The sequence below is a fragment of the Rhodococcus sp. WS3 genome, assembly GCF_003797085.1.
GTDB lineage: Bacteria > Actinomycetota > Actinomycetes > Mycobacteriales > Mycobacteriaceae > Rhodococcus_F > Rhodococcus_F globerula.
This window is the reverse complement of the sequence record NZ_RKMA01000003.1, coordinates 229,935-459,188: the sequence shown is the minus strand read 5'-3', so window position 1 is coordinate 459,188 and position 229,254 is coordinate 229,935. Positions and strand designations below refer to the sequence as shown.

The following is a 229,254-nucleotide window of genomic DNA, read 5'->3' as shown; positions in this document are numbered from 1 at the left end:
GAGGACAGGGTTCCGATCGCAGCGATTTCTACTGCCGGATCACGGGCGCTGCAGCACAATGAAGAGATGGCGACGACTGATCGGGGCCAGATCACACTCGATGGCATAACCGTGCCCGTGACCAATCTCGGGAAGGTGCTCTATCCCGAGAGTGGAACCACCAAAGCCGAAGTCATCGACTACTACACTCGAATTTCCGCAGTCATGATTCCCCATGTCGTCGGTAGGCCGGGAACACGGAAACGTTGGCCGAACGGGGTGGACGGTCAATCATTTTTCGAGAAGAACCTTGCATCGTCGGCGCCGGATTGGCTGACCCGCGCGTCATTACAGCATTCCGACCGAGTGGTCACGTATCCCATTTTCGATTCAGTTGCTTCGCTTGCCTGGCTCGGTCAACAAGCAGCCCTCGAATTACATGTTCCGCAATGGCGATTCGACGGTTCCGAGCGCGGGCCCGCAACCCGATTGGTGTTCGATCTCGACCCGGGGGATGGCGTCGGGCTGGCTGAATGTGCCGAAGTGGCCCGTTCCATCCGTGATCTTGTGGGAACGCTGGGCTGGACAGCGTATCCCGTTACCAGCGGAAGCAAGGGTATTCATCTCTATGTGCCGCTCGATCGGCCACTGGACGGCAGTGGTGCGTCGACCGTCGCCAAGCAGATCGCGGTGGGACTCGAGAAGATCCATCCGGATCTGGTGACAGCGACGATGGCGCGAAATGTTCGAGCCGGCAAGATATTTGTCGACTGGAGCCAGAACAACGCGGCCAAAACCACAATCGCTCCGTACTCGATGCGTGGGCGTGCCCAGCCTTATGTTGCCGCGCCGCGCAGTTGGGACGAACTCGACGACCCGAAGTTGCGACACTTGCTGTTCGACGAGGTTCTCGAACGCGTTGATTCCGGCGGTGACTTGTTGGCTGCTCTCGACCCTCCCGTGGTGCAGCAGGATTCGTTGACACGATATCGAAACAAGCGTGCGGCAGACCGGACGCCGGAGCCGGTACCGGATTCTGTTTCCCCCGGCGCGCTCGGCAATTCCTTTGTGATTCAGGAACATCACGCGCGACGCCTGCACTACGACGTTCGGCTCGAACGTGACGGTGTGCTGGTGTCGTGGGCAGTTCCGAAAGGGGTACCCACCACCGCGGGGGAGAACCGGCTGGCTGTCCACACCGAGGACCATCCGCTCGAGTACGCCACCTTCTCCGGCACGATCCCCAAGGGAGAATACGGCGGCGGATCGATGACGATCTGGGATTCCGGCACGTACGAGACGGAGAAGTGGCGCGACGACGAGGTGATCGTGCGGTTGGACGGGAACCGAGTGCAGGGCAGATTCGCGCTGATTCGGACCAAAGGTGACCAGTGGCTGATGCATCTGATGAAGGATCAGAAATCCAGCTTCGGAATCGAGTTTCCGAAAGGGATCGAACCGATGCTCGCGACGCCCGGATCGCTCGAGGGTCTGGATGAGGACGAGTGGGCATTCGAGGGTAAATGGGATGGGATACGGGTGATTCTCGAATTTCATTCGGGCACACTGTCGCTCCGCAGCCGAGCCGGTAACGACAAGACCGGCGACTATCCCGCGCTGGCTGGACTTGCTTCGGTTCTCGACGGCCACGAGGTGGTTCTCGACGGTGAAGTGGTGTCGTACAACGCGGAAGGTGTCACCGATTTCGGGGCTTTGCAGCGCGGCGGTGAACCCGAGTTTCTGGCTTTCGATCTCCTGTATCTCGACGGAGTTTCCCTGCTGCGCAAGTCGTACACCGATCGTCGGACTGTGCTGAGTGCGTTGGCCGCGAAGGTCGGCGATCTCACCGTGCCACCCCAGATCGACGGAACCCCGGCGAACGCGCTGGAGGTGAGCCGCGAATCCGGCTGGGAGGGGATTGTCGCAAAGCGTCGCGCCTCGGTGTACCTGCCGGGGCGGAGGGGGTCGAGTTGGATCAAGGTCAAGAACTGGCGCACACAAGAGGTAGTGATCGGCGGGTGGCGCACGGGTCAAGGCAATCGGGCCCGGGGGATAGGCGCACTTCTCATGGGAATTCCGGGTGAAGACGGGTTGAGTTACGTCGGCCGAGTGGGGACCGGCTTCACCGACCGCGACTTGGAAACATTGCTGGCGGTACTGGAACCCTTGCAGCAGAAGGAAAGCCCGTTCGAAGATGATGTTCCGACGGAGGATCGCAAGGGAGCGGTATGGATCCGCCCTGAACTGGTCGGTGAAGTGCGATTCATGGACTGGACCGCGAGTGGTCGCCTGCGGCACCCCAGTTGGCGGGGGATGCGGGAGGACAAGTCGCCGACGGACGTGCGGCGGGATACGTAGGGGGAAAAGCTATTCGTGTCCTGGCTCGAGGTCGCGGACGTCGGTGTAGGTGACAACCGTACCGAGATCGCGAGGTGCAGAGCCTGATTCGGGATCCAGGAGGAAACCTACGTGGTCTCCGAGAGGGATGCGGTCGATAATGCGTCCGCTGAACCAGGCGGAGGACTCATCGAGTATCGGGAGTTCATGGGGGCCAGGATGCCAGGCGCAACGCGCGAACTTGTCGATATCGTCGCCGGTGGATCCCCCGAACAACGTTGCCAATTCGATGTGATCCCTCGGGATGACGTGGACAGCAAGAAATTCCGTCGTCAATGCTGTGTGGAACGTGTGGTTCTTGTTCGACAGTCCAACGAGAAAACGAGGAGGAGCGATACTGACCTGAGATGCAAAACCGACCAGACATCCGGACCGCTGGTTGCCCTCGCCGGTGGTGACGACAAACATCGGGTAGTCGAGTTCGCCGACCAGTGTGTCGAATGCGCTTGTGCCGTTGTCGTCAGAGTTGCCGGGTGCTCCTCGAGTCCCGTTGGGGCGTTTGCCGATCAATGACCTTCCTGATGCGTGAGGTTATGGCCTTCGAGGCGCTTGACGCGTCGTCGCTCGAGAAGGACGGCGGCTACGCCCAGCACGAGGGACACAGCGCACACTGCGCCGGCGATCAATGCCCATCCCTGAAACCCGTAGCCTAGTGCCACCAAGGTTAATCCGAGCGTGGCGAGCGCAAGCCCGATGAGAAGGTACCCGGGGTAGTTCCGTCCGTCGGCGATCCCTTCGCCTACGTGAGATCGATTGGTATGTGCGTCGTCGACGGGTAGGTCGCCGTTTGTTTCAGCCACTGTGTTCTCCGTTCTCGGAAGTCAACCCCGAAGGCATTTCGGTGTGTATATATGTGTTGCGCTCTACCCGTTGTGCGGATCGGTCGCTGGTCCGTGTGTTGTTGCGCCGCCTTCGCCGGACCAGGGTTGGCCGCCTGACGGATCGGATTGGACGTCGCTATCCGCATTTTCGGAACCTGAATCGGTTGTGACGGTTTCGACATCATCAGGTGAAACGTCGCCTGAGTTTTCTTGTTTGCCGGTCATCATGCCTCCTGGGTTCATCTCGACGGGAAGTCGAGGGAGCGACCTACCGATCGCACCAGAAAAAGCTAATCTGCATCCGTGGAAACAGATAATATCATGTAAGCGTTCAAATTCTGAGGTTGCCGGGCCGCTTACCGGGGTGAACTGCCCAGTGAAGTCTCACCCCGGTCCCAGCAACCGGTGATGTGTTCGGCCAGCAGGTCGTCGAACGCCAAACATGAAGCGGCGCCGAACAGAATGTCGCTCCGCATGGTGGGGTCTTGCTCCGCTAGCTTGCCGGCGAGATCGCGGACTGCGATCTGTTCGTGAACGGAGTCGGCTTCTACATGCTCGTCGTAGAACAGTGTTGCCCGCGAGCTGAAACCTAGGCGACGCAGCCCGGCGCTGTAGTTCTTGCTGGGAAGCGACGACGTGGTTTCCACTGCGCACAGATGGCCGATCAACGCCCCGAGCAGCCGACGATGAAATCCGAAGAGCGAGAGCACATTGAGGCTCGCAAGGGTCACTGCCGGAACGACGTCGAGATAGTGTGCGTACCGATCCGACAGTCCGAGTTCGCGCATGGTGTTGGCAAACAGGGTGGAGTGCATCCTCTCCAATCGCCCGCCGCCGTACTCGTCGGCTTGGACTTCCACCAGCGCGGCTTTCGGGGCTCCGGCCAGACGCGGAATTCCCAACGTGTGAACATCGGATTCTCGTAGCTGGTTGAGCGAACGGTGGATGAGTACTTCTTCGAACTGTTCGGCACTGGCGTCTGTCGCCATGAACTTGGACATGCTCGGCCCGGTCGACGGCGCGGTCATCACCCACAATTGTGAGATGACGTCCCCGACGTCGAGAGGTTGGGCTTCAAGATTTCGGGATGCGACGATCGAACGGACTGCTGCCTCGAACGACGACTCCAGCGCGGCCCGTCCTGCGAGAAGATCGAGGTTCCATTCCCATTCGTCAGACACTCCGGCGAGTCCCTGAAGGTGTAGTTCGTACAGCAGCGTCAGCGACAGTTGTGCGTCGTCGTCGAACACGATCGATGTACCATCGTGCTCTCCGGCCGCACTCCGAGCGGCGGCGGTGAAGGCAGCAGGGTTAGCGTCGGATCCAGACAACAGTGCAATCAGCAGTTCGCTGACCTGTCCTCGCGCGGAGGGGATCGGCATGCGAGTGCCGGTTGCCAGTGCTTGCGATGGTGTTAGATCAATCCGTGTGGAGGACATATGAACTCCGATTCCGATCCTGGGGGCGACGATTCCGCTGTCACGATCACTGTATGCCCAGACGGGCCACTACTGGTTCGAGGTCCGGCGACGCTGGTCGACGCCGACGGCAACCCGATCAGCCGTGAACGTGCAACGGTGGCGCTGTGTCGTTGCGGTGGCACAGCGATACCTCCCTTCTGCGACGGTACCCACAAAAAGAGAAAAGTTCGACGTTCCTGAGTGGCTGAACCCGGTTTTACGGCAAACGCCCGGCGGGGCGTTTGCCGATCGGGAGTGATCGGCGAACGCGCCACCGGGCAGGTTAACGGGGTGGATCAATACCAGACTTTCCGGCCGCCCACCGCGCGACCCGTAGCGCCGAGGAGCGACAAGACTGCGCCGACGACCACCAAAATGATGCCGACCGTAGTCAGAATGCTGATTGACGTGAAGTAGCCGACCAGTGCCAAGATAATGCCGAGAACAATCATGGTGAATCCTCATCTCCGATGCGTAGGAAGTTGCCGTGATTTACGGACTTCCGCTATCTGTTCACTGGCGGCGGCACCAGTGCATCCGCTCAGTTGGTGAACTTGTTCTTGATATCGCTTGCAGCATCCGAGATATCGTCACCGACCTGTTTGGTCTTGCCTGAGACCTGATCCTTGGCGCCCTCGGCGGCAAGATCGTCGTTGTCGGTCTTGTGTCCGACCTTCTCCTTTGCCTCGCCGATGAGTTCCTCGGCCTTGTGCTTTGCCTTGTCGATGAAATCAGCCATGGTTATCGTGATCCTTTCGGGTAGAGATTGATTCGAGTCGTTCTGGATCTGGGAAATTCACCGTCGGCCGGTGACGGCCTTGACCAGGAAGAGCAAGATCACCGCGCCGAGTACACACGTGAAGAAGCTGAATATCAGGCCACCACCGTTGACGTCGACACCGAACAATTTGAGAAGGAATCCGCCGATCAGACCGCCGATAATGCCGACGACGATGTTCAGCACGATTCCCATGGAGGCATCGGTTTTCATGATCTTGCTGCCGATCCAGCCGGCGAGTCCGCCGATGATGATCCAACCGATGATGCCGAGTCCGAGCACAGTGAGTCTCCTTGTGACAAGTGGATTCCAAGTGACAGTGGGATTCCGAGATTGGGGATTCCACGATTGAGGTCATCTTGGACCTTTAAAAAAACTGAGGTCAGAGGGAAGTGATAGCTACAGCCCCGAGCAGTGTTCCCACTACTATCGATCCGGCCAACAGTCGTTGCTGCAGTTGGAATATCCGAAGTTCGCGTTTTGTCACGGTTCAGGCTTTACGGGCCTTGTCGGCGGCGTCGAGTTCCGTCGAACTTCCCTCGTGCACAAGGTTTCCGCCTGAGTTCTCCAGATGAGCTCGGACGAACCATTGGAACTTCTCCAGCTGCGCTGTTTGACCGATCAGCATGTCTTCGGTGATGGGATCGATCTTTCCGACCGAGTCGATCGCGGCCCGGGAATCGGTGATGACGCCGGTGTACACGAGGTCCAACGCGGCGAGGTGTGCGCGAGCGTCGTCACGTCCGACTGAATAGTCGTCCCACGAGCGGTCGGCTTCGATAGCGCCGGCGGTTCCCTTCGGGGAGTTCCCGAGTGCGGCGATGCGTTCGGCAACGTCGTCCGCGTAACCACGGACCAAATCGACTTGGGGATCGATCATTTCGTGTACGCCGATGAAATTAGGGCCTACGACATTCCAGTGAATGTGCTTGAGGGTCAGGTGTAGATCGTTGTACGCGCTCAGGCGTTCCTGCAGAACTGCGGCTACGCGCGCGCCGTCGTCGGTGCTCAGTCCCGGGATCGTGAATGTAGACATGTATCTTCCTCTCGTCAGAGTGCCGAGCTGTGTGCTGCTGCGGCACAAATACTTTCGGATCGTGTCTGTCGATTCAGTTGATGCTTCCGGCCAGGTCCTCTGTTATCGGATCCCCGAACATCATGGCGATTCGCAGTTTGAGTTCCGGCGTGGCCAAGGTCGAGCTACCGGAGTTGATCTCGCCGCTCGGTGCGGACGGGATGTCGATCGTCGTCATCTTGCTCCTGCGGTCTAGGGGTGTAAGTAGTGAGAATCGGGCGATCCGCTTCTCGTCAGCGCCGTGTTCTGCGCCTCTCAACACCCAAATCTGTCTGCAATTTGATACGCATGTTCTCGTCAGGACGTACTAAAATCTATACCAGCCGACGCAGATAATTAGCAACCCCAGAACGAGTGGATCGACTCCAGTCTGAATCAGTCAGGTGATGAAATGGCCGCCCTGTACAGGCGAAATGCCGAAAGTCCTGAATTTGAAAAAATCTTCGGCCCCGATCGCCGATATGAAATCTATGCTCCCGCGAACAGATTCGTTGCCTGGAAGTGCTAAAGTCGTGGAATCGCCGATTGGGTCGAGGAGGCTTGCAGTGACATTAGAGCCACACACGCGCTCACGGCGTGGCGTTTACGGCATCTCGGTGATGTCGGAGTTATCCGGAGTCGGGCCGCAGACGTTGAGACTGTACGAGCGACGAGGACTCCTGACCCCCACACGCACGGGTGGTGGAACTCGCCGGTACAGCGAATCAGATCTGGAGACATTGCGTCGCATCACCGCGTTGATCGACGACGGCGTCAATTTGGTCGGAGTGAGATTGATTCTCTCGCTCGAGGCCGAAAATTCAACTCTTGCGGCGAGGATCGCTCAGTTGAGTGAATCTGCTGACGGTCAGGCCTGATCGCCGCGTGAGTCGGCGTCGGTCGCTTCAGTGCGGTTGTTATCGACGTCAGTCGCTTCAGTGCGGCTGATATCCCCGAAGTCTGCATCGGCAACGATCTTGTTTCCGCCGGCTTCGAGGGACGCGAGGGCGGAATCGAAGGCGTCGATGAGCCACTGGTTTGTTGCTTCGGTGAGCAATTCATCCGGCGCGCCGTCGATATCGGCCTGGAAGAAGCGAACCAACCAGGTTCCACTGATACCGGGTTCGTTCGACAAACCGTGAGGAGTGTTTGTGGCAACGACGTAGCGGTTGTACTCGAGATCTACCCGAATGGCGTACGCGTCGTCCAGATGCACGATGTTCGCCGGTCGCTGCGTGGCTGCTGCCAGCGCGATCAGCGCATCGTTGTAAATTTCCGCGTACTTCACAGTGAGTGGAATGGTCGGCCTATCTGTTCGACGTAGCCATGCAGCACAGCATGGCAAGGATAAAGACGGTTCAACGCCCATACCAGGCACGGAACTGAAATTCATCCTATCCCAGACGCCTGTCGGCAGATTCCGGCGGTATCGGGCGCGCCCAACGACCGGCCGGCAGCTGTTCAGGGGCACAGCGCGTGAGAGAGCATGGCCACTATGTCCGGTTGTTCCTTCGGCGTCGAGGTCAGCGTCACGGTGTATGCGCGATCTTCCGTTGCACCGGACAGTGTGTAGTAGCCGTAGATTCCACCGCTGTGTCCGATGTAGGTAACCCCGCAGGGCAGTTCGGTGGATCCGACTCCCAAGCCGTAGCCCAGGCCTTCGGCTTCGGTGGCACCGGCGTGTGGGGTGGTCATCTCGGTGAGTTCGTTCTCCGGCACGATTCTGCCGCTCAACAAGGCCCGCCAGAAGGTGTTGAGATCCTTGCCGGTAGACACCAGGGCACCTGCTGACCAGGGGATGGACGGTTCGATCCGGGAGACATCGGTGCGCCCGCCGGGTAGATCGGCATATCCGGTCATGTGCTCACCTCGGATGTCTCGTTCACCCGGTGGTGGGAGATAGGTGTCCTCGAGTTCCAGTGGTTCCAGAATCCGAGTGCGCAGCTCGTCCGCGTAGCTTCGGCCGGTCACAGCTTCTACGAGCATCCCGAGAACTATGTAGTTGGTGTTGGTGTAGCGAAAAGCTGATCCGGGCTCGAACTGCGCGGGCTTGCTCAAAGCGATGGCCACAGCGTCGGCTGGCGTGAGCGTGCGATTTTCGTTCGCAGCCACCCATTCGTCGGCGTTGGGTTCGCCGGCGAACTCGGCTAACCCGCTGCGATGTTGCAGTAGGTGCCGGACGGTGATGGTGTCACCCGGCACAAGTCCTGGGAGGTAGCGCTGGACCGGTGCATCGAGGCCGACCTTGTCCTGCGCAACCAGTTGCAGCACGAGTGCTGCGGTGAATGTTTTTGTCACGCCGGCGATCCGGACTCGGTAGCGAGGGCCGATCGAATCGCCATTCGTCTGGTGAGGCACACCGCTGGTCAGAACCGTAGTGGTCGAGTTGTCGTCGAGCGTGGCAATCGAGCCGACTGCGCCCGATTTCGTGAGCGAATCCAGATCCGATTGAACCTCGACGGTCCGTTGGAGCGTCGCGCATCCGACAAGCGCCATCGAGGTCGCAACTACAGCAATGGTGGCCAAGACGTGTGAGCGCATGAGTCGAATCTAAGGATCTTTCGGCTCGCGGGAATCCAGGAAATCCCGGATCTTTCCCCTGATCTTTCTCGGGCGCCAAGGACTGGGCTGTCTGGGACTGGGCGGGGACAAAGGGCCTCATTCTGCATAGGGTTGCCGATTCTTGTCCGAATTGCCCGAGATGATCGTTAGCATCCGAAGGCCACATGCTCATTTCAGATCCGACCAGTTCAACGCTATTTCGGTGCGATGGCCGCACCGCAGTACCTCAACGAAGGACGGTTGCATGAGGAAGTCGACACTGCGCAGGGGAACGGTTGCAGCCCTGCTGACCGGAAGCGTTCTGGTCCTGACTGCAGCGCCCGCTCTCGCGGAACCGGGAAGCGCCGGTAGTACCGGCAGTACCGGGTCACTGGGCAGTATGGGCAGTATCAGCAGCGGATCTGCGGCCCTTCCGATCCCCAGTCCCGCAGGTTTGATCGCTTTGGCGGCGGCCACCACCCAAACCGGAAAGCCATACCAATGGGGTGGCGTCGGACCGAACTCGTGGGATTGCTCCGGGCTGGTGCAATGGGCGTTCCGGCAGGCCGGCGTGAATCTACCGCGGACCAGCCAAGAGCAAGCCCGTGTGGGACAAGCGGTTCCGCGGTGGGCACTAGTTCCCGGCGACGTCATCACGTTCTATCCCGGCGCAACGCACGTCGGAATCTACGCGGGCTTCGGAATGGTCTTCAACGCGTACGGCGTCGGAGTTCCCACGGGTCTGACCCCCTTGGCTGATCTCCCGATCAACAACATTCGACGGTTCTAATCTGCACAAAACCTTCACAAGTCCTCCCAGGTTCATCCACGTCGGGCTAATACAGTCAGTTCCATGAGTCAGCGAAAAGTGCTCGTGGTCGACGACGAAGTCAGCATCTGCGAATCGATTGCCGCGCGTCTGCGCGCCGAGGGATTCGACGTGGAGATGGCATTCGACGGACCCAGTGCTGTCGCGCGGTGCGCCGAGATCAATCCGGACCTGGTGGTTCTCGACGTGATGATGCCTGGATTCGACGGCCTCGAAGTGTGTCGTCGAATCCAGGCCGTACGAGCTGTGCCCGTGCTGATGCTCACGGCGCGCGCCGACGAAACCGACATGGTGATCGGTTTGGGTGTCGGTGCTGATGACTACCTCAGCAAGCCGTTCAGCATGCGGGTGCTGGTTGCGCGGGTACAGGCGCTGCTCCGGCGGGCTGGTCGTCCCTCGCAGCCGCTATCCGATCTCTTGGAGTTCGGTGACGTCGTGATCGACCTGACCGAGCGTCGGGTGCGCCGCGACGCGCAAGAAATACACCTGACGCGGACCGAATTCGATCTGATCGTGTATCTGGCAGAGCGACCAAGAGCCGCGATTCCCCGCGAGTCGCTGCTCGAGGAGATCTGGGGATGGGGCGAGGGGGCGGGGAGTCGCACCGTCGACTCTCACGTCAAGGCGCTACGACGCAAACTGGGGTCCTCGGTGATCCGAACCGTTCATGGCGTCGGCTACGCGTGGGACGTGCCGCGATGAGCGTCGTCGACCGGCTATTTGCGCGGTGGCCACGACCGCTCGACCCGATGCGGTCCTTCAAGGTGAAGGTCGGGTTGTTGGTTGTCGCCGCATTGTTGTTCGCTTCCGGTGGTTTCTGGCTGACATCGCAACAACCGTTTCGATTCGCGCTGTTGACGGCATTGTTTGTCGCCCTGGGTGTTACGCAGGTGCTCGCACACGGAATGACGTCACCACTTCGCGAGATGACGGCAGCGGCCAAGGCTATGGCGCGTGGCGACTATTCCCGTCGAGTGCGGGCGACATCGCGCGACGAAGTGGGCGAACTTGCAACGGCATTCAATCGAATGGCCGAGGATTTGGGTGCCGACGACAGGTATCGCCGCGAGCTGATCGGCAACGTGTCGCATGAGTTACGCACGCCGATCACCGCTTTGCAGGCGATGCTCGAGAACATTGTCGACGGTGTGCAGGATCCGAATCCGGAGACGATGCGTTCGGCTCTCGCTCAAACAGAACGTCTCGGTGCTCTGGTGGACGATCTGCTTGATCTCTCGAAACTCGAGGGTGGTGCAATGCCGTTGAATCCCAAGATGTTCGAGATGGAGCCGTTCCTGGACGAATTGATGTCGCAGCGTAGGGGAGGCGTCGTCATCGATGTGAGCCCTGCTTCGCTGAGCATCTCGGCCGATCCGGATCGCCTGCATCAGGTCGTGACCAACCTGCTGGACAACGCAGTTCGCCACGGCGGCAACGACGTACACGCAGTGATTCGCGTGCGCAGAGATACTGCGCACGCCGTCGTGATCGATGTCCATGACGACGGCCCGGGGATCGAGCCGGCTGCACGCTGCGAGGTCTTCGACCGATTCATCCGAGGGGGTTCCACGGACGGTGGCACCGGCCTTGGGCTTGCCATCGCGAAGTGGGCCGTCGAATTACATGGCGGCACCATTGCCGTTGTTGATGCGCACGCTGGGTGCTGTATTCGAGTGGTACTGCCGCAGAACTGAATTAACCGATTATCGACGGCGCGCCCCAAACGGGGTCCGCGCCTGATTTGCCGATCCTGAAAGTAGGTCTGATAATGACTGCTCCGGTTGCTGTTGCACCAAAACCCAGTGCGCCTGCCCTACTGGTGCCACGCGTATGGCGTCGAGATCGGACGTCCATTCCGACGCGTCCGATGCTGATCGGATCGGCAGTGGTGGGTGTTCTTGCCGCCCTGATCCTCGATGTCGACACCATCGGGGTTGCCTACGCGATCGTGTTTGTCGGTGTCACGGTAGTTGTCGGGCTCCTCACGCCGCCACGGTTGACTCCGATTCAATGGGGAGCCTGCGCCGGCGCACTTGCGCTGTTCGGTGTGGCTGCGGTCCGCGGTGCGGGATGGCTTGTCTTTGTGTGCCTGGTGGCAGCGTGGGTTGTGTTCACCTGGGCGTTGATCGGTGGCCGGACGTGGACAGGCATCGCGCTGGGAACGATCATGCCGTGGCGCGCTCCACTACGAGTGATGCGCTTTGCCCGGCGGAGAAACGCGAGACCCGGCGCAGCGCTGCGAGTGCCGGCCGTTCGTGTGGTGGCCGTAGGTGCCGTCAGCGTCGCAATGCTCCTGATCTTCGGATCTCTTTTTGCCAGTGCGGATCCGGAATTCGCGAAGTTCTTCGACGGCGCAGCTCCCTCGATTCGAGTCGATGAAACAATTGCTCACCTGTTGATCGGGGTATTGGTGGCTTTCGGGACGCTCACGGCTGTGTATCTACGGCGCCGAACGCCTGACGTCGACGCGCTTGCTCCCATGCCGGCGTCGCCGCTGCCATTGTGGGAGTGGGTGGTGCCGCTCGCGATGCTGAACGTGCTGTTCTTGGGATTTGTTGCGGTGCAACTCAAGACGCTGTTCGGAGGCGACAAACACGTCCAGGTCACGGACGGTCTGACGTATGCTGACTATGCGCGTCAAGGATTCTGGCAGCTGATGATGGTGACGGTGCTGACGTTGTTGGTGATCGCGGTTGCGGTTCGGCGTGTAGATCGCGATGATCGCCGATCGAGGGCACTGGCCCGGGGGCTGCTTGGCGCGCTGTGCACGTTCAGCCTTGTCATTGTGGCGTCGGCCGTTCATCGAATGTGGTTGTACGAGAACCAGTACGGATTCACGAGGTTGCGAGTGAGTGTCTTTGCCGTCGAACTGCTGCTCGGGCTGGTCTTTGTCTTGCTGATCATCGCGGGAGTGCGGATGTCGGGCGCGTGGCTGCCGACGGCTGTACTCGCCATGGCCACTGTGGGCTTGCTGGGCTTTGCGTTCTTCAACCCTGATGCGTACATCGCGGAGAAGAACGTCGAGCGCTTCGAGCAGGGGAAGAGCATCGACGTGAACTATCTGAGCACGCTTTCGGTCGATGCCGTTCCTGCACTTGATCGACTGCCGGAGCCGCAGCGCAGTGATTCGCTGTGGTACCTGAAACAGGAACTGCGCGGATCCGAAGATTCGTGGTGGGAGTTCAACAGTGCGCGCAAGCAGGCCAGGGAGATCCTGTTCGGATAGCCGCGCGCCGATTGTGCAGCCGCAGAGGTAGTTACCCCTGCGGCTGCACAATTGCCCTGCGGCCTAGTGCACGGCCAGCGAAATCTTCTCGCGCTCCTGCGCGGACACAACATCACGCGTCGGAAGCAAGTCGATGGTCACGCTGTTGAGTTTGCCGCCGTAGCGGAACGTGCCCTTCTCCGCGAATTCCTCGGAAACCGGGCTGCCACGGTTGATTCCGATATCCAGCTGCTCGTTCATGCTGAAGATCGCCCGGGTGGTCTTGTCGACCCTGCCCTCCGCGACAACCTCGCCGTCGACGCGCACCGTCGCGAGACCGCCTTTGCCGATACCACCGCCGTCGTAGTCGAAATTGACCGAAACTTCCTTGGCGTCGGGGGACAGGGGCTTCTCGGCGCGCACGAAGGTACGGCCACCACCGCTGAAGTTGTAGCAGTACACGGGGACGGAATCGATGATGTACAGAGCGAATCCGCCGAACCGGCCACCGAGGCTGACCAGCATGCCGTCGGCGACGCTGCCCAGGTTGGCGGTCAATGCGTACGAGCGGTTGAAGAAGTTGGGTGCTGCCTTCTCGACCAGCCCGTTCATGTGCGGGTACAGCGTCAGCGATTTGCGGCCCATCATGGGATGCGGCGGACGTGATTCCGGTGTCGAATGCCGTCCGACGGTACGGTCGTCGAGCGGCAGCACCTGGTACTTGGCGGCCTCGACCAGGAACTTCTCCTTGAGTCGCGCGAGGATCTCGGGATGTTCGTCCGCGAGGTCGCGGGCCTGCGACCAATCGACCGTCGTGTCGTACAACTCCCACTTGTCGTCGCTCAGCGACGTCAGTTCCAGTCCATGCGTTGCCATCAGCCACGGGGCACGGTGCGCGGTGACGGCAGTCCAACCGTAATCGTAGATGCCGCGGTTTCCGAAGATCTCGAAATACTGTGTGGTGTGCCGCTCGTCGGCCGCTGGATCATCGAAGGTGTAGTTCATCGCTACACCCTCCATCGGTTTCTGCGTTACACCGTCGACGCTTGTCGGGGCCGGGATGCCGGCAGCTTCGAGGATCGTGGGGGTGATGTCGACGCAATGGTGCCACTGTTCGCGGATTCCGGGATTCTCGATTCCCTTGGGCCAGTGCGCGATCAGCCCGTTGCGGGTTCCGCCGTAGTGAGAGGCAACCTGTTTGGCCCACTGGTACGGGGTGTCGAGCGCTAGTGCCCAGGCAGCCGGGTAGTGCGGATAGCTGGTTTCGGTACCCAGTTCGTCGTACCGGGCGAGCACGTCTGCAGTCGCGGTCTTGTAGCCGTTGAGCCCGGCGAGGTAGTTGAACGAACCTTCCATGCCGCCTTCGGCCGAGGCTCCGTTGTCACCCATCATGTAGAGGACGAGGGTGTTGTCCAGAACGCCCATGTCCTGCAGGCGATCCACCAGTCGCCCGACCTCGTCGTCGGTGTGCTCGAGGAACGCGGCGTACAACTCCATGAGCCGGGCCGAGACCTTCTTCTGGTCGTCATCGAGCTCATCCCAGTGTGGAACGCCCGGTGCCCACGGAGCCAGGACGGTATCTGGCCCGACGACGCCCAGTTCCTTCTGCTTTTCGAGAGTGATCTCTCGCTGGCGATCCCATCCGTGATCGAATTCGCCGACGTACTTGTTCAGGTAACTGTCCGGAACCTGAAGGGGCGCATGGCACGCGCCGAAGGGGAGGTAGCAGAACCACGGCTTGTCCGGGTCCATGGTGTTGACGCCCTCGACCCACTCGATTGCGTGATCGACCAGATCCTCGGAGAGGTGATAGCCCTCCTGTGGTGTCTTGGGCAGGTCCACCATCGTGAAGTCCTCGTAGAGAACCGGTGTGAACTGGTCGGACTCGGCGCCCAGAAAGCCGTAGAACTTGTCGAACCCTTCGCGTACCGGCCAACGATCGAACGGCCCCGCCGCTGTGGTCTCCCAGGTCGGAGTCTGGTGCATCTTGCCGAAAGCGCCCGTAGCGTAACCATTTCCCTGCAAAATGCGAGCAACGGTGGCCGCCGAGGCCGGCCGGGTTCCGTTGTATCCGGGTGCGGCGTTTGCCATCTCGGAGATGACACCCATGCCGACGCTGTGATGATTGCGGCCCGTCAGAGTGGCAGCTCGGGTTGGTGAACACAGTGCGGCCGTGTGGAATCGGCTGTACTTGACCCCGGTGTCTGCCAGGCGTTCAGCCGTTGGGGTACGGCACGGGCCACCAAAAGCGGAGGGGGCGCCGAATCCGACATCGTCGATCATGACGAGCAGAACGTTGGGTGCCCCGGCCGGCGGGCGAATCGGCTCTGGCCGGGTGAATGGCACTTTCTGGTCTCGGTAGTCGACGGATGCGGCGACGTTCGGCGTCTCGGGGATGATCGGGATGGAATGACGATTCACAAGCGGGCTCCTGGCTGTATCGAGGCCGAGAATTAAGTAGATGACTTAATCTGCAGCGTAACTCCCGATGTCGCATTCAATGGCAAGTTCTCGTTGAGTGGGATTCGATCCCCGCTGTACGCCTTTGCTAACCCCCGGCGGTCAATAAAGGCGGACGGCAATTGGGGTTGCAGTTTTAAGGCACTGACTTATATGCTCCATCTCATGCCCAGCTCGTCAGATGCCAAGAGTGCAATGATCGCCGTCGCAGAACGCATGTTTGCCGAACGTGGCATTCACGAGGTGTCGATGCGCGATGTCGCGGCAGCAGCGGGGCAACGCAACAACTCTGCGGTTCAGTATCACTTCGGTGGTCGGGACGGCTTGGTGCTGGCCGTGTTCCGGTATCGGATGGGTCAGATCAACATTGCGCGTCTGACGTACCTCGACGACATCGACTCGAGTGGGCGTACGGATACGGTTCGAGCTTTGGTCGAGGCGTTCATTTACCCTCTTGCAGATTTCCTTGCCACTGCCGACGGATCGAACTATGCGCGGTTCATCGCCAGGGTCTCGCCCTCGGTCGATACACAAAGTGTCGAGTTCCGTGAGGTCAGCGAGGCGAACAACGAAGTTGTCTCGCGGCTGACACGGGCACTGAACCACCTCTCGCGTCGTGTCGCTGTCGAGCGGATCGACCTGATGTCCAACATGACCGTCGCCGCGCTTGCTGTTTTCGAGCAGCGGCGTGAAGAGGGAAATCCCGTGGTGAAGGCGGATTTCGACACAACTGTCGACCATCTGGTCGACCTGATGGTGGCGGCACTGCTGGCTCCGCAGAGTGAGCACACACGAACCCGAAGCAAGATCGCGCAGTCCACTGACGCGCGAGTCAACACGTAAATCGAAACGGAGCTATTTTCATGGCTGCACTCACGTCGTCTCGTACAGTTCAAATCGGCAATCACACAATCGAATTCGGTCCTCGCGGGATGCGTCGTAATCCCGAAGGTGTCGAGTCGATGCCGTACGAGCGTTTCACTCTCACCCCGGTCACACCGTTCATCGGCGCTGAGATCAGCAACATCGATCTGCGTGATCCGTCGGCCGAGCAGATCGACGACGTCCGTCGTGCATTGCTCGAATGGAAGGTTGTGTTCTTCCGCGACCAGAACATCTCGAGTCTCAATCACCGTGACTTTGCCAGCAATTGGGGCGAACTCGAAGTTCACCCACTGCTCCCACAGGGTGAAGTTCCGGCCGTGGTTCGATTCGAACGCGGCGAGGACAGCCCAGGCACCGAAAACATCTGGCACGTCGACGTGACCTGGACGAAGACACCGCCGCTAGGCTCTGTCCTGCGTGCGATCGATGTTCCGCCGGCCGGTGGCGACACCCTGTGGGCCGACATGGGCAACGCGTTCGATTGCCTTCCTGACGAGGTCAAGGAGCTGATCGACGGACGCGAGGCGGTCCACGACTTCGTTCCGTCCTTCGGCCGCAGCATGTCGCCCGAAAAGCTCGAGAAGATGAAGGAGCAGTACCCGCCGGTCCTGCATCCGATGGTGCGCAAGCACCCCGAGACGGGCCGCAAAACGCTGTTTGTGAACAGCCTCTTCACCACGCATATTCCGGACATGGATCCGCAGGAAGGCAACGACCTGCTCAACCTGCTGTTCGCGCAGGTCAAGGTTCCGGATTTCCAGTGCCGTTTCAAGTGGGCAGCCAATTCCATTGCGTTCTGGGATAACCGGGCAACGCAGCACTACGCTGCCAGTGACTACTTCCCGCATCGACGGATCATGGAGCGCGTCGCGATTCTCGGCGACGCACCCTTCTGATCTACTCCTGCGGAATTCGCACGACGCACCGGAAGCCGACGTGGCAGGTCGAGGACTCTTCGGACTCGCTCTGCCGCGCGGCCGGCCGGTAGCGCAGGCAGTAGTTGGGTGCACACAGATGTGACCCACCTTTGATAACTCGCAGCGGATAGGATTCTCCCGCAGCGGTTTCCGTTGCAAGCTCGGCGCGCGGATTGCGAGGGATACAGCACGAGGTCGCCGGCGCCAGATTCTTGGTGCTGTGGGCGTGGTCGGACGTGTAGTGATCCGCTGTCCATTCCCAGACGTTGCCGGCCATATCGAGGAGGCCGTAGCCGTTCGGGCGGAATTTTCCAACGGGAGCGGTGCGTTCGTAGCCGTCTTCGAGCAGGTTCTCCCACGGGAACTGGCCTTGCCACACGTTGCCACCGGGCTTTCCGCCAGGAGAGTCCTCGTCGCCCCACACGTAAGCCTTGCGGTCGAGCCCACCGCGCGCCGCGAACTCCCACTCCGCTTCGGTGGGGAGTTCCTTGCCGGCCCACTGGGCGAAGGCTTGCGCGTCGAAGTACGACACGTGTGTCACGGGATGTTTCTCGCGACCACCGACATTGCTGCTCGGGCCTTCCGGGTGCCGCCAATCCGCGCCGGGTGTGAAGGTCCACCACTGGGTGTAGTCGTCCAAGGAGACCGGTCCTGGCGGTGAGTGGAAGACCAGAGAACCAGGCACCAGCAGTGCCGGGTCGGCATCGGGGTAGTCGGCAGGATCGGGCGCGCTCTCCGCAGTCGTGACGTGGCCTGTTGCTTTGACGAATCGGCGGAATTCGGCCACGGTGACGGCCGTCGTATCCATCCAGAAGCTGTCGACGCTCACCTGGTGAACGGGGCGTTCTTCCGGGTAGAAGTCCTCGGAACCCATCCAGAAGGTTCCGCCCGGGATCAAAGACATGTTCTTCGGGGGAGTGCTCATGGCGGCTGAGGGCGTCATGGTTTCAGCATGACATGCGGCCTGGATTGGGTGAAACGAGAATCCCACCTGGTGCCCTCGGCAGGATTTGAACCTGCGACCCTTCCTGTCGGGGGTTCAAAATTGAATGCAGGCAGTTTAGGCGGCGAGGGAGACGGACAACTCGCGCTGGAGCGAATCGGTATGGATCCGGTGCGCCGCGTCAGGGAAGGATCTGTCTAGGTGCTGGATGCGATCGTCTGATTGTCGGTGGGTTGTGAAGGTTCGATCTTGTGCCGTTTGACGAGTAGGACAATGGCGATGATGGGGTAGGCCAGGATTGGCGCGAAGGCGCCCACGTACGACGTTTGGTCCAACAGGATGATGCTGCCGCTGATGAGAGCAAAGTCGAAAAGTCCGTGGAGTACGGAGTTCAGGGCGTTACTGCCCGAAACTCGGCGTGTGAGGTAGAAGAAGTATCCAGCGAGGCTGACAATGATTGCTTGTGGCACAGCGGAAGCGCCGTGTCCGAAGACGTTGGAGAGGTGGACGGCGCCGAAGATGAGACTGGACCACAGGGCTACCTGGCCTTCGCGGAGTCCGTGGTTGCGCAGCATGGTCACTCCGATGCCGCGGAACATTCCTTCTTCGCCCCAGCCGACGAATTGCGTGGCAATTAGTAGGACAAGGACAAACAGCCAGCCTTTCTCTGCGAGTGCGCTGTAGTCGATGCCCACGAGGATCGCGACGAGCAGGATGGCAGGAACGACCCACACCCAGCGGTTCACCGGTCGGTCATCCTTGAGCACTGGACGCCACCAACCCAGAGCTGCGATGACGCCGTAGGTAAAGATGAGGGCGAGTCCCAAGGGGATCACCATCGTGAAGATGACTCCACGGGTGGTTAGTGTGTCGTCCTCGTTGCTCCAACCCGCGATGAGGCGGCCGCCGAACTGAATAATTGCCAGGTACGCGATGACGATCACTGCGAAGGCGACGTACGAGAGTTGACGCCCGGAGATGCGAGGCTGACCCTCGTGCTTGTGTATGTCCACTGCCCAATGTTAGAGCGCAGATTGATTTGACGCGGGCTGACCCGCTCGGCAGGTCACGCCAGATTCGCCCCTTGTTGATCCGCCCAGAATTGCTCGTTATGCCGCGCCGGTAAGGCTGCCACGACCGAAAAGCCCCATCTCTCTGGCGCGGGATGGGGCTTTTTGTCGTGCAGTCCGAACTACTCGTCCACTCTGGCGACCGCAGGGAGGAACGCTCGAATGATCCCGTAGTTTGCCCGGAATTTCGATCCATCGCGAATGATCAGTTCGCGTCGTTTCAACTCGTTGAGATCTCGGGTTAGGCGGAGTTGCAGGTCGCGCACATGTTATGACCTGGATGAAAGGGCATAAATGTGCCCTCGGCAGGATTCGAACCTGCGACCCTTCCTTTAGGAGAGGAATGCTCTATCCCCTGAGCTACGAGGGCGGGGAGCTCATCCGTAAAGCATGAAAACCCTGTTGTACTGCGGTTTTCGCTTGCCGGTTGGGCTGGTGCCGCTACTTGACCGGTTGGCGCGGGGCCTTGGGCGTCGTAGCTGCGGTAGTCAGTGTAGCGGCACAACCCATACGGCGCGAAGCCGACAGGCGCCCGCAGTATTGGACCTGCGCGGGCGGCGTCGAACCTCAGCGGGCGGCGCCGGCAATCCTCAAGTCGATTTCCCGCGGACTCAGGAGATTGTCGAGTACCAGGACGGCGCACCCGAGGATTCCCGATTGCGCCCCGTGGCTGACGGACACGATGTGCAGTGAGCGTGTGGCGAGTGCAGTTGCGTTGCCGTAGACCGATTCTCGAAGTCCGGCAAGGAAGAGTTCGTCGGCTTCGGCCATGTCGCCGCCGATGACAAGCACTTCCGGGTTGAGGAGATTGACAGCGCCGGAGATCACGTCGCCGATGAGCCGTCCGCTGGTTCGGATCAATCGGCGCGCTTCTCCGTCGCCGTCGAGGGCCAGCCGAACGACGTCGCGGACGTGGCCGACGTCCCGGCCCTGGGCTTCGAGTGCATGCACGAGAGCCCAACCGCTGGCGACGGTTTCGACGCAACCCACGTCACCGCAGCGGCATTGGATGTCCTTGGCGGCAGCGGTTTTGGTGTGCCCGATCTCGCCGGCGGCGCCGAGTGAACCCCGTTGCAGTACACCGCCGAGAACGATGCCCGCGCCAAGGCCGGTTGAGGCTTTGATCATGAGTAGATTCGGTGCGCTTTCACGCCTTTCGCTGAGTTCCGCGAGTGCCATGACGTTGGCGTCGTTGTCGGCGAACAACGGCGCGTCTGTGACCGATGCAAGGTAGGGAGCAAGGGCAACACCGTCCCAGCCCGACATCATCGGTGAATCGAGACTGGCTCCGGCTGCGACGTCGACCGTCCCGGGGATGCTGAGCCCGACTCCGATGACTTCGGAAGGCGGGCGGCCGATTCGGGCCAGCAATGACGTCAGGTGATCGGCGATCTCAGGCATCAGTTCGTCGGGCCCGACGCCCACCGATTTGTCGATGTCTTCCGCGGTGAGGATGGCGCCGGACAGGTCTGTGACGGCCAATTGCGCACGCGAGCGGCCGATCGCGACAACCAGCACCAATCCAGCGGACTTGTCGAACGTCAAGGTGGCAGGCGGACGGCCACCTGTCGATGGGCCTTCGTCGTCGTCCGCGATCAGGCCGATCGACTGCAGCGCGCTTACCCGGGCAGACACCGCGGTCCGGGAAAGTCCCGTGAGTTTCCCGATTTCGCTTCGTGTGGTCGCGGAACCTGCGCGGATCAGCGAGAACACCTCGCCGGCTGTGGCGGGAGTGATGGGCGGTCGGGTCATACCTTCTATTCAAGCATTCTCTCAGCGTTACTTCAGGATGCAAAAGATTTATTACTTTAGTCTTTTGGAGACGTAAGTAGGTATTGTGAAAAAGCAGAAGTGGGCATAGGCTGTGTCTTGACTCACTGGGCACCGCGTTCTCGGGTGGGTCGCAGTACGAGGTCAGAGGGCGCACGAACCTAGGGGAGAACCCGATGAGTCGCACCGACACGCAGAACGAGATTGTCGACTTCGCGCGTAAATGGCAGAAGTTCGACGGCGGACCGGACGAGGACATCTTTGTCACCTTCGGTCTGGAGCCCCACGAGTACTTCCGGAGATTGAAGAACATCCTCGACAACGGCAACGCCGCACTGGATCCCCCTGTGGCGAGCGAACTCGCAACGGTGTGTGCGCACCGGTTGCGTCAGCGAGACGTCGAGTTGATCGGCCAGTAGGCCACCCACATCCTTCTTCATTGCTGAATCAAGTCCACAGAATCAAGAATTGAGGTCGCCATCATGCACAAGCACCTTCCGATGCCGAATCCGACAACTGAAGTGTGGGACTGGCAGATGCAAGGAGCGTGCCGCGGGCACGACTCGGCCGTGTACTTCCACCCCGACGGTGAGCGTGGGCATGCCCGCGAGAACCGCGAACTCAACGCAAAGAAGATCTGCTCCAGCTGCCCGGTTCTTCAGCAGTGCCGCGAACATGCGCTGGCTGTTCACGAGCCTTACGGCATCTGGGGTGGAATGACGGAGACCGAACGCGCAGAATATGTGCGATCGCTGCGTAAGCGCAGCAACCGAATGCCCGCGGTCGCAGTCGCGAGCTGAAGGTCCTTCAGAGAGGACGCGCTGTGACGCTCGTAGCCGGTATCGATTCCTCGACTCAGTCGTGCAAGGTCATTGTCCGTGATGCCGATTCGGGTGAATTGGTCCGGGAGGGACGCGCGACGCATCCTGCAGGCACCGAGATCGACCCGGCGCGGTGGTTGGAGGCCATGGACAGTGCGATTGCTGCTGCGGGTGGACTGAACGACGTCGCCGCGGTGTCTGTGGGCGCGCAGCAACACGGCATGGTGTGTCTGGACGGCGACGGCGATGTAGTGCGACCGGCGTTGCTGTGGAACGACACTCGTTCCGCGCAGGCTGCGAGCGAACTTGTCGACGAGCTGGGCGGTCCACAGGCGTGGGCCGACGCCGTGGGCGTTGTGCCGGTAGCCGCAATCACCGCGAGCAAGCTGCGCTGGCTGGCGGATCACGAACCCGGCAATGCGGATCGTACTGCAGCAGTGTGTCTTCCACACGATTGGCTGTCCTGGAAATTGGGCGGCGCCGTCTCGCTCGACGCGCTGGCCACCGACGCTGGTGACGCGAGTGGAACGGGGTACTTCGCGGCCGCGACGCGTGAGTACCGGATGGACCTGCTGTCGCTGGCTTTCCGAGATCGAACACCACAGGTTCCCCGGGTTGCGGCGCCGAACGAGAAGATCGGTATCACTCGATCCGGCGCGGTCATCGGCCCCGGAACTGGTGACAATGCCGCAGCCGCACTGGGTTTGGGGGCGATTCCCGGTGACGTGGTCATTTCGATCGGAACGTCCGGTGTCGTGTCTGCAGTTTCGGCCACGCCGACGCACGATTCGAGTGGCAATGTTGCCGGTTTTGCCGACGCCACCGGACTGCACCTGCCGCTTGTGTGCACACTCAACGGCGCCCGGATTCTCGACGCGACCGCGTCCATTCTCGGCGTCGATCACGACGAACTGTCTCGTTTGGCATTGTCCGCCCCGCTCGGGAGTGACGGCCTGGTGATGATTCCGTACTTCGAGGGTGAACGAACCCCCAACCGTCCCGACGCGACCGGGGCTATGCACGGGTTTCGGCTCCAAAATTCGACGCCGGCGCATTTCGCGCGCGCCGCAGTCGAAGGGCTCCTGTGCGGCTTGGCCGACGGCGTCGACGATTTGGTTCGTCAAGGCGTCGAGGTGAAGCGCGTTCTCCTCGTAGGAGGCGGAGCGAAGTCTCGCGCTCTCTGTGAGATTGCGCCGGCAATTCTCGGAGTCCCGGTTGTGATACCCGATCCTGGTGAATATGTTGCGGAAGGCGCATGCAGGCAAGCTGCCTGGACGCTGCTCGGCGGCGAGCGTCCACCGGTATGGACAAAACCGGAGGAGAGGCGCTTCGAGGCTGCACCGGCGCCGCAGGTTCGGGAACGTTACGCATCGCTGCGCGAGCTCACCGAGGGTGTGTAGAGGCCAACTCAGCTAGGGTTCTTTCGTGGACTTGTTGGTAGGCATGGACATGGGAACGGCCAGCAGCAAAGGGGTTTTGGTCACCCCGGACGGCGTGGTCCTGGCAACCGAGCAGATCGACCATCAGATCTCGATGCCCAGGCCCGGGTGGGCCGAGGTGGACGCCGAGAAGATGTGGTGGTCCGAGGTGTGTTCGATCTCCAAACGTCTTGTGGCACAAGTTCCCAGATCTGCCAACGTTGCAGGTGTCTGTGTCAGCGGTGTCGGCCCGGCACTTGTGTTGTGCGACAGTGAACTTCGACCCCTTCGTCCGGCCATTCTGTACGGAATCGACAGTCGAGCATCCGCAGAAGTGGCCTCGCTGACCGAATTATTCGGCGAAAAGGCAATACTCGATTGTGGTGGCAAACTTCTCTCGAGTCAGGCCGTCGGGCCGAAGATCGAGTGGGTGCGCATCCATGAACCGGAGATTTTTGCCGCGGCGACTCGGTGGTACGGGTCGAATTCGTACATCGCCGCAAAGCTGACCGGTGAGTACATCCAGGATCATCACACGGCCAGTCAGTGTGATCCGCTCTATTCGGTCCGAGACTTCAGCTGGAAATCCGATTGGCTGGATCGTGTTCTCGGCCATCTCGAGTGCCCTCGATTGGTGTGGCCGAGCGATGTTGTCGGATTGGTACATGCTGATGCGTCCGAGCAGACCGGACTGCCCGTCGGGACGCCCGTTGTCGCGGGAACGGTCGACGCATTCTCCGAGGGATTCAGTGTGGGCGCCCGTCATCCCGGTGATCTCATGTTGATGTACGGATCAACGATGTTCCTGGTTCAGATACTCGAGAAGTTTCAGAGCAATCCGGCACTGTGGACAACCGCGGGCGTTCAGAAGGACACCTTGGCACTTGCTGCCGGAACATCCACTGCCGGAAGTCTGATCGAGTGGCTTCACAAGCTCACCGGCGATGCACCATTCGAGCAGTTGCTCGCCGAGGCCGCGGCCGTGCCCGCCGGCGCCGAAGGGCTGTTGATCCTGCCGTACTTCGCCGGCGAACGTACTCCCGTGTTCGACCCCAAAGCCAGAGGCGTCGTTGCCGGACTGTCATTGCGACACGGCCGGGGGCATCTGTTTCGGGCCACCTATGAAGGTATTGCCTTCGGAATCCGCCAGATACTCGAAATGTTCGGTGACACAGATGAACCCGTCCGGCGCACGATCGCGGTGGGAGGTGGCGTCAAGAGTCGCGTCTGGACACAGGCGATCAGCGACATCACCGGACACACGCAGTTGGTTCCGACTCAGACCATCGGCGCCAGCTACGGCGACGCTCTGTTGGCTGCGATCGGTACCGGACTTGTTGCGCCGGATACCGATTGGACGACTCTGTCGCACGAAGTAGTGCCGAACGCAGCCAACCGGGCGATGTACGAGGATTTGTATCAAACGTGGTTGACGCTGTATCCGTCGACGCGGGAACAGATCCACGCTCTCGCCCAGTTCGACTGCTGATCGCTCAGATCAGCCCGAACTTCCGCACCGCGTCGAGTAGCGCGTGCGGACGTTCGGACGTCGGGAGTGGATCGACGAGAGCGAACTGGCACCCGATATCGCGTGCGGCACCGTCGGCGACATCACTGTCTCCGATCATCAAGGTCTGGGCTGCGTCCACGTCGAGTTGCGCAAGTGCGTGCTCGAATATGGCAGGTTCGGGCTTGACCGCACCCACCTCGAAGGACAACACGAACTCGTCGACCCACACGTCCCAGCCACGGTCGACAAACGCCGGGCGGATGTCGAAGGCGATGTTGCTCAAGACTGCGGTGCGAATGCCCTTCTCCGACAGTGACTTCAGTACCTCGCCGGTATCCGGGTACGGAGTCCATCGATCCGGGTCCACGAGCAACCCGTACAGCGCTTCGGCGCGACCGAGATCTGGCATACCGGACTTGCTCAACACGTCGAGGTAAGCCTGACGGTGCAGCTTCGGATCCCGGTCACGGTTCTCCCACGCGTACAGTCCCGCTTCGTCCATCTCGACGGTTCGCCCGACCGGAGCGGTCATCCGGCGCATCAGCTCGGTTTGAGCGTGCACGTCCATCGGCTCGCCGGCGTGATCGACAAAATGTTCGGCCCAGTCGGAATCTTCCTCGAGCCGGAAGAGCGTCCCCGAGAAGTCGAACAATGTCGCGGCGATATGCCCGTTTCGGGAGTCGGTGCTGTCAGTGTTCACCGACCAAGGTTATCGGCGCAGGGTTTCCGATGCGCAGTATGCGGCGGGGCGCGCGTACTTTGGGAGGGCACATTTTCCGAAGTTCGTGTCGAAGGGCAGTGTTCGTCGCTCTCGGCCCGCGCCGAATGACCAGGGGGATTCTCCGTGTCCGACCACGTGAACCACGTTGACCGAAGCAAATCGGCGGGTGACGACCCCCACTTGTCGCGTCAGCTGTCCAATCGTCACATCCAGCTGATCGCGATCGGCGGCGCCATCGGCACCGGCCTGTTCATGGGTTCGGGCAAGACGATCTCGCTGGCCGGGCCGTCGGTGATCTTCGTGTACATGATCATCGGCTTCATGCTCTTCTTCGTCATGCGGGCGATGGGGGAGTTGCTGCTCTCCAATATGTCGTACAAGTCGTTCTCCGACTTCGCTGCTGATCTCCTGGGGCCGTGGGCGGGATTCTTCACCGGCTGGACGTATTGGTTCTGCTGGATCGTCACCGGCATCGCGGACGTGATCGCGATCTCGGGCTACTTCAAGTACTGGTGGCCTGGGTTGGCCGCGTGGATTCCGGCGCTGCTGACCATCGCCGCACTCCTCCTTCTCAATCTGCCGACGGTGAAGGCGTTCGGTGAAACCGAGTTCTGGTTCGCGCTGATCAAGATCATCGCCATCGTCAGCTTGATCATCGTCGGCATCGTGATGGTCGTCTCCGGGTTCACCGCGCCCAACGGCGCCACCTCCGGCGTCGACAATCTCTGGAACGACGGCGGCATGTTCCCGACCGGCTTCATGGGGTTTGTCGCGGGCTTCCAGATCGCAGTGTTTGCGTTTGTGGGTATCGAACTGGTGGGTACGACGGCGGCCGAGGCCAAGGATCCGGAGAAGAACCTCCCGAAGGCCATCAACTCCATCCCGATTCGTGTGCTGCTGTTCTACGTGGTCGCACTGACCGTCATCATCTGTGTGACGCCGTGGCGTGAGATCCAAGCGGACAAGAGTCCATTCGTCGCGATGTTCACGCTCGCCGGCTTGGGTATCGCCGCGTCGGTCATCAACTTCGTGGTGCTGACGTCGGCGGCATCGTCGGCGAACTCGGGCATCTACTCGACCTCACGCATGGTGTTCGGCCTGGCTCAGGAGGGCGACGCACCGAAGGCTCTCGGCAAGCTGAACTCGCGCAAGGTCCCCGCGAATGCCCTGATGTTCTCGTGCATCTTCCTGCTCGCGTCGTTGATCCTGCTGTTCTCCGGTGACTCGGTGATCGAGGCATTCACCGTTGTGACCACAATCTCCGCACTGCTCTTCATGTTCGTGTGGACGATCATCCTGGCGAGCTACCTGGTGTACCGGAAGCGTCGCCCGCACCTACACGAGGCGTCGAAGTTCAAGATGCCAGGCGGCATCGTGATGTGCTGGGTTGTGCTGGCTTTCTTCGTGTTCATCTTGTGGGCGCTGACCACCAAGGACGACACGCTGCAGGCGCTGCTCGTCACCCCGATCTGGTTTGTCGCACTCGGAATCGCGTGGGCGATTATTCGTCGCCGGCCCGCGCACCGCGCGCGGTACGAGGCATTCCGGGCAGAACTGGATGCGAGTCGACAGACGGACGAAAAATAGTTTGGTCAAGAACGTGTAACGGTGGCGGTTTCCTTGATCAAACTGTTACATTCGTCGGCAAGACAGAGGAGCGGGCTTCGTTCGAGGACTGCTGCAAGCCGACGACTGACAGGGTAAAAACTGTGGGAGACCACCACCGCACGGACAATTCCATTGCTGCATTCGAGATCGATCCAGACGCAGCGAGTGGACGTCACCGCGTTCCGTCGGCTGGCCCGGGCGCAGGCGTCAAGGCTGGTGTTGTAGCTGCAGCCACGGGCGCACTGCTCGTCGGCGCAGGTCAGATGGGTGCAGGCACCGCAGCGGCAGCCCCGGCCACCCAGAACATCGCCGGATTCGAGATTCCGCAGGGATTGCTTCCCGAGGGCATCGAGATCCCAGCCGAGCTGTCGAATCTTGGGCTCCCGCCGGCGGCGGGCATCGAGGTTCCCGAACTTCCCGACCTCGTGGCACAGGTGAACGCACAGGTGCAGCAGTTCACCGGCTCGTTCAACCCGGTTTCGTCGAACAGCGGCACCGTTCAGCCTGTTTCCGGAACGCTCACCTCCACGTTCGGTAACCGTTGGGGCGCGCACCACGGCGGTCTGGACATCGCGGCCCCGATCGGAACTCCGGTTCTCGCGGCTGCGTCCGGTCAGGTCATCGACGCCGGTCCGGCCTCGGGCTTCGGTCTCTGGGTGCGCATCCAGCACGACGACGGCGCAGTCACCACATACGGACACGTCAACGACTACCAGGTTGCAGTGGGCCAGCGCGTAGCCGCCGGCCAGCAGATCGCTACCGTCGGTAACCGCGGCCAGTCCACCGGCCCGCACCTGCACTTCGAGGTTGCGGAAAACGGCGCCAAGGTTGATCCGGCCATCTGGCTGAAGGCGCGCGGCGTGGCAGTGACCTGGGTGGACAACTCGTAGGAAGATCTTTTGCGGACCGGCAGGGCATCGGAGTTAATTCCGGTGCCCTGCAGTCTTTTCATGCTCGGTTCGGGTTGTGGTCGGGAGTCGGCCGGTTAGCCTTGCGGAAGACGACCTTCGGTGGTTGATCGCGAAGGAGGGGGATCGGATATGGGCGCAGAAGTTCAAGCACGAATGTTCACGAGGGCCGACCGGCGGGTGTTCCGCAAGAAGGTGCGATTGTGCGTCGACGCCATGAAGCAGATGCTCGATCGCGGCGACTTCCGGGACGCAGTCGAGAAACCCGACCCGTTGCTGGGAATGGAGATCGAGTTCAACCTCGTAGCCGGCGACATGCTGCCGGCGATGTCCAACCTTGCAGTGCTCGACGCCATCGACGACGATGCGGTGTTTCAAACGGAGCTCGGGCAGTTCAACGTCGAGATGAATGTCGAACCTGGCCCACTGACCGGCGACAACACATTCGAGCTCGAAGAAAAACTGCGCAGTTCACTCGCGATCGCGGACGCTCGCATCCATGAGCACGACGCCGAGATGGTGATGATCGGGATGCTGCCGACGCTCCAGCTCGAGCACCTCGACCGCGAGTGGATTACCGCGAATCCGCGCTACGAATTACTCAACGAGCAGATCTTCGCAGCGCGTGGTGAAGACATCGAACTCGACGTAGAGGGTGTCGCACTTTCCGGTGGGCCAGTGGAAGTGCTACGCGCCGATACCAATTCGGTGGTTCCCGAGGCGGCCTGCACGTCGATGCAGTTGCACCTTCGGGTTTCTCCCGAAGAGTTTGCGCCGCACTGGAACGCGGCGCAGTGCCTGGCCGGGCCGCAGGTGGCGCTGGCCGCCAACTCGCCATTCCTGGCAGGCAAGGCGCTGTGGCATGAATCTCGGATACCGATCTTCGAACAGGCCACGGACACCAGAACACTCGAACTCAAGAATCAGGGAGTGCGACCACGCGTCTGGTTCGGGGAACGCTGGATACATTCGGTTCTCGATCTCTTCGAGGAGAATTCGCGATACTTCCCGGCGCTGCTACCAGACGTCTCAGATGCGGATCCCCTGGAGGTTCTTGCGGCAGGCGGAATTCCGGAGTTGAAAGAACTCCAGATGCACAACGGAACCGTCTACCGCTGGAATCGTCCGGTGTACGACTGCTCGGATGGCAAGCCGCACTTGCGGATCGAGAATCGAGTGCTGCCGGCCGGGCCCACCGTACTCGACATCATGGCAAACGCCGCGTTCTACTACGGAACAGTGCGGGCGCTCGTCAACGCGGATCGCCCACTGTGGTCGCAGATGTCTTTCCATGCCGCAGAAGAGAACCTGCACATCGGCGCCAAGCACGGGCTGGACGCAATGCTGTACTGGCCGGGCATGGGCTGGGTCGGTGCGGACGAATTGATCCTGCGACGGCTACTTCCCCTCGCGGACGAAGGCTTGGCCGACTTCGGGTTGTCGAGAGCAGCGCGTGAGAAGTACCTCGGCGTCATCGAAGGCCGGTGTCTCAACCGGCAAACCGGTGCGGCGTGGCAGCGGGGACGCGTCGTCGCCGGTGAGGCCGCAGGACTCGATCGAACTGCCGCTCTCGCCGAGATGATGCGGGCATATATCGAAAACATGCGCAGTGGTAATCCAGTTCACTTGTGGGACTGATTCGGGCTCGCTAATTCAACTCCCCATCAACAGTTTCGGGGACCTTGGTCATCGAAACAGGGATGGATTCGACCCGGAAACCATGTCGTAATTGCGATGGTTAGAGTGGAAGTGGCTCGATAACTTCTTACGGAAGGTGGGCACATGAGTTCACGCGAACACAACAATGTCGTCGTCGGAATCGACGGATCGGACACCGCGTCGACCGCGCTCCGAGAAGCTGCGAAAATTGCCGCGCAGCGAGAATTGCGTCTCGATATCATTCACGCGCTCGACTTTGCGCCGTACGGATTCGGCGGCCCGTACATCGACGCGGGTGGCGTGTACGAGTGGGTGGAAGAGGCCGGAAAAGCCGTACTCGGCGACGCCGAGAAGTTTGCCGCCGAGGTCGCCCCGACGGTCACCGTCCACACCGAGATGGCCATCGGTAGCCCGACGCAGTGGCTTCTGGAGAGCTCCGCGAAAGCCCGTCTGGTCGTCGTGGGAGCATCGTCGTCCGGAAAGGCTGCCACCGCGGTACTCGGCAACACCGCAGTCGGTGTCGCGAGCCACGGTAAGTGCCCCGTCATCGTTGTGCGCGAACGTGACGGCGTCGTACCGTCCGATGGTCCCGTCGTCGTGGGCGTAGACGGCAGTGCGCTGAGCGCGCAGGCTGTGGGTGCGGCATTCGAGGAAGCGGCGTTCCGCGGCGCAGAACTGGTAGCCGTCCACGTCTGGAGTGACCTCGGAACAGCAGCGTTCGAAGATCCCCGCGCTGCCGCGCTGGCACCGGCATCGCTCGAGGAAGAAGAGCATGCGGTATTGAGCGAGAATCTTGCCGGATGGTCCGAGAAGTACCCGGACGTCGTGGTTCGCCGTGAGATCTACCTCGACAACCCGCGTGGCCGCCTGCTCGAGTGGTCGGCTCGGGCGCAGCTTGTCGTCGTCGGTAGCCGAGGCCGCGGCGGATTCCGCGGAATGCTCCTTGGATCCACCAGCAACACACTGATCGCTTCCGCGCAGTGCCCGGTGATGGTGGTTCGTCCCGAAGATTCCTGATTTCTCGATGCGCCTGTGAGAACCTGCCCCGTTCATTTCGGTCACCGAATATGAACGGGGCAGTCACATGAATACGGCCTCATGTTCCGTAGTGTTCAGGGGGAGGTGTGCCTGGCGCACACATGGCAATCGTGAGGATTGGGGTTAGAACGTGCGCATCGGAATGGGTTTGAACTACAGCGGCGGATTCGCCGAGACTGTCGAAGAAGTCGGTGACCTCGAAAAGGCCGGTCTGGACATTGCGTTTGTCCCGGAGGCCTACTCGTTCGACGCGGTCAGCCAACTCGGATACCTGGCCGCGAAGACGACAACCATCGAACTTGCCTCCGGCATCTTCCAGATCTACACCCGCACGCCGTCGCTTACCGCGATGACTGCCGCCGGCCTCGACTTCGTCTCCAACGGACGATTTGTCATGGGCCTTGGCGCGTCCGGCCCACAGGTGATCGAAGGTTTCCACGGCGTCAAGTACGACGCCCCTCTCGGCCGTACTCGCGAGGTCGTCGAAATCTGCCGCCAGGTATGGCGTCGGGAAAAGGTCGAGTACCAGGGCAAGTACTACCAGGTGCCGCTACCCGCCGAGAAGGGAACCGGACTGGGCAAGCCGCTCAAGCTCATCAACCATCCCGTTCGTGAGCGCATCCCGATCCTCATCGCTTCCCTCGGCCCGAAGAACGTCGAACTCACCGCCGAGATCGCGGAAGGGTGGGAGCCGATTTTCTACCACCCCGAGAAAGCAGCAAGCGTCTGGGGAGAGCCCCTCGCCAAGGGCAAGGCGAAGCGCGACCCCAGCCTCGGCGAACTGCAGGTGTACGCGTCCCCGGCGCTGGCCATCGGTGACGACGTCGACCACATGCTGGACTGGGTCCGTCCCAGCATCGCCCTCTACATCGGCGGCATGGGAGCCAAGGGAAAGAACTTCTACAACGATCTTGCCGTCCGCTACGGCTACGCCGAAGCTGCCGAGAAGATCCAAGATCTCTACCTTGCAGGCAAGAAAGAAGAAGCCGCGGCAGCAGTGCCGGACGACCTCGTCCGTGCAGTCTCGCTCATCGGTCCCGAAAGCTACGTCCGTGAACGCGTCGCCGCATTTGCAGAATCCGGCGTCACCACCCTCAACGTCACCCCGCTGGCGGCTGATCGCGCCGGACGTGTCGGCCTGATCGAGAAGTTCCGGAACATTTGTGATTAACCGCTGTGCGCCTTTATTAACCCCCCGCGGTCAATAAAGGCGCACAGCAGATGTCCGATTCGGGACCTGCCGTAGCGGATAAAACGTATTTATCGCACTTGGGCAATAGTGTGGGAGCAATAGTGTGGAGGCAGATAGAGTTCTGTAGTCGATCCTGAAGGGACGAAAATGAGTGCAATCCACCCGGTTGTCGTAGCTGTGGACGGTTCCGAGGCGGCGTCGTCGGCCGTTGTGTGGGCCGCACGCACCGCCGCTGTGTTGGGGCGTCCGCTGCATATTGCAACGGTGGTGCACATTCCGGCCTTCTATTATTCCGAGCCGTATCTGGCCGAGAGTTTCAAGGACGAACTGCGACGCACTGCTCGTGCCAGACTCGACAGCGCCAAGATCCTGGCCCACCAGAGTGTCGACGGTGATCTCGAAGTAATCACCGAACAACTCGACGGCAGTGTCTCCGACTCATTGATCGAATTGTCCAAGCGCGCATACATGGTTGCCGTGGGTCCGCGTGGGCACGGCGAATTCACCGGACTTGTCGTCGGTTCGGTGACGGTATCGATTGTCTCGCACGGTGAATCGCCCGTGGCAGTCGTGCGCGGGCGGACACTGGACGGTCAGCCGCCCACTCAGGGACCGGTTGTTGTCGGTGTCGACGGCTCCGAAAACAGCATCGAGGCCATCGAGCACGCATTCGAGCAGGCGTCGGCGCGCGGCGCCACGCTGATCGCCGTCAACGTGTGGAGCGACGTGAGTGTGCAGCCTTCACTGGGCGCCACTCCGGACGACCCGTTGTGGAGCAGCATCCAGACCGGCGAAGAAGTAGTTCTGGCAGAGCAGTTGGCCGGATTCACCGAGCGATACCCAGACGTTGTGGTCGAGCGTGTAGTAGCGCGCGATCGCCCGGTGCGGGTTTTGAGCGAGTATGCCGAGACTGCGCAGTTGGTGGTGGTCGGTAGCCGCGGACGTGGTGGCTTCACCGGAATGCTTCTGGGCTCGACCAGTCGCGCACTTCTGCACACCGCAGATTGCCCCGTGTTGATCGTGCGCCACAGCAAGAACTGACACGGCTGGAACTGACACTCGTCAACTGACACCACAGTTGTTTCGATCGGCAATAGATTCTTGAAAGAGGCTTAGATGACTACGCGCGTGTTCCTGGTCGACGATCACGAGATCGTCCGACGCGGACTGTTCGATCTGCTCGGCGGCGTCGAGGATTTCGAGGTGGTCGGGGAAGCGTCGTCGGTAGGGGAGGCGATGGCCGTTATCCCCAAGAGCAATGTCGATGTCGCGGTTCTGGACGTGCGACTGGCCGACGGCAACGGCGTTGAATTGTGTCGCGACCTTCGCTCGATGCTGCCGAACCTGCGGTGCCTGATGTTGACGTCGTATGCGGACGACGAAGCGCTGCTCGACGCCATCATGGCGGGCGCGTCCGGCTTTGTGCTGAAGCAGATTCTGGGCACGGATCTTGTTGCGGCGGTACGCACCGTCGGCTTGGGTGGATCGCTGCTCGACAGCCGCGCCACCGAAGCGTTGATGGCGCGAATCCGCAGCGAACGCACCGCAGATCCGCTGGCGGAACTCTCCGATCAGGAACGCGCGGTATTCGACCTCATCGGTGAGGGCCTGACCAATCGAGAGATCGGCGCGAGGCTGTTCCTCGCCGAGAAGACGGTCAAGAACTACGTGACCCGTTTGCTCTCGAAGCTGGGTATGCAGCGCAGGACTCAGGCTGCCGTGCTGGCAACCGAGCTGCGCAACAAGTAGTTCAGGGCTTCCGCCGCCTCAGCGGTACCCGCCACACCAGGCGGGTGCCGTTCGGGCTGCGGTTGCCGATTGTGCATGTGCCACCACAATGTTCAGCGCGGCGCTCGAGATTGTGCAAGCCGCTCTTGTGGACGCCGACGGGGATACCTTTGCCGTCGTCGTCGATGGTGATGGCAAATTCGAGGTCGGCGGTCACGGAGATGGTGATCGTGTCTGCCTGGGCATGTCGCAGAACGTTGCTCAAACCTTCACGGAGCACGGCTTCGGCATGGGGGTGGATTCCGGCTTTCACGAGTGTGTCGATCGCTCCCGAGAACTGAACGCTCGGGGTGACTGCTGATTGTGCTGTGGCGTCACCGATTACGTCGAGGAGGCGTCGGCGCAGGCTGGTCGAGTCCGCGGTCGCGGGTGTCTGGAGATCGAAGATGGTGGTGCGGATTTCGCGGACGGTTTGGTCCAACTGCTCCAGCGACCGGGTGACGATGGCACGCGCTGAGTCGGGAAGATCGGAATCGGGCAAGGTGCTCTGCAGGCTCATGCCGCTGGCAAACAGACGCTGAATGACGTTGTCATGCAGGTCACGCGCAATGCGGTCGCGATCTGCCAGAACCGACAGGAGACGCTGTCCACGTTGTTTCTCGTCGAATTCGATAGCTACAGAGCCTAATTCGGCCATCGACTCGATCCGGGTGAGTTCGTCCGAATCCCAGTGAGTGTTGGCGGAATCCGACGTGAGCAGTAATGCGCCCACCACGCCGGATGCAACCGTCATCGGGGCCAGCACCGCGCTACCCGCTGTCGGGACCAAGTCGAGCAGCGAGCCCAATTCGGTGAATACGTGCAACCGTCGAGTCTGCCGAATGACGTCGAATGGATAGAGGCTCGCCGGGACTCGGACTCCCCGCGATGTCGGCCGGGCGCTGACCGCGGTGTGTACCTGCGCGTAGCCGTTCTCGCAGATCAGCACGATGACATCGTCGATGCCGGTCAACTCGCGCACACGGGTGGCGAGCAGTTGCAGACTGTCGTCGAGCGAATCGCCCGCCAGCAATCGTGACCGGATGGCAGACATTGCGGTGAGCCATCTTTCACGGGTCCGAGACTGCTCGAACAGCCTGACGTTCTCGGCTGCGATACCGGCGGCGATGGCAAGCGCTTCGAGGATGACCTCGTCCTCCTCGGTGAACTCTGCCGCACCACGTTTCTCGGTGAGATAGATGCTGCCGAAAACCTCACCGCGCATCATGATCGGCGCGCCCAGGAAGCTGTCCATCGGCGGATGATTGGCGGGAAATCCGACAGAGGCGGGGTGGGCGCCGAGATGCGGAACACGCAGAGTCTTGGGATCGTTCATGAGGACGCCGAGCACGCCGTGGCCTTCCGGGAAGTGTCCCATCGTCTGCCGCAGCGGTTCGTCGATGCCCTCGTACACGAATTCGGCCAGCCCACCGCCCGGTGCCCGCACGCCCAATGCCCCGTAGTTGCAATCCAATACAGTGGTTGCCGCAATAATGATGCGCTGCAGCGTGAGATCGAGATCAAGCCCGGAACCGACAACAAGCACTGCTTCGAGAAGTCGGTGGAGCGTCGGGATGTCAGCCTTGGAGTCGGCCAGACGCTCGAGTACTTCGGCGAAATTGCGTGTCGGGTTGCCCGAAGAGTCGATCATGCTCGAAGCATATCGCTCCCAGTGTGGTCACTCTTGGCGAGATCGGCCGTCCCACCACTGCTTCCAGTGATGTTCGATCTCGTCGAACTCGTCCGCGCTGAGATCGTAAGTGGCCAGAATGATCTGGAGTTCCTGCTGGGCGCGGTACGGAACCGTCGGCTTTGCCGCGACCACCAACAGTCCGGGACCAAGGTCTTCGATTGTCACTCCTGTTTGCAGCGCGCTGACGAAGTCGACAATGCCGTCGGCGTAATCGCCGGGAGCAAGCGTGGCGGTGTAACGCCCGCCGGCTTCCACAGGAAGGTGCCCGAGTCCGAGGATCGAGGCTGCGGATTCACCCGGAATCAGTGGGCCGTCGAGGTAAATTGTTCTGCGCTCGGCCAATCCGTGATGTTCGACGCCGAACTTCAAGAAGTGCAGAAATGTGGTCCAGCCCTCCGTGATGTCCTCGTACCATTCGTCGTCGGGTACCTGCGGCGGACGCGTCATCCGGACAATGGTTCTGCCGCCCTGGTCGATCAAGGCGAAGCGATCACCGTTACCCAGTTCGAGGGTGTGTGCGTCAGGGTCTGCGACCGCGGTGCCGTAGATCTGAGTGATTTCGTCGTCGAGTCCGTCGTAGTCCCACCCGAACCAGCGCCGAATCAGCGAAGGATCGCGCAGCGCCGGCCACAGCACGGACGGCGCTGCTGCGATGGACACCTCGATCACCGTTTCGTTCACGGGGAACACGCTACCGGGATCAACCGTCCGTCAGCCCTTCATGGCGACTGTCAGCAGAAAAGCAACGTCTTCGAGCGCTTCGACACTGTGCCGGTGGGCCGGAATGGTGAGGAAATCGCCAGTCGACCCTTTCCATTCGTCGCTACCGCACACGAGATTGAGTTTCCCACTCAGGACCAACAGCGTTGCTTCGCCGGGACTGTCGTGTTCTGCGAGGCTCTTGCCGGCGCTCAGCGCGATCACGGTCTGTCGCAGGCTGCGTTGGTGGCCACCATAGACGGTTTGTGAACTACGACCGCTGGTTGCCGACGCAGCCAGTTTCAATTGTTGACGGGCGAGGGCTGTCAGTGACTTCTTGTCCATCGAAGACCTCTCGGGTAGCGCGATCATCTCGGTGTCTCGAGTATGACCGACAGGCTGGTGAGGTGCCTCGTTATTGGCGGAAGTGGTCAGCGAGTGTATTCGAGCCAGCGGAAGCGCAACCCGGTCTTCTCCGACGTGTGCCAGGGGTCGTCGGACGTGAGGTTCCAATCGGGGCCGATCTCGGGAGCAAAGGCTTCGCCGGTGATATCGAGATCGATCTCGGTCACCAAGAGACGCGTTGCGAATGGCAGTGCAGCCGAATATATTTGCCCTCCGCCGACAACAAAGAGGTCGCCGTCAGGCAATGCCAGCGCGTCGTCGAGGCTGTGTGCGGCTTCGGCTCCGTCCGCTGCCCACTCCGAATCGCGGGTGACAACGATATTGCGGCGCCCACTGAACGGCCGGAACTTGGGTGGAATGGAATCCCAGGTCAACCGGCCCATGATCACCGGATGCCCCATGGTGACTCGCTTGAAGTAGGCCATGTCCTCCGGCAGTCGCCACGGAATCGTGTTGCCTGCACCGATGACACCATTGTTCGCCTGAGCCCAGATGAGGGTGACTGCGCGATCATTCATGATCAGACCGCGACCGGAGCCTTGATAGCAGGATGGTGCTGGTAACCGACTATTTCGACATCCTCGAAGGTGTAATCGAAGATGGAATCGCGCTTGTTCAGTTTCAGAACCGGAAGGTCGAGCGGGGTCCGGCTGAGTTGTTCGGTGACCTGATCGACGTGGTTGTCGTAGATATGGCAGTCGCCGCCGGTCCAGATGAATTCGCCGACGTCGAGACCGGCCTGCTGCGCCATCATGTGTGTGAGCAGGGCGTAGCTGGCGATGTTGAAGGGAACACCCAGGAACATGTCGGCACTGCGCTGATACAACTGGCACGAGAGCTTGCCATCGGCGACGTAGAACTGGAAAAACGCGTGACACGGTGCGAGCGCCATCTGCGGAATGTCGGCGACGTTCCACGCGGAGACGATGATCCGACGCGAATCGGGGTTGGATCGCAAGGTTTCGAGAGTTTGCGTGATCTGGTCGATGTGCTCACCCGACGGGGTGGGCCAACTGCGCCACTGGACGCCGTAGACCGGGCCCAGTTCACCGTTCTCGTCGGCCCACTCGTCCCAGATGGAGACGCCGTGTTCATGTAGCCACGCCACGTTGGAGTCGCCGCGCAAGAACCACAACAGTTCGTTGACAATCGACTTGAGGTGCACCTTCTTGGTGGTGACCAGGGGGAAACCGTCGGCAAGATCGAATCGCATCTGGTGACCGAAGATGCTGCGAGTGCCGGTGCCGGTGCGATCGGCTTTGGGGGTGCCGGTCTCCATCACGAGTTTCAACAGGTCTTCATATGCGGTGGAGACAGTCACGGGACACAGTCTAGGGCACGCACGATAGCCTCGTTCAATGCGTGAACTCCTCGTGATCGGCGTCGGCGCCGGTGACCCCGACCAAGTGACGATCCAAGCTGTCAAGGCCATGAACAGGGCCGATACGTTCTTTGTGATCGGTAAGGGGAGTGAGAAGCAGGATCTCGTCGACTTGAGAACCGGGATTCTCGAAGAACATGTGACCGGTGAATACCGCGTCGTCGAGATAACCGATCCCCCGAGAGATCGGACACCTTCGGATTACGAAGGTGTTGTCGACGACTGGCATGACCGTCGAGCGTCGATCTTCGAGGAAGAGTTTGCGGCCGAAGCCGGAGTCGGCGCGATTATGGTGTGGGGTGACCCGTCGCTCTACGACAGCACCTTGCGCATCGTCGAACGAGTGCTCGCGCGCGGCAACGTCACATTCGACTACACGGTAATTCCCGGTGTCACGAGTGTGCAGTCTTTGGCGGCGCAGCACCGCATCGTGCTCAACCGCATCGGCGAATCGATACACATCACCACTGGGCGCAAGCTCGCCGAAGGATTGCCGGACGGCATCGACAACGCCGTCGTGATGCTTGACGCGCACTGCACATTTACCGAGGTTGCCGGGGATGACGTCGAAATCTGGTGGGGCGCGTACCTGGGCACACCGGACGAAGTGTTGATTGCCGGGAACCTGCGTGAGGTAGAAGACGACATCGTGCGTGTGCGGGCGGAATTGCGTGAGAAGCACGGCTGGATCATGGATACGTATCTCGTTCGTCGCTAGACCGCCGCGCTGCAGGCGGTAAGTATTTACCCAGGTGAAGTGCAACTGTCGGCGGACCGGCACCCTATGATTTGCCCATGACATCGTTCGGGGCGGATCGGTCGCATGAGATCCTGCCTGCCCCGCGCGAACGCGATCAGTCAGCACTGCGGTCGGCAATCGCTCTTCTGGTGCAGTGGTTTCGACGGCCGGATCAGTTCGACAGTTTCACCCGATACCTCGCGTCCAAGGGGCTGGAGGTGGCGGTGCGCCTGATCGTGATCGCGTCGTGTGTGTCGGTGGCGGTTGCCATGTTGTTGCTGCGTTTCAGCGAAGCGGGCGTCCACAACCAAGTCACGAGTGTCATCAACGCGGGGATCATCGCCGGGACCGTCGCGATGATTGTGCTGTTCAGTCTGCTGCCGGCACTGACCCGTAAGTGGTCGTACCTGTTTGTCGCGTACGCGGAGCTCGGCGTAGTGATCGGTGTATTTCTGAACCGCGATCCGTTTATCGGTTTGATCCAATGCATCGTCTTCGTTTTGGTGGGCGGCTATATCGCGTATTTTCACAATGCGCGACTACAGGCCGCGCACATGGTTCTGTCCGGCGTGGTTCTGGTGCTTGTCGCTCGTCAGGTGGCCGTTTACGAGGATCCGGCGTTGGCGATCGCGTTGTCGTTGGTTGTCGCCACGAGCATCGTGGTCATTCCATTTGCCTGCCAGTTCGTGCTGTCGATCCTGGGTTCGGACGCCGAGAGTTCGGATGTGGATCCGCTGACCGGCCTGCTGAACCGGCGCGGACTACAGCGGTCGGTCGAAGAATGGGGGGTCACCGAAGCGAACTCCCGCGGATTGTCTTGTGTCGTGGTGATCGTCGATGTCGACAATTTCAAGACTGTCAACGATTCGTACGGACACGAACAGGGCGATATTGTCCTTCGCGAGTTCGCGGTGAGGCTACGTCGATGTGGAAGTAATCACGCTCTGTTCTCGAGATTCGGCGGTGACGAGTTCGTGTTGGTCGACATGATCGGCAAGCGCGCCGAACTCGAACTCGAGGAGAATCTGCGTCGGCACATGCGGTTGCCCGACAACGTTCCGGTGGTCACGACCAGCATCGGAATCGCAATTCCGTCGACTTCGACGTCCAGCTATGTCTCGGAAGTGGAACTCGCGGGATTGTTCCGACTCGCTGACGCTGCGATGTATCAGGCAAAGGCGTCCGGGGGTGACCGGGTCATCGTCACCCACACGCAATTGTGATGATTGTCGGATAGCGGAAGGTCGTGCAGGCTTATCCTGTTCGGGTGGGTGCAGCGGTCGATGACGGACATTCGGGTAGCAAAGCTACCGAACGGCCGTTTTCGTCTGCCGCGTTGCACCGAGTCGCGCCTCTGCTCGTCGACTGGTATCGACGCCCTGACCAATTCGAGTCCTTCACACGTTATCTCGCAGACAAAGGGCTGACCGGCGCATCGAGAACATTGGTTGTCAGCTCGTTGCTTCTGGTAATCGTCGTGATGTTCTTGACCAGATTCAGTCCTGCGGGTCCCACTACTCACGGGGAGCGCACCGCCAACCTCGTGATCATCGTCCTGACGGCGCTGATGGCCGCGATTCTCGCGACCAGAGGCAGGTTGGAGCGATCCTGGTCCTACGTGTTCGTGATTTATTCGGAAATTGGGATTGCCGCAGCGCTGGTGCTGTACTCGAATCCGCTAGCAGCATTGGCGCACAGTGTGATGTTCTCCGTGATCGGCGGATACATCGCCTTCTTCCACAACGCGCGCATGCAGACTCTGCATCTGTTGTGGGCGTCCGTCGTGGTTATCGGAGTTGTCGCGCGCATCGCCTATATCGAAAAGTACACCGATGTTCCGTCGTTGATCGCCATGGTCCTGTTGGTCGGCGCGGCCATCTACGCGATCCCGTTTGCGTGTCAGTTCGTGTTCTCGATTCTCGGAACCGATGCCTTGAAAGCGCAACATGACCCGCTGAGCGGACTCTTGAACAGACGAGGGTTGGCCGACGAGGTCGGATTGATGTTGCATCGGCCATTCGAGAGTTCCACCAATTTGGTTGTCGCAGCGGTGGATATCAATCGATTCAAGACGATCAACGACGAGTACGGGCACGACGTCGGTGATGTTGTGATCGAGAAGGTTGCCGCGAGACTGACACAGTCCGCCGGTCCGTCTGCGTTGATCGCGCGCATTGGCGGTGACGAGTTCGTCGTCGTGGATCGGTGCGACGATCAGGAAATCGACAGTCTCGCAGAGTCCCTGCGAAACATAACCGTCACCGGTCCCGAGCATCCTGTTGTCGAGTTGAGCGTCGGAATTGTCGCAGCGGCCGGTCCGTTCGGATCCCCGGATCGTGCGATTGCCGTCTACGGAACACTCCTCCGAAGCGCGGATCAAGCCATGTACACAGCAAAAGCACGACAGGAACACGCCGTCGTCGTACTGCGAAATCTGCAGTGAGTTTGTCGGTGTTCGGCGCTAGGGTGATGCCATGCCTGAACTGCCCGAGGTAGAAGCGCTGGCGGGATTTCTTCGCGAACACGCAGTGGGCGCTGTAGTCGGCCGCATCGACATTGCCGCATTGAGCGTGCTCAAGACCTTCGATCCGCCGATTGCTGCATTGCAGGGCCGAGACGTGACGGGCGCAGCCAGATTCGGTAAACATCTTGGGCTGGACTGCGATGGGCTCTGGCTCATCACCCATCTGTCGCGTGGGGGATGGATGCGGTGGCAGGACAATCCGTCGTTGACGCCACCAAAACCTGGCAAAGGTCCGTTGGCGCTTCGAGTTCATTTCTTCACGCCGGAGGGGCTCACTCCTGCTTGCGATCTCACCGAAGCCGGCACGAAAAAACGCCTGGCAGTGTGGATAGTGGCGGACCCGCTGGAGGTGCCGGGGATCGCTCGTCTGGGACCCGACGCCATGGCCGTCACCGAAGCGGAATTTGCCGAGATACTTGGTGGTACCTCCGCCCGGATCAAGAATGCGATAGTCGACCAGTCACTCCTCGCCGGCGTCGGGAATGCCTACTCCGACGAAATCCTGCACACGGCACGGCTTTCCCCGTTCGCGACGTCGTCTCGTCTTACCGAAGAACAGATAACAACGCTGTACGACGCCATGCGAACCGTGCTGGCCGATGCCGTCGAGCGATCGGTTGGACAGGACGCGGCACGGCTGAAGGGTGAGAAGCGATCGGGAATGCGGGTACACGCCCGCACCGGTTTGCCCTGCCCCGTGTGTGGTGATGTGGTGCGCGAAGTGTCTTTTGCCGAGCGATCCTTCCAGTACTGCGCAACCTGCCAGACCGGCGGAAAACCATTGGCAGACAGGCGAATGTCGCGGCTGCTCAAGTAGTGAACTGATCGGAGAGGAGTGTGACGAACTCCCGGGCCAGTGACGATGAGTGGGCCGGGTCGGTAATGGCATGGACCACCCGGTGCGGCGCATCGGCGATCGGCACACAGACCAATTCGGGATGCTCGGCGCTCATCGACTCCGGCAGCAAGCCGACGCCCAGGCCGTTGACTGTCAGGGAACAGATGAGGTCGACGGAATTCGCTTCGTACGTACGTCCCCGCGGAACCCGCGATTCCGCAAATGCCTGATCGGTTTGGACCCGGGCCTCGCTGCCCGACGCGAAGTCCACGAGCGGGACGTCTCGCAGATCGTCGAGTCGGATGGACGGCAGTGTGCTGAAAGGGTGACCGTCCGGAACAAACGCGGCAGTCGACTCGCTCCACAACGGGGTTGCCGAGAACGTCTTGGGTAGTCGCCCAGGCGCCAAGCCGACAATTCCTACGTCGATAGCCCCCGATCGAACGCCGTCGATCACTACCTCGCTGCCGTAGGGGCGCACCGTCACATCGATGCCGGGGTGGCGCTGCGTCAGAGCTGCCAGTGCCTGTCCGACATCGACGCGGCCCGCTGAGGAAATGACGCCGACAGTGAGTCGAACCTGCTCGACGTTGCTTCCCGAAACGTCGCTGACCAGTCGCGACACGGCACCGAGTACGTCTCGGGCTCGGGAGACGAACACTTCGCCCGACTCGGTCAGCCCGACATTGCGGCTGTTTCTTTGGAAGAGTTCGACACCGAGCTCGCGTTCGAGATCCCGTATCTGAGTGCTCAACGCCGACTGTGACACGTGGAGTCGAAGTGCCGCTCGACTGAAGTGCCTGTCCTCCGCAACAGCGAGTGCGTAGCGGATGTGCCGAAGTTCCATGACACCAATCTATCTGTTTTGAGGATTGATTCTGCAGATCTATCTATTGGACTGCAATCGGATGGCGGTTCATGCTTGAGCAATGATTTCTCACGACACGCGTCCACGGCTTGGACTACCGATAGTGCTGCTCATGGCGGCAGCAACGGGTCTGTGCGCGGGTGGCAACTACTTCAACCAGCCGCTTCTCGATTCCATCGCGGAACATTTGAATGTGTCGCCGTCAACGGCGGCTGCCACGGTGACTATCGCCCAGGTGTCGTACGCGCTCGGTTTGGTGCTTCTGGTGCCGGTAGGTGACATGGTCGACCGACGCAAGCTGACGGTTGGTCTGATGCTTCTGGCAGCACTCGGTCAAGCGGTCAGTGGATTTGCTCCGAACTTCGCCACCCTGGCCGTGGGAATCGCTGTTGCCGGTGTCTTTTCGGTTGCCGCGCAGGTTCTCATTCCGTTTGCCGCATCGCTCGCCGAACCGCAGCGGTCCGGCCAGGTGGTCGGCACGATCATGAGTGGCCTGCTGATCGGAATTCTGTTGGCACGCAGCGTTGCCGGACTGCTCTCCGGGCTGGGCGGATGGTCGACGGTGTACAAGGTGGCAGCGGTGTTGATGGTGATCATGGCTGTTGCGCTGTGGCGATCCCTGCCCACGGACGCCGGCCCACGGCCGAAGGTGAGCTACCTCGCGACCCTGCGTTCGCTCGGGAGCCTGGCAAAAACCCTGCCGCGGTTGCGTACTCGCGCCGCCATGGGCGGGCTCGCCTTTGCTGCGGTCAGCACGGTCTTCACCACCATGGCATTTCTCCTGGCCGGCGAATTCGGGTACAACGACACGCAGATCGGCCTGGTGGGATTACTCGGCGTGGCGGGAGCGTCGATGGCCACTGTCGCTGGGCGGTTGGCTGATCGTGGCAAGGCCCAACTTGCCACCGGTGGCGCCCTGGCCGTCCTTCTGTTGTGCTGGTTGCCTTTTGCCGTGGGTGGCACCCACCTCGTGTGGTTCCTGATCGCCTTCCTGCTCGCCGATCTTGCGCTGCAAGGAGTGCATGTCAGCAACCAGAACATCATCTACGCACTCGTCCCGGAGGCGCGGTCGCGTGTCAATTCCGTCTACATGACGACTTACTTCGTCGGCGCTGCCGTCGGGTCGGCCGTGGGATCTGTTGTCTGGAAGGGGTATGGATGGTCCGGCGTGTGCATCGCCGGCCTGGCATTCTCCGTCGCCACGGTAGCGGTGTGGATGGTCGACCGGCGGTTGGATGACCCTGTGCGCCTTTCCGGTAGCGCTCACTACCAGAAAGGGGCACAGGGCCGGAGGCTCTAGCTGGCCGGGTCGTACCCGAACTCGCGGAGCTCCTGCGAGCAACGGCAGGCCACTGCGATTTTCCTCGCCCACTCGACCGCGTCCTCGCGCGTCGGCAGCTCCAGCACGGTGAACCCGCCCGTGAGTTCGCTGCCCGGATAGATCTCGGTGCTCACCGACCCGTCGGCGGATACCAGCACGGGATCGACTTCCCCGTCGATTCCGCCGCCGAATACGTAGACGCCGGCAGCCTTCGCCTCCTCGATCACAGCGTGGGATTCGGCGGAGACGATCGGGAACTCCTCGTCGGTGAGCACCAGCGCTTCGCTCGGGAAGGAGATGAGGTATTTGGTCATGTCTCGATGGTGCCCCGCGGACGGGGCGGACATCAAGGGTTGCATCAACGGCACCGAGTGCGTCTAGCGCTCGGCAGTAAGGACATCAGGCTCGAGCCATGCAACGCCGAGGAGTTCGGCGAGACTGCGAAGGCCCGACTGGTCTCCACCCTTCAAACCGGTTACCGACTGAAGATTACGCAACATCGTTGTTGCAACATCCTCTTCCTTGGTGCCGACGCCAAAAGGGATGAGCCACGGGCACGTTTGGTAGTCGCGGTGTGATCGACCAAAAGTCTGCTCGGCGGCAATACCGGAGTACCGGGGTTGATGGAAGATCCCGGTGCGAGGCAGCGGTGACGCGTGAGTGCCGTCCGGCAATGCCTCGTTGGCATGCAGTGAGATGGACGTCGTGACGTTGAAAACGACAACGGGCGCCTCGCCGCGTTGGAAGCGAAGGCGTTGGTGCTCCTTGTCGGTGACCGCGCCAAAAATCTTGGCAACGGAAATCCCCGAGTCTTCGATCATCTCGACCAGCGGATCGCCCGCTGTTGACACGAATTCGACGGCCACCAGCACCTGCTTTCCTGCCTTGACCTGAGCCTGCGCCCACTGAGCGGTGGATTCGGCGCGGATCATGCCGGCCTTCTGCCGGTATCGCAGAACCAGCGCGCGGCCGCGAGCAATGTTGCGGCTTTTACGTGCCAATCCCATTTCGTACGCGTACTCGGCCCACTCCGTCTCGTACTGCGCGCGTTGAGAGGGCGTGAGGTCGATAGGCATACCGTCGAGTGGGACCGGACCCCACGGAGTTCGGCGATGAATCATCAACGGCGGCTTACTGTTCGACAACCATCCTCGGACGGTTTCCAGAGCGCTCGCCTGTAGAGTCGGTGATTCCTTGGCTTCGGCGCTCCACGTCCACTTGCCGTACGACTTATCCAGTGGGAGGCCGGATTCGAGTAGCCTGGCGCCTAAGTCCGACCAGTACTCCGACGGCTCGTCGTGTAGCTGCGCGAAAAGTGGTGCGAGATAACGCTGATCGGCAGGAGTGTGACCAGGCGTTGCGGTCACCGACAGGACAAATGGCGACTGATCGTGACTGTTGGGGAAGCGGGCAACCTTCTCGAACGCCGCTGTGCGCTGAGTGTCGTTGCTGTACAGCTGGGCTTCGTCGGCAATGACAACCCCGAATGTGTACTTGGGGCGGCCGTTGCGGGCAATGAGCTTCTTCAGTTGATCGGGAGACATGATCAGCCAACGGAATCCGCCGTCGCCGACGGAAGCGATGGAGTACCGCCAATGCGGGATGGTGATCTGAGCGGGTCGGTCGACGAGGACCAGGATGCTGGACTCGCCACGTTCTTCGGCAATTGTCTTGGCCGCCATGATCGCAATGAGTGTCTTGCCCAGACCTGCGTTGTCGGCCAACAAGAAACCGCGTCGGCCGGCGCGGGCGGCGTCGACTACCGCAGCGGCCCCCGAAACCTGAACAGGTCTCGGTATTTTAGGCGCCGACGTCGGACGTTCTCCGGCGCCGCCATTGATGTCGTCCTCTACCCACTGCTGGTAGGAGAAGGGGAGCGCTTTGAACGACAGTAGTTCTGTAGGAAGTTCGCTGCCCACCCAGGCATAGCTCTTCCATTTCTTCACGAACTGTGCGCCCGGCGCCGCAGTCCGGAACGGGACGTCGAGGAGCCAGACACGTTCACCCGGGCCTGCGGTGGGAACGTCCGGAGTTGTAGCTGTCTTTCGGGTGGGCGCCTTTCGTGTAGCTGTCTTTCGGGTGGCTGGCTTACGTGTTGTTGCAGTTCGCTTGCGGGGTGGCATCAGGCGTCGGTACCGGTTTCGTCAGTGTTGAGATCATTGCCGAGATCACTGGTGAGGAGTTCGCGCAGCGTCAACGGGGGGCGTCCGGTGATGTCTTCCACCGCAGTGCTGATGACAGCGAGTTCTCCGTTTGCGATGGCGGTGTAGGTGGACACCCAGGCGTCAACTTCCCAGTCCGGTGCGTTGTACGACGCGCGGGATGCATAGGCCTCCTCGACGGTTTCTTCGTGGTAAACCGTCTCACGCCCGGTGACGTCGGTGATGATCGCTGCCACCTCGGCGAGGGTGAGCGCTTCCCGACCGGTGAGGTCGTAGGTTCGGCCGACATGCGCGTCGGGATCGGTCAGTACCGACGCGGCGACGCGGGCGATGTCCGATCGAGCAACCGCGCCGACCGCGCCATTGCCGGCCGGGCCCCGGATGACACCGTCAGCGCCGGCCATAGCGGGAAGGAAGTCGAGGTAAGCGCTGTCGCGAAGAAAGGTGAAAGACATTGCGGTGGAACGGATATGTTGCTCAGTGGCCCAGTGATCGCGGGCCAACGTGAAGGTGGCGTCCGGTGCTGCGCCGAGGTACGAGGTGTAGACGATGTGGCGCACGCCTGCGGAGACGGCAGCGTCGATGAAGGTGCGGTGCTGATCGAGACGGTCGGCACTCTCTGCTGCCGAGACCATGAACAAGATGTCGATGCCGTGCAGGGCCGCGGCGGCGCGATCGTGATCGGAGAAGGTGGCCTCAGCGCTCTCCGCACCGGGTAACTGGGGGAGTCGGCTGATCGAACGCGCGATCAGCCTCAGCGGAATACCGGACTCGGTGAGGATGCGAGCGACCTCCCCGCCGATATGGCCAGTGGCGCCGGTGACGGCGATGGTGCGTGAACGCTCGGACATGGGGAACCCCTTCGTTCTTGGTGTGTGTACATCTTGCCCTGTTGTCAGCGTCGGTGCTCGTATCCGATCCAGGCTCGTCGACGGTCGCCGAGTGGATCGCTCTCCACTCGGCTGATGCGGTCGAAAATCATGGTTCTCCGCTGGGCGCTCGTGTACACGGGCCACTCGGTACCCGGGCTACCGGTTCTCGCGAAGTTGATCCAATGTTCTTGCATCGCTTCGGTGACCGTCGCCAGAGCCCGACGCCCACCGATCGCGGTCAGCGCACCGGTGAGGGCGTCCGATCGCCCGAACACGGCAAACAGTTCTGTGGCGTGGGTGGCGCCAAGTCCGACCAGGGTGAGGATGCGCGGCGCAAAATCGTAGCGGTAGCTGTACGTGGGGGCCACGTCGCAATGTCCTTGTGCGCACAGGACCATCGGTTCCCAGAATGTGATGTCGCCGCCGATGTCTGCGGCGGCGTAGCGGTGCGGATACGTCGGATAGGCGGCGAGTGCGCGGGCCTTCACGTCGGCCGAAACGTGCGAGAACATTTTCTCGATGCGGGCGGGATCGGTGGGAAGAATGTTGAGGAAACGTGGAAAGATTCTGCCCTCGTGGAGATTTGACCCGAGCATCAGTGGAACGGGATGAGATTTTCCGGCGGCAAAGACGTCCAGCGGATGTTCGGGGAGGACGTCGTCGCCCACAACAGGCGCGAAAGCACGGGTACCAGGTTCCTCGTCAGCGCCGCGACGCACAAGTTCGTCGCCGACCTCGACGAGCCGACGAACCGGTACATTTCGTAGCCAGGCCGCGGGTGTCTTGGTCGGGGCTCCGGCAATGTCGAGGAATTCGCGTGCCCACCCGTGCGCGCGTTCTTTTCCGTATGCCGAAGCTGCCGGCGGGCTTTGAGCGATGGCGCGGGCAAACAACCCTCGCGTAGACGGTGTTGTCATCACAGTGGTGACGGCATTTGCGCCGGAGGATTCACCGAAGATTGTGACGTTGTCGGGGTCACCGCCGAACGCCGCGGCGTTTCGCTGGACCCATTCGAGTGCCGCAATTTGGTCACGTAGCCCGATATTCGAGTCGAATGAGTGCTCCGCAGTGGAGAATTCACTGAAATCGAGGTAGCCGAGCGCGCCGAGGCGGTACTGGACGGAGACGTAGATGACATCGCCACGTTCCACCAACGACGTTCCCCAGTACATCGGCGCCGACGGATTTCCGCCGTTGTACGCGCCGCCGTGAATGAACACCATCACGGGACGTGGGGTAACACGGGCCGACTCGGGCGCAAGAACATTCACGAACAGACACGACTCGTTTTCGGTGCTCTTACGCTGTGGTGCCGGTGAATCGAACTTGGTGGCCGAGCGGGTTCCCGCCCACGCGGCAACTGGTTGCGGTGCGAGAAACCGCGCCGACCCGATCGGCGGAGCAGCGTAGGGAATGCCGCGCCAGGTGCGGAGTCGACCAGTGCGGGTCTCGAGGTAGCGGCCCCGGATCTTTCCCGAATCGAGTACTACGTCAAGGTTGTCGGTCACGAAGAAACCTGATTCGGTGCGTAGTTGTGGTAGCCCGCATATCCGGACCAGGCGCGTCGTTGCTCGGCGCGCGGATCGGTGTCCACGCGAGAGATCGCGTCGAAGATCATCGTGTGACGCTGCGCGGCGTAACTCGGCCAGTCAGTTCGAGGTGCCGCATGCTGTGCGAAGTGCAGCCAATGTCCCTGCATCGCCTCGGTGACGGCGCTGAGGCCTCGCCTGCCACCAGGAACTGTGAGGCCACGGCCGACGGCGCTGTCACCGATACCGAATACCGCAAACATTTCGAAACCGTGAGTGGCGTCGAGACCGACCCATCGCATCAGTGGTGGCGCAAAGTCGAAGCGGTAGGCGTACGTGGGTGCGTACTGCGCGTGTGCCTGCGCCAACTCCACCGACGGATGCCAGAAAGTCACGTCGCCGCCGATGTCGATTGCAGTGTCAGTGCTCGGGTATCCGGGATATGTTGCAAGGATTCGATTTCCGGCTGCGGGATCGGTGAGGGCGAACATCCTCTCGATTCGCGCGGGTGTTGTCGGGAGCCCGTCGAGGAACTTCGGGAAGAGCGTGCCCTCACGCTTGTTGGTGCCGATGATCAGCGGAACCCGATGTGCCAGGCCGCGACTGCACGCCTCCACCGGCGGGTGGGGAAGAAAATCTCCGTCGACACTGGGCCCGAACGGATGGAGCCCTGGTGTAGCAGCAAGAGCTTCGGCTCCCAGGCGGGCTCCGGCGCGGCCCAATTCACGAGCCGACGTAAGACGCAGAGCCTGGTCCGGGGTGGCGTCGGAGCCCAGAATGTCGATGAACCGTCGACCCCATTCGCGTGAGAGTGACTGGTTGGCAACAAGATCCGGTGCCGGGCTCTCGGCTATGGCGGCCGCGAACAATCCTTTGGCCGCCGGCGTCGCCAGCAGAGTGGTGACGGCAGTGCCGCCGGCCGATTCGCCGAAGACCGTCACTCGATCGGGGTCGCCGCCGAATGCTGCAATGTTCCGCTGCACCCATTGCAATGCGGCCACTTGATCACGAAGCCCGAGGTTGGCGTCGAAATGATGCCGAGGAGTGGAGAATTCGGTGAAATCCAAGAAACCCAGAGCGCCCAGTCGGTAATTGATCGATACGTACACGATGTTGCCGCGGGTGACGAGCGAGCGCCCGGAATAGATGCCCGTCGCCGAGGTGCCAATGGTATTGGCGCCCCCGTGGATGAACACCATTACCGGAAGGGGCTCGCGGCTGGGGTATTCGGGGGCAAGAACATTGAGTGTGAGGCAGTCTTCGCTGCTGGGCTGATACTTCCCGGGAGCCAGCGCCAAGCCCTTCTTGTTCTGGACCGACGCATCGCCGAATGCCGACGCGTTCCGCTCACCTCGCCAAGGCCGCACTGGTCGTGGCGCTTGCAGCCGCAAAGCTCCGACCGGGGGACGCGCGTAAGGAATGCCTCGCCACGCACGGAGTTTGCCCACCCGCGTGCCGCGCAATGTTCCGTCAGCTGTGCGTACGAGTAGACCTGGATTCGTCGGTGCGTCTGCCGCCATAGTCGCGACTATACGTAACTTCTGCCCCCGATTACCGCCGTGCCTCCAACAACCTGAGCCATACTTCGCTGACCGTCGGATACGACGGCACCGCATGCCATAACGTGTCGAGCGGGACCGCACCGACGACGGCAATTGTTGCTGCGTGGAGCAATTCCGATACATCCGGACCGACGAAAGTTGCCCCGACGATTACGTCGGCACCACGGTCGATCACCAGTTTCGCGCGGCCTTCGTAATTGTCACGGAGCAGCGAGGATCCTGCGACGGCAATGTCGATCTCCACGACCTCGACGTCGATACCGTCTGCCCTGGCCTGCTTTTCGGTGCGCCCCACCCACGCTGCTTCGGGCGAGGTGAATACCACCTGTGGAACACGGCCGCTGTCAGCGGAGGCGATGAACCGTGGGTCGACCAGCGCGCGTCCCGCTGCTCGTGCGGCGATCACATCGCCGCACACTCGGGCCTGGTACTTACCCATATGGGTCAGCGGTGACCGGCCGTTGATATCTCCGACGGCATAAAGCCATTCGCCCTGTGCACACAGGTGATCGTCCGTCGGAACGTACGCACCATCGGTCAAACCGACGGACGACAACCCCAACTGCGCCGACGTCGGCGCACGGCCTGCGGCAACAATCAGTTCGTCGACTTCGATCACACCGGAAGAGGTGTCGATGGTGACCGGCCCACCGTGAATGTTCCCTTCACCAGTATCCCGGGCATCGGGTCGCGATACGGAATGGACGGTAGTCCCGAACCGCACGTCGGCTCCCCGTGCGGTGAGATGACGCGCAACCATGTCTCCGGCAAACGGTTCGGCAGATTTCAGCACTGCGTTGCCGCGTACCAGCAACGTCACCTCGGCGCCGAATGACAACAACCACGTTGCGCACTCCGATGCGACGACGCCGCCGCCGATGACGGCAACACGCCGCGGAACTTCGTGGAGATTGGTGGCGTCGCGTGACGTCCAAGGGAGCGCAGCCCGCAGTCCGGGTGTGTCCGGGACCGACGCGGTGGTTCCGGTGGCAAGTACGACGGCCTGGCGGGCGAAGAGCGTGCGGGTGCCGTCGACAACAACGGTCCGCTCGCCGTCCAGAACGCCGTGGCCTTTGATCACGTCGATACCGGCGGACTCGGCCCACTCGACCTGCGAGGAATCGTCGTGGTTGTGGGTGAAGGAGTCACGTCTGGCCAAGATCGCGTCGATGTCCGGCGGCGCGGCGGATACACCTGGCAACGCGCCCGCGTCGTCGAGCACCTGCCCTGGCCTCAGCAGCGCCTTACTCGGCATACACGCCCAGTACGAGCATTCACCACCGACTAGTTGGTGCTCCACGATGGCAGCGGTACGGGTGCTTCCGGCTATTGCGTAGGCCGCGGCGTTCTCGCCCGCCGGTCCGCCGCCGATGACTATGACATCGAATTCTTCGGTCATCGCTCTACGGTATGCCGATCGGGTGGTGATGTGCAGGGTAACCGGTTTGTCGACTGACGGGCCGTGCGGTGACCCTGCGGTGGTTACAGTGGCAGCCATGACGCGGCAGAAGATTCTGATCACCGGCGCAAGTTCGGGTCTCGGCGAAGAAATGGCACGAAGGTTCGCAGCGCGGGGACGCGATCTGGCTCTATGCGCCAGGAGAACCGATCGGCTCGACGCTCTCCGGAAGCAATTGCTCGCCGAGCATCCAAGGATCACAGTTGCGGTGGCAGGGCTTGATGTCACAGAACATGATTCCGTTGTCCGAGTGTTCGGCGAACTTCGCGACCAACTCGGTGGGCTCGATCGGGTGATCGTCAATGCCGGTCTGGGTAAGGGCGCCAAGATCGGTACCGGTAAGGCACACGCGAATCTTGCGACAGCGCAGACGAACTTCGTAGGCGCACTGTCACAGTGCGAGGCCGCACTCGAGATATTCCGCACGCAGAACGCCGGGCACCTTGTACTGGTGTCCTCGATCAGTGCAGATCGTGGACTTCCCGGCACCAAAGCCGCATATTCAGCGAGCAAAGCCGGGGTGGCCGCGCTCGGTGAGGCTCTCAGTATCGAACTGGCGCGCACGCCAATTCGAGTAACCACCCTGCTGCCAGGTTTCATCAAGACGGACATGTCGGCGAGTGCCGGCGACGATTCTTCCTTGATGGCTGAGCTCGACGAGGGCGTCGATGCGATGGTTGCGGCCATCGAAAAGGAAGTGACACGAGCGGCGCTTCCCGGACTGAAATGGCAGGGAATCGATGCTGCACTGCGGTTTCTGCCCAACTCGGTGACGGCGAGGTTCGTCTGATGAGTATCCACAAGTCGAACGGCAAGCCGCGCGTTGTCATTGTCGGCGGCGGATTCGGCGGCCTCTACGCAGCCAAGAAGTTGAAGAAAGCCGACGTCGAAGTAGTTCTGATCGATCGCGGAACCAGTCACGTGTTTCAGCCGTTGCTTTACCAGTGTGCAACCGGGCTCCTCTCCGAAGGCCAGATCGCGAGCCCACTTCGGCACCTTCTGGAAGACCAGAAGAATACGAATGTAGTGCTGGGCGAAGCAAAATCCCTCGATGCCGAAGCTCGGCTGCTGACCGCAAGCAGATTCGACGGTTCGACATTCGACCTACCGTACGACTATCTGATCGTGGCGGCCGGCATGCGGCAGTCGTACCACGGCCAGGACGACTTCATCAAATGGGCGCCCGGAATGAAAACGCTGGACGACGCGCTGGCCATCCGCCGCAGTCTCATTGCCGCGTTCGAAATGGCCGAATCTCTCCCCACTGCCGAGGAACGGCGTCCGTGGTTGACGTTCGCCGTTGCCGGCGGCGGACCGACCGGGGTCGAGATCGCGGGGCAGATACGCGAATTGGCGATGCACGCGCTCACCAACGAATTCAGGTCCATCGACCCGGACGAGGCGCGAGTGCTCCTCTTCCACGGTGACGATCGAGTGTTGCCGTCGTTCAACAGATCGCTGTCCGCGGCTGCCGCGCGCACGCTCGCGAAGATCGGCGTCGAAACGCATCTCGGCGTGCATGTCACCGACGTCGGTGAAACCGAGATCGAGACCACCGACAAGAAGACAAAAGCGAAGCAGCGCTACGAGACCCGCACCATTTTGTGGACCGCCGGTGTCGAAGCAGTGCCGTTTGTCGAAGCGCTCGCCACGGCGCTCGGCGTCAAGCAGGTCGGCGGCGGCCGCATCGACGTCGAGGCCGACCTGACCGTGCCAGGCCACCCGAACATCTGGGTCGTCGGCGACATCATGTCCCGGGACAAGTTGCCCGGTGTCGCCGAAGTGGCTATGCAGGGTGGACGCTACGCGGGGGCGCAGATCGCTGCCCGCGTCGAAAACGGTCGACCGAACGGAAAGCCCTTCAAGTACCGCGATCTCGGTACTGCGGCCTATATTTCGCGTCGCCACGCACTCCTGCAGGCCGGACCGATCCGGATGTCGGGCTTCATCGGCTGGGTGTCCTGGGGAGTCATTCACATCGCGTTCCTCGCGGGTTTCCGCAACCGCGTCAGCACGGCACTGAACTGGGGCGTCACCCTTGCGTCGAAAACGCGCCGGGAACGCGCAATCACATTCGGCGACCCGGAAACCGCACGGCAACCGTACAACTGAGCGAACTGTCGCGGGATCCGACTACTCCGTGGTGAAGACGGGATTCCCGAATTCGTCGATCATGAACCACAGACTACCGACGGCCTGCCCCAACATGTCGCCGGGCACTTCATCGTCCAAGTATCGGTAGACCGGCTTGCCGTTGACCGTCACCTGGAACGAACCGTCAGGTCCCGGTACGGTACCGAGCGCCGCGTTGATCCCCTCGGTCACCGGAGAATCGGTGACAGACGTGACGGCAGGCCAATGCCGGAGGCAGCTCTCGTCGCAGGAATCCCCGGTCGGGTGCTCCTCGTCCGGGTCGTAGATGTAGACGGTCATACCTTCGCCGTCGACGGCAATTGTTCCCAGTGGAGACTCGGCAGTCTTCAGTAGCACCGCGTCGGCTGCGGCCGGCGGCGACAACGATGTCGGCATCACGGTGACGTTGTCCGCATCGGTGCCGGAGTCGGTGGCGTCGTACGAACAGCCGGACGCGGCAAGTGCGGCACTGGCCACAATCGCGAACAACCACTGTCTGCGCATGATCGCTCCATTCGAAGGTGGGCGCTACTGGCAGTGGGGGATACCCGCGAAGGGGCCACGGGAAACGTAGATCTTCCCGCATACTGTCACCGGATGTTCGACGTTGGTCGCGGCATTCACGGGGATGCCAGTTGCAGTTGTACTGCAACAACTTTCGGTATAGATGCAGCGCTGCCGCGTCGAATGGTGATCAGGCGCGTGGCTGTGGCGCAGTGTAGGTAATGCAGTCCGGCGGGACGGATGGCAGGCCTTCGGAGGACCTGAGCTTCTCGGCAATCGAGGAAAGCAGGCTCTGTGACTCGGGGGACAGATCTACGGCTTTACGTGTGAGGGAACGTAATTCGTTGTCATAGAATTCTTCCGCAACCGAACGGTCCTCATCGGGGATCAGTTCCGGATCATGGCGAGGGGTAGGTGCAAAGAAGTACTCGGCGTCGACTCCGAAGAAGTCGGCGAGTGCCAGCACTACCTGCTCAGACGGGTTGGTTCGAACGCCACTGCGCAGCTGCGAGAGATACGGTGTGGAAATTCGGCAGCCACGTTGGGAAAGTGCGTCTACAACTTGCGCATTGGTCAATCGGGGAGGTGTTACGGGGTACAGGGCGTTCAATCGTTCTCGGAACGAATCTGCCACGGTTCCTCCCATTTCCACGGTTCCTCCCTTCGCTTGTGACGTGTGCGCCACAATGTGCTGCATATTTCTGCGATTGCATAGTTATGCGAAGCAGATGTCACATAGTAGACGACTCAAAATTGGATGTTTAGAAATGAGAGTGCTTTTACCTGGGGATATTTGGGTTTTCCGGCTCTGAAAGCGTTTGTGGACAGTGTGATTTGCGACGCGAACTGACCGTTCGTTATCAGAATATTAAATCAGTACCTTCCGGGCGGTTTGTACTGATTTACGCTCTTATGCAGCTGATTTGGCTAAGTTACCGGCCAGTCTCTTGTGCGAGCATACCTTTCGGCTCTGCCAAGGCCTCGACTGGCGAGTTCGCTTGGAGGGAAATGAGCGCTACCAGGGGCGAGCGAAGATGCCGAATTTTTCGAGCGTGTTGCAGGCCAGCGTGCGCAGTGCCTGATTGTCGGCCGATACGAAGCTCACCAGCGACAAGGTGTACGTGGCGTGGTTGCGACTGAGGTATCCGGAGACTCGAGTTGATGTGTTGTCCAGTTGAGCGGCGCTCGCTCCAGGATGCACCGCGCGGAGGGCAAGCCCCGTAGTCCGGTGCCCCTCGAACTGGTCGATGTCGACCGTACCGATATTGGAGCACAAGGCATCTCGCTGACCAGGTCCGTCGGCAAGTCGATGAGCGACTCGGTCCGGGACGACCTGCAGGAGTTCGGCCGGGAAGCCTGCCGGACTCGACATCGGAGGAGCCTCGAACGCGTCACGGCACAATGTGCGAATCTGCGCGAGAGTGGTGGAGGGGGTCAACGGGATCGCGACCATCGCGACCGAATTGTCGACGGAATTGTCTCCCTGGTCAGTGGTACGCACGTTCATCGGAACGCTGAGCGTGACTGCGGCGGTTTTGTTCTCGGCTCGCGCTAGCTCGCCGACACATGCCAGGAACAAGCTGTTGGCGGTACCTCCGGAAGACGTTGCGACGTCATCCCATTGGTCCCGGTCGATTTCCAGAACCGCGGACGTTACCGAGTGTCGTTGGAAGCGCCGAGTGGCGGCGGCCGGTGCGGTGAAGCCGCGGAGTTCGGCTCTGCGCGCCGGACTGACGATCAATCCGCCCACCGCACGGGTGGTTCCGCGCAGAACGCGGCCAACGGTCGAGCGCGCGTCGGTGATATCCGAGTGGCCGGTGCGATCGATCGGCGGTGACGGTTTCCGCTGCATCGCGTCGCTGAGGGCGCCGATCAATCCGCGGGCGTCGGCAAGGACATGGGAACACGTCACGGAGACGACGGTTCCGCCGTCTGAATCGTAGGTCGCGGCGATGCGCCACCCCGGACCTCGTTCCGGGTCAACCGAGAGGAGGGCCGCAGCGTCGGCCCACTCGATCACCGAGTCGGCGGCGATGGGCTCCGAACGAAAACTGAGAGGGTAATGACGCGGGTCGGCGATGAATTCGGGCCGGGCGCCCGGAATTCGCGGCCTGCGCACGCGTCGGCCGAGCGGCCCGGACGCCACCCGTACACACAACTGCTCGAGCTCACTCGGATCGACGATGCTGTCGGTGCGCCATACGCCCTGCATCAGGATCGGCAAGCCGAGACCTCGGTGGGTCCACAGAAACATCTCGTCGACGACACTCAAGCGAACTCCCACCCCAGCAGTGTAGGCGTGGCACGTAGAGGACCTGCGGTTTCTGGCGGCGTACCCGCGATTCGGCGCATACTGGTTGTTACGCCGCGTGGTACGAAGGGCAGGCTGACATGGTCAGTGTCGAGAAGTGGGCTATGTGGGATTCCGCTATCGAAGTGGATGTCACGGAGGGTGCTGCACTGCCCACAGCACACGCGCTGATCGCTGCCGCCATCGAGGACACCGAAGCGCTGTGCGATCTCGGGCGCGGCGACGCCGAAATTCATGCCGTCAATCTGGCTCAGGGGACGCCGGTGAAAGTGACCCGGCGAATGTCGTCACTGTTGCGTTCGGCGCTGTGGGCGGCCCGTATGACGGCCGGTGAGGTGAACCCGCTTGCCGACAACTTCTCGGAGGACGACTCGATTCCGCCGGTCCACCCGACCCCTACATTCGAGGACGTGCAACTCGACGGCGACGTCGTGTACGCGCCGTGGGGAGCTTCGTTCGACATCACGGGAGTGGCAAAGGCGGACACCGTCGATCGAGCCGCGCAAACTGTTGCGGCAGAGCTGCAATGTGGTGTTGCGGTGCGGATCGGCGACGTACTTGCCACTGCGGGGCACGCTCCGGCCGGTGGTTGGCAGATTCCCGTTCCGGGCGGCGAGGACGTCGAACTGGCCAACGGGACGGCGATTGCCACTGCGCACGCCGCCGAACCGCCTTCATGGCAACCGCACCAGGATCGTCCGTCAACAGAATGGGCGCAGGTGTCGGTGATTGCCGACGACGCAGTGTGGGCGTACGCCGCCAGCCGTGCGGCGCTCGTGCGGGGGATAAGCGCCATCAAATGGGTTGAGCAGCAAGAACTTCGAGCTCGATTGGTGGATCAGTCCGGGCGTGTGTACACCACCGAGAATTGGTTCGGTCCGGACGCCGCCTGAGCGTTCGAGCCAGTTGCTCAGGCCCGGCCGCGCTGCTTCCGGTACCAGTTCACCAGGGCGTCGGTCGAGGAATCGCCGAGATCGCTCGGAGCCTCGGCCGACGAGAGTGCAGGCCCCAGTTCCAAAGCTTGGGTCTTGCCGAGTTCGACCCCCCACTGATCGAACGGATTGAGCCCCCACACAGCACCTTCGACAAAAACCTGATGCTCGTAGAGTGCGATCAACTGCCCGACCACCGACGGTGTGAGCTCCTTGGCCAGGATGGTGCTGGTGGGTCGGTTACCCGGCATCACCTTGTGCGGCACCAACTCCGGGGGTGTTCCCTCTGCCGCAATCTCCTCAGCGCTCTTGCCGAACGCCAACACCTTGGTCTGCGCAAAGAAGTTACTCATCAGGAGGTCGTGCATCGAACCTGTGCCGTCAGCCGTGGGCAGATCGTCGGTGGACTCGGCAAAACCGATGAAATCGGCAGGCACCAACCAGGTGCCCTGATGGAGTAGTTGGTAGAAGGCGTGCTGGCCGTTGGTTCCTGGTTCGCCCCAGAAGATCTCGCCTGTCGAGGTTGTCACCGGGGTGCCGTCGGAGCGGACGGATTTGCCGTTCGACTCCATGGTCAGCTGCTGCAGGTAGGCCGGAAAGCGCAACAGGTCATTGGAATACGGCAACACGGCGCGGGACTGTGCACCGAAGAAGTTGGAGTACCAGAGGCCGATCAAGCCGAGAATCGCCGGCGCATTCTCCTCCAGCGGTCGGGTGCGGAAATGCGTGTCGATCTGGTGGAAGCCGTCGAGGAACTCGGCAAAGCGAACGGGGCCGACCGCACACATGACGGAGAGGCCGATGGCGGAGTCGACCGAGTAGCGGCCACCCACCCAATCCCAGAATCCGAACATGTTTACGGTGTCGATCCCGAACGCGGAGACTCGCTCGGCGTCGGTGGACACCGCGACAAAATGCTTGGCGACGGCGGCGACGTCTTCGCTACCCAGACCGGCGAACAGCCAGCGCTTTGCCGCCGTTGCGTTGGTCAGGGTCTCGAGTGTGGAGAACGTCTTTGATGCCACGATGAACAAGGTGGTCTCGGCATCCAGGTCGGCCAGCTGCCCCACCAGATCCACGGGATCGATGTTGGAGACAAATCGGAGGCTGATGCCCGCGTCGGCGTAATGCCGCAGTGCTCGGTACACCATGACCGGCCCGAGATCCGATCCGCCGATACCGATGTTGACGATGGTGCGGATGCGCTTTCCCGTGAATCCGGTCCACTCGCCGCTGCGAACACGATCGGCAAAGGCGCCCATCGACGTCAGAACCTCGTGAACATCGGCGACGACGTCCTGGCCGTCGACAGTGAGGGATGCATCAGCAGGGAGGCGCAGTGCGGTGTGTAGCACCGCCCGATCCTCGGAGGTGTTGATGTGATCACCCGCGAACATTGCGTCGCGACGCTCCTCGACGCCGGCCTCTCGAGCCAGCGCGATCAGCAGGTCGAGAGTCTCACGACTGACACGGTGCTTGCTGTAGTCGATGTGGAGATCACCGGCGTCCACCGTCAACTCGGTTCCGCGAGCCGGATCCTCGTCGAAGAGTTCCCGAAGGTGAACGGCGTGGAAATCGGCGTGATGAGCGCGCAGTTTCTGCCAGGCTGATGTTCCGGTGATGTCAATGCTCACAGTCATCGACTTTAACGGCCCGGTCTGGAAACTTCTGGATGAGTCTCGGCGGCACCCTGGCCTGCTCCGATCAGCCGGTCTGCGAGCAGGGCGGTGCGAGCTGCGGGGCTTAGTGTCCCAGGCGTCCGCGGCCGAGACGCAGGAGCAGCATTGCGAGCGTGTGACCTTCCTGGCCCAGCTCGTTGAAACGCTCGAGCACCTTCATCTCACGACTGTGAACCAGGCGCGGCCCCCCTGATGCCATCCGGGTACGACCGATGATCTGTGAGACCTCGGAGCGGCGCTTGATTGCTGCCAGGATCTCGGCGTCGAGACGATCGATCTCCTTACGAAGTTCGTTGATCTCAGCTTCGCTGCGCGGAACGTCGACGTCGGTCGGAGTGGAGTTTCCCTCGGGTGCCGTTGCCTGCGTGCTCATATGTATTCGTCTCCTCTTTCTACTGCGTGGATCGTGTTCTCAGCTCGGGTCGTTACCGATCCAGCGCCCTGACGAAAAATGCCCCGGATCCGAGTCGGACCAGAGGCAGGTGAGCTGTTCGAAGACTTCACGAGCACCGCGGTCCGGCGCTCGTAAAGTAGTGCCACCGCGCACCGACACTGCGGCAATCGCAGGTGGTTGCGGTGTTGCACAGGCTCAACATAGCGTCCAGTTTGCCATGTTCGGCATCCCAGTTCCAAGTGCCGCCACCGCACTCACACTCTTGTCGGTGGACGCCGGTAGCGTGGACAGACGATGAACATGTATCCAGCAGTCGGTGAGCAGGGCAGTCTTGACGGGCGAGACGGTCTTGACGGGCAGGGCAGTCTTTACGCGCAGGGCGGTCTCTTCGAGCACGATCACGATGGGCCCCAGCACGGTCATTCTGCCCAGCACGGTCATTCTGCCCAGCCGGGTGGCCGAGGTTCCGACGAGCTTCTCGAGGGTCTCAACCCGCAGCAGCGCGAAGCCGTGGTCCATGCCGGTTCACCGCTGCTGATCGTTGCCGGCGCAGGCTCGGGCAAAACCGCAGTGCTGACGCGCCGCATCGCATATCTGTTGGCCGAGCGCGGTGCCACTCCGGGGCAGATCCTTGCCATCACGTTCACTAACAAGGCTGCAGCCGAGATGCGTGAGCGCGTCGCGGCATTGGTCGGGCCGCGGGCCAACAGTATGTGGGTGTCGACGTTCCACTCGAGTTGTGTTCGCATTCTGCGCGCTCAGGCGGCGTTGCTTCCTGGGCTCAACTCCAACTTCTCCATCTACGACTCGGATGATTCGCGCCGGCTCCTGACGATGATCTCCAAGGATCTCGAGCTCGACACCAAGCGTTTCACGGCCAGATTGCTTGCGACGCACATCTCGAACCTCAAGAACGAGTTGATCGACCCAGAGGAAGCAGTCGCGGCCGCGGACAAGGATCCCGCGGAACTGCCCCGCCTGGTTGCGAAGGTGTACGGGATTTATCAGCAGCGCCTGCGCTCGGCCAACGCGCTCGATTTCGACGATCTCATCGGCGAGACTGTGGCTCTGCTTCAGAACTTCCCGCAGATCACGGAGTACTACCGTCGGCGCTTCCGTCACGTCCTCGTCGACGAATACCAGGACACCAACCATGCGCAGTACATGCTGGTGCGTGAATTGGTCGGCGGCGCAGGCGAATCCGACCATGCGGTGGCGCCGGCTGAACTGTGTGTTGTGGGCGACGCCGATCAGTCCATCTACGCGTTCCGCGGTGCCACCATCCGCAACATCGTGGAGTTCGAACGCGATTACCCGGACGCCCGCACGATTCTGCTCGAGCAGAACTACCGTTCGACGCAGAACATCCTCTCGGCTGCCAACGCCGTCATCTCCAAGAACACGGGGCGACGCGAGAAGCGGTTGTGGACCGATTCCGGTGAAGGCGAATTGATCGTCGGATACGTTGCGGACAACGAGCACGACGAAGCATCCTTTGTCGCCTCCGAGATCGACCGGCTGGTCGAGAACGGTGACGCAAAATTCTCGGACGTCGCAGTGTTCTACCGCACCAACAACTCGTCGCGTGCGCTCGAGGAAATCTTCATCCGCCTCGGTGTGCCGTACAAGATCGTGGGCGGCGTCAGGTTCTACGAGCGCAAAGAAGTTCGCGACATCGTCGCTTACCTGCGGGTGCTCGCCAACGAGGACGACACGGTGAGCTTGCGTCGAATCCTCAACACACCGCGCCGCGGAATCGGCGACCGCGCAGAGGCCTGTGTCGCAGTGCATTCGGAGCATCGCAACATCAGCTTTGCTGCCGCGTTGCGGGATGCGGCGGAAGGCAAGGTTGCACTGCTCAATACGCGTTCGCAGAAGGCGATCGTTGCCTTCCTCGACATGATGGACGGGCTGCGCACCTTATTGCCGGCCGAATCTGCCGACGGCAGTGAGTCTTCCGAGCTCGGCGACATCGGTGAAGTGGCCGAGGCCGTGCTCGAACGTAGCGGCTACCGCGGCGAACTTGCTGCCAGCAGTGATCCTCAGGACGGCGCCAGGCTTGACAACCTCAACGAACTTGTCAGTGTGGCAAGAGAATTCAGTTCTGATGCTCGAAATGCTGCCGGACTGATCGACCCGGACGACGAAGAAACCGCAGCGATGCGCGAAGGTGAACCCGATCCAGGTTCGCTGGCAGCGTTCCTCGAACGAGTGTCGTTGGTGGCCGACGCAGATCAGCTGCCCGACTCCGACGAAGGTGTTGTCACCATGATGACACTGCACACCGCCAAGGGCCTCGAATTCCCCGTCGTCTTCGTAACCGGTTGGGAAGACGGTCAATTCCCGCACATGCGGGCCCTCGGCGATCCGGCAGAGCTCTCCGAGGAACGACGCCTCGCCTATGTCGGGATCACTCGCGCGCGGCAACGGTTGTATTTGACACGTGCGATCATGCGCTCCGCGTGGGGTCAGCCGATTCAGAACCCCGCATCACGGTTCATCAGCGAAATTCCCGAGGATTTGATCAACTGGCGCCGCGAAGACCCGGGCACCGGCGGCGGGTTCGGAAGCGGTCGACCCGGTTACGGGGGCGGCCAGGGCTATGCCGGCGGTCAGGGTTATGGCGGTGGCTACGGCAATCAGGGTGGCCAAGGTGGCCGCGGGTACGGCAACACCTCTCGAAACGACTCTCCCGCACCAAGTTTCGGTGCTGCGCGAGGACGGAACAACAACCTGGTTCTTGCCGTCGGCGATCGGGTCAGTCACGACAAGTACGGACTGGGCACAGTCCTCGAGACCAAGGGCACCGGCCCGACCGCAACAGTCACCATCGACTTCGGCAGCGCAGGCAAGGTGCGTCTGATGCTCATCGGCGGTGTTCCGATGGTGAAGCTGTAGGGGCAAGAAGCTCTGGAAAGACTTTCGGCCCGCACCACAGAAAAGGTGCGGGCCGAAAGTTTCGGTTGTGGTGAGCTCAGTCCTGCTCGATACCCAGGCTGATACCGCGCGAGGCGAGCCAGGGGAGGGGGTCGATCTTGTTCTCGCCGGCGAGATGAACCTCGAAGTGCAGGTGCGGGCCGGTGGAGAAGCCGCGGTTGCCGACGGTGGCGATCTGATCGCCGGCCATGACCTGCTGGCCGACGGTGACTACCGAGGTGTCGATGTGTCCGTACACGGTGATGGTGCCGTCGGCGTGCTGCAGGCGAACCCACATACCGAACCCGGAAGCCGGGCCGGAGTCGATGACGGTGCCGTCGGCGACTGCGACGATGGGCGTTCCGATGGGTGCTGCGATATCGACACCGGCATGCAGGGTGCCCCAGCGGCTACCGAAGTTCGAGGTGAAAGTTCCGACAGCGGGGAGGACGAACAGGGGGCGTCGGGCAGCGGCTTCGCGGGCTGCGCGCTCTTCGCTGAAACGCTGTCCCTTGGCGAGGAGGTTACTGAACTGCGACAGGTCGGTCGGGGCGGCGACGTTGAGCACCTGGGGTGCGTCGGCTGCCGTGGTGGAGGACGCTGCGGCGGTGGGCGCGAACTGGGCTGCCTGTGGCTGTGCGGTGGTTCCGATGGTGGAGGACTGGTCGGCAAGTGCGACGTCCGAGTGCCCGACTGCATTGCCCGAGCCGTTGTCGACTACTGCCTGTCCCGCTGCGACTACCGCGCCGGCTGCGACTGCAAGAACTGCGGCGCGACCTTTGAGTGCGGAGGGCGGGGTGGGGATGCGGTGAGCGCCGGTGCGACGAGCCGGGGAGGAGACATCTGCAGATGCCGGTGGCGTGAAGGTCGAGATGCTGTTCACGTCGGACTCGACGGTCTCGAAGTCTGCCGGGTAGGCGTCTACCGAGTCGGAATCTGACGACGTGGAGGATGCGGAGCGAGTGAACATAAGGGAAGAAATCTCAGAACTTTTGGTCTCGGTGTAACGCCGGGCCGAGTGCGTTGGATAAGAGGGCGTGACCTCGTCCGGTTCTGATTCTGTGAACCTGCTGGGCGTGAACTGGCTGTGTCGCATATGCCTGTTCGCTCCTTGGGGTTCGTGATCAGCCTGTGACTTAGCTGGAGTAACGGTAACGAAATGGTTGCGACACGTGCAACCTATACAGCAAACGAGTCGTAGTTTGTGACGTGGCTCACATCCTGACCAGGCAATATGTCGCTTCGGACAAATCGGACCAAGTATCTCGATTGATATCGGGGTGTGTCACAACCAGATCACCGACCTGCGCAGGCGCTACCGTCGAGCAGGTGTCGTCAACACTCCGAAGCTCGTCGGTCCACGCGCCCGGCGATGTTCGCACCGCTCGTCCATTCCCGCCGCCGCTCGCCCTGGCCCTAGTTCTGGGGCTGCTCGGCGCGGTCGCGGTGTCGGCTGCGCCGATTGTCGACGTGGGGAGTGGACCCGGCGCGTCCGGTTCGATCGTGACCGCCTCGATATTTGCCGCGCTGTGCGCGCTCGTGATCCCGGCCGCTGCGATTGTGGTGGCGCATCGTCACCCCGCCCTCTCGGGCGCGCTCTTGGCCGGTGCAGGCGCGCTGTCCTTCGGGGTCGCGATCCTCGATCTGCAATTGTTCGTCGACGCGATCGACGCAAACCGCTTGGAACTTTTCCGTCCGATTTCCGCCGGAGTGATCACCGCGGGTGTCGGGTCGTACGTTGCACTCCTCGGGCACGCACTGTTGGTTGTTGCCGGAATTCTGGGGCTCGTGGTGATTCATCGTGAGTCCGAGCGTGACGGATACGGCAGCGCACACGCTGCCGAGTACGACGGCAGATCCGTAGGCGGACGCATCGGTGCCTGGCCGACGTCCGTATTGATTCTTGCTGCAGGCGCTTACGTGCTGTCGCTGTTCGTGCCCGCCTTCGATTCGCAGGATCCGATCTTTCTCGCCCGCTCCCTCGTGGACAGTCCCGCTGCCAGTGCTGTCGGAACCGCGTTGGTTGCCGTGGCCGTCTTGATCGTCACGGCATCGGCTCTGACGTCGATTTCGCCGTGGGTGGGCGCAGGCGGTGTTGTCGGCGCCGGCGTCGGCGCGCTGGGTGTCAGTGGCACTCGGGTTGTTGCCGGTCTGGCGTCCGGTGACCGGATCGGTGTCGGCGCTGGATCGATCGTGGGTGCCATCGCGGCGGTGGTCATCGTGGGAGTGGGCGCGGTGATACCGATTCTGTCGGCGCGGCGCGAGGCTGCAGCGGCAGAAGAAGCGCGGCCGGTGAAATCCGAAAATCAGGCGCCGTCCGGCGGCTCCAAGAAAGCGCGCCGAGCCGCGATGATCGAGCAGGCCCGCGAAGCGCAGGCTCACGTCACGAAGATGCACCGCATCGCCGGGGCGCTCGGAATTGGCGCCGCTGTGTCGGCCGCACTTGGCGCGTCGTTGCCCATTCTGTCCTTGCCCGGTGGACTCGCCGAACCGTCGATACTCGCGACCCGCATCGTCTTCGTCGCGGCGATCGTTCTCTTCATTGCGTCGCTCGGGCTGTGGATTCCTGGCCGCGCCGTTGCCATTCGGCCGGCCGTGGGAACGCTGTGGACCACCGTCGTCATGGGCATTGCGGCTGTCGTGCAACCAGCTGTCATCGCAACAGATGTTTCGGGTGTCGACCTTGGGGCCGGGGTGTACGTGATGGGCGTCGCCTCCGCGCTCGCGGCCGCTGCCGGCCTGGCGTTGTGGTTCGCCGGAACAGCGGAACGCGAGGAAATCGACACATCCGTGGAGATCGAGGCGAACTCCGTGGTCTGTATCCTCGCCGGACTCGGCGGCGTACTTGCACTCGTCGGCACCGCTCTGCCGCTCTATCGCGGCGCAAATCACACCGCGGCGTCGATCACGCAATGGCCATGGGGCAGTGACGCGTGGGGGATCGACACCTGGGGTCAACTCCTCGTCGGAGTGTCGGTCCTGCTCGCATCCGTCGTCGCCACCCGTTCCCGGCCACCGCGTGCTGTTGCGCTCCTCGTCGGATCGGCGGTCTCGGTGTCGATATATCTCGCCGCGGGACCACTGACGTCTTCACGCATACCGGACGCAACAGTGGGGGCGGGTGCGATCGCAGCGGCGACGGGCCTACTCTTGCTAGTCGTTGCTGCTTTCTTCAGTGCGCGAACAACGCTGTCGATGCATGCCGAGCGGCGGTGAGACCCGCGCTTGACAAATGGTGCGAAGCTGCGTTGCCGATCGGTGACGCCTGCCGCACCTGGCGATGTCGCGTGACATGGGCCACATAGCATGTATGCGGGCGCAAACCGAACGCAGCAACTGGTTAAAGTCCAGAACAGACCCGCTCCTACCCCTCGAGCGGGTGTCAACGCAGACGAGACGGTGAGCAGATGGATCTCTTCGAATACCAGGCGAAGGAACTCTTCGCCAAGCACGGAGTGCCGACTTCGGCTGGGCGTGTTACGGACACGGTCGCAGGAGCACGCGAGATTGCCGAAGAAATCGGCAAGCCCGTAATGATCAAGGCGCAGGTCAAGGTCGGTGGCCGCGGCAAGGCCGGTGGCGTGAAGTACTCGCCCGACGTGGATGCCGCAGTGGCAAACGCAGAAGCAATCCTCGGCCTGGACATCAAGGGCCATGTTGTCAAGAAGCTGCTGGTCGCAGAGGCAAGTGACATTGCCGAGGAGTACTACATCTCCTTCCTGCTCGACCGCACCAACCGCACCTACCTGGCCATGTGCTCGGTAGAGGGTGGCGTCGAGATCGAGGTCACCGCCGAGGAGAACCCCGACGCTCTCGCGAAGATCCCCGTCGACGCAGTCAAGGGCGTCGACCTCGCGTTCGCGCGCAGCATCGCCGAGGCAGGAAAGCTGCCCGCTGAGGTGCTCGACGCAGCGGCCGTCACGATCCAGAAGCTGTGGGAGGTCTTCATCAACGAGGACGCACTCCTCGTCGAGGTCAACCCCCTCGTTCGCACGCCTGACGATCAGATCCTCGCCCTCGACGGCAAGGTCACCCTCGACGAGAACGCAGCGTTCCGTCAGCCCGGCCACGAGGCATTCGAGGATCGCGACGCAACCGATCCCCTCGAGCTCAAGGCCAAGGAAAACGACCTCAACTACGTCAAGCTCGACGGTGAGGTCGGAATCATCGGCAACGGCGCAGGCCTTGTCATGTCCACCCTGGACGTCGTCGCATACGCAGGCGAGAACCACGGTGGCGTCAAGCCCGCCAACTTCCTCGACATCGGCGGCGGAGCTTCCGCTGCAGTCATGGCTGCCGGCCTGGATGTCATCCTGAACGACGCACAGGTCAAGAGCGTGTTCGTCAACGTCTTCGGCGGCATCACCGCTTGTGACGCAGTTGCCAACGGCATCGTCGGCGCACTGAAGACCCTGGGCGACGAGGCCAACAAGCCGCTCGTCGTTCGCCTGGACGGAAACAACGTCGAAGAGGGTCGTCGTATCCTCGCCGAGGCCAACCACCCGCTGGTCACGGTCGTCGCAACCATGGACGAGGCCGCCGACAAGGCCGCCGAACTCGCTCACGCAGCGAAGTAAGGGACTCACAGAACAATGGCAATCTTCCTCACCAAGGATTCAAAGGTCATCGTCCAGGGCATCACCGGCGGCGAGGGCACCAAGCACACCGCTCTGATGCTCAAGGCCGGCACCCAGGTCGTCGGCGGCGTCAACGCTCGCAAGGCCGGCACCACGGTCTCGCACGTTGCTGCTGACGGTTCCGCTGTCGAGCTCCCCGTCTTCGCGACGGTCGAAGAAGCAATCAAGGAGACCGGCGCAGACGTTTCCATCGCGTTTGTTCCCCCGGCCTTCTCGAAGGACGCCATCGTCGAGGCCATCGACGCGGAGATCCCGCTCCTCGTGGTCATCACCGAGGGCATCCCGGTCCAGGACTCCGCTTATGCTTGGGCGTACAACGAGTCCAAGGGCAAGAAGACGCGCATCATCGGACCGAACTGCCCCGGCATCATCACCCCGGGTGAGGCTCTCGTCGGCATCACGCCCGCCAACATTGCAGGCACCGGCCCCATCGGCCTGGTCTCCAAGTCGGGCACCCTGACCTACCAGATGATGTACGAACTCCGTGACTTCGGCTTCTCCACCGCCATCGGCATCGGCGGCGACCCGGTCATCGGTACGACGCACATCGATGCCATCGAGGCATTCGAGAACGATCCCGACACCAAGGTCATCGTGATGATCGGTGAAATCGGTGGCGACGCAGAAGAGCGCGCAGCCGATTACATCAAGGCTCACGTCACCAAGCCGGTTGTCGGCTACGTGGCAGGCTTCACCGCTCCCGAAGGCAAGACAATGGGCCACGCAGGCGCCATCGTCTCCGGTTCCTCGGGAACGGCTCAGGCCAAGCAGGAAGCTCTCGAAGCTGCAGGCGTGAAGGTCGGCAAGACGCCGTCCGCCACCGCTGCTCTCGCACGCGAGATCCTTCAGAGCCTCTAAGTTCGTTTCGCGGAGCGTAGTGCTTCGTGTTGAACTGCAGCTTGTCTGAACTGCAGTTTGTCTGAACTACAGCGCCCGCAATCAGGTTTTCCTGGTTGCGGGCGTTGTTCGTCACTGTGACATGTCTGTCGCCGGGCGGCTCAGACGTCGACCCACGTATCGCCTGCGGTTTCGAGTTGGCCGGCGCCTGAGGTGATCGATGCCACCGTCGACGCAAGGTGTTCGGGGTCGTGAGTGGCAAGTGTCAGAACAGCTTTCGATCCGTAGTCGGTCCCAAGGACCACAACTCCGCGGGCGCGCAGTTCGGCCTCGACGCGTCCGGCCTCCCCATGCCGAATTGCCAAGGTGTGCAACGTTCGTCGCTCGCGGCCGACCAGCGTGGCAGAATCCACCGCAACCGACACTGCGCCGGAATATGCGCGTACCAAACCGCCTGCGCCCAGTTTGATGCCTCCGAAATATCGTGTCACGACCACGATTACGTCCACGAGGTCACGCGCCTTGAGTACCTGCAACATCGGAATCCCGGCTGTGCCGCCGGGCTCACCGTCGTCGTCGGCGCGTTCGGACCGCGACGATGCGTCGTAGCCCACCACGAATGCCGAACAATGATGGCGCGCATCCGGATACAGTGATTTCTGTTCGGCCAGGAACTGTTTTGCGCCCTCGGTGTCGTCGATTCTGCGGAGGGAGGCGATGAACCGCGAGTGCTTCACTTCCGTCTCGACAGTGTGATCCGCGCCGGGAGCGAGAGTGAAGGGCATCTGCCCATTGTCTCCTGTCGGTGTTGGCGTGAGAAGACAAGGCACATAGGCTGGAATCGACAACCGTCCGTCCACGAGGGGAAGCCATGACGTTCACACCGCAAGGGTCAAATTTCGGAGGATCCTCGTACGGATCGCCGACGCCCCCGAACGCAGGCGGTGGGGCCAAGATCGGTTTCTTCTTGACCATCGCGGTAGCCGCGTTGGGAATCGTTAACTTTCTGCTCGGGTTCGCTCCCTTCACCTCGATCACGAGTTCCGGTGTCGGTTCCGACGTGAGCACCACGTCCAGTTTCTTCGAAACCAGTGTCTACGGACTCGGATTCCTTTTTGCCGGCGGTGTTCTGGCTGCGGTGTCATTGCTGCCGCAGCAACGCTACGCAGGGATATTTGCCGCGTTGTCCCTGGTCGGATATGTCTCGTTGGTGTTCACCGCGTTCAGCCTCGGTTCGACGGATTACCTCGACATCGGCTTCGGGTGGGGATTGATCGTCGTCCTCGTCCTCGGCTTTGTGCAGACCGTCGTCGCAGTGGCCGCGTTCCTCTTCGACATCGGAATCCTCAAGGCCCCCGCGCCCAGGCCGGTAGCTCCCCAGGCCTTCGGTCAGGGCTACCAGCAGTACGGCCAGCCGCAGCAGCAGATGTACCAGCAAGGCCAGCCGGGGCAGCCGCAGCAGGGCCAGGCGCAGCAGTACGGGGCCCAGAACCAGCCCTACGGACAGCAGTACGGTCAAACGCCGCAGCCCGGTTCGCAGCAGCAGGGATACGCGAGCGGCTACGGCGCGACACCCGCAGAAACTACCGACACGTCGGGCCAACAATCCCAGCAGTACGGCGGGTACGCGCAGCCGACGCCCCAGTACCCCTCCGGGCAGCAGCCTCCGGCCGGGTACCCGTCTACCCAGCCCGCCCCTGCCCAGCACCAAGCGGGGCCGTACCAGCCCACCCCAGCCCAGCCCACCGGCTTCGAAGCTCCCGCAGCCCCCGAAACCGGCGAGAACACAGACCCAGCGGCCGAGACTCGAGCTTTCGATTCTCGGAACCCCGACGAGCGTCAGCAGTAAGGGGTTTACGGATTCGTCCCGGGCGGCGCGCCTGAGTGCGCGCCGCGATGTCGGGTGAAATCCTCGAGGGGATGAATTCTTTGACTGATCGAACACGACCACGCCCTTCCTCCGGTCAGCAAACACGAGGCCGCACGTCGCTGCGCACACCCACGCCGGAAGCAGACCAGACCAGAACACTGCTCACCGTGGCCTTCCGCTCATCGGGAATGGCGATCCTGCTGATCTCGGCCGTCGTAGTCGTGACGCTGGTATCGGCGAGTAGTGAACTGACCGGAACATTCGGCGCCATCGCAACGACGTGGCTGGCTATTCATCAAGTTCCCGTTGTCATCGACGACGTTCAACTCGGTGTGCTGCCGTTGCTCCCGACCGCACTCATGATGTGGGTGGTGGCGCGGCGATGTGCGTCGGCGGCAACACTCGCCGATACGCGGATAGCAGTAGCGCGACTGGTGGGCGCAGCCGTGGCGGGGCCTCTCACGGTGACCGCGATCTGCCTGGTCGTTGTTGCCGACGCGTCCGCTGCAATCCCGCTGTCGAGTCCCAATGCGTTGAGCGCGTTCGGTTGGGTCGCCGGAATTCACCTGGTAGCCGCGACGGTCGGCGTTGTTGTCGCGCACTGGCAGATCATCGAACCTGAGCTTCCGCGGTGGGCATCCGCCGCCGTTCGCCCCGGTGCCTGGACGACAACAGCGCTGCTGGCAGCGGGATCTATTGCCGTTCTGTGTGCGCTGCTCATCTCCTGGTCCACCGTCGGGGATCTTCTTGCCCGTGGCGGCGGTTTTGTCGGCGTGCTGGGTCTGACCGTGCTGTCGCTGCTTTACCTGCCCAACCTTGTTGTCGGTGCGGTCGCCGTCATGACGGGCGCAAGCGCCGATATCGGTGAGGTGTCCACCAGTGTGTTCGGCAACATAGGCGGCGACCTTCCACCGCTTCCGGTTCTCGGAGCCGTCCCGGCCGGCACGGGCGGAGGGTTCTGGCCAGTACTCCTCGTTGTTCCGGTCGTGATCGGGATTTATCTGGGACGAGACTGCGCACGCCGCGTCGGCGGGCAGGACGGAATCCTCACAGCCGTTGCCGCCGCGTTCATGAGCGGAACAGTGATCGCGCTCCTCGCCCTCGCCAGCGGAGGGGAGCTGGGGTACTTCGGTGCCGTCGAGGTGACCTGGTGGGCCGTCGGGTTCTTGACCTTTGGCTGGTTGGCGCTGTTCGGATCGATCAGTGCACTGATCACGACGTGGTTGCAGCATCGGGCGGTTCCTGCACCGGAGCCCACGGTGACGGCACCGTCGGCCCAGCAGGCTGAAACAGCTGAGTCCGAAGGCGACGACACGAACTCGGACACGGACTCGGACTCGACGGATGAGTCGGTGGACGAAACTGGTTCGGCGCAAGAGTCGGAGACCGAGGAGACCGAGGACACCGACGAGACCGATGAGCCTGCGGAGTCTGCGGAGACCGAGGCGCCGGAACTCACGGCTGAAGAAAGCAAGGCTGCAGAGGTCGAGGTCGACGCTGTAACCGTCGTCGAGGATTCTGCCGAAGAGTCTGCGACCGACCTGCCCTCACCGGTGAAAGACCCCAGCGACTAAGCTGTCGTCTGGCCGATTATCCGGCCACACCATCTTCTAGATCTCAGGAGTAGAGCGCTGACTGCCTCGGCCCACGACCTGCAGCAGACGACGCCTACTCGCGTCGTGGTTCTCGCGTCCGGAGCGGGAACCCTCCTGAAGTCGCTCATCGAAGCGTCGTACACCGAAAACTACCCCGCGCAGATCGTTGCCGTCGGTGTCGATCGTGACTGCGCTGCCACCGAACATGCCGGAGCCGCGGAGATTCCCGCGTTCAAGGTATCGATCAAGGATTTTGCCGACCGCGCCGCCTGGGACATGGCACTGACCTCCGCTGTTGCGCAGCACCAGCCGGATCTGGTGGTGAGCGCCGGCTTCATGAAGATCCTCGGACCCAGTTTCCTGGCGAAATTCGGTGGACGGATCATCAACACCCACCCCGCGTTGCTGCCCGCCTTCCCAGGCGCGCACGCGGTTCCCGACGCGATGGCGTACGGCGTCAAGGTCACCGGATCGACGGTGCATCTGGTCGACGACGGCGTTGACACCGGGCCGATTCTGGCCCAAGAACCTGTGGCAGTGCTTCCGGGCGACACCGAGTCGTCTTTGCACGAGCGCATCAAAGTTGTAGAGCGGCGGTTGTTGGCGGACGTTATCGCCGCTGTCGCTACACACGGAGTAGTTTCCGATGGACGAAAGGCCGTGATCCCCAGTGAGTGAACGCAAGGCTGTGCGCCGCGCTCTTGTCAGTGTTTACGACAAGAGCGGTCTGATCGAGCTGGCAACGGGTCTGCACGAGGCCGGTGTCGAGTTGGTGTCGACCGGCTCGACCGCGTCGAAGATCGCCGACGCCGGCATCCCCGTGACCCCGGTGGAGGCTCTGACCGGATTCCCCGAATGCCTCGAAGGTCGAGTGAAGACGCTGCATCCGCGCGTCCACGCCGGCGTTCTGGCCGACACCCGCAAGCCGGATCACCTCGCTCAGCTCGAGGAACTCGGCATCGCGACGTTCGAACTCGTTGTGGTCAACCTGTACCCGTTCACGGCGACAGTTGCTTCGGGCGCGACGCCGGACGAGTGCGTCGAGCAGATCGACATCGGCGGTCCGTCGATGGTGCGCGCGGCTGCGAAGAACCACCCGTCGGTTGCTGTTGTGGTCGATCCGGCCCGTTACGCCGACGTTCTGACGGCCGTTGCCGGCGGCGGATTCACGCTGCGTGAGCGCACTGTCCTTGCCGCGCAGGCGTTTCAGCACACCGCGTCGTACGACGTGGCTGTCGCGAGCTGGATGACCAGCACCATTGCCGCAGACGAAGACGGCTCGCAGTTCCCAGCCTGGGTCGGTGCCACCTGGAACCGCAGCGCCGTTCTGCGTTACGGCGAGAACCCGCATCAGGATGCCGCTCTGTACGAAAACCCGGCGGCTCCGGCAGGTTTGGCTCAGGCCGAGCAGGTGCACGGCAAGGAAATGTCGTACAACAACTACACGGACTCCGACGCCGCCTGGCGCGCAGCCTACGACTTCGCCGATCCGGCAGTCGCAATCATCAAGCACGCCAACCCTTGTGGCATTGCGGTCGGCGCCGATATCGCCGAGGCCCACCGCAAGGCGCATGCGTGCGACCCGGTCAGTGCTTTTGGTGGCGTCATCGCAGCCAACCGTGAGGTCACCGTCGAACTGGCCGAGCAGATCGCCGACATCTTCACCGAGGTTGTCATCGCGCCGTCCTATGCAGACGGAGCGGTCGAGGTTCTGCAGCGCAAGAAGAACATTCGTGTACTGAAGGCTGCAGCGCCGACCGCTACCGGCATCGAGCTTCGCCCCATCTCCGGTGGCACCTTGCTGCAGCAGCGCGACGTCCTCGACGCCGATGGTGACAACCCGGCCAACTGGACTCTTGCCAACGGTGAAGCGGCAGATGCGGAAACGCTCAAGGATCTGGAATTCGCTTGGCGTGCAAGCCGCTCCGTGAAGTCCAACGCAATCCTGCTGGCTAAGGGCGGCGCCTCGGTTGGCGTCGGCATGGGCCAGGTCAACCGTGTGGATGCTGCGCATCTTGCGGTCCAGCGCGCCGGCGATCGTGTTGTCGGTTCGGTGGCCGCGTCCGACGCGTTCTTCCCGTTCCCCGACGGACTCCAGGTTCTCTTGACCGCAGGCGTCAAGGCTGTTGTTCAGCCCGGCGGTTCCGTTCGTGACAACGAGGTGATCGAGGCTGCCAAGGAAGCCGGCGTCACTCTCTACCTGACAGGTGCGCGCCACTTCGCGCACTGATCAACTTCGTGTGAAGCGGGCCTCGACGTGAATGTCGGGGCCCGTTTTCTTTTGTCTCTCGTGCGTTCAAGGTTTGCGTATCGGGTCAGGCAGCGTGGGTGTGTGTTCCCTGGAGTTCACGCGGAGTTCCGGTGATCACGACGCGGGAAGCGCCGCGGGCGCGGATTTCGCTGATCAAACCGCCAAGAGTCGCTTCGTGGGCCGCGTCGGAGTGCGACAGGTCCAGTGTGACGGCGTAACCGCTCAGGTCGGAGGGCAGATCGGCATACGGGGGCGCGGTGGACAGTTGGTTGACTCGAAGTTTCATGTTGTTCTCCTGCATGTGAAAGGTAAAAGAAAAGGCACCCGAGGCGTTTGCCCTGGGTGCCCGAAAACGGATCCGATCAATCGGTGGATCATTCTCGGGGGACACCGCGCTTGTGGCTGATGTGCTTGTGATTCATCGCCTTACCGGCCATACGATCTGCCGATGTGCCGGCGGAAAAAATGTGTACGGGGGCGGTGCAGCTGCGCCACGAAAGCGCGGATGCAAAGTCCGGGTGAAGCGTCATCTGATCCGTGCCTTTCTCGTTCGGCGTAGCTGGTTAATGGATGACCGTACAGGACGCTGCCAGGGATTGCACCAATAAAAACCAACACAAACGTAAACTCCGTGTGACTTTTGTCCCGGCGTTCTGCGTCGCGCAACTGCTCTTTGTACAGGTCCAGTACCAAAAACGAAAGTCCCCCCGCGATGATTCGCAAGGGGACTTCCATATCGAAAAACAAGGCCGTTCGGTCTGTATGCAGCCCGGGGTGGCGGCTCAGCGGAGTGAGCGAACCCAGGCAGCAAACGGCTCGGCAAACTCGCTCGAATACGGCAGGGGGGCGACGTAATCGGGGCCCGTCGAGTGCTCGTCACCGAGATCCTTGAGTACGAAACTCGCGTTCTTCATCCGTACCGAGGTGAGCGCGGTATGAGCGAGAGCCTCGTCGAGTGCCGCGACCTCGGCCGGAACGATCTGGATGTCCTTGGCCGAGCAACTGGTGAGGACCGGCATGCCGGCTGGAAGCGACGCCACCAGTGCAACCGGGTCCAGTGCATCTTCCTCGGCGAGAGCCTTGGCATTTGCGTACACCAGTCCGGCATTGCGGAGAGGTTCGGGAAGATCGTCGGGAACCGTGCCGTCACTGCGCAACGATTCGACTGCGCCGGCGAGCGCCACTCGAAGCTCGTCAGCCAATTCGACCGGCAACTGCCCGGCCCCGACAACCGCGTCGAGTTGCCCGTGAATCTGGTTGGTCAGAAGGTCGAGGAGCCTGATGCTCAGCGGTTCGACCAGAGCGAGTGCACGGACGCGGGAACCGCCGTGACCGGTGGCCACGGCAAGAGCCACCACCGCGCCGTCGCTGTGACCGATGATGATCAGTCGCTCGGCGTCGACGCCGGGTTGCGCTGCCAGGAAGTCGAGACCGGAAGAGGCCGCGTCGACGTACGTGTTGAAACCGAGATCTGCGATGTCGTCGACCTCGTACGGTCCCAAGCCGGTTTCGCCGCTGCCGATCTTGTCGTAACGCAGACTCGAAATGCCCTGTTCTTCAAGGAGATCCGCGATGAACCGAAGCGTACCGATATCGCCCTCGAGGAGTGCGCTGTCGCCGTTGCGATCGGTGGGACCGCTACCCGCCAGGATGAGCGCGGCAGGTGTTTGTTCGTCTGGGGTGGTGGCGAGGCGCAGACTCCCGAAGAGGGTGATGTCGCCGGATTGAAACGTGATCTCGGTGTCGGACATGACGACCTGTCTACCAGGTTCGGATGTTCAGGCGGTACGCGCACTGCGGAGGCGGCGCAGGCCCCGCCAACTGAACCACAAGAGCGCGGCGAGCAGCGGAATGATCAGGAGCGGAAGGATCATCGCAATCAACGACGTGAAGAACGTCAGCACGTCCTCGACCACCGAGAGCACAGGGTTGGCGAGCCCACCGGTGGTTGCCGTACTGACCGCTCGCGCGCCGGTCTGCGCGGAGCTGAAGGTCAGTGCCGTTGGTGCCCCGACGATGATGGCGGCTATCCCCGCCACCGCAGGATCAAGATGACTGAACGCGGCCCAGGCCGCGATCACCCCGGCGATGGGACCGGTGACATTGCCGACCACGGATAGCGCGTTGTCGACAAAGGGAATGAGGTCGGCACCCAATTCGACGACCGCGGCGATCGCCAGCGCCACCAGAGCGCCGGTCGATCCGATCCACTGCATCGACTCACCGACGGTGATCCCGAACAGCTCGAAATGGACGGCAGCGCTCAGCATCAGCAGCGGCAGGAACGTTCGCATCCCCGAAGCTGCGGCAAGGCCGAGGCCGAGCATGGCGGGTAAGACCCAGGTATCCATGGGTGGAGTTTAGGTCTGGATTTCATCGCGTACGGGTATAAAGGCACACACCAAACCATCGGAAAGGAACTTTCATGCCGACCATGTTCTTCCTCAACCTGCCCGTCAAAGACCTGGGCAAGGCCACAGCCTTCTACGAGGGGCTCGGGTACGCCAAGAACCCACAGTTCTCCGACGACAACGCGTCGTCTATCGTCATCAGCGACGAAATTGTCGTGATGTTGCTGGCAGAGCCATTTTTCAAGACCTTCACGTCGAAGGAAATTGCCGATACGTCGACGTCGACGGAAGCGCTGTTGGGTCTGTCGGCGGAGACTCGCGAGGCAGTGGACACCATCGTCGACAAGGCTCTGGCAACAGGTGGCAGCGCTGGAAATGCCACTCAGGACCACGGATTCATGTACTCCCGCAGCTTCCAGGATCCCGACGGCCACATCTGGGAAATCATCTGGATGGACCAGTCTCAGGTGCAGGGCTGACCTCGAATCTTTCTCGGCGCGCGGCGCAATCGCGCAAATGCTCGTAACTTGGTGTGGTGACTGTCGCCAAGACCCTCGGTGAGCTACGCGCCGCCGGACACGTGCAACGAAGTGTCAAAGAAGAAATTCGGGAGAACCTTCTCGCCGCGTTGCGGGACGGCCGCGATCCTTGGCCCGGCATAGTCGGGTTCGAGGACACTGTCGCTCCGCAACTCGAGCGGGCCCTGATCGCCGGCCACGACGTCGTCCTACTCGGCGAACGTGGGCAGGGCAAGACAAGAGTGCTTCGAACGCTCAGCTTGCTGCTCGACGAATGGACGCCCGTCATCGAAGGATCGGAGCTGGGGGAGCATCCCTACGAGCCGATCACGCCGGCTTCGATTCGTCGAGCCGAGGAACTGGGCGACGACCTGCCGGTGGTGTGGCGCCACCGCAGCGAGCGGTACTCCGAGAAACTCGCGACGCCTGATACCTCGGTCGCGGACCTGATCGGTGACGTCGATCCGGTCAAGGTCGCGGAGGGCCGCAGCCTCGGTGACCCAGAGACCATTCACTTCGGCCTCGTACCCCGAGCGCACCGCGGAATTGTGGCGATCAACGAACTTCCGGACCTCGCCGAGCGCATCCAGGTGTCGCTTCTCAACGTGATGGAAGAGCGGGACATCCAGGTTCGTGGATACACGTTGCGGCTCCCGCTCGACGTACTGTTGGTGGCGAGCGCCAACCCCGAGGACTACACCAACCGCGGGCGCATCATCACCCCGCTCAAAGACCGTTTCGGTGCTGAGATCCGTACCCACTATCCGGTCGAGTTGATGGACGAAATCGCTGTGATCGAGCAGGAAGCGCATCTCGCAGCGGAGGTTCCCGAGTACCTGCTCGAGATCCTTGCCCGCTTCACTCGACTGCTCCGTGAATCCACGTCTGTCGACCAGCGTTCGGGTGTGTCGGCACGGTTTGCTGTGGCCGGTGCCGAGACCGTCAGTGCCGCAGCAGTACGACGCGCCGCGGTCCTCGGTGAGGCGGATGCTGTTGCGAGACCGGTAGATCTGGAATCGGTCGTGGAAGTTCTGCGCGGCAAGGTGGAGTTCGAATCCGGCGAAGAGGGCCGCGAACTGGAAGTGCTCGAGCACCTGTTGCGTCGAGCGACGGCAGACACCGTTCGGGTGCGCCTCGGTGGAATCGACCTGGGAATGTTGGTTGCCGCCGTGGAGATGGGCAATACCGTCGTCACGGGTGAATCCGTCACGGCCAAGGCGCTTCTCGAAGAACTGCCCGAGATCGAGGTTCTGGACGAGATCGCCGAACGTCTTGGTGCCCAATCCGACGGTGAGCGTGCCGCTGGTGCCGAGTTGGCGCTCGAAGGGCTCTACCTCGCGCGCCGGATCTCCAAAGATCAAGGCCCGGGCGGCCGCTCGGTGTACTCGTAAGGAGCGGGCGATGATTCACAATCCGCGCTATGGGCCGTACGACGGCGGCCCCGATCCGCTGGCACCGCCGGTGGACCTGCGCGATGCGTTGGCGGCGATCGGTGACGACGTGCTGTCCGGGACGTCGCCTCGCCACGCGCTGCGCGAGCTTCTGCGGCGCGGCAACCGGGACATGCGTGGGCTCGACGACCTTGCCGCCCAGGCCAATCGGCGTCGACGTGAACTGCTGCGCCGCAACAACCTCGGCGGAACTCTCGACGAGGCCCGGAAATTGCTGGACAAGGCGGTGCTCGAGGAGCGCAAGGAGTTGGCGCGCGCTCTCGACGACGATGCCAGGTTCAACGAAATGCGCATCGAGGAGTTGCCGCCGTCGACGGCTCAGGCAGTTCAGGAACTGGCCGATTACAACTGGCGCAGCGAGCAGGCGAGAGCCGACTACGAGAAGATTCGTGATCTTCTCGGACGCGAGGTTCTCGATCAGCGTTTTTCGGGAATGAAGCAGGCACTCGAGGGCGCTACCGACGAGGATCGTGAGCAGATTCGCCAGATGCTGGCCGATCTGAATCAACTGCTCGACGCTCATGCACGTGGGGTTGACACTCCGGAGCAGTTCACGGAGTTCATGGACAAATACGGAGAGTATTTTCCCGACAACCCCAGCAATGTCGAGGAACTTCTCGACTCCCTCGCGCAACGCGCCGCTGCCGCGCAGCGCCTACGAAACTCGCTGTCTCAAGAGCAACGTGACGAGTTGGATGCTTTGGCGCAGCAGGCTTTCGGTGATCCGAGCCTGATCGACGAACTCGGCAAGTTGGATCAGCATCTGCAGGCCGCCCGGCCGGGGGAGGACTGGGAAGGTTCGCAGCAGTTCCGCGGGGACAACGGAATGGGCTTGGGTGAGGGGACTGGCGCACTGTCCGATATCGCCGAGCTGGAATCGTTGGCCGATCAACTCTCGCAACAGTATGCGGGCGCAGGGCTCGACGACATCGACCCCGAACTGCTCGCGAGGCAACTCGGTGACGAAGCCGCAGCTGACGCTCGCACCCTGGCCGACCTCGAAAAGGCCTTGCAGGAACAGGGTTTCTTCGATCGGGCACCAGACGGCCAATGGCGCTTGTCGCCCAAGGCGATGCGCCAACTCGGACAGACGGCACTGCGCGACGTTGCCGGTCAGTTGTCATCCAGAAACGGACAACGAGATACGCGTCGGGCCGGGTCGATGGGCGAACCGACCGGAGCTTCCCGAGAATGGGAATTCGGGGACACAGAACCCTGGGACGTCACGAGAACGATCACCAACGCTGTGCTTCGTGACCCGGGCCGAATGCCGGTGCGGCTGAGCGTCGTCGACGTCGAAGTTGCCGAAACGGAGCAGCGTAGTCAGGCTGCCGTCGCATTGTTGGTGGACACGTCGTTCTCCATGGTGATGGAAGATCGGTGGGTACCGATGAAGCGCACCGCGCTGGCGCTCAATCATCTGGTGAGCACCCGCTTCCGCAGCGACGAACTGCAACTCATCGCCTTCGGACGCCACGCGCATGTATTGAACCCGTCGGAGTTGGCGGGACTGGACGGCGCGTGGGATCAGGGAACCAACCTCCACCATGCACTCTTGTTGGCGGCCAGGCACCTTCGACGCCATTCCAACGCGCAGCCGGTGGTGCTGATCGTCACCGACGGTGAGCCGACGGCTCATCTCGAAGCGGACGGAGAAGCACGGTTCGACTACCCGCCGAGTGCGCGAACCCTGGGACTTACGGTTCGCGCACTCGACGCGGTGGCCAGACTGGGCGCCAAGGTCACGTTCTTCCGGCTCGGTGAGGATCCCGGTCTGGCCAGGGTGGTCGACCGAATGGCGCACCGGGTGGGCGGACGCGTCATAGCTCCTGATGTCGACGGCCTCGGCGCAGCCGTGGTCAGCGACTACATGCGGGGCCGTCACTAGTTTTGTTCGGCCGGCTGATGCTGGGTGATGCAATGGATGCCGCCGCCGCGTTCGAACAGAGGCCTCGCGTCGACGGTGACGACGGTGCGTCCTGGATAGGCGGCTGCAAGAATCTCGACCGCTTCCGCGTCGGCGGGATCGTCGAAGCTGCAGGCGATCACTCCGCGGTTGACCACGAGGTGGTTGATGTAGCTGTAGTCGACGAATCCCTCGTCGTCGCGCAGGATCTCGGGAGCGGGAACACGGATGACCTTCCACGGCCGTCCGCCGACATCGGTCGAGCGTTCGAACAACTCGATGATGGTCTTGCTGACGGCGTAGTCGGGGTGCATGGGGTTGCGCTGGTCGTGGACCAGTACCACTCCGGGGGACGAGATGGCAGCGACGATGTCGACGTGTCCGCGCGTTCCGTAGGTCTCCTGATCGCGAGTCAATCCGCGGGGAAGCCAGATCACGTGCTTGGCGCCGATGGTGCGGGCGAGTTCGGCCTCGATGTCCGCCTTTGTCAGATCGGGATTGCGCCCCGGATCGAGTTGGACGGTTTCGGTGACCAACACGGTGCCGAGGCCGTCGACCGCAATGCCGCCGCCCTCGTTGACGAGTGGTGAGTCGATCAACTGGGCGCCGGACTGTTCGACGACAAACGCTCCGATTTTCGAGTCCTTGTCCCACTGCGCCCAATCCTGTGCGCCCCAGCCGTTGAACACCCAGTCGACTCCGCCGAGGCGGCCCTCGTCGGACAAGACGAACGTCGGCCCGATGTCGCGCATCCAGGCGTCGTTGAGAGGTGCCTCGACGATGTCGACCTTCTCGGACAGGTACTTTCGTGCTTCTTCGACCTCCGCCGGGTCGACGGCGACGGTGACCGGCTCGAATTCTGCGATGGCGTGGGCAACTGCAGCCCACGTCGACCGCGCTTCGTGCTGCTGCTCCGCAGTGTCCCCGAGGGAGTATCCGGCGCTGGGGTAGGCCATCCAGGTACGTTCGTGCGGTTCACTTTCCGCGGGCATGCGCCAGGTCATCAGTTGGCTCCCGCGGTGTTCACCGGTGCGGTCAGGGCCGCGTAGGTGTCGGGTCGGCGGGTTGCCAGGAACGGGAACAGTGCAAGCCAGTCCTCGCGCTGCTGAAGATCGAGATCGGCTACCAGCACAGCGGATTCGTCACGGGGTGCCTGAACGAGGATGCGTCCGTACGGGTCCGAGATGAAGGACGAACCGTAGAAGGTGATGAGGCCTTCGCTGCCGTGCCGGTTGGGGACGACCATGAAGGTGCCGTTCGCGATACCGTTTCCGACGATTACCTGCTGCCACAGCGGTTGGGTGTCGAAGTTCGGGTGATCGGGCTCCGAGCCGATCGCCGTGGGGTACACCAGGACCTGTGCACCGGCGAGTGAGTAAGCGCGCGCGACCTCGGGGAACCACTCGTCCCAGCACGTCGGGAGTCCGAACTTGGCGCCGAGTGCCTCGTGAACGGGGTACGCGTCCTGCGCCGGGCCTCCTCGGAAGTACGTGTCCTCGTAGTACCCGGCGGTCACCGGAATGTGGAGCTTGCGGGTTCTCCCGAGAAGTTCACCGGCGGGCGAGACGAGGATGGCGGTGTTGAAGCCCAGTCCGTCCTCGGCCTCGCTGCGCTCGTACAGCGACGCATGAACGAGGACCTGGTTCTCGGCGGCAGCCTTGGCTGCGAAGGCGAGCGTGGGTCCGGTGAGTAGGTCTTCCGCTTCGCGTCCGGGATTGTCGCCGGCGGGGGTGGAGGCCGGGTAGCGGCTGAGCGTCAGCTCCGGAAGGAAGACCACTGAAGCGCCCAGCTTGGCTGCGGCCGCGATGCCCTCGCTCAGTTCGGTGTGGATGTCGCTGCGGTCCTCGTGCCAGCGATGTTGGACGAGGCCGACGCGCAGTGGGGCAGACGTGGACTGCGCTGTCGCGGCCGGCGACTCGGGCGGAGTGAGGGCGGTGATCGTCAGCATGGGGTTTCCTCAGTACTCGGATGTTCGACGTTCAACGTAAAACGAATGTGATTCGTTAAGTATGGTGGGTGAGCGCTGATTGATCAAGGACTTTCGAGGAATTGTTTTTTTGCGGCGCACCGAACGGTGTGGATCACTACAGGAGGACATATGCCGCGGCCATCGCAACGACTGCTCTCGCCCGAAATCATCACCGAGGCGGCAATCGAATCGGTGGACGAAACCGGCGACTTCACCATGCCGGGACTCGCGGGAAGACTGAAGGTGCGACCGTCCTCGTTGTACAACCATGTGTCCGGGCGGGCCGAGATCGTCGAACTGATGAGAGCTCAATTGATGGCGGGCATCGACCTCCGATCGGTTGACGGTTCGTGGACCGACACCGTAGCGGCGTTGGCGTCCGAATATCGGCGCAGCTATGCCGAGCATCCTCGCTTGATCCCGCTCTTCACTGCCCAGACGGTGCAAGCCGGTGTTGCCTTCGGTCTGTACAACGCACTGGCGCAGGCATTTTCGGACGGTGGGTTCGATCCGTCGGCGACGCTCCACGCGATCACGACGGTAGACAGTTTTGTTCTCGGTTCCGCGCTCGATCTGGCAGCGCCCGAGGTCCAATGGGCCGCCGGGCCGGAAGTGAACGACGCGATGAAGGCGGCATTGGCAACGTCCGGGAAAAATCCCGAACGTGCCGATGCCGCCTTCGAATTCGGTTTGCGCGTGCTGATGGCTGGGTTGGTTGCCCAGTCTCCTAAGTCGAGCTGAGATCGCTTTCGTCGCGCAACGCGACCGTGTCGCGGTTGAGGGTCTTGCCCTCGAAGAACTCCGGGTTGCGCACGCGCATCACCATCATCAGTACGGCGCCGAGGATCAGGATTCCGAAGCCCAGGAAGAACACCAGGCCGATTCCGCCGATCGAAGCGCCACTCGCATTCTCGGGATCCATGCTCTCTTGGATCGAGATGACGAACACCGCGAGCAGCATCAGGCCACCCAGTAGCGGGAACGCCAGTCGGAAGACGAAGTTGCGCATGCTGTCGAACACCGTCCGGCGGAAGTACCAGACACACGCAAATGCCGTGATGCCGTAGTACCAGCAGATCATGATGCCCAGCGCAGCGATCGTGTCGAGGAGAGCGCTTTCGGAGAGGAACGTGACAACGGTGTAGAACACCGCCGTCACAACGCCGGCAACCACGGTCGCGTAAGACGGCACCAGGAACCGCGGGGATACCTCGGCAAGCTTCTTGGGGAAGGCTCCGTAGGCTCCCATCGCGAGCATGGTTCGTGCGGCCGGGAGGAACGTGGTCTGGAGGCTGGCGACCGAGGATACGAAGACGGCAAGGAAGAGGAGCATGCCGCCCCAGTCGCCCAGTACGGGGTCTGCCAATGCGCCGAAGACGTTCTCCGAATTCTCGGGATTTCCGAGGCCGAGGCCTTCCTCTCCGACGCCGGCGTACATCATCGCGGCAACGGCAACCAGCAGGTAGGTCAGGAGAATGGTTGCAACACACAGTAGTCCGGCGCGGCCCGGGGTCTTCTTGGGGTTCTTCGACTCCTCACCCAACGTCAGGCACGTGTCCCAGCCCCAGAAGGCGAAGATCGATCCGGTCAGTCCGATGACAAAAGCGCCGATGGCGAGTCCGCTGAACGGGTTGAACCAGCTGAGGTCGAACGACAATCCGGCCGGGGCGTCTCCGGCACCGACGTGAACGAGTGCGACGACGGCAAAGACGACGAGCAGCACCATCTGGAAGCCGACGAGTGCGAACTGCACGCGCTCGCTCGTGGTGATTCCTCGACTCGCTATCCAGGTGGCCAGGGCGATGAACACCAGCGTCGTGCCGACATTGACAAGTTTGTTACCCGGTAGATCCGCGATCGACGGATTGTCGACCACCCGTGCGATGAACAGATAGAAGAAGTCGACGGCAATGGCGGCGAGATTCGAGAGCACGATGATGGTGGCGATCACCATGCCCCAACCGCACATCCAGCCGACGTACGGGCCGAATGCCTTGGTGGACCACGTGAATGACGCCCCGCAGTCTGGAGTATCGGAGTTCAGTTCGCGATATGCGTACGCGGTGAGGAACATCGGAATGAAGCCGGCGATGAAGATGGCGGGCATCTTGAGGCCGACGGCGGCGACGATCAATCCGATACTGGCGGTCAGGGTGTAACCCGGTGCCACGGAAGAGATTCCGAGAACTGCGCCGGAGATCATCCCGATCTTGCCGGTGGCGAGACCTTTGGAACTCAGTTCGTTGCCTGCAGGTGGCTGCGAAGTTTCGTTGCTCGTCATGACAGTGCCTCCGGCTGGGTGAATTCGTGCTTGGGCACTACGACCATGGGAACGGGCAACACGCGCAGCATCTTGGCGGCGGTGGAGCCCAGAAAAAGTTTGCGCGGCTGCGCGAGGCGACTGGAACCGACCATCACGAGATCGCCGTCCTGCCAGTCCAGTTGACGCACTGCCGATTCCACAGTGGAACCGTCGGCGATGATGACCTCGATCGGAACATCCTCGGGGAGCGCAGCCCTTGCGACGTCGAGTGTGTCCTGAGCGTGACTTCGCGCGCGCTCTCTCGCCGACTCGGCAGTGTCGCGGTGATCGCGGAGATCGTTCTGCGGGTCCAACGCCACCAGTGAGACCAGGCGCAGCGGAACGTGCATTTGTTCGCTGGTGCGCACAGCCGTGTTCAAGACGATATCGGCGCCGACACGGGTACCGAGTGCACACGTGATCTCGCGGATCGCCGACGCCGACGAGTGTCGGGTTCCGCGCGGTGCCAGTGCAACCGGGACGTGGGCCGAGTGCAACAGTTCGGTGGACACCGAACCTATCGAGTGGCGGCCGAGCAGACCGTCGCCGGACGCACCCACCACAATCGCCAGCGCGCCCAGTCGGTCCACTTCGTCGAGTAGTCCCTGAGCAAACGACTCGTGGAAGCTCAGATGTACTTCGACCGGGATGTCCTCGGGCACCGACGCTCGAGCCTCGGCAAGCCACTCGTGCGCGCGGGCGGCGAGGATGTCGTCGTAGCCGGGTTCCGAGGGAATCTTGGCCGGGAGGGTTCGGTCCGGAGGGAGCACCATGCAGATGTCGAGTTGCGCGCCGAGACTGCGCGCGAGCTGCGTCCCGAGGACCAGCCCGTCTTTACCGCTGGGTGTGGCGAGGTATCCGACGATAAGGCGCATGGTGGCTCTTTTCCGGATTGGAGGAATCTGCTGTGCGCCTTTGTTAACCGCGGGCGGTTAACAAAGGCGCACAGCAGGAAGGGGCGGCGACTCAGTCGTGCGAACTCATGACGTGCTTGAGGCGGGTGTAATCCTCGACTCCGTAGGCGGAGAGATCCTTGCCGTAGCCGGAGTACTTGAAGCCGCCGTGCGGCATCTCGGCGACGAGCGGGATGTGGCAGTTGATCCACACCGCTCCGAAGTCGAGGGCCGCGGAGAGCCGTTGGGTGACACCGTGATCCTTGGTCCAGATGCTCGAGGCAAGGCCGAACCGAACGTCGTTGGCGAGGGCGATCGCCTCCTCTTCGTCGGAGAAGCTCTGGACCGTGAGGATGGGACCGAAGGTTTCTTCCTGCACGATGTCGTCGGACTGCGCGACACCGGTGATGATCGTCGGCTCGAAGAAGAATCCGGTTTCGCCTGAACGCTTTCCACCGGTCACGATCGTGGCCGACGCCGGCAGGTTCGCGATCTTGTCGCTCACGGTGTTGAAGTGGTTGATGTTGTTGAGCGGACCGTAGAACGCATCAGGGTCGGAAGGCGCGCCGGGGCGCAGCTTTTCGGCGTTACGCACCAGTGCGTCGACAAGCTGATCGTGAATGGATTCGTGGACGATCACGCGGGTGGCTGCGGTGCAGTCCTGGCCGCCGTTGAAGAACGCGGCCTCGGCGATGCCGGTTGCGGTCTTTTCGATGTCGACGTCGTCGAACACGATGGCCGGTGCCTTGCCGCCCAGTTCGAGGTGGGCGCGCTTGAGTTGCTGCGCTGCGGATACGGCGACCGCGATGCCTGCACGTACCGAACCGGTGATGGAGACAAGACCGAGGGCCGGATTCTCCACCAACGTCGCGCCGGTACTGCCGTTGCCGAGCACGACGTTGAACACGCCGTCCGGCAGGATTCCCTTGGACAGCTTGGCCAGTACCAGCGTGCTGCCCGGTGTGGTGTCGCTCGGCTTGAGGACGATCGTGTTGCCGGCAGCGAGTGCGGGCCCGATCTTCCACAGCGCCATCATGAACGGGTAGTTCCACGGCGTGACCTGACCGACGACGCCGATGGGCTCACGACGGACGTAGGAGGTGAAACCCTCCATGTATTCCCCGGCGGCCTTACCTTCGAGGAGGCGGGCAGCGCCGGCGAAGAAACGCATCTGATCGGCCCCGACCTTGACTTCCTCGTCGGCGATCATCTGGTGAGCCTGGCCGGTATTTGCGCTCTCGGCGGCGACGATTTCGTCGCTGTGCGCTTCGATCGCGTCGGCGAGTTTGAGAAGCGCGGCCTGACGGACACTCGGCGTTGTCTTGCCCCACGTCTCGAATGCGCGTTGTGCGGCTTCAACGGCGGCGTCCACATCGGCTTTGGTCGAGATCGGAGCACGCCCGACGATGCTTTCATCCACCGGGCTGATCAGGTCGAGCGTTTCCGTCGCGGACGAGGCGACAAATTCACCGTTGATGTAGTTCTCGAGTACGACGATCGACATCGGTACCGGTTCCTCTCGCGGTCGAACGAGTTCGCAGTCCAGACGAAGCGCCACGAACCCGCACTGTGTGGGGCTGTGTCAGCAAGTGTGCGCTGACTCACAGATTTCGACAGCTGCCAAAAAGTCGAAATCTTTTGGGATCGACGCGCCGAGTTGTACAGTCCAGCGCATGACGATCCCCGTGCGGTGGATGTTGGCGCAGGAAGACCTTGCTTTGGAACTCAAAGGCGGGGCAGAAGGCGTCGGTCGAGAAATCACGTTTGCGCACGCCACGGAACTGCTTGACCCGTTCCGTTGGCTGACCGGAGGTGAATTCATCCTCACGACCGGCATCAGATTGCCGTCGACTGCGCAGAAACGTGGGCGGTATCTCCGCATGCTCGACGCGGCCGGCGTGGCCGCTGTCGGATTCGGCACCGGGCTCTCGTACCCCGAGGTGCCGGTCGACCTGGTTACCGTCGCTGACGAAATCGGCCTGCCGTTGATCGAGGTGCCGTTGCCGACTCCCTTTGCCGCTGTGGTGAAACGAGTGATGAGCCGGTTGGCCGAACAGGAATACGAAGCGGTTCTGCGGGCATCGCGGGCACAGCCGAAGATGACGCGCGCCGTTATCGCCGGTGGAACCGCCTCGACGGTGCGTGAACTCGCCATCGCGACGTCGGCGACCGTCCTGTTGCTCGACGTGGCCGGTCGGGTGCTCGAGAGTTACCCCGAACTGCCGGCCGACGACGTGATCGAGGAACTGCGGGGGACTCTGGGCGGCGGCGCGTCCAGCAGCGTCACCCTCGCGAGTTCGGGGGCGTCCATCGCGGCGCAACGGATATCCGTCGGCCGAACACTTCACGGATACCTGGCGGTGATCAGCGCGTCGTCACTGAGCTACGTCGACCAGATCCTACTTGGTCACGCAAACTCGTTGCTGGCGTTGGACTTCGAGAAGCCGGCTAGGTTGCAGGCAACGCAGAATCAACTGAACTCGCACGCGCTTGGCCTGCTGTTGACCGAGGATCGCGATCCCGCGCCGGCGTGGCAGCAGATTCGGGCAGCGGCAGACGGGGACGGCATGATCCGTGGTCTCACGGTGCTGGCCGACACGCCCGACATTGCGACGCGCGTCGCGGGAGAAATTGCGTCGTTCCTGAACAAGGCCGGCCGGCAACTCTTCTCACGTATCCACGATGCCCGGGTCACGGTTGTTCTGCGTGGAACCGACGACGTCGACTTCGTTCGAGCGCTGCTGCGAGATGTGTCGACCGGTGACCGCCGTTCGTTGCGGGTGGGACTGAGTGGTAAACGTGAGGTTCTGGCACTAGCGGACACGGTCGAGCAATCACAGCTCTGCGCGTCGGCGGCGGAAACCGGTGGGGAGCCTTTGGAATTCGCAGCTCTCACAGGGAGCGTGCTACTCGCGTTCAGTTCAACCCGAGAAGTGCTGAACACGTTGGCGGAAACGATGATCGCCCCGCTCGATCGCTACGACCGCGACAACGGCACCGAACTGCTGGCGTCGTTGCGCGCTTTCCTCGAAGCCAACGGGCATTGGGAAGCAGCGGCTATCGCCATGGGCGTTCATCGGCATACGTTGCGCAGCCGAATTGCCAAGGTGGAGACGCTGATCGACTGCAGTCTGGACGTGGCACGGGTGCGAGCGGAGTTGCTACTCGCGATCATTGCCCGGCAGTCGTGACCGCTGAAACGAGCGGTCACGACTGCGATCGGGTTATCCCTTGACTCGGGAGACGATGTCGGCCGCCGTCCGTTGTCCCATCCGCACAGCGCCGTCCACGTGCTGGTAGCCTTCGGCCGCAATGTCGGAGCAGGAGAAGTGAATCGGGCCGACCGGTGTCCGTGAATCGGCGCCGTACCGGTGCAGACCACCGAGATCGAAGCTCGCGGCGTACGCGCCTCGGGTCCATTCCTCCGAACCCCAGTCGGATTCGTAGTACACGATCGGCTCTTCTGCCTTCGGGCCGAGGAAGCGGGCGATCGACCCGAGAATCGTGGCCTTACGCTCTTCGGCGGAAAGCTCGAACATCGCGTCCGCCTTCTCGTCGGAGACGAAGGCGACCAGGGTGCCTCGAGTGTCCTCGTGGTTGGTGTTGTCGTACACCTCCTGAACGACCTCGGACGCGCCGAAACCGGTGCCGGACAAGCCGTCTTCACGCCAGAACGGCGTCTCGTACACGGCGTGCACCTTGATGACCAGACCAAGGGACTGGTGCTGGTGCATCTGGTGCTGACGGCGCGGCAGCGGGGGATCGTAGGAGATCCGAGAGTAGAGATTGGGCGGGACAGCCAGGATGACCTTTTTTGCCTCGACGCGAACGTCACCGTCCGCCAACACAACTGCACCGTCTTCGGTCCACTGCACGGTACGCACGGGAGCGTTGAGGAAGACATCGTCGCCCAGGGCGGCGGCCATGCGGATGGATACCTGCTGCATTCCGCCGACCACACGCTTGTCGAGAATGAAGTCCTCGTCCACCAGGTTCGAGAACGAACCGGCGGAGGCGGCCATGAGAACGGCCTGCAGCGCGGAGAACGCGTGGGCAGGCTTGGTGAGCATGCCACCTGCAATGAAAAGTCCGATGTTGTCGCGAGCTTCGGCGTCGTCGGACTGATTGATCAGCCACTGCTTGAACGAGACGGTGTCGAGGTCACGGGCAAGTGGATGAGCCCACGGCTCCTCCGCGCCGATCTGTGCGGCGAGATCGTCCATCTCGTCGATGAGGCGGTCCATCTCTTTTTTGGTGGTGTCGTTCGTGGGGAAGGAGTCGCCGGTGTAGCGGGTGCGTTCGCCTGCGGTGGAGATGTAGACGGATTCGCCCTCGCGGTATCGGTCGAACGTAGTGAGGCCGAGTTCGTCGAGAAGCTCGATCAGCGCGGTCTGGTCGGGGGAGACCCACTGGCCGCCGATTTCCAGGACCGCGCCGTCGACGGTGTCGGTCCAGGTGCGGCCGCCGACGCGGTCGCGTGCCTCGAGAACAGCGACGGACAAGCCGGCTTTGCGCAGCGCGGTTGCGGCTGCCAGGCCGGAGGGGCCGGCGCCGACGATTGCGACATCTCTCTGAAGAGTAGGCACTTGCGAGCTCCTTCGTGGTTGAGCACCGCTCGAGTCGAATAGAAGCCGACGCGTGAACAGTGAACGGGTGACTGCTCACAGTCTGCCGCGAAGAGACCCACGCCACACCTGACAAAACGGAGTGTTAACCCGCAGAAGTTGTGACGAAAAGGCGTGCGACTATCCGTTGACCACGACGCGATCGCCGAGCGGTCTACTCAAATGCACATCGAGGGATCCGAACACGGCCACAAGAACGCACATCCTGTCCGCAGCTTCGGGCAGAGAACCGGTGTGGAGCGTGATGACCACCGCGTCGTCCGTCTCGTCGAGAGTTGTATACGCGCCGTAACATTCCGGCGTTCCGGTCACGAAATGAACGGCAACGGTATTCTCGTCCACTTCCGACCACGACTCGAACATGGTCTCCCCGGCGCCGACGATGTCCGGCCGATCCTCGAACATCGTGCCGATATCGGTGTCGTCGACCTCCGTGGGGACAGGCGATTCTCGTGCCCAATCGGCGGGAACAGCACCCTGCGCTGCAAGCACTTTCGGGGTCCCGACGCCGGCATTGGTACTCGTGCCGATGGCACATCCCGCCAATGCCAGGGCGGCCAGAACGGCGAGGGTGATTACGCGCATGCATCCACCGTAACCCTGGTCATGCGAGTAGCGCCGTGACCAGCGCGATTGCCGGAATTGATGCCAAAGTGGTGACAAATGCGCTGTCTCGGGCCAACACCATTCCGCGACGGTAACGGCTCGCGTAGATGAAAACGTTCTGGGCAGTCGGCAAGGTGGACACGACGACGATCGCAAACAATTGATGACCGTCGATGCCGAGCAGGTAATGCGCCATCAGATAGGCGAGCACCGGTTGGACGACGATCTTGAGCGTCGAGGCCAGCGCCACGTCCCGGCGGGGACTCGAGCCTTTCTCGAGCACGCGCACGCCGTACAAGGACAGGCCGAAGGCAAGCAAGGCGCCGGGTACCGAGGTTGCCCCGATCAATTCGAACGGCTGCATCAGCGGTCTCGGTGGCACCCAGCCGATCAACGCGACGATCAAGCCCGCCGCACCTGCGAGCACGATCGGGTTCTTGAACGGAGCGGTGACAGTGTCGATCAGTGACAGTTTTTCGGCTTCGCCCCGCAATGCCGTGAGATCGAGGATCGTCAACGCGATGGGGGAGTACACGACAATCTGGAACAGCAGAAGTGGCGCCACGAACGTTGCGTCACCGAGGACGAACACTGCGATCGGGATACCGAGGTTCGCCGAGTTCACGTACGACGCGGACAGCGCGCCGATGGTCAGTTCGGGAAGCGGTCGACCAAGCCAGAGTTTTGCGATCACTACGTACAAGGCGCCGACGGCAAAGGCAGTGGCCGACGCGACCGCCAACGTAGGCGAGAAGATCACCGACAGATCGGACGACGCGAGGGTCGTGAACAGCAGCGCGGGGGTTGCGACGAAGAAGACGAGGCGGCCGAGAACAAATTGGCCTTGGCTGCCCAACGTGCCGAGGCGACCGAGGAGAAAGCCGACCGCGATGACAACAAAAATAACGGTGAAACCCGCAATAACTCCCGACACGCTGCGGGCACCTCTCAGCTGGACCGAATAACTTCAGGAATCTTAGTCCGGGCAACAAAAAGGCCGCGCAGTCGAGTGACTGCGCGGCCTTTCCGGTCTTCTACGTGTGACTACCGTGCGGCGGTGAAGGGAAGCAACGCCATTTCGCGTGCGTTCTTCACTGCAACGGCGACCTGACGCTGCTGCTGCGGGGTCAGGCCCGTGACGCGGCGGCTACGGATCTTGCCGCGGTCCGAGATGAACGTGCGAAGCAAGTTGATGTCCTTGTAATCGACATGCGTGATCTTCGCTGCGAACAACGGGTTCTTCTTGGGCTTACGTCCCTCTACGGGGCGTGGCTTCTTCGACGGTGAACGCTTGACTGCCATCCGACTTCCTTACCAGCTCGACTTGTGTACGCCAGGCAGTTCCCCACGGTGCGCCATTTCTCGCACGCGAATCCGGGATAGCCCGAACTTCCGCAGGTGGCCGCGCGGACGTCCATCCGCAGCGTCTCGATTGCGCAATCGTACCGGACTCGCGTCGCGTGGTAGACGTTGCAGGGTCGCTTGGGCCCGTGCGCGTTCCTCAAGGGAGCTTTTCGGGGAGCGAATCGTCTCCTTCAGGGCGGACCGCTGCTCGCGGTATCGCTCGACGATGACCCGTCGTTGGTTGTTCTTGGCGATCTTCGACTTCTTGGCCACGGCTATTTCTCTTCTCGGAAATCGACATGCTTTCGGAGCACCGGGTCGTACTTCTTCAGCACGAGTCGATCGGGGTCGTTGCGACGGTTCTTGCGGGTCACGTAGGTGTAGCCGGTGCCTGCGGTGGACTTCAGTTTCACGATCGGCCGGATCTCGTTGCGGGCCATCAGCTCAGATCTTCTCGCCGCGTGCGCGGATTCGGGCGACGACGGATTCGATGCCGTCGCGGTCGATCGTCTTGATGCCCTTCGTGGACAGAGTGAGGGTGACGCGACGCCCTTCGCTCGGCAATACATACGTCTTGCGCTGGATGTTCGGATTCCAGCGGCGATTCGAACGCTTGTGGGAGTGCGAGACGGATTTTCCGAATCCCGGCACACGTCCGGTCACTTGGCAGCGAGACGACATGGGTGTTCCTTTCTAATTGCAGATGACAATCGTTTTCGACAATGGAGTGAGATCAATGTAGCGTCCAGTCTCGGTAATGACAATCATTCCCAGAAAGGGCGCGCTGTGAACACGATCCTGGACGGCAGGACTCCGCTGGTCCTGGTTGCCGGCATGAGCGAAACCACCACACCGACCGCGCGCGCACTACTGCGGGCCGGAACAGTGCTGGTGCATCACGACCTGAGTCACGTCCGCGAGGGAGTAGTGCGACGGACAATCACGACAGTGGCCGGGACGACAGTGACCGGAACGACAGTGGCCGGCAACACGGTCTCGGAACGGGAGACCATCCTCGAACTCGCGCACGGCTGCGTGTCCTGCACGCTCAGCCAGGATTTGCTACCGCTGCTGCGTCGGTTACACGCTCGCAGTTCGGTTGCGCGCATCGTCGTGCTGCTGGACCCGCAACTCGAACCCGAAGCGCTGTGCTGGGCGATCGAGCACGTCGTGGTGGCCGGAGTCGTCGGCCAACTGGACGGTCCGGCCGAGCGAGATGTTCGCGTCGACGCCGTTGTGACGTGCATCGACGCCGAAAGCTGGCTTTCGGACGCCCTCAGTGACGAAGCCCTCGACGACGATCGAACACTGCCTCAGGTGGTTGTCGGCCAGGTCGAGTTCGCCGACGCACTTGTCGTGCAGGGGATGGCGGATATCGACAGTTGGCAACACACGCGTCTGCGGGCTGTCCTGGCTCGGCTTGCGCCCCGGGCGCCCGTCGTCGATGCGGGCGGCGACATCGAGAAGGTGCTCCTCGCAGTGCCCGAGGATTCCAGACGCGGCGAACTTGCCGACGCTCACTCACCGCTGCTGCGTTTCCAGCCACCGCTCGAGGAAGACAGCGGCGTGATGCTCGTGGAGTTCACCGCCAACCGCCCGTTCCACCCCGGACGTCTACATGACGCGATCGACGTCCTGCTCGACGGCGTCGTGTGCTCGCGCGGGCGAGTGTGGGTGGCGACGCAACCCGGGGAAGCGCTCTGGCTGGAATCCGCAGGCGGCGGCCTACGGGTTGCGAGCGCAGACACGTGGCTGGCGGCCATGACTCCCGAGGAACTGGAGGGCGTGCCGGTCGAGCGACGCGCACTGGCCGCATTGAAATGGGACGACCGTTTCGGCGACCGCGACACCTCGATGGTGGTGCTGGTGTGCGACGCCAACCCCCTCGAGATCGACCGAACGCTGCAACATGCGCTGGTCACCGACGAGGAACTGGCCGACGAAAAATCGTGGTCCGACTGGGACGACCCGTTCGGCGAGTTCCACGAGGACCCATGCGACGAATCCCAATCACCCTACGCAGAAACCGAATCGATCCGAGAGGCAAACGAATGAAAAAGCAACTGCACCCCGACTACCACCCCGTGGTGTTCCAGGACGCCGGCACCGGCAAGAGCTTCCTCACCCGTTCCACCGTGACGAGTGACCGAACCACCCAATGGGAAGACGGCAACACCTACCCGCTGCTGGTTGTCGACGTCACGAGCGACTCGCACCCGTTCTGGACGGGAGCGCAACGCGTCATGGATACCGCTGGCCGCGTCGAGAAGTTCGAGCGTCGCTACGGAAAGCGCACGGCGCGCTGATGGCTGTTCCCAAGCGGAAGATGTCCCGCTCCAACACACGTAGTCGACGGTCCCAGTGGAAAGCGACGCCGCCCGATCTGGTCGAGGTCACCGCCTTCGGTCACACCCACAAGGTTCCCCGACGGTTGGTCAAAGCAGTTCGACTCGGGGTGATCGACCCTCAGCGGCTCTGACCGTGCGATCCTTGGCCGGTGCTGCTGTCGATCCTCGAACTGGTGGGCATCGTGGCGTTTGCCGCTTCCGGTGCTCTGGTGGGCGTCACCAAGCGTCTCGACATCTTCGGGGTGTGCTCGGTGGGCGTATTCACCGGCATCGGCGGCGGTATCGTCCGCGACGTCCTACTCGGCGTCCACCCACCCAGTTCGCTGAGTAGCTGGCCGTACTTCGGAACGGCCGCCCTCACGTCCCTTGCGGTGTTCTACCTGCACGAGCCGCTCAACCGCCTGCGCCGCGAAATTCTGGCGCTCGACGCACTGGGCATGGGCCTGTTTGCCAGCACCGGAACCGTCATCGCCCTCGAGAACAACGCCAGCGGACTGGCTGCCACGCTGATCGGTGCCACCGCGGCGATCGGCGGCGGCGTGATCCGAGACGTCCTCGTCAACGAGGTGCCCTTGCTGCTCCACAAGGACCTCTATGCCGTCCCGGCGCTCCTCGGCGCTGCGTTGGTGGTCACAGTCTCGGCGTGGGGGTTGTCCACGAACGGTGCGCTTGTGGTCGGCACCGCGTTTGCCGCCGTCTTCAGATTGCTTGCGCTGTGGCGTCATTGGAGCCTGCCGGGACCACGCCGCACTGAAGACTGACCGCGACACGCCGAACCTCCCGAACGGGGCCCTCTCAGCCCTATCTCAGCACTTCAGTCCAAACTGTCGGTATGCGTATTTTGGTGGTCGACGACGACCGGGCGGTTCGCGAGTCGCTCCGGCGCTCGCTCAGCTTCAACGGCTACACGGTAGAACTGGCGGTGGACGGACTCGACGCGCTCGAGAAGATCCTCGCGAACCGGCCGGACGCCGTGGTTCTCGACGTCATGATGCCGCGCCTCGACGGACTCGAAGTGTGCCGCCGGCTGCGCAGCGCCGGCGACGATCTCCCGATCCTGGTGCTCACTGCCCGCGATTCCGTCAGCGAACGCGTCGCCGGTCTCGACGCGGGTGCCGACGACTACCTTCCCAAGCCTTTTGCACTCGAAGAACTGCTGGCCCGATTGCGCGCTCTGCTCCGGCGAACCGCACCGGATCCCGACGCAGACTCCGAGATGATGACCTTCGAGGATCTCACCCTCGACCCGGTGACCCGTGAGGTTCGACGAGGCGAGCGATCCATCAGTCTCACCCGAACCGAGTTCTCGCTTCTCGAAATGCTGATGGCCAACCCACGTCGCGTCCTCACCCGTGGACGCATTCTCGAGGAGGTGTGGGGATACGATTTCCCGACCTCCGGCAACGCTCTCGAGGTTTACGTCGGCTACCTTCGTCGTAAAACCGAGGCCGACGGCGAACCGAGGCTGATTCACACCGTGCGCGGTGTCGGCTACGTCCTGCGGGAGACACCACCGTGATCGCTGCACCCTTCGGCAAGAACGCGGAGCCGAAGACCTCTCCCACATCGAACGGCTCGGCGGCCGGGATGCGCCCGCCCATGCCGTTGACCCGATCGGTGTCGCTGCGATGGCGAGTCACATTGCTGGCCGCGTCCGTCGTTGCGGTAGCCGTCGCCGTCATGGCCATCGCTGCCTATGCGGTGGTCTCACGTGCGCTGTACGCCGACGTTGATCACCAGTTACGCACTCGCGCATCGGTTCTCATCGACAGCAACATCGTGCGTTTCGATCCGCGGTACATCACCGGTGCCACCCTGTACACCACCGATATCAGTGTGGCCCTCGTCTTTTCGAACCTCGATACGTATCAGCCGCCAGGTTCCGACGTGCCGATCGGCGAACCCGAACTCGCCGTCGCGCGGGGCACCGCCGAGTCGTCACTGCGGACCGTCGAAGGCCAGCGCGTGCTGGCGCAACGAACCCACGACGGAAGCACGTTGGTGATCGCGCAGCGGTTGGAGCCGACCGTCGCAGTGCTCGATCGACTTGCCTGGGTGCTGTTTGTCGTCGGTGGCTGCGGCGTCATACTTGCCGCGGTAGCCGGTACGACGGTGGGGCGCACAGGTTTACGACCTATCGCCCGGTTGACGGATGCCACCGAACGCGTTGCCCGAACCGACGATCTGACGCAGATCCCCGTATCCGGCAGCGACGAACTGGCGCGCCTCACCGAGAGCTTCAACACCATGCTCCGGGCACTTGCCGAATCCCGGGAACGACAGAGTCGCCTCGTCGCCGACGCCGGTCACGAACTGCGCACACCGCTGACGTCGCTCCGCACCAATATGGAGCTGTTGATCGCGTCGAGCCGGCCAGGGGCACCACAAATTCCGGACGAGGACATGGCGGAACTGCGAGCCGACGTCGTGGCACAGATCGAAGAGCTGTCGACTCTTGTCGGTGACCTCGTAGACCTCGCGCGAGAAGACGCACCCGAAACGGTGTACGAGCGCGTTGATGTCAGTGACGTCGTCGAACGATCACTCGAACGTGCGCGTCGACGCCGCAACGAAATTGAATTCGAGGCCGTGACAACGCCGTGGTTCGTCTACGGCGATCAAGCGGGACTCTCGCGTGCCGTACTCAACGTCCTCGACAACGCTGCGAAATGGAGTCCCAAGGGCGAGCAGGTGCGCGTCGAGATGCGCCCAGTCGGTCAAGGACTGTTGGAATTGACCGTCAGTGATGCGGGACCTGGTATTCCGGAGGAGGATCGGGAGTTGGTGTTCGATCGTTTCTACCGGTCCACTGCTGCGCGTTCCATGCCGGGATCCGGTCTGGGACTTGCGATAGTGCGCCAGGTGGTGATCAAGCACGGTGGCACTATCGCGATCGAGGAATCCGATCGTGGTGGGGCACTGGTTCGGATCGTGCTTCCCGGGGAGCCGGGTCCGATCGCCGAATAATTGGACACCGTGGGTAATGTGTTCAGCGAGAGTGCTTTTCGAAAAGTGAGCAGGGTGCACAGAATTATCGGTGCAAACTCTGGGCAAAGTGACAGGTGAGTCTCAGCGGCTTCTCAGCAGCGCAAGGCAGTCTTGTAGTCAACAGAGTTGTGACCAACCAATTCGGTGGTCACCGAGACGAAAGCGAGCCGATGACCGAGGACCGTAACACTGGGCCTGACCGGCCCGAGCAGCCAGGCAACGAGCCCCAGCCGACGCAGGCTTACCCGACCCAGCAGAATCCTGCCCAGCCTAATCCTGCCCAGCAGAACCCCACGCAGGCTTACCCGACGCAGCAGCAGCCTTACCCGACCCAGCAGCATCAGGCGCCGGGTTACGGGCAGCAGCCCACGCAGTCGTTCGGGCAGCACTACGGCGCACATGAGGCTGCTCACCAGCAGCAGTCGCCCTATCAGAGTGCAGCGAGCCCGGCCGGCCCCGCCGGACCAGGTGGCGCTGCCGGACCCGGCGGACCGATCCCCGCTGCGCTGCGCGGACCCAACGCTGATCCCGAACCGGCCAAGCCGAAGTCGAAGCGCATGGCACTGGTAGCCGGCGCGCTTGCACTGGTGCTCGTCAGCGGCGGTGTCGGCGGTGCGGTCGGCGCGATTGTGGCGGACAACAACGGTGGCAGCGGAACCGTCACCAATTCGCTCAACGCTGCCAAGCCGACAGCAACCAACACGTCCAACGCGCCGGCCGGTTCGGTGCAGGCCGTGGCTCAGAAGGTCGTGCCCAGTGTGGTCCAGATCGAGGTGGCCACAGCTCAGGGCTCCGGTGGGGAAGGATCCGGCGTGATTCTGTCCTCCGACGGTCTCATCCTGACCAACAATCACGTTGCCGGCGCCTCCGGTGCGCAGTTGAGTGTGTCGTTCTCCGACGGAAGCAAGGCATCGGCAACCCTGGTCGGTGCCGATCCGGTTTCCGATATCGCCGTCATCAAGGTCGAGGGTCGCAATGATCTGACGCCGATCGACCTGGGCAATTCGGCCGAGGTAGTGGTCGGTCAGCAGGTTGTTGCAGTCGGTTCACCGTTGGGGCTGGCCGGAACGGTCACCGAAGGCATCATCTCGGCGCTCAATCGACCGGTGTCCACCAGCGGCGAGTCGGGCAACCAGAACACGGTTATCGATGCCCTGCAGACCGACGCGGCCATCAACCCGGGTAACTCGGGTGGCGCACTGGTCAACATGGACGGACAGTTGATCGGTATCAACACGGCCATCGCGTCACTGGGAGCCTCGTCGGGCACGCAGGGTGGGTCGATCGGACTCGGCTTTGCCATCCCGATCGATCAGGCCAGGCGTGTTGCCAACGAGTTGATCGAAACCGGCAAGGCCACTCAGGCCATGATCGGTGTGACGGTGCCCTCGCAGGACAACGCGGATGGTGCGACGGTTATGGACGTCACCGCTGACGGTCCGGCAGCCAAGGCCGGAATCCCGAAGGGTGCCGTCATCACGAAGGTCGACGATCGTGTTGTCGCAGACGGTGATTCGCTCATCGCGGCAGTGCGGTCGCACGCTCCCGGCGACACCGTGTCGATCACATACACCGACGGTGGTCAGCAGAAGACCGTCGACGTCACGCTGGGAACCGCGCCGGCGCAAGGTGGGCGGTGACAGTTGGCGACCGGCCGACGATCACCCCGATCTTCGGCCGGACCGCAACTGATTCGGGGCGCGGCACTACGGTAGGAGTCATGGAACTCGAAGCCACATCGGCCGGCCGCGCCCTGGTTGTCATCGTCGACGATCGCACCGCTCACGGTGATACCACCGACTCCATCGGTCCGTTGGTTACGGAACTGCTGAACGAAGCAGGTTTTCACGTCGACGCGACGGTTGCAGTTGCCGCCGACGAGGTGGAAATCCGGAACGCTCTCAATACCGCGGTGATCGGTGGTGTCGACTTGGTGATCTCGGTCGGCGGTACCGGAGTGTCACCGCGCGACGTGACACCGGACGTGACGGCTGAGGTGCTCGATCGGGAGATCCCGGGAATCGCCGAGGCGCTGCGGGCGTCCGGGTTGTCCGCAGGATCGCTCGAAGCGGGCTTGTCCCGCGGCTTGGTCGGTGTCTCGGGCAGCACCGTCGTCGCCAACCTGGCGTCGACGCGCCCCGCGATCCGTGACGGTATGGCAACGTTGACGGCTTTGGCGGGCCATGTGATCGCCGAACTGTCCAGCCTCGAGGGCTGAGTAGAAGTTGTCCGACGAACAGAGCGCAGAAAAGAAGTCTGTCGACAAAGAGGCTTTGGCGCGCATTTTCGGGGATGTGTTCCCGGAGACGACATCCGACGAGCGTGACCCGCAAGGATCCTCCCGTTCGTCGGATGACGAGTGGTTACGCAGGCAGGTTCCGCCGCATCACGGCGGTTGACGCATCAGACAGATCAGGCCCGTCCCGGAATGTCCGGGGCGGGCCTGATCTGTCAGGTGGACGCTAGTCGAAGCTCTTGGCGTGGGCGCCGGAGTCGGGGTCGGTTACACCGGAAGCGAGGATGTCGCGGATCTGGATGAGCAGATCGGTTTCGCTGGCTTCCTTGTCCTCGGGTTCGGTGACGAACTTCTTCTTGGCCGCGTTCGCGGGAACGATCAGCACGAAGTAGACAACTGCCGCGATGATGACGAAGTTGATGATCGCGGTGACCACGGCACCGATGTTGACGAAGGTTTCGGGATTGCCGGCGATGATCTCCTTTCCCCAGCCCAATTCGTCGGATCCACCAATGGCGGCGATGAGTGGGTTGATGATGTTCGACGTGAAGGCCGTGACGATCGCGGTGAACGCTGCGCCCACGACCACTGCAACGGCCAGGTCGAGCACGTTTCCGCGGAGCAGGAAGTCTTTGAATCCCTTGAGCATTTCGGTGTCCCCCGAATTGTGTGTGAGATGAACGTGTCGGTTCTCTGGAGAGAGCCGAATGCAAAAATCCTAAAGGAGCAAGCATCAATGTGTTTGCTTACTTGAACGTCACGGTGATGGCGTTGACCAGTGATGCGGCCGCGACGCGAGTAGCCGCCTCGGTGGGCAATGCCAGCATGATCACCTGTTCTTGCTGGTTACGTGTACTTTCCGCAGCGGTGACCATGACAACAACGGCGCCCGACGCAAGAATCGTGGGTTTGTTGTCGTTTGTCTGCTCGTTCGGAGTGTCGGGCTCAACTGTGAGCACATCGACAATGTCGCCGCTACGGACAATGTCCGAAACTGCGGCATCCGCTAGCCGGACCGGGACAATTCGCGCGTCGTCGGTTCCCGTGGACTCACGGGCCAGACGCGACCCGAGAACTCGGACGTCTGTGACGATTTCTCCGCGGCGAACAGGCCCGGCGACGGTGCTGCCCACAACGTCGGCGAACTCGGTAAGCGTCCCGTCGGGAAGGTGATCGGCAGAGAACTCGCTGATTCCGAGGTCGTCGTCGGTGACAAGTTGTCCGGGAGCGACATCGCGGGCCGCGGTGACAACCCGGACGGTATCGGAGTCAGGATCGCCGCGAAACAGCAGCGCTATTCCGAGCACGGCAAGAGTGAGTGCGGCGATTTTTCGAACTGCCGAGCCTCGTGCGCGGTTGGGCTTTGCAATCGCAACCAAGCGGTCGACGACGCTGGGCGTGAGGTCGACTTCACCGAAATTCTGCGGTCTGGATCGGCCGTGACTCCGAGATCGTGCGCGGAACAGCCCGGACGGTGATGGTGGTGGCATAGACGAACGGTAGGGCCGAAAGCGTGCTTTTCGGCCCTACCGTTATCTGCCTGTGGACAACCTCGCGGTTGTGGAGAAAGTCGTGCTCGAACTAGCTGGCTGCAGCCTTTGCCGGAGCCGGAGTGCTGGTCGACGAAGAGGACGACTCGGACTTGGTCGACGACTCGGACTTTGCGGCCGGAGCGGAATCGCTCTTGGCGGGTTCGCTGGCCGTGCTGGAGCCACCTCGGCTGTCGGTGCGGTAGAAACCGCTGCCCTTGAACACGATGCCCACCGAGTTGAACAGCTTGCGGAGCTTGCCGGAGCAGGCTGGGCAGACCGTCAGCGAATCTTCGCTGAACGACTGGACGATGTCGAAACGGTTGTCACATTCCGTACATGCGTATGAGTAGGTAGGCACCGGGCTTCCTCCGCATTGTGATCTAAGTGCTTCATCAGGGCTGGCGAGTGCTGTCGAGCCAGTTCTGACACCGCAGCCCTTAGCACTCTACAAGTGACAGTGCCAACAGCGCTAATTACGTGTCTATTCCCACTGCGCGAGAAATGGTGGCGGCCGCCTCATCGGTCCAGTCGGGTCCAACCCGCAGTCGGGGTCAGCGCCCAGCCCATCGGAATGTCGTGCGGATCTGCGGGGAGCTGTTCGACGAGCTCCGAGTCGCGAACTACCGCGACGAGCCTGGCAGTCGGCGACGCCAATCCCAGCGTGCGGTCGTAGTACCCGGCGCCGCGTCCCAGCCGAGTGCCTCGCCGATCCACGGCGAGGGCCGGGACGAAGACAGTGTGGGCGAGCGCGATCGTTTCCGGTGGTAGTACCGGTCCGACGGGTTCCCGTAGCCCGTACGCAGCGGGGCGAAGTGCGTCGACACCCGTGTACTCGACCCAGGACAGCGGGCCGGGTGCGCCGGTGATCGGCAGGAGAACGCGATCTACGACGGCTGCCAGCGCGTCCAGCAGGTCAGTGGTTCCAGGTTCGGTCCTGGTCGGAACGTAGGCGCAGACAGTCGTCCCCGGGATTGTCAGATCAAGCGAGTGCGCCGTGAGTGCCGACGATTCGGTGCTCCGAGTTTGCTCCGATATCGCACGCCGCTCGGCCAGCACTGTTTGTCGCCATTGCTCTTTTTCTCGAGGTTCCACCACTTCACGATATGCATCGTGCTGACCATCGGGTAACAAGCTGCCGTTAGGGTGTTGGCATGACAGACGTGGTCGCTAGCAACAAGAAGGCCTTTCGTACGGCCGTGGTTCCTGCTGCCGGATTGGGTACCCGCTTCCTGCCGGCCACCAAGACCGTTCCCAAGGAATTGCTGCCGGTCGTCGACACACCGGGTATCGAACTGGTTGCCGGGGAGGCCGCCGATTCCGGCGCTGAGCGCCTGGTCATCGTGACCTCGCCCGGCAAAGACGGGGTTGTCGCGCATTTTGTCGAGGATCTTGTCCTCGAAAGCAAGCTGGAAGCGAGTGGAAAGCTCGCTCTACTGGCCAAGGTGCGTAAGGCACCCGGACTCCTCGAAGTCGACTCCGTGATCCAGGATCAGCCACTCGGTTTGGGGCACGCGGTCGGTTGCGCCGAGGCTGTCCTCGACGACGACGAGGATGCGATCGCGGTTCTTCTGCCCGACGATCTCGTGTTGCCTAGAGGTGTGCTCGAAACCATGGCCAAGGTACGCGCCAAGCGCGGCGGTTCGGTTTTGTGCGCCATCGAAGTTCCCAAGGACAAAGTCAGCGCATACGGCGTCTTCGACGTCGAAATCGTGCCGGACGCCACCAACCCCGACGTGCTCAAGGTCATCGGGATGGTCGAGAAGCCGGCTATGGAGGACGCGCCGTCCACGTTTGCTGCCGCTGGTCGATACCTGCTCGATCGCGCCATTTTCGACGCACTGCGACGCATCAAGCCCGGAACCGGTGGTGAATTGCAGCTGACCGACGCTATCGCGCTTCTCATCTCCGAAGGCCACCCCGTGCATGTCGTCGTTCATCGCGGTACTCGACACGACCTCGGAAATCCCGGCGGTTACCTCCGCGCTGCGGTTGACTTCGCACTGGACATGGATGACTACGGCCCGTCGTTGCGAGAGTGGTTGGTTGCTCGTCTCGAACGATAGGGATAGTTCGGACATCTCCGCACAGCAGTTGACGCAGGATCGAGATGACCGGCCAATCGTGTGGCAAGGCATCATGGGCTGCGGGTAACACGAGTTTCGCGACAAAGTAGGAGGACGCAGTCCATATGCGGTCGGTTGAGGAGCAGCAGACCAGGGTCACAGCCGCTGCAGTTGCGCCCCGGCCGGTTCGTGTCGCCATTTCGGAGGCACAGGGGTTGCTCTGTGCCGAGGAAGTGGTCACCGAGCGGCCGCTGCCAGGGTTCGATCAGGCTGCCATCGACGGATACGCAGTCCGTAGCGTCGATGTTGCGGGTGCCGGCACGGATCTGCGTGGCGAGGACGGCGAGCCGATCGACTTGAGCCTGCCTGTCGTCGGTGAGGTCACGGCCGGTTCGCGTCAGCCGATCCGGCTACAGCCACGGCAAGCTGTGCGCGTCGACACAGGCGCGCCGCTGCCCACGTTGGCCGATGCGGTTCTCCCGCTGGAGCAGACCGACGGTGGCCGCGCCCGCGTGCGAGTCTTTGCGCCGGTGCGCTCAGGAGACTACGTACGACGCGCGGGTGACGACGTGCAACCGGGCGATGTCGCTGTTCGGGCGGGAACCATCATCGGCGCTGCCCAGGTCGGACTTCTCGCGGCAGTGGGCCGTGACAAAGTTCTGGTGCATCCGCGTCCACGGCTATCGGTCATCAGCGTCGGGGGCGAGCTGGTCGACATCGACCGAACTCCGGGACCCGGCCAGGTTTACGACGTGAATTCGTATGCCCTGGCTGCGGCTGCTCGTGACGCCGGAGCCGACGTCAACCGGGTTGGCATTTCCGGATCGGATGCTCGCCGGTTGCGAGAGGTTGTCGAGGGGCAATTGATCCGATCCGAGATCGTGGTCATCGCGGGAGCTGTCGGCGGTGGAGCGTCCGACGAGGTCCGCGATGCGCTGTCCGAACTGGGAACGCTCGAGGTCGAGCGGGTCGCGATGCATCCGGGATCAGTTCAAGGGTTCGGTCAGCTCGGGCGTGACGAGGTACCGACCTTCCTGCTCCCGTCGAATCCGGTCAGTGCGCTCGTGGTGTTCGAGGTCATGGTCAGGCCGCTCATCCGGATCGCGCTCGGTCGTCGCCAGCCGATGCGTCGCATCGTGAAGGCCCGAACGGTGGGAACGATTACGTCGATCGCGGACCGTAAAGGATTCCTTCGTGGGCAGTTGATGCGCGACGAGGCAACGGGGGAGTACCTGGTCCAGGCTCTCGGTGGCGCCGCGGGCGCGTCGTCCCACCTGTTGGCGACGTTGGCCGAAGCAAATTGCCTGGTACTCGTCGACCGGGATGTCACCGAAGTGCAGATCGGTGAAGAAGTCGACGTCGCATTTCTCGCCCAACGTGGCTGAGTCACGGCTGGCTCACTTCCGGTGCGCCGCTTCGACTTTCCAACCGAATGAGGTGTGATGTCAGTCCATCCCGGATGGCCCGAGAAGCTGGGCCCGATTCGTGTGGCTGCCGGTGTGGTCACCGTCCGGCCGATTCGGTTGCGCGACGCGTCCGCGTGGAGCAGATTGCGCATTCGGGATAGAGAGCATCTCGAGCCGTGGGAACCTACCGGTGAATCGCCGTGGGATGCCCGGCATCACATCACCGTGTGGCCGTCGTTGTGCGGAAGTCTTCGATCCGAGGCGCGCAAAGGCCGGATACTTCCGTGGGTGATCGAGCTGGACGGCAATTACTGCGGGCAGATCACCATCGGCAACATCGTTCGCGGCGCGTTGCGTTCCGCTTGGGTGGGTTATTGGGTTGCGTCGGATGTCACGGGTGGTGGTGTGGCGACAGCTGCGGTGGCGCTCACGTTGGACCATGCCTTCTCGCAGGTGGGATTGCATCGTGTCGAGGCAACTGTTCGTCCGGAGAATTCGTCCTCGCGCGCCGTGCTCCACAACGTCGGCTTCCGTGAAGAGGGACTCCTACGCCGGTACCTCGACGTCGACGGGCAGTGGCGCGATCATGTGCTTGTGGGGATGACGATTGAAGAGATTCCCACCACAGTTGTGGATCGGCTTGTGCGCTCCGGTCGTGCGTCTTGGGTATGAAGTCCCTAGTTAAAAGGTAGTTACCGCCCGAATTGTCATCAAAATTGCTAGGCCGGGTCATTGCGAGTTCAACTTTTCCTCCGACAAATTCCGGCGGATCGGTCAGTTCGGTTCGGTACGCGTGTGACACATGAGTAAGGTGGGGTTCGGCGCGTCGGCAACGATGCGAGCCGGTCGGCCGTTAACCTTGATTCATCAACGGCTGGCATAGGTGCTGGTAGGTGATCGGGAGGAGGTCGCGGCATGCCTAGTTCATTCGTGTGGATCGGGCTCGTGGCCGTCTGGTTGTTCGTGCTCGTGCCCATGCTCGTGAACAAGCGCCCCCGGATCCGTCAGACCAGCGAAGCGGCTCTTGCGACTCGCGTACTTCACCGCGGCGACAGCAATCCTGTGCGACGCGGACCGGCAGCCGGACATCGAAGCGATCCGAACTGGCAACCAGAACCAGTGCGCAGCAGCTACGACGCGGAGGACCAGATGGACACTCACGCAGAAGACAGCGACTACAGCGGTGGCCGTGCCCCGGTCAGGGAGTTCGTGCCCGTCCGACGCGGCCGCGGTGGATTCGATCCCGAAGCCGATGCCGTCGCCCGAGAAGCGCGCTACACGTTTCGCCAGCGCACCCTTCTCGGACTTGCCTTCGTCTCGATCATGGCCGGTGCACTCGCGCTGATCGTCTCGCCCCTGGTGTGGTGGCTCTGTGCCTTGTCGTTTGCCGGTCTCGTCGGCTACTTGGCATATCTGCGCCGGCAAGTGCGCATCGAGCAGGAAATTCGCCGCCGTCGCACTGAACGGCTCAACCGTTCACGTCTGGGCGTCGAATCACACACAGACGAGGAATTGCGCCTCATTCCTTCTCGTCTGCGCCGACCGGGCGCAGTAGTCCTGGAAGTTGACGACGGAGACCCGGCGTTCGACCACCTCGATCACTACGAGGAAGTGCCGATGCAGTCGGAAATGCGACGCGCATCGGGTCAGTAAAACGTTCATCGTTTCGGAGGCGGGTAACTCGAGGCTCGGACTTCGGTCCTGCTAGAGTTGCCGAGCACACGCTTTCGGGCGGTGGCAAGGGGCTGTGGCGCAGTTGGTAGCGCGCTTCGTTCGCATCGAAGAGGTCAGGGGTTCGATTCCCCTCAGCTCCACCACGTAATCAGCTCCATCCAGTAATCAGTTACCGATCAGGTCCTTCAGCTAGCGCTGAGGGACCTGTTTTGTTACAGACCGGTCGGTCGACAAATCGCCTCGACTCGCGAAGAATGTGCGGGTGTGTGCAGTTTCATACAGCCGTTGGGGCCCACCGAACCCGGTTTCGAACCGGTTGAGGCATGATCCTTGGGGGGCCAGTTATTTTCTGGACATGTAACGACCATGACGTCGCGACGATAATCTCACTGTGTCGCTGCGCCTGTGCATGCAGCTAGAACGTTTTTGTCGGGAGGAATTTGATGAGCCAGCCACGACGGCTAGTCATGGCGCTTGTAGCTGTCTTGTGCCTGACGGGTGCGGGGTTCCTCGCTATTTCTGTATTTCCGACTGTCGTTTCGGCTCAACCCGGTGCAGGTGAAAACAGCGATGACAGCGCTGACACCACCGTCACCGACGCCACCGACATTCCCAGTGCTGATGCCTTGGATAAACACGGCAATAACGGCAACGGCAATAACGGCAACGGCAATAACGGCAACGGCAATAACGGCTGCGGCAATAACGGCAATGGTTGGGGCAACGGGTGCGGCAACGGGTGCGGCAACAACGGCAACGGCAATGGTTGGGGCAACGGATGCGGTGGTTGCCACCACCACTGCACGACGACGAGTCCAGTCGTGACCACGACGACCGATCCCGTTATGACGACGACCACTGATCCGGAAGTAACGACGACGGACCCGACTGAACCAGAGGTCCCGACCACGACTACTGATCCGGTCGTAACGACGACCACTGATCCGGAAGTGACGACCACGACCACGGATCCGGAAGTGACGACCACGACGACGGATCCGGAAGTGACGACCACGGATCCGGAAGTGACGACCACGACGACGGATCCGGAAGTGACGACCACGACTACCGATCCGGTCGTAACGACGACAGACTCGACGGAACCCGGGGAGCCGAGCAATTCGACTGAGGTGTCGACAAGTGCTGAGGCAACTACAAGTTCAGAACAGTCCAGCGAAACTTCGGTGGCGGCGGCTCCGGCCGGACCGGAAAATCCTCAGGGCCCGTCCGCCGAAAGTGGGTCGCCGGTGTCCGGGCCGTCCGGCGGCGTAGGCGGCGCCGCCACACCGGCAGCACCTCAAATCTTGGCTGCACCGGCACCGATCGCTGCTGCGGTGCAAACGGATGGCTCGAATTCCTCGGCTTCGGCACAAAGTGACGACCCGCAAGCTTTCCCGGTGGTCTTCACCTCAGGATTGCCACCAATTCAGAATGCTGCTGCGGTGGTAGGTGGCCTCGCGGGAATGACGTTGGTTGCGGCGGGTGCAGGCGCATTGACGTTCAGGGGCGCTTCGATGCAGAAGGCTCGATTGGCAGCGGCGCGGGCTGAGTTCCTGGCACCCCGATCAGGAAGAGGTGTGTAGGACAGTGCCGACAAACAGGCGTTCGCATCGTCGAGTTCTTGCTGCGGTGGACGCGGTGTGTGATGCTGCTGCGTCGTCGGAGGCGGTGAATTTGTTGACGGTGGTGGAGGCTGTGGCGCTCGAGCGTGAGCGGCCGATCGAGATCGATCTGCAGACTCCGTTGGCGACGGGTGTGTGCGGTCAACGGCGCGCGTTCGACGATCATGACGTTATCGTTCTGGCACCGGGCTTACCCAATGTCGAGCGAACTCTTGCACATGAGTTGGGGCACATCGTGTTTCGGCATGAAGGGGCGGAGATCGCGGAGGCGACGTTGGAAGCCAGCGATGATCTGATCGCGTACATGCTCAGCCAGCGATCGCTGCGCCGCAACGAGCCGGTGCCGATGGATGACCTTGCAGAGTGGGAAGCGGAGACCTTTGCGTCGATGCTGTTGATGAGGTTGAAGACGATGAGCGGTCGTGGGACGCCGTTGTCGGTGCTGCGGTACGACGAGGCGATCGGATGATCGCTTGGGCAATTGCCTTGGTGGTGTGGATTGCAGCAGGTGCAAGGCTTGGGCGCGTGGTGGCGCGAGTTGCCACGCCGCTGCGTACGGCTATGGTTATCGCCGGATTCGGTGTTGCGTTGATGGCTACGGTGCTTGTCCCCGGGGTGTGGGACATCGTGGACAGAATTGCGCCTGATCAGCACTTTTCAGCGATGGTTGTTGTCGTGTTGTGGGTGTTCTTGTCGGCAGCAAGCGCGGTTGGCGCGGTGTCTGCGTGGCCTGTGATGACGCGTTCTGCGATGCGCGTCGTGGCAATCGTGTTGTATACGGTCGGCTTGCTTGTGTCGATTTCCGTGGGCGTCGGTTATCCGATGCCGGCTTTGCTCTTTGTGGTTGTCGCGCTGGCGTTGGTTATCTCGACCGGACTGCGGCACGTTGCGTGGGCGCCGTTGGGCCGCGGAATCGGACTCATCGTCGTGGGTTCGATGATTCTGCTGATTGTTGTCGTGGTCATGCTGGTCGAGTCGGTGCGTGGGGCGAACGCACTCGAGTCGGGTATCTGGTCCGGCGCCGGCGTGCAATTCGTGTCGGTGGCGGGGTTGCTGATCGCGCTGGGCATCACGTGGATGTTGACCGAGACATGGGTGCGAGCGCGCTTGGACCTGAAGCGTTTAGGGGGCATACACGGTCTGTTGGTGAAGCGATTCCCGGAGGTTGTGGATGTCGACAGTGCGGCAACCACAACAGTGCTCAAGGCGTCGGACATGATCGCGCAGATCATGGACGCCATGTACATCCAGGCAGGTGCCGGGTTGTTCGACGTCGGTGGAAGGGAGCCGCCGAGGTCGCTCGCCACGCATTCCGAGATATTGACGGAGTGGATTGTGAATCCACTGGAATCAGATGTTCTCGATACCCGTTGGATTGCGCCTCCTGACGGTATGTCCGCCAGGAGATGGGTCTTGGTTCTGGCTAGGGACTACGAAAAGTTCGAAGCCCAGCCGAATACGACAAAAGCAGGCCGATAGGTGTCGATCGACCTGCTCAGTGTCGTCTAGGGACAGCCCTAGCCTCGCGTCAACGTGACGCGTCTGGTGGGACTTCGGGTAGTCCTTCGCTTGCACGGAGCTTTTCGGCCATAGTCGTGAGAAGGTTCTGCGACTCTTCAGACAGATCGAACGCTCGGCTCGACAGTCGACGCAGACCGTAACCCTGGAGCTGTGCGAGCAGTTCGAGGTCGTGATCGATCTTCGCGGCGTAGATGTCGTTGAAGAAGTAGTCGGGCTTCACCTTGAAGAAGCGCGCAAAAGCAGCGACAGTCTCGTCCGACGGGTTGGTGCGTTGTCCCGAGCGGAGCTGTGAGATGTACGGCTTGGAGATCTGGTGGCCGTCCTCGATCAACGCGGAGGCGACCTCGGCGTTGGTGTGGGGCTTGCGCCCGGGAGGATGGACACTGTCGAACAGTTTGTTCAGTCGTTCTGCAAAGTCAGCCATTGTGAACCGCCCCGTAATCCTCTCTATCAGCGATTGTTCGTTCAGCGAATCCCACGATATCACGCGGATAACCGATTGGTAGCTCGCTGTAGTCCATTCGGTGGGCTTTGGGTGCAAAGTTGAGTTCGGTATTTATGGGAACTCGGGGGATGCTTCCGTCGAGTTCGCGGGTAATTTCGGGCCGCTCGATATCGCAATAGGACCAATTATGTGGACAGTAGAGACCTACCGCAGTGCTGCATATTGTCACCATAACGAACCGTTTACCCGTTTTGCCTGCAGTAGCTATACGTTAACCCGGTTTTGGTGGTTCTTACGGTGTGAATAATCGCAGTTCAGGCCGCGGTCGACTCCAGTTCACCCCTGGAGTGCGTATTGTCGGGACCTTTGCCCCGATTTGCTCAAATGTGGCACGAAGTTTGTCGGATACGGGGTGTCTGCGGCTCGTCGTAACGACGTTCGCCACTAGCCATGGCCTGATAGTTGGCGCAAGATTGTGACATGAAACACATCATGAGTGACGAAGAGTTACGCCGGGCGATTCGCGCGCTCCAGGATCGTGCCCTCGATGCGCGCAAGCGTGGAGACCGCGACGCGGCAGACGAAATCGAGCGCACCATGCGTGACTACCAGGATCAGATGGCGCAACGCCTGTAGCGCAGCTGGGCCGAGAACTTCGGCTTGGATCGAAGCGGACATAACCCCTGCCGGTAGATGCTGCGTGCGTACACTTCCCTGCATGTCCACAGTGCTACCGCGGGGGAGTGTAAAGCCATGTCGATAAGGTCGCTCGATGGAAAGAAGTGCCTGATCACGGGTGCGGGTAGCGGCATCGGTCGAGCTACAGCGATTGCGGCGGGCGCTGGCGGGGCAGAGTTGTTTCTCACGGATATCAACCGTTCCGGTCTTGATGAGACTGTCGAAATGGTGTCCTCGGCCGGCGGTACCGTCAGTGTGGCGGAGGCATTCGATGTTTCCGATTACGACGCCGTATCCAAATTCGGCGCAGAAGTGGCCGAGCAGTTCGGATCGATGGATGTCGTGATGAACATTGCAGGCATATCGGCCTGGGGAACAATCGAGAACCTCGAGCATCGTCACTGGCGATCAATGGTGGACGTCAATCTCATGGGGCCCATTCATGTCATGGAGACGTTCATTCCGCCGATGATCCGCGCCGGAAAAGGCGGTCATCTGGTCAATGTCTCGTCGGCCGCCGGCCTGCTGGCTCTGCCCTGGCATGCGGCGTACAGCGCCAGCAAGTTCGGGCTACGAGGCGTTTCGGAGGTACTTCGGTTCGATCTGAAGCGTCACGGCATCGGTGTGAGCCTCGTTGTTCCGGGTGGGGTGAAGACTCCATTGGTGGGCACCGTCGACATCGCGGGCATCGATCGGGACGACCCGCGAGTCAAGTCATTGGTGCATCGCTTCGAGAAGCGTGCGGTTTCGCCGGAGAAAGTGGCGGAGTGCATTGTCTCCGGTATCGAGAAGAATCGATATCTGGTCTATACATCCAATGACATCAGGTTCGGTTATTGGTGGGCTCGTAAGTTCTCTCCGCCCTATGAATTTGTTATGCAGAAAGCGAATGACCAGTTCGCCAAGCTGTTACCGCGCTCGTAATTAGCTGCCTTTCAGAACCAGTGCCAACTCGCATAGGGACCAAGGTCACCAAATGTCAAAGAGTTTTCGATTTGGTATCGAATTCAACTTTCCGCCCGAGAAGGTTCATGCGGCATTGACAGATACTCGGTATTGGATGATCAGACTTGGCGACCTGTATTCCAAGGCAGTTATCGAAGACGGAGGCGGAGCGATAGCGGTGTCGCTAACCGACGAGCTCGAATCGTCGGCACTGCCGGGGTTGGTTGCAAAGCTGGTTCCGGACCGCCTCGGTGTCGAGCGAGCCGATCGGTGGGGTCCGCTATCCGACGGCCGGGCGGTCGGATCAGTGACCGGGAGAGCGCACGGATTGCCTATTCGTATCGAGGTCGACCTGGAATTGGCCGAAGCAGGCGACGCTCGCTCCGTGCTGAACGTCGACGGCTGGGCAGAGGTGAAGATTCCGGTTCTAGGCGGCCAGATCGAAAGGCTGTTGAAGAATATGGCTCAGGATCTGTTGCGCCGCGATCACGACGCCGTCGAAGCGTTCCTACTCAATCCGTGAAAGAGCGTTAATCGTCGACGCGCTGGAGCTCGGCATGCAGATGATGAGTGAGCGGTGTCTGATCGTGTGCCATCCAGATGTCGTACGTCAGTGTGTCTTCGTGAACCCGCACTACGCGTCGCACATCGGTGACGGGCTTGGAATCCGGTGACGCCGCAAGTGTCAACAGTGTGAAGGCAAGAGTGCCCTCGGCGTCGATGCTGCCGCGGTGGATCTCCACAAAACCGGTCGGCTGGGTGATCAGCAACTCGAGCTTGTTGCCGGGGACCGGGCGCAGGTATCCAGATTCCATGTGAAGTGGGCGGCCGTCGGGCAAGCCACGTGTGCGTGAGCTGTACGTCAGGAACGGTTTGGGGGTCGGAGCGAAGACGATTTCCTCGGAGTACTCGAAATCGTCGATCGTCGGAAAGTGTCCGCTACCGGTGCCGGCCCAGCGTCCACGCAACAACTCGACCCCTCGGTGTTCGTTCTCGGGTCGCTGTGGTGCCGTCATGGTGGTTCCTCTCACTGGTGTCGGCCATCAGATTACGCACCGACGGGAATACTGTTTATCCATGAACGGTTCTGGATCCGTCTCGCTCGGTGTCGACTCCGAGGTAGGTAGGTTGCGTTCGGTCATCTTGCATCGTCCCGGCGACGAATTGAAGCGGCTCACCCCGCGAAACAACGATCAACTGCTTTTCGACGGTTTGCCGTGGGTTGATCGGGCGCAGGACGAGCACGATCAGTTCGCGTCGGTGCTGCGTGAGCACGGTGTCGAGGTTCTGTTGCTTGCGGACCTGCTCGCCGAAGCCTTGACGGTCAGTGGTGCGGCCCGGATTCAAGGAATCTCGGCTGCGGTGGACACACGGAAGATCGGGCACTCGCTGGGGCAGCATCTGTCGTCGTACCTACGCAGTGTGCCGCCGGCGGAGTTGTCGTCCATCCTCACCGCCGGTATGACTTTCGACGAACTCCCGATCGACGCGTCGTCGACGTCGCTGGTGCGGCGGATGCACCACGGCGGGGATTTTGTGATCGATCCGCTGCCCAATCTGCTGTTCACGCGTGATTCGTCGTTCTGGATCGGGCCGCGGGTGGTGATTACGTCCTTGGCGTTGTCTGCGCGGGCGCGGGAGTCGTCGATCACCGATCTGGTGTATGCGCATCATCCTCGGTTTCGGGGGGTGCGGCGGGCGTACGAATCGCATACCGCTCCGGTCGAAGGTGGTGATGTGCTGCTACTCGCTCCGGGCGTGATTGCCGTCGGTGTGGGTGAGCGGACGTCGCCGGCGGGGGCGGAAGCATTGGCGCGCAGTGTGTTCGACGACGATTTGGCGCATACGGTGTTGGTGGTGCCGATCGAGCAGCGCCGCGCGTCGATGCATCTCGATACGGTGTGCACGATGGTGGAGGCCGACGCCGTAGTCATGTATCCGGCGATTCAGAACACATTGTCGGCCTTCACTATTCGGCGTGAGGATGACGGCGTCAGCATACGAGGTGCTGACCCGTTCCTCGAGGCTGCCGCCGACGCGATGGGGATCGGGAAGCTGCGGGTCATCGACACCGGATTGGACACGGTGACTGCCGAACGTGAGCAGTGGGACGACGGAAACAACACTCTGGCAATTGAACCCGGTGTGGTGGTCGCATACGAGCGCAATGTCGAGACCAATGCGCGGCTGGAGGCGTCGGGTATCGAGGTGCTTCGGATCGCGGGGTCGGAACTGGGATCCGGCCGGGGTGGCCCCCGGTGCATGTCCTGTCCGATCGCCCGCGATCCGTTGTGATGCCTAGAGGATTTCTTCGACCTTGTCTGCCGGGCGGGCGAGGACAGTGCCCTTGTCAGTGACGACAAAGGGGCGTTCGATGAGAATCGGGTGTTCGATCATGGCGTCGAGGATCTTGGACTCGGATGCGTCGGCGAGCCCGAGTTCCTTGTACTGCGATTCACGCTTACGAACTGCCTGGCTGGGAGTGAGGCCGGCGTCGGAGAGGAGTTTTTCCAGTTCCGAACGGGTAGGCGGTGTATCGAGGTACATGACGACGGTCGGTTCGATGTCGTGTTCACGTAGCCGGGCGAGAACAGTTCGTGAGGTGTTGCACCGTTGATTGTGGAAGATCGTTGCAGAGGCCATGGTCGTCATTGTGCCTGGCGTGATCAGCTGCCCGGTCGGGAAGTGGGAACAAACGGCCCCTTCCGGTGCGCTGGACTGAAGTACCGACGTACGAGGAGTGGATGATGACGGAACATCGAAGTGTCGACGAACGGCGAGTGGCGATTGCCGGAGGTCACGGCAAGATCGCGCAGCACCTCATATTCTTGCTGGCCGGACATGGTGATCGGCCGGTTGCGCTGATCCGCAATCCGGATCACGAGGGTGCGGTCCGAACGTTGGGGGCATTTCCTGTAGTGATCGACCTGGAAACGGCTACCGTCGACGAACTCGCGAAGGTGCTGGCCGGGTGCGATGTTGCAGTTTTTGCGGCGGGAGCCGGTCCGGGGAGTGGAATTGCGCGTAAGGACACAGTCGATCGGGCGGCAGCGGTACGGCTTGCCGACGCGGCGGAAAAAGCGGGTGTTCGTCGTTTCATCCAGATCAGTGCGATGGGCGCCGGCGAACCGGTTGCGGAGGGGACCGACGAGGTTTTTGCCGCGTACCTCGAAGCCAAGACGGCCGCCGAGGACGATCTGCGTTCTCGCACGGGCTTGGAGTGGACGATCATTCGTCCGGGGCTTCTCACCGATGACGATCCGATCGGTGAGGTAACTCTGGCCGAGCCTCCGGTCGCGCGTGGATCGGTCAGTAGGGCTGATGTAGCGGCGGTGATCGAGGCGTTGATCGATGCGCCCGCGAGTGTCGGCAAGACGTTGGTTCTGACGTCCGGCTCCGATCTTGTTCGCGACGCGGTTGATGCCTTGTGATGACCGGTATCGTGATCGACCACGGTTCTTCCGTGGCGCCGTACGACCAACTACGCCAACAGATTATCGAACAGGTACAGACCGGGGGGCTGATAGCGGGGGCCAAGATTCCCACGGTTCGGGCGCTGGCAACGGACCTGGGTTTGGCGGCGAATACCGTCGCAAAAGCGTATCGGGTGCTCGGCGAGCAGGGGGTGATCGAGACCCGCGGGAAGCAGGGCACCTTCATTGCGTCGGGAAGTGATCCGGTACGAGCGCAGGCGGAGCAGGCGGCGACGGCTTTCGTGAAAGATGTGCGTGCGCTCGGATATTCGGATGACGAGACACTGACTATGGTCGAGGCCGCATTGAGAGGCGCGTGATGCAGCCTTAAGTTGACGCTTCAACTTAAAGCTGTCAGGCTTGCACCATGAATTCGTCGATCGTCCGTGACCTCGGACTCCTCATCGCTCGCATCGGCCTTGGCATCATCTTCATCGCCCACGGTTGGCAGAAGTTCTTCACGTACAAGATCGCCGGAACGCAGGCGTCATTCGAAATGATGGGCGCGCCCCTGCCCAAGGTGTCGGCGATTCTTGCAGCCACGATCGAACTCGGCGGCGGAATCCTGCTCATTGCCGGCGTGCTGACTCCGCTTGTCGGTGTGCTGCTGTTCCTCGACATGGTGGGCGCCTTCTTCATCGTCCACTCGGGCAACGGCATTTTTGTCGACGCGGGTGGCTACGAACTGGTACTTGCGCTCGGTGTCGGCTCGCTGCTGATCGCCACGATCGGAGCCGGTCGCATCAGCGTGGACGGATTGATTGGCAAAGGCAACGGTTGGTTGAAAACCGCAGCGTAAGGAGTATTTCGGGGCGGGTCCGGCAGGTGTCGGGCCCGCCTTCGCTATTGCTTTTGTTCGCGCGAGTGACCAACGTATTGTCCTATGGTGACGAAATCTGATCCTTCCGAGCAGAATTCCGGTGCCAACGAGGACCGACCGACGAATGGGTTCACACGAGTAGGTGTGCGAACCGATTACGTGGTTTTTTCCGTAACGGCAGTGGCGGTTTTGGCAATTCTCGTGTGGGGCCTCGTTGCCCCCGACAATCTGAACTCGGTGACGGGGAGCATTCTCGACTGGCTCGTCGTCAACATCGGCTGGCTCTTCGTTCTCGCGGCGTCGGCTTTTGTGCTGTTCTCCATCTACCTCGCCGTCAGTCGGTTCGGAGACATTCCACTCGGCAAGGATGGTGAGAAACCGGAGTTCCGGACCGTCAGTTGGATTGCGATGATGTTCAGCGCCGGAATGGGAATCGGCCTGATGTTCTTCGGTGTCGCCGAACCATTGGCGCACTACGTCAATCCACCACCTGGCACCGACGGCGGTATCGGAACCGCTATGGCAACCACCATGTTCCACTGGGGGCTTCATCCCTGGGCGATGTATGCCGTTGTGGGCCTTGCCATTGCGTACGGATCGTATCGGCGTGGACGCAAGCAGCTTTTCAGCTCGGCTTTCATCCCACTGCTCGGGCGTCGGGCTGAAGGTCCGATCGGCAAGATCATCGATATTCTTGCCATCTTCGCGACTCTCTTCGGCACGGCCGCATCACTGGGACTCGGCGCCCTGCAAATCGGCTCGGGTTTCCAGGTGGTCGGGTGGATGCAAGAAGTGAGTGTCTTCCTCCTCGTTTCCATTGTCGCGGTGTTGACCCTGGCCTTTGTCGCATCGGCAGTCTCGGGCGTTTCCAAGGGAATTCAGTGGTTGTCGAACATCAACATGGTGCTCGCGTTGATCTTGGCGCTCTTCGTGTTCGTACTCGGCCCGACAGTACTGATCCTCAACCTTCTGCCCACCACCATCGGCGCCTACGCGTCGGACCTCGCCCAGATGTCGGCTAGGACCGGAGCGTCGTCGAATCCCGAGACAGGAGAGTGGCTGTCGTCCTGGACCATCTTCTACTGGGCCTGGTGGGTGTCCTGGACACCGTTCGTGGGAATGTTCTTGGCGCGCATCAGTCGTGGGCGCACTATCCGTCAGTTCATCGTGGGTGTCATTGTCGTGCCGACGACGGTGAGTCTGTTGTGGTTCTCGATCTTCGGCGGTGCCGGGATCGGTGAGGAGCGAGACGGAATCGATCTCGCGAGCCGGGGTTCCGAGGAAGCTCAGTTGTTCGGGATGCTCGACAATCTCCCGCTCGCGGGCGTCACGACCGTCCTGGTCATGCTGCTCGTAGCGGTGTTCTTCGTCTCGGGCGCAGACGCCGCGTCGATGGTGATGGGCACTCTCTCGCAGCGGGGAACTCTCGAGCCGAGTCGGTGGGTCGTGGTGTTCTGGGGTGTGTTGACCGGTGGCGCCGCGGCGCTATTGCTGTGGACCGGCGGTTCCGAAGCGCTCGAGGGCTTGCAGACGATGACGATCATCGCGGCCGCGCCATTTGTCGTCGTGATGATCGGCCTGTGCTTCTCGCTCTACCGAGATCTGTCACACGACCCGATCATCGTCGCTGCCCGAGAACAGAAACGAGCGCTTCTCCAAACCCGACGGGTCCGACGAGGCACTCGCGCTCGGCGCGATACCTGAGCTATTTCCAGCTCGGCAACCACAGATGGTTCTGCCACGATTCCGGAGTGATCGGCATCGCGGTCAAGATGGGCCACAGGTAGACGAAGTTCGCGACAACCAGCCCGATGTACAGGCTGACCGCGAGCAATCCCGTGGTGCGTCGCTCGACGGAATCCGTTGCCTTGCCAAGTACGTCACCGAGTGTCAGCGCAAATCCCATGACCATGAACGGTGCGAGCGCAACGCCGTAGAAGAAGTACATCTGACGGTCCATCGTGGCGAACCAGGGGAGGTAGGCGGCGGCGTATCCGGTGAGAACAACGGCATAGCGCCAGTCACGCCGAACGAACGTCTTCCAGATCGCCCACGCCAACATGGGCAGCGCCAGCCACCACATCGCCGGCGTGCCGATCAGCATGATCGCCTTGACGCAGGTGGCCGCCCCACAGCCCGTCACCTGCTCGCCGTCGGCGTAGTAGTAGAGCATCGGACGAAGACCCATGGGCCACGTCCAGGGTTTCGATTCCCACGGGTGGTGGTTGCCCGCGGAGTTCGTCAGGCTCGAGTGGAAGGTGAGCACGTTGCCGCTGTAGTACCAGAGGGAACGCAGCGCCGACGGTATGAAACTCCACGTTCCGCCCTCGCCGATCTCGTTGCCGACGGCATGGCGATCGACGCCCGTCTCGCTCGCAAACCAGGCCCAGTAGCTGGCCAGGTAGACGCCGATCGGGATGACGACCAACGCGTACAGAGCGGGGCCGATGTCGCGGATCGCGGTGCCGAACCATGGCCGCTGCACACGGTAGGCGCGGCGTGCGGACAGGTCGAACGCGACGCTGAGGAGTCCGAAGAACAAGATGAAGTACATCCCGGACCATTTGGTGCCGCAGGCCAATCCGAGCAGGATGCCGGCGCCGAATCGCCACCACCGGAATCCGAGCCGTGGACCCCATTCGGAATCGCCGATCCGACCCTCGGCGTAAGCGGTGGCCATCCGTTGCCGAACCTGGTCACGGTCGACGATCAGGCAGCCAAGCGCGGCGAGAACAAAGAATGCGAGAAAAATGTCGAGCATGCCCAGGCGGGACGAGACGAACGTGACTCCGTCGACGATCAGCAGAATGCCGGCAATCGCGCCGATGAGCGTCGAACGTGTCATCCGTCGAACGATCCGAATGATCAGCAGCACCATCAAGGTTCCGACCAGTGCCGACGAGAACCGCCAACCCCAGCCGTTGTAACCGAAGATCGCTTCACCGATTGCGATCATCTGCTTGCCGATCGGCGGGTGCACCACCAATCCGTAACCGGGGTTGTCTTCGATCCCGCCGCCTGTGAGCACCTGCCAGCCTTGCGGCGCATAGTGCTTCTCGTCGAATACGGGAGTGCCGGCGTCCGTGGGATAGGCGAGCATCGTGAACCGGGTGATTGCGGCGATCGTGGTGATCACGGCGGTGACGATCCAGCCACGCAACCGGTCCGTGGGGCCGAAGTCCGGGGCGGGTACGAGCGGCGCTGGACTACGCACTACCCGATCGCCACTGGCGGGCGTTGGCCGCTCGTCCGTCTGCACAGTCACTCGGCAATCGTAGGCTGTCAGGTATGACTGGTCGCTTGGTACTCGCCGCAACACCCATGGGAGACGTCGGTGACGCGTCTCCGCGTCTGCGCGACGCTCTCGCAACCGCCGACGTCGTGGCGGCCGAGGACACCCGACGCACCAAGTCGCTGGCCTCGGCACTTGATGTCACGATCACCGGAAAGGTGGTCAGTTTCTACGATCAGGTGGAGATTGCGCGACTTCCCGCGCTGGTCGCCGACGTTGCCGACGGCAAAACCGTCCTCCTGGTGACCGACGCCGGTATGCCGTCGGTCAGTGATCCCGGATACCGCCTTGTTGCTGCATGTGTGGCTGAGAACTTGAAGGTCACCTGCCTGCCTGGCCCGTCCGCAGTGACTACTGCCCTCGCGCTGTCAGGGCTGCCCGTCGAGCGCTTCTGCTTCGACGGTTTCCCGCCGCGCAAGGGTGGACAACGCAAGACCTGGTTCGCGGGACTGCTCACCGAGCAGCGCGCGTGTGTGTTCTTCGAGGCGCCGCATCGCCTGGCCGATTGCCTGGCCGACGCCGTCGAGGTGCTCGGCCCGGACCGGCGCGCTGCCGTTTGCCGCGAGTTGACCAAGACCTACGAAGAGGTGAAGCGCGGAACTCTCGGCGAACTCGCCGCGTGGGCTGCCGAAGGTGTGCGCGGCGAAATCACAGTAGTGCTCGAAGGTGCTGTTCTGGTGGCCTCCGATCCGGCCGATCTGGTCGAGGAAGTGGAACGCCTGGTCGAGGGCGGAGCACGTCTGAAAGACGCGTGCGCCCTCGTCGCCACCCCCGGTGTGTCGAAGCGCGAACTGTACGAAACGGTGCTGGCTGCTCGTAAGGACTAGCGCTGGGCTAACGGCGCACTGCCGGTGCTCCCGGCCGGAGGTTGGCGTCGTCGGCAGCCGCTTGGCCGGCGTGCCACCCTTCGGCGTCGACGGACCGTCCGCGAGCTTTGCGGGTTCGCGGGAACAACCGATCGAATTCGGTGTCGACGGCAGCCGACGTGGTAGCGAGAATCGGCAGGAGATCGGCCACATCCATCGACGCGGCGTCGGCGGCTTCTGCGGTGGCTTTGGTGCCGGCGTCGCGGAGACGTTGACCGATTCGATTGGCAAACCCGGTGAGGAAGCCCTTGCGGAACGACGTGGTTCTGGAGCCGCCGCGATTGCTGGTGTCGGCGAATTGCATTGCGCGGGTTGCCTGCACGAGTAGCGACGTGAAGAGCATGTCGACCTGTTGGAGATCGACGGGCGTGCCGATGACGGTCGCGATGGACACCTCGCTGAACCACACGGCGCGCACGCGGTTGGAATCACCGATTGCAGTGAGGAGATGGACTTTCTCTTTCACGTAGGGGTTGTCGAGGTGGATGCGACGCCCGTTGACGGCGGTATCGGTGATGCCGGTGCGATTGTGCAGAAGTGCCGCATCGATGGCGTACCGCGTCATCAACTCCTGCGCCTTCTCGGTGAATGATTCGGCTTCTTCGGCGAAGTTGGTGGCCTCGGCTTTGGCGAGTAATCCACGAATTCGCTTGAGTACCTTGGCGTCAACTTCAGCGCCAGTGCCCGCGTAACTCGTGTCGGTGCGCTGCGGCGGCCAGGTAGACGGCGGCGCGAGCAACAGATTCCACGGCGCGAGTCGCGTCCAGTGCAGCGCTACCTCGGCAATTTGGGAGACGAGGAAATAGGGATCTTCGAACAGGAGTCCGGCCGCGAGGGATCGAAAAACGTCCTCGTCCAGAGTGATTCGTGCCGCGATGCGATCGGCATTGGGGAACTGCTCCCGAATAGACGCAAGTTGCCCAACCCATTCGAGGGGTGCGCGGTCGGCGGCCCTGGTTCGGGCGGCGTCGAGTAGGACGGCGGTGGCAACAAGATCGGCGTTCGAGGGATCTTTGCTGCGACGGGCAAGGTGAACAAGATCGGCAGGTTGCCACCCTCGTTCGTAGACGCCGGCAAGTTCGGTGATCAAGGCCTCGGCAGCTGCGACAGATTGAGGACTGACTTCGTGAGAGGACACGCGGGTTCCGTTCCATGGCAGCGTCTGCGAGGAGGCAGCGGCTCGAAAGTATGTTCTATCGGGTGTCATGGACGCAGTGTGCACGTGGGGTCCGACACAACTGGCTCAGGCCAGATGCGGCGGACCCCACGAAAGGCGTCACACGGCTACGTCACTCGTCGACGAAACGAGGGAAAACGGGTGCCGGAGCAGGCAGTTTACGGTTCGCGTCGATGCGTACCGCGATGTCGGTGAATTGACGGCTCTCTTCGCTCTGCCCAAGCAGATCGAGGATCCGCGACGCCGCGTCGGGCATGACCGGCTGAACGAGAATGCCGACGATACGGACCACTTCGATCGTCACGTAGAGGACGGTTGCCATACGTGCCGGATCGGTCTTGCGCAGGACCCACGGTTCTTGCTTGGAGAAGTACCGGTTGGTCTCGCCGAGCACGCCCCAGATGGCTTCCAGCGCGAGGTGTAGAGCCTGCACGTCGAACTCGCTGCGGCACTTGGTGAGCAAGGCGTCCGCCGACGCCAGCATCGCCAGGTCGTCCTCGGTGAACTCACCGGGGGTGGGTACCTGGGCGTCGCAGTTCTTCGCGACCATCGTCAGCGAACGTTGCGCGAGATTGCCGAGTTCGTTCGAGAGATCAGCATTCATGCGAGTCACGATCGCTTCGTGGCTGTAGCTGCCGTCCTGGCCGTACGAGATCTCACGGAGCAGGAAGAAGCGGACTGCGTCGAGGCCGTACTGATCGACCATGGCGATGGGGTCGACGACGTTGCCGACCGACTTCGACATCTTCTCGCCCTTGTTGTACAAGAAGCCGTGAACGAAGACCCGCTCCGGCAGCTCGATGCCCGCGGACATGAGGAACGCCGGCCAGTAGACGGTGTGGAACCGCGTGATGTCCTTGCCGATGATGTGCAGGCTTGCGGGCCAGAACTTCTTGAACTCCTCCGAGTCGGCGTTCGGGTATCCGACGCCCGTCAGGTAGTTGGTGAGGGCGTCTACCCAGACGTACATGACGTGGTCCGGATCGCCCGGAACCTTGACGCCCCAGTCGAACGTGGTGCGCGAGATCGAGATGTCCTTGAGGCCGCTCTTGACGAAGCTGACGATCTCGTTTCGGCGTGTCGTGGGGGCGATGAACTCGGGGTGCTCTTCGTACAGCGCGAGTAACCGCTCCTCGTACGCCGAGAGACGGAACGTGTAGTTGGACTCCTCGGTCCACTCCACCGGGGTGCCGGTCTCGGTGGACTGGCGGGTGCCGTCCTCCAGAAGCGTGGTCTCGGCTTCGGTGTAGAAGGCCTCGTCCCGAACCGAGTACCAACCCGAGTACGTGTCGAGGTAGATGTCGCCGGATGCGGCCATCTTCTCCCAGATCGCCTTGCTGGCGACCTGGTGATCAGCGTCCGTGGTGCGGATGAACCGGTCGTACGAGATGTTCAGGACCTTGTCGAGGTTCTGGAACACGTCGGAGTTCCGAGCCGCGAGTTCCCGAACGTCGATACCCTCTTTGATCGCTGTCTGCTGCATCTTCAGACCATGCTCGTCGGTACCGGTCATGAAGAACACTTCATGTCCGTCCAAACGCTTGAAGCGGGCGAGCGCGTCCGAGGAGATGTACTCGTACGCGTGGCCGATGTGCGGAGCGCCATTGGGATACGCGATCGCTGTCGTGATGTAGAACGGCGATCGTTCCGCGCCTTCCGGGGCAGCGGAGTCCGGGCGCGGGGTCTGGGAGGGTGAGGCAGGCACAGTCATGGTGGGCTTACTCTATCGGGCGTGAGCAAAGACCGTCCCGCCCCCGATGTCCCTGAGCCCTTGTCGCCTCTGATCGACGCCCATACGCACCTCGACGCGTGTGGCGCGCATGACGCTGCGAGCGTGGCCGAAATAGTCGACCGAGCCGAGGCCGTCGGCGTCGGGCGGGTCGTGACGGTGGCCGACGACCTCGACGCCGCCCGCTTTGCCGTCGACGCTGCGAACTGCGATTCGAGGGTTTACGCCGCCGTCGCAATCCACCCGACCAGGGCGAACGTTCTCGACGCCGATACTCGCGCCGAGATCGAGCGGTTGGCGTCGGATCCGCGGGTCGTCGCCGTGGGGGAGACGGGCCTCGACCTTTACTGGCCCGGCAAGCTCGATGGGTGCGCCACCATCGAGGAACAGGTCGACGGTTTCCGGTGGCACATCGATCTGGCGAAGCGGTTGGGCAAGACGCTGATGATTCACAACCGCGAAGCCGACCAGGACTTGCTGCGGGTGCTGAACGAGGAAGGCGCGCCGGAGACAGTGGTGTTCCACTGCTTCTCCTCGGATTCGGAGATGGCGCGGGCATGCATCGACGCCGGGTACGTGCTCAGTTTTTCGGGAACCGTGAGTTTCAAGAATGCGAAGGCTCTCCGCGAGGCTGCGCTATTGGTGCCGTCGGATCAGCTGATCGTCGAAACGGATGCGCCGTTCCTGACGCCCCATCCGTTCCGTGGCGCCCCCAACGAGTCGTACTGCCTCCCGTACACCGTGCGCGCATTGGCCGATATCCGCGGCGAGGATCCGGAGGCTCTGGCAGCGGCGTCGACGGCGACAGCGGAGCGGGTCTACAAGCTCTGAGCGCTATTCTGAGCTGACAGGTAACTCCGCGCCCGGGACCGTCGTGTCCCGGCCCGTCTACTGCGCGGAGTATTCAGATGAATGACTACATCTATCCCGACGACATCTATCCCTACGACGTCGTCACAGTCCGCATCGAAACGTGGGAATTCGAGTGCTGTGCGCCGCTGCCCGTTGTCGGCGAAGAATCTTCGTGGGCTTTGCGCCCGATGCGTGACTCGCTGTGGTTGGACGGGCAGTGGTTCGACGGGTCGGTCCACGGCGGTATCTATCCAGATTTAGAACGCACGGCAGGGACCGTTCTCTCGATCAGACTCGAGCGTGGCGAATTTCTCGAACAAGGGTCGGGGCATTGGGCGTTGGTGCCGGGGAGCATCGATCACGTTCGCGTCGAGAAAGTCCCGAGATATTTTTGTGGCGTGTCTTCGCTGGTTGCCGGTAGCCGTGGGTCGATGGAGACGGCCGTCGTCGTTGAGTTGGCTGTTCCTGCGAGGACGTGAGGGCGCACAGCTACACCGAGCCGACTCCGGTGGAATCCTCGGTCGAGATCCTCACCGTTCACATCGACATGGGTGAAATCGAATGTTGCGGGCCATATCCGGTTGTCGGAGACGAGTGTTCGTGGACGCTGACTCCGCGCGCCGACACCGGCAGGTTCGACGGTTGGGTTCACGGCGGGATGCCGGCGTCAGGAGTTAGGACCGCAGGCGTAGTCCTCGGGATTCTCGTGGTCACGACGACGTACGAGGAAGTCGGAAGTCCACGCGTGTGGTTGCCCGTCGCAGGCAGTGAGACCTATCGACGGGTCGCTGCGAGTCCTCGGTGGTTCCGGAGGTTCGGTGATTTCGACGTCGGTCCACAGAACCGGATCGAGACCGGTGTGGTCGTCGAGTTGGCCACCCCCTGTGCGCCTGTCCGGTAGTCGGCGCTACCGGAAAGGCGCACAGGGGCGGAGCCCCTAAAGCACCTTCCCCAGGAAATCCTGGGTGCGCTTCTGCTGCGGATTGCCGAACAGGTTTTCCGGCTTCCCTTCCTCGACGATGTAGCCGTCGGCCATGAAGATGACGCGATCGGATACCTCGCGCGCGAATCCCATTTCGTGGGTCACGACGACCATGGTCATGCCCTGCTTCGCGAGGTCGCGCAACACCTGCAGAACCTCGCCCACCATTTCGGGGTCGAGGGCGCTGGTGGCCTCGTCGAAGAGCATGATGTCCGGGCTCATGGCGAGTGCGCGGGCGATGGCAACACGCTGCTTCTGACCGCCGGACAGACTCGCGGGCTTGGCGTCGGCCTTCTCGGCGAGACCAACCTGACCTAGCAGTTTCGCCGCGATCTCACGTGCCTGTTCCTTGGTGGAACGGCCCGTCTGGATCGGAGCGAGCATCACGTTTTCGATGACGGTCATGTGGGGGAAGAGATTGAAGTGCTGGAACACCATGCCGATGTGTTGGCGCACTTTGTCGATATCGACGTTCTTGTCCGTCAGGTCGAACTGGTCGACGCGCACGGTGCCTGCGGTGATGTCCTCGAGGCGGTTGAGGCAGCGTAGGAAGGTGGACTTGCCCGATCCGGACGGCCCGATGACGCACACCACTTCGCCGTTCTTGATGTCGACGTCGAGGCCTTTGAGGACCTCGTTGTCGCCGAACGACTTTTTCAGTCCCTTGACTTCGATCTTGATTTCGGTGTCTGGCTTGCTCATGTTGACGGCTGTTTCGGTCACTTGTTGATCCTCTTTTCGAGGCGGTTCGAGAACTTGGTGAGCGCCATGATGATGATGAAGTACATGGCGCCGATGATCAGCCACATGTTGAAGGACTGGAAGTTGCGCGCGATGATGATGCGCCCGGTCTGAGTGAGCTCGGCCAGTCCGATGACCGACAGGATCGACGTGTCCTTGAGGGTGATGACGAACTGGTTGATGTACGACGGGATCATCGTGCGAATTGCCTGCGGCATGATGACTTTCCGCATTGTCTTCATGTAGCTGATGCCGAGGCTGCGTGATGCCTCCATCTGGCCCTTGTCGACGGCCAGGATTCCGCCGCGCACGATCTCGGCCATGTAGGCGCCGGCGTTGAGCGAGAGCGTGATGACACCGGCGGTGAATGCCGACATCTGGAAGTGCAGAGCGGCCGGGATGCCGAAGTAGATGAAGAACGCTTGCACCAGAAGCGGCGTGCCACGGAAGATATCGACGTAGGCGGTACCGATTCCGCGGACGACGATGTTTGTCGATACGCGGCAGAGTCCGAAGATCGCACCCAGGACAAGAGCGATCGCGATCGAGACGACCGACAGAACGATGGTCAGCCACAGACCTTTGAGCAGTTGTGGGTAGGTGCTCTTGATCAGCCCGATGATGGAGTTGTCGGACGACGTGGCGTCCTGGCCGAGGAACTGCGAGAGGATCTCGTCGTACTCGCCGCTGTCCTGCAGGTTCGCAAGTCCGGCGTTGAACATCTCGAGCAGTTCGGCGTTCTGGCCCTTGTTGACGGCAAAGCCGTAGCTTGCGCCGGCTTCCTTCTCGGTCACGGTTTTGAGTCCGTTGCCCTGGGTGATGCCGTAGGCCAGCACGGGGTAGTCGTCGAACACGGCGACGGAGTTACCCGTGCGGACCTCGTCGTACATGCTGGCGGAGTCAGCGAAGTAGACAGTCGTGAATCCGTATTGATCCTTGATGGATTCGGCGAACGTGGCGCCTTCGGTGCCGTTCTTGACGGCGACGCGTTTGCCCTTCAGGTCCTCGTAGGACTTGACGTCGTTGTTCGATTCGAGCACTGCCATCTGCACGCCCGACTCGAAGTACGGGTCGGAGAAGTCGAAGACCTGCTTGCGGGCGTCGGTGATCGACATGCCGGCGATGACGCCGTCTGCCTGGCCGGCCTGGACTGCTTGCAGAGCTGCGTCGAATCCCAATTGCTTGATCTCGACGTTGAATCCCTGATCCTCGGCGATGGCCCGGATCAGTTCCATGTCGATGCCGGTGAGATTGCCGTTTTCGTCCTCGAATTCGAACGGGGCGAACGTGACGTCGGTGGCGATGATGTACGTCCGGCCCGGCTGCGCCGACGCGATGCCTGGAGCGAACAGCGCTGCGATGAGCGCCAGAAGGATGGCCAGGATCGGCCACCTCGGGTTACGGGGTTTGTCGACTTTTCTTCGCACTCTCGCCCAGCTTTCGTATGTCACGCCCGGGATCGCCGGACTGCTTATGACCAGACGAGAACATACTGCGCGCCGCGCTGAATCGGTACACCGTTAACTGAGGTAAAAAGTTACCGACCTGCGACACGCCGTGTTTATTCCGTGACAAAAGTCGCAATTCGTGACCGTTTGGTTGCCGAAGCGGTGTGTGGCCGTTACCGTATTGTGATCGAACGTCGTCTGCCTTGGGATTTCCTGTGTCGCCTTTCGCCAAGATCAACTCCACGAAGTCACCACTTCTCTATTCGATGGTGGCGGCGCTGCTCCTGACGCTTGTTGTCGGTGGGCTGCTCGTGGTGGTTCAGCACAAGACGATCACGCTCGACGTCGACGGCGAGATGATCTCGCTGTCCACCATGTCGAGCAGCGTCGGTGGCGCTTTGGACAAGGCCGGATACGAGGTGGATCCGAAGGACACACTTGCGCCCAGTTCCGACGCCTCCCTGGCCGACGGAGACACTGTCGTTCTGCGACGCGCACGCGAGCTGGACTTGACCGTCGACGGCAAGCAGCAGACGGTGTGGACCACCGCGCTGACCGTGGACGAAGCGTTGAAGCAGTTCGACGTGGCCGACGACTTTGCCGTATCGGCGTCACGCTCGCATCGTTTGCCGCTCGAACGCACGGAACTCGACGTGATCAGCCCCAAGGTTGTCAACGTTGCGGACGGCGGTGCGCCCGCTACGGAAATCAAGCTTGCCGCCGCTACTGTCGGTGATCTTCTGGCCGCACGCAATGCTCCGCTCGAGCAGGCCGATACCGTTGTTCCGCCCGCCGAGACTCCTGTCACTGACGGGCTCACCGTCGAAATTACCCGGTCGCGCACCGACACCCGTGTCGAGAACCAGCCGATTCCCGCGCCGGAGAACAAGATCGACGATCCGTCGCTCGAGAAGGACTCGACCGTCGTCGAAAACCCGGGAGTTCCCGGTGAGCGCACGGCGACCATCGAGGTCAAGACCGTCAATGGTGTCGAGGCAGCGCGTACTGAGCTTTCTGCGACCGTGGTCAAGGAACCTGTTGCCGCGGTAGTGAAGGTCGGCACCAAAGAGCCTGCGGTACCGGCAATTTCCAATGCGGCGACCTGGGATGCGATTGCGCAGTGTGAGGCCACCGGCAACTGGGCGATCAACACTGGCAATGGTTTCTACGGCGGATTGCAATTCACCCAGAGCACCTGGCAGGCATTCGGCGGTGGCGAGTACGCATCGCGTGCCGACCTCGCAACCCGTGAGCAGCAGATCGCGATCGGCGAGAAGGTTCGCGCCGGTCAGGGCTGGGGCGCATGGCCTTCGTGCACAAGCAAATTGGGTCTGCGCTAACCGCGCACTGACCCCGGACCAGAAGTCAGGAACCTATGTCACCGCTTGCGAAGCTCAACTCGACGCGATCACCGCTGTTGTATTCGATGATCGCCGCGTTGCTTCTCACGCTGGTGGCCGGTGGAATTCTGGCTGTGGTCAACCACAAGACCATCACTCTCGATGTCGACGGTGAGCAGATTCGCCTGAGCACCATGGCGAGCAACGTCGACGGCATTCTCGAAGATGCGGGCTATTCGATCGGTGACAAGGACGCTGTTGCACCGGCATCGGACGCGTCCGTGTCCGACGGTGACACCGTCGTGCTGCGTCGTGCGCGCGAGATCACCTTGACGGTCGACGGTCAGCAGAAGTCCGTGTGGACAACAGCTCTCACAGTCGAAGATGCCTTGAAGCAACTCGATGTTGCTGCAGATGTTCATGTTTCGGCTTCACGTTCGCAGCGTCTTCCGTTGGACGGCGCAGCGCTCGATGTCCTCACGCCTGTTGTCGCAAAGCTGACTGACGGAGCACATGCGACGACGGATGTCCGGCTCGCAGCTCCCACTGTCGGTGAGTTCTTGACCGCCAACGGAACTCCGCTCGCAGCTGCGGACACCGTTGTTCCCGCAGCAGATGCGCCGCTCACCGAAGGCCTCGAGATCACGGTGACGCGCAATATCACCGAAAGCCGAGTGGAGACCTTGCCGCTCGATCCGCCGGATCAGCGCATCGAGGATCCGACCATGAATCAGAGCCGAACGATCGTCGAGAACCCGGGAGTGCCCGGCGTTCGTGACGTCACATTTGCGGTCAATCTGGTCAACGGTGTCGAAACCGGTCGCACGCCTGTTGCCGAGACGATCACCACACCCGCGCAACCCAAGGTTGTCCGCGTCGGTACCAAGCCGGGCACCGAGGTGCCGCCGGTCGAGAACGGCAGCACGTGGGATGCGCTCGCTCAGTGTGAGGCCACCGGCAACTGGGCTATCAACACCGGCAACGGTTTCTACGGCGGCGTGCAGTTCGACCAGAACACCTGGGAACGACAGGGCGGGCTCAAGTACGCTGCCCGCGCCGACCTCGCGACCCGCGAGGAGCAGATCGCCATTGCCACGCAAACCCAGCGTACCCAGGGCTGGGGCGCATGGCCGTCGTGCTCGGGTCGTCTCGGACTGGGTTAAGTTCTTACCTGTGTCAGACGCCGAATCGAACCAACCCATCGCCACCCCTCGCGGGCAGGCAGCGCTGCTCGGCCCGGCCGAGGTGCGCGCTCTTGCCGAGGAATTCGGTGTGCGCCCCACAAAGCAGTTGGGGCAGAACTTCGTTCACGACGCCAACACCGTGCGACGTATCGTCACTACCGCCGGCGTCACACGAGACGACGTGGTTCTCGAGGTCGGACCAGGTCTCGGCTCACTGACCATGGCCTTGATGGACGTCGTGGACCGTGTCATCGCGGTGGAGATCGATCCGAATCTGGCGGCTCGTCTGCCCAAGACGGTGTCCGAGCGCGCTCCTGAACTGGCAGATCGTCTGACGGTTGTGGAGGCCGACGCCATGCGCGTGTTGCCGTCGCAGATCCCGGGGGAGCCGACGGCTCTGGTCGCGAACCTTCCGTACAACGTGGCGGTGCCGGTGCTGCTGCACCTGTTCGCGTCGCTGCCGAGCCTGCGTACCGCGCTGGTGATGGTGCAAGCCGAGGTCGCTGATCGCCTGGCTGCTGATCCGGGAAGCAAGATCTACGGCGTCCCGAGCGTCAAGGCCAATTTCTTCGGTGAGGTCCGCCGTGCCGGCGCCGTGGGTCGCAATGTGTTCTGGCCGGCGCCCAAGGTGGAGTCCGGTCTGGTACGGATCGACCGTTACGCCGAGCCGCCGTGGCCGATGGACGAGCAGCACCGCAAGCGTGTTTTTGCCGCGATCGACGCAGCTTTTGCTCAGCGTCGCAAGACCTTGCGAGCAGCACTCAGTGGTTGGGCGGGTTCGCCGGCTGAAGCGGAGCGCAGGCTCCTTGCTGCCGGAATCGAGCCGCAGACGCGTGGCGAGATGCTCGACGCAGCGGCGTTTGTGCGTTTGGCAGGAGTCGAATAACCCTGTGCGCCTTTCTGATAGCCATCGCTACCAAAAAGGCGCACAGGGGCCGAAGGCCCCTTACTTGAACCGGCGCAGCCTCAGGCTGTTGCTCACCACGAACACGCTGCTGAATGCCATCGCGGCACCGGCCAGCATCGGGTTCAGCAGTCCCGCCGCCGCGAGGGGGATAGCTGCCGTGTTGTAGGCAAAGGCCCAGAACAGGTTGCCCTTGATTGTTTTCAGTGTCTTGCGAGACAACCTGATTGCATCCGCTGCCGAGCGAAGGTCACCGCGAACCAGTGTGATGTCGCTGGCTTCGATTGCGACATCGGTGCCGGTACCCATCGCCAGACCGAGATCGGCCTGAGCCAAAGCCGCCGCGTCGTTGACGCCGTCGCCGACCATGGCCACGACGCGTCCCTCCGCCTGCAGTTTCTTGACGGCGTCGACCTTGTCGGCTGGCATGACCTCGGCAAATACGGTGCTGATGCCCACCTGGTCTGCGACGGTCCGGGCGACGGTCTTGTTGTCGCCTGTCAGTAGGATCGGTTCGAGGCCGAGTGCCTTCAACTGCGCTATCGCCTCGGCGCTGGTGTCCTTGACGGCGTCGGCTATCACGAGGACGCCGCGTGCCGCTCCGTCCCAGCCGACTGCGATGGCGGTGCGGCCCGCCTTTTCTGCTTCGGTCTTTGCAGCCCGCAGGTTCTCGGGCAACGTCATAGCCCAGTCTTCGAGCAACGCCTCACGGCCGGCTACTACAGCGTGGCCGTCGACCATTCCCTGAACGCCTCGTCCGGCGACGTTCACGAAGTCGGAGACCGCGGGAAGTTCGCCCACGGTTTCCTTGGCACCCTTGGCAATTGCCGCAGCAATCGGGTGCTCGGAGCGATGTTCGAGAGCGCCCGCCAAACGCAAGACGTCATCGATACTCGTTCCGTCGGCTGCGATGGTGTCGAGCAGAGTCATCTGGCCGGTGGTGACGGTGCCGGTCTTGTCGAGGACGATGGTGTCCACTGCGCGAGTCGATTCCAGCACTTCGGGGCCCTTGATCAGGATTCCCATCTGGGCGCCTCGACCGGTGCCGACCAACAGTGCGGTGGGTGTTGCCAATCCGAGCGCACAGGGGCAGGCGATGATCAGGACGGCGACGGCCGCGGTGAACGCCATCTCGATTCCGTTGCCGCTACCGAGCCAGTAACCCAGTGTGGCAACGGCAATCGCGATGACAATCGGAACAAAGATGCCCGCAATGCGATCGGCGAGACGCTGAACGTCAGCCTTACCGTTCTGTGCGTCTTCGACAAGTGCTGCCATTTGGGCGAGTTGCGTGTCGCTGCCGACTCGGGTGGCCCGGACGGACAGGGTGCCGCCTACGTTAACGGTGGCTCCGACAACGCTGTCGCCGACGCCTACCTCCTCGGGCACCGATTCGCCGGTCAGCATGCTCAGGTCTACGGCGGAGCGGCCTTCGGTGATGACTCCGTCGGTGGCGATCTTCTCACCTGGGCGGACGATGAAGACGTCGCCGGTGACAAGATCTTCGGCCGGGATTCTGACCTCGGCACCGTCTCGCAGGACTGCAACGTCTTTTGCGCCGAGTTCCATGAGTGCACGCAGCGCCGCACCCGAGGTGCGCTTGGACTTGTGCTCGAAGTAGCGTCCGGCCAACACGAAGGTGATCACACCTGCGGCGACCTCGAGATAAATGTTGGCGGTGCCGTCCATTCGGTCGACGGTGAGCGAAAACGCGTGTTTCATCCCGGCTTCGCCGGCTGTGCCGAAGAACAGCGCGTACAGCGACCACAGGAACGCGGCAATGGTGCCGATGGAGATGAGGGTGTCCATCGTGGCTGCGCCGTGCCGGAGGTTGATCCAGGCGGCGCGATGGAAAGGCAGAGCCGCCCAGACGATGACAGGGGCCGCCAGTGTGAGGGAGAGCCATTGCCAGTTCGTGAACTGAAGTGCGGGGATCATCGCCATCGCGATGACGGGAACCGAGAGTAGGGTCGAGACGATCAGCCGGGCGCGCAGTTCGCGGAGGTCACGATCCTGTGGGGTCTCCACGTCTGCGTCGGCGGTGCTGGCAGGCGGCGTGGGGAGCGCTGCCGAGTAGCCCGCATTTTCTACGGTGGCGAGCAGTTCATCTACCCCGACGGTGTCGGGGTACGAGACCTTGGCCTTCTCCGTGGCGTAGTTGACCGTGGCACTGACGCCGTCGATCTTGTTGAGTTTCTTCTCGATTCGAGCGGCGCACGACGCGCAGGTCATTCCCGTGATGGCGAGTTCGACGCTACCGACGGTGGTGGGTGTACTCATCGGTGACCTTCCTCATGGGGTGCGGGCGTGTTCGATGTGCTGGACGCCGGCGCGTGGCTCGGGCTCTCGACGGGGTTTCCGACTGCCGCCCCCACTCCGAAGGCGGCGCCGAATACGACGACAAGGCCTCCGGCGTAGGCGGCAAGTGTTGCCGATGTGCGCATGGCCGTCAGCTGTCTACGACGGCGTAGCCGGCTTCGTCGACTGCCGCGGCGATGTCGGTTGCGGATACGGGTGCGTCACTCGTGACGCTGACGCGGCCGCTGGCCAGATCGACGTCGACGGCGGTCACTCCGGCGATGTTGCCGATCTCTTCCTTGACGGATCCGACGCAGTGTCCGCAGGTCATTCCGGAAACGGTGTATTCGGCGGTGGTCATGGGAGATCCCTTCGGTTGACTGGCTCTATTGTACGGATACCCCGTGTAGGTATCGCTTCGAGATTCAAGGTACCCCCAGGGGGTATGACTGTCAATGGGCTGGGCTGTGATCTGACACTCGAGCGAGACAAAGTCGAGGATCTATGATCTACTTGTGTTGGTCGTAAGTGTTTGTGTTTGTGTTTCCACGCTCGCAAATGGTTAAGTTGCGAGCGTTTGGACATCCTCCACGGATTTGTCTCAGAACGGTCGTAGTAAGTGACCCGGGCGGTCGCAGTGACAGCCTGTAGACACTGTGTTAGAGGAGATTTACATGGCAGAGGGCATCGTGAAGTGGTTCAACTCCGAGAAGGGGTTCGGCTTCATTGCTCCCGAAGACGGCAGCGCTGACGTCTTCGTTCACTACTCCGAGATCCAGAGCGGCGGCTTCCGCACGCTCGAGGAGAACCAGCGTGTTGCGTTCGAGATCGGTCAGGGCAACAAGGGCCCGCAGGCCACCGGCGTTACCGTCGTCTAAGACGTCCATGTGAGCCGGGCAACCGGCGCATGACGTACTCGACAAAACCTCAACTCTTTTTGGGTTGGGGTTTTGTTGTATCCGAATGAAAAGTGTTGTCAGGCATTACGATAGCGGGCGGTGATCACAGCCTGCTCCTCGGCGATTATTCGACATTCCGCGCGTAGTTCGGGTGGATTCAGCACTGTGAAGTCCACCTCGAAGGCCCGCAGCCATTGTGCGACGGAGCGCAGTGAATTTCCGGAAAGTGCTATGACGCAGCGATTTTCGCCGTCGGATTCCACTGATCCCCACTGATCGCTGACCATCGGCGCGATCTGTTCGATGGGCGCATGGAGCAGAACTGTTGCGCGCGTGGACGAAAAGGCGCGGGCGACTCCTCGGGACACGAATTCCGCTGCCCCGCCCTGAGGTAGCTCTCGAGGCGAAAAACGTGGTCCGGTAGGAATCTTGGGTTCCATTCGGTCGACGCGAAATGACCGCCAGTCTTCCCGTGAGAGATCCCACGCCACCAGGTACCACCGCACGCCCGACCGCACGAGGCGGTACGGCTCCACTTCGCGGCGGCTCTGCGTGCCGTCATGGGTGGCGTAGTCGAACCGAAGTCGCTCGTGGTTGTGGCACACCGATGCGATGGCGGACAGGACGGACGCGTCCACTGCGCTCGTGGCCGGTTCACGCGGCACCACATCGATCTGCAGCGATTCCAAGCGATAGCGCAGCCGGGGCGGCATGATCTGGCGGAGCTTGGCAAGAGCACGCATCGAGGCCTCGCCGATGCCGACCACCGAGCCGGTGGCGCCGGACTGCAATGACAACGCCACCGCAAGTACTTCTTCGTCGTCGAGTTGAAGGGGAGGCATCTCGGCCCCGGCGCCGAGACGGTATCCACCACCGACACCCACCGTCGCGTCCACCGGATATCCGAGGTCGCGTAGGCGGTCGACGTCGCGGCGAACGGTGCGCGGTGTGATTGCAAGCTTGTCTGCGAGTTCGGCGCCGGACCAGTCTCGACGGGTCTGGAGTAGTGACAGCAACCGCAGTAGACGAGCTGATGTCTCCTTCATGAAATTCAGTGTCGCAGAGATTGAGGACTGTAACGGTCCTCAATTGATTCTAGGTTTATCCGCATCCGGGAAATCGAGAAGAAATGTGGGGCTCAATCATGAATCACAGCAGTCCGATGATCGAGACGAAGTCGCTCACCAAGCACTTCTCGCAGGGTAAGAACCTTGTCGAAGCGGTCAAAGGCGTGACGCTCGATGTTGCGGAGGGGGAGTTGGTAGCCCTGTTGGGGCCGAACGGCGCCGGCAAGTCGACGACGTTGCGCATGCTGACTACTTTGCTCGAACCGACCTCAGGCAGTGCGCGCATCGCTGGCTTTGATGTGTCCGATGCGCGAAGCGAGGTGCGTTCGCGTCTCGGATACGTCGGACAGGGCAATGGCGCCGGCCACAACCAGCGGGTTCGCGACGAATTGGTGACGCAGGGACTGTGTTACGGAATGTCCAAGCCGGATTCACAGGGTCGGGCTGACGAACTTCTCACCGATCTGGAACTCGCGGATCTCGGAACTCGCAAGGTCAGCACGCTGTCAGGAGGTCAGCGCCGACGGCTCGATATTGCACTCGGCCTGGTACATCGGCCACCGCTACTGTTTCTCGACGAGCCCACGACGGGCATGGACCCGCAGAGTCGGGCCAATTTGTGGGATCACATACTCCGGTTGCGGCGCGAGATGGGCACGACAATCGTGTTGACGACGCACTATCTCGAAGAAGCGGATTCGATGGCGGAGCGAGTCATCGTCATCGACGAGGGGACCGTGATCGCCGACAACACGGCCGCCGCGCTGAAGGCGGACCTTGCGGGCGATCATCTGTCGCTGACGTTCGAGACCGAAGAGGCTGCCGCAGTTGCGGCGTCGGTGGCGCAGCAACTTGTCACGGTGCGGGAGACTGCCGTCGACGGACTCATGGTGAGTATCCGTGCGAGCGAGGGTGATTCGACGCTCCCGGTGCTTCTGCGCGAAGCGGATGCGCGGGGTGCCCGCGCTCTGGCCGCCGACATCACCCGCCCGACGCTCGACGACGTCTTCCTCACCCTGACCGGACGCAGCCTGCGTGAGAGCGCTGCCGCAGTCGCTTCCTAGAGCACTCGAGAAAGTAGGACTTTGCCATGACACTCACACTCGATACCCCACGCGCTGTGCGCGGCAACATCGTTCGCGACAGCGCGATAGTGATGGGGCGTGAACTGCGCCCGATGTTGCGTGACCCGGTCAGTGTTGTCTTCAGTCTCATTCAGCCACTGATTCTGCTCGCATTGTTCGGTCCGCTGCTCAAAGGCGTCCCGGGCACCGGTGACGGCGTGTGGAATTGGTTCATCCCCGGTGTGCTGGTGATGATCGCGATCTTCGGCACGACGATGACAGGCTCGAACCTCCTGATCGAAATGCAGCAGGGATCGCACGAGAGAATGTTGGTGACGCCGCTACGACGCTCGTCGTTGTTGATCGGTCGGGCATGCAAGGAGATGGTTCCACTTGCGGCGCAGGCGATTCTGATCATTCTCGTGGCGTTACCACTCGGATTGGACGTGAATGCTGCCGGCGCGGCAGTCGGGATTGTTCTGCTCGGAGTATTCGGCGTCGGGCTCGGGGCCCTGTCCTATGCTTTGGCTCTGGCTGTGCGGGAGCAGGATTGGATGTTCTGGGTGGTGCAGCAAACGCTGATGTTCCCGCTCCTGATTCTCTCGGGGACCATGCTTCCGCTCGACGATGCGCCGGGTTGGATGAAGGTACTCGTGAATATCAACCCGCTGGGATATGTCGTGGATGCGGAGCGTGCACTATTTGCCGGGGACTTCGCGGCGGGCAGCGTTCTGGCCGGGGTTGTCGCCGCCGTGAGTGTGGCAGTTGTCGGGCTTGGAGTAGGTGTCCGAGCCGTCAAATGAGGCGTCAGCCGGTTGTAGGTTTTCGCCCAGGTGTTCGCAGCGCCTATTGTTGTACCTTGTGCTCTCCGTCGTTCCACGCCCTGTAGTAGTCCGGGCCCCGTCCAAGGTGAATCTGCATCTGGCTGTCGGGGACCTGCGCGACGACGGCTATCACGATCTGACCACCGTATTCCAGGCATTGTCGCTGGCAGACACGGTGACGGTGTCGGCCGCCGATGGTTTGTCCGTCAGTGTTGTGGGCGATGACGCCGCCGCCGTGCCCACGGACCGGACCAACCTTGTCTGGAAGGCTGCAGAGCTGCTGTCGGCCGAAGCCGGAGTGGAGACGGACGTCGAGATTCTCATCGACAAGGGAATCCCCGTCGCCGGCGGTATGGCCGGTGGCAGCGCGGACGCAGCGGCGACGTTGGTTGCGCTCAATGCGTACTGGAAATTGGATCTCTCGCGGCGTGAACTGGACGGCTTTGCCGCGAAGCTGGGTAGCGATGTCCCGTTCTCACTGCATGGCGGCACCGCGCTGGGAACCGGGCGCGGCGAGCAGCTTGTTCCCGTGCTGACTCGAAACACTTTTCACTGGGTGCTGGCGCTGGCCAAGGGCGGGCTGAGCACACCGGTCGTGTTCCGCGAACTCGACAAGCTGCGGGCCGAGGGCACCCCAAACCGACTCGGTGACGCGGACGATCTGATCCACGCCCTCACCACCGGCGATCCGCGACAACTGGCACCACTACTCGGAAACGATCTGCAGGCGGCGGCGTTGTCGCTCAATCCGGCGCTGCGCCGGACACTGCGCGCAGGCGTCGACGCCGGCGCTCTGGCCGGCATCGTCTCCGGATCAGGACCGACCTGCGCTTTCCTCTGCAGCGACGCACAGTCTGCCGTGGATGTCAGCGCTGAACTTGCGGGAGCGGGGGTGTGCCGCACCGTTCGCGTGGCGAGCGGACCCGTTCCCGGAGCACGAATACTCGACAAAGCGGCAAAGGGACAGCACTGATGGCTAACTTGATCAATCTGGAAAACGTGTCGAAGTCGTTCGGCGTCAAGCCGTTGCTCGACGGGGTGTCGATGGGCGTCGAGGAGGGCGAGCGTATCGGCGTCGTCGGCCTCAACGGTGGCGGCAAGACAACCATGCTCGAAGTCCTCGCGGGCGTCGAGGAACCTGATTCAGGTCGGGTCAGCCGCGTCGGTGGACTGCGGATGGCGGTCGTGACGCAGCGCGGTGTGCTGCCTCCCGGATCCACTGTCGGCGATATCGTTCTGGGTCCGCTGGGTGTCGCTCAGCATGAATGGGCAGGCAATGCCCGGATCCGCTCCGTTCTCTCCGGAATCGGAATCGACAACCTCGGCGCCGGCGGCGAGCGTTCCGCATTGGACGCGCAGGTCGACGGACTCTCCGGTGGTGAGCGTCGACGCGTCGCACTGGCCGCAGCCCTCGTTCAGGATCTGGACCTGCTCGTACTCGACGAGCCCACCAACCACCTCGACGTCGAGGGCGTGCAGTGGCTGGCCGAGCACCTCGTATCGCGTCGTAGCGCCCTGGTGGTCGTGACCCACGATCGTTGGTTCCTCGACACTGTCGCCACGCGAACCTGGGAAGTTGTCGGCGGCGGCGTCGAAAGCTACGAGGGTGGCTACAACGACTGGGTATTCGCCCGCGCCGAGCGCTCCCGTCAGGCCGACGCTTCCGAGGAGCGTCGACGCAACCTCGCGCGCAAGGAATTGGCGTGGCTGCGCCGCGGTGCGCCGGCCCGAACGTCCAAGCCGAAGTACCGCATCGAGGCCGCCGAAGCGTTGATCGCCGATGTCCCGGCACCTCGCGACGCCGTCGCATTGGCGTCGTTCGCGCAGCGTCGACTCGGCAAGGTTGTCATCGAACTCGAAGACGCTCGGCTCGAGACTCCGGACGGCCGCGTTCTGGTCGAAGATCTGACGTGGCGTCTTGCTCCCGGAGAGCGCGTCGGCCTCGTCGGAGTCAACGGATCCGGCAAGACGACGTTGCTGCGCACGCTCGCCGGTGAGCTGGAACCTGCTGCGGGACGGCGTATTCAGGGCCAGACCGTGCATATCGGGTGGCTCAAGCAGGAACTCGACGATCTGCCCACCGATATGCGGGTGCTCGACGCGGTCAAGGATGTGGCTGAGCGAATCACCTTGGGTGACAAGGAAGTTTCTGCCGGTCAGTTGGCGGAACGTCTGGGCTTCACGCCGGCACGTCAGCGGACACCGGTGGGGGATCTCTCCGGTGGTGAGCGTCGACGCTTGCAGTTGACGCGAGTTCTCATGGCAGAGCCCAACGTGCTGCTCCTCGACGAGCCCACTAACGACCTCGACATCGATACGCTCCAGCAACTCGAGGATCTGCTCGACGGCTGGGCCGGGACGATGGTCGTCATCTCGCACGACCGTTACCTGATCGAACGTATCTGTGACACCACCTGGGCGCTCTTCGGTGACGGCAAGCTCACCAACCTACCCCTCGGTATCGAGGACTACCTGCGTCGACGGGCAGCGATGGGCGACGGCGACAACCCGTCTGTGGCATCAACGGCCAGCGGCGCGACCAAGAGTAAGCAGGCTCGTGACGGGGCAGCGGATCGCGCTGCACGTAAGGAACTTTCGAAGCTCGAGCGTTCCATCGCCAAGCTGGACGATCGGGAGAAGAAGCTGCATGCGTCGCTGGCCGATGCGGCCACTGACCCCGACAAGTTGCAGAGCCTCGGCGCTGAACTCAAGACTGTTCTCGCGGACAAGGAAGCTGCTGAAGAGCAGTGGATGGAGTTGTTCGAGGAACTCGACGGCTAGAGGCATCTGCCATATCGGCGGTGAGTTACCCGCGAACCCGGTGTCGAGAGTTTTCTTGCGATGCCGGGTTTTTGCGTGCATAGGCACTGATCCGGAACGCTGATCTTTGAACCCGCGCATGCGTGTGGGCTTCGCATCGGCTAGCTGGTGATGCGAAGCTCTCACACGGTATTCAGTTCCGGCAGAGCCGGTTTCAGTCTCGGTGCATTGGGCCTTGGCGGGTGGTGGAGCGTCGGCGTCGTTGTTTCGGGTCGATCGCAGCTGGTGGGATGAACCAAGGTTTGTGATCGTCGCCCATCTTGATTTCCCAGATGCCGCGGAACCCGCTGGTGCTGTGGATCAATCGGTGGTGGCTACGGCAGAGGAGGGTGAGGTTGTCCATCACCGTCGGACCGCCCACTGACCAGGGTTTTATGTGGTGGGCGTCGCACCAAGCGGGTACGGCATCGCAGTTGGGGAAGGCGCAGCCTTTGTCCCGGGCGATCAGCGCCGTGCGTTGTTCGGGCGTGACGAGGCGTTTGTGCGGCGTCGCATCGAGCGGTGCGCCGTTGCCGTCCATCAGGACGGTGGAGAGCATGCAGTCGCACGCAAGCATCCGCGTCAGGCTCACACGGAGTGGTCCCATCCAGGGCATGTATCCGACATCAAGATCCTCGACATCAGGCTCGTCGTCATCGAATGCACTGCTGTAGAACTCGCCATCGCTGACGTCGGTATCGTTACCTGAGGCTGTCTCGCTGCGCATGGTGGCGCATTCCCGATGCTCGGCAAGATCTTTCGCGGTGATGTGCACATTCACGTGCGGACGCTGCCCACCGTCAACACCGGTGACGGCGTTGTCGAGGTACCGGCGGATCAGTTCCGTGAAGGCGTCGGCGGTTCGTTTGGCAGCTGATCGCTGATCCGGGGTTCCGTCCGCGGCCGGTTTCGGTATCGACAACCCCGAGAGCGCCGACAACAACATTTCACCAGTGAGCGCGTCGAAATCGCCCTTGATCGCGACCCGACCGTTCAACGTCGGAGCGATCCGCAAGACGTTGAGGTCATCGTCCTCGCCGGGCGGGGTGTCGTCGGACTCGAAGATCCGCTCGAGGACCGCAATCGCGTAGCGGAGTTTGATGGTGGTCGCTTCCACCCCGGATGCGGCAGCCAACAGAGTCTTCATGCAGGACGGCAACGCCCTGTCGGGCATGCCTTTTGGTGGTGATTCGCAGAACGCGGCAACTATTGCCGCATGATCGAGCGAGAGGTCACCGGCCTCGAATTGAGCATTAATGTCCGGAAACCCTCGCAGCGCGGCACCGAGAGCGGCGATTTTGTTACCGGCCGCGTTCTGCAGCATCGTGTTCGCTGCCAACCATCGCCCCACACCGCGGTAGCAGAGCACCTGCTCGTCCGGATTGAGCGCCAATTCATCAACGGCGGCAACCCGAATCGCTTCCAGCCGAAGAATTTCCGCCGATGCACAGACTGCAACGTCCCGAACCTCGGCTGGGCGTAACCGCCACAACATCGCGCGCACACCTACTGCCGAACCGGCTACAACATCCCCCACTGCAGTTGAATCACTTACCGTCGTCATCAAGGCCTCCCCACCCGTGACTCCAATTATACTCGAACACCTTTTCGATTCAAGGTATATTTCGGACACATTTTCGACCAAAGTTGGGAGAATGATCGCGATCAACGCGTTGAAAAGTGGCTCTAGTCAAGCGGATCCGTCGGTTCTATGCGATGTTGGCTGGAGATGTAGTTGTCGACTAGGGTGGCGCGAAGGCAACCCGACTGCGGCTAGAACTTCAGGGTGAGTCGACCGTTCTCGTCGCTGATGTGAACGTGACGATCCACCGCTGGGGGATTGGTGCCGCTGAGTTGAGTCAACTCGGCGGCGTTCTCGGGGCCGGTGTGGCCGGCGAGACGTCGGCCGTCCGGCGTCGTAGCGATGACGAACCCGGTTTCCGGTTCGCCCATTCTGTTGTATTCGACTGTGGCGGTGATGATCTTGGCACTTCCGACATAGCCGGTGACCAGGTCGGGTGCATGGGGTGTGAGGGTGCGGGCCTGGGGATCTCCGACATATCCGCGTTCATGTGCGGACGCGGAGAGCAGTACGGCATGTTGGTAAGTGAGAAATCCGCCGTTGCCGTGAACCAAGGCGAGTTGGTCGCCTGATCGGAGTCGGCGTGTCACCTCGGTCAAGGAATGGAGGGTGTAACTGTTGAGCGGTCCGCCGAAGAACGAGTGACCACCGGTGACGCTGGGGACGGTGTCACCCGGCAGTCCGAGTTCGTGAATCAACAGCTTCGGCACGATCGGAAAGCAACTGTAGGCGTCCACGATATCGAGGGCTTCGGCGCTAACTCCGGCGTTGCCGAGTGTGCGGTCCACGGTATCCTGCAGGGCTTCGGATCTGTGAAAGTTATTTCTGTGCAATATGTCCAGCGGATCAACGGCCCCGGCTCCGCCCCACAGATAGGCGAGCCTGTCTTGGTCGATGCCGAATTCGAGGGCCCTCGCCAGGGAGCAGATCACCACGGCAGCAGCCTGATTCACGAAGGGCATGGCGTTGAGCATCAAAGGATAGGGTTCGGACACCATCCGGTTGCCCGGCCCGACGGTGCTGATCTCTTCTGCGGTACGTACTTCCGATGTCCACGACGCCGAGTTCTTCGCGGCGATAGTTGAGAACTCGGCATACATCTGCGCTGACCAGTCCAGGGATGCTTGGGCGTCGTGGCCGATCGATGCGCTGAAACTGTTCTCGAACAGTGGGTAGACGCGGGTGGGCACGATGAATCCCGCGCGCTGCATCTCGGCGCCGCCCAGATCGGCGGGATCGAAGCCGGGAGGTCCGCCGGGTTCGGTGGCCCACCCGAGAGAATCGGGAGCGACGCCCGATTTTCGCAGTGCGGTTGTGGTGGCGTGTGATTCACCGCCCACGAGCAGCGCGACGGAGGATGTGCCGTCTGCAATGGCAGCGCCGATTCGATCGAGAAGTGCTGCAGGCCAGTGCCCACCGATCGGTGAGGTGGCGGTGATCGCGGGGGTGGCGCCAAGCCTGGTGGCCAGAAGTTCGGGGAGATTGTCGTATGCCCAACTGACGGTCTTGATCGCGTAGATCGTGTCGATGTGGCTACCGAGCGAGGGCTCTCCACTGTCCGTGAGGGCGGCAATTGTCGCTTTGTAGATCAAGTCGAGCGGTTCGAGGTGCCCGTCATCCGGATTCCATCGCAGATCCCCTACGCCGACGATGACGGGAATCCGTGATGCGTCAACCATCGTGTTCCTCTTTCAGCCAGTTCTCGTGTGTGCCCGACGTCGGGAGTTCCGCCACGATAGCGCTGCGATAAGTACGTGTAACCAGGGGGTCACATTCAGAAACTTTCGGATTACTATTTAGGTATGCCTAACGAAAGTCCTATACTCGTTTGCATGACAGCTGTTGCGGAGAGAATGTTGGTGCCCGTGGGGCCTCGGGTCATCGACGATCCGTATTCGATGACCACCGTGACATTGAAGTTGTCGCATCAGCGTCAGTGGGCGGCGCACCGACACCCGGAACATGAGCTGATCTGGGGTAACTCTGGCGGAATGCTCACCGTTGTTGCCGATGGCATCACGTGGGAGGTGCCGCCGTCGGCGGGCCTGTGGTTGCCGGCCGGAGTGCTGCACTCGGTCAAGGCAGGTCCGGGTACCGAGTTTTTCTGCACCTACTTCCGCCCTGAGGCGCACGCTGCGCCCGCCACAGTGCCCGGGCTCTTCGGGGTGAGTGCCTTGTTGCGGGAGGTTCTGCTGCACATGCATCGTCGCAACATGCCGGACGAGGCTCGCAGTCGTGCCGAGCGAGTGGCGTTCGACATGCTGCAACCGCTCGAGGTTGCCGCTGTCGAGGTTCCGATGCCGACGGATCCGCGAGCGTTGTTCGTCGCCCAAGCACTGGTCGCCAATCCAGCGGATCAGCGGTCACTGTCCGAATGGGCACTGACTGCCGGCGGGAGCGTCCGAACGTTGACCCGCGTCTTCACGCAGGGAACGGGAATGACCTTTGCCCAGTGGAGAATTCAGGTGCGCGTACGAGCGGCTCTGACCTATCTCGCAGCCGGGGTTCCGGTTTCCGTGGTCAGTCGACGCGTGGGATACGAAACCCCGAGCGCGTTTGTCGCGGTCTTCCGCAGGGTCACCGGCCGGACCCCGGGCGCCATGATGAAGCACCCGAATCGTGGCTCTCATGCACCGCAGGAGCTTCTGCGCGCCTGATCTGCGGTCGCCGCTGATCTGAATCAGCCGCGCCCTTCGACGTACGATGCCAGGTTAGCCAACGAGGAGGCGATCCCTGTCTCGTGTACCGCTTGATCGATGCCGGGTGGCACATCCGTGGCTGTGACGGTCACCTCGGTCCCGCTAACAGCGGCAGCGAGGTGCCAGGTCATCGTCATGGTTCCGGCATACGACGGGTCGTCGGACTCGAACACCGCCCGCTGCACCACACGCTCCGGCGGCACCAGTTCGGCGAATCCGACATCGACGACATCCGTCGCGGCTGACGTCTTGCCAGGGCTGTCGGTGGAGTCCAGATAGGTGAGAACCATTCGAAACCCGCCACCTGGCCGCGGATCCCACAGCTCGATCCGCCCGCGCATACCGTCCGGTGGCAACCAAGCCTCGAGAGACTGTCGGTCGAGGAGGGCGTCGTAGACGACCGTCGGTGGTGCCTCGATCACCAGGCTGGCGCGGTCGATCCTGTCCATAGTCCGATTCTAGAGCCACAGGCTCTCAACGCCGCGGTGTCGACCACGCCTCCCACAGTTGCGCGTACCGGCCGCCGAGGTTGACCAACTCGTCGTGGGAACCCTGTTCCACGACGCGTCCGCCATCCATGACAAGAACGTTGTCGGCGTCGACAGCCTGTGAGAGCCGGTGGGCCACAGTGATCGAGGTGCGCCCACGGGTCAGCGCGAGAGCGGCGTCGTCGAGTATGCGGGCGCCGGCGCTGCCGGCTTCTGCCGTTGCCTCGTCCAGAATCAGCAGGGGTGGATTCAGGAGTTCGATCCGTGCGAGTGCAAGCTGTTGCGCCTGGGTCGCAGTGAGGCGATGCCCGCCGTCACCGACTACTGTCTCGATGCCTTCGGGCAGTGCTCCGACCCAGTCCGAGGCGCCGACGGTATCGAGGGCGGAGGCGATGTCGGCGTCGGTTGCTGCCGGGGCGGCCAGACGCAGATCCTCGGCCAACGTGCCTGCAAAGACGTGCACTTCCTGGGTAACCAACGCAACGGCGCTCCGAGCGGTGCTCCGCGAGAGTTGATCTCGGGGAACGGTGCCGATTCGCACGGAGCCCTCGGTGGGCCCGTAGGTGCCGGCGAGAAGTTTTGCCACCGTGGACTTTCCGGCGCCGGTGGCTCCCACGAGCGCGGTGACGGTACCGGCCGGAATGGTGATGTCGATATCGCGCAACACGGGGGCGTCGCCCGGGCGGTAGGAGAAGGTCACGTCCTCGAGCGACGCGGAGCTGTCGACGGGTTCACGGGGATCGGCCGGAAGCGGAGGTACCGGTGCCAGGGTGACGCCGACAAGGCGAGCCAGAGCGATTGTGCCCTCTTGTAGTTCGTCGAAGACACTGAGAACGGCTCCGACGGGGTCGAACAACCGATGGAAGAACAGGGCCGCTGCGGTGGCGGCTCCGATGGTGGCATGCCCGTTCTTCACGAGCCAGAATCCCGTGATCAGAACTGCTGAGAGCCCGATGAACTCGGCGATGTTGAGACGACCGAAAAACCTGGTCCGTAGTCGTGTTGTCTTCAGGCTGAGCTGTACCGCGGTCAGTGAACGGGATTCGATCTGCTCCAGATGTGGCTTCGCCAACCGTAGGGATCCGACGGTGTCGGAATTACTCAGTGAGTCGAGGAGCTGTTGTGCGCGGGCGCCTTCCGCCTCACGTTCTTGTCGGTAGACGGGGGCTGACTGTGTGAGGTACCAGCGCAGGGCGCGTACCTGGATCGGTGCGGCAATCACTGCAGCAACCGCAAATCGCCAATCGAGTGCGCCCAACCCGACAAGAGTCAACGCAATGGTGAGCGCAGCGGTGGCAAACACCGGCAACGCCTGTGACACGGCTTGCGTTACCAGGCGGACGTCACCGGTGATGCGGGAGACGAGGTCGCCCCGCCCGGCGCGCTCGACATCGCTCTGGGGGAGGTCGAGCACTCGGACGACTACTTCTTCGCGAAGGTCCGCTACGACGCGTTCCCCGACCCCGGCCAGAAGATATTCGCTGGCACCGACCAGCAGCGAGGACAGAACGGCAACGGCAACCAAGGCCCCGGTCAATGTTCCGATGCTGGAGACGATGTCGGCTCCACCAGACGTGACGGTGTCTACCATCTCGCCCAGAATCAGCGGGGTGAGAAGGCCGATTGCCGTGGCTGCGGTCAAGGTGACCACCGCACCGCTCGCGGCGAGGCGGTGCGGACGCAGCAACCGAAGTGCCTCGGTACGAGCCTGTTTGGGAGTTGCGGTGGGGAGTAGGTCGTTCACAGTTCGATCACCCGATCGCAGATATCGAGCAGCGCGGGGCTGCTGGTGAGAAGAATTGTCGCGTGAGCACTGCGAACCTCGGATATCCCGCGGGCAATGCGCGCTTCAGTGACGGAGTCGACGGCAGTGGTCGGATCGTGCAGTACCAGTACCGGCACGTCGCTCGCCAACGCGCGCGCGAGCGCAACTCGTTGACGTTGGCCGCCGGACAGTGAGTTGCCCTGCTCGGTGACGGCGGTGGCAAGGCCCTTCGGGAGAGCATCGATCACTTGATCTGCGGCGGCGGCGGAGATGGCGAAGTCGGTTCGGTGGCCGACCGGAGCCAGGGCATGGATGTTCTCACCGACAGTGCCGATGAAAAGCGCGGAGTCATGCGGCGCTGCAAGGATGTGTGTGCGAAGTTCGTCGATATCCAGTTCGTGGATAGCGTTGTCACCCAGATGAATTGATCCTTCGATGGGATCTGTCCGGCGCGCCAGCACGTCCATGAAAGCATCGACCCAGGCCGTGTTGTCGCAGGTGATACCGACGATCTCGCCGCGCTTGACATCCAGATCGACCGGCGCCGAACCGGCCAGGACAACGTCACGAAGTGTCAGAGACTCCGAATGATTCAGTGCTACCGGATCGCTTGCGGGGGCGACGGCGCGGCTCGTCTCGATAAGCGCCGCAACACGATTCGCGGACGCTCGGGCACGGGCCAGTCCGGCGCCGAAATAGATGATGTCGATCAGCGGTCCGCGAAGGAACTGCGCCAACCCCACCACCGCAATGAACTCGCCGATCGAAATGCTGCCGGACGCTGCCATTCTGCCGCCGACGTATGCGATGACGGCAAGGTAAGCGCCCGCGATGGCGACGTTGGCTGCCGAGTACATCGCTTGGTAACGCTGGGCGCGCAAGGTGGCATCAAGCGATGTCCGGCTGGCACCTCGATAGCGCTGCGCCGCAGCGTCTCCGGCACCGATGCCGGAAAGAATGCGTAGACCCGCCAGCAAGTCGGCAGCGAGTGCCCCGGCGCGCGCGCCCTGCCACTGATCCGTTTCGGCTCGACGTTCGAGTGGGCGGCTCACGACCTGCATCAGTGCTAGCACCGGGGGAGTGCTGAGGATGACAAGAAGTCCGAGCGGCACTGAGATGACCAGTAACGAGATTGCTGCGGTCAGCACTCCGCAGGCAGCGCCGAGTTTGGTGCTGAGAGTGTGGGTGAATCCGGCCACGGAACCGGCGTCGGAGGTGGCGATCGAATAGACCTCACCGGGCATCCTGCGCGGATTCATGCCGTGCGGATCGAGGCCGCGTCTGGCGATGTCCATCCGAAGTCGATGAGCGCCGTACTCGGCGACCGAGTCTGCGATACGAGCGCCAATTCTCCAGCTGAGCAGCAGTCCTGTGAACAGGATGCCGAGAACCAGAATCCACTTGCCGAGCGCCGCAGCGTCGCTGGTTGCCACAGCGCGGTCGATGACCGCACCGATCACGACCGGGACCAGAGCTTCGGCCACCTGGTGCCCGGTGAAGCCCACTGACGCGGCGGCCAGCTTCGGCCCGCGCCCTTCGGCTGCGATGGCACGCGTGATCACCTGACGTGGCGTGATCGCCTGAGGCAGCAGCGGACCGTCGGTATCGTTACTCGGATGAAGCGGCGTTGATGACACTCGGTCCACGCTAGGGATCGACAGCGCTTGTTATGAAGTCACGCCGATGCCAAAACTTGTCGTGAACAGGCCATATAGGGCGCACTGGCCGAATTGCGATACTAGTTGACCCCGTTGTGACGGAGAATTTGTCGACGTGGCCTCGGCTCTGCAATAAATTAAGGTCTGCCTTACCTTTGTGCGGTTGTTGTGCGTTTCGTGTTTCACCGATGTTGGAGATTGTCGTGAGTCTTGTGTTCGGCGAGGTGCTCTTCAAGGAGTACGTGACCCCGGGAATGGTCCGGATCGTGTTCGGTGGGGAGGGCTTGACCACGTTCCGATCAACAGGTGTCGGTGACGAGTATCTCCGCCTCCATTTCCCGGTTCCCGCAACGGGTAAGTTCGTTCTGCCGGAAGAAGATCCGCACGCGCCACGCGGATGGCGATACCCGGAAGGGGAGGAAGCTTCGCCGTGCCAGCCTTACACGGTGCGACGGTTCGATTCCGAAACCAGCCGTATGACTGTCGATTTCGTGGTTCACGACGGTGGGATAGCCAGCGATTGGGCGCAGAACGCCGCGATTGGTGACGCGCTGGCGATCGGCGAGTCCCGGGGTCTCTACGAGCCACCGGTCGGTGCGTCCTGGCAGGTGTTTGTTGCCGACGCAACCGGACTCCCGGCATTGGGCCGCCTGATCGAAGAGTTGCCTGCGGGCATGTCGGCCAAGGCGATAGTCGAGGTGGTGGACGAGTCGCACAAGCAGCAGGTCGAGTCGGCCGCGGATGTCGAATTCATCTGGTTAGTGGGCAGTGGCAATGGCGTTGCGCCGTCGAAACTTCCGGACGCGGTGCGTGCTCTGAATCTGCCCACCGACCCCGGATACGTCTGGGTGGCGGGGGAAAGCACGATGCTGCGTGACATCCGCAAGTATCTCCGACATGAACTGAAGTTGCCGGCAGAGCAGTACAAGGTGATCGGCTACTGGACGTACAAGGCCGAAGTATGGAATGCGAAATACGAAGCGCTCGACGAGAGTATTCGGGCGCAGTTGGATGCGGCAGGGCAATCCGATCGTGACGAAGAGGAAATTCGTGACGAAGTCGAGAAGACGCTCGAGAGCGCGGGCTTGTGACTATCGCAGTCAACGAGAGCGAGAAGACTGCGGAACTGATCGACGAATCGCTGGCGGAGAAACAGAAGCAACCGGCCGGACTTGTCGAAACGAATTCGCGTCGAACCTTGGGGCTTGTTGTCTGCCTGGCAGTTCTCGGATGTGTTGTGCTCGTGAGTATCGCTGTCGGATCGAAGACCATTCCGTTCGGGACCGTCGTCGACGCGTTGATCAACTATGACGATTCCAACGATCACGTGATCATTCGTGATCTGCGATTGCCTCGCACACTGCTGGGCCTGCTGGTGGGCATGGCGTTAGGCGTAGCCGGTGCACTGATTCAGGCGATGACTCGAAACCCATTGGCGGACCCTGGAATTCTGGGTGTCAATGCCGGTGCGGGATTTGCGATGGTGGTTGCGGTCGCGGTGTTCGGGTTGACCAGCATCTGGTCGTACATCTGGTTCGCGTTCATCGGCGCGGTCATCGCGACCGTCATCGTGTATGCGTTGGGCTCGATCGGACGAGGCGGCACCACACCGATCCGGCTCACCCTTGCCGGCGTGGCAATCGGATCGGTGCTCGGCGGCATCTCGTCCGGAATCACCTTGCTCAACCCGACGGCATTCGACCAGATGCGTCAGTGGAACGCAGGTTCTCTCAGCGGTCGATCCTTGGACATCGTGCTGGCTGTGACACCGTTCATCCTGATCGGGCTCGTACTGGCGCTGGCTCTCGCGCGGCAACTCAACGCCGTCGCTCTCGGTGACGATCTGGCGCGTTCCCTCGGTGCCAACATCACCCGTACCCGTGTGATCGGGATTGTTGCCGTGACCCTGTTGTGCGGCGCGGCCACTGCAGCTGCCGGTCCCATCGGGTTTGTCGGACTGATGGTTCCACACGTTGCCCGCTGGTTCGTCGGACCGGATCAACGCTGGATTCTTCCGTACACGATGGTGTGCGCGCCGATCCTGCTCCTTGCCTCCGATGTGGTCGGACGAATCGTGCTGCGTCCCGGTGAACTTCAAGTCGGCATCGTCACGGCCTTCATCGGTGCTCCGGTACTGATCCTGCTGGTGCGCCGAAGCAAGGTGAGCGGCCTGTGAGTATCGACTTCGGGCGCCCCACCACGGTGGTGCGCTCACCCAAGGAGGGCTGGTCGGCTCGGATCGACGTCCGCACCGTCACCGTGTGCGTCGTACTTGTTGTCATCGGGTTGGGGATCGGCGTTATCGCCCTGGGCAGTGGCGACTATCAGGTGCCGATCACCGATGTCCTTGGCGCGTTGTTCGGTGAGGCACCGGCGCGCATCCACATGGTTGTCGTGGAATGGCGTCTGCCACGGGTGTTGTTGGCGTTGATGCTCGGTGCGGCATTGGGTATGAGCGGTGCGATCTTCCAGTCGCTCACCCGAAATCCGTTGGGCAGCCCCGACATCATCGGCTTCAATTCCGGTGCCTACACCGGCGCGCTTGTTGTCATTCTGCTGGTAGGCGGAACGTACTACGAGATCGCGGTGGGCGCGCTGGTCGGCGGAATCGCCACCGCGGCAGTTGTATACCTGCTCGCGTACAAACGCGGTGTGCAAGGTTTCCGTTTGATCATCGTGGGAATCGCGATCAGCGCGATGCTGGGATCGGTCAACACCTGGTTGATTCTCAAGGCCGAACTCGACGACGCGATGGCTGCCGCCGTGTGGGGAGCCGGTTCGTTGAACGGACTGGGATGGACCCAGGTGTGGCCGGTTGTCGTAGTCCTGGTTGTGCTGGTTCCGCTGATCTTGGTGCTGGGCAGGCGGATGCAGATGCTCGAGATGGGCGACGACGCGGCCAAGGCACTCGGGGTTCGAGCCGAACCCACAAGGCTGTCGTTGGTGGTTCTCGGTGTTGCGCTCACTGCGATGGTGACGGCGGCGGCCGGTCCCATTGGGTTTGTCTCCCTTGCCGCACCACAATTGGTGCGCCGACTGACCGGCAGTGCGGGTGTGACGCTCTTGCCTTCTGCCGCAATGGGTGGGGCGCTGCTGATGATCAGTGACTGGGTCGCACAGCGAGCATTTGCCCCGACTCAGTTGCCTGTCGGAGTTGTGACAGTGTCCATCGGCGGTATCTATTTCGTCTGGCTCCTCGCACGTGAGGCCCGCAAGCAGTGAGCCCCGCCCATGCGATCCCCGCAAGCAGTGACCGGCGTAGGAATGAGGAAAAGCGTGAACGAAACCAGCGGGCAGAACACAAATCGGCTGCGCGCCGAGGGCGTCACGATCGGGTACGACAAGCGGGTCATCTCGCAGAACCTCAACGTCGACATCCCCGACGGCGGCTTCACCGTCATCGTCGGGCCGAATGCCTGCGGCAAATCGACGCTTCTGCGGGCGCTCTCGCGCTTGCTCAAGCCCAGCACCGGCACTGTCCTGCTCGACGGCAAGGCGATCACGTCGTATCCAGCCAAGGAAGTTGCTCGTCGGCTCGGGCTGCTACCGCAGACGTCGATAGCACCCGACGGCATCAAGGTCGCCGATCTTGTTGCGCGCGGCCGGTATCCGCATCAGAAACTGATTCGGCAGTGGTCGCGCGAGGATGAGGCAGCAGTCATCACTGCTATGGAGGCCACGAAGGTAACGGACTTGTCCGCCCGTCTTGTCGACGAACTGTCAGGCGGGCAGCGTCAACGAGTGTGGGTTGCCATGGTTCTCGCGCAGCAGACGCCACTGGTGTTGCTGGACGAGCCGACTACTTTCCTCGATATCGCGCATCAGATCGAATTGTTGGAGCTGTGCCGAGACCTGAACGAGAACGACGGTCACACGTTGGTAGCAGTGCTTCACGATCTGAATCACGCGTGTCGCTACGGAACTCACATCATCGCGATGAAAGACGGCGCGGTTGTAGCCGAAGGCCCACCGGCCGAGATCATCACGGAAGAACTGGTGCAGGAGGTGTTCGGCATGGCGTGCCGCATCATCGACGATCCGGTTTCCCATACGCCACTGGTCATCCCGCTGGGACGGGAGCGGCAACGACGCATCGAAGGAGTGAAGGTATGACACTCGTTTTGGACACGCAGGTCACCGATTTCGAGTGGGCGCAGATAGTCGACCGCATCTCGCGACGTCAATTCTTCGGTGGCGCAGCAGGTGTGGCAGCGGCACTCGCACTGAGCGCCTGCGGAACCTCGGATGCGGAATCCGAGGCGGTCGGGGACACTGTTCCGTACACGTGGGCGGAGTTCAGCGGCGACGTTCCGCGCAGCCCCAAGCGTGTAGTGGTTCTCGACGGCCGGGTCGATCTCGAGTTCGCGATGATGATGGACTACCCGATCGTGGGGTCAGGCAATTTCTGGTTCCCCGATGAAAGCGCCGGGTTTCAATTTCCCGGACGCGCTATCGAGGACGCGAGCTTCGTCAACGTTGCCGGCGATTTCTCGACGAACTTCGAGGCGGTACTCGGCCTCGATCCCGATCTGATCGTGATGACTCATATCGGATACTCGAGCGACTGGTACGGCAACGAACGCTTGGCGTCCATTGCACCGCTCTTGGTGGTCGGAGACGATATCGAACCGATTGCGGGACATCCGGTTGATTGGCGAGGAGCATTGCTGGCGCAAGCGCGTCAACTCGATCGCGTTGCCATCGCCGAGGCATCTATCGCCGAGTACGAGCGCAAGCTCGCCGAGTTGCGTCCGTTGTTGCAGGACAAGCTCGGCGGGAAGAAGCTGGTCTTCGGCGTCCAGACGCCGACGGGTTTTGTTGTACACCAGCGAAATCTGCGGATCAGCGTGGCACTGGACTCCGGACTCGATGTTCTCTTCCGTGACGACAACAATTCCGAGAACTCGTTCGAGGTGTCGTTCGAGCAACTCGATGTTCTGGCGCCGGCCGACGTGATCATCGCGCAGGCCAGAAACCAGGAAGCGCTTGACGTCATCACGACGCAGCCGACGTGGCAGCGGTTACCCGTCGTGCAAGCGGGCAATGTGATCACGACGGACGCGCGGTACAACCAGGGATTTGCGCTCACATCGGCGATCTTCCTCGACGTTCTGGCGGATGCTGCCGGACGCTTCTGACCCCGGCGCCCGAGATACGCACAACCACGATCGATCCGTCAGTCGACAACCAGACTCGCTGCCACTAGTTCCGGCCTTATTGCCTCGAGACCGTGAATGACGCCCTGCTCGTGATCGCGTCATGCCATAGGTGGCGAACGCTGATCAGATCGTTGTAACGACGACCGTTGGATCGGTCGTAGAAGTGGGTATCCAACGTCTCACCCGCGGCCCGGTGGTAAGCGCGCGAATGAATCAACGCCATCGAAACAGGATGGCGGCAGTCGGAAAGGTTGTACGGATCGTATTGTGCGCCTGATGGTGTGGGCGTTTGGCGCTGCAGGCGCGCCAGGACGGTAGGAATGCATCCGATACATCGGCTTGGAGAGAGTTGGCGGCGAACCGACGTGTCGCGGGAAGGCTTGGCTTTACGACAAGATCACGATCATGCTCGACGGCCTCGAAAGGCGTGTGGTCCGGTGACTTATCTACTAACTTAGAAGGTAATGCCCGGTTCATTCCGTTGCGGGTTATGGTTCAGATTGATTCGGGTGGTTGCTCCACGAGAGGCGAGGATCATGGATCTCGAAGCGATTGTGCACATCCAACGGCTCAAGTACCGATATGCGCGTTCGTTGGATACTAAATCCTGGGTCGAATTCGCAGACACCCTGACGGTTGACGCCACCGCAATCTACGGTGAGCAACTCAGTTTCGACTCCCGTGATTCTTTTGTGTCTTTCCTCGAGAACACTCTCGGCTCCCATGTCATCACCGAGCATCAGTGTGGCCAACCGGAGATCGACGTCGACGGTGACACAGCGACCGGGGTGTGGTGCCTCGCCGATACCGTCGTGGTGCCGGAGGACGGCATGCTGATGCGCGGTTCGGCTTTTTATCACGACAGGTATGCCCTGTGCAGCGACGGTAAGTGGAGGATCTCGCATACCAGTTACGAGCGGACCTGGGAGTCGGTGATGTCGCTCTCGGACATGCCGAGCTTTCGGCTGACGTCGAACAAGTGGGCCATGTTGCAGCCGAACTCGTACGGTAACTCGATTCCGGCTGTGTCCGCAGGGTGACGGGCGAAGATATCCGGTCCTGGATTCGAGGACTGCCCGCGCTGACCGGGACACCCCCGCAGGCACCGTCGACCTTTCCCGACCGTCCGAACGACCTGTTCGTGAACTGGCTGCGTGAAGCCGTAGCCGCCGGTGTTCGCGAACCACACGTGTGCGCGCTGTCCACCGTCGACGAAAGCGGTGTCCCCGATACCCGCTACTTGATCCTCAAAGATGTGACGGACGCTGGATTTTGGTTTTCCGGCAGCTCGGTTTCCATGAAGGGGATTGAGCTGCAAGCGAATCCGCATGCGTCATTGGCGTTCTACTGGCGCGAGCAAGGGCGTCAGATCCGAATCAGGGGATCAGTGGAAACCGAAACCGGGCCGGTCAGGGACGCTGACTTTGTCGAGCGCTCCGTCACAGCGAGAGCCGTGGCGGCAGCGAGCCGGACAAGTCAGGTACTGACCGACCCGGACGAGTACAACCGAGTTGTCGAAGAAGCCGTGGCGCGCATCGACAAAGATCCAGGCTATGTCTGCGAGAACTGGCGTGCATGGTGCCTGGTTCCCGAAACGGTCGAGTTCTGGCAAGCGGACCAAGGCCGTCGGCACCAGCGGTGGCAGTATCGCCGCACCGAAAACGGCGATTATCTCCGTGAGGTCCTGTGGCCCTGACCGGTCGTGCTACGTCGCGCTGATCTCCGGCGACACGAGGTTGACGACGATGGACTGCCCGCCGAGCTTTGCGTGAATCTCGGGATGCTCGAACCCCGACGAGAGCAGGTAGCTGCCGAGCATGGTCAGTAGCTCGTCCAGATCAATCGTCGGATCCGACGAATGCGCACTGGACGGCGATGCCTGGTTGGCAAGAAGTTCGGTGTGGGTGAGGCGTCCGGCAACACGAACTGCGGCTACGCCCATGGCGTCGCGTCGGACAACGGTGCGGCTACGAGTCTCGAGGTTGCGCGACGATTCACGGGAAGGTGTGGGTGTTGCGGCAGGCATGGACGGGTCCTCTCCGCTGCTGTGTGCTGCGGTGCTGTAGGTGGGGAGTGCAGTGTCGTGAGTCGGAAGTGCAGTGCTGTCAGTCGGAAGTGCAAAGCTGAAGGCGTCGGTCGGCTTACTTGGCGCAGGGTTGGCTGTTGCTGTGGAACTGGCGGAGCCGTTGGTGAGCCCACCATGTGATCCATTGGCGGGTCGATGTGCGGAACCGTTGGTGGCCCCGTTTGTCGACCCGGTGGGGTTACTTGCTCCATGCGAAGTCGTGTCTTCCATCGTGCGCTCCTGATGCTGTGTGCTCCTGGTGCCCGTAGTCGGACAGGCCCGTAAACAGACCATAGGTTTGCACAATTTCAGTAAACATACCAGGAGTCGGTTTTGCCTAACGCGCCTTCGGCAGTGATCGCTACGCGTGTACCGGAGTGCGCCGTTGAATCTTCAGCCACGCCAGGAATCCCCACACGACAAAGAAGGCGTAAACGAGATAGAGGATCGCCGACGGGTAGTAGCCGGCGCGGAAGAGTAAGGGAACGCCCACCGCGTCGACGCCGATCCAGATGAGCCAGAACTCGGTCCAGCCGCGGGCCATGCCGTAGGTGGCGAGGATCGACCCGGTGAAGATCCAGGCTTCTGCCCACGCGCCGTACGAGCCGAGGACCGTGAAGACCCAGGCGAAAATCGCTGTGCCACTTGCCATGACAGCGACCATGGCCAGACGTTGGCGCGCGCTCGCCCAGTGCGGCAAGACGGCGTCGCCGGAACTGCGTGCACCGCGCCGCCACTGCATCCACCCGTAGATGCTGACGGTGATGAACAGCAACTGGCGGCCGGCTTGGCCGTAGAGATTGAGTTCCTGCGGCGTATGGAACAGCGCACCCATGAACACGGTGAACAGCAAGGCATTTCCGGCGATACCGACAGGCCATGCCCATACTGAACGCCGGGCCCCGGCAATTGCCGAGCCGATGCCGAAGGTGTTCCCGATGATCTCCCGCCACAAGATCGTGGCGCTGCCGATGTGAAGTTCGGCGTCGAACAGCGCCTCGATCAGGCTCATCAGTCTGCAGCGGCGACGAGTGGTTCGAGCGTCAGATCGGGGAGTTCCTTCTGGATGTACTGCAGGCGCCACTTGTCGCTGACCAAGGCGAGCAGGACACCGTCCGAGCGCGTGAAGACCTCTACGCCGCGCTGACGGTTCAGCTCGACCTCGGATGCGGCGTCGGTGCGTCGTGCCAGTGCGTAGCCGAGCGGTTCCATCTTGGCTTCGACGTTGAATTCCGCCTTCATCCGAGCAGCGACGACCTCGAACTGCATGGGGCCGACAGCCGCCATGACGGGCGACGCGTCGCCACGGATGTCGTTGCGGAGAATCTGCACGACGCCCTCGGAATCGAGTTGGTCGACGGCACGGCGGAACTGCTTGTACTTTCCGGCGCTCTCGGCACGCAGGATCGAGAAGTGTTCCGGCGCGAAGGACGGGATCGGCGGGAACTCGGTCTTCTTTTCGGTGTACAGCGTGTGGCCGGGTGCGAGTGCGGTGGCGTTGACCAGGCCGACGACGTCGCCGGGGAACGCGGATTCGACGGTGGAACGTTCACGGCCGAATACCGTCTGCGCGTACTTGGTCGTGAAGGGCTTGCCGGTTTGCGCGTGAGTGACGACCATGCCGCGTTCGAAGACGCCCGAGACGATGCGCATGAACGCCAAGCGGTCACGGTGCGCGGTGTCCATGCCGGCCTGAACCTTGAAGATCACTGCACTGAACGGATCGGTGACCTCGCGCGGCTTGCCGTTGATGTCGTCGCGGGCACGCGGCGGCGGCGCCAACTCGACCAGGGTGTCGAGGATCTGGCGGACACCGAAGTTGAGCATGGCGGACGCGAAGATCACCGGGGACGTCTGCCCGGCAAGGAACATTTCCTGATCGTGGTCCTGGCCGGTAGCCGAGAGCAGTTCACTCTCCTCAGTCGCGGTTTCCCACTCGGAGCCTTCCTTGGCGAGGGCGGCGTCGGCGTCCATGATTTCTTCGGGAGCGATTTTTGCGCCACCGGCGGTGCGAGTGAACCGGACGTATTCGCGAGCTTCGCCGTCCTCGCCGCGTCGCAGCAGGCCGCGGAAGTCGCCGGCGATGCCGACGGGCCAGTACAGGGGAGTAGGTGTGAGGCCGATGCGCTCACTGATCTCGTCCAGCAATTCGAGCGGGGTCTGGCCGGGACGGTCCCACTTGTTGATAACCGTGATGACGGGGATGCCGCGGTGACGACACACCTGGAACAGCTTGAGCGTCTGCGGTTCGAGGCCCTTGGCGGCGTCGATGAGCATGACAGCCGCGTCGACGGCAGTCAGGACGCGGTACGTGTCCTCGGAGAAGTCGGAGTGGCCGGGGGTGTCGACGAGATTGATGACGTTGATCTGATCGTCGGGGGTCTCGGACGAGTGGTAGTTGAACTGCAGCGCGGTGGAACTGACGGAGATGCCGCGGGCTTTCTCCATTTCCATCCAGTCCGAGACCGTCGACTTGCGTCCGGCCTTGCCGTGGACCGCGCCGGCTTCGGAGATCTTTTTTGCGTGCAGGGCCAGCGCTTCGGTGAGCGTCGACTTACCGGCGTCGGGGTGTGAGATGACGGCAAAGGTGCGACGACGTGCAGCTTCGGCCGCGAGGCCCTTCGTGCTGACCGGAGCGGATGTGGCACCGGTGTCGGACTGGACAGTCGAGTCGGTGGGGACAGTCGAGTCGGACGGGGTAGTCAACGAAGAACCTCTCGCAGTGGGAGTAGTGGGCGTAGCGCGATGAAGCACGGGTGCGGACGCACAACAGAGAAAGGATACTCGCCCGCGAATTTGCAGTAACACTCGGCGAACTTTGTCTGATTATCCAGATAGGTGTGCGCTGGATCACATGACGGGTTCGGCACTGTATTCAGGCGTTCTGAGGAGCAGCATTGAGCAAATTCACCGACGAGATGTACAAGAGTGCCGCTGTCAGCGATCACGGCATGGTGACGGGCGAACCGGATAGCCCGTTGCGGCAGACCTGGAGCGACATTCATCGGCAAGCGCGCCGGATGGCGGGTGGATTGGCCGACGCCGGGATCGATCACGGGGTCGCGGTCGGAATCCTGGCCGGTCAACCGGTGGACATCGCGCCGGCCTGTCAGGCGAGTTGGATGCGCGGCGCTTCCGTGACCATGCTGCACCAGCCGACACCGCGAACCGATCTGGCGGTGTGGGCGCAGGACACCCAGAAGGTGATCGACATGATCGCCGCGCGGGCGGTCATTGTCGGGAGCCCGTTCGACGCGGCAAAACCACTCCTCGAAGCCAGCGGCATCACGGTGGTCACGATCGACGAACTGCGAACGGGTCGGGCGATCGATCCGGTCGACACCGCGGAATCGGATATCGCTCTGCAGCAGTTGACGTCAGGCTCGACCGGTTCGCCGAAAGCTGTGCAGATCACGCACGAGAACTTTCACGTCAACGCGTACGCGATGGTCAATCGCATCAAGTTCTCGATCGACGAGGACGTCATGGTGAGTTGGCTCCCGCTCTTCCACGACATGGGAATGGTCGGATTCCTCAGTGTTCCCATGCAATTGGGGGCCGAGGTCGTCAGCATCACGCCGTTGGACTTTCTCCGCAGCCCGATCCTGTGGGCGGAGCTGATGGGAAAGTACGGTGGAACGGTCACGGCCGCACCGAATTTCGCGTACTCGCTTCTTGCTCGACGGCTGGCGCAAGCGGAGGACGGCGCTGTGGATCTCTCCACGGTCCGCTACATGTGGAACGGGGCAGAACCCGTCGACCCCGACACCTTGGACGCCCTCACCAAGGCCGGGGCACGGTTCGGATTGAACCCGACGGCGCTCGCACCGGCCTACGGCATGGCCGAGACAACTCTGGCGGTGTCCATCCCAGACCCGGGTCAAGGGGCGATCGTCGACTACGTGGATCCCGATTTTCTCGATGCGATGTCGCGGGCGGTTCCTTCGAACCGGCCCAACGCGCGGGCTCTCGCGACTCTGGGGAGACTTGTTCCGGACTTGGAGGGCCGCGTCGTCGACGGAGATGGGGAGGTGCTGCCGGCCCGAGGCGTCGGAATCATCGAGGTTCGAGGCAAGGCCGTCACACACGGGTACATCACCACCGAAGGTCGCCGATCCGCGCATGGCGCCGACGGCTGGTTCAACACCGGCGACGTCGGCTACCTCACCGAAGAGGGCCTCGTCGTGGTGTGTGGGAGGGTCAAGGACGTCATTATCATGGGCGGCCGCAATGTCTATCCCACCGATATCGAGCGGGCAGCCGCGACGGTGGTCGGGGTGCGACCCGGAAATGCGGTGGCTGTTCGGCTCGACGCCGGACGGAAGCGAGAGAGCTTTGCAGTTGCCGTCGAGACCAACGCGTTCGAGGACCCCGAGGAAGTTTCCCGTATCGAGCACGATGTGATCCGGGCGGTGTTCTCCGAAGTGGGTCTGCGGCCACGCGCCGTCGCGGTTCTGGGGCCCGGCAGTATCCCGAAAACGTCGTCGGGAAAACTGCGACGGTCCAACTCCGCCGCCCTGATCGGAAAGTGAAGGTCAGTGCAGGCGATTCTGCGCTGCTTCGAGTCCAAGTTCGAGGAGTAACTCCACTGCGTCTGCGGCTTCTTCGCAGACCAGATCGAGTTCTTTGCGCTCGGCTGCGGAGAACGGCTTGAGTACGTAGTCGGCCGGGTCCATCCGGCCGGGCGGGCGGCCGATGCCGACGCGCGTACGCAGGTAGTCCTTGGTGGAGAGTGAACTCGAGATGGAGCGCAAGCCGTTGTGGCCGCCCTCGCCGCCGCCCAGCTTGAGGCGGATGGTTCCGAAGTCGAGATCCAGCTCGTCGTGAACGACGATGATGTTCGACGGGTCAACCGAGAAGAACCGGGCCAGGCCGGCCACGGCACCACCGGAGAGGTTCATGTACGAGCGCGGCTTGCCGAGGATCACGCGTCGGCCGGCCAAGCGGCCTTCGACGATCTCGGCCCCACTCTTCTTGTGCGCGTTGAACTTTCCGCCCATCCGGCCCGCCAGGGTGCCGGCAACCATGAACCCGATGTTGTGCCGGGTCTTTTCGTACTGCGGGCCGGGGTTACCGAGTCCGATCACCAAGGCTGTATCTGTGCTCATCGGAGATTTCCTTTACCGACAGGGGAGTGGACGCGCAAACGGCGCGTCACTCCGAAACTCGGAATGACGCGCCGCGCACAAGCTGTGTTCTCGAGGAGAACGCGAGGATCAGGCCTCTTCGGTTGCTGCCGCTGCCGCTGCCGCTTCTTCGGAAGCCTCGGTAGCTGCTGCGGTGACGTTGACGATCAGCACGTCTGCATCTGCCTGCAGGGTCGAGCCCTTGGGGAGTTCGAGCTGGCTTGCCAGGATCTGGGTGCCGGCCTCGAGGCCCTCGACCGAAACCTCGATCTGCTCGGGGATGTGCAGCGCGTCAGCCTCGAGGGAGATGGTGGCGGCATCCTGAGCGACCATGGTGCCTGCAGCTGCGTCACCGGTGACGACGACGGGAACGTCGATCGTGACCTTCTCGCCCTTCTTGATGACGAGGAGGTCAGCGTGCTCGATGTAGTTGCGGATGGGGTGCACGACGACCGACTTGGTCAGTGCAACCTGCTCCGTGCCGTCGATGTCGAGCGTCAGCACAGCGTTGGTGCCGTGTGCGCGGAGGATGGAAGCGAAGTCGCGAGCGACGACGTTGAGGTGCTTGGGGTCTTCACCGTGGCCGTACAGAACCGTGGGGACCAGGCCGTCGCGGCGTGCGCGGCGAGCTGCACCCTTGCCGAATTCGGTGCGGACGACAGCGACGAGGTTGTTCTCTTCAGACATGATGAAACGGCTCCTACAACTCACGGGGTTCGTGCTCGGTTTACTGACGTGTGGTTCTGTCGGCGACAGATTCTGCCTTCGGAAAGTGGACAGGCGCGCACACGGCCAGGAGCGAAACGCTCGAGCTGAGCCGTAGCCGCGTCGATCACGGAAAACCTGCAGTTAGTGGAGCAGCTGCGATTCACCCTCGCCGAGACAACGTTCCATACAGTACCGGAACTCGCGCGTCGCCGCGAATCGCCGCACGAGTTCCGGTACTTCCCGCTGTGTTCAGTTCACTGCTGCATCAGGAGCGGGCCGCGCTGATTCCGGCGCGACGCCCGAAGAAGCTGCCGTCGCCGAGGCTGGTTCCGCTGGCGTAGCCGCCCGCGCAGACACCGGACGTGCAGCGGCCCGCAGCGAACAGTCCGGGGATCGGCTCGCCGGAAACGTGCAGAACCTCGGAATCGACGGTTGTCTTCAACCCGCCGAGTGTGAAGCCGCCGGTGCGACCGCGCAGGTCGATCGCGGCGAACGGGCCGACGATCGGCTTGACCCACTCGGGCTTCTTGCCAAGCACCGGGTCGGAGTTCGACTCGGCGTGACGGTTGTAGAGATCGACAGTGGATTGCAGCGAGCCGACGGGAAGCCCCATTTCGGCTTCGAGTTCCTCGACCGTTTCCGCTACCCACGTCGGTTGCGCGCGCAACTGCGCACTGGACGATTCGGCGGCGATGCCTTCCTCGTATGCGGCTTCGTCGATGATGAGGAAAGCCTGATTGTCCTGCTGGAACAGCGTTGCCTGGCCGATGCGGCCCGGGTAGGTGTCCTCGGGGATGTATCGCTGACCACGGCCGTTGACGAGAATGCCGCGCACCATCAACTGCGGGTCGCAGAAGAACGCAACCTCGGTGGCGTCCATATGCGCGGTGTCGGCGCCGAGTGCCTGGCCGATCTGGATCGCGCGACCGTCGTGCGCCTCGATGGAAGCGGCCGGATGGCCGAAGATACGCGGCGCGTTGGAGCGCACCATCTCGTTGTTGTAGGCAAAGCTGCCCATCGCCAGCACAACACCCTTGTTGGCGCGGATCGCGACATCCTTGCCGTAACGCTTGGCGACAACGCCGACCACGCGGGGGCCGTCGACCACCAGAGTCTGGACGCGCAAATCGTATTCTGCTCGGACACCGAGCTTTTCGGCCGTCTCGACGAGCGGCTTCATCAGCATGTAGCCGCCGCCCTGCTCGCCGGTCTTCTTCTCGGACATCTGCGGAACGTGTCCACGGGGCGCGGGATCGACCAGCGTGTTGAACGGCGCGGCGTTCTCACCGCCGGAGTACATGAGGCCGTCGTCGAAGGGCGGTTCCCAGCCGGGCTGACCCCAGAACGACTCCTTGAACGGAACGCCGGCGTCGACGAGCCAGTTGTAGTGATCGACGCTGCCTTCGCAGTAGGCATCGATCTTGGCGTCGTCGGTTCCCGGGCCGAGTGCGGCTTTCATGAATGTCTTCATGTTGTCGACGGTGTCGTCGAATCCGCATGCCTTCTGCAGCGCAGTGCCGCCGCCCAGGTAGATGAAGCCGCCGGCCAGTGACGCGGCACCGCCCCAACCGCCGGTTCGCTCGAGCACGAGCACGTCGGCGCCCGCGCGGGCAGCCTCGATTGCCGCGGTGACTCCGGCGATTCCGTAGCCGGCGACAACCACGTCGGCTTCGAAGTCCCAGCTAGAGATGTCGGAAACGGAAATCGGGGAAATTGTGGCGTCGGCCATGGGCGGCGTCCTCTCGCAAAAAATGAACTGATCAGGTGAGAGTCAAGATTTGCAGCTCCGCTCGTCTCCTGCCCGCTGTGATCCCGGTCATCGGGAGACGCTCAAATCCCGTACCGCGCCGAGAAAACTGTCCAGATCATTCTCGTCGACAAAACAGTGCGGGGACGCTCTGACGACGGCGTCGAGCCCGCGTGCCGTCATGTCGAGGAGTGTCGATCCGCGACTGCTCACAGTCACAGTGATGCTCTGCATCGCAAGTCGACTGCGGACTTCGGCGGCCGGAACCGCGTCCAAGGTGAACGAGACGATGCCGCTGAGGATGGGTCCACGATCCTGGACTGTGACACCGGACAGCGCGCCCAGGCCCGCCCGAAGATAGTTCGCCCTCGATTCGATCTGCTGCGCAACGGTTTCCGTCCCCAGCGCCAAGAGGTAGTCCGCCGCGGCGCCGAGTCCGAGGCGAGCCGCGACACTGGTTTCCCACAGTTCGAATCGTGTGGCATCCGGCGCGGGCACATAGGAATCGGGGTGGGTCCAGTCCGCTCCGTGCAGGTCCATCGCGGCAGGTTCGAGCGCGGTCGCCAGTCCGGGACGGACGTAGAGAAACCCCGTTCCCCGTGGGCCCCGAAGCCACTTGCGGCCCGTGGCGCTCAACGCGTCGACGCCGAGGGCAGCCACGTCGATGGGCAGTTGGCCGACCGATTGGCACGCGTCGAGAAGCACCAGTGCGCCGTGTCGCGCGGCCAGTTCGACAACCTCACGGACCGGGTTGACCAGGCCGCTGTTCGTGGGGGCGTGGACAACCGAGATGACGCGGACACGGTCGTCGAGCATCGCTTCGAGTGCGTCGAGGTCGATCCGGCCGTCGGAATCGCTCGGAATCACCTCGACCTTCGCGCCGGTCGACCGCGCCCGCCCCAGCGCGGCGATGGCGTTGCTGGCGTACTCGACACCGCAGATCAGGACGCGGTCGCCCGGGCTCAAGGGCACGGCTGCAAAAAAGTCGTTCCAGGCGCGGGTTGCGCTGTCGGTCAAGGCGATATCCGAAGGCTGGGCGCCGATCACCCGGGCCAGTGAGTGTGGAACCGCAGCCAGGGCATCGCTGCGGCGATCTGCGGCGACGTAGCCGCCGACGTCGGCTTCCAGACGCAGATGCTCGATCATCGCCGTCAATACCGGTTCGGGCGGTAGCGAGGATCCGGCGCTGTCGAGGAACGCCTTGTCGAGGCACCCAGGGGTGTCGCGGCGGATCGAGGTGAGGTCGAACATGGCACCATCCGTTCACTTCGGTGTGGTTCAAAGGCTCTGTGAACGAAGCTATACCGATGGACCGCACCCTGGGGACGTTCGACGCCGTGGTGATCGGCCTTGCCGCGATGATCGGTGCCGGAGTGTTCGTGGTGTTCGCGCCGGCAGCGGCAGCGGCCGGCACGGGATTGATGTTCGGTCTGGCGATCGCGGCATTCGTGGCGTACTGCAACGCCACGTCGTCGGCGCAACTGGCCGCGCGTTATCCGACCTCAGGCGGGACGTACGTCTACGGACGTGAGCAACTCGGGCCGTGGTGGGGGTTCATTGCGGGGTGGTCGTTTGTGATCGGGAAGATCGCGAGCTGCGGGGCGATGGCGTTGACCTTCGCGACTTACGTTGTACCCGAACCGTATCGGAAGCCCGTCGCCGTGGCGCTAGTGGTGCTGCTAGTCGCGGTGAACTATCGCGGTGTCACCAGGACCGCGCAGATGGCGCGAGTGATCGTCGCGATGTCCGTGACGGCAATCGGCGTGGGTTTGTGTGTATCGCTGTGGGGGCCGGGTGCTCATCGTGCGATGCCTGACGTTGTCTTCGGCTCCTGGTACGGGGTTCTGCAATCGGCGGGGTTACTGTTCTTCGCCTTTGCCGGGTACGCCCGCATCGCGACTCTGGGGGAGGAAGTCCGGGATCCTCGGCGCACAATTCCACGCGCAATCCTGATAGCACTGGGAGCTGCGGTAGTCATCTATGCACTGGTAGCGGTGGTTCTTCTGGTTACTCTGGGGCAGGAGAGACTTGCGGAGTCGACCCGTCCGCTCGCGGATGCCGTCGCGCTTTCCGGGTGGGGGTGGGCTGAACCGATTGTGGTCGTCGGCGCCGCCGCCGCATCCGCTGGTGCGCTGTTGGCGCTGATCGCGGGAGTGAGCAGAACCGCGATGGCGATGGGCCGGGAACGGGATCTGCCCCCGACTTTCGCAGCGATTCACCCCAAATTTTCTGTGCCACATCACGCTGAACTGGCTGTCGGAGCGATCGTGATCGCACTGGTCTCGATGGTCGATCTGCGTGGTGTGATCGGGTTTTCGTCGTTCGGGGTGCTGGTGTACTACCTAGTGGCAAATGTCAGTGCGTATACCCAAGGCGGCGCGGATCGGATGTTCCCGCGCTGGCTTCAGGTCGTCGGAGCGCTGGGATGTGCGGTCCTGGCGTTCACGCTGCCTACTTCGGCAGTTGCGGCGGGGACAGGTGTTGTTCTTCTGGGTTGTGGGTACCGGTGGATACGACTGAAAAAATTTGGCGACACGTAACACGGCAAAGGGTGCAATCGGTGTGTGCGGGCTCTATCGTCGGTACAACCGCTAGAGCCCGCGAACCGCTAGACATACCCAAAGGGGAAGTCGAATGGCAACCGCAGTACTGGAAACGACGCTGGACTCACGTCCCGCCGCCGAGGCATACATCGGTGGGGTGTGCTTCAAACAGGGCCCGCCGCGACTCATCGGGACCGAGATCGAATGGCTGACCAGGGATGCCGGTGGTGGTCGTCCGTCGCTCGAAGCGCTGGCCCACGCGCTGGGTAAACATACGCCCACCAGCATCGACCCGGAATCTCCTGGCGCCCCACTTCCGGGTGGAAGTTATGTGACCGTCGAACCGGGCGGTCAGATCGAACTTTCCTCGGCGCCGCGCACGTCAGCCCGCGAAGTATGCGACTACCTGGGTGAAGACCACCGCGTGTTGAGTGCGCTTCTGCACGATCAGTCCATCGAGATGTACGACGGTTCGGCGGATGAGCTGCGTGAACCACACCGCTTGCTGCGACTGCCCCGATACTGCGCCATGGAACATCAGTTTGCCTCTATCGGGCCGTACGGAACCCTCATGATGTGCAACACCGCCGCCGTGCAGGTGAGCGTCGATGCGGGTGGCAGCCAAGAAGCTATAGCGCGGCGGTGGCGACTCCTCGGCGACATCGGACCGGCTCTGATCGCCGCATTTGCGTGTTCGCCACAGCTGGAAGGGATTCCGCGAGGTGAGTGGGCGTCGCAACGGATGCGGACGTGGCTCGAACTTGATGCCAGGCGCACTATGCCCGTCGTCGATGCCGCCGATTATGCGCAGTGGGCCTTGAACGTCCCGCTGATGTGTGTCCGGAACAGTTCCGAAGACTGGACTGCGCCGCGGGGCGCCACGTTTGGCGACTGGATCGACGGGGCACTCGAATCCGACATAGGTCGTGCGCCCACGTCCGAGGATCTGGACTACCACCTGTCCACGATGTTTCCGCCGGTCCGTGCGGCAGGACATCTGGAGGTGAGGTACATCGACGCTCAACCCGGCGATCTGTGGCGCGTGCCGATAGCCGCGATCGATGCGCTGCTGTCCGGGCCTGCAGTGATGCAGGAAGCAAGCGATGCCGCGGCATCGACGGCGGGCCGCTGGCGGGATGCCGCGGAATACGGGCTGGTGGACGTCGAATTACGTTCGGCAGCAACATCTCTGATGTCGCTCGCAGCGTCGTATGCGCCTGATCCCGAGTTTGTTCGTCTCCTCGATCGTGCGGCCGAGCGGTGTTGTCGGGGCCTGGCACCGGTCGAGGGAACCTGATGTCGGCAGAGGTCACCAAGGAGGCGGTCGAGACCGTCCTGGATCGGGCACGAGCGCGTTCGCTGCTGCTCACCGATTGTGTCGACGACACCGAGTTGATCGCCCAGCACTCGCCGCTCATGAGTCCGCTGGTGTGGGATCTTGCCCATATCGGCAACCAGGAGGAACTGTGGCTGGTACGCGATGTGGGCGGGCGAGAACCGGTCAGGCGCGATATCGACGACATGTACGACGCGTTCAAACACTCGCGGCCCACGCGGCCTGAGCTTCCACTGTTGGACCCGGCCGAATCGCGTCAATACATACGTACGGTTCGAGGCAAGGTGTTGGACGTCCTGGCTGACAGCAACTTCGACGGAAAACCACTCGAACGCAGCGGGTTTGCGTTCGGCATGATCGCCCAGCACGAACAGCAACACGCCGAAAGTATGCTCGCGACACACCAATTACGTTCCGGCCCTGCGGCACTCGTGGCCACACCAGCTCCCGCTGTGCGGCGCAAGCCCCTTCATGACGAGGTGGTCGTTCCCGCCGGGCCGTTTGTGATGGGTACCGATGACGAACCGTGGGCTCTCGACAACGAGAGAACCGCTCACCAGGTGTATCTGGGCCCCTATGCCATCGACCGATTCCCGGTTACCAACGGTGAGTTCATCGAATTCATCGACGACGGCGGGTATTCCCGGCCCGAACTGTGGTCGCGGGTCGGGTGGCGTCATCGCATCGATGCCAAGCTCACTGCGCCCTTGTTCTGGGAACGCGACGGATCAACGTGGTGGCAGCGGTCTTTCGGCACCGACAAACCGGTAGCGATTCGCCGCCCGGTGGTGCATGTCAGCTACTTCGAAGCCGAAGCCTATGCAACCTGGGCCGGCAAGCGACTTCCCACCGAAGCCGAATGGGAGAAAGCGGCGCGGTGGGATCCCGAATCCGGGCGGTCCCGCCGATTCCCGTGGGGCGATGACGCACCGGACGAGACTCGCGCCAATCTCGGCCAACGGCATCTGTCTCCGGCTGATGCGGGGGCATATCCCGACGGTGCGTCGGCGTACGGCGTGCAGCAGTTGATCGGGGACGTGTGGGAATGGACGTCTTCCGGTTTCCATCCGTACCCGGGGTTTCACGCGTTTCCATACCGTGAGTACTCCGAGGTGTTCTTCGGCGGTGATTACAAGATGCTGCGCGGTGGTTCGTTCGGAACCGACAGCGTTGCGTGCCGTGGCACCTTCCGCAATTGGGATCATCCGATCCGGCGTCAGATATTCTCCGGATTTCGCTGCGCCAGAACACTGTCCGGGCACGTCTGACATGTGCCGGCATCTCGGCTACCTCGGACCGCCGCGCTCTGTCCGAGATCTCCTGCAGGGCGGAACCCATTCGCTGGTGAAGCAGTCGTGGGCGCCCCGTGAGATGCGCAAGGGTGGAGTCATCAACGCCGATGGCTTCGGCGTAAGTTGGTGGACGGCCGGGAAGTTGGGGCGGTATCGAAGTAGTACCCCGATCTGGTCGGATCCCACTGTCGAGGAAACGCTTTCACATATCCGCAGCGGATCGGTTCTGGCCGCGGTGCGGTCCGCGACCGAGGGAATGGCCGTCGAAGTCGGCGCATGCGCACCCTTTGTCGACACTACCTACGCATTCAGTCACAACGGAGTCCTCACCGGGTGGCCGAGTTCGGTTGCCGCTCTTGCACAGGAGGTTCCGACTGCCGCGCTGCTGACCATGTCGGCGCCAACAGATTCGGCACTGCTGTGGGCCCTGTTGCGTCATCGCTTGCAGGACGCATCTTCGTTGACGGGCACGTCGGTGGAAGCCGCCTTGACCACCGTCATTCACGACGTCGAAGCAGTGGCGCCAGGTTCGCGTCTGAATTTCCTGCTCGGCGACGGGAACGAACTGTGGGCCAGCACGTGGGGCCATACGCTGTACGTTCTCGTCGACGAGTTGCAAGCACTGGTCGCGTCCGAACCCTTCGATGATTCACCCCAGTGGGAACAAGTTCCTGACAGGCACCTCGTCTGCGCCCGCCCCGGGCATTTGATCATCACCCCGATCCCGATGGGAGAACGATGAGCACCCCGATTCTCGAGATCTTTCTGACTCCGGACGACCTTGTCGAGCAACTACGGTCCGACGCTCGATCCGGCCTGACCGCGCAGGCGAAGTGGCTTGCGCCGGTGTGGTTCTATGACGCCCGAGGCAGTGAACTCTTCGAGCAGATCACCGAGCTGCCCGAGTATTACCCCACCCGCACGGAACGCGCTTTGCTGGCCGAGTGCGCCGGCGAGATCGCATCGTTGACTACACCGAAGATGCTGATCGAGTTGGGTTCCGGTTCCTCGGAGAAGACGCGCCTCCTGCTGGAAGCGATGTCTGATTCACTGCATACCTATGTACCGCAAGATGTTTCGGTGACTGCGTTGGAAGGTGCGGCAAAGGCGATCAGCGCGGAGTTTCCGGGTATCGACGTCATCGGAGTGGTCAGCGACTTCACCGGTTCGCTGCATCATCTTCCCAGCGGCGGCAGGCGAGCGGTCGCGTTTTTGGGCGGCACGCTGGGGAATCTGATTCCGGGCGAGCGCGCAGAGTTCCTCGCCGGTGTCGCCGAGGTCCTCGGCCAGAGTGAGAGCTTGATCCTCGGCGTGGGGTTGGTGACCGATCCGGCCGTGCTGGTTCCCGCATACGACGACAGCGCGGGAGTAACGGCGCAGTTCAACCTCAACGTGCTCAGCGTGTTGAACAAGCAACTCGGCGCGAACTTCCCGCTGGAAGCGTTCAGGCACGTCGCACTCTGGGATGCCGAGAACCAGTGGATCGAGATGCGGTTGGAAGCACTCCGCGATCTTTCGGTGCGAATCGAAGACCTGGATCTGGATATCACCTTCGCTGCGGGCGAGCAATTGCGTACGGAAATCTCCGCGAAATTCACCGTCGACGGGATTACTGCCGAGTTGGAGGCTGCGGGCTTTCGGTTACAGAAAGTGTGGACCGACGCCGATCAGCGGTTCGCGTTGTTGTGTGCGGAGCGAGCCTGACTTGGGTGCACTCGTATCCGGGCGCGCTGTCCTGATTGCAGCGACAATCGTGATGCTCACGATCCCGTTGGCACAATGCTCCGCTCAGACGGTTCCGCCACCCGGGGATCTCGAATCTGTTGGCAGCAGTTCGGAAGTCCCCACCGAGGACACGTTGCCGGAACTCGAGGTCACCACCCTCCTCGACGGACTGGACCATCCCTGGGATGTTGTGCAGGCGCCCGACGGAACCGTTCTCACCGGGCAACGGTCCGGAGGTTTTGTCGTTCGCCGCAGTGACAACACGACCGGCCCCGTCACTGCAGACCTTTCGGATCTCTACGCTCGGTCCGAGACCGGACTCATGGGAATCGCGCTTGCCCGCGACTTCGCTCAGTCCCGCACCCTGTACACCTGCCAGGGATTCAGCGCTGGGGGAGTAACGGATATTCGAGTGATCTCGTGGACGGTCGACGCCGGATGGACTGAACTCACGCGAACCGGAACCGTGGTGTCCGGCCTCCCGGTCTCGACGGGGCGACACGGAGGTTGCCGAATACTTGCATCCGAAGACGGAACGCTGTTGATCGGCACGGGTGACAGCGCGACGCCCAGTGTTCCGCAGGATCCGAACTCGCTGGGCGGCAAGGTCTTGCACGTCAACGCGGACGGCACGCCGGCGGCGGGCAACCCCAACCCGTCGAGTCTCGTGTACACACTCGGCCACCGGAACGTTCAGGGATTGGCCGTTCAACCCGGAACCGGCAGGCTCTATTCGGTGGAGCAGGGCACTAGCGTCGACGACGAGCTGAATCTACTCACCCCCGGCGGAAACTACGGCTACCGACCGGACCGGTTGCCCGGAACATACGACGAGTCGGTGCCGATGACCGATCCGTCCCGCGTGCCGGGCGCGATCGAAGCGGTATGGAGTTCGGGTAACTCGACCCTGGCAACTGCGAGCGCGGCATTTGCCTCGGGCCCGCAATGGGGTTCGTGGGACGGCAGCGTCGTCATCGGCGGACTCAAGAGCAAGAAACTGATCTTCGTGCGACTGAGCGACGACGGCCGCAGCGTCGACGCCCAGACGTACGGGTTGGAAGATCAGTACGGACGCCTGCGTTCGGTCACGCCAACGGCCAACGGATCTCTTCTTGTCACCACGGACAACGGCGAGAACGACCGGGTGCTGCTCGTGACGCCGTCTCCGTAGCCGAATTACCAGCCGTAATAGGTGTCAGAAGTTCCAGATCAGCGGGATCAGAACCGTCGCAACCACGAGGAACCACACGAGCATCGGGAGTCCGAGCTTCCAGTAGTCGCCGAACTTGTAGCCGCCAGGGCCCATAACCATCATGTTGGCGGGGGTTGCGACGGGAGTCAGGAACGACGCGGCGGCCGCGACGGTCACGGTCATCAGGAGCGGCACCACCGAGATGTTCAGCTCGGAGGCGACGGAAATTGCGATCGGCGTGATGATCAATGCCGTCGCGGTGTTGCTGATGAGCTGGCCGAGCGTTGCGGTGACGAGGAACAGTCCGGCAACAACGACGTACGGGCTGGCGCCGCCGATGACGTCGACAAAACCGTGGGCGAGTTTCTCGGCAGCGCCGGTCTGTTGAATTGCCGTGGAAAGCGGGATCATTCCACCGACCAGGATGAGGGTGGTCCACGAGATCGAGCGGTGGGCCTGTTCGACGCTGATCACGCGCAGCAGGACCATCGCGCAGGCGGCAAGAAGACCCGCGACGGCGGACGGGACCAATCCGAACGTCAGCATGATCACCATGGCGGCGACAACGACCAGCGACATGATCGCGCGGGTTCCGAGCGGCGCGGCCTGCTTACGGATCAAGGCAGGCGGGTCGACAACAAGGACGTTCGGGTCCACGGACGTGTGAGTGTCCAGGTCGTCCCAACTGCCCTGCAGCAAGAGTGTGTCGCCGGCAGCGAGCCTGATACCGCCAGGCCCACAGGGCTCGCCGGCTCGCGCTGCGGCCAGAACCACCAGATCGCCACTGTCGGTAAGCATGCCGGGGAAAACCTTGTCGCCGATGATCTCCGAACGAGGCGGAACAATCACCTCGACAACACCGTCGTCCTTGGTGATCAGCGGCGCGTCGGATTGATCGCAACCGCCCGCGACGGCGTATTGCTGTGCGAGTGTTTTGGCGTGCCGGCTCAGGTCCGGTGACATCGACGTCCCGGCGCGGTGGGGCAACACGCGAGGACCGAGAAAGACTGCGATCGCAATGGTTCCGAGAACCAGTGGCGCGCCGATCAAGGTGAAGTCGAAGAAGCCGAATGCGCCGACACCGGCGTCGTCGGCGGCGTCGGAGACGATGATGTTGACCGGTGTGCCGGTGAGCGTGAGCATCGAACCGGCATGCGCGGCAAAGGCGAGCGGGAGCAGCAGTTGCGATGTGGACCGGCCGAGTCGGACCGCGAGGACGACCACCATCGGGATCAATGCGGCTACCGCACCGTTCACACTGATCAATGCTGTCAGTGCGGCGACCAGCAACATGATTGCGCTCACCAACCGAACGCGTGAATCGCCTACCTTCGTCAGAAGTTTCTCGCCCGCCCACGTCGTGACTCCTGTGGCGTCGAGCGCTTCGCTGACGACAAAGAGTGCGGCGATGAATATGACTGTGGGATCACCGAATCCGGCCAGTGCCTGTTCCACCGAGATCACCCCGGTTGCGGCCAGCGCCAGTGCGGTTCCGATCGCGATGATGCCGACCGGAATTCTGCCTATGACAAACAGAGCCACAACCACGGCAAGCACGACAAAGGTGATGGTGATGTCATTCACGATTCGTAAAGCTACCTCCCACCACGGCTACCGCCCTGCATCGCATACAGAACGACCCCGTCTCGGAAGGAGGCGGGGTCGAAGGGACGGACGCGGTGGAATTAGTTGGAGGCGGCGATGCGCGCCTTCTCGAGAGCAGCGAGTGTGCGGAGCACGGTTGCCTTCTGCTTGTTGAGATCGCTCAGGCGAGCACGAGCAGGCAGACCCTGGGCAAGTTCGGCGACCTTGATCTGCTCGTCGATGGAACCGAGCTGATCGAGAAGCCCCAGAACGCGCGTCTGCAGCGTGTTGATGTCGACGGTGTCCGTCTTCACCGGAGCGGCAACGCGAGTCGCAGTGCCCGTGCTGGAGGGGCGAGAAGCGCGTGCCGGTGACGTGTCGGCAACAACGGTGGCCGCGCGCGGGCGGATGGCCTTGCGGACAGCGGCAGCGTCGGGGAGAACGTCCATGCGGATTTCGTTGAGGACGCGGCGAGCTTCGCGTGCCGTGACGCGGTATTCACGCTCTTCGTCGTCGTCGGACTGCAGCGTTCCGCCGAGCGGACGCAGGCCGTACATGCCGAGGAATCGCTTGGCGTCGTCGATGATGCCTTCGTTTTCGCGGCACCGTTCGCAGCGCGGTTCGTTGCGGAACATTTCTACGGAGTTGTCGTCACCACACCAGACACAGGATCCTGGGCGCCACCGCCGGACCGTCGGAGCTGAAGAATTCGGTGAATGAGATTCGGGCCGGGATGCCGAAGGAGATTCCAGGGTTTGCGCGTCGATCACGACGAGCCACATTAGGCGAAGATTGCGGGCAGGTGAACACCAGCTCGGCGTCGACCTGGGATTCTCTCCGGGGGCGTGACCAAGATCATGCCGATTGTCCGATTCTCGGGTATTTGTGTGTCGCACAAATGGTTTCGTGAAGACCTCTCGGTCTGGTTCAACAGATGAGCGTCCCCGTGAAACACGAAGGGCGCGTACCCGTGACCGTCTGGTCACAGATACGCGCCCGCCCCGCGGTAACGCGAAAGACTATGCGCTGCCGTTGAACAGTGAAGTCACAGAACCGTTCTCGAAAACTTCCTTGATGGTCCGTGCGAGCAGAGGTGCAATCGACAGAATCGTCAGCGTCGGGAACTGCTTCGACTCGGGGATCGGCAGCGTGTTGGTCGTGATGACCTCCTTGGCGCCGCAGGCAGCCAGGCGCTCGGCTGCCGGATCTGAGAAGATGCCGTGGGTGGTGGCAATGATGACGTCGACAGCACCGGCGTCCTTGAGTACCTTGACGGCGCCGGCGATGGTGCCGCCGGTGTCGATCATGTCGTCGATCAGCACGCAGGTGAGGCCGTTGACGTCACCGACGACGCGGTTGGACTTGACCTGGTTCGGGACCAGCGGATCACGCGTCTTGTGCACGAACGCCAGCGGCGCGCCGTCGAGGGCATCTGCCCACTTCTCGGCAACCTTGACGCGGCCGGCATCAGGGGAGACGACGCAGATGTTGTCGGTGCCGTAGTTGTCGCGCACGTACTCGGCGAGCTGGCCCTGAGCGTGCATGTGGTCGACCGGACCGTCGAAGAAACCCTGAATCTGATCGGTGTGGAGGTCGACCGTGATGATCCGGTCGGCGCCTGCGGTCTTGAGCAGGTCCGCGATCAAGCGAGCGGAGATCGGCTCGCGTCCGCGGTGCTTCTTGTCCTGGCGGGCGTACGGGTAGAACGGCAGCACCGCGGTGATGCGCTTTGCAGATCCACGCTTGAGGGCGTCGATCATGATGAGCTGTTCCATCACCCACGTGTTCAGCGGCGCCGGATGGCTCTGCAGCACAAACGCATCCGATCCACGCACGGACTCTTCGAAGCGAACGAAGATCTCACCGTTCGCGAAATCGCGGGCAGTCTGCGGGGTGACTCGGATGTCGAGTTCCTTCGCAACCTGCTCAGCCAACTCGGGATGCGCACGACCCGAGAACAACATCAAGTTCTTCTGGTTGTCGATCCAATTCGCAGTCACTGGTTCATGCCATCCTTTTGTACTTGCTGATCTGTGCGCTCTGATTCCGAAGCCGTTGCTGCATCGGCCGCAGGAGTACCGGGTCGATTTTTCTCGACCCAACCCTCGATGTTGCGTTGCTTACCGCCCGAGACCGCAAGAGCCCCAGCCGGAACGTCGAATCGCAAGACGGTGCCGGCGCCGGTGTACGCGCCGTCCCCGACGTGAACCGGAGCGACGAACATGGTGTCCGAGCCGGTTCGCACGTGCGACCCCACCACAGTACGGCGCTTGGTCACCCCGTCGTAATTGACGAAGACGCTCGACGCTCCGATGTTGCTGTGATGGCCGATGGTGGCGTCGCCGACGTAGGTAAGATGCGGAACCTTCGAGTGTTCGCCGATCTCGGCGTTCTTGGTCTCCACGTACGCACCGAGTTTGCCGTGAGCGCCCAGGGAAGTGGCCGGACGTAGGTACGCGAAGGGGCCGACAGTGGCGTCGTCGCCGATTGTCGACTCGCTTGCGTGCGAGCGGACGACAACGGCCCTTGCACCGACAGTGACATCGGTCAGAGTGGTATCCGGGCCGATCACAGCGTCTTCGCCCACTGACGTGGTGCCGGCCAACTGCACGCCGGGAAGCAGCGTCACATCTTGCTCGAGAGTGACGTCGCAATCGATCCACGTACTTGACGGATCGACAACGGTGACGCCCGCCCGCATCCACTTCTCGAGGATTCGACGATTCTTCTCACGTGCCAACGTCGACAGCTGCACGCGATCGTTTGCACCGGCGACCAGAACCGAATCAGCGATGTGCTGAGCGCGGACTCGCTTTCCGGCGCGACGGGCGATCATGATCACATCGGTGAGATAGAACTCGTGCTGAGCATTGTTGGAGTCGAGGGACGACAACGCATCGCGAAGCGTCTCGACATCGAATGCGTAGACGCCGGAATTGACCTCGGTGATCGAACGCTGCGAGTCCGTCGCTTCTTTTTCCTCGACGATCGCGTTGACTTCACCGTCGGTGGTGCGCAGGATCCGGCCGTACCCGGTGGGGTCGGACGCCGTGGATGTCAGGACTGTCACCGCGGCTGCCGGCGCGCTGATGTGGCGCTCGAGTAGGTCCGCGATGGTGGTGCCGTCCAGGAGCGGGACGTCGGCGGCAGTCACGAGTACCGTGCCGCGGAAATCTGCGGGCAGCCCTTCGAGTCCACAACTGACCGCGTGGCCCGTGCCCTTCTGCTCGTCCTGAACGGCGATGGTGATCGCGCGATCCAAGTCGGTGGCGACGGATGCCACAGCTTCGGATACCCGTTCGCGATCGTGGCCGACGACGGTCACCAAATGCGTCGGATTTAACGACGCGGCAGCGTGGAGGGAGTGCGCGAGCATGGTGCGGCCGGCAAGAGTGTGGAGCACCTTGGGGGTCTTGGACTTCATCCGAGTGCCTGCACCCGCTGCGAGAACGATCACGGCGGTTTGCACTTGTTTGAGCTCCCTCTTGTCGATCATCAACTACCGGCTCCGCCGCCAGGACTCGAACCTGAACTATCTGAACCAAAATCAGAGGTGCTGCCATTACACCACGGCGGATTGCCACGCTCTCCGAACCTTGCGGCGGATTACGCGCAAGAATAATCGCATGCCGACCCGGTCTAGGTCGAACCGCTCCTCCGTTTTCGGGTCGAGCAGTGCCGATAGGCTTGCTGAGAGCGGTGCGGTGACAACCGTCCGCCGTGTGGGGAGAGAGGCAATGATGGCGACGGTTCCCAATCCGATGGGCAGTGATCGCGCACCTGAACGGGCAGCTCGGGTGCGGATGACGGGAACACAGCGTCGTCAGCAGTTGATCGAGATCGCCAGGGCACTTTTTGCCGAACGTGGATACGAAGCAACTTCGGTCGAGGAAATCGCGCAGCGGGCGAATGTCTCGAAGCCTGTCGTCTACGAGCACTTCGGCGGTAAAGAGGGCTTGTACGCCGTGGTCGTGGATCGCGAGATGTCGCGACTGTTGGAGATGATCACGTCATCGTTGTCGCAAAACCGCTCGAGAGTTCGAGTCGAGCGAGTAGCGCTGGCGTTGCTCACATACGTCGAGGAACACACAGACGGCTTCAGGATCTTGGTTCGTGATTCGTCCGTCGTGGCGCCGAGCGGCACCTATTCCAGTCTCCTCAACGACGCCATCAGTCAGGTGGGATACCTGTTGGCCGGAGACTTCTCGCGGCGCGGATTCGACCCGGGACTTGCAACGATGTACGCGCAGGCACTGGTTGGGATGGTGTCGACCACAGCCACGTGGTGGCTCGACGAGCGCACTCCGTCCAAGGAAGTTGTGGCCGCGCACCTCGTGAATCTGTGTTGGAACGGCCTCACCAATCTCGAGGCCGATCCGCAATTAGAGGGTTAACGCAGGCGTGCCTGTCGCCGAAGTATGGAGCGCAGTCTAAGCTGTGTTGGCTGTATCACGATCGTTCGATGGGCAAATGTGGTTTGTTTGCGTGGGGTGTTCTTTGTTGCAAAGCGCCTTCCATTTTGACGCTGTGAACGGGTAATGGTGAGGATTCGTTCGATGTGTGGTGACTGGAGGCCGGATCGATGGTGAGGCAGGAGCGGGCGGAAGCCACTCGTGATTCGGTACTGCGCGGTGCAGCGGGGGTTTTCCTGCGTCTGGGATATGCAAACGCCAGTCTGAGCGAGATCATCGCCGAATCGCAGGTGACCAAAGGGGCGCTGTACTTCCACTTCGGTTCCAAGGAAGAGCTCGCCCGCGCGGTAATCGACGAAGGGTCTGCTCGTTTCGACGCCAAGTCGGAATTGTGGCTGGACCGCCGAACACCAGCACTGGAATCGCTGATCGGTGTCTCGTCGGTGGCAGTCGATACTGCCGCACATGACGTACTTGTTCGTGCCACGTTCCGTTTGCTGGTCGAAATCGGTGACTACCGTGGATCGGGTCCGGCAACGTTCGACGTCTGGCTCGATATTTTCCGGGAACTCGCCACCAGAGCTGCCGATGAAGGTGACCTCAAATCCGACGTCGACTCTTCGGACATTGCGCGCTTCTTGTTGCAAATGGTGACGGGTGTCCGATTGATAGCTTCGGCTACGGGAACAATGCGTGATTTGTCTGAGTCGATGAAGACGTCCTGGAACATCATTCTTCCGGTCGTCGTTCCGGAATCGAAGGTCGAATACTTCCGCCAGTTTGCTGCTCGGCGTCTAAGTAGTGACCACTGAGTTAATCCGGTTTCGACGGTCCGAATGGCGTTCGGGTCGGTGACCTGGACAGTTGGTGGGATGTATCTCCCATTTGTGTGGATCTAATCGTGTCACGGAAGTGGTGTTGGCCTATATTGGGCTTTTGAAACAAACTCAGAGTATGTTTATCCCGTAACTAAATGTCCGATGGTCCGATCTTGCCGACCTGCTCGACGTTGCGGTATGTTCTTCCAGTAGCTGAACAATTGCTGCAACCTGTCGATCGGTCAGGGAAGCTCGATTGTTCGAGACGAAGTCGGTGTACCGGGCGGGGTAGGGGGTCGCCCGGTCCATCGATGAAAGGGGTATCGAAGATGGGTGAATCTGTACCGTCGGGGACTTCGGCAGTTTCGGCTGTTTCGTCAGCAACATTCGATGCGACCCCCCGGATCGGCTGCGACGTCGTCAATGTCGTGGATGTCAGTCGAAGTATCGATCTGTTCGGGAGCCGATACCTCGAGCGGACGTTCACCGCACGCGAGTTGGAGATCTGCAGCGGGGCTGCCAGGGATCAGCGACTCGCGGCGCGCTTTGCCGCGAAGGAAGCAGTGGTCAAGGTTCTCCGGCCCGCGGACACAGCAATTCCATGGAATTCCATCGAGATTACGCGTGAGCTGTGGGGGGGATGTGGGGTAGAGCTTTTCGGCGAAGCAGCAAAACTTGCTGTGGCACAGGATCTTCAGGATTTTCAAGTGTCTATTTCGCATGAGGCCGACGTCGCTATCGCCATGGTGATTGCCATGCATCGCGGCGGTTCGCAACAAACAGAAGGACTAAGTCACCGATGAGTGATCAGGCAATTCGCAAAGTGCTCATGGAGCATGGTCGGCTTGCAGTCGACGTCGGCACAATCGACATCGACGCCGATCTGTACGCGTTGGGTTTGACCTCCCATGCGAGTGTCAATGTGATGCTGGCGCTGGAAGATTCGTTCGATATCGAATTCCCGGACGAGTTGCTCCGGAAGAGCACTTTTGCCAGCGTCAGGGCGATCGAGAGTGCGTTGATCGGCCTGGGTGAAGCGTGAGCATTCCGCATCCCGACGTTATTGTCGAGCCCGCCCTCGATCGGGCACGCCGTGTCGCAGACGAAGTTGCTGCCGTGTGGGCGGCCGAGGTGGACGAAGACTCTCGATTCCCCGTCGAGGCGGTTGCTGCGATGCGCGAGCAGCGTCTGCTCTCTGTCGCCGTTCCTGCCGAGCTCGGTGGCGACGGCTTGTCCTTGCGTGAGGTTGCCACCATCGCGCGGATCATCGGATCACGCTGTGCGTCCAGCGGAATGATCTTTGCGATGCATCAGACGCAGATTTACTCCCTGGTCAAGCACGGCAACACCGAGGCGCTGCGGGCGTTCGTGGTCGAATCCGTCGAAAAGCAGTTGCTGCTCGCATCGGCAACAACGGAGTTGGGAATCGGCGGCGACGTCAGCCGAAGTTACTGCGCTGTAGAGGATCTCGGTGGCCATCTGCTGCTGATCAAGAACGCGCCGGTGATCTCGTACGGCGAGCATGCAGACGCGATTCTGGTCACCGCCCGACGTTCGCCGGAAAGTCAGCCGAACGATCAGGTTCTTGTTGTCTGTCGCAGCGGGGATCTCACACTGGAAAAGACTGCCGAATGGAACGCATTCGGGTTGCGGGGAACATGCAGCCTCGGGTACATCCTGCGGGCGACGTCCACGCCGGACATGATGATCGATACTCCGTACGCCGACATTTCCACCAACACGATGTTGCCCGTCTCGCACGTCGTGTGGAGTTCGGTGTGGCTCGGCATCGCTGACGCGGCACTCGACAAGGCGCGTAAGTACGTGCGCGCCGCGGCGCGCAAGCAGCCGGGAGTCTCGTCGCCGGCAGCGCTGCGACTGGCTGAAACAGCTTCCACTGCGCAACAATTCGCGGACCTGGTTGACGCATCCGCCAGTCGCTACGACCGCGCCGTCTGCGCTCGCGGCGAACTGGATGGGGCGACGACAACCGACAGTGTCGGGTTCTCGCTGTCGATGAACAACCTGAAGGTCGCCACATCGAGATCTGTGGTGGAGATTGTCGGTCAGACGATGTTGATCTGCGGTATCTCCGGATACCGAGAAGACAGTGAGTTCTCGCTCGGGCGGCATCTCCGTGATGCCCACGGGGCTGCCGTGATGGTGAACAACGATCGCATCATGGCTGGGTCCGCTCAAATGGCCATCGGATACCAAGGAACAATGTGACTACCGACTTCGTGAACGCCGAGACCGATTCCACCCCTTCCGAACTCGATCTTGCCAGGGCCGAGTTTCAGCGTGAATTGCTGAGTGCCGGAATTCTCATCGAGACAGATGTTCTAGGTCTTTACGGTCGTTCCGGGTTGTTCGAGGACATCATCGACGGAATCGACCGCGTGGTCGTTGCTGCGGGTCCCGGATCCGCAGCAACGCGTCTGCGCTTTCCGCCGGTGTTTCCTCGCACGAGTTTCGAGCGCACCGATTACATCGCGTCGTTCCCCAACTTGACCGGTGCCATCAATACTTTCAACGGAAGCAATCGTGATCACTCACAGTTGCTCGCAGATCGTGCCAACGGTGAATCGTGGGATCGCTATCTCGAACCGACCGAGACGATGTTGGTGTCGGCCGCGTGCCACCCCGCCTACGCTCAGTACACGGGTGAGTTGCCCGAAGGCGGAGTGCTTCTTGATATCTACGGATTCTGCTTTCGGCACGAACCGGCCATCGATCCAGCCCGTATGCAGGCGTTCCGCATGCACGAGTTCGTGACGATCGGCGACGCCGACGCCGCTGCAGCTCACCGCAAAAAGTGGATCGAACGCGGAATGGGAGTCTTGGGCGACCTCGGCCTCGATGCCACGCCGGTCATTGCCAACGATCCGTTCTTCGGAAGGGCCGGCCGGATGTTGGCGGCCAACCAACGCGATGAAAACCTGAAGACGGAGCTGACAGTTCGGTTGTACGGCGATCTCGACGAGGGTACGGCAATCGTGTCATCCAACAACCACCTCGATCACTTCGGCAAGACATTCGACATCACTACCGCCAACGGGGAGGTTGCGCACAGTTCCTGCGTCGGTTTCGGAATGGAGCGAATCGCTCTGTCTCTCTTGCGAACACACGGTCTTGACATTGCTGCCTGGCCAGGCGGCGTCCGTGGACATATGGGTTTGTGATGGCCAGACTCCTCGATATCACCCCCGATCGCTACAACTCACATGCCGTGCATCACGAGGACCGGGTGTGGGCGCAGACCAACTGTTACCTGGATCTCTGGATCGAGGTTCTGCATTCGCTCGGCCTCGACCCGGTTCCCGCCATGGCATGTGCGTTTGCGTCAAGGTTCGACGGTGCTCAGTGGACGTTCCTCAAGTTCAAAGCCGAGGATATCTTTGCGCTCTACGGGATCGACGTTGCCGAGATGAACGTCTGGCGCGCGCCACTGATACACGTCGAGGACAACCTCGAGGCAGGAATGCTGTCTACGGTGGAGGTCGACGGTTACTGGCTGCCGGACACATTGGGTACGAGTTACCATGAGACGCATACCAAGACAACAATTGTCCCCAACCGGATCGATCGAGTAGCGGGAGAACTCGAGTACTTCCACAACAGTGGATATTATGTACTTCGGGGCGACGATTTTTCCGGGGTTTTCGATCTCGATCGTTCGAGCATCCCGCCTTTCGTTCCTTACGTCGAGCAGGTCCGTCTTTCACCCGTTCACGAGATGAACGCGGGAAACATCGCAGAAGTAGCTCGTCGGAACGCGGCAGTTCGGCCTCCGGGAAATCCGGTACGCGAGCTGGGGCGCAGGGTCGTCGAGGATTCGGAGTGGATCCGCACAGCCGGCATGGAGGCATTCCATCTGTGGTCGTTCGGGTTGCTGAGGCAGTGCGGCGCCAGCGCTGAACTTGCCGGCGATGTCAGCGAATTTCTCGATGCGTCAGGGTTTTCCGGTACAGCGCAGGCGGCGGCGGGGTTCCGCAGTGTCGCTGCGGGCGCCAAGAGTGTGCAATTTCAGATGGCGCGTGCGGCGAGGGGGCGCGTCGTGGATCCCCGTGATCAACTCGACGAGATGGCGGTGTCCTGGACACAGTCCATGGACATCATCACCTCCATTGTCGGAGTTGATTCCCAGCGACATCTCAGGTTGGTGTGATGCCGCGGAAATACGCTACAGATCTTCTCGAGCAAGCGCAGTGGCGCTGTATCGCAACGCAACCCGGCGAAATCGTGAATCCCGCGCAGCTTTCGGGAAAGACGGGATGGCTACCGGCTACGGTGCCGGGCACGGTGGCCGGGGCGGTCCGCGAAGCCGACGGCTCCGCTGCGGCTCGTCGGGTGGCTGCCGACGCCAGTGATTGGTGGTTCGTCACGAGGGTTGCCACGGCCGGTGAGGGGTCGTGGCTGCTCCACCTCCAGGGGCTGACGGCGGGCGCGGACGTCTGGGTCGATGACACTGTCGTCTTGTCTTCTGAGTCCATGTTCGTTCCCGGTGAGGTAGTCGTAACCCGTGAGGCGGCCAAGAGTCGTGAATTCACACTCTCGATCCACTTTCATTCTCTGGCAACAGTTCTGAGTACGCGTCGGCCTCGTGGCCGATGGCGTTCGTCGTTGGTGCGTGAGCAGGGCCTGCGATGGATACGTACAACACTGCTGGGGAGTGCACCCGTATTCGCCGGTGTGCCGGTGCCGGTGGGGCCGTGGCGGGGTATTCGATTGTTGGACGTCGGCAAGGCAAGCGTCGTTTCCCGGACTCTTCACGCTACCGTCGATGGAACGTCCGGGGCCGTCGAGATCTCGGCGCGTCTCACGGGTCTGCCCCGCACGGTCACGGCAGTGCCGGTGACCGTCGGAAACGTTCGTGGTTCCCTCATCGTGACATCGCGAGACGGTGGACTTGCCGTCGTATCCGGCGTCGTCGAAATTCCTGATGTGGATCTCTGGTGGCCGCACACGCACGGTCGGCCGCATCGATACTCTGTGTCGATCGACGTGGGCAGAGATGTGCTCCACCTGGGGCACATCGGTTTTCGTAGTCTCGAGGTAGATCGAACCGGCGGTGGATTTCGAGTATCGGTCAATGGGGTCGACGTGTATTGCCGGGGATCGGTGTGGGTGCCCACCGATCCCGTCTCCTTCCAAGGCGAGGCGCAAACAACGTCGGTGCTCGAGCGTTGTGCAGCGTCCGGCGTGAACATGCTGCGTATTCCCGGAACCATGGTCTACGAGAGTGATCACTTCTGGAACGAATGCTCGAGGTTGGGCATTCTCGTCTGGCAGGACGCGATGCTCGCGACGCTCGATCCGCCAGACACCGACGAGTTCTTTGCACTCTTTGCCGCCGAGGTACGTGCGTTCCTGCAACAGGTCGGTGGCAACCCGGCGCTCGCAGTTTTCTGCGGAGGAAGTGAAACCGAACAGCAACCGACCATGCTCGGTCTGGTCGATCAGCACATCTCGATCATTCATTCCCGCTTGCCTGCGATGCTCGAGGAACTCGCACCGGGACTCGAGTACGTCACTTCGTCTCCGTCCGCACCGCCCGACCGTGAAACACTGGCCACTCACGTAGGCACCGGTATCGCCCACTACTTCGGAATAGGCGGGTACCGGCGTCCACTCGACGACGTGTTGAGCGCGCGGGTGCGCTTCGCAACGGAGTGCCTGGCGTTCTCCATTCCGCCGTCGAACACTGCCGTCGAGAACGAGTTCGGCTCTGTGTCCGTAGCGGGCCACCACCCGTCGTGGAAGGCTGCTGTGCCACGGGACAACGGGTCGTCCTGGGACTTCGAGGACGTTCGTGATCACTACGTCAGAACGTTGTTCGGCGAGGATCCGAGTGAGGTTCGCTGGTCCGATCCGGAACGCTATCTCGATTTGGGGCGTGCGGCGATCTGCGAGGCCTTCGGCGCAGCACTCGGTTACTGGCGTCGAGCAGATTCCGGTTGTGACGGTGCGTTGATCTTGGCTTTGATGGATCTCGAACCTGGGCCAGGGTGGGGAGTCCTCGACTGGCATGGCACACCGAAGGCCCCGTGGTACGTGCTACGGCGGTACTCGAAACCCGTGGCCCTTATTGTCACCGACGACGGTCTGGACGGACTCCGACTCGACGTGATCAACGAGACCGGTGACCCGGTGGTTGCCGAAATACGTATCCGAGCGCACAACAGGTCTGGTGTGGTCCCGGTGGATGTGGTCGCGCCCGTCAAGGTCGACGCCCACGGGGTACGGAGTCTGACGGTCGACGAGGTGGTGGGGCGATTCACCGATCTCACGCACGTCTTCAAGTTCGGGCCGCGCAACTACGACGCAGTCACCATCACTCTCGAGAACGAGGAAGGCGTGGTTATCGACGAAGTCGTGCATCTGTTGGGAAGCCCGGCCAGACCCCTCGAACGCACCGTCGGCCTCGCCGCCATTGCCCGCAGTGTCGGCGACGACTGGTTTGTCGACGTCACCTCGGAAGGTACGGCGCAATACGTGTCGCTGGACCTGCAGGGGTTCGAGCCGGAAGATTCCTGGTTTCATCTCGCACCAGGTGGTGCGCGGACGGTGAGGTTGCGTCGCACCGGTCAGGCGAAGATGGTGATCGGTCGCGTTCGAGCACTCAATTCCCATTCCAGCGCCCCGGTCAGCCCGCCGTTGGTTGCCGATCCACCTCGGCAAGCGTCGACCAAGCGGGTTCCGCGGAGGTAGGGCACGCTCGCGGATAGAATCGACTCGGCGTCACGCCACTGCTGGTGGGTGACGCTCGGGTTGTTCGTCCGCAGCTCGCCGTCACCGCCGAGGAGCGCATTCGTTGACTGCCTTGCCCGCTGCCCAGACTTCGCTTGCCGGCCTTGCCGAGGCCGCGCTCGCAGACGCGGCCTTCGCCTCGGTGACCGAGGCGATCGGTAGAGCCACCCTCGACATCGTTGCGCCGAAACCGGCGAGGCCGTTCATCGCGGCCGCGCTTGCATCGCGAACGCCAGTGCTGTTGGTGACCGCAACAGGTCGTGAAGCCGACGATCTGACGGCCGAACTCACCGAGATGATCGGCGGATCGGTTGCACAGTTCCCGTCGTGGGAAACGTTGCCTCACGAGCGGCTCTCGCCCAGCGCGGATACCGTCGGGCGGCGTATCGAGGTTCTCCGACGCCTTGCTCGTCCTGACGATTCCTCGTACGGTGCGCCGCTGCGGGTTGTGGTCACGACCGTTCGCTCTCTGGTTCAGCCGATGGCCCCCGGGCTGGGTGAGATCGAGCCGATCACACTGCGCGTCGGCACCGAGATCGACTTCGAGTCGGTTCTGGTCCGGCTGGTGGAAATGGCGTACACGCGCGTCGACATGGTCGGCAAGCGCGGCGAGTTCGCAGTGCGGGGCGGCATTCTCGACCTTTTCTCACCCACCGCGGATCACCCTGTTCGCATCGAGTTCTGGGGCGACGAAGTTTCGGAGCTGCGCTACTTCTCCGTTGCCGACCAGCGTTCGCTACCGGATATCGACGTCGACCTCGTCATCGCGCCGCCGTGCCGTGAATTGTTGTTGACCCCCGACGTTCGGGATCGGGCTGCCGCGATTGCCGTAGAGAACCAGGCCGACGCCTCGCTGGTGGAGATGCTGGACAAAATCTCGGCGGGTATTCCGGTGGAGGGCATGGAGGCGTTGCTTCCGGTGCTGAAACCTGGTGAATTGCAATTACTTTCCGATGTTCTTCCCGCCGGAACCCACATTCTGCTCTGTGACCCGGAGAAAGTGCGCACCCGCGCAACGGATTTGGTTCGCACCGGGCAGGAGTTCCTGGAAGCGTCGTGGACTGCGGCGTCTATCGGCGGCGCGGCACCCCTCGACACCTCCATCCTCGCCGGCGGCGACTCGGGGCTCGGCGCGTCTGCCTACCGGTCGCTGCGTCAGGTGCGCGAATCCGCAGAAGCGGGTGGACGTCCGTGGTGGACCGTCAGCCCGCTGGCATCGGGGAGTGGTGAAGAACTCGAACTCCCGATTCAGCCTGCCCCGCAGGTGCGTGGGTCGGACGATCTTCTTGCCGAGCTGTTCGTCAGCCTCCGTGCGCACGTGACCACGGGTGGACGCGCGGCCGTGGTTGTTGCCGGTGCCGGCACGGCAAAACGAGTCCTCGAACGACTCGGTGAGGCCGAGGTTCCGGCCACAATGGCTGAGCCAGGTGCGGTCCCGGCACGCGGTCAGGTCTCGGTATTGCGTGGATCGTTGCACGACGGTCTGGTTCTGCACGGCGACGGCGACGTTCCCGGAATGGTTGTCGTCACCGAGGCCGACCTCACCGGCAATCGAGTTGCGGCAGTGGGCGACGGTAAGCGGTTGCCGGCCAAGCGTCGCAACCAAGTGGATCCGCTTGCACTTGCCGCAGGCGACATGGTCGTTCACGACCAACACGGTATCGGCCGCTTTGTCGAGATGGTGGAACGCACCATCGGCGGGGCCAGGCGTGAGTACCTGGTCATCGAATACGCTGCCAGCAAGCGAGGCCATCCGGGGGACCGGTTGTTCGTGCCGATGGAATCGCTCGATCAGCTCTCCCGCTATGTCGGCGGTGAGCTGCCCGCGCTGAGCAAGCTCGGTGGATCCGATTGGGCGAACACAAAACGTAAGGCACGCAAAGCGGTTCGTGAAATCGCGGGCGAACTCGTGCAGCTCTATGCCGCGCGTCAGGCAGCACCCGGCCATGCATTCGGCCCCGACACTCCGTGGCAGAAGGAACTCGAGGATGCCTTTGCGTTCACCGAGACGGTCGATCAGCTGACCGTGATCAGTGAAGTCAAGGGCGACATGGAGAAAGCCGTCCCGATGGACCGCGTCGTGATCGGTGACGTCGGATACGGCAAGACCGAGATCGCTGTGCGAGCCGCCTTCAAAGCGGTACAGGACGGTAAGCAGGTGGCTGTCCTGGTTCCGACAACTCTGCTGGCACAGCAGCATCTTCAGACGTTCACCGAACGGATGGCGTCGTTCCCGGTGAAGGTACGCGGATTGTCGCGCTTCACCGACGCCAAGGACTCAAAGGAAATCATCACTTCCATGGCCGAGGGCGAGATCGACATCGTCATCGGCACACATCGTCTGCTGCAGACCGGCGTTCGGTGGAAGGACCTCGGTTTGGTGATCGTCGACGAGGAACAGAGATTCGGCGTCGAGCACAAGGAACACATCAAATCCTTGCGGACCCACGTCGATGTTCTGACCATGTCTGCAACGCCGATCCCTCGTACGCTGGAAATGAGCATGGCCGGCATCCGCGAGATGTCTACCATTCTGACCCCGCCGGAAGAGCGTCATCCGATTCTGACGTACGTCGGGGCGTATGCAGACAAGCAGGTCGCGGCCGCCATCAGGCGCGAGCTCCTGCGCGACGGTCAGGTGTTCTACGTTCACAACCGCGTCAGCTCGATCGACAAGGCTGCCAAGCGAATCCGTGAACTGGTACCGGAAGCGCGGGTTGTGGTCGCCCACGGTCAGATGAACGAGGACACTCTCGAGAAAACGGTTCAAGGATTCTGGGAGAGAGATTTCGACGTCCTGGTGTGTACCACGATCATCGAGACGGGTCTCGATATCTCCAACGCGAATACGTTGATCGTCGAGCGCGCTGATTCACTCGGCCTCTCACAGCTCCACCAGTTGCGAGGTCGCGTCGGACGCAGCCGGGAACGCGGATACGCATACTTCCTGTATCCGCCGGAGAAGCCGTTGACCGAAACGGCATACGATCGCCTTGCCACCATTTCGCAGAACTCCGATCTCGGCGCCGGTATGGCCGTTGCCATGAAGGACCTCGAAATCCGCGGCGCCGGTAACGTCCTCGGCGCCGAGCAGTCCGGACACGTTGCCGGCGTCGGGTTCGACCTGTACGTCCGCCTGGTCGGCGAGGCGGTCGAGGCCTACCGCGCCGCCGCTGACGGGCTCCCGATCACGACCGACGAGGGCCCGAAAGAGGTTCGCATCGATCTACCCGTCGACGCACATATTCCGCCGGACTATGTCACCAGCGATCGGCTTCGTCTCGAAGGTTATCGAAAGATTGCTGCCGCAACAGATTCCGAGGGCATCGCTGCCGTCGTAGAAGAACTTGTTGACCGGTACGGCCCGATACCGGAAGAAGTGCGTCGACTCGTATCGGTGGCGAAGCTGCGGCTGCTGTGCCGCGAGTACCAACTCGAGGAAGTGGCGGTAACCGGTACTCAACTCAAGATCTCGCCCATGTCGCTGCCCGATTCCAAGCAGATCAGGCTCAAGCGGATCTATCCGAGCGCGCAGTACCGGGCGACGACAGGCTTGGTGCAGCTGCCACTGCCGCGAACCGGGGGAGTGGGTTCCGATCGCCTGCGCGATGTGGAATTGCTGCAGTTCATTGCCGATTTCATCCTGGCGATCGACGGTCGCGCCGCGAGTGCCGTGGTGATGGAGGCATGAGTTACGAGTCGGTTGTCGTCGTACTGGACGCGACACGTCCGGATTCAATACCAGTGAACGCGTTGACCGTGCTACGCGATCCGATCGAAATAGCTGACGATGTGCCACATTCGACTCGTTGTGCACTTCCGACGTCCGTTCCGGGAGCCGCTGTCTATGTGACGTCGAATCCAAACGGTGAGGGCGCCGTCGAAAGAGTTGCGCGAGGTGCACGGCTGATCGCAGCTGAAGCACTCAAAGGTGATGAACTTGTCGCGGCAAGTCGCCTGATGGATCGTTTGTGGAGCTATGAGGGCTGGGAAGTTGCTCAGACGCATGAATCGTTGGTTCGCTACCTTCTCGAAGAGACATACGAGGTGCTCGACGCGATCGTGGACGGTGACCGCCAGACATTGCGGGAAGAATTAGGCGACCTACTGTTGCAGGTTCTGTTTCATTCACGAATTGCCGAGGCTGTACCAGGTGAGGAAGCTTTCGATATCGACGACGTCGCTCGCGGACTGATTGTAAAACTGACTCATCGAACTCCCCATCTGGCGACCGATCCGTCGGGTGATATCGACGTCGCTGCGCAGGAGCGTGCGTGGGACGAGATGAAAGCCATAGAGAAGAGACGCGCCTCCGAATTGGACGGTGTCGCAGTGAGTCAACCTGCATTCAGGCTGGTCGAGCAGTATGTGTCCAGAGTGTCTCGTGCCGGGTTCCCGGAGGAACTGATACCAGTCGAGTTGATTGCGATGGCAACACAGATGCGCGACCTCGACGGGTTGCTGCGGATGAAAGCGCTCAGCTTCGCGGACCGCTTTCGAGTGGCGGAGCAGTACGTCAAGAACCACGTCGACGAGGTCGATCGTGCCCCGGTGGATTGCTTGACACCACCTCTCGATCGTTGGAGCGCGGCATGGCGACTGTCAGCCACTGAATGATTTGGATTGCCATTTCGTAACTGGGTGCCGGATCACGTTGATTCTAGGCTGCAAATAAAACAAACCTGAGGTATGTTTATGTTCGAAACGCAAACCGGTGCACGCCTATTTGGGGATTTTGGGTACCGGACGTTGAGTTCGTTAGAGGTGGGGCGAGCTGTCGAGTGTCACCATCGGGCAGTCAAAACCAGGCTGGCCATCAAGGTGATTGCTTGAGAATTACTACGTTATCCGCGGTCTAAGCCGTCGGGGGTCGAAACGGGGAGATGAGTACCAATGAGCGTGGACACCAGTGAGAGCATCCGAGCAAGCCGGCAGGCACATGGCACGAGCCCTCGACGTCCGAGTGTGACGGTTGTAGTTCCAGCTATGAACGAGGCCAAGAACCTTCCACACGTTGCAGCGCGGATGCCCGACAACATCGACGAGATCGTATTCGTGGACGGACATTCGGTGGACGATTCGATAGAGGTTGCCAGGAAGCTGTGGCCGACGGCCACGATCGTCACGCAGACTCGGCGAGGAAAAGGCAACGCACTCGCGTGCGGATTCTTGGCCGCAACATCGGACATCGTCGTGATGATAGATGCGGACGGGTCTACGGATCCGGCTGAAATCCCTCTGTTCGTATCGGCGCTCATTGCCGGTGCTGACTTCGCGAAGGGGACGAGGTTCGCACTGGGTGGAGGTAGTGACGACATCACGTTCTCACGAAAGCTTGGCAACAAGGCGTTGAACGGAATCGTCAACATCAAGTTCGGCGCAGCCTTCAGCGATCTCTGCTACGGCTACAATGCTTTCTGGCGTCATCACATCCCCGTCATGGACCTCCCAGAAACCGCTGCTCCCGATGCTCAATGGGGGGATGGCTTCGAGATCGAAACGTTGATCAACGTTCGTGTTTCCAACGCAGGTCTGAAAATCACAGAAGTCCCGAGCTACGAGCGGGACCGCATTCACGGTGAGAGCAATCTGAATGCTGTTCGCGACGGGTTCAGAGTGCTTCGGACTATTCGTAGCGAGCGACGTGTCACAGGCAGAAAGTCCACCAAACGTTAACAAGTATTTGCGTCGTCTCGCCCCGCCCATCGTTCGATCGAGGGCGGGGCATCCGTCTCATTTATGCTTTGAAACACCCTCTTGGATCGTTTCACGGGAACGCAGCTATTAATGTGTGAATATTGTCCCATGCCACTGTTTCGTGCATTTGATCCCGACCGCCGATGCCGCTGCGGCCATCCGCAATCTGCTCACCAACATCTTCGCTCCGGCAGAGACTGTGGTCTGTGCCCATGCCAACAGTTCCGTGGTGTTGGACTTCTGTCCGGAATCAGCGGGCGATTCCGACGGCGTTAGCGAAGTCTTGAGGTTCATTGGGCAGGGTGGTTTCGCGGATGCCAAATGCGTCAAGAATTGCAGATGTCATTTCGGCTCGCGCAGATTCCCGGATCGGGTAACCGATGAGTGGGTGATCGCCTGCGGGGAGTAATCGTGTGTCTACCGATCCCGGAAGTTGTTGCAGTCGGGAGAGTCCGGTGGGTCCGCGGTTCTCCAAGAACCATCGGTGATCACCAGGTGACAACAGCACAGTGGCATTCACGCCGGCGATGCTCAGTGGGCGCAGGAGCACCTCTGGCACTTGGACCAGACCGATTTGTCCCAACTGAAGCCATAGGCGATAGGGGAGTCGATCTCGTATGACGTCCTTGAAGCGGACAGCAGCATCATGCGCGCGGAGTGCCAGAGATCGCTTTCCTGGGACATCGCCTGCGAGCTCGTGACTTCGAGTGAACTCAATCTGGCGTGTAGTCCATCGCAGGGGGTTAACGAGTATTGCGTGACGAGCGCCGACTTCGGCCGCAGCGATCGCTGCGCTCCAGGATCCCGAGCAGAGTCCGGCGACAATAAGATTCCCGGCTGGTGCGCCAGCAAGCTCGACCACATCAACCGCGTCTGTTCGTTGTTCGGGTGTGTAGATTGTACTGATCTCGTGATCGTCAGCAGGCCAGGTTTCGCCGGTTGACGCGCGATCGAAGCGAATGGTACTGACGCCGTGAGCAGCCAACGCGCGGGCGAGTTCTACCCACAGGCGACTGGGGCCAACTCGATGTTCCGATGCTGTTCCATAAACGACCAGCGTCGGTCCACCAGGCGCGCTTCCTGCCGGTGTCGTTTGGATTGTGAACATGTTGTGGGTTCCGCGGTGTGAAAGCTGTTCTGTCACAGTTCTTCCGGACCGGGGGTCGACAAGATTGGCCGAGTCTCGAAGCTGCACTGCCACGGATGAACGTTTGCGGGTGGTTGCCGCGTCGATCCAGTCGGCGATCGACGTGATTGTCTTCGCCGGTACTCGTACGGCGAAATCGGCTGGCTCGATGAACTCGATCTGCTCGTCCACGACGAAGTGCTCGGCGTCGGTCCGCTCGACCAAACGTGTAATTCCGCGGTTGTCCGCGTGTTCTGGACGGGTGGCGATCAGGACGCGCACCGACGAATCGATCGGCGTTGATGTGAGGTCCATATTTGAAAGTTGTTGTGCGGCGGATCGGTGGAGAGCCATCCCGATGAGTGAAACATACTGCTGCTCGGCGTCTGTCCTGCTCGTGAGGCTCACAAGAGCTTTCTGTCGGTGCAGGAACTTGCGGCCGGAGACCACCGGATCCCACAGGACAAGTGCATTGACCCCGTCGATGTCAGCTGCCGCTCGCGCACCTACCAGCGCACCGACGCGAAGTCCGAGAACGGTCACCGTGTCGGTTCCGCACCGGCGAAGATATCCGGCCGCCTCGCGAACGCTGGACTCCCAGAGTTCGACCGCGTTTGCCTGGGTTTGCTCCCCCGAAGAATCGCCGGTGCAGTAGTAGTCGAAGCGGAGCACGAGATGGCCCTGCGCGCATAGTTTTTGTGCCAGTAAGACGAGGCCACGGTAGGAATCGACGTGTTCTTTCCCGACAGGGGGGCACAGCACGACCCCTCCGCGCGCTGTACCCCCCGCAGGAACATGAAGAGTGCCGAGTAGTGGAGCGGTCTCGGGACCGAACCACGTGGTGAACTTTCCACCGCCGACAACCGGGTGAATCTTGTACGTCACCCGACCGGTGGGACCAGGCTGATTCTGCGCCATCGATCGGGATTCCATCGCGCGGGATGGTGAACCGGATCGATCGTCTGCTCGAGCTGACAGCATGTGAGTCCTCTGTGCCTCGTCATGTCGCCATCGACAGCGAACCCGCACTCGATACTGGAGATGTCGATGCCGCAATCGCCCGTAAACTCGATGACTTTTTACCTACGGAAAAACAATATACAGGTTTGTTTTAACATTGCTGAATGATTGCCTCGGTTGCGCAGCAGTGTGTCAGCGGGACCCCCGCGATGACAAGGTGGAGACGATTCCGAGATGGTCGGATCCCGTCACGCGCACCGTTCGGAAATCGGTAGCGCGAAGGGGCTTCGGTACCAGGATGTGGTCGAGTGCGGTGAACGGAGGAAGTGACCAGTCGGCCGGAAATGTTGTTGCATACGAGCGTCCGGCTTGTCGAGCAGCATCCGCGGTTTCCAGGTGAAGTACATCGCGGAACTGTTTGTGGTCCAACGTCGAGTTGAAGTCGCCGGCGATGATTGTGGGGTACGGATTCGATTGGATCACATTGCTGATTTCCGCGAGGTCCGAGACCCATGCGGAGGAATCTTGATCCTGGACGGGCGCGGTGATGTGGGTCGCGACGATGTCGAACATGGCACCGTCGAATTCGAAGGTAGCGGCGACACACGCGAATCCGAAGTTATCCAACTCTCGGGTGTGAGCGAGGGGAATCCTGCTCCAAAGTCCGGTGCCGGTGGCTCCCTGGCCAGCTCGAACAATGGAATAAGGGAAAGCGTCGTTGATCCCACCCTCGGTCAGCCTTTGTTGGAAGGCTGGTGTCAACTCTTGAATGGCGACGATGTCCGCATTCTGTTCGCGTGCCGTGGTCAGTGTCGATTGTGACTCGGCAGTTCCCTTGGCGACATTAATCGACAGGACTCGTAGCTGGTCCCCTGTGGGAGGGGGTGATCCGGGGATTGTGAGTTGAGTGCCGAGGGTGAGTGTGATCAGGGTGATGCCGATGGCCGAACCGATCCACTCGCGGCTTGCCAGCAGCCCGACCGTCGCCGGCAGCATCACGAACGGCAAGTAGGGCACGGCGACGACGAGCGAGATCAGACCGGGGTGGCGGAGTGGAAGGTATCGAAGTAGGAGCAGCCCGCCGGTTACAGCCAACATGGCCCAGCCTATCCATCTGAGAAAGGTCACCAGTCGGTTGTACCCGACTTTGCAAAGATGATCGCTGGAACATTACTGGGGTATGTTGTGGTGACACCTTAAACGGGGAGATTGAGGGTGTTAAACCAGACAAACAAACCAATAGTTTGCTTATTGAGGTGTTGAGGGCGTTGTGCCCGACCCGATTCCGGGCAGAAATTGGGTGATTTGCCTGTGAAGAGCCTCGAAGTTCAGTCGGCAAAGAGTCCAGAGGGGTGATCGTGCTCACACAAAATGACAGTGCTCGACAAGGCTGCGCGTCGACGGCTGGCGTGGATCGGGTGTCCACAGCTGTCAGTGTGGTGATCGCCTGCTACTCGATGGCGCGTTGGCATGGGATCACGAACGCAGTTCGATCGGTTGTCGCCCAGTCCGTACCAGTGGACCAGATCATCGTTGCCGTCGATCACAATCCCGAACTCGTGGAGCGGCTTCGACGTGAGTTGCCCGAAATCTCCGTTGTGTCATATGAGAATGGTCCAGGAGGAGCGTCGGGTGCGCGCAATGCCGGTGTCGAACTTGTGGCTACGCCGTATACGGCTTTCCTCGACGATGACGAGATCGCGGAGCGCGATTGGTTGGCGGCGTTAATGGCGCCGTTCGTCGACGGGGCGGTTGTGGGCACCGGCGGTCGGTACCGCGCGGTCTGGGCATCGGCCAAGCCGAACTGGTTCCCTGACGAGTTCGGTTGGGTTGTCGGAGAGTCGTTCCTCGGAATGCCGGTCGTTACCTCGAGGGTGCGAAACGTGTGGAGCGGCAACATGGCGGTCCGAACCGAGGTCTTCCGCGCGGTCGGTGGCTTTCGAGTGGGGTTTGGCAAGCAAGGAAATCGGTCTCAACCAGAAGACACCGATCTATGCATCAGAATGTCGGAGCACGGTCAGGATTTTCACTGGATCTACGTGCCCACTGCCGTGATCGATCACGAAATTCCGCAACACAGGAGCACCTTCCGGTTTTTTCTGAGGCGCTGTTACTCGGAAGGAAAGGGAAAGGTCGAACTTCGTCACGACGAGAACAATTCCGACGAACTCTCCGACGAGCGTAGTTACGTTCGAACCGTCTTGACCCAGGGCGTCAGAAGGTATGCCGGTGGCCGAAATGCGTCGGCGTCCAAGGCTGCCGCGCTGATGGCGGGAATTGGTTCCGCGGGACTGGGTGCTGCATCAGCAACTGCAATCGGCCTTCGGCGCTCACGGTTTCCAGGGCCGTCGTGATGGCGGACGGACCACGAATCTATTCCGATGCAGCGTCGATGGCATCCGCGCAAGTCATCAATGCTGCTCTGGGAATGGGATTTTGGGCTATTGCCGCGCTGATCCTGCCGCCCGCGCAACTTGGCGTTATGACCGCATTGTTGGCATTGGTAACCGCACCTGCCATGGTGATCGGGACGGGTGTTGGCGACGTGTTCAACTCGATGATGCCGGCAGCTGGCCCTGAATTACCGTCAGTGTATCGACGCGGTCTGCGGGTTTTCTACCTATTGTCCGTTCCTTCAGGCATTATCGCAGCGGGCGCAGCCGTGGTGTTCATTTCCGAGGTCAGATTTTCGATCCCCGTTGCTGCGATGGTATTCGCGGGAGTAATCGTCTGGGGACTGTTCGTTCTGCAGAACAGCACATTGACCAGCCTGGACGAAGCACGGAGACAACCACTGGTCAACGGCGCCGTCAGTTTGGGCCGAATCGCAGTCCTTCTGCTGCTCGTGTGGTTGGCGAACTGGCAACCGATTGTCATGGCGACAGTGTTGGTAGGCGGGGTCGCAGTGGTGGCGATGCGCGTGTTCATCGGGCGCATCGTGTCGGAGCGCACCGCGAGTGCACGCCAAGGAACGTGGACGGCAGAGGCAGCGGCAACCGAGGTTGTCCGAATGTGCAAGCAGGCGGTGCCCACGCAGGCGATGGGAATCGGTGTCATTCTGCTGATGCCCTTCCTGGTGACGGCATACGCGGGGCCTGTGCAGGGTGCGGTCTTCTCTCTGTCGATGAGCATCGCTCAAACACTGGAGTTCGTAGGTTCTGCGATGGGAACGTCGCTCGTGGTTCACGCGTCGAAGAACCCCCGTGAAGGTTCGAAGATGGCGCTGGTGTTGTTCGTTCGTGTTTCGGTCCTGGTAGCGGTGGGAGGCATTCTCCTGTCGCTGGCGGCGCCCGTGATCTTTGGAATTCTCAATCCCGAGTATCTCGATCTGAACGCGGAACTCGTAGTTGTGCTGCTCGCACTCGGATCGTTGTTGCGGACGATGTTCGTCGTGTGGTCGGCGTTGCAGCGTGCACGACGCGAGATCGGCCCGCTTGTGGTGATCAACGGTCTGTTCGCCGCTGTTGTGATGGCAATTTTGCCCTTCGCCTGCCATTTGTGGGGAGCTGTGGGTGCTGCGCTCACGGTTGGTATCGCGCAGGCAGCGGCAAGTATCGCGGCGGTATTCGGCGTAGCGCGGCGTCGGGATTCGATAAGAAAACGGGTATTTCAGTATGAGGTTTGATGGCATGAATCGCGATGACAACTCCGGCAATGCAAGTGCCGCTGATATGACGAAAGAGATTGTGGTGCAGAATCATCGATCCGACGGGATCACGATCCTACAACCTGTCATGGCGCCCACACCGAACATCGAACTATGGGCTGGTGCGATCTGGATTGGACAGGTCGACGAATGGGAGCTACTCGCTGCGCCCTTCGTAGCACTCGCAGGCGGGCACCGCTACATCCGGGCTCGACTCCTGGTGTCTCGTCTGAATGGATCGTCGGCTTTTGTCGAAGTGCACGTGGCGGACGGAGTGATCAGGTCCCGAGAGGCGTTGGATCTGTTGCCACAAACCGGCGCCGTAGCTTCCCCGCCCCTTCCTGAAGTGCTGGTGACGCTGATTATCTGCACCATGAATCGACCGGAACTGCTTCGGGAAGTACTCAATTCGCTTGCGGACCTCGACTACAGCAGCTACGAAGTCCTGGTGGTGGATAACGATCCGTCGTCGGGTCTGACACCGCCTGTGGTTGCAGAATTCGAAGGAATCCGGTTGGTGGGCGCGCCCGAACGAGGGTTGTCGAAGGCACGCAATATCGGATTGACAGCCGCCACCCATGACATCGTCGCGTTCACCGACGACGATGTCGTGATCGACCGTAATTGGCTCCGCGGGATAGTCGGTGGATTTGCTGTGGCCGACGACGTCCAGTTGGTTACCGGGCTCGTGCCAACAGGTGAAGTTTCGACGGCTGCGCAAGCGTACTTCGACCGACGCGTCAGTTGGTCGAAGAACTTGGTGCAGAAGACGTATCGGATGGCGGCGCCACCACCAGCTGATCCGTTGTTCCCCTTCGAAGTGGGAAACTTCGGAACAGGCGCGAACTTCGCAGTACGTCGCTCCGCGGTACTTGCACTCGGCGGATTCGACGAGGGACTCGGAGTGGGTTCGCCCTGTGGCGGCGGCGAGGACATCGACATGTTCGTGCGCATACTTCTCAGTGGCGGAGCGTTGGTTTACGAACCTGCTGCGCGTGTGTGGCACAGGCACCGGATCGACAACGCAGGCCTCGACAAGCAGATGGCGGACTACGGACTCGGATTGGGGGCATGGATCACGAAACTGATGCTGAACCCGCGCACGGCCTTGATGTTGGCGAGTCGCTCTGTCAAAGGGCTTAGACATTTTGGCGCAGTGTCCAAACCGGTTGCAGGCCGAGTACCTCTGACTCCGGATCTCGACAGACTGCCCAAGCTCGAGCGGTGGGCAGTTCTGCGAGGACCCGCCGCATTGATTCGTTCTCGCCGCGCAGGCCTGAAGAGTAAACCCCTCGCATCCGCCGGCGAAGATGTCCGCTCGAGCCCGATAATCCGAGGTCCGCACCTATCCGGTCCAATTACGCACCTGGTCAAGAAGATTGAAAATCGTTTCCCTACCGGTGAACACAAGCTTGCCGCCCTCGGAGTGGTTGGCGGTGTCAGTGGCCTGCTGGCCGCGATAATGGGCGCGACTGGAACTCTCAGCGGAATGCTGGTTCTCTTCTTTGTCATAGTGGGACCAGGCGCTGCCATCATGTCCTTCTATCCGAATCAACCCGGGTACGTGCGGACTGCAGCTGTTCCTGCGCTGGGTATTTCGATCATCGTTCTGATGACGCTGTTCATGACAACGATCGAGGAGTATTACCCCTTCTCGCAGTTAGTGATTCCCAGCCTTGTAACAGTAGTTCTGGCGTCACTACGCGTGTACCTTCTCGTCGCACGTCCGCAGATGACGGTGTCTATTCCTACGCTGCGCAGACGGTCATGACTATCTTGGAGAAACCTGTAGGTGCCGCACCAGTCGATTCATCCGGTGACCCGACTGATGTGCTTTCTGTCATCGAAAAACCGGCAGTCCAAAGCCGTGACCGGATCTCGTGGTCGATTCTTGCTGCGGCCGTGACGAGTTGGTGGATTTCGACCCCATCGCTATCCACTGCGGAACCCTCCGATTTCGGGTTGCTATTCGCGGCCTCTCCCTTCTTCGTGGTATCGATCGTCCTGTCCGTGATCGGGTTTGTCGTCGCAATGTACCGACGGAACAACCGGTCGTCCTTCGCAGCCGTGATTGTGATTGCGCTGATACAACGGACAGCCACACTCATTGCATCGGACGTTCCGCTCTACACATGGACCTACAAACACCTCGGTGTGACCGACCTGATCCAACGCAGTCACTTTCTCGCTCGTGGGGTTGACGTGTACAACGGTTGGCCCGGGCTTTTTACTGCGACAGCGTGGTTTTCGCGGGTGACAGGAGTCCCCGACATCACGATCGCGAACTGGTTCGCAATCTGTGCGCATTTGCTCATGGTCGTGTTCTTCTACTGTATGGGGCGGGCGTGGCGACTCGATGTACCGACGGCGATCTCCGCGACGTTCCTGTTCGAGGTCCTCAATTGGGTTGCACAGGACTACTTTGCGCCGCAATCGCTCGCGATGATACTCGTTCTTGCCTTCCTGACGCTCGTCGGAGCATCCAGAGATCGCCCAAACCTGGTCCTCGTGATGGTCGTCATCTTCTGCGCAATCGTCGTCACGCATCAACTGACTCCGTACTGGATGGGGTTGATCATCGGAGCGCTGACGATCTCTCGGATGTTCCGGCCTTGGTGGCTTATGTTCGTGTTTGGCAGCGTCGCAGTCGGTTTCCTCGTATACAACTGGGACAGCGCAGGAGATTTCGCCAAGTTCTCGTTTGATCTGGCGTCGAATGCGAAGTCCAATCTGGCCGGGGCGAGTCTCACTCCTACCCCCGGACAGTCCTTTGCGAGTTTGACGATGCGCCTACTGACCGTCGGTTTGCTGGCGGCATCGGCTGTCACCGCGATCATCATGTGGCGCAGAAAGCTACCCGTATTCGCCTTGGTGATCATCGCTTTTGCGCCGTTGGCGATTCTGGCTGGGCAAGGCTACGGCGGGGAAGCGATATTCCGGGTATACCTCTACTGCCTGGTGGGGTGCTGCCTGCTATTGGCATTTCCGCTCACTTGGATGCTCCGCGCAAGGCGAGTGCCGCGCACAAAGATGATAGTTGTCGCCATCATGCTTCTGGGCGCGACCTTGTCGTCGTCAGAGGCATACTTCGGCGCGTGGTTTGCCTATCTGACCAAGCCTGTAGTTGTGAAAGCAGCGTCGGAAGTCCTGGAAACCGCCGATCCGAACGGTGTGCTGAGGGCTCTGTCGCCTGCGTGGCCCGACCGGCCGACACAAGCCTATTTGAGGCTTGCTGGCGTCGACCCGAAATTCGATATTCAGCCTGAGGCTTCGACGCTGTTCTACGGGGTGGACTTCAATACCGATGAAGAGTATTCGACATTCAACGAGCACTTCGTGGCCGAAAGCCGGGCGACGTACTTTGCGATCTCCGATCAAATGGTTTTCTACAACTGGTATTTCGGCTTGTCCCCGGAGGATGCACTGCCGAATCTCGAGACCCGGATGAGGGCGGATCCCGCATGGCATGTCTTTCTCGAGGGCAACGGATTTGTAGTATTCGAGCGCGCGCCAAGCCTGCAGAAAGGTGGGGACGGTGGCTGACGGAACCCTCCGGGTCGTGACATCTACCCTGACTCGTGACGTCACTGGTATCGAGCACAGCGTCATTCGACTCCTTCCGCACCTCCGCGAACGCGGTGTGAACGTCGTGATGGCAGCTCCTGCCGGGGGCGGACTCGAACGGGCGTGGACGGCCATGGGCCTCGAGTTTGTGGGCATGCCAGATGAACAACGCGTGGGTTTGCGTGATTCGTCGGGTGGATCCGCGCCGGCCTCTGCGTTGTTGTCTCAGATTCCGCGATCCGCATCGTGGATTTCGGCGTTTCGAAGACAGGCGCTGCGCGCGGATATAATTCACTCGAATTCTCTTCTGTCCCATCTGGATTGTGTTGCGGCGGGTCGATTGACACGAACGCCGGTGGTGCTCGAAATTCATGACATCCTCAACGAGGGGAGAGGGCGCTCGTTGCTCAGTGCAGCGGTGCGGGGTGCCTCCGCGTCGATTGCCGTGAGCAATGCCGCACTGGAACAACTGTCGGTTCGGGCACAGCGGAAGGCGAGTGTCGTCCCACAGGCGGTCGACACGGCGATCTTTACTCCCGGTCGCGGATCGGTGCGAGCAGAATTGACCAACTCGCCGGACTCTGTGCTGGTTGCGGTGGTCGGTCGAATGGATCCGGTGAAGGGCATCGAAACGCTGATCGAGGCAGTGTCCGAGATCCGTTCTGTCGGAGGAGACGTGCATTTAGTTGTCGTTGGTGGACCAACAGACGGGAATGCCGACTACGCCACAGGACTTCGGCGGCTGGCTGAGGCGTTGCTACCAGGTGCTGTCCGGTTTGTCGGTCAGCGTGACGACGTTGCCGAGATCCTACGGTCAGTCGACATCTTGTGTGTACCTTCGATGCGAGAACCGTTCGGGATGATCGCGATTGAAGCCATGTCGGTCGGAACTCCTGTGGTGGCCAGTCGGACCGGCGGTTTTCTCGACTACGTGGTCGACGGTCAAAACGGTCTGTTGACTACGCCGGGTGACGCGTCCGATATTGCTAGAAAGGTTCTCTCGCTGGTATCGGACGGTAATCTCCGAACACAATTGGTAGAACGCGCACACGACACGGTGTCACAGAATCACGAGGCTTCGGCACGAGCTGAGCGGATGATCGAGATATATCGAAAGGCTATGAAATGAGTAGGAATTCGGCGGTCGCCGTGCGTTCGGGTGTCGTACTCTCGCTCACGTCACTGCTCCTTGTCAGCTCCTGCGTAAACGACGTCACGCGAATTCCGGAGATGCGAATGATGGTGGGGGCACTCGGTTCCGACGAATTCGATGGAGCGGCAGGACAACCGCCGAATCCGGCGTTGTGGGGCTTCGATGTCGGGGGTGGTGGTTGGGGAAACCAGGAGAAGCAGGTCTATACCGATTCCGTCGATAACGCCTCGCTGGATGGCAACGGCAATCTTGTACTGCAAGCGCGTCGTACGGACAAAGGATTCACGTCGGCGCGAATCGTGACCAGGGACAAGTTCACGTTTACCGAGGGGACACTCGCGGCACGCATCAAGTTTCCTATGTCCCCGGGGATTCATCCCGCCTTCTGGTTGCTTGGTGAGGATCTTGAAACGGTTGGATATCCAGAAAGTGGCGAGATTGACATCATGGAGTTGGTCCATGACGGCGCAGAGTTTCACAATGCCGTGCACGGGCCGTGGGTTGATCCGGCCGCACATTCCGAGGGCAAATGGAAGATGTCGTCCGACGGACCACTGGGCAGTGATGCCTCCGAAGACTTTCACATCTACGAGGTGATGAGAACTGTTGACTCGATTTCCATCGTCATCGACGGGGTCGTTGTTGGTGACTACTTGCGTAGTGAGGCACCTGAGGGCGCCAAATGGGTATTCGACAAGCCTTTTTACGTGTTGATGAATATCGCTGTCGGCGGTGAATGGCCAGGTCCGACAGACATCACCACATCGGATGTGTCGACGATGACTGTCGATTGGATCCGCTACTTTCGCTGAGTTCGGTAGTTGGAACTCGTGCTTATCCTTTGCAGCATAGTGGTATTCGCATGGAGAGGATGTGCGCGTGAGAGCAGTCGATCCCTACTGATTCCGGGAATGTTGTGTTTCTCCGCGAAGGGATCGACTGCAATTCGTCCGCTTACCACGTAGGTGTGGGCGCCAGTCAGTTTTCGTGGAACCATCGGACATAGTCCACGGTCATGGTAGCTGGCCATGGGGTCGTGGAATTCACTGCGCCAGGCCAGTCTCCGCCAATCGCGATGTTGAGCAAGGTATATGCGGGGGCGTCGAATACCCATGCCTCGGCTCCGGAGACTTGGGACTTGTCGAGATACAGCATTCGGACACCGTCGATGTACGTTTCGATCCGACCAGGTCGTTTCAGAATGCCATAGGTGTGAAATGCCGTGAAGTCGGTGCCAGGGCGGGTTCCACCGACGCTCCGATCCCACACGCCGGTTACTCTCGTGCCTGATTTTTTCGGACCATGGACCGCGCTCGTGTATGTCGTTGCGTCGTTGATGGTTTCGATGGCATCGATTTCACCACAGCCGGGCCAGCCTGCTGAGTACAGGTTCGTTCCGAGCGTCCAAAACGCCGGATGTAAGCCCTTCCCCGCGGGCAGTTTGATTCTTGCTTCGAGTAGCCCGTAGGTGAAGTCGACCTTGCCGTAAGTCCCCAGCCTTGCGGAAGTCATCGTATTGCCAACTTTTTGGGTCTGAATCAGGAGATTGCCTTGTCCGTCCAAACGGGAGTTCGCGCGAGAATCGGTATATACCTGTTTCTCGTTGTTTCCCCAGCCTCCGCCGGTTTCGTAACGCCAGATGTTTGGATTCGGAGCTGAATTTGCAGGACCGTTGAACTCGTCGTAGGCGTAGACCGTGAAGCGGTCCGCCGCAGCTGTCGGTGATACCAAGGGCGACAGCGTAATCGCCGCCACTGCCAGAGTTGTTGAAACTATGGAAGTGCGAAGGATCGATGAAATTGTCATGCGCAGATCGTAAGTTCGAGTTGTCGGTTTAATCCCGATCGTTCGGAATTGTTATAATTTCGATATAGTAATAACGTGCAGTTTGGTTCCAAGTATGGTATCGGGATTTTTCCCGGTCTATTCGCTCGAAAACAGTGTTTCGCCCCAATAACTTCCTGTTGAAAGTCCGCCAGGGCAGGCAAAGACGGCAGAACCGACGTGCTGGATGTATTCGTTCAGCGCGTCGTGCCGGGAGAGGTTTTGCTGCATCGGAACAAACTGCTCGACAGGGTTCCGGCAGTACGCAACAAAGAACAAGCCGGCGTCGAGGTGACCGAGCCCGTCGGAACCATCGGTGAAGTTGTATCCGCGCCGCAGGATTTGGATTCCGCCCAGTTCTTCGGACGACGCCAGACGGACATGTGCGTCCTCGGGAATGACGAAGTCGTGGCCTTCCTTCGAGTCTAGATCGAGTTCGTCGAACTCGTCCTTTCCGCCGAGCGGAGCGCCACTGCGCTTCGACCTGCCGATGACGGCTTCCTGTTCCTTGAGGACTGTGCGATCCCATTGCTCGATCAGCATCCGGATGCGGCGGGCGACCAGAAATGATCCCCCCGCCATCCATTCCTGATCGTCGGCGCCGTCGACCCAGACGTGTTCGCTCAGTAGCGCTGGATCCTCCGCCTTGATGTTGGCGGTTCCGTCCTTGAACCCGAACAGGTTTCGCGGAGTTTGTTGTGTCGTGGACGTCGAGGATGTTCGCCCGAATCCTAGTTGCGACCATTTGACCGACGCCGTTCCGAAGGCCACGCGCGCGAGGTTGCGGATGGCATGAACCGCGACCTGGGGATCGTTGGCGCACGCCTGGATTGCGATGTCGCCGCCACTGCGCGTCGGATCGAGGTTGTCGGCCCGAAAATGCGGAAGGTCCAGTAGCGCAGCAGGCTTCTTGTCAGCCAGTCCGAAACGGTCGTCGAACAGTGACGGTCCGAAACCGATAGTGAGAGTCAGTTGTGAGGCAACAAGGTCGAGTGCCTCGCCGGTATCGCTCGGCGGTGCATACGGGCCGTCACCGGTTGCACCGTCCTCGGTTGCTTCCTCACCCTTTGTCATTCGCTCGGCCATTGTGGTCCAGGTCTGCAACAAAGCGATCAGTTCGTCGCGGGACGTCGTCGTCACGTCGAACGCGACGAAGTGCATACGATCCTGGGCGGGCGTTGTGATGCCGGCCTGATGGTCACCACGAAAAGCCACCACGTCGGAGTTGTCGGTGCTGGAACTGTTGTCAGCGGTGACCCGTCCGACAACAGCACCGGCACCAGCGAGGGCAACACCGGCTCCCACGGCGCCGAACAGTTTGCGCCGTGAGAGTCCTTGCGGTGTCGGATTTTCCGGGCTAGGTGTGCCCTCTGGTGCATCAGTCATTACTGTCCCGCAACTACTTCCTGAACCTGGCTGACCTCTGCGGACAGAGCGTCGATCTTACGTGAAAGTTCCTGGCGCTGAGCTTCGGTGACGGTGTCGTAGAAGACAAATCCGTCGCCGACGCGGAACTGCGCGAGCGCTGCGTCGAGGTCGGCAAATCGATCCGAGATACGCTGGGCAAGTTCGGGATTGCGTTCCTGCAGAATCGGGTTCAGAGCGGCGATCGCAGCCTGGGAGCCGTCGACGTTGGCCTGGAAGTCCCACAGGTCGGTGTGCGAGAAGATGTCTTCTTCGCCGGTGATCTTGGATGTCGAGATCTCGTCGAGCAGTCCCTGTGCATCGCCGGCGATCTTGGTGGGATCGACCGAGTAGTCTTCGGCGTTTACCTGATCAGCCAGATACTGGATATCGACGAGCAGCTGATCTGCGACGGCATTGGTGTCGGGCTGCAGACCGGTGACCCACAGATCTTTCTCGAGGCGGTGGAAGCCGGTCCAGACCTGGCCGGGCTCCAGGTCTGCCTCACGCAAGTCGAGCTTGGGATCGAGCTCACCGAAGCTCTCGGCCTCGGGCTCGATGCGTTCGTAGTACGTGCGAGTGATCGGGAACAGCGCCTTTGCCTGCTCGATGTCGCCCGACTGAACGGCTGCGACGAACTGAGCGGCGGTGTCCTGTAGTGCCACGATCTGGCTGCGGATGTATCGGCGGTACCCGTCTGCTGCTTCTGCGAGCTGGCCACTCTCGTCGGTGGCTGCCTGCGAATCGCCGGTGACGACAAAGTCCTGTCGGATACCGGTTCCGACCATTCCGGGCTTGCACGCAAGCTGATACGTCGCTGCCTCGGGGAGTGAGACGATGAGCTGACGCGTCAGACCGGGCCCGATGTTCTCGACCTCGCCCATCGCGCGGTCACCCTCGGCGAAGACGTAGAACTCGGTGACCTTCGTGCCGTTGTTGGTGACCTGGAACGTCGACTTGCCCGTCGTACCCGTGGTGGCACTGACGTCGCACGAATCATCGGTGGCAGTGACGATGACGTCGCCGTCGCTTGCCGTCGACTTCTCGGTGCACGCGGCAAGTGAGAAGGGGAGTACCGCGGCTGTCGCGAGCACGAGAGTGGATTTGCGCATCGTTGGAAGTGCCTTTCAGGATTCTGTCGGTTCGGACGAAGTGGTCGGCGATGCAGCGATGGCAGGTGCCGGTGACGATTGCGGACGCAGGAAGAGCGCCAGCACGACGACGAGATACACGACCCACGCGGTCGCTTGCAGAACCGTCGGGTCAGGGCGGAAGTTGAAGATGCCGGCCAGGACAGTGCCGTACCACGTGGACGGGTCGTAGCCCGGGGTGAGGTTGAAGGCGGTGTTTTCGGCTCCTGGCAGGACGTTCCCGATCTGCAGGGCGCGGATGCCGTACGAGAGGATTCCGGCGGCCACGACGATGAGGAAGATCGCGGTGTAGCGGAAGAACGTCGTGAGATTCAGACGTAGCGCCCCGAAGTACATGGCGACGGTCAGGATGGCGGCCAGGAGAATGCCGAGCAGCAATCCGATGAGTGGCCATGAACTGCCTGCCGTGTTCTCGGCGTACCCGACCATCAGCAGTGCCGTCTCGACGCCTTCGCGGCCGACAGCAAAGAATGCGAGCGTCAGGATTGCGATCGGTCCGGCGACGAGGGCCTTTTCCATGCCGGCCTTGAGGTCGCCGGAGATGGTCTTGGCCGCGGTTCGCATCCACAACACCATCGCAGTCACGATCACCACGGCGATCAGTGACGCAATTCCGGCGATGACTTCCGCGGTAAGGCCGTCGACGGTGGATGTGCCGTAGTGGATGACAAGGAAAATGATCGCGACCATCGCCACGGCGGCAAAAACGCCGAGCCACACCCACTTCAGTGCGTCCCGCCGCTGTGCCTTGACGAGGTACGCGGCCAGGATCATGACAACGATGCCGGCTTCGAGGCCTTCGCGGAGACCGATCAGGCCACTGCCGAATAGCTGCGTGGCAACTGACGGACTGCTCGACGCTGCGAGTACCGACACGGGCACGGATGCTCCTTAACTGGAGGAAGCTCGGCAGCTTCACGGAATCGGCCAAAAGTAGGACAGCCTTAACTCCGATGAAGATACTCCACCTTGCGGCTGCTATCCACACCCTGACCAGGCCTTTTGATTCTCTTTACTATCAAATTCGGGTGTTCAGTCGACTCGTGTGGATGATGGAGGGGTGTACCGAACCACTGCCAAGACCTCGAGACCCCGACGCGTCGTGCGCGTCGTCGCCGCGATAGCTGCCGGAACGGTGCTTGCCGGAGTGGGTATTGCAGCGTGTGGATCCGATGAACCGAAGATCGCGATTCCCGAAGGAATCCCGCCGGGCGTTGGCTTGCCGACACCGCCGATCGACATCAATGCACCCGGCCGCAGCGCAGATCAACTCGGTGATTGGGCCGCCGGACTGAGCAGTGACGTCGGAATCGGTACGACTGCGCTCACGGCCTACGGGTACGCCGCCGCCGTGATGGCTGAGACGTTGCCCGGTTGCGGGATCGGGTGGACGACACTCGCCGGGATCGGGAGCGTCGAAAGCCGTCACGGAACGTACGACGGCTCAGCGGTAGACGCCGTGGGTCAAGTCAGTCCGATCATTCGCGGCATACCACTCGACGGTGGGCCGGGCGTAGCCGAGATTCCCGACACCGACGGCGGCACCATGGACGGAGATTCCGTCCACGATCGAGCGATGGGACCGATGCAGTTCATCCCGGAAACCTGGTTGAAGTGGGGCGTCGACGCCAACGGTGACGGTCGTATCGATCCCGACAATATCGATGACGCCGCCCTCACCGCGGCGCGGTATCTGTGTGCCCGCGGGGGAGACCTGACCACAGCCGCAGGGTGGCAGCAGGCTCTGATGGCGTACAACCTCTCCGGGGACTACCTCGCGCTCGTGCGCGATCGGGCTTCGGCATACTCGGTGGGAACGCGGCCGGCATGAGTGCTCATGACCGCAGTTCAGGCCGGTGTGTGCGCGTCGATAAAGAAGCCTTCGCGCGCTGCGGTTAGGCTGTGTGCTGGCACTACGGGGGCCCCGGCACGATCGTGGTCCAATGCCCATGCACGCAGTGTGTGTCCCAATGTCCACGCACGCGGAGTGCGCCCCAATGCGAAGCCCATCGAAGGAGAACCACACAGTGGCCAGTATTGAGCAGGTCGGAGCTCGCGAGATCCTTGATTCCCGTGGCAACCCCACGGTTGAAGTTGAGGTTTTGCTCGACGACGGAAGTTTCGCCCGGGCCGCAGTGCCCTCCGGCGCATCCACCGGTGAGCACGAAGCCGTCGAGTTGCGCGATGGTGGCGCTCGCTACGGCGGAAAGGGTGTCGAGAAGGCAGTCGAGGCAGTTCTCGGCGAGATCGCGCCCGCAATCATCGGCATCGACGCCACCGAACAGCGCACCGTCGACCAGGCGCTGCTCGACGCAGACGGCACCCCGGACAAGTCTCGCCTCGGCGCCAACGCACTTCTCGGCGCTTCGCTGGCAGTTGCCCGCGCCGCAGCGGAGTCCTCGGGCCTCGAGCTGTTCCGTTACGTCGGTGGCCCCAACGCCCACGTCCTGCCCGTCCCGATGATGAACATCCTCAACGGTGGCGCTCACGCCGACACCGGCGTCGACGTCCAGGAGTTCATGGTTGCTCCGATCGGTGCACCGAGCTTCAAGGAATCCCTGCGCTGGGGTGCCGAGGTTTACCACTCCCTCAAGTCCGTCCTGAAGGAAAAGGGTCTGTCCACGGGCCTCGGAGACGAAGGCGGCTTCGCGCCTGACGTTGCCGGCACCAAGGAAGCTCTCGACCTGATCACGATCGCGGTGAACAAGACCGGCCTCAAGCTGGGTACCGATGTCGCGCTCGCGCTCGACGTTGCAGCCACCGAGTTCTACACCGACGGCACCGGCTACAAGTTCGAGGGCAAGAATCGCACGGCAGCCGAGATGGCAGCGTTCTACGCCGAGCTCATCGACGCTTACCCGCTCGTCTCCATCGAGGATCCGCTCGACGAAGACGACTGGGACGGCTGGGTTGCACTCACCGACCAGATCGGCAACAAGGTTCAGCTCGTCGGCGACGACCTGTTCGTCACCAACCCCGAGCGCCTCGAAGAGGGCATCGTCAAGGGCGCGGCAAACGCACTGCTGGTCAAGGTCAACCAGATCGGCACCCTGACCGAGACCCTCGACGCAGTCGACCTCGCTCACCGCAACGGCTACAAGACGATGATGAGCCACCGGTCCGGCGAGACCGAGGACACCACCATCGCGGACCTCGCAGTTGCCGTCGGCAGCGGCCAGATCAAGACGGGTGCGCCGGCTCGTAGCGAGCGCGTCGCCAAGTACAACCAGTTGCTGCGCATCGAGGAGAACCTCGGTGATGCCGCTCGTTACGCCGGCGAGGTTGCATTCCCGCGCTTCGCATTCGAGGCCTGAGCAACACATTTAGGTATCAGCAGTGTCTGCACAACGCGGTAAACCACGATCCCCCGGCGGAAGTCCGGGGGGTCGTGGTTCCGGGCGCGCGGACACTGCTCGTCGCACCAAACCCGGCAGCACCCGCCGGGCACGCGGCACGGAAGCCGAGTCGGCGGAAGCAGCGTCGACCGGGGCAAAGGCAACGTCGGCCTCGACGCGTAAGTTCTGGTCGAGACTGCCCAGTTCCGACAACACGGTCTTCGGGCTCTCGACCAGCCGGGCTGTCATTCTCGCGATGGTTGTTCTGATGCTCGCGTTGACGTTGGCGGTGCCGTTGCGCACGTACATTTCTCAGCGTTCCGATGCCGCTCAGATCGCTGCCGAACGACGGGTACTCCAGGAGGAAGTTGACGCGCTCCGGCAGCAGAATGCGCGTTTCGATGATCCCGCATATGTCGAAGCGCTTGCGCGGGAACGCCTTCGGTACGTCAAGCCTGGCGAGACGCCGTTCCAGGTACAACTTCCCGGTGACTATCAAGAACCCGAGAAGAAGCAAGTTGAAGAAGCCCCGCTGACAGGTCCGTGGTATCGCGATCTGTGGCAAACGATTTCGGAGCCACCAGTGGTTCCCGAGACGAAGGCAACGCCGGCGCCGATGCCGGTGATGCCGACAGAGCAGTCAGAAGAACAAGGAGTACCCACCGGGTGAGCAATCCGTCCGAAAATTCCCCTCACGTCGCGCAGGCAGATCTTGACGCCGTCGCAGCTCAGTTGGGCCGTGAGCCGCGCGGAGTGCTCGAGATTGCATACCGCAGTCCCGACGGCACACCAGGCGTGGTCAAGACAGCTCCCAAACTTCCTGACGGCACACCTTTTCCGACGCTCTACTACTTGACAGACCCCAGGCTGACCGCAGAGGCCAGCCGTCAGGAATCTGCCGGTGTGATGCGTGAGATGACCGAGCGCCTGACGCAGGATCCCGAGTTGGCTGCCGCGTACCGCCGCGCCTACGAGTCGTATCTTGCCGAGCGCGACGCCATCGAATCCCTCGGTACCGACTTCGCCGGTGGCGGGATGCCGGATCGCGTCAAGTGCCTGCACGTTCTGATGGCGCATTCACTGGCCAAGGGGCCTGGCGTCAACCCGCTCGGTGACGAGTCGGTGGCTCTGGCAGGGAAGGGCAAGCTGCGCGGCACCGCCATCCCCGCTGATTGGCCGGGCATCGACGACGCGGTAGATCCCGAGAAGTGAAGGGTCGCGTTGCCGCAGTCGATTGCGGCACCAATTCGATCCGCCTACTGATCGCGGACGTCGGTGCAGACGGGCGATTGGTTGACGTACGCCGCGAAATGCGGGTTGTCCGTCTCGGTCAAGGTGTTGACGCAACAGGAACTTTGGCTCCCGAAGCCATCGAACGCACCCGTGTCGCATTGGTCGAGTACGCGGGCATGATCGCGGAAGCCGGAGCAAGCGCCGTTCGGATGGTTGCCACATCTGCGACGCGCGATGCTGCCAACCGCGACGACTTCTTCGCGATGACGCAGGAAGTTCTGGGCGGCGTGATTCCCGGTGCGGGAGCCGAGGTGATCTCCGGCGACGAGGAAGCGCGACTCTCGTTCAGTGGTGCTGTGGGAGAGCTTGATCCGTCCGAAGGCCCCTTTGTTGTGGTCGATCTCGGCGGCGGTTCCACCGAGTTGGTTCTCGGCGACTCTGCTGGTGTTCAGGCTGCGTATTCCACCGATATCGGCTGTGTGCGGGTGACCGAGCGGTGCCTGCATTCCGATCCTCCGACCACTGAACAGGTCTCCGATGCAACAGAATTCGCGTCCGCGAAGCTTGCGGAAGCATTTGCGGTTGTTCCCATCGAGAAGGCTCGGACTTTTGTGGGTGTCGCGGGAACCATGACGACGCTCTCGGCAATCGCGCAGGATCTGCCGGACTACGACGCAGACAAGGTGCACCTGTCCCGAATCTCGTTCGGCCAGTTGATCGACGTGTGCGAGCGCCTCACCGCGATGCCGCGCGCCGAACGAGCGAAATTCGGGCCCATGCATCCCGGACGCGTCGACGTGATCGGCGGGGGAGCGATCGTCACCACCATCCTCGCGCGGGCATTCGAGGACAAAGCGGGAATTACCGAGTTGGTCGTCAGCGAGCACGACATCCTCGACGGTATTGCCATGTCGATTCCGCTGCCCGCATCCCAATAGTGCTGATGGGCATCACGATCGGTGGGTCTGATTACGATGCCTGAGAGCGCACGATAGTGTGATCCCTGTTGTTGTCGGGAAACCGGCAACAGCAGGGAAGGCCCCCATAGCCCAATTGGCAGAGGCAACGGACTTAAAATCCGTCAAGTGTCGGTTCAAGTCCGACTGGGGGCACCACGAAATTGCTGGTTAGGAGTTTTCCGGCAGTTTGATGCGCAGCGCTACCTTGCCGCGTGCTACCCCCGCGCTACCCGCCGGCGGTCACGGTCGGCGCGTTGAGCAGAACTCTCTTGTGTGACGTGAGAGCATCATTTGGTGGAGAAGCGCTATCAAGTGTTCGTGAGTTCGACCTACACCGACCTCACCGCAGAACGTGCAGAAGTTATCCAGTCGATCCTTCGGATGGACCATCTTCCGGCTGGCATGGAGATGTTTCCCTCAGCCGATGAAGGGCAGTGGGACCTAATCGAACAGGTTATCGATGAGAGCGACTATTACGTGGTTGTCGTAGCGGGACGGTATGGCAGCATTATCGATGCTGAGGGGATTAGCTATACCGAAAAAGAATACGACTATGCCGTGGCAGCGGGTATACCCGTTCTCGGATTTGTTCATAAGGACCCTGGGAATATCGCCGCGAAGAAGACGGACATGAATCCTGATGTCCAGGATCTGCTTGACAAGTTTCGAGTGAAGGTTCAGTCAAAACCCGTCAGTTTCTTCGGGTCTCCGGCGGAGCTCGGCGGTCTCGTCGTAACAAGCTTGATGCAAGCGGTAAAAAAGCGCCCTGGTGTTGGTTGGGTACGCGGCGATCTGGCAATGACTGTTGAGCAGGAGCGGGAAATAATCTCACTCCGCGAGCAGGTTGCTGCGCTGAAAGAGCAAAAAGCAGCGGCCGAAAGTGCACTGGTGGAGGACGTTTCAAAACTTGCACAGGGCGGGGATAAAGTCACACTATGGGTGCAAGTGAACAGCCGATACACGAACGGTGGAAGTGAGACAGCCGTCGCTAAGACGTCGTGGGATGCGATTTTCAAGGACATAGCGCCAGTGATGGTTGATGAGGAGACCGAACCCCAGGTCCGGAAACGACTTGCGGATCACTTGCTATTTCACGTCGATCATGAGGATTTGGAGAAGCTTGCTGCCGTTCGGGAAGGACGCTCTGCAGTTTTTGACGACGACTGGGACCTTGTCAAGACGCAACTTCGAGCGCTCGGATTGATTGACAACGGCGCAAAGAAGCGCCAGATCAATGATTCAAATAAGTATCTGCGGCTAACTGAGAAGGGGGATCGACATCTGACGACCTTGCTCGCTGTCCCCAGGGGAATCGATCCGAACGCACAAGACGACTCATCGGCTGCGGGGCCCACGGCGGAGGAGGCCCTGCCGGGTCTACCTTCCGAATAGTTGGATGACGTTCGACTGCTCAGGTTCTGGGGTGGGTGTTGGAGCTGAGACAGCCTCGGGTTCGGGAAGGTTGTTGCCAGCGCCACCTTCTTCTTCGGGAATCCAGTCGCCGTAGGTGTCCAGAGTCAGCGTAAAAGTGGAGTGCCCGAGCCAACGCGATACCTGCATGAAGTGCGTACCCGCCATGAGCTGCATCGTCGCCATTGTGTGCCGTAGATCGTGGAGTCGGACGCCCTGTTGAGCCGGGGCGGTGTCGGTCACTGGGCGGCTGGCAGGGAGACCGATTGCCTCCAAGGCAGGCTTCATGATGGTGTCGTAGAACGTGCCCATCGCCAACGGTTGTGACCAGTCCAACGGCACCGCGTATCGGGTGCCCTTCGCCCGGTGTCCACCGCCGTTCTTCCGGCTCGGCCACAACGGTGCCGTGGGCTCGTCAGCGCGCGGATGGTCGGTCAGATATGCGTGCATCCGCTGAGCTAGCCACGGAGGCAACGGAACTGACCTTCGCGACTTACGCGACTTTGGTGTGCTGGTAACCCACTCGCCACCCTTGCGTTCTTTGGTCCGGTGAACGTTGACCATGCAACGGGTATCCCGGCCGGGGTGGGTTGTGAAAACGAGGTCTTGGACCTGCAGTCCAGCGTTCTCGCTGGCTCGCACTCCGCTATACGCCATGAATTCGACCATCAGCGCATAGACCGGGTACGTCGGTAGGGCGTGGGCGTCGCTGGTGGGGGTGCTTCCGGCGATGGCTGCGCTCAGGTTGGCTACCTGTTTGGCGGTCAGAGGGTGATGCTCGAACTTTTCATGATCGCCGGTAGCGCGGTTAGTGGCAAAGTCCACGCGCTCCGATGGGTTGGATGTGATTGCGTCGTGCCGAAGCGCGTATTTCATCACGCGACCGAATGTGCCCCATGCGTGCTTCACGGTAGCTGGGGAGAGAGTCCCGGACTGGCGGCACTGCTGGCTCACTAGTGTGGCTAAGAATTCCTCGCAGTCCCTTGGAGCGATGCTGGCAATTGCCCTGCCGCCGAACCGATCTAATGAGTAGCGCTTGAGTACATTCTCGTAGTCGTCCAGGGTGCGCTGCTTCAACCGCCCCTGAGAAACCTTGACCTGTTGACTCTCTATCCATGCCTGCGCGTAATAACCGAACGGAAGATCGCCTGCCTTGCGCTGGTCCGCCAACGAGTTAGTCTGGCCTGTGTGCTTGGCAGCGTTCAGCTCGTCTCGGCGGGCTTCGGCTGCCTCCTTGGTCGGGAAACTTTCCTGACGGTTACGCGTGCGCTTCCGGCCTTCGGGATTTGCGGGGTCGGCCGGGATCGGCAGACCGTAGGCATCGCGCTCGACCTCCTTCCAGATCACTTTGTACGTCTTCACTGGCTTGCCCCGGTTCCGCTGTTTCGTTTCGTACGACTTGACCCACGCCATGTCAGGCCACCGCCTTCGTTGTCAGGCCGAGGCGCTTCAACGCGCTACGGACAGTGGAGTAATGCCAGGTGTCGCCTCCGGTTGCGGTGAGCACCCCTTCATCGGTGAGCCGCGAAGCAATTGCCTTCGCTCCGAACCCTTCTGTGTGGAGCACTTGGATACGCCGCTGCGTCGCCGGAGCGATCAGCCGTCCGCGTCCTTGCTGTCGCTGAGCTTCCAAGCCTTCGCGGGTGCGCTCGGCGATCTTGCGACGCTCCTCTGCTGCGACTGCCAAGCGCACATCCGCGACAAGGCGCTGGCTCGGGTCGCCACCGTCGGCACCGTTGCAGTCCATGAGCCTCCAGCCGTAACGCTCCGCTCGCTTGAAGAGTTCGGCGGCGTCCAACTGGTCGCGGGTAGCTCGGTCCAGGGCACGCACCAGCAGCACGTCAGCGACGCCGTTCTCAATCGCAGCAATCGCAACGGATCTGCCGTGCATCAGGTCAGCCTTGGCTCCGCTGACCACGTCCATCGTTACCGTCAGCAGCTCATGGCCGTTGGCTTCGCACCAGCGCTCCAACGCGTCTCGCTGTGCGGCCAGTCCGTATCCGTCGTCGCCCTGCGCTTTGGTGCTCACTCGCACATATCCGATGATCCTCATACCTGTTCTCTCCCTTGCTGGTTGGGGGTGTTGCAACACAAGGGTGGTTGCACCCCCTACACCCCAACCATACCGGCACGCCCTGCGCCCATGATATCGAGTTATGTTGTCTCGCTTGAATATTCGAAACCTACAGAGGGTGGACTGTCGACTTCGGATTTGAGCAGCTACAGCCCACGGCGCGGGCAGCTGCCCACCCGCGCCCATCAAATCCGATGCGGCGACGGATGGGCCGGTCTATTAGCGGTTACGGCGGCGCGCCTGCGGTGCCAGCGGTGGCGCGGTTGCCCGTAGTTGGTTAAGCGCGTCTTCCATTGGCATCAGTCCGCCGCTTGTGGGGTTCTGCAGTTCAGAGGCCGGGGCGGGTCGTTCGCGGACAGCGCGACTCGGCATATGAACGGCGTCTTCCAGATAGTCATCGTCCACCAGTTCTGCATCTAAAATGTCTCGCCAGTCTGCGGACAGCTCATCTGGAACACCGCGCGCTGCACGGCTTTCCGCTCGGCTGCCACCTTCCATCATTTCCGTCAGCAGTTCCTCGAAGGGCTTGCTTGGCCCCACCTCCACTGAGACAGCAGTTTTGGCGCTCAAGCCCGCACGGTCCAACGCATCCTTGATCGCCGCGAGCTTTACCGCTGCCGGGGCGTCGTCGGCGGTGGCGATGCCTAGCAACTCCTTCGCCATGCGATCCGCCGCGAGTTCCAATCTGACGCGGGCTTTCGCCTTCACCTGCGGGCTGCGTCCACCGTGCGTGCCGCACACGTTCCCACCGTTGATAGCAGCCCTCCGGCAGGGTTCGCCGTTTGTGCGATGCGCAGTGCACGGGCGCGCTGGCTGCCTTCCGTCCGACCATGCCGTAGCGAGAGCGCCTTCCTTGCCTCCAACCTTTGATGCGTCGGGAATCGGCTCTACCGAAACCTCCACCACCGCATTCTGATCGGCTGCCGATTGCGTTGTGTGCGAGCTGTTCTCGATCATTTTCTTCCAACTTTCTTGTGTAGTGGATTGTTTAAAAGTGGGCAATGCGGCCAGGTTGGGTACGGGGGGTACGTGTACCCACCACCCTCAGATATGTCCTATACCCGCGATTGGTATTTTCATCATCTACCTGTAGTTTTACAGCGCGCTGGCAACCGTTTTGGCGCACAAGGGGGGGTACGTGTACCCCTCTGTACCCCCCTTTGCGTAGAGAGTGTGGACAGCTCATTCCAACGCCTTCATCACGAGGGAATAGCTACCTTGCTGACCGTCAATTCGGTCAGCAATGCCCGCTGCCACAAGGCGATCGGCGGCCTCGTCGTAGTACTCCCGTAGCTCCATTCGCAGGGCCTTCCGGCCGTCCTTGCGAGTCAGCTCGCCGGTCTTCTGGAGGTGCTTTCTCGTGAGCTGGAGCGCCCGGTCGAGCAGTGCTGTTTCCATTGCGTCGGCCTGAGCAACGGCGCGTTCGCCTTCTGCCCGACCACGACTACGGTTCGCCTCTCCAGCCTTGGCCTGGAGCGTCTGCCGCACCTGTGCACGAGTCCGATCGCTGATTGCCTTGACAATGCCCGCCAGGTACCAATCTTCCTCGGTCACGGCATCGGTGCGTCCGGCCAACCACATCAGTGCCGCAGCTACTTTCAGCCGCGCAAGCAATCCATGACTGTCCAGGTCGTCAGTGTCGCGGCCGTCGAGCTTGGCAGCCACCTGCGTCAATCGCTTCCACCGCCGAACGCGGAACGTCAAGCACTTGGAACTCGTCAGGGTTTGGCTCATCGCTCAGCTTCATTCGTGCAACGTTGAAGAGGAGGCGGGTTTCTTTGCCGTCAACCGACTGCACAGTCTCCGTGGCATTCTCGGTCACCAGCTCGCCACCCGGCCAGCGCGGCAACTTCAGCACCTCTGGATTTTCGGGGAGCTCGCGGGGCCGGTCAGGATCAGTGGTGGGAAACCACAAGAATCGCTGTGGCGTACCACCGTCTGCATCCTCGAACAGCGTCTGCGACCGCCCCGGCTGCACCCCTACAACCATTGTCATCCGGTAGCGGTGATCCTTGATGGGGATCTTCTTGTCGTCTGCGGCGTAGCTGAAGCCCAACTGCTCACCCATCCACGCCTTACGCAGTTCGGGCATGAGTGTGGAGCCGCTACGGCCTTTCAGTGCCGCCAATGAGTCGATCTCCGGCACGCTGAACAACACCGAATTGCGGATATCGACCTGTTCGCGACCCTTCTTGTACGCGTACTCCTTAAGAATCCCTTCGCCGCTACCCGGTGAAGCCGAATGCACGACAGGGCTTGTCAGCACGGCAGCCTTCGCCGCCTTTTCCGACGTCCCCTTTCCACTGCCAGACTTTGCGGCGATCGCCACGAACAGGTTCAAGCTGCCGTAGTCGCCAACCAAGGGCGGCAACACAACACACGGTGGAACCACCGCCATTGCTCGCGCCAACACCACCCCAAACATCGACCACGGTCCCACCCTGCGTGAGCGAGCAAAGTCCCGCAGGTTGCCCAGTTCGGTTCGTGCTGACCAGAACTCCTGTTCGTCGATCAAGGCTTCAGCTGGGTCGTCGCGGTTCAAGCGGGCCAGCGTCTCGGCCGGGTCAGCCAACAAAGCCTGAGCGGCTGCCCACCGAGCCGTCCGAGCGAACTCGTCAGGAGCCGGCCGATTGCGACCACTTCCAGCGCTCTGATCGACGAACGACGCGATGAACGCTTCTTGCAGTTCAGCAGTCGCCAGTTCAGCCGGATAGCATCCGGCAATCGCCTCGCGGTAGGCCATCGGCAACGCGTTTACAAGCGCTTCATGTCTGGACATACCTCCACGGACGTTCTGCTCGAACACTTTCCGCGCACCCTTGAGGAAACCGGGTCGATCGTTCGCGACGTACTTCGTCAAGAAGTCGCCTAGATCAACGTCATTCATCGGCTCCGCTTCGCGATCCGGAGCACTACGCAGGCATTCGCGCAGAGCACCGGGAATGACAGGAATTGTCCCTGACCCAGACCACAGATATCCGCCGCCCTTTGTCTCGGCGTCCACGTGTGGGGTCGGCGCGGCGATGATGACACCGTTCTTCCCTCTCACGTCACCGAACGGCGCGAACGCACCAGCACTGTTGCCGTACGACTCACCCTCCGGCACCGCGAACACGTAATGTCCGCGTGCCAGCTTGCCCTGTCGGCTACTCTGGAACCGACCCATTTGCAATGACTTCCGGAGATTGTCAGGAACATCGACTAAGTCTTCTGTGTCCAGGTCAAACACCACCGCACCGCTCCGGCCCGAGTGCAATGCAATTCCGCAGGCAGGGTTCCTGTCCCACCATTCGCGGATCCGATCTGCGTCGCGGGAAGACTTATGCTCCCAGTCACCACCGACCACGCTGCCGGGATTCTTGCGGTCAGTCGGACGAGTCGGCAACACATACCAACCCGCCTCGGCATAGGCCAGGGCTGCGTCTTGCAAGGTCATCTCGTTAACTCCGCCCGGAACCCGTAGATCGGATATCTTGGGGGCACTAGGCAACTCATCTATGATCTGCATTCGAAATTGAGTGCGCTGCTTAGTTTTACGAGGTAGCGGCACGGCACGGGCAGATGTACTATTGACCATAATGATCCTCGTTCTGGGATTGTTCTTCAGTGAGAAAGTCGCCGACCTGCTGCCCAACACCAGGTCGGCGACTTCGTTTCTATCCGTAATTACGTTGACGTTGCCGCCACCATGCCGGGTGTACCGGCTGCGCCTGCAAGGCCACCTACGCGAGGCTCAGGCACCCACGAACGGGCACCTGGCCGCCACGTTGCCGGGTGCGTAACGGCGTTAGTCAGATGTGCTCATCCGAGGGATATCCGACTACAGCCGTCCAGTCGTCGCTGGGGGTATGCCAATCGAGTCCACGGCAAACGGAGTGCCGATCGAACCCCGACCTGCATTTATCGCAGGTCGGGAAGACCCGCAGCAGTCCCGTATCCACCAGCAGGTAGTCGTCCAGCGGGGTCGGCGAACGGTCCGCGCACCAGTAGCAATGGTGGCTCATCATCGTCACCTGGCTGACGAGCCGCCGCCCCGAGCTATCAGGCGCAACCGGGCAAGCCAGGGCTCCGTCGTACTCAGTCCACTCCCGGAAATGGAACACCACGAGACCAATTGGCTGGCCGCCGTACTCGAGCGCATCAAGCATCTGCTCATGGCCCGCATCGAGGAGGCGTTGCTGCTTCGCGGTGATCTGTCGTCGTTCACGTTCCTCCGCCCGTAGCTCCTCCACCGTGTAACGAACGTCGCCAGGTTGCTCAGGCAAGGGCCGTCGGCCAGTGTTGCCGTACACGCGGTCAATGCCGCGCAACCCGATCATGTCTACTCTGGGCGCAATCTCCTTCGCCCGATCAAGGCCCGCGCTGATTACAGAATGCTCCCGTGCAGCCGGTGACAGCTTGCGCGCTGGTCGGGTCTCGACTACACCGCCAGCCAGGATCACTTTCGCGTGCGGATTTGTCGCCGCGTTTCGCTGATCCACCAACGGATGCGCCTGTCGCAACGCGGAATAGTCGCCGCGTTCGTGGGCATCTAACGCGGGGAACGTCTTTCGTAGCTGCTCTAGGCCGTGAGCACTCATGCTGCGCCGACCTTTCCGGTCTGCGCCAGGCTCAGAACCCAGTCGTAGAGGTCGCGCTCGGCCAGGTAGTTGGCTCCACTGATCTTGTAGACGGGCAGCTCTCGCCGCTCAATCGCTGCTCGCATTCGGGTTGGCGTCATTGGAACGCCCAAGCGGTTGGCCACGAAGTCAACGCCGCCATCCCGGCTCTTGATCGTAGGTAGTGGGTTAAGTTCCTCGCGATTGATCAGAGCTCGACTGTGACGCGACTCTGCACCTGTCCGCCCGAGCTGGTTGGTAGCCTGCTGGCTCATTGCTGACTGCTTCCTCTCAAGTGCGAGAGGTGCATTCGCAGACGGAGAAGCCGACCGCGAACACACCCCTCATAAAGGGTTCTGTGTTCACTGGTCGGGCCCACCCAAGGGATGCGGGGCTGCTCCAGACTCACACTGGGCCGTGTCCGCATCGGGTCCGAAATATCACGAACCGCTTGACCGGTCCGGCACTTCACAGACCGCCATGGCGGTGCTGGTGCTGCGGCAACCCTACACCTGGTGGCGGCAGGTACGCAAACGGTGTGCATTCGAAATGCGTTGCCCCCCTATTGATCTCGACAAATCGCTCTAGATTTGACCTATCGGAGGCTGCTGTGATTTGTTGCCTGAGATCCACGGAGACGGCCCAGATTCACCCAAGGGTTCATGACCGTGCGCGGAGAGAACTCAGGCGCGTGACGGGTGGGGCTAGTGGGACTGGTGGGACATGACAAAACCCCGCCATTTTCACGGCGGGGTTGATGGTCAGGAGTGCGCCGAACCTAGTGATAGGCGAGCAACTTAACGGTGCTGACACTCACTTCTGGCGAGGTAGCAGTTTCGCCAACCAAAACGGGGTTGTCGTAGGAAATGGCCCCCTGGACCTCCCCGAATACGATGACGTGGTCGAGAGATTCATGCGCGGCGAGGAGGCTTGAATCGTCTGCGGTGAGAACCGTCGTTTTCATGTACTGCGACGTTCTGAGATTCAGGCTCGGGCCCGTGGCTAGTCGAGTAACTTCGCCGTCTCGCTTGAGGATCAGTCCGTACAGAACGACCTTGCGCCCAGTGAACGAATCGGGATCCTCCATCATCTTCTGGAAATCGTTCTCACTAAGCGCTTCGTAGTCGCTCCCGGCTTGCTGAACGGTCCGCAGGGCCGCGTCGGCAATCGCAATACTGGTCCTATCGCCCGATTGCGCGGCCTCCCGAGCGGCGCGCATTGCCGACAGTTCCGACGAGGAGTAAGCAGCAGTTGTGGAGGTTGTAGTACCTCCGGCGGACTTCTCTCCGGTAGCCGCGTCTGTGCTGCTACACCCCGCGACTGCCAAAGCAGTGACTACCGCCGCCGTTAGAGTCCATCGTTTCATTTGTTCCCCTAGGTCTTGGCAACCCCTCCATTAGGATCGCAGCTGAATCATATGCACACCGTTTATAAGCTTGAACAGCGAATACGATGTTTACGCTCTGGACGATTACGCCCTAGACGTATGTGCTGTCTGCGATGCCTACTCTCAAACCACCAATCAACGCCACCTTGGCGGAGTTTGGCGTTCGTGTGAGGGCCCGGCGGGTTGCTCTTGGCTGGAGTCAAGAAGTCGCCGCCGACCACATCGGCATTCACTTCACGCACCTTGGCCAGGTGGAACGAGGACAACGAAGCTCCCGCATCGAGAACATCCTCAAACTAGCTGCCGGATTGCAGATCACTCCCGGTGAACTCCTGGACGACCTACCCTTCCCGACTGAAAACGGCTGAACCCCGCCGAAAGGGAGAGATTTGACGGGGCCCAATACAGTGCCGGTGCGCGTGGTGCGGCTGGTAGCCGCTGGCCCGCAACGCCCTTTGGACAGGCCCACCGAGCCCGTGAACAGGTTTACCGTGCAGGTTGCGCGTGTGTGCGCACCCAGTACAAACGTCAAGCACTACCGCTTCAATTTCGTACCTGCACCTGCTCGGCGGTTGAGGTTCGGCGTAGCCGTAAAGGTCAGCTTCTTCTGCTGAACGTCCAGACCGGGCGTGACGTCGAACCGGCGGTTCGGCTTGCCGTGATATCCAACGGTGCCCTTAACGACCACGCCCCGGCCCTTCGGTGTCTTGAACTCAGCACCGACCGTCACGCCCTTGAACTCGCCGCTCTGACCGACGGCAAGGTTTCTAGAGAAGGAACCCGGTAGGTAACTGTTGCCGATACCCGTCGCCACTTTCTTCGCGCCGGTCTTCGTCGCAACCTTGGTTGCCCTACGAGCGCCCTTGGCTGTAGACGCGATCTTCGTTCCCGCGCCGGAGAACCGCCCAAGGCGGTCTCTGCGCTGATTGCGCTTGTGGGCCATATCAGCCACCGCCTCTCGCAGCGAGTTCGTCAGCCAATGCACGGAGACCGGCGGGATCAGTCATCGGTGGGGTCTTGCCGCGATAGCAACCGCCCGCACTCAGTGGGGCGTCTTCCAAACCTGGAGGCGTCAACCCTGGACCCCAATCATATTCACCCGCAACCGCTTCAGGGTCGCGTGCCATCACGACCACGCCCAAGTCGGCGCGGTGTAAGTCGTACCGGCGGTCACCTGAACCACGCACGCAGCAGAACGATAGCGAACGCCACACCCGAACGAACGCTGGAAGAAACTGTCCTGCAGCGGGTACCGCTGGTCGCGGCCCGGAATCATCCGCAAACCCTGATACGCGGGGTTCGTATGTTGGCGGAATGCGACAGGATTCAGGGTGCTGTTAGGTCCACCGGACGCAACGACTGCCAGGTATCCCTGAGGGACAAAGTAGCTCGGGATAACCCAGGCTGGACCGTAGCTTCCGGATACACCCAGACCGCCAAATTCAGCCGGGGCTACCTGGCCGATGATGTTTTCTGGAGTCAGGTAGGCGGGCGCACTCGCAGACGGAACGAAATCGAACTTCGATTCCACACCGTTGGACTCGACACCTGCCTTGAATGTTGAAATCTCTTCCGCCTCGGCAGGGTGACACAACACAATCAGGCGAGTGTTGCCACTCGTGCCGAACCCCTTGCTGCGAACCTGATTGATCGCGTCCACCAAGTCGCCCGGATCAACCACTGCATTGCCAGATGCCAGATAGTGCGAGTTGCTGGGCAAGAACGTCCTTCCCGCATGCGGGGGTGGCGTCATGCCGTCGGCACCATTCCATAGCCCAAAGACCCTGTGGCCATGTTCATTCAGACTCTGTATGGGATTGAACAAACGTCGCAGGAGTGTTCCGGTCACGAGTCGATTGTCGGCCTCGAATGCTGTATTTACCGTCGCGAAAACCTGTTCCGCCGTTGCGGCACGCAGGAAACGCCACGTTGCTCGGGAGGCCATGTCGTGATCATCGAAGTCGTACCCAAGAATCAGCGCGTCAGGTTCGCTGTGAATGCCCTGCGGCTCGCCGAATTCCGAGGCTTTCTCAAAATTTGCTCCGCCCAGCGTTTGAGGGATGGCGTCTCCGACTGCCACGGTGCCGTAAGAGATGAGTGAGGCCAGGGCGGTTCGCTCTCGATTCCACGATGAGAGGGCGGCAGCAGCCTGATTCCAAATCTGGTTCAGGTCCACCCCGTCCGCAGTCTGATTGACGAGTACATCGCCTTCGGTGGCGTAACCCTGTCCGCTGTCACCACCTCGAGCAAACAACGCAGCAACGGCCTCGACGGTTGCCGCTGTGGCGTCGCGGGCGGGATGGGAGAACGACGGGCGCGAATTCCAAGTGCGCGTGTCAGTTGGGCGAGTAGTGGTCATTGGTTGCTCCAATTCGGTGATCAGCGAAAAATCGCTGTAAGACGGGCGATGGAACCGAGCGCCTGCTCTGGTTCTAGAAAGCCGGTCTCCGACCGAACTGAAATACGACGCGGGACTGCCGCGCAGGAAAAGAATGCGATTGCCCGGCCTCTGACCGGGGGTTGGCTACCGGCGGCTGGGGCGATGCCCTGCGGTGCCGTACTGGGTGCCAGGTTAGCCCGTAATTGTTGCGCAGCGCCACCCCGCTGCGTGCTACCCCCGCGCTACCCACCGGCGGTAAGTCAACAGTGTGGTGGAGGTGGCCGCAGGTGCTCAACAGGTGGCAAACTATGCCTTCTCACCAGCGGAAATAGAAAAATGCTGCAAGTGTTGCCGCAGGTGGCAAGAGTGCCGGGTATGCGGGATGGGGGTACTTAAAATCCGTCAAGTGTCGGTTCAAGTCCGACTGGGGGCACCAAAAAGACCAGCTCACCGCACAATTCGAAGCCTCGGATGTTCATCCGACTTCGCTTCGGTACGCAGAGGGTACGCAGCTCTCCGACCAGCCGATCGCACGCATTGTGCGCGGTGCTCGGGCAGCGTTGAATACAATGATGCAGGATTTCCACGCGACCATCGGCCTGGAACGGCGGCGGGCAGAGCACCGCTTGGCATCACTCCGCGAAGGACTCGAATCCATAATCGAAGGTTCCCGCTGGACTACCGACGACGATGAACACGATCCCGAAGGGTCGACCATCGCGTTCGAGCGGGCCAAAATCGCGTCTCTCATTGCCGATACCGAAGCCGAATTGCGGGATTTGGAAGCGGCGACAACCCGCCTCCGGTCAGGTGAATACGGAATTTGTGAGGTCTGCCAGGAGTCGATTGCAGACGCCAGACTGGAGGCGCTACCCACTGCGCGGCAGTGCATCGAGTGTGTGCGACGGAGTCGATGACGGGTCTGTGCGTGTATCCGGCATCGAGAAGACTGTCCTGCGCCCCTGTAGCACGGATCAATGTCGAGCAGTCGCGATGGTCCGCACAGTTCCCGCCCGCCATTCCAGTTCGAGTCGCCACCGAATCCGGTGGTGGGTCGGCTAAGCCGAATTGGTGAGAAGGTTCGCCAGCTGATCCGGTATCGGCATCGGTGTCGTGAGCCCAGCAGCAGTGCGCCCAGTGTTGCCGGAGGGGTAGCGGCCCAGGACCGAACCGGGTGCCGCAACCACGATCCGCACGAGCTGTCCGCGCACTTCACGCCAATCGCGTTGCCGCAGTGCCAGTGTGAGCATGGCGACGTGATTGCGCGTGTGCGGCCAGGGGTATGGCTGCGCCAAGATGTGCGCCTGTTCGAGGTGAATCCATTTCTGCGCGTCGTCGCTGGTAGTTCCGACGTCGTACATTTCGGCGTTATATGCGGCGCGAATACGCTCGGGCATCCTTGTCATGGCGGGTTCCTTCGTTCGGATTCGACTGTGTGGTGTTCGCGCCGCGTATGCAATCAGATGCTCTAGCTGCCGAACTGGCTCGAGACGCCGTTGAGCAGGCCCTGCAGCAGGGCCGCCGGGTCAAGCGAACCGGTGGCCGGCGCAGTGGTGCTGGTGACCGTGACGCGGACCGATGCGATCGGATCCTGGTACTCGGTGTCGCCGTCTTCCTTGCACTTGGTGCGGACCTGGTACTCGCCGTCGGGGAAGACTGCAGAGGTGCCGATGCCGGAGGCGTTGGTCAGTACCTGACCGGCGACCATGGTGTCGCCAACGACGAGGTAGCTCGAGCCGACCTTGGTGGTCGAGTCGAGGATGGTGGCGTCGGCGCGGTAAACGGTGCCCTCACACTTGACGAAAGCCTTGGTGGTGTTGAGGCCGGTGATCGAGGTCGTGATGGTGCCTGCGCCGGCGTTGGCATGCACGGATGCGCCGCCGGTAATCGCTGCGGAGCCGATTGCCGGGTTGACGACGAGGGCGAGTGCCGACAGGCCGGCAATGGTGCCGGCGACGGCCAGGCGGTGCCCGGTACGAGTAGCCATGAATGGTGTCCCTTCGGTTCGTGTGGTGACGACAGCATCTACGGCAAGTCGCACAGAATGCATCCTGGACCAGCAATACTTAGGGGACGCTGAGTTGCGCTACGGATCGAGCGTATGGCGCGTCTACTGTCTTACTCGTGCACTCATCACTCACTGCGTGGACCGGCCGAATTCGTCGGCGGCTCAGGCCTGTGCGTACCCGTCTGACGGTGCTGGCGACGTTGTTGGTAGCGCTCACGTTGACTGTTGCGGCAGGCGCAGTGCTCTACGCCCTGTACCAGTCGTCGCGCCAGTCAGCCGACGTGGCAACTACAGCCCGCGCGAGGCAGATCGCGGCGGTCGTCGAATCGAAGGGGCTTGCCGGCCTCGACGAGTCTTTGCTGACCGATAGTCGGTACGTCGACATCATTCAGGTGGTGGACGACGCGGGGCACGTGGTGTTCAGCGGGGAGCGTTATCCGGCTGGTCCGCTCGGCTCGGGGCTGCGGCCTGGCGAGGAACGACGCGAAAGCGGTTTGCAGACAACCCCGGACGGTCCCGCGTATCGCGGGGCACTTGTCGGTGCACTCGCCCCAGGTGGTGAAGTGGTCACGGTGGAAGTCGGGGCGGCCGAGAGTCGCCTCGATTCGCTCTTTCGCTTTGTTGCTGTGCTGGCCGCCGTGGTGATCCCGATCATCGTGATCGGGACAGCTGTCTTGACCCATTACTTTGTCGCCCGGACCCTGAAACCGGTTGACGACATTCGTAGACAGGTTGACGACATTACCGGTGGAGACCTCGATCAGCGGGTGCCTGTACCGGATACCGGCGACGAGATCGCCACTCTGGCAACCACAATGAATGCAATGCTCGAACGCATCGGCACTGCCCGGGCCGAGCAGATGCGCTTCGTGAACGACGCGTCGCACGAGCTCAACAGTCCGTTGACCACATTGGTGGGTCTGCTTGATCTGTCCCGGACAACGAAGCAGCCCATCGACCCGGAGACCGTCGCGACAGTCATGATGCCTGAGGCACTTCGGCTGCAAGGGATGGTTTCCGACCTGTTGTTCCTCGCACGCGCCGACGAACGCGGTGTGCCGCTGCGGCTGGCCGACGTTGACATCGACGAGGTGGTCAGCGCCGAGGTTGCACGCCTCGAAGCGTTTGGCCGCCACACGATTACCGCGAAGATCAGCGCTGTGCGGGTGCAAGGTGACGGTGAGAAACTGGCTCGTGCCTTGCGTAACATCGCGGACAACGCATCCCATCACACTCATGACCGTCTGGACTTCGCGATAACCGTCGACGCCGATCGGCGTCATGTGAGTGTGACTGTGTCCGACAACGGGCCCGGGATTGCCGATGCCGATAAATCGCGAGTACTGCAACGCTTTGTCCGTCTCGACACTGTTCGCGAACGTAGCAGTGGGGGTTCAGGTCTCGGTTTGGCGATTGTCGACGAAATCGTGCGGGCCCACCACGGAAACGTCACTGTTGCAGATGCTTCCGACGGCGGCGCCACAGTCGGATTCACGCTCCCGGTGCCACCGTGGAGCGAATAGCCTCCACGATCGGTGCCGTGGAGCGAATAGCCTCCACGATCGGTACCGTGGAGCGACTAGCCTCCGCCGTCGGCTGCCAACCGGTAGCCGACTCCACGAATCGTTTCGATCGATTTGCACCCGAACGGGGTGTCGATCCGTCGCCGGAGGTAGCTGACGTACACCTCCACGACGTTCTCGTCGCCTCGGTAGTTGATATCCCACACGGACTGGAGGATTTCGGTTTTGGTCACGACTTCGCCCCTGTGGCGCATCAAGAACTCGAGCATTCCGAATTCCCTTGGTGCCAAGGTCAATTCGGTATCTCCTCGTTTGGCAACGTGAGACGTGGGATCGACGCTCAGCGAACCCGCAGTCAGCACCACCGGCCGCTCCGGTGCGCCGCGGCGCACCAGAGCTCGCAAGCGCGCGATCAACACGACAAACGAGAAAGGCTTTGTCAGATAGTCGTCAGCGCCGAAATCGAAGGCATCGGCCTGGTCGTACTCTCCGTCCTTGGCGGTCAGCATCAATACGGGTGTCCACACACCGTCGCGGCGCAGCTGGCGGACCACCTCGTACCCGTTGAGTGCAGGCATCATGATGTCGAGTATCACGACGTCGAAATGCTCTGTAGTCGCCTTCTCCAGCCCAGCGCGGCCGTCGTGTTCCACGTCCACGACCCAGCCTTCGGTCACCAGCATCCGGCGCACAGTTTCCGCGACATTACGGTCGTCGTCCACCACAAGAATTCGCACGGATCTACTATCCCTGCTCCGGTCCGGCACCACCAAAGTCCGGTATCGGAACCATCACTGTGTTCGAGCAAGCACGACTTCTGTTTGGAAAGGCATCTGGCCGCGTGAAGGAAATCGTCAACACCACTGAGATGTATCTGCGCACCATCTACGACCTCAACGAGGATTGTGTCCCGGTGCGGCAATCTCGCTTGATCGAACGAATGCACCAAGCCGCTGCGACGGTATTTCACACTGTGACACGGATGAAACGAGCCGGTCTGGTCTCGATTGCCGACGATAACCTCATCGAACTTACCGATCCGGGAAGCATCCGTGCGATCGAGGTGACCCGCAAACATCGACTTGCCGAGCGACTGCTCACCGACGTCGTCAACATGCCCACGACACTTGTGCATGGGGAAGCCAGCCGCCTGCAACACGTCATGAGCGAGGAGGCCGAGCGGCGCATTGTCGACCTCCTCGGTGGTCCGACCACTTCGCCGTGGGGAAACCCCATCCCGGGGCTGGAGCACTTCGGAATTACAGTTGAATCAACGGGTGCAGCAACAAAACTGGCCGACATTCCGGAATCGACACTGCCTGTGGCCGGCGTCGTCAGGTCCATTTCCGAACATGCGCAGTCCGATCCCGAACTCATCAGGTTCCTGGTCAACGCCGGCGTCATTCCCGGTGCCCGCGTGACGATCAGGCCGAATGGAAAGTCCTACGCTGTCAGAGGTCTTGATGAGATCGAACTCCCGAAGAAGCTGGCCCACATCATCGATGTCGACTGCACGTCCACTTCTTCGAATATATCGGCATTCAACTGACAGGTCAGAATTATTGCGGTACTTGACTATTCGTTTACGGCAGGGATGAAGGTCATTTCGGGGAATGGAATCCGTGGATGAATCCGCAGGCGATCCAGAAGGTTGCGGCAGCGGCGACGGTGACCCCGATCGACGCGGCGAGGTGAGAACTCGAGATCCACACCATGATCCCGAGGATCACGGCAACGGTGACGATCAGCGCTGTGTCGGTTCGCTTCACCCACATTCGGATCACCAGTTCAGTCTTGAGAAGCTCGAGGAGAACTTCCTCTCTGGTACCCGTGCCGGTGAGCCGCGAAACCGGGTGTGAAATGGCGAAATTGCGGCGCATTTCGTGGCGATGGAGCTAGGTGATGCCCCGATCTCGAGGGAATCGGGGCACCACCGCCGACCAGGCTAAGCACATAGCACGGCCGACCCACTATCGGTGTCGAGTTGACCCCTCATGTCTGACTCTACAGAAATCGAGCCTAGCCAATTCCGCAGTCAAATATGGACAAATTGCGCAATAGTGGCAGACCCTGATTGGTCTCGTCGCTGCCTATTTACGGCCCGCAGACCACTGCATGCCCCAACTGTAGGCGCGGTCGAGGTCGGACTGACTGCCGTTGATGTACTGCACTTCCCGGGTAACACTCACGCCTTGTCCAGAACTTTGGATGAAGGCGATTGCGCAGATGCGAGCCTGATTGCTCGCAGAGTCCAGTCGAACTTCCACTTGGGGTCCAGTGGTCGGCTCCAGGGTGACAACGCCGTCGACGGCAGCCCAGTTGGGTGCGCCGTCGTAGATCATCGCGAAGATCAGAATCCGTCGGAAGACGCTCGGGTCGGCGAGATTGACGTGCATGTTCTCGCCGCCGGTGTTCGAACCGCTGCGATCGTCGCCGTCCAACATGATGAACGGCGCGGTATTCAATGCTCCGAAGCTGTTGCCCAGTGCCTGGACAACCCCTTTGGAACCGTCTGCGAGTTCGTAGAGACAGCCGAGGTCGAGATCGACGGCACCAGATCCTGCGCCGGCGAGTTTGGCCAGGAAACCCGTTTTCTTCGGCGCGGCACCTTGTGACCAGTTGAGATTCACACGCATGTTTCCCTGGCGTTCGCCGGCCTTGGCGAGATTGACCGTCGGTGCGGCTTTGGTCAGTGTGATCTTGCTCAGATTGACCGAGCCTGTCGAGGGTGTGGATTCCGAGGGGCGCCGGGTGTAGTCGATTGCCATCGTAGTTGTCCTTCTCTGAACCCGAAGAGTTCGATCGTGGAACCTGGTGCGCGATCAGTTGCGAATTTTGTCCGTTGTGATGGTCGATCAGATCCCATTGTTCCTGATGTCCGATTTTGGTGACGGTGTGGACATCAACCGAGCCTCCTCGACCGGTGCGGAACCTAGCCGGTGTCCGGCCGATGTCACGGCCGGTGTCCGGCCGACGTCACGGTCGATTCACATGATGTTGCCATGGCGGCGCTCGTGGTTTGCTGACTTTGGGGCAATCGTGTGGTTTCCTACCGTAGTGCCACTTGGACGTCCGTATCGATGGGTTAATTCTTGTTACGGCATAATTGCCCGATTGGTGCAAGGCTGCATGTAGGTCGGTCCGCACAGAGTCCGACGGGCGAGGGGGCTCGATGGGTTTCGAACCACGTTCGGCACTGCTCGCCGAGCAGCGCGCACTGACAGCGGCGCAGCGGCGTGACCTCAGGAACCGGCAGATCACCGTCAGCTTCACGATGTTGCCCTGGGCAGCAGCGGTACACCTTCTGGTTGTACTCGGATTGTCGATGTACGTCATTCCCGAGGACGGCGGCCTTTTGCTCAGGGCCTGGCCGATTGCTGCAGGAGTAGTCGGCCTTGTCGGCGCGTATGTAGGGGTTGCCGTCAGACGAGGGGCGATCGTGCAGTCCGAGCACCTTGCCTATATTTTCCTGGCATTCGAGTTTGCCGCCGCGGGCGTCCTCTACTCAGCGCTCGCGATTGTGTTGTACCCGATCCTCGACGACGCCGGCGACCTGGTGATGACGGGCACGATGGCGGCGATTATCGGTGCGGGTGCGCTGACTACGGCGGTGCTGCGTTCTCTGGGTGTCATCTGGATTCTGTCGAGTACGGTGATTCTCGGCATCGCGTTCTGGCAGCAACCAGGCCCGGAGTTCGGACGGCTTCTGATCAGTCTCCTGGTATACGGAACCGCGCTGATCGCCGGCACGATCGTGGTATCGGGGCATATCGAAGGGCGCTACAAAGCGGAACTCAGCGCCGCGGCAGAGCGGACTGTTGCGCAAATGCTGCTCGACGATTTCGAAGGCAATGCCGCGGATTTTGTGTGGGAGACCGATAGCAAAGGTCGGTTCTTGCGGATTCCCAGCAGGCTCGCGTTCGACGCCGGGATCGATCCGGCTGCGGTGCGAGGTGTGTCATGGCAGCAACTCTTTGCCGAGCTGGGGTCATACGAGCTACCTGGTGGACGTGACGCGTTGTTGGAACTGGAGAAGGCTCGCAGCGCAAAGGACGCGTTTGTCGACGTCATGCTTCCGGTGCGGGTACGCGACGCCATACGGTGGTGGAAACTGTCCGGTCGGCCTACC

General features: G+C 61.7%; 224 protein-coding genes and 4 tRNA genes (1 of these 228 cut by a window edge). 122 read left to right on the top strand and 106 right to left on the bottom strand.

Translation table 11 applies throughout. The annotated features are described in order from the left end of the window. Nucleotides 1–66 precede the first annotated feature (66 nt). The gene (locus EEB13_RS23280; RefSeq protein ID WP_141486373.1) at nt 67–2,337 is read left to right on the top strand and encodes an ATP-dependent DNA ligase; all 2,271 of its coding nucleotides are present in this window, start codon (nt 67–69) and stop codon (nt 2,335–2,337) included. A 9-nt stretch (nt 2,338–2,346) separates the two neighbouring features. Here the strand turns inward: EEB13_RS23280 and EEB13_RS23275 are convergent, their stop codons facing one another. The 4 genes from EEB13_RS23275 to EEB13_RS23260 all read right to left on the bottom strand — a co-directional run bounded on the left by EEB13_RS23275 (nt 2,347) and on the right by EEB13_RS23260 (nt 4,636). Further along, the gene (locus tag EEB13_RS23275) at nt 2,347–2,808 is read right to left on the bottom strand and encodes a flavin reductase family protein (protein WP_342393918.1); all 462 of its coding nucleotides are present in this window, start codon (nt 2,806–2,808) and stop codon (nt 2,347–2,349) included. A gap of 74 nt (nt 2,809–2,882) precedes the next feature. Then, nucleotides 2,883–3,176 carry a hypothetical protein gene (locus EEB13_RS23270; protein ID WP_141486372.1) on the bottom strand — a complete coding sequence of 98 codons (294 nt, stop codon included), beginning with the start codon at nt 3,174–3,176 and terminating at the stop codon, nt 2,883–2,885. A 63-nt stretch (nt 3,177–3,239) separates the two neighbouring features. Next, nucleotides 3,240–3,422 (bottom strand): hypothetical protein, encoded by a 183-nt coding sequence (locus EEB13_RS23265; RefSeq protein ID WP_141486371.1) that lies wholly within the window; start codon nt 3,420–3,422, stop codon nt 3,240–3,242. A gap of 131 nt (nt 3,423–3,553) precedes the next feature. After that, entirely contained in the window at nt 3,554–4,636 is a 1,083-nt protein-coding gene (locus tag EEB13_RS23260) for an iron-containing redox enzyme family protein (RefSeq protein ID WP_141486370.1), read from the bottom strand. Here EEB13_RS23260 and EEB13_RS23255 point away from each other — a divergent pair, their 5' ends adjacent. Beyond that, nucleotides 4,637–4,858 (top strand): CDGSH iron-sulfur domain-containing protein, encoded by a 222-nt coding sequence (locus tag EEB13_RS23255; protein ID WP_033234163.1) that lies wholly within the window; start codon nt 4,637–4,639, stop codon nt 4,856–4,858. Nucleotides 4,859–4,953: 95 nt separating this feature from the next. Here EEB13_RS23255 and EEB13_RS31645 read toward each other — a convergent pair whose 3' ends face one another. The 5 genes from EEB13_RS31645 to EEB13_RS31640 form a co-directional block, all read right to left on the bottom strand. Beyond that, nucleotides 4,954–5,109, bottom strand: coding sequence for a DUF6131 family protein (locus EEB13_RS31645; RefSeq protein WP_092806704.1), 156 nt, complete (start codon nt 5,107–5,109; stop codon nt 4,954–4,956). 89 nt (nt 5,110–5,198) lie between these two features. Further along, complete coding sequence (locus EEB13_RS23250) at nt 5,199–5,396, bottom strand: CsbD family protein (RefSeq protein WP_033234164.1); 198 nt, start codon at nt 5,394–5,396, stop codon at nt 5,199–5,201. A gap of 57 nt (nt 5,397–5,453) precedes the next feature. After that, nucleotides 5,454–5,717 (bottom strand): GlsB/YeaQ/YmgE family stress response membrane protein, encoded by a 264-nt coding sequence (locus EEB13_RS23245; RefSeq protein ID WP_045069132.1) that lies wholly within the window; start codon nt 5,715–5,717, stop codon nt 5,454–5,456. Nucleotides 5,718–5,925: 208 nt separating this feature from the next. Next, nucleotides 5,926–6,471 carry a Dps family protein gene (locus EEB13_RS23240; protein WP_033234166.1) on the bottom strand — a complete coding sequence of 182 codons (546 nt, stop codon included), beginning with the start codon at nt 6,469–6,471 and terminating at the stop codon, nt 5,926–5,928. Between the two features lie 73 nt (nt 6,472–6,544). Beyond that, a complete protein-coding gene (locus tag EEB13_RS31640; protein WP_165826319.1) occupies nt 6,545–6,688 on the bottom strand; it encodes a hypothetical protein in 144 nt (47 codons plus the stop codon). Between the two features lie 367 nt (nt 6,689–7,055). On the opposite strand from EEB13_RS31640, the gene EEB13_RS23235 reads away from it, so the two are divergent. Further along, nucleotides 7,056–7,367: a MerR family transcriptional regulator gene (locus tag EEB13_RS23235; protein ID WP_033234167.1), complete on the top strand. Its 312-nt coding sequence runs from the start codon at nt 7,056–7,058 to the stop codon at nt 7,365–7,367. On the opposite strand, the gene EEB13_RS23230 is transcribed toward EEB13_RS23235, so the two are convergent. After that, nucleotides 7,358–7,777, bottom strand: coding sequence for a hypothetical protein (locus EEB13_RS23230; RefSeq protein ID WP_230590124.1), 420 nt, complete (start codon nt 7,775–7,777; stop codon nt 7,358–7,360). The two genes, EEB13_RS23235 and EEB13_RS23230, sit on opposite strands and share 10 nt — an antisense overlap. Before the next feature lie 173 nt (nt 7,778–7,950). After that, nucleotides 7,951–9,030, bottom strand: a complete 1,080-nt coding sequence (locus EEB13_RS23225; RefSeq protein WP_141486369.1) for a serine hydrolase domain-containing protein — start codon at nt 9,028–9,030, stop codon at nt 7,951–7,953. Nucleotides 9,031–9,295: 265 nt separating this feature from the next. Between EEB13_RS23225 and EEB13_RS23220 the strand changes: the two genes are divergently transcribed. The 4 genes from EEB13_RS23220 (at nt 9,296) to EEB13_RS23205 (ending at nt 13,085) form a co-directional block, all read left to right on the top strand. Then, nucleotides 9,296–9,820, top strand: a complete 525-nt coding sequence (locus tag EEB13_RS23220) for an NlpC/P60 family protein (RefSeq protein ID WP_052683592.1) — start codon at nt 9,296–9,298, stop codon at nt 9,818–9,820. Between the two features lie 63 nt (nt 9,821–9,883). Beyond that, a complete protein-coding gene (locus EEB13_RS23215; RefSeq protein WP_033234170.1) occupies nt 9,884–10,561 on the top strand; it encodes a response regulator transcription factor in 678 nt (225 codons plus the stop codon). Beyond that, nucleotides 10,558–11,553, top strand: a complete 996-nt coding sequence (locus tag EEB13_RS23210; RefSeq protein WP_141486368.1) for a sensor histidine kinase — start codon at nt 10,558–10,560, stop codon at nt 11,551–11,553. Before EEB13_RS23215 ends, EEB13_RS23210 begins: the two co-directional genes overlap by 4 nt. Nucleotides 11,554–11,627: 74 nt before the next feature. Further along, nucleotides 11,628–13,085 (top strand): DUF4153 domain-containing protein, encoded by a 1,458-nt coding sequence (locus EEB13_RS23205; RefSeq protein WP_033234171.1) that lies wholly within the window; start codon nt 11,628–11,630, stop codon nt 13,083–13,085. Between the two features lie 63 nt (nt 13,086–13,148). Here EEB13_RS23205 and EEB13_RS23200 read toward each other — a convergent pair whose 3' ends face one another. Beyond that, the gene (locus tag EEB13_RS23200; RefSeq protein WP_141486367.1) at nt 13,149–15,485 is read right to left on the bottom strand and encodes an arylsulfatase; all 2,337 of its coding nucleotides are present in this window, start codon (nt 15,483–15,485) and stop codon (nt 13,149–13,151) included. A gap of 204 nt (nt 15,486–15,689) precedes the next feature. Here EEB13_RS23200 and EEB13_RS23195 point away from each other — a divergent pair, with 204 nt between their 5' ends. Both EEB13_RS23195 and EEB13_RS23190 read left to right on the top strand, forming a co-directional pair. Next, nucleotides 15,690–16,367: a TetR family transcriptional regulator gene (locus EEB13_RS23195; protein WP_033234383.1), complete on the top strand. Its 678-nt coding sequence runs from the start codon at nt 15,690–15,692 to the stop codon at nt 16,365–16,367. A 20-nt stretch (nt 16,368–16,387) separates the two neighbouring features. Further along, nucleotides 16,388–17,305, top strand: coding sequence for a TauD/TfdA dioxygenase family protein (locus tag EEB13_RS23190; RefSeq protein WP_033234173.1), 918 nt, complete (start codon nt 16,388–16,390; stop codon nt 17,303–17,305). Between the two features lies 1 nt (nt 17,306). Here the strand turns inward: EEB13_RS23190 and EEB13_RS23185 are convergent, their stop codons facing one another. From EEB13_RS23185 to EEB13_RS23170, 4 genes are all read right to left on the bottom strand, one after another. Further along, nucleotides 17,307–18,269, bottom strand: coding sequence for a formylglycine-generating enzyme family protein (locus EEB13_RS23185; RefSeq protein WP_141486366.1), 963 nt, complete (start codon nt 18,267–18,269; stop codon nt 17,307–17,309). Nucleotides 18,270–18,466: 197 nt separating this feature from the next. Further along, nucleotides 18,467–19,282, bottom strand: a complete 816-nt coding sequence (locus EEB13_RS23180; RefSeq protein ID WP_233364313.1) for a CPBP family intramembrane glutamic endopeptidase — start codon at nt 19,280–19,282, stop codon at nt 18,467–18,469. Nucleotides 19,283–19,636: 354 nt separating this feature from the next. Beyond that, nucleotides 19,637–19,709 (bottom strand) — tRNA-Arg (locus EEB13_RS23175). A 197-nt stretch (nt 19,710–19,906) separates the two neighbouring features. Continuing rightward, the gene (locus EEB13_RS23170) at nt 19,907–21,091 is read right to left on the bottom strand and encodes an ROK family protein (protein WP_141486365.1); all 1,185 of its coding nucleotides are present in this window, start codon (nt 21,089–21,091) and stop codon (nt 19,907–19,909) included. 194 nt (nt 21,092–21,285) lie between these two features. Here EEB13_RS23170 and EEB13_RS23165 point away from each other — a divergent pair, with 194 nt between their 5' ends. The 4 genes from EEB13_RS23165 (at nt 21,286) to EEB13_RS23150 (ending at nt 24,837) form a co-directional block, all read left to right on the top strand. After that, on the top strand, nt 21,286–21,528 hold the full coding sequence (locus EEB13_RS23165; protein ID WP_033234176.1) for a DUF3263 domain-containing protein: 243 nt from the start codon (nt 21,286–21,288) through the stop codon (nt 21,526–21,528). 63 nt (nt 21,529–21,591) lie between these two features. Beyond that, complete coding sequence (locus EEB13_RS23160; RefSeq protein WP_033234177.1) at nt 21,592–21,909, top strand: WhiB family transcriptional regulator; 318 nt, start codon at nt 21,592–21,594, stop codon at nt 21,907–21,909. Between the two features lie 23 nt (nt 21,910–21,932). After that, nucleotides 21,933–23,330, top strand: coding sequence for a xylulokinase (gene xylB / locus EEB13_RS23155; RefSeq protein WP_033234178.1), 1,398 nt, complete (start codon nt 21,933–21,935; stop codon nt 23,328–23,330). Nucleotides 23,331–23,355: 25 nt separating this feature from the next. Next, nucleotides 23,356–24,837 carry an FGGY-family carbohydrate kinase gene (locus tag EEB13_RS23150; protein WP_095888415.1) on the top strand — a complete coding sequence of 494 codons (1,482 nt, stop codon included), beginning with the start codon at nt 23,356–23,358 and terminating at the stop codon, nt 24,835–24,837. A gap of 4 nt (nt 24,838–24,841) precedes the next feature. Here EEB13_RS23150 and EEB13_RS23145 read toward each other — a convergent pair whose 3' ends face one another. Further along, nucleotides 24,842–25,558: an HAD family hydrolase gene (locus tag EEB13_RS23145; RefSeq protein ID WP_033234180.1), complete on the bottom strand. Its 717-nt coding sequence runs from the start codon at nt 25,556–25,558 to the stop codon at nt 24,842–24,844. Between the two features lie 144 nt (nt 25,559–25,702). Here EEB13_RS23145 and cycA point away from each other — a divergent pair, with 144 nt between their 5' ends. From cycA to EEB13_RS23110, 7 genes are all read left to right on the top strand, one after another. Then, nucleotides 25,703–27,166: a D-serine/D-alanine/glycine transporter gene (gene cycA, locus EEB13_RS23140; protein WP_033234181.1), complete on the top strand. Its 1,464-nt coding sequence runs from the start codon at nt 25,703–25,705 to the stop codon at nt 27,164–27,166. A 122-nt stretch (nt 27,167–27,288) separates the two neighbouring features. After that, complete coding sequence (locus tag EEB13_RS23135) at nt 27,289–28,077, top strand: M23 family metallopeptidase (RefSeq protein WP_033234182.1); 789 nt, start codon at nt 27,289–27,291, stop codon at nt 28,075–28,077. A 150-nt stretch (nt 28,078–28,227) separates the two neighbouring features. After that, nucleotides 28,228–29,733: a glutamate-cysteine ligase family protein gene (locus tag EEB13_RS23130; protein ID WP_141486364.1), complete on the top strand. Its 1,506-nt coding sequence runs from the start codon at nt 28,228–28,230 to the stop codon at nt 29,731–29,733. A gap of 144 nt (nt 29,734–29,877) precedes the next feature. Continuing rightward, nucleotides 29,878–30,771, top strand: a complete 894-nt coding sequence (locus EEB13_RS23125; RefSeq protein WP_033234184.1) for a universal stress protein — start codon at nt 29,878–29,880, stop codon at nt 30,769–30,771. A gap of 151 nt (nt 30,772–30,922) precedes the next feature. Continuing rightward, complete coding sequence (locus EEB13_RS23120) at nt 30,923–31,963, top strand: LLM class F420-dependent oxidoreductase (protein WP_033234185.1); 1,041 nt, start codon at nt 30,923–30,925, stop codon at nt 31,961–31,963. Nucleotides 31,964–32,131: 168 nt separating this feature from the next. Continuing rightward, nucleotides 32,132–33,025: a universal stress protein gene (locus EEB13_RS23115; protein WP_141486363.1), complete on the top strand. Its 894-nt coding sequence runs from the start codon at nt 32,132–32,134 to the stop codon at nt 33,023–33,025. A gap of 75 nt (nt 33,026–33,100) precedes the next feature. Then, nucleotides 33,101–33,733: a response regulator gene (locus EEB13_RS23110; protein WP_033234187.1), complete on the top strand. Its 633-nt coding sequence runs from the start codon at nt 33,101–33,103 to the stop codon at nt 33,731–33,733. 1 nt (nt 33,734) lies between these two features. On the opposite strand, the gene EEB13_RS23105 is transcribed toward EEB13_RS23110, so the two are convergent. From EEB13_RS23105 to EEB13_RS23085, 5 genes are all read right to left on the bottom strand, one after another. Next, complete coding sequence (locus EEB13_RS23105; protein WP_116102154.1) at nt 33,735–35,402, bottom strand: GAF domain-containing protein; 1,668 nt, start codon at nt 35,400–35,402, stop codon at nt 33,735–33,737. Nucleotides 35,403–35,429: 27 nt separating this feature from the next. After that, nucleotides 35,430–36,125, bottom strand: a complete 696-nt coding sequence (locus EEB13_RS23100) for an SRPBCC domain-containing protein (protein ID WP_095888418.1) — start codon at nt 36,123–36,125, stop codon at nt 35,430–35,432. 30 nt (nt 36,126–36,155) lie between these two features. Next, a complete protein-coding gene (locus tag EEB13_RS23095) occupies nt 36,156–36,488 on the bottom strand; it encodes a cupin domain-containing protein (RefSeq protein ID WP_033234188.1) in 333 nt (110 codons plus the stop codon). A gap of 86 nt (nt 36,489–36,574) precedes the next feature. After that, nucleotides 36,575–37,066: a dihydrofolate reductase gene (locus EEB13_RS23090; RefSeq protein ID WP_141486362.1), complete on the bottom strand. Its 492-nt coding sequence runs from the start codon at nt 37,064–37,066 to the stop codon at nt 36,575–36,577. Nucleotides 37,067–37,068: 2 nt separating this feature from the next. Continuing rightward, on the bottom strand, nt 37,069–37,869 hold the full coding sequence (locus EEB13_RS23085; RefSeq protein ID WP_261984623.1) for a thymidylate synthase: 801 nt from the start codon (nt 37,867–37,869) through the stop codon (nt 37,069–37,071). Between the two features lie 37 nt (nt 37,870–37,906). Here EEB13_RS23085 and cobF point away from each other — a divergent pair, with 37 nt between their 5' ends. From cobF to EEB13_RS23065, 4 genes are all read left to right on the top strand, one after another. After that, nucleotides 37,907–38,647: a precorrin-6A synthase (deacetylating) gene (cobF, locus tag EEB13_RS23080; protein WP_141486360.1), complete on the top strand. Its 741-nt coding sequence runs from the start codon at nt 37,907–37,909 to the stop codon at nt 38,645–38,647. A 77-nt stretch (nt 38,648–38,724) separates the two neighbouring features. After that, nucleotides 38,725–39,891, top strand: a complete 1,167-nt coding sequence (locus tag EEB13_RS23075) for a sensor domain-containing diguanylate cyclase (protein WP_052683593.1) — start codon at nt 38,725–38,727, stop codon at nt 39,889–39,891. 44 nt (nt 39,892–39,935) lie between these two features. Continuing rightward, nucleotides 39,936–41,111, top strand: a complete 1,176-nt coding sequence (locus EEB13_RS23070) for a sensor domain-containing diguanylate cyclase (RefSeq protein WP_141486359.1) — start codon at nt 39,936–39,938, stop codon at nt 41,109–41,111. A 31-nt stretch (nt 41,112–41,142) separates the two neighbouring features. Further along, a complete protein-coding gene (locus EEB13_RS23065; RefSeq protein ID WP_141486358.1) occupies nt 41,143–42,009 on the top strand; it encodes an Fpg/Nei family DNA glycosylase in 867 nt (288 codons plus the stop codon). Here EEB13_RS23065 and EEB13_RS23060 read toward each other — a convergent pair. Beyond that, the gene (locus tag EEB13_RS23060; protein ID WP_116102153.1) at nt 42,002–42,877 is read right to left on the bottom strand and encodes a LysR family transcriptional regulator; all 876 of its coding nucleotides are present in this window, start codon (nt 42,875–42,877) and stop codon (nt 42,002–42,004) included. The two genes, EEB13_RS23065 and EEB13_RS23060, sit on opposite strands and share 8 nt — an antisense overlap. 82 nt (nt 42,878–42,959) lie before the next feature. On the opposite strand from EEB13_RS23060, the gene EEB13_RS23055 reads away from it, so the two are divergent. Further along, nucleotides 42,960–44,198 (top strand): MFS transporter, encoded by a 1,239-nt coding sequence (locus EEB13_RS23055; protein WP_141486357.1) that lies wholly within the window; start codon nt 42,960–42,962, stop codon nt 44,196–44,198. Here the strand turns inward: EEB13_RS23055 and EEB13_RS23050 are convergent. The 6 genes from EEB13_RS23050 to EEB13_RS23025 all read right to left on the bottom strand — a co-directional run bounded on the left by EEB13_RS23050 (nt 44,195) and on the right by EEB13_RS23025 (nt 51,743). Next, nucleotides 44,195–44,533 carry a YciI family protein gene (locus EEB13_RS23050; protein ID WP_033234195.1) on the bottom strand — a complete coding sequence of 113 codons (339 nt, stop codon included), beginning with the start codon at nt 44,531–44,533 and terminating at the stop codon, nt 44,195–44,197. The genes EEB13_RS23055 and EEB13_RS23050 overlap by 4 nt on opposite strands. A 63-nt stretch (nt 44,534–44,596) precedes the next feature. Next, a complete protein-coding gene (locus EEB13_RS23045) occupies nt 44,597–46,342 on the bottom strand; it encodes a DEAD/DEAH box helicase family protein (RefSeq protein ID WP_141486356.1) in 1,746 nt (581 codons plus the stop codon). Next, a complete protein-coding gene (locus EEB13_RS23040) occupies nt 46,342–47,232 on the bottom strand; it encodes an SDR family oxidoreductase (RefSeq protein ID WP_141486355.1) in 891 nt (296 codons plus the stop codon). Before EEB13_RS23040 ends, EEB13_RS23045 begins: the two co-directional genes overlap by 1 nt. A gap of 44 nt (nt 47,233–47,276) precedes the next feature. Further along, nucleotides 47,277–48,761, bottom strand: coding sequence for a carboxylesterase/lipase family protein (locus EEB13_RS23035; RefSeq protein ID WP_141486354.1), 1,485 nt, complete (start codon nt 48,759–48,761; stop codon nt 47,277–47,279). Further along, nucleotides 48,758–50,302, bottom strand: coding sequence for a carboxylesterase/lipase family protein (locus EEB13_RS23030; protein ID WP_141486353.1), 1,545 nt, complete (start codon nt 50,300–50,302; stop codon nt 48,758–48,760). Before EEB13_RS23030 ends, EEB13_RS23035 begins: the two co-directional genes overlap by 4 nt. 31 nt (nt 50,303–50,333) lie before the next feature. Then, nucleotides 50,334–51,743 carry a dihydrolipoyl dehydrogenase family protein gene (locus EEB13_RS23025; protein WP_033234199.1) on the bottom strand — a complete coding sequence of 470 codons (1,410 nt, stop codon included), beginning with the start codon at nt 51,741–51,743 and terminating at the stop codon, nt 50,334–50,336. Between the two features lie 97 nt (nt 51,744–51,840). On the opposite strand from EEB13_RS23025, the gene EEB13_RS23020 reads away from it, so the two are divergent. Together EEB13_RS23020 and EEB13_RS23015 are read left to right on the top strand one after the other, a co-directional pair. Further along, the gene (locus EEB13_RS23020; RefSeq protein WP_141486352.1) at nt 51,841–52,593 is read left to right on the top strand and encodes an SDR family oxidoreductase; all 753 of its coding nucleotides are present in this window, start codon (nt 51,841–51,843) and stop codon (nt 52,591–52,593) included. Next, nucleotides 52,593–53,915, top strand: coding sequence for an NAD(P)/FAD-dependent oxidoreductase (locus tag EEB13_RS23015; protein WP_033234200.1), 1,323 nt, complete (start codon nt 52,593–52,595; stop codon nt 53,913–53,915). The genes EEB13_RS23020 and EEB13_RS23015 overlap by 1 nt, the downstream gene beginning before the upstream one ends. A gap of 21 nt (nt 53,916–53,936) precedes the next feature. Here EEB13_RS23015 and EEB13_RS23010 read toward each other — a convergent pair whose 3' ends face one another. The 3 genes from EEB13_RS23010 to EEB13_RS23000 form a co-directional block, all read right to left on the bottom strand. Further along, the gene (locus EEB13_RS23010) at nt 53,937–54,440 is read right to left on the bottom strand and encodes a hypothetical protein (RefSeq protein WP_095888430.1); all 504 of its coding nucleotides are present in this window, start codon (nt 54,438–54,440) and stop codon (nt 53,937–53,939) included. Between the two features lie 190 nt (nt 54,441–54,630). Beyond that, the gene (locus EEB13_RS23005) at nt 54,631–55,074 is read right to left on the bottom strand and encodes a helix-turn-helix domain-containing protein (protein WP_033234389.1); all 444 of its coding nucleotides are present in this window, start codon (nt 55,072–55,074) and stop codon (nt 54,631–54,633) included. 381 nt (nt 55,075–55,455) lie between these two features. Further along, nucleotides 55,456–56,724: a hypothetical protein gene (locus EEB13_RS23000; RefSeq protein WP_239654776.1), complete on the bottom strand. Its 1,269-nt coding sequence runs from the start codon at nt 56,722–56,724 to the stop codon at nt 55,456–55,458. 107 nt (nt 56,725–56,831) lie between these two features. Between EEB13_RS23000 and EEB13_RS22995 the strand changes: the two genes are divergently transcribed. Next, nucleotides 56,832–57,644, top strand: coding sequence for an FAD:protein FMN transferase (locus EEB13_RS22995; protein ID WP_045069192.1), 813 nt, complete (start codon nt 56,832–56,834; stop codon nt 57,642–57,644). A gap of 17 nt (nt 57,645–57,661) precedes the next feature. Here EEB13_RS22995 and pgi read toward each other — a convergent pair whose 3' ends face one another. Continuing rightward, a complete protein-coding gene (gene pgi / locus EEB13_RS22990; RefSeq protein ID WP_172935700.1) occupies nt 57,662–59,317 on the bottom strand; it encodes a glucose-6-phosphate isomerase in 1,656 nt (551 codons plus the stop codon). A 109-nt stretch (nt 59,318–59,426) separates the two neighbouring features. Further along, nucleotides 59,427–59,735: a chorismate mutase gene (locus EEB13_RS22985; RefSeq protein ID WP_033234204.1), complete on the bottom strand. Its 309-nt coding sequence runs from the start codon at nt 59,733–59,735 to the stop codon at nt 59,427–59,429. A gap of 315 nt (nt 59,736–60,050) precedes the next feature. On the opposite strand from EEB13_RS22985, the gene pcrA reads away from it, so the two are divergent. Then, a complete protein-coding gene (gene pcrA / locus EEB13_RS22980) occupies nt 60,051–62,654 on the top strand; it encodes a DNA helicase PcrA (protein WP_233364300.1) in 2,604 nt (867 codons plus the stop codon). Nucleotides 62,655–62,730: 76 nt separating this feature from the next. Here the strand turns inward: pcrA and EEB13_RS22975 are convergent, their stop codons facing one another. Beyond that, the gene (locus EEB13_RS22975; RefSeq protein WP_033234205.1) at nt 62,731–63,768 is read right to left on the bottom strand and encodes a M23 family metallopeptidase; all 1,038 of its coding nucleotides are present in this window, start codon (nt 63,766–63,768) and stop codon (nt 62,731–62,733) included. Between the two features lie 233 nt (nt 63,769–64,001). On the opposite strand from EEB13_RS22975, the gene EEB13_RS22970 reads away from it, so the two are divergent. From EEB13_RS22970 to sucD, 3 genes are all read left to right on the top strand, one after another. Then, nucleotides 64,002–65,888, top strand: a complete 1,887-nt coding sequence (locus tag EEB13_RS22970) for a hypothetical protein (RefSeq protein WP_261984622.1) — start codon at nt 64,002–64,004, stop codon at nt 65,886–65,888. 191 nt (nt 65,889–66,079) lie between these two features. Then, a complete protein-coding gene (sucC, locus tag EEB13_RS22965) occupies nt 66,080–67,249 on the top strand; it encodes an ADP-forming succinate--CoA ligase subunit beta (RefSeq protein WP_045069199.1) in 1,170 nt (389 codons plus the stop codon). A 15-nt stretch (nt 67,250–67,264) separates the two neighbouring features. After that, nucleotides 67,265–68,167, top strand: a complete 903-nt coding sequence (sucD, locus tag EEB13_RS22960; RefSeq protein ID WP_033234208.1) for a succinate--CoA ligase subunit alpha — start codon at nt 67,265–67,267, stop codon at nt 68,165–68,167. Nucleotides 68,168–68,307: 140 nt separating this feature from the next. Here sucD and EEB13_RS22955 read toward each other — a convergent pair whose 3' ends face one another. Next, on the bottom strand, nt 68,308–68,931 hold the full coding sequence (locus EEB13_RS22955; RefSeq protein WP_045069201.1) for an IMPACT family protein: 624 nt from the start codon (nt 68,929–68,931) through the stop codon (nt 68,308–68,310). An 86-nt stretch (nt 68,932–69,017) separates the two neighbouring features. Between EEB13_RS22955 and EEB13_RS22950 the strand changes: the two genes are divergently transcribed. The 4 genes from EEB13_RS22950 to purH all read left to right on the top strand — a co-directional run bounded on the left by EEB13_RS22950 (nt 69,018) and on the right by purH (nt 73,841). Further along, complete coding sequence (locus EEB13_RS22950) at nt 69,018–69,995, top strand: DUF5336 domain-containing protein (protein WP_033234210.1); 978 nt, start codon at nt 69,018–69,020, stop codon at nt 69,993–69,995. Between the two features lie 71 nt (nt 69,996–70,066). Beyond that, on the top strand, nt 70,067–71,590 hold the full coding sequence (locus EEB13_RS22945; RefSeq protein WP_222839818.1) for a DUF6350 family protein: 1,524 nt from the start codon (nt 70,067–70,069) through the stop codon (nt 71,588–71,590). Nucleotides 71,591–71,647: 57 nt separating this feature from the next. Then, nucleotides 71,648–72,289 (top strand): phosphoribosylglycinamide formyltransferase, encoded by a 642-nt coding sequence (gene purN, locus EEB13_RS22940; RefSeq protein WP_051730473.1) that lies wholly within the window; start codon nt 71,648–71,650, stop codon nt 72,287–72,289. Continuing rightward, the gene (purH, locus tag EEB13_RS22935) at nt 72,282–73,841 is read left to right on the top strand and encodes a bifunctional phosphoribosylaminoimidazolecarboxamide formyltransferase/IMP cyclohydrolase (protein ID WP_033234212.1); all 1,560 of its coding nucleotides are present in this window, start codon (nt 72,282–72,284) and stop codon (nt 73,839–73,841) included. The genes purN and purH overlap by 8 nt, the downstream gene beginning before the upstream one ends. Before the next feature lie 85 nt (nt 73,842–73,926). On the opposite strand, the gene EEB13_RS22930 is transcribed toward purH, so the two are convergent. The 3 genes from EEB13_RS22930 to EEB13_RS22920 all read right to left on the bottom strand — a co-directional run bounded on the left by EEB13_RS22930 (nt 73,927) and on the right by EEB13_RS22920 (nt 76,213). After that, nucleotides 73,927–74,148: a hypothetical protein gene (locus EEB13_RS22930; RefSeq protein ID WP_033234213.1), complete on the bottom strand. Its 222-nt coding sequence runs from the start codon at nt 74,146–74,148 to the stop codon at nt 73,927–73,929. 496 nt (nt 74,149–74,644) lie between these two features. Next, nucleotides 74,645–75,613 (bottom strand): alpha/beta hydrolase, encoded by a 969-nt coding sequence (locus EEB13_RS22925; RefSeq protein WP_141486350.1) that lies wholly within the window; start codon nt 75,611–75,613, stop codon nt 74,645–74,647. A 27-nt stretch (nt 75,614–75,640) separates the two neighbouring features. Further along, entirely contained in the window at nt 75,641–76,213 is a 573-nt protein-coding gene (locus tag EEB13_RS22920; RefSeq protein WP_138872347.1) for a DUF4126 domain-containing protein, read from the bottom strand. 74 nt (nt 76,214–76,287) lie between these two features. Here EEB13_RS22920 and EEB13_RS22915 point away from each other — a divergent pair, with 74 nt between their 5' ends. The 3 genes from EEB13_RS22915 to EEB13_RS22905 are packed head-to-tail and all read left to right on the top strand — an operon-like array spanning nt 76,288 to nt 80,070. Then, nucleotides 76,288–76,692: a VOC family protein gene (locus tag EEB13_RS22915; protein ID WP_033234216.1), complete on the top strand. Its 405-nt coding sequence runs from the start codon at nt 76,288–76,290 to the stop codon at nt 76,690–76,692. Between the two features lie 53 nt (nt 76,693–76,745). Continuing rightward, a complete protein-coding gene (locus EEB13_RS22910; protein WP_141486349.1) occupies nt 76,746–78,122 on the top strand; it encodes an ATP-binding protein in 1,377 nt (458 codons plus the stop codon). Nucleotides 78,123–78,132: 10 nt separating this feature from the next. Continuing rightward, a complete protein-coding gene (locus tag EEB13_RS22905) occupies nt 78,133–80,070 on the top strand; it encodes a vWA domain-containing protein (protein ID WP_045069211.1) in 1,938 nt (645 codons plus the stop codon). On the opposite strand, the gene EEB13_RS22900 is transcribed toward EEB13_RS22905, so the two are convergent. Beyond that, the gene (locus EEB13_RS22900; protein ID WP_141486348.1) at nt 80,067–81,092 is read right to left on the bottom strand and encodes an agmatine/peptidylarginine deiminase; all 1,026 of its coding nucleotides are present in this window, start codon (nt 81,090–81,092) and stop codon (nt 80,067–80,069) included. The genes EEB13_RS22905 and EEB13_RS22900 overlap by 4 nt on opposite strands. Next, nucleotides 81,092–82,036 (bottom strand): nitrilase-related carbon-nitrogen hydrolase, encoded by a 945-nt coding sequence (locus tag EEB13_RS22895; RefSeq protein WP_141486347.1) that lies wholly within the window; start codon nt 82,034–82,036, stop codon nt 81,092–81,094. The genes EEB13_RS22900 and EEB13_RS22895 overlap by 1 nt, the downstream gene beginning before the upstream one ends. A gap of 150 nt (nt 82,037–82,186) precedes the next feature. Here EEB13_RS22895 and EEB13_RS22890 point away from each other — a divergent pair, with 150 nt between their 5' ends. After that, on the top strand, nt 82,187–82,798 hold the full coding sequence (locus EEB13_RS22890) for a TetR/AcrR family transcriptional regulator C-terminal domain-containing protein (RefSeq protein WP_033234220.1): 612 nt from the start codon (nt 82,187–82,189) through the stop codon (nt 82,796–82,798). Here EEB13_RS22890 and EEB13_RS22885 read toward each other — a convergent pair. The 3 genes from EEB13_RS22885 to EEB13_RS22875 all read right to left on the bottom strand — a co-directional run bounded on the left by EEB13_RS22885 (nt 82,785) and on the right by EEB13_RS22875 (nt 86,756). Continuing rightward, nucleotides 82,785–84,338, bottom strand: a complete 1,554-nt coding sequence (locus tag EEB13_RS22885) for an APC family permease (protein ID WP_033234221.1) — start codon at nt 84,336–84,338, stop codon at nt 82,785–82,787. The two genes, EEB13_RS22890 and EEB13_RS22885, sit on opposite strands and share 14 nt — an antisense overlap. Further along, nucleotides 84,335–85,234, bottom strand: coding sequence for a universal stress protein (locus EEB13_RS22880; protein WP_033234222.1), 900 nt, complete (start codon nt 85,232–85,234; stop codon nt 84,335–84,337). Before EEB13_RS22880 ends, EEB13_RS22885 begins: the two co-directional genes overlap by 4 nt. 91 nt (nt 85,235–85,325) lie before the next feature. Then, nucleotides 85,326–86,756, bottom strand: coding sequence for a gamma-aminobutyraldehyde dehydrogenase (locus EEB13_RS22875; RefSeq protein WP_045069219.1), 1,431 nt, complete (start codon nt 86,754–86,756; stop codon nt 85,326–85,328). A gap of 169 nt (nt 86,757–86,925) precedes the next feature. Here EEB13_RS22875 and EEB13_RS22870 point away from each other — a divergent pair, with 169 nt between their 5' ends. Further along, on the top strand, nt 86,926–88,443 hold the full coding sequence (locus EEB13_RS22870; protein ID WP_033234223.1) for a PucR family transcriptional regulator: 1,518 nt from the start codon (nt 86,926–86,928) through the stop codon (nt 88,441–88,443). Between the two features lie 33 nt (nt 88,444–88,476). Here EEB13_RS22870 and EEB13_RS22865 read toward each other — a convergent pair whose 3' ends face one another. The 7 genes from EEB13_RS22865 to rpmB all read right to left on the bottom strand — a co-directional run bounded on the left by EEB13_RS22865 (nt 88,477) and on the right by rpmB (nt 92,508). Further along, complete coding sequence (locus tag EEB13_RS22865; protein ID WP_095888441.1) at nt 88,477–89,838, bottom strand: flavin monoamine oxidase family protein; 1,362 nt, start codon at nt 89,836–89,838, stop codon at nt 88,477–88,479. Between the two features lie 159 nt (nt 89,839–89,997). After that, nucleotides 89,998–90,462, bottom strand: a complete 465-nt coding sequence (locus tag EEB13_RS22860) for a hypothetical protein (protein WP_033234225.1) — start codon at nt 90,460–90,462, stop codon at nt 89,998–90,000. Between the two features lie 19 nt (nt 90,463–90,481). After that, nucleotides 90,482–91,417, bottom strand: coding sequence for an AEC family transporter (locus EEB13_RS22855; RefSeq protein ID WP_045069227.1), 936 nt, complete (start codon nt 91,415–91,417; stop codon nt 90,482–90,484). Nucleotides 91,418–91,527: 110 nt separating this feature from the next. Continuing rightward, nucleotides 91,528–91,785, bottom strand: a complete 258-nt coding sequence (rpsR, locus tag EEB13_RS22850; RefSeq protein WP_003946414.1) for a 30S ribosomal protein S18 — start codon at nt 91,783–91,785, stop codon at nt 91,528–91,530. Nucleotides 91,786–91,794: 9 nt separating this feature from the next. Then, nucleotides 91,795–92,100: a 30S ribosomal protein S14 gene (rpsN, locus tag EEB13_RS22845; protein WP_033234227.1), complete on the bottom strand. Its 306-nt coding sequence runs from the start codon at nt 92,098–92,100 to the stop codon at nt 91,795–91,797. A 2-nt stretch (nt 92,101–92,102) separates the two neighbouring features. Further along, the gene (gene rpmG / locus EEB13_RS22840) at nt 92,103–92,267 is read right to left on the bottom strand and encodes a 50S ribosomal protein L33 (protein WP_003946358.1); all 165 of its coding nucleotides are present in this window, start codon (nt 92,265–92,267) and stop codon (nt 92,103–92,105) included. 4 nt (nt 92,268–92,271) lie between these two features. Beyond that, nucleotides 92,272–92,508 carry a 50S ribosomal protein L28 gene (gene rpmB / locus EEB13_RS22835; RefSeq protein ID WP_033234228.1) on the bottom strand — a complete coding sequence of 79 codons (237 nt, stop codon included), beginning with the start codon at nt 92,506–92,508 and terminating at the stop codon, nt 92,272–92,274. A gap of 105 nt (nt 92,509–92,613) precedes the next feature. Here rpmB and mrf point away from each other — a divergent pair, with 105 nt between their 5' ends. The 8 genes from mrf to EEB13_RS22795 all read left to right on the top strand — a co-directional run bounded on the left by mrf (nt 92,614) and on the right by EEB13_RS22795 (nt 99,381). Continuing rightward, nucleotides 92,614–93,882 (top strand): ribosome hibernation factor-recruiting GTPase MRF, encoded by a 1,269-nt coding sequence (mrf, locus tag EEB13_RS22830; RefSeq protein WP_261984621.1) that lies wholly within the window; start codon nt 92,614–92,616, stop codon nt 93,880–93,882. Next, on the top strand, nt 93,879–94,133 hold the full coding sequence (locus tag EEB13_RS22825; RefSeq protein WP_033234229.1) for a type B 50S ribosomal protein L31: 255 nt from the start codon (nt 93,879–93,881) through the stop codon (nt 94,131–94,133). The genes mrf and EEB13_RS22825 overlap by 4 nt, the downstream gene beginning before the upstream one ends. Next, a complete protein-coding gene (gene rpmF / locus EEB13_RS22820) occupies nt 94,133–94,306 on the top strand; it encodes a 50S ribosomal protein L32 (protein WP_033234230.1) in 174 nt (57 codons plus the stop codon). The genes EEB13_RS22825 and rpmF overlap by 1 nt, the downstream gene beginning before the upstream one ends. A gap of 18 nt (nt 94,307–94,324) precedes the next feature. Continuing rightward, nucleotides 94,325–94,936: a trimeric intracellular cation channel family protein gene (locus EEB13_RS22815; RefSeq protein WP_033234231.1), complete on the top strand. Its 612-nt coding sequence runs from the start codon at nt 94,325–94,327 to the stop codon at nt 94,934–94,936. 71 nt (nt 94,937–95,007) lie between these two features. Then, on the top strand, nt 95,008–95,694 hold the full coding sequence (locus EEB13_RS22810; RefSeq protein WP_033234232.1) for a response regulator transcription factor: 687 nt from the start codon (nt 95,008–95,010) through the stop codon (nt 95,692–95,694). 68 nt (nt 95,695–95,762) lie between these two features. Beyond that, a complete protein-coding gene (locus EEB13_RS22805) occupies nt 95,763–97,142 on the top strand; it encodes a sensor histidine kinase (RefSeq protein ID WP_202025801.1) in 1,380 nt (459 codons plus the stop codon). A gap of 191 nt (nt 97,143–97,333) precedes the next feature. After that, entirely contained in the window at nt 97,334–98,803 is a 1,470-nt protein-coding gene (locus EEB13_RS22800) for a S1C family serine protease (RefSeq protein WP_141486346.1), read from the top strand. 80 nt (nt 98,804–98,883) lie between these two features. Further along, nucleotides 98,884–99,381 carry a molybdenum cofactor biosynthesis protein B gene (locus tag EEB13_RS22795; protein WP_179300869.1) on the top strand — a complete coding sequence of 166 codons (498 nt, stop codon included), beginning with the start codon at nt 98,884–98,886 and terminating at the stop codon, nt 99,379–99,381. A gap of 244 nt (nt 99,382–99,625) precedes the next feature. Here EEB13_RS22795 and mscL read toward each other — a convergent pair whose 3' ends face one another. The 4 genes from mscL to EEB13_RS22775 all read right to left on the bottom strand — a co-directional run bounded on the left by mscL (nt 99,626) and on the right by EEB13_RS22775 (nt 102,023). Beyond that, nucleotides 99,626–100,048 carry a large conductance mechanosensitive channel protein MscL gene (mscL, locus tag EEB13_RS22790; protein ID WP_033234234.1) on the bottom strand — a complete coding sequence of 141 codons (423 nt, stop codon included), beginning with the start codon at nt 100,046–100,048 and terminating at the stop codon, nt 99,626–99,628. Nucleotides 100,049–100,145: 97 nt separating this feature from the next. Next, complete coding sequence (locus EEB13_RS22785) at nt 100,146–100,889, bottom strand: SAF domain-containing protein (RefSeq protein ID WP_033234235.1); 744 nt, start codon at nt 100,887–100,889, stop codon at nt 100,146–100,148. A gap of 91 nt (nt 100,890–100,980) precedes the next feature. Beyond that, on the bottom strand, nt 100,981–101,289 hold the full coding sequence (locus EEB13_RS22780; RefSeq protein WP_033234236.1) for an FmdB family zinc ribbon protein: 309 nt from the start codon (nt 101,287–101,289) through the stop codon (nt 100,981–100,983). Nucleotides 101,290–101,447: 158 nt separating this feature from the next. After that, on the bottom strand, nt 101,448–102,023 hold the full coding sequence (locus tag EEB13_RS22775; RefSeq protein ID WP_045069234.1) for a 5-formyltetrahydrofolate cyclo-ligase: 576 nt from the start codon (nt 102,021–102,023) through the stop codon (nt 101,448–101,450). A gap of 59 nt (nt 102,024–102,082) precedes the next feature. Between EEB13_RS22775 and EEB13_RS22770 the strand changes: the two genes are divergently transcribed. The 5 genes from EEB13_RS22770 to EEB13_RS22750 all read left to right on the top strand — a co-directional run bounded on the left by EEB13_RS22770 (nt 102,083) and on the right by EEB13_RS22750 (nt 106,217). Next, a complete protein-coding gene (locus EEB13_RS22770) occupies nt 102,083–102,994 on the top strand; it encodes a UTP--glucose-1-phosphate uridylyltransferase (RefSeq protein WP_033234238.1) in 912 nt (303 codons plus the stop codon). 125 nt (nt 102,995–103,119) lie between these two features. Then, a complete protein-coding gene (gene glp, locus EEB13_RS22765; protein WP_033234239.1) occupies nt 103,120–104,379 on the top strand; it encodes a gephyrin-like molybdotransferase Glp in 1,260 nt (419 codons plus the stop codon). Nucleotides 104,380–104,436: 57 nt separating this feature from the next. Continuing rightward, nucleotides 104,437–105,072 (top strand): GNAT family N-acetyltransferase, encoded by a 636-nt coding sequence (locus EEB13_RS22760; RefSeq protein ID WP_033234240.1) that lies wholly within the window; start codon nt 104,437–104,439, stop codon nt 105,070–105,072. 243 nt (nt 105,073–105,315) lie between these two features. Beyond that, nucleotides 105,316–106,053, top strand: a complete 738-nt coding sequence (glpR, locus tag EEB13_RS22755) for a gephyrin-like molybdotransferase receptor GlpR (protein ID WP_033234241.1) — start codon at nt 105,316–105,318, stop codon at nt 106,051–106,053. 88 nt (nt 106,054–106,141) lie between these two features. Beyond that, a tRNA-Ala gene (locus EEB13_RS22750) sits at nt 106,142–106,217 on the top strand. A 318-nt stretch (nt 106,218–106,535) separates the two neighbouring features. Here EEB13_RS22750 and EEB13_RS31630 read toward each other — a convergent pair. After that, the gene (locus tag EEB13_RS31630; protein WP_187328616.1) at nt 106,536–106,868 is read right to left on the bottom strand and encodes a hypothetical protein; all 333 of its coding nucleotides are present in this window, start codon (nt 106,866–106,868) and stop codon (nt 106,536–106,538) included. A 27-nt stretch (nt 106,869–106,895) separates the two neighbouring features. On the opposite strand from EEB13_RS31630, the gene EEB13_RS22745 reads away from it, so the two are divergent. From EEB13_RS22745 to EEB13_RS22735, 3 genes are read left to right on the top strand one after another with little or no spacing between them, the layout of a single operon-like run. After that, a complete protein-coding gene (locus EEB13_RS22745) occupies nt 106,896–107,657 on the top strand; it encodes a hypothetical protein (RefSeq protein ID WP_187328615.1) in 762 nt (253 codons plus the stop codon). A 46-nt stretch (nt 107,658–107,703) separates the two neighbouring features. Further along, the gene (locus tag EEB13_RS22740) at nt 107,704–108,165 is read left to right on the top strand and encodes an ImmA/IrrE family metallo-endopeptidase (protein WP_045069236.1); all 462 of its coding nucleotides are present in this window, start codon (nt 107,704–107,706) and stop codon (nt 108,163–108,165) included. Continuing rightward, nucleotides 108,162–109,175, top strand: coding sequence for a hypothetical protein (locus tag EEB13_RS22735; RefSeq protein WP_033234243.1), 1,014 nt, complete (start codon nt 108,162–108,164; stop codon nt 109,173–109,175). Before EEB13_RS22740 ends, EEB13_RS22735 begins: the two co-directional genes overlap by 4 nt. 49 nt (nt 109,176–109,224) lie before the next feature. Here the strand turns inward: EEB13_RS22735 and EEB13_RS22730 are convergent, their stop codons facing one another. After that, a complete protein-coding gene (locus EEB13_RS22730; RefSeq protein WP_033234244.1) occupies nt 109,225–109,641 on the bottom strand; it encodes a helix-turn-helix domain-containing protein in 417 nt (138 codons plus the stop codon). A 501-nt stretch (nt 109,642–110,142) separates the two neighbouring features. On the opposite strand from EEB13_RS22730, the gene EEB13_RS31625 reads away from it, so the two are divergent. The 3 genes from EEB13_RS31625 to EEB13_RS22720 all read left to right on the top strand — a co-directional run bounded on the left by EEB13_RS31625 (nt 110,143) and on the right by EEB13_RS22720 (nt 111,808). Then, entirely contained in the window at nt 110,143–110,298 is a 156-nt protein-coding gene (locus tag EEB13_RS31625; protein ID WP_165826315.1) for a hypothetical protein, read from the top strand. 117 nt (nt 110,299–110,415) lie between these two features. Further along, nucleotides 110,416–111,264, top strand: coding sequence for an SDR family oxidoreductase (locus EEB13_RS22725; RefSeq protein WP_141486344.1), 849 nt, complete (start codon nt 110,416–110,418; stop codon nt 111,262–111,264). A gap of 52 nt (nt 111,265–111,316) precedes the next feature. Next, on the top strand, nt 111,317–111,808 hold the full coding sequence (locus tag EEB13_RS22720) for a DUF2505 domain-containing protein (RefSeq protein WP_033234246.1): 492 nt from the start codon (nt 111,317–111,319) through the stop codon (nt 111,806–111,808). 7 nt (nt 111,809–111,815) lie between these two features. Here the strand turns inward: EEB13_RS22720 and EEB13_RS22715 are convergent, their stop codons facing one another. Beyond that, nucleotides 111,816–112,301, bottom strand: a complete 486-nt coding sequence (locus EEB13_RS22715; protein ID WP_045069243.1) for an FABP family protein — start codon at nt 112,299–112,301, stop codon at nt 111,816–111,818. A 61-nt stretch (nt 112,302–112,362) separates the two neighbouring features. Here EEB13_RS22715 and arcA point away from each other — a divergent pair, with 61 nt between their 5' ends. Next, nucleotides 112,363–113,580 (top strand): arginine deiminase, encoded by a 1,218-nt coding sequence (gene arcA, locus EEB13_RS22710; RefSeq protein WP_033234247.1) that lies wholly within the window; start codon nt 112,363–112,365, stop codon nt 113,578–113,580. Between the two features lie 3 nt (nt 113,581–113,583). Here the strand turns inward: arcA and arsC are convergent, their stop codons facing one another. Beyond that, a complete protein-coding gene (arsC, locus tag EEB13_RS22705; protein ID WP_033234248.1) occupies nt 113,584–113,937 on the bottom strand; it encodes an arsenate reductase (glutaredoxin) in 354 nt (117 codons plus the stop codon). Between the two features lie 95 nt (nt 113,938–114,032). Here arsC and EEB13_RS22700 point away from each other — a divergent pair, with 95 nt between their 5' ends. From EEB13_RS22700 to EEB13_RS22685, 4 genes are all read left to right on the top strand, one after another. After that, nucleotides 114,033–114,716, top strand: coding sequence for an SDR family oxidoreductase (locus EEB13_RS22700; protein ID WP_033234400.1), 684 nt, complete (start codon nt 114,033–114,035; stop codon nt 114,714–114,716). After that, on the top strand, nt 114,716–115,078 hold the full coding sequence (locus EEB13_RS22695; RefSeq protein WP_141486343.1) for a GntR family transcriptional regulator: 363 nt from the start codon (nt 114,716–114,718) through the stop codon (nt 115,076–115,078). Before EEB13_RS22700 ends, EEB13_RS22695 begins: the two co-directional genes overlap by 1 nt. Before the next feature lie 47 nt (nt 115,079–115,125). Next, entirely contained in the window at nt 115,126–115,557 is a 432-nt protein-coding gene (locus tag EEB13_RS22690; protein ID WP_033234250.1) for a DoxX family protein, read from the top strand. 84 nt (nt 115,558–115,641) lie between these two features. Then, the gene (locus EEB13_RS22685) at nt 115,642–117,282 is read left to right on the top strand and encodes a BCCT family transporter (protein ID WP_045069245.1); all 1,641 of its coding nucleotides are present in this window, start codon (nt 115,642–115,644) and stop codon (nt 117,280–117,282) included. Nucleotide 117,283: 1 nt separating this feature from the next. Here the strand turns inward: EEB13_RS22685 and EEB13_RS22680 are convergent, their stop codons facing one another. Beyond that, nucleotides 117,284–118,843 (bottom strand): dolichyl-phosphate-mannose--protein mannosyltransferase, encoded by a 1,560-nt coding sequence (locus EEB13_RS22680; RefSeq protein ID WP_033234252.1) that lies wholly within the window; start codon nt 118,841–118,843, stop codon nt 117,284–117,286. Nucleotides 118,844–118,866: 23 nt separating this feature from the next. Here EEB13_RS22680 and rsmI point away from each other — a divergent pair, with 23 nt between their 5' ends. Next, the gene (gene rsmI / locus EEB13_RS22675; protein WP_141486342.1) at nt 118,867–119,697 is read left to right on the top strand and encodes a 16S rRNA (cytidine(1402)-2'-O)-methyltransferase; all 831 of its coding nucleotides are present in this window, start codon (nt 118,867–118,869) and stop codon (nt 119,695–119,697) included. A 7-nt stretch (nt 119,698–119,704) separates the two neighbouring features. Here the strand turns inward: rsmI and EEB13_RS22670 are convergent, their stop codons facing one another. Beyond that, on the bottom strand, nt 119,705–120,943 hold the full coding sequence (locus tag EEB13_RS22670) for a DUF2786 domain-containing protein (protein ID WP_187328614.1): 1,239 nt from the start codon (nt 120,941–120,943) through the stop codon (nt 119,705–119,707). Nucleotides 120,944–121,025: 82 nt separating this feature from the next. Beyond that, a complete protein-coding gene (gene metG, locus EEB13_RS22665; protein ID WP_033234255.1) occupies nt 121,026–122,624 on the bottom strand; it encodes a methionine--tRNA ligase in 1,599 nt (532 codons plus the stop codon). Between the two features lie 21 nt (nt 122,625–122,645). Between metG and EEB13_RS22660 the strand changes: the two genes are divergently transcribed. The 3 genes from EEB13_RS22660 (at nt 122,646) to EEB13_RS22650 (ending at nt 124,395) form a co-directional block, all read left to right on the top strand. Further along, nucleotides 122,646–123,473, top strand: coding sequence for a TatD family hydrolase (locus tag EEB13_RS22660; RefSeq protein WP_141486341.1), 828 nt, complete (start codon nt 122,646–122,648; stop codon nt 123,471–123,473). Between the two features lie 77 nt (nt 123,474–123,550). Next, nucleotides 123,551–123,973 (top strand): DUF6578 domain-containing protein, encoded by a 423-nt coding sequence (locus EEB13_RS22655; RefSeq protein ID WP_245005957.1) that lies wholly within the window; start codon nt 123,551–123,553, stop codon nt 123,971–123,973. Next, nucleotides 123,970–124,395, top strand: coding sequence for a DUF6578 domain-containing protein (locus EEB13_RS22650; protein WP_141486340.1), 426 nt, complete (start codon nt 123,970–123,972; stop codon nt 124,393–124,395). The genes EEB13_RS22655 and EEB13_RS22650 overlap by 4 nt, the downstream gene beginning before the upstream one ends. A 36-nt stretch (nt 124,396–124,431) precedes the next feature. Here the strand turns inward: EEB13_RS22650 and EEB13_RS22645 are convergent, their stop codons facing one another. Together EEB13_RS22645 and EEB13_RS22640 are read right to left on the bottom strand one after the other, a co-directional pair. Beyond that, the gene (locus EEB13_RS22645; protein ID WP_080711718.1) at nt 124,432–125,199 is read right to left on the bottom strand and encodes an amino acid ABC transporter ATP-binding protein; all 768 of its coding nucleotides are present in this window, start codon (nt 125,197–125,199) and stop codon (nt 124,432–124,434) included. Continuing rightward, nucleotides 125,196–126,644, bottom strand: a complete 1,449-nt coding sequence (locus tag EEB13_RS22640; protein ID WP_051730475.1) for an amino acid ABC transporter substrate-binding protein/permease — start codon at nt 126,642–126,644, stop codon at nt 125,196–125,198. The genes EEB13_RS22645 and EEB13_RS22640 overlap by 4 nt, the downstream gene beginning before the upstream one ends. A gap of 236 nt (nt 126,645–126,880) precedes the next feature. On the opposite strand from EEB13_RS22640, the gene EEB13_RS22635 reads away from it, so the two are divergent. Genes EEB13_RS22635 through rsmA form a run of 3 tightly spaced genes read left to right on the top strand, consistent with a single transcriptional unit; the run spans nt 126,881 to nt 130,075 of the window. Continuing rightward, nucleotides 126,881–128,005, top strand: coding sequence for a resuscitation-promoting factor (locus tag EEB13_RS22635; protein ID WP_095888450.1), 1,125 nt, complete (start codon nt 126,881–126,883; stop codon nt 128,003–128,005). 35 nt (nt 128,006–128,040) lie between these two features. Continuing rightward, nucleotides 128,041–129,168: a resuscitation-promoting factor gene (locus EEB13_RS22630; protein WP_033234260.1), complete on the top strand. Its 1,128-nt coding sequence runs from the start codon at nt 128,041–128,043 to the stop codon at nt 129,166–129,168. A 10-nt stretch (nt 129,169–129,178) separates the two neighbouring features. Beyond that, nucleotides 129,179–130,075 (top strand): 16S rRNA (adenine(1518)-N(6)/adenine(1519)-N(6))-dimethyltransferase RsmA, encoded by an 897-nt coding sequence (rsmA, locus tag EEB13_RS22625; RefSeq protein WP_033234261.1) that lies wholly within the window; start codon nt 129,179–129,181, stop codon nt 130,073–130,075. A gap of 60 nt (nt 130,076–130,135) precedes the next feature. Here the strand turns inward: rsmA and EEB13_RS22620 are convergent, their stop codons facing one another. From EEB13_RS22620 to EEB13_RS22615, 3 genes are read right to left on the bottom strand one after another with little or no spacing between them, the layout of a single operon-like run. Further along, nucleotides 130,136–132,373 carry a heavy metal translocating P-type ATPase gene (locus EEB13_RS22620; protein WP_141486339.1) on the bottom strand — a complete coding sequence of 746 codons (2,238 nt, stop codon included), beginning with the start codon at nt 132,371–132,373 and terminating at the stop codon, nt 130,136–130,138. Next, a complete protein-coding gene (locus tag EEB13_RS31620; protein WP_155276682.1) occupies nt 132,370–132,537 on the bottom strand; it encodes a hypothetical protein in 168 nt (55 codons plus the stop codon). The genes EEB13_RS22620 and EEB13_RS31620 overlap by 4 nt, the downstream gene beginning before the upstream one ends. A 5-nt stretch (nt 132,538–132,542) precedes the next feature. Then, complete coding sequence (locus tag EEB13_RS22615) at nt 132,543–132,752, bottom strand: heavy-metal-associated domain-containing protein (protein ID WP_033234263.1); 210 nt, start codon at nt 132,750–132,752, stop codon at nt 132,543–132,545. A 313-nt stretch (nt 132,753–133,065) separates the two neighbouring features. Between EEB13_RS22615 and EEB13_RS22610 the strand changes: the two genes are divergently transcribed. Then, a complete protein-coding gene (locus tag EEB13_RS22610) occupies nt 133,066–133,269 on the top strand; it encodes a cold-shock protein (RefSeq protein ID WP_033234264.1) in 204 nt (67 codons plus the stop codon). Nucleotides 133,270–133,367: 98 nt separating this feature from the next. Here EEB13_RS22610 and EEB13_RS22605 read toward each other — a convergent pair whose 3' ends face one another. Next, a complete protein-coding gene (locus EEB13_RS22605) occupies nt 133,368–134,336 on the bottom strand; it encodes a helix-turn-helix transcriptional regulator (RefSeq protein ID WP_033234265.1) in 969 nt (322 codons plus the stop codon). Between the two features lie 98 nt (nt 134,337–134,434). Here EEB13_RS22605 and EEB13_RS22600 point away from each other — a divergent pair, with 98 nt between their 5' ends. The 4 genes from EEB13_RS22600 to EEB13_RS22585 are packed head-to-tail and all read left to right on the top strand — an operon-like array spanning nt 134,435 to nt 139,026. Further along, a complete protein-coding gene (locus EEB13_RS22600; protein WP_233363407.1) occupies nt 134,435–135,421 on the top strand; it encodes an ABC transporter ATP-binding protein in 987 nt (328 codons plus the stop codon). 26 nt (nt 135,422–135,447) lie between these two features. Next, complete coding sequence (locus EEB13_RS22595) at nt 135,448–136,224, top strand: ABC transporter permease (RefSeq protein WP_141486338.1); 777 nt, start codon at nt 135,448–135,450, stop codon at nt 136,222–136,224. 58 nt (nt 136,225–136,282) lie between these two features. Further along, nucleotides 136,283–137,218, top strand: coding sequence for a 4-(cytidine 5'-diphospho)-2-C-methyl-D-erythritol kinase (locus tag EEB13_RS22590; protein ID WP_033234267.1), 936 nt, complete (start codon nt 136,283–136,285; stop codon nt 137,216–137,218). Then, a complete protein-coding gene (locus EEB13_RS22585; protein ID WP_045069263.1) occupies nt 137,218–139,026 on the top strand; it encodes an ABC-F family ATP-binding cassette domain-containing protein in 1,809 nt (602 codons plus the stop codon). Before EEB13_RS22590 ends, EEB13_RS22585 begins: the two co-directional genes overlap by 1 nt. Before the next feature lie 193 nt (nt 139,027–139,219). Here the strand turns inward: EEB13_RS22585 and EEB13_RS22580 are convergent, their stop codons facing one another. Both EEB13_RS22580 and EEB13_RS22575 read right to left on the bottom strand, forming a co-directional pair. Next, complete coding sequence (locus EEB13_RS22580; protein ID WP_045069265.1) at nt 139,220–140,608, bottom strand: HNH endonuclease signature motif containing protein; 1,389 nt, start codon at nt 140,606–140,608, stop codon at nt 139,220–139,222. A 209-nt stretch (nt 140,609–140,817) separates the two neighbouring features. Continuing rightward, a complete protein-coding gene (locus tag EEB13_RS22575) occupies nt 140,818–142,305 on the bottom strand; it encodes an acetyl-CoA acetyltransferase (protein WP_141486337.1) in 1,488 nt (495 codons plus the stop codon). Between the two features lie 153 nt (nt 142,306–142,458). Between EEB13_RS22575 and EEB13_RS22570 the strand changes: the two genes are divergently transcribed. Continuing rightward, a complete protein-coding gene (locus EEB13_RS22570; RefSeq protein WP_033234271.1) occupies nt 142,459–143,283 on the top strand; it encodes an AraC family transcriptional regulator in 825 nt (274 codons plus the stop codon). Nucleotides 143,284–143,306: 23 nt separating this feature from the next. Here EEB13_RS22570 and EEB13_RS22565 read toward each other — a convergent pair whose 3' ends face one another. The 3 genes from EEB13_RS22565 to EEB13_RS22555 are packed head-to-tail and all read right to left on the bottom strand — an operon-like array spanning nt 143,307 to nt 147,215. Then, nucleotides 143,307–143,774, bottom strand: a complete 468-nt coding sequence (locus tag EEB13_RS22565; RefSeq protein WP_141486336.1) for an SRPBCC family protein — start codon at nt 143,772–143,774, stop codon at nt 143,307–143,309. Nucleotides 143,775–143,799: 25 nt separating this feature from the next. Further along, on the bottom strand, nt 143,800–145,557 hold the full coding sequence (locus EEB13_RS22560) for an ABC transporter ATP-binding protein (RefSeq protein ID WP_141486335.1): 1,758 nt from the start codon (nt 145,555–145,557) through the stop codon (nt 143,800–143,802). Next, a complete protein-coding gene (locus EEB13_RS22555; protein ID WP_261984620.1) occupies nt 145,554–147,215 on the bottom strand; it encodes an ABC transporter ATP-binding protein in 1,662 nt (553 codons plus the stop codon). The genes EEB13_RS22560 and EEB13_RS22555 overlap by 4 nt, the downstream gene beginning before the upstream one ends. Nucleotides 147,216–147,439: 224 nt before the next feature. Between EEB13_RS22555 and EEB13_RS22550 the strand changes: the two genes are divergently transcribed. The 7 genes from EEB13_RS22550 to EEB13_RS22520 all read left to right on the top strand — a co-directional run bounded on the left by EEB13_RS22550 (nt 147,440) and on the right by EEB13_RS22520 (nt 154,091). Next, nucleotides 147,440–148,327: a siderophore-interacting protein gene (locus tag EEB13_RS22550; RefSeq protein WP_261984619.1), complete on the top strand. Its 888-nt coding sequence runs from the start codon at nt 147,440–147,442 to the stop codon at nt 148,325–148,327. Between the two features lie 2 nt (nt 148,328–148,329). Beyond that, nucleotides 148,330–149,412 carry a Fe(3+)-siderophore ABC transporter permease gene (locus tag EEB13_RS22545; protein ID WP_141486687.1) on the top strand — a complete coding sequence of 361 codons (1,083 nt, stop codon included), beginning with the start codon at nt 148,330–148,332 and terminating at the stop codon, nt 149,410–149,412. Next, nucleotides 149,409–150,458, top strand: coding sequence for an iron-enterobactin ABC transporter permease (fepG, locus tag EEB13_RS22540; RefSeq protein ID WP_141486332.1), 1,050 nt, complete (start codon nt 149,409–149,411; stop codon nt 150,456–150,458). Before EEB13_RS22545 ends, fepG begins: the two co-directional genes overlap by 4 nt. Nucleotides 150,459–150,500: 42 nt before the next feature. Continuing rightward, a complete protein-coding gene (locus EEB13_RS22535; protein WP_187328613.1) occupies nt 150,501–151,349 on the top strand; it encodes an ABC transporter ATP-binding protein in 849 nt (282 codons plus the stop codon). Beyond that, on the top strand, nt 151,346–152,374 hold the full coding sequence (locus tag EEB13_RS22530) for an ABC transporter substrate-binding protein (RefSeq protein WP_141486331.1): 1,029 nt from the start codon (nt 151,346–151,348) through the stop codon (nt 152,372–152,374). Before EEB13_RS22535 ends, EEB13_RS22530 begins: the two co-directional genes overlap by 4 nt. A 557-nt stretch (nt 152,375–152,931) precedes the next feature. After that, a complete protein-coding gene (locus tag EEB13_RS22525; protein ID WP_033234278.1) occupies nt 152,932–153,435 on the top strand; it encodes a nuclear transport factor 2 family protein in 504 nt (167 codons plus the stop codon). Next, nucleotides 153,432–154,091 (top strand): pyridoxal 5'-phosphate synthase, encoded by a 660-nt coding sequence (locus EEB13_RS22520; protein WP_141486330.1) that lies wholly within the window; start codon nt 153,432–153,434, stop codon nt 154,089–154,091. The genes EEB13_RS22525 and EEB13_RS22520 overlap by 4 nt, the downstream gene beginning before the upstream one ends. A gap of 9 nt (nt 154,092–154,100) precedes the next feature. On the opposite strand, the gene EEB13_RS22515 is transcribed toward EEB13_RS22520, so the two are convergent. The 3 genes from EEB13_RS22515 to EEB13_RS22505 all read right to left on the bottom strand — a co-directional run bounded on the left by EEB13_RS22515 (nt 154,101) and on the right by EEB13_RS22505 (nt 157,166). Then, nucleotides 154,101–154,691: a hypothetical protein gene (locus tag EEB13_RS22515; RefSeq protein WP_141486329.1), complete on the bottom strand. Its 591-nt coding sequence runs from the start codon at nt 154,689–154,691 to the stop codon at nt 154,101–154,103. Nucleotides 154,692–154,821: 130 nt separating this feature from the next. Then, a complete protein-coding gene (gene pnuC / locus EEB13_RS22510; RefSeq protein WP_141486328.1) occupies nt 154,822–155,472 on the bottom strand; it encodes a nicotinamide riboside transporter PnuC in 651 nt (216 codons plus the stop codon). Continuing rightward, nucleotides 155,472–157,166: a peptide chain release factor 3 gene (locus EEB13_RS22505; protein ID WP_141486327.1), complete on the bottom strand. Its 1,695-nt coding sequence runs from the start codon at nt 157,164–157,166 to the stop codon at nt 155,472–155,474. The genes pnuC and EEB13_RS22505 overlap by 1 nt, the downstream gene beginning before the upstream one ends. A gap of 191 nt (nt 157,167–157,357) precedes the next feature. On the opposite strand from EEB13_RS22505, the gene EEB13_RS22500 reads away from it, so the two are divergent. After that, a complete protein-coding gene (locus EEB13_RS22500; protein WP_033234283.1) occupies nt 157,358–158,992 on the top strand; it encodes a fatty acyl-AMP ligase in 1,635 nt (544 codons plus the stop codon). A gap of 3 nt (nt 158,993–158,995) precedes the next feature. Here EEB13_RS22500 and pth read toward each other — a convergent pair whose 3' ends face one another. The 4 genes from pth to EEB13_RS22475 all read right to left on the bottom strand — a co-directional run bounded on the left by pth (nt 158,996) and on the right by EEB13_RS22475 (nt 163,292). Beyond that, nucleotides 158,996–159,568 carry an aminoacyl-tRNA hydrolase gene (gene pth, locus EEB13_RS22495; RefSeq protein ID WP_033234284.1) on the bottom strand — a complete coding sequence of 191 codons (573 nt, stop codon included), beginning with the start codon at nt 159,566–159,568 and terminating at the stop codon, nt 158,996–158,998. A 108-nt stretch (nt 159,569–159,676) separates the two neighbouring features. Further along, the gene (locus tag EEB13_RS22490) at nt 159,677–160,273 is read right to left on the bottom strand and encodes a 50S ribosomal protein L25/general stress protein Ctc (RefSeq protein ID WP_033234285.1); all 597 of its coding nucleotides are present in this window, start codon (nt 160,271–160,273) and stop codon (nt 159,677–159,679) included. A 286-nt stretch (nt 160,274–160,559) separates the two neighbouring features. Then, entirely contained in the window at nt 160,560–162,023 is a 1,464-nt protein-coding gene (locus EEB13_RS22480; RefSeq protein ID WP_033234286.1) for an FAD-dependent oxidoreductase, read from the bottom strand. An 87-nt stretch (nt 162,024–162,110) separates the two neighbouring features. After that, nucleotides 162,111–163,292, bottom strand: coding sequence for an aminotransferase class V-fold PLP-dependent enzyme (locus EEB13_RS22475; protein WP_141486326.1), 1,182 nt, complete (start codon nt 163,290–163,292; stop codon nt 162,111–162,113). A gap of 56 nt (nt 163,293–163,348) precedes the next feature. Between EEB13_RS22475 and EEB13_RS22470 the strand changes: the two genes are divergently transcribed. From EEB13_RS22470 to EEB13_RS22445, 6 genes are all read left to right on the top strand, one after another. Beyond that, complete coding sequence (locus EEB13_RS22470; protein ID WP_141486325.1) at nt 163,349–164,581, top strand: APC family permease; 1,233 nt, start codon at nt 163,349–163,351, stop codon at nt 164,579–164,581. Nucleotides 164,582–164,675: 94 nt separating this feature from the next. Then, nucleotides 164,676–165,881 carry an ergothioneine biosynthesis glutamate--cysteine ligase EgtA gene (gene egtA, locus EEB13_RS22465; RefSeq protein ID WP_141486324.1) on the top strand — a complete coding sequence of 402 codons (1,206 nt, stop codon included), beginning with the start codon at nt 164,676–164,678 and terminating at the stop codon, nt 165,879–165,881. Next, the gene (gene egtB / locus EEB13_RS22460) at nt 165,881–167,188 is read left to right on the top strand and encodes an ergothioneine biosynthesis protein EgtB (RefSeq protein ID WP_141486323.1); all 1,308 of its coding nucleotides are present in this window, start codon (nt 165,881–165,883) and stop codon (nt 167,186–167,188) included. The genes egtA and egtB overlap by 1 nt, the downstream gene beginning before the upstream one ends. A 1-nt stretch (nt 167,189) precedes the next feature. After that, nucleotides 167,190–167,954 carry an ergothioneine biosynthesis protein EgtC gene (egtC, locus tag EEB13_RS22455; RefSeq protein ID WP_141486322.1) on the top strand — a complete coding sequence of 255 codons (765 nt, stop codon included), beginning with the start codon at nt 167,190–167,192 and terminating at the stop codon, nt 167,952–167,954. Continuing rightward, nucleotides 167,951–168,916 carry an L-histidine N(alpha)-methyltransferase gene (egtD, locus tag EEB13_RS22450; protein WP_033234291.1) on the top strand — a complete coding sequence of 322 codons (966 nt, stop codon included), beginning with the start codon at nt 167,951–167,953 and terminating at the stop codon, nt 168,914–168,916. Before egtC ends, egtD begins: the two co-directional genes overlap by 4 nt. Nucleotides 168,917–168,968: 52 nt before the next feature. Beyond that, nucleotides 168,969–170,108 (top strand): PQQ-dependent sugar dehydrogenase, encoded by a 1,140-nt coding sequence (locus EEB13_RS22445; RefSeq protein WP_141486685.1) that lies wholly within the window; start codon nt 168,969–168,971, stop codon nt 170,106–170,108. A gap of 24 nt (nt 170,109–170,132) precedes the next feature. Here EEB13_RS22445 and EEB13_RS22440 read toward each other — a convergent pair whose 3' ends face one another. From EEB13_RS22440 to EEB13_RS22420, 5 genes are all read right to left on the bottom strand, one after another. Next, a complete protein-coding gene (locus EEB13_RS22440) occupies nt 170,133–171,713 on the bottom strand; it encodes an SLC13 family permease (RefSeq protein WP_141486321.1) in 1,581 nt (526 codons plus the stop codon). A gap of 101 nt (nt 171,714–171,814) precedes the next feature. Then, nucleotides 171,815–172,483 (bottom strand): hypothetical protein, encoded by a 669-nt coding sequence (locus tag EEB13_RS22435; protein WP_141486320.1) that lies wholly within the window; start codon nt 172,481–172,483, stop codon nt 171,815–171,817. A gap of 249 nt (nt 172,484–172,732) precedes the next feature. Further along, nucleotides 172,733–173,713, bottom strand: coding sequence for a ribose-phosphate diphosphokinase (locus tag EEB13_RS22430; protein WP_033234295.1), 981 nt, complete (start codon nt 173,711–173,713; stop codon nt 172,733–172,735). Then, nucleotides 173,710–175,209 (bottom strand): bifunctional UDP-N-acetylglucosamine diphosphorylase/glucosamine-1-phosphate N-acetyltransferase GlmU, encoded by a 1,500-nt coding sequence (glmU, locus tag EEB13_RS22425; RefSeq protein WP_045069304.1) that lies wholly within the window; start codon nt 175,207–175,209, stop codon nt 173,710–173,712. Before glmU ends, EEB13_RS22430 begins: the two co-directional genes overlap by 4 nt. Nucleotides 175,210–175,219: 10 nt before the next feature. Continuing rightward, nucleotides 175,220–175,290: transfer RNA gene (locus tag EEB13_RS22420), tRNA-Gln, on the bottom strand. A gap of 184 nt (nt 175,291–175,474) precedes the next feature. Here EEB13_RS22420 and EEB13_RS22415 point away from each other — a divergent pair. From EEB13_RS22415 to EEB13_RS22365, 11 genes are all read left to right on the top strand, one after another. After that, a complete protein-coding gene (locus tag EEB13_RS22415) occupies nt 175,475–176,107 on the top strand; it encodes a TetR/AcrR family transcriptional regulator (protein ID WP_033234408.1) in 633 nt (210 codons plus the stop codon). Between the two features lie 188 nt (nt 176,108–176,295). After that, nucleotides 176,296–176,937 carry a ScbR family autoregulator-binding transcription factor gene (locus EEB13_RS22410; RefSeq protein WP_033234297.1) on the top strand — a complete coding sequence of 214 codons (642 nt, stop codon included), beginning with the start codon at nt 176,296–176,298 and terminating at the stop codon, nt 176,935–176,937. Nucleotides 176,938–177,272: 335 nt separating this feature from the next. After that, entirely contained in the window at nt 177,273–177,746 is a 474-nt protein-coding gene (locus EEB13_RS22405; RefSeq protein ID WP_095888469.1) for a holo-ACP synthase, read from the top strand. Next, the gene (locus EEB13_RS22400) at nt 177,743–177,985 is read left to right on the top strand and encodes an acyl carrier protein (protein WP_033234563.1); all 243 of its coding nucleotides are present in this window, start codon (nt 177,743–177,745) and stop codon (nt 177,983–177,985) included. Before EEB13_RS22405 ends, EEB13_RS22400 begins: the two co-directional genes overlap by 4 nt. Then, the gene (locus EEB13_RS22395; RefSeq protein ID WP_045069307.1) at nt 177,982–179,172 is read left to right on the top strand and encodes an acyl-CoA dehydrogenase family protein; all 1,191 of its coding nucleotides are present in this window, start codon (nt 177,982–177,984) and stop codon (nt 179,170–179,172) included. The genes EEB13_RS22400 and EEB13_RS22395 overlap by 4 nt, the downstream gene beginning before the upstream one ends. Continuing rightward, nucleotides 179,169–180,125, top strand: a complete 957-nt coding sequence (locus tag EEB13_RS22390) for an amino acid--[acyl-carrier-protein] ligase (RefSeq protein ID WP_045069309.1) — start codon at nt 179,169–179,171, stop codon at nt 180,123–180,125. The genes EEB13_RS22395 and EEB13_RS22390 overlap by 4 nt, the downstream gene beginning before the upstream one ends. Beyond that, nucleotides 180,125–181,111 carry a DUF1839 family protein gene (locus EEB13_RS22385; protein ID WP_033234562.1) on the top strand — a complete coding sequence of 329 codons (987 nt, stop codon included), beginning with the start codon at nt 180,125–180,127 and terminating at the stop codon, nt 181,109–181,111. Before EEB13_RS22390 ends, EEB13_RS22385 begins: the two co-directional genes overlap by 1 nt. Beyond that, nucleotides 181,111–183,654: a glycosyl hydrolase 2 galactose-binding domain-containing protein gene (locus EEB13_RS22380; RefSeq protein ID WP_141486319.1), complete on the top strand. Its 2,544-nt coding sequence runs from the start codon at nt 181,111–181,113 to the stop codon at nt 183,652–183,654. The genes EEB13_RS22385 and EEB13_RS22380 overlap by 1 nt, the downstream gene beginning before the upstream one ends. Nucleotides 183,655–183,757: 103 nt before the next feature. Beyond that, entirely contained in the window at nt 183,758–187,384 is a 3,627-nt protein-coding gene (gene mfd / locus EEB13_RS22375) for a transcription-repair coupling factor (protein ID WP_141486318.1), read from the top strand. Continuing rightward, on the top strand, nt 187,381–188,310 hold the full coding sequence (locus tag EEB13_RS22370) for a MazG family protein (RefSeq protein ID WP_141486317.1): 930 nt from the start codon (nt 187,381–187,383) through the stop codon (nt 188,308–188,310). Before mfd ends, EEB13_RS22370 begins: the two co-directional genes overlap by 4 nt. Nucleotides 188,311–188,586: 276 nt before the next feature. Next, nucleotides 188,587–189,369 carry a glycosyltransferase family 2 protein gene (locus EEB13_RS22365; protein ID WP_095888475.1) on the top strand — a complete coding sequence of 261 codons (783 nt, stop codon included), beginning with the start codon at nt 188,587–188,589 and terminating at the stop codon, nt 189,367–189,369. 271 nt (nt 189,370–189,640) lie between these two features. On the opposite strand, the gene EEB13_RS22360 is transcribed toward EEB13_RS22365, so the two are convergent. Together EEB13_RS22360 and EEB13_RS22355 are read right to left on the bottom strand one after the other, a co-directional pair. Then, nucleotides 189,641–191,434 (bottom strand): alpha/beta hydrolase, encoded by a 1,794-nt coding sequence (locus EEB13_RS22360; protein WP_141486316.1) that lies wholly within the window; start codon nt 191,432–191,434, stop codon nt 189,641–189,643. 234 nt (nt 191,435–191,668) lie between these two features. Continuing rightward, nucleotides 191,669–192,604 carry an endonuclease/exonuclease/phosphatase family protein gene (locus EEB13_RS22355; RefSeq protein WP_141486315.1) on the bottom strand — a complete coding sequence of 312 codons (936 nt, stop codon included), beginning with the start codon at nt 192,602–192,604 and terminating at the stop codon, nt 191,669–191,671. A gap of 230 nt (nt 192,605–192,834) precedes the next feature. Between EEB13_RS22355 and EEB13_RS22350 the strand changes: the two genes are divergently transcribed. The 6 genes from EEB13_RS22350 to EEB13_RS22325 are packed head-to-tail and all read left to right on the top strand — an operon-like array spanning nt 192,835 to nt 200,651. Further along, on the top strand, nt 192,835–193,830 hold the full coding sequence (locus tag EEB13_RS22350) for a glycosyltransferase family 2 protein (protein WP_141486314.1): 996 nt from the start codon (nt 192,835–192,837) through the stop codon (nt 193,828–193,830). A 38-nt stretch (nt 193,831–193,868) separates the two neighbouring features. Next, on the top strand, nt 193,869–195,101 hold the full coding sequence (locus tag EEB13_RS22345) for a lipopolysaccharide biosynthesis protein (protein WP_141486313.1): 1,233 nt from the start codon (nt 193,869–193,871) through the stop codon (nt 195,099–195,101). A gap of 4 nt (nt 195,102–195,105) precedes the next feature. Next, a complete protein-coding gene (locus EEB13_RS22340; RefSeq protein WP_187328611.1) occupies nt 195,106–196,893 on the top strand; it encodes a glycosyltransferase family 2 protein in 1,788 nt (595 codons plus the stop codon). Beyond that, on the top strand, nt 196,890–198,665 hold the full coding sequence (locus EEB13_RS22335; protein ID WP_141486311.1) for a hypothetical protein: 1,776 nt from the start codon (nt 196,890–196,892) through the stop codon (nt 198,663–198,665). Before EEB13_RS22340 ends, EEB13_RS22335 begins: the two co-directional genes overlap by 4 nt. Further along, complete coding sequence (locus EEB13_RS22330) at nt 198,658–199,815, top strand: glycosyltransferase family 4 protein (protein WP_187328610.1); 1,158 nt, start codon at nt 198,658–198,660, stop codon at nt 199,813–199,815. Before EEB13_RS22335 ends, EEB13_RS22330 begins: the two co-directional genes overlap by 8 nt. Beyond that, the gene (locus tag EEB13_RS22325) at nt 199,812–200,651 is read left to right on the top strand and encodes a glycoside hydrolase family 16 protein (RefSeq protein WP_261984618.1); all 840 of its coding nucleotides are present in this window, start codon (nt 199,812–199,814) and stop codon (nt 200,649–200,651) included. The genes EEB13_RS22330 and EEB13_RS22325 overlap by 4 nt, the downstream gene beginning before the upstream one ends. Before the next feature lie 166 nt (nt 200,652–200,817). Here EEB13_RS22325 and EEB13_RS22320 read toward each other — a convergent pair whose 3' ends face one another. The 4 genes from EEB13_RS22320 to efeU all read right to left on the bottom strand — a co-directional run bounded on the left by EEB13_RS22320 (nt 200,818) and on the right by efeU (nt 205,094). Further along, nucleotides 200,818–201,645, bottom strand: a complete 828-nt coding sequence (locus tag EEB13_RS22320; protein WP_233363443.1) for a glycoside hydrolase family 16 protein — start codon at nt 201,643–201,645, stop codon at nt 200,818–200,820. Nucleotides 201,646–201,762: 117 nt separating this feature from the next. After that, nucleotides 201,763–203,049 (bottom strand): iron uptake transporter deferrochelatase/peroxidase subunit, encoded by a 1,287-nt coding sequence (gene efeB, locus EEB13_RS22315; RefSeq protein ID WP_141486309.1) that lies wholly within the window; start codon nt 203,047–203,049, stop codon nt 201,763–201,765. Beyond that, nucleotides 203,049–204,179, bottom strand: a complete 1,131-nt coding sequence (gene efeO / locus EEB13_RS22310; protein ID WP_045069320.1) for an iron uptake system protein EfeO — start codon at nt 204,177–204,179, stop codon at nt 203,049–203,051. The genes efeB and efeO overlap by 1 nt, the downstream gene beginning before the upstream one ends. Nucleotides 204,180–204,194: 15 nt before the next feature. Then, nucleotides 204,195–205,094, bottom strand: a complete 900-nt coding sequence (gene efeU / locus EEB13_RS22305; RefSeq protein WP_141486683.1) for an iron uptake transporter permease EfeU — start codon at nt 205,092–205,094, stop codon at nt 204,195–204,197. Nucleotides 205,095–205,338: 244 nt separating this feature from the next. On the opposite strand from efeU, the gene EEB13_RS22300 reads away from it, so the two are divergent. The 7 genes from EEB13_RS22300 to EEB13_RS22270 all read left to right on the top strand — a co-directional run bounded on the left by EEB13_RS22300 (nt 205,339) and on the right by EEB13_RS22270 (nt 211,137). Next, entirely contained in the window at nt 205,339–206,049 is a 711-nt protein-coding gene (locus tag EEB13_RS22300; RefSeq protein ID WP_371851326.1) for a lytic transglycosylase domain-containing protein, read from the top strand. A 196-nt stretch (nt 206,050–206,245) separates the two neighbouring features. Further along, entirely contained in the window at nt 206,246–207,532 is a 1,287-nt protein-coding gene (eno, locus tag EEB13_RS22295; RefSeq protein WP_033234550.1) for a phosphopyruvate hydratase, read from the top strand. Between the two features lie 22 nt (nt 207,533–207,554). Then, a complete protein-coding gene (locus EEB13_RS22290; RefSeq protein ID WP_033234549.1) occupies nt 207,555–208,223 on the top strand; it encodes an FtsB family cell division protein in 669 nt (222 codons plus the stop codon). Beyond that, nucleotides 208,220–208,765 (top strand): DUF501 domain-containing protein, encoded by a 546-nt coding sequence (locus EEB13_RS22285; RefSeq protein ID WP_045069327.1) that lies wholly within the window; start codon nt 208,220–208,222, stop codon nt 208,763–208,765. The genes EEB13_RS22290 and EEB13_RS22285 overlap by 4 nt, the downstream gene beginning before the upstream one ends. Beyond that, nucleotides 208,762–209,724, top strand: a complete 963-nt coding sequence (locus EEB13_RS22280; protein WP_045069330.1) for a Ppx/GppA phosphatase family protein — start codon at nt 208,762–208,764, stop codon at nt 209,722–209,724. The genes EEB13_RS22285 and EEB13_RS22280 overlap by 4 nt, the downstream gene beginning before the upstream one ends. Before the next feature lie 100 nt (nt 209,725–209,824). After that, nucleotides 209,825–209,901: transfer RNA gene (locus EEB13_RS22275), tRNA-Leu, on the top strand. A gap of 138 nt (nt 209,902–210,039) precedes the next feature. Next, complete coding sequence (locus tag EEB13_RS22270; protein ID WP_187328609.1) at nt 210,040–211,137, top strand: DUF4062 domain-containing protein; 1,098 nt, start codon at nt 210,040–210,042, stop codon at nt 211,135–211,137. Here EEB13_RS22270 and EEB13_RS22265 read toward each other — a convergent pair. The 5 genes from EEB13_RS22265 to EEB13_RS22245 form a co-directional block, all read right to left on the bottom strand. Then, complete coding sequence (locus tag EEB13_RS22265; protein WP_141486307.1) at nt 211,123–212,568, bottom strand: tyrosine-type recombinase/integrase; 1,446 nt, start codon at nt 212,566–212,568, stop codon at nt 211,123–211,125. The genes EEB13_RS22270 and EEB13_RS22265 overlap by 15 nt on opposite strands. Nucleotide 212,569: 1 nt before the next feature. Then, nucleotides 212,570–213,208: a recombinase family protein gene (locus tag EEB13_RS22260; protein WP_141486306.1), complete on the bottom strand. Its 639-nt coding sequence runs from the start codon at nt 213,206–213,208 to the stop codon at nt 212,570–212,572. Nucleotides 213,209–213,448: 240 nt separating this feature from the next. Continuing rightward, complete coding sequence (locus tag EEB13_RS22255) at nt 213,449–214,186, bottom strand: hypothetical protein (RefSeq protein ID WP_141486305.1); 738 nt, start codon at nt 214,184–214,186, stop codon at nt 213,449–213,451. A gap of 225 nt (nt 214,187–214,411) precedes the next feature. Next, nucleotides 214,412–214,894, bottom strand: a complete 483-nt coding sequence (locus EEB13_RS22250; RefSeq protein ID WP_141486304.1) for a hypothetical protein — start codon at nt 214,892–214,894, stop codon at nt 214,412–214,414. Further along, nucleotides 214,863–216,665: a bifunctional DNA primase/polymerase gene (locus EEB13_RS22245; RefSeq protein WP_187328608.1), complete on the bottom strand. Its 1,803-nt coding sequence runs from the start codon at nt 216,663–216,665 to the stop codon at nt 214,863–214,865. The genes EEB13_RS22250 and EEB13_RS22245 overlap by 32 nt, the downstream gene beginning before the upstream one ends. 142 nt (nt 216,666–216,807) lie before the next feature. Here EEB13_RS22245 and EEB13_RS22240 point away from each other — a divergent pair, with 142 nt between their 5' ends. Further along, entirely contained in the window at nt 216,808–217,011 is a 204-nt protein-coding gene (locus EEB13_RS22240) for a hypothetical protein (protein WP_141486302.1), read from the top strand. A 9-nt stretch (nt 217,012–217,020) separates the two neighbouring features. Here the strand turns inward: EEB13_RS22240 and EEB13_RS22235 are convergent, their stop codons facing one another. The 3 genes from EEB13_RS22235 to EEB13_RS22225 all read right to left on the bottom strand — a co-directional run bounded on the left by EEB13_RS22235 (nt 217,021) and on the right by EEB13_RS22225 (nt 219,193). Beyond that, nucleotides 217,021–217,809 carry a hypothetical protein gene (locus EEB13_RS22235; RefSeq protein WP_141486301.1) on the bottom strand — a complete coding sequence of 263 codons (789 nt, stop codon included), beginning with the start codon at nt 217,807–217,809 and terminating at the stop codon, nt 217,021–217,023. Next, complete coding sequence (locus tag EEB13_RS22230; RefSeq protein ID WP_141486300.1) at nt 217,806–218,102, bottom strand: hypothetical protein; 297 nt, start codon at nt 218,100–218,102, stop codon at nt 217,806–217,808. The genes EEB13_RS22235 and EEB13_RS22230 overlap by 4 nt, the downstream gene beginning before the upstream one ends. Before the next feature lie 503 nt (nt 218,103–218,605). Further along, a complete protein-coding gene (locus tag EEB13_RS22225) occupies nt 218,606–219,193 on the bottom strand; it encodes a hypothetical protein (RefSeq protein WP_141486299.1) in 588 nt (195 codons plus the stop codon). A 134-nt stretch (nt 219,194–219,327) separates the two neighbouring features. On the opposite strand from EEB13_RS22225, the gene EEB13_RS22220 reads away from it, so the two are divergent. Beyond that, nucleotides 219,328–219,582: a helix-turn-helix domain-containing protein gene (locus tag EEB13_RS22220; RefSeq protein WP_141486298.1), complete on the top strand. Its 255-nt coding sequence runs from the start codon at nt 219,328–219,330 to the stop codon at nt 219,580–219,582. 167 nt (nt 219,583–219,749) lie between these two features. Here EEB13_RS22220 and EEB13_RS22215 read toward each other — a convergent pair whose 3' ends face one another. Continuing rightward, nucleotides 219,750–220,157 (bottom strand): hypothetical protein, encoded by a 408-nt coding sequence (locus tag EEB13_RS22215; RefSeq protein WP_141486297.1) that lies wholly within the window; start codon nt 220,155–220,157, stop codon nt 219,750–219,752. Between the two features lie 183 nt (nt 220,158–220,340). Continuing rightward, the gene (locus tag EEB13_RS22210) at nt 220,341–221,573 is read right to left on the bottom strand and encodes a hypothetical protein (protein ID WP_141486296.1); all 1,233 of its coding nucleotides are present in this window, start codon (nt 221,571–221,573) and stop codon (nt 220,341–220,343) included. 593 nt (nt 221,574–222,166) lie between these two features. On the opposite strand from EEB13_RS22210, the gene EEB13_RS22205 reads away from it, so the two are divergent. Continuing rightward, the gene (locus EEB13_RS22205) at nt 222,167–222,511 is read left to right on the top strand and encodes a TraR/DksA family transcriptional regulator (RefSeq protein WP_141486295.1); all 345 of its coding nucleotides are present in this window, start codon (nt 222,167–222,169) and stop codon (nt 222,509–222,511) included. 141 nt (nt 222,512–222,652) lie between these two features. Here the strand turns inward: EEB13_RS22205 and EEB13_RS22200 are convergent, their stop codons facing one another. Further along, nucleotides 222,653–223,000, bottom strand: a complete 348-nt coding sequence (locus tag EEB13_RS22200) for a DUF3703 domain-containing protein (RefSeq protein ID WP_141486294.1) — start codon at nt 222,998–223,000, stop codon at nt 222,653–222,655. A 62-nt stretch (nt 223,001–223,062) separates the two neighbouring features. Then, nucleotides 223,063–223,581, bottom strand: a complete 519-nt coding sequence (locus EEB13_RS22195) for a hypothetical protein (protein ID WP_141486293.1) — start codon at nt 223,579–223,581, stop codon at nt 223,063–223,065. Between the two features lie 137 nt (nt 223,582–223,718). On the opposite strand from EEB13_RS22195, the gene EEB13_RS22190 reads away from it, so the two are divergent. Then, nucleotides 223,719–225,125 carry a sensor histidine kinase gene (locus EEB13_RS22190; protein ID WP_261984617.1) on the top strand — a complete coding sequence of 469 codons (1,407 nt, stop codon included), beginning with the start codon at nt 223,719–223,721 and terminating at the stop codon, nt 225,123–225,125. A gap of 56 nt (nt 225,126–225,181) precedes the next feature. Here EEB13_RS22190 and EEB13_RS22185 read toward each other — a convergent pair whose 3' ends face one another. Further along, a complete protein-coding gene (locus EEB13_RS22185) occupies nt 225,182–225,862 on the bottom strand; it encodes a response regulator transcription factor (RefSeq protein WP_092807076.1) in 681 nt (226 codons plus the stop codon). Between the two features lie 104 nt (nt 225,863–225,966). Between EEB13_RS22185 and EEB13_RS22180 the strand changes: the two genes are divergently transcribed. Next, nucleotides 225,967–226,674 (top strand): metal-dependent transcriptional regulator, encoded by a 708-nt coding sequence (locus EEB13_RS22180; RefSeq protein ID WP_045069338.1) that lies wholly within the window; start codon nt 225,967–225,969, stop codon nt 226,672–226,674. Between the two features lie 52 nt (nt 226,675–226,726). Here EEB13_RS22180 and EEB13_RS22175 read toward each other — a convergent pair whose 3' ends face one another. Together EEB13_RS22175 and EEB13_RS22170 are read right to left on the bottom strand one after the other, a co-directional pair. Next, a complete protein-coding gene (locus EEB13_RS22175; RefSeq protein ID WP_141486292.1) occupies nt 226,727–227,005 on the bottom strand; it encodes a hypothetical protein in 279 nt (92 codons plus the stop codon). 210 nt (nt 227,006–227,215) lie between these two features. Then, nucleotides 227,216–227,893, bottom strand: a complete 678-nt coding sequence (locus tag EEB13_RS22170) for a Tellurium resistance (RefSeq protein ID WP_033234542.1) — start codon at nt 227,891–227,893, stop codon at nt 227,216–227,218. 404 nt (nt 227,894–228,297) lie between these two features. Here EEB13_RS22170 and EEB13_RS22165 point away from each other — a divergent pair, with 404 nt between their 5' ends. After that, nucleotides 228,298–229,254, top strand: partial view of a putative bifunctional diguanylate cyclase/phosphodiesterase gene (locus tag EEB13_RS22165; protein WP_239654782.1) — the 5' end (the start) only. 1,350 nt of this gene lie beyond the right edge of the window; the window shows 957 of its 2,307 coding nt (coding positions 1–957); it begins with the start codon at nt 228,298–228,300; its stop codon lies beyond the right edge, outside the window.

Bases quoted from the DNA above. Each gene is read 5' to 3' on its own strand.
- EEB13_RS23280 (WP_141486373.1), top strand. From the start codon at position 67: ATGGCGACGACTGATCGGGGCCAGATCACACTCGATGGCATAACCGTG.
- EEB13_RS23265 (WP_141486371.1), bottom strand. From the start codon at position 3,422: ATGACCGGCAAACAAGAAAACTCAGGCGACGTTTCACCTGATGATGTC.
- EEB13_RS23260 (WP_141486370.1), bottom strand. From the start codon at position 4,636: ATGTCCTCCACACGGATTGATCTAACACCATCGCAAGCACTGGCAACC.
- EEB13_RS23255 (WP_033234163.1), top strand. From the start codon at position 4,637: ATGAACTCCGATTCCGATCCTGGGGGCGACGATTCCGCTGTCACGATC.
- EEB13_RS31645 (WP_092806704.1), bottom strand. From the start codon at position 5,109: ATGATTGTTCTCGGCATTATCTTGGCACTGGTCGGCTACTTCACGTCA.
- EEB13_RS23250 (WP_033234164.1), bottom strand. From the start codon at position 5,396: ATGGCTGATTTCATCGACAAGGCAAAGCACAAGGCCGAGGAACTCATC.
- EEB13_RS23240 (WP_033234166.1), bottom strand. From the start codon at position 6,471: ATGTCTACATTCACGATCCCGGGACTGAGCACCGACGACGGCGCGCGC.
- EEB13_RS31640 (WP_165826319.1), bottom strand. From the start codon at position 6,688: ATGACGACGATCGACATCCCGTCCGCACCGAGCGGCGAGATCAACTCC.
- EEB13_RS23225 (WP_141486369.1), bottom strand. From the start codon at position 9,030: ATGCGCTCACACGTCTTGGCCACCATTGCTGTAGTTGCGACCTCGATG.
- EEB13_RS23220 (WP_052683592.1), top strand. From the start codon at position 9,296: ATGAGGAAGTCGACACTGCGCAGGGGAACGGTTGCAGCCCTGCTGACC.
- EEB13_RS23215 (WP_033234170.1), top strand. From the start codon at position 9,884: ATGAGTCAGCGAAAAGTGCTCGTGGTCGACGACGAAGTCAGCATCTGC.
- EEB13_RS23210 (WP_141486368.1), top strand. From the start codon at position 10,558: ATGAGCGTCGTCGACCGGCTATTTGCGCGGTGGCCACGACCGCTCGAC.
- EEB13_RS23205 (WP_033234171.1), top strand. From the start codon at position 11,628: ATGACTGCTCCGGTTGCTGTTGCACCAAAACCCAGTGCGCCTGCCCTA.
- EEB13_RS23195 (WP_033234383.1), top strand. From the start codon at position 15,690: ATGCCCAGCTCGTCAGATGCCAAGAGTGCAATGATCGCCGTCGCAGAA.
- EEB13_RS23190 (WP_033234173.1), top strand. From the start codon at position 16,388: ATGGCTGCACTCACGTCGTCTCGTACAGTTCAAATCGGCAATCACACA.
- EEB13_RS23185 (WP_141486366.1), bottom strand. From the start codon at position 18,269: ATGACGCCCTCAGCCGCCATGAGCACTCCCCCGAAGAACATGTCTTTG.
- EEB13_RS23170 (WP_141486365.1), bottom strand. From the start codon at position 21,091: ATGACCCGACCGCCCATCACTCCCGCCACAGCCGGCGAGGTGTTCTCG.
- EEB13_RS23165 (WP_033234176.1), top strand. From the start codon at position 21,286: ATGAGTCGCACCGACACGCAGAACGAGATTGTCGACTTCGCGCGTAAA.
- EEB13_RS23160 (WP_033234177.1), top strand. From the start codon at position 21,592: ATGCACAAGCACCTTCCGATGCCGAATCCGACAACTGAAGTGTGGGAC.
- EEB13_RS23130 (WP_141486364.1), top strand. From the start codon at position 28,228: ATGGGCGCAGAAGTTCAAGCACGAATGTTCACGAGGGCCGACCGGCGG.
- EEB13_RS23125 (WP_033234184.1), top strand. From the start codon at position 29,878: ATGAGTTCACGCGAACACAACAATGTCGTCGTCGGAATCGACGGATCG.
- EEB13_RS23115 (WP_141486363.1), top strand. From the start codon at position 32,132: ATGAGTGCAATCCACCCGGTTGTCGTAGCTGTGGACGGTTCCGAGGCG.
- EEB13_RS23110 (WP_033234187.1), top strand. From the start codon at position 33,101: ATGACTACGCGCGTGTTCCTGGTCGACGATCACGAGATCGTCCGACGC.
- EEB13_RS23105 (WP_116102154.1), bottom strand. From the start codon at position 35,402: ATGATCGACTCTTCGGGCAACCCGACACGCAATTTCGCCGAAGTACTC.
- EEB13_RS23095 (WP_033234188.1), bottom strand. From the start codon at position 36,488: ATGGACAAGAAGTCACTGACAGCCCTCGCCCGTCAACAATTGAAACTG.
- EEB13_RS23090 (WP_141486362.1), bottom strand. From the start codon at position 37,066: ATGAATGATCGCGCAGTCACCCTCATCTGGGCTCAGGCGAACAATGGT.
- cobF (WP_141486360.1), top strand. From the start codon at position 37,907: ATGCGTGAACTCCTCGTGATCGGCGTCGGCGCCGGTGACCCCGACCAA.
- EEB13_RS23075 (WP_052683593.1), top strand. From the start codon at position 38,725: ATGACATCGTTCGGGGCGGATCGGTCGCATGAGATCCTGCCTGCCCCG.
- EEB13_RS23065 (WP_141486358.1), top strand. From the start codon at position 41,143: ATGCCTGAACTGCCCGAGGTAGAAGCGCTGGCGGGATTTCTTCGCGAA.
- EEB13_RS23060 (WP_116102153.1), bottom strand. From the start codon at position 42,877: ATGGAACTTCGGCACATCCGCTACGCACTCGCTGTTGCGGAGGACAGG.
- EEB13_RS23055 (WP_141486357.1), top strand. From the start codon at position 42,960: ATGATTTCTCACGACACGCGTCCACGGCTTGGACTACCGATAGTGCTG.
- EEB13_RS23050 (WP_033234195.1), bottom strand. From the start codon at position 44,533: ATGACCAAATACCTCATCTCCTTCCCGAGCGAAGCGCTGGTGCTCACC.
- EEB13_RS23045 (WP_141486356.1), bottom strand. From the start codon at position 46,342: ATGCCACCCCGCAAGCGAACTGCAACAACACGTAAGCCAGCCACCCGA.
- EEB13_RS23040 (WP_141486355.1), bottom strand. From the start codon at position 47,232: ATGTCCGAGCGTTCACGCACCATCGCCGTCACCGGCGCCACTGGCCAT.
- EEB13_RS23030 (WP_141486353.1), bottom strand. From the start codon at position 50,302: ATGGCGGCAGACGCACCGACGAATCCAGGTCTACTCGTACGCACAGCT.
- EEB13_RS23025 (WP_033234199.1), bottom strand. From the start codon at position 51,743: ATGACCGAAGAATTCGATGTCATAGTCATCGGCGGCGGACCGGCGGGC.
- EEB13_RS23020 (WP_141486352.1), top strand. From the start codon at position 51,841: ATGACGCGGCAGAAGATTCTGATCACCGGCGCAAGTTCGGGTCTCGGC.
- EEB13_RS23015 (WP_033234200.1), top strand. From the start codon at position 52,593: ATGAGTATCCACAAGTCGAACGGCAAGCCGCGCGTTGTCATTGTCGGC.
- EEB13_RS23010 (WP_095888430.1), bottom strand. From the start codon at position 54,440: ATGCGCAGACAGTGGTTGTTCGCGATTGTGGCCAGTGCCGCACTTGCC.
- EEB13_RS22995 (WP_045069192.1), top strand. From the start codon at position 56,832: ATGGTCAGTGTCGAGAAGTGGGCTATGTGGGATTCCGCTATCGAAGTG.
- EEB13_RS22985 (WP_033234204.1), bottom strand. From the start codon at position 59,735: ATGAGCACGCAGGCAACGGCACCCGAGGGAAACTCCACTCCGACCGAC.
- pcrA (WP_233364300.1), top strand. From the start codon at position 60,051: ATGAACATGTATCCAGCAGTCGGTGAGCAGGGCAGTCTTGACGGGCGA.
- EEB13_RS22975 (WP_033234205.1), bottom strand. From the start codon at position 63,768: ATGCGACACAGCCAGTTCACGCCCAGCAGGTTCACAGAATCAGAACCG.
- sucC (WP_045069199.1), top strand. From the start codon at position 66,080: ATGGATCTCTTCGAATACCAGGCGAAGGAACTCTTCGCCAAGCACGGA.
- sucD (WP_033234208.1), top strand. From the start codon at position 67,265: ATGGCAATCTTCCTCACCAAGGATTCAAAGGTCATCGTCCAGGGCATC.
- EEB13_RS22955 (WP_045069201.1), bottom strand. From the start codon at position 68,931: ATGCCCTTCACTCTCGCTCCCGGCGCGGATCACACTGTCGAGACGGAA.
- EEB13_RS22950 (WP_033234210.1), top strand. From the start codon at position 69,018: ATGACGTTCACACCGCAAGGGTCAAATTTCGGAGGATCCTCGTACGGA.
- EEB13_RS22945 (WP_222839818.1), top strand. From the start codon at position 70,067: ATGAATTCTTTGACTGATCGAACACGACCACGCCCTTCCTCCGGTCAG.
- EEB13_RS22930 (WP_033234213.1), bottom strand. From the start codon at position 74,148: ATGAAACTTCGAGTCAACCAACTGTCCACCGCGCCCCCGTATGCCGAT.
- EEB13_RS22925 (WP_141486350.1), bottom strand. From the start codon at position 75,613: ATGTCCGACACCGAGATCACGTTTCAATCCGGCGACATCACCCTCTTC.
- EEB13_RS22920 (WP_138872347.1), bottom strand. From the start codon at position 76,213: ATGGATACCTGGGTCTTACCCGCCATGCTCGGCCTCGGCCTTGCCGCA.
- EEB13_RS22915 (WP_033234216.1), top strand. From the start codon at position 76,288: ATGCCGACCATGTTCTTCCTCAACCTGCCCGTCAAAGACCTGGGCAAG.
- EEB13_RS22905 (WP_045069211.1), top strand. From the start codon at position 78,133: ATGATTCACAATCCGCGCTATGGGCCGTACGACGGCGGCCCCGATCCG.
- EEB13_RS22900 (WP_141486348.1), bottom strand. From the start codon at position 81,092: ATGACCTGGCGCATGCCCGCGGAAAGTGAACCGCACGAACGTACCTGG.
- EEB13_RS22895 (WP_141486347.1), bottom strand. From the start codon at position 82,036: ATGCTGACGATCACCGCCCTCACTCCGCCCGAGTCGCCGGCCGCGACA.
- EEB13_RS22890 (WP_033234220.1), top strand. From the start codon at position 82,187: ATGCCGCGGCCATCGCAACGACTGCTCTCGCCCGAAATCATCACCGAG.
- EEB13_RS22885 (WP_033234221.1), bottom strand. From the start codon at position 84,338: ATGACGAGCAACGAAACTTCGCAGCCACCTGCAGGCAACGAACTGAGT.
- EEB13_RS22880 (WP_033234222.1), bottom strand. From the start codon at position 85,234: ATGCGCCTTATCGTCGGATACCTCGCCACACCCAGCGGTAAAGACGGG.
- EEB13_RS22875 (WP_045069219.1), bottom strand. From the start codon at position 86,756: ATGTCGATCGTCGTACTCGAGAACTACATCAACGGTGAATTTGTCGCC.
- EEB13_RS22870 (WP_033234223.1), top strand. From the start codon at position 86,926: ATGACGATCCCCGTGCGGTGGATGTTGGCGCAGGAAGACCTTGCTTTG.
- EEB13_RS22860 (WP_033234225.1), bottom strand. From the start codon at position 90,462: ATGCGCGTAATCACCCTCGCCGTTCTGGCCGCCCTGGCATTGGCGGGA.
- rpsR (WP_003946414.1), bottom strand. From the start codon at position 91,785: ATGGCAGTCAAGCGTTCACCGTCGAAGAAGCCACGCCCCGTAGAGGGA.
- rpmG (WP_003946358.1), bottom strand. From the start codon at position 92,267: ATGGCCCGCAACGAGATCCGGCCGATCGTGAAACTGAAGTCCACCGCA.
- rpmB (WP_033234228.1), bottom strand. From the start codon at position 92,508: ATGTCGTCTCGCTGCCAAGTGACCGGACGTGTGCCGGGATTCGGAAAA.
- EEB13_RS22825 (WP_033234229.1), top strand. From the start codon at position 93,879: ATGAAAAAGCAACTGCACCCCGACTACCACCCCGTGGTGTTCCAGGAC.
- rpmF (WP_033234230.1), top strand. From the start codon at position 94,133: ATGGCTGTTCCCAAGCGGAAGATGTCCCGCTCCAACACACGTAGTCGA.
- EEB13_RS22810 (WP_033234232.1), top strand. From the start codon at position 95,008: ATGCGTATTTTGGTGGTCGACGACGACCGGGCGGTTCGCGAGTCGCTC.
- EEB13_RS22805 (WP_202025801.1), top strand. From the start codon at position 95,763: ATGCGCCCGCCCATGCCGTTGACCCGATCGGTGTCGCTGCGATGGCGA.
- EEB13_RS22800 (WP_141486346.1), top strand. From the start codon at position 97,334: ATGACCGAGGACCGTAACACTGGGCCTGACCGGCCCGAGCAGCCAGGC.
- EEB13_RS22795 (WP_179300869.1), top strand. From the start codon at position 98,884: ATGGAACTCGAAGCCACATCGGCCGGCCGCGCCCTGGTTGTCATCGTC.
- mscL (WP_033234234.1), bottom strand. From the start codon at position 100,048: ATGCTCAAGGGATTCAAAGACTTCCTGCTCCGCGGAAACGTGCTCGAC.
- EEB13_RS22785 (WP_033234235.1), bottom strand. From the start codon at position 100,889: ATGCCACCACCATCACCGTCCGGGCTGTTCCGCGCACGATCTCGGAGT.
- EEB13_RS22770 (WP_033234238.1), top strand. From the start codon at position 102,083: ATGACAGACGTGGTCGCTAGCAACAAGAAGGCCTTTCGTACGGCCGTG.
- glp (WP_033234239.1), top strand. From the start codon at position 103,120: ATGCGGTCGGTTGAGGAGCAGCAGACCAGGGTCACAGCCGCTGCAGTT.
- EEB13_RS22760 (WP_033234240.1), top strand. From the start codon at position 104,437: ATGTCAGTCCATCCCGGATGGCCCGAGAAGCTGGGCCCGATTCGTGTG.
- glpR (WP_033234241.1), top strand. From the start codon at position 105,316: ATGCCTAGTTCATTCGTGTGGATCGGGCTCGTGGCCGTCTGGTTGTTC.
- EEB13_RS22735 (WP_033234243.1), top strand. From the start codon at position 108,162: ATGATCGCTTGGGCAATTGCCTTGGTGGTGTGGATTGCAGCAGGTGCA.
- EEB13_RS22730 (WP_033234244.1), bottom strand. From the start codon at position 109,641: ATGGCTGACTTTGCAGAACGACTGAACAAACTGTTCGACAGTGTCCAT.
- EEB13_RS31625 (WP_165826315.1), top strand. From the start codon at position 110,143: ATGAAACACATCATGAGTGACGAAGAGTTACGCCGGGCGATTCGCGCG.
- EEB13_RS22725 (WP_141486344.1), top strand. From the start codon at position 110,416: ATGTCGATAAGGTCGCTCGATGGAAAGAAGTGCCTGATCACGGGTGCG.
- EEB13_RS22720 (WP_033234246.1), top strand. From the start codon at position 111,317: ATGTCAAAGAGTTTTCGATTTGGTATCGAATTCAACTTTCCGCCCGAG.
- EEB13_RS22715 (WP_045069243.1), bottom strand. From the start codon at position 112,301: ATGACGGCACCACAGCGACCCGAGAACGAACACCGAGGGGTCGAGTTG.
- arcA (WP_033234247.1), top strand. From the start codon at position 112,363: ATGAACGGTTCTGGATCCGTCTCGCTCGGTGTCGACTCCGAGGTAGGT.
- arsC (WP_033234248.1), bottom strand. From the start codon at position 113,937: ATGACGACCATGGCCTCTGCAACGATCTTCCACAATCAACGGTGCAAC.
- EEB13_RS22700 (WP_033234400.1), top strand. From the start codon at position 114,033: ATGACGGAACATCGAAGTGTCGACGAACGGCGAGTGGCGATTGCCGGA.
- EEB13_RS22695 (WP_141486343.1), top strand. From the start codon at position 114,716: ATGACCGGTATCGTGATCGACCACGGTTCTTCCGTGGCGCCGTACGAC.
- EEB13_RS22690 (WP_033234250.1), top strand. From the start codon at position 115,126: ATGAATTCGTCGATCGTCCGTGACCTCGGACTCCTCATCGCTCGCATC.
- EEB13_RS22685 (WP_045069245.1), top strand. From the start codon at position 115,642: ATGGTGACGAAATCTGATCCTTCCGAGCAGAATTCCGGTGCCAACGAG.
- rsmI (WP_141486342.1), top strand. From the start codon at position 118,867: ATGACTGGTCGCTTGGTACTCGCCGCAACACCCATGGGAGACGTCGGT.
- EEB13_RS22670 (WP_187328614.1), bottom strand. From the start codon at position 120,943: ATGACACCCGATAGAACATACTTTCGAGCCGCTGCCTCCTCGCAGACG.
- metG (WP_033234255.1), bottom strand. From the start codon at position 122,624: ATGACTGTGCCTGCCTCACCCTCCCAGACCCCGCGCCCGGACTCCGCT.
- EEB13_RS22655 (WP_245005957.1), top strand. From the start codon at position 123,551: ATGAATGACTACATCTATCCCGACGACATCTATCCCTACGACGTCGTC.
- EEB13_RS22630 (WP_033234260.1), top strand. From the start codon at position 128,041: ATGTCACCGCTTGCGAAGCTCAACTCGACGCGATCACCGCTGTTGTAT.
- EEB13_RS22620 (WP_141486339.1), bottom strand. From the start codon at position 132,373: ATGAGTACACCCACCACCGTCGGTAGCGTCGAACTCGCCATCACGGGA.
- EEB13_RS31620 (WP_155276682.1), bottom strand. From the start codon at position 132,537: ATGCGCACATCGGCAACACTTGCCGCCTACGCCGGAGGCCTTGTCGTC.
- EEB13_RS22615 (WP_033234263.1), bottom strand. From the start codon at position 132,752: ATGACCACCGCCGAATACACCGTTTCCGGAATGACCTGCGGACACTGC.
- EEB13_RS22610 (WP_033234264.1), top strand. From the start codon at position 133,066: ATGGCAGAGGGCATCGTGAAGTGGTTCAACTCCGAGAAGGGGTTCGGC.
- EEB13_RS22605 (WP_033234265.1), bottom strand. From the start codon at position 134,336: ATGAAGGAGACATCAGCTCGTCTACTGCGGTTGCTGTCACTACTCCAG.
- EEB13_RS22600 (WP_233363407.1), top strand. From the start codon at position 134,435: ATGAATCACAGCAGTCCGATGATCGAGACGAAGTCGCTCACCAAGCAC.
- EEB13_RS22595 (WP_141486338.1), top strand. From the start codon at position 135,448: ATGACACTCACACTCGATACCCCACGCGCTGTGCGCGGCAACATCGTT.
- EEB13_RS22585 (WP_045069263.1), top strand. From the start codon at position 137,218: ATGGCTAACTTGATCAATCTGGAAAACGTGTCGAAGTCGTTCGGCGTC.
- EEB13_RS22580 (WP_045069265.1), bottom strand. From the start codon at position 140,608: ATGACGACGGTAAGTGATTCAACTGCAGTGGGGGATGTTGTAGCCGGT.
- EEB13_RS22575 (WP_141486337.1), bottom strand. From the start codon at position 142,305: ATGGTTGACGCATCACGGATTCCCGTCATCGTCGGCGTAGGGGATCTG.
- EEB13_RS22570 (WP_033234271.1), top strand. From the start codon at position 142,459: ATGACAGCTGTTGCGGAGAGAATGTTGGTGCCCGTGGGGCCTCGGGTC.
- EEB13_RS22565 (WP_141486336.1), bottom strand. From the start codon at position 143,774: ATGGACAGGATCGACCGCGCCAGCCTGGTGATCGAGGCACCACCGACG.
- EEB13_RS22535 (WP_187328613.1), top strand. From the start codon at position 150,501: ATGAGGAAAAGCGTGAACGAAACCAGCGGGCAGAACACAAATCGGCTG.
- EEB13_RS22530 (WP_141486331.1), top strand. From the start codon at position 151,346: ATGACACTCGTTTTGGACACGCAGGTCACCGATTTCGAGTGGGCGCAG.
- EEB13_RS22525 (WP_033234278.1), top strand. From the start codon at position 152,932: ATGGATCTCGAAGCGATTGTGCACATCCAACGGCTCAAGTACCGATAT.
- EEB13_RS22515 (WP_141486329.1), bottom strand. From the start codon at position 154,691: ATGGAAGACACGACTTCGCATGGAGCAAGTAACCCCACCGGGTCGACA.
- pnuC (WP_141486328.1), bottom strand. From the start codon at position 155,472: ATGAGCCTGATCGAGGCGCTGTTCGACGCCGAACTTCACATCGGCAGC.
- pth (WP_033234284.1), bottom strand. From the start codon at position 159,568: ATGAGCACAGATACAGCCTTGGTGATCGGACTCGGTAACCCCGGCCCG.
- EEB13_RS22490 (WP_033234285.1), bottom strand. From the start codon at position 160,273: ATGTCTGAAGAGAACAACCTCGTCGCTGTCGTCCGCACCGAATTCGGC.
- EEB13_RS22480 (WP_033234286.1), bottom strand. From the start codon at position 162,023: ATGGCCGACGCCACAATTTCCCCGATTTCCGTTTCCGACATCTCTAGC.
- EEB13_RS22475 (WP_141486326.1), bottom strand. From the start codon at position 163,292: ATGTTCGACCTCACCTCGATCCGCCGCGACACCCCTGGGTGCCTCGAC.
- EEB13_RS22470 (WP_141486325.1), top strand. From the start codon at position 163,349: ATGGACCGCACCCTGGGGACGTTCGACGCCGTGGTGATCGGCCTTGCC.
- egtA (WP_141486324.1), top strand. From the start codon at position 164,676: ATGGCAACCGCAGTACTGGAAACGACGCTGGACTCACGTCCCGCCGCC.
- egtB (WP_141486323.1), top strand. From the start codon at position 165,881: ATGTCGGCAGAGGTCACCAAGGAGGCGGTCGAGACCGTCCTGGATCGG.
- egtC (WP_141486322.1), top strand. From the start codon at position 167,190: ATGTGCCGGCATCTCGGCTACCTCGGACCGCCGCGCTCTGTCCGAGAT.
- egtD (WP_033234291.1), top strand. From the start codon at position 167,951: ATGAGCACCCCGATTCTCGAGATCTTTCTGACTCCGGACGACCTTGTC.
- EEB13_RS22445 (WP_141486685.1), top strand. From the start codon at position 168,969: ATGCTCACGATCCCGTTGGCACAATGCTCCGCTCAGACGGTTCCGCCA.
- glmU (WP_045069304.1), bottom strand. From the start codon at position 175,209: ATGATCGACAAGAGGGAGCTCAAACAAGTGCAAACCGCCGTGATCGTT.
- EEB13_RS22415 (WP_033234408.1), top strand. From the start codon at position 175,475: ATGGGCAGTGATCGCGCACCTGAACGGGCAGCTCGGGTGCGGATGACG.
- EEB13_RS22410 (WP_033234297.1), top strand. From the start codon at position 176,296: ATGGTGAGGCAGGAGCGGGCGGAAGCCACTCGTGATTCGGTACTGCGC.
- EEB13_RS22405 (WP_095888469.1), top strand. From the start codon at position 177,273: ATGGGTGAATCTGTACCGTCGGGGACTTCGGCAGTTTCGGCTGTTTCG.
- EEB13_RS22400 (WP_033234563.1), top strand. From the start codon at position 177,743: ATGAGTGATCAGGCAATTCGCAAAGTGCTCATGGAGCATGGTCGGCTT.
- EEB13_RS22385 (WP_033234562.1), top strand. From the start codon at position 180,125: ATGGCCAGACTCCTCGATATCACCCCCGATCGCTACAACTCACATGCC.
- EEB13_RS22380 (WP_141486319.1), top strand. From the start codon at position 181,111: ATGCCGCGGAAATACGCTACAGATCTTCTCGAGCAAGCGCAGTGGCGC.
- EEB13_RS22370 (WP_141486317.1), top strand. From the start codon at position 187,381: ATGAGTTACGAGTCGGTTGTCGTCGTACTGGACGCGACACGTCCGGAT.
- EEB13_RS22365 (WP_095888475.1), top strand. From the start codon at position 188,587: ATGAGCGTGGACACCAGTGAGAGCATCCGAGCAAGCCGGCAGGCACAT.
- EEB13_RS22360 (WP_141486316.1), bottom strand. From the start codon at position 191,434: ATGGCGCAGAATCAGCCTGGTCCCACCGGTCGGGTGACGTACAAGATT.
- EEB13_RS22345 (WP_141486313.1), top strand. From the start codon at position 193,869: ATGGCATCCGCGCAAGTCATCAATGCTGCTCTGGGAATGGGATTTTGG.
- EEB13_RS22340 (WP_187328611.1), top strand. From the start codon at position 195,106: ATGAATCGCGATGACAACTCCGGCAATGCAAGTGCCGCTGATATGACG.
- EEB13_RS22335 (WP_141486311.1), top strand. From the start codon at position 196,890: ATGACTATCTTGGAGAAACCTGTAGGTGCCGCACCAGTCGATTCATCC.
- EEB13_RS22325 (WP_261984618.1), top strand. From the start codon at position 199,812: ATGAGTAGGAATTCGGCGGTCGCCGTGCGTTCGGGTGTCGTACTCTCG.
- EEB13_RS22320 (WP_233363443.1), bottom strand. From the start codon at position 201,645: ATGACAATTTCATCGATCCTTCGCACTTCCATAGTTTCAACAACTCTG.
- efeB (WP_141486309.1), bottom strand. From the start codon at position 203,049: ATGACTGATGCACCAGAGGGCACACCTAGCCCGGAAAATCCGACACCG.
- efeO (WP_045069320.1), bottom strand. From the start codon at position 204,179: ATGCGCAAATCCACTCTCGTGCTCGCGACAGCCGCGGTACTCCCCTTC.
- EEB13_RS22265 (WP_141486307.1), bottom strand. From the start codon at position 212,568: ATGGCGTGGGTCAAGTCGTACGAAACGAAACAGCGGAACCGGGGCAAG.
- EEB13_RS22260 (WP_141486306.1), bottom strand. From the start codon at position 213,208: ATGAGGATCATCGGATATGTGCGAGTGAGCACCAAAGCGCAGGGCGAC.
- EEB13_RS22255 (WP_141486305.1), bottom strand. From the start codon at position 214,186: ATGATCGAGAACAGCTCGCACACAACGCAATCGGCAGCCGATCAGAAT.
- EEB13_RS22245 (WP_187328608.1), bottom strand. From the start codon at position 216,665: ATGACCTTGCAAGACGCAGCCCTGGCCTATGCCGAGGCGGGTTGGTAT.
- EEB13_RS22240 (WP_141486302.1), top strand. From the start codon at position 216,808: ATGATCCTCGTTCTGGGATTGTTCTTCAGTGAGAAAGTCGCCGACCTG.
- EEB13_RS22235 (WP_141486301.1), bottom strand. From the start codon at position 217,809: ATGAGTGCTCACGGCCTAGAGCAGCTACGAAAGACGTTCCCCGCGTTA.
- EEB13_RS22230 (WP_141486300.1), bottom strand. From the start codon at position 218,102: ATGAGCCAGCAGGCTACCAACCAGCTCGGGCGGACAGGTGCAGAGTCG.
- EEB13_RS22225 (WP_141486299.1), bottom strand. From the start codon at position 219,193: ATGAAACGATGGACTCTAACGGCGGCGGTAGTCACTGCTTTGGCAGTC.
- EEB13_RS22220 (WP_141486298.1), top strand. From the start codon at position 219,328: ATGCCTACTCTCAAACCACCAATCAACGCCACCTTGGCGGAGTTTGGC.
- EEB13_RS22215 (WP_141486297.1), bottom strand. From the start codon at position 220,157: ATGGCCCACAAGCGCAATCAGCGCAGAGACCGCCTTGGGCGGTTCTCC.
- EEB13_RS22210 (WP_141486296.1), bottom strand. From the start codon at position 221,573: ATGACCACTACTCGCCCAACTGACACGCGCACTTGGAATTCGCGCCCG.
- EEB13_RS22205 (WP_141486295.1), top strand. From the start codon at position 222,167: ATGCAGGATTTCCACGCGACCATCGGCCTGGAACGGCGGCGGGCAGAG.
- EEB13_RS22200 (WP_141486294.1), bottom strand. From the start codon at position 223,000: ATGACAAGGATGCCCGAGCGTATTCGCGCCGCATATAACGCCGAAATG.
- EEB13_RS22195 (WP_141486293.1), bottom strand. From the start codon at position 223,581: ATGGCTACTCGTACCGGGCACCGCCTGGCCGTCGCCGGCACCATTGCC.
- EEB13_RS22175 (WP_141486292.1), bottom strand. From the start codon at position 227,005: ATGCGCCGCAATTTCGCCATTTCACACCCGGTTTCGCGGCTCACCGGC.
- EEB13_RS22170 (WP_033234542.1), bottom strand. From the start codon at position 227,893: ATGGCAATCGACTACACCCGGCGCCCCTCGGAATCCACACCCTCGACA.